This window comes from Paenibacillus sp. FSL H8-0280 (genome assembly GCF_045040665.1).
Classification (GTDB): domain Bacteria; phylum Bacillota; class Bacilli; order Paenibacillales; family Paenibacillaceae; genus Paenibacillus; species Paenibacillus xylanexedens_A.
On the sequence record NZ_CP150296.1, the window covers coordinates 6,343,859 to 6,574,544 of the forward strand.

General features: G+C 47.9%; 188 protein-coding genes, 1 pseudogene and 1 riboswitch (2 of these 190 cut by a window edge). Of the genes and pseudogenes, 59 read left to right on the top strand and 130 right to left on the bottom strand.

All coding sequences use genetic code 11. The features are described 5' to 3' along the window. From MHI12_RS27670 to MHI12_RS27720, 11 genes are all read right to left on the bottom strand, one after another. Positions 1 to 465, bottom strand: the 5' portion of a protein-coding gene (locus MHI12_RS27670) for a TIGR01440 family protein (protein ID WP_076254013.1). The gene continues 129 nt to the left of window position 1, outside the view; the window shows 465 of its 594 coding nt (coding positions 1–465); the start codon lies at positions 463 to 465; the stop codon falls past the left edge of the window. Positions 466 to 606: 141 nt separating this feature from the next. Continuing rightward, positions 607 to 688, bottom strand: a riboswitch (ZMP/ZTP riboswitch). 96 nt (positions 689 to 784) lie between these two features. Further along, positions 785 to 1,357, bottom strand: a complete 573-nt coding sequence (locus MHI12_RS27675; protein WP_405170853.1) for a low molecular weight protein arginine phosphatase — start codon at positions 1,355 to 1,357, stop codon at positions 785 to 787. Between the two features lie 58 nt (positions 1,358 to 1,415). After that, positions 1,416 to 1,976, bottom strand: coding sequence for a manganese efflux pump MntP family protein (locus tag MHI12_RS27680; protein ID WP_017691925.1), 561 nt, complete (start codon positions 1,974 to 1,976; stop codon positions 1,416 to 1,418). A 176-nt stretch (positions 1,977 to 2,152) separates the two neighbouring features. Then, positions 2,153 to 3,325 carry an L-threonylcarbamoyladenylate synthase gene (locus MHI12_RS27685; RefSeq protein WP_405170854.1) on the bottom strand — a complete coding sequence of 391 codons (1,173 nt, stop codon included), beginning with the start codon at positions 3,323 to 3,325 and terminating at the stop codon, positions 2,153 to 2,155. 264 nt (positions 3,326 to 3,589) lie between these two features. Then, positions 3,590 to 4,249 carry a stage II sporulation protein R gene (gene spoIIR / locus MHI12_RS27690; protein WP_405170855.1) on the bottom strand — a complete coding sequence of 220 codons (660 nt, stop codon included), beginning with the start codon at positions 4,247 to 4,249 and terminating at the stop codon, positions 3,590 to 3,592. A gap of 914 nt (positions 4,250 to 5,163) precedes the next feature. Next, positions 5,164 to 6,384 carry an FtsW/RodA/SpoVE family cell cycle protein gene (locus MHI12_RS27695; RefSeq protein ID WP_405170856.1) on the bottom strand — a complete coding sequence of 407 codons (1,221 nt, stop codon included), beginning with the start codon at positions 6,382 to 6,384 and terminating at the stop codon, positions 5,164 to 5,166. Positions 6,385 to 6,655: 271 nt separating this feature from the next. Continuing rightward, on the bottom strand, positions 6,656 to 7,876 hold the full coding sequence (locus MHI12_RS27700; RefSeq protein WP_341009215.1) for an FtsW/RodA/SpoVE family cell cycle protein: 1,221 nt from the start codon (positions 7,874 to 7,876) through the stop codon (positions 6,656 to 6,658). 85 nt (positions 7,877 to 7,961) lie between these two features. After that, positions 7,962 to 8,846: a peptide chain release factor N(5)-glutamine methyltransferase gene (prmC, locus tag MHI12_RS27705; RefSeq protein ID WP_127549115.1), complete on the bottom strand. Its 885-nt coding sequence runs from the start codon at positions 8,844 to 8,846 to the stop codon at positions 7,962 to 7,964. 24 nt (positions 8,847 to 8,870) lie between these two features. Further along, positions 8,871 to 9,938, bottom strand: coding sequence for a peptide chain release factor 1 (prfA, locus tag MHI12_RS27710; protein ID WP_091036276.1), 1,068 nt, complete (start codon positions 9,936 to 9,938; stop codon positions 8,871 to 8,873). A gap of 671 nt (positions 9,939 to 10,609) precedes the next feature. Beyond that, complete coding sequence (gene ychF, locus MHI12_RS27715) at positions 10,610 to 11,710, bottom strand: redox-regulated ATPase YchF (protein WP_017691917.1); 1,101 nt, start codon at positions 11,708 to 11,710, stop codon at positions 10,610 to 10,612. A 192-nt stretch (positions 11,711 to 11,902) separates the two neighbouring features. Next, positions 11,903 to 12,373, bottom strand: a complete 471-nt coding sequence (locus tag MHI12_RS27720; protein WP_289390517.1) for an N-acetyltransferase — start codon at positions 12,371 to 12,373, stop codon at positions 11,903 to 11,905. A 214-nt stretch (positions 12,374 to 12,587) separates the two neighbouring features. On the opposite strand from MHI12_RS27720, the gene MHI12_RS27725 reads away from it, so the two are divergent. Further along, the gene (locus MHI12_RS27725) at positions 12,588 to 13,025 is read left to right on the top strand and encodes a hypothetical protein (RefSeq protein WP_405170857.1); all 438 of its coding nucleotides are present in this window, start codon (positions 12,588 to 12,590) and stop codon (positions 13,023 to 13,025) included. A gap of 82 nt (positions 13,026 to 13,107) precedes the next feature. On the opposite strand, the gene MHI12_RS27730 is transcribed toward MHI12_RS27725, so the two are convergent. From MHI12_RS27730 to MHI12_RS27785, 12 genes are all read right to left on the bottom strand, one after another. After that, on the bottom strand, positions 13,108 to 13,278 hold the full coding sequence (locus MHI12_RS27730; protein WP_405170858.1) for an aspartyl-phosphate phosphatase Spo0E family protein: 171 nt from the start codon (positions 13,276 to 13,278) through the stop codon (positions 13,108 to 13,110). A 291-nt stretch (positions 13,279 to 13,569) separates the two neighbouring features. Further along, positions 13,570 to 14,913: a transcriptional regulator gene (locus MHI12_RS27735; protein WP_405170859.1), complete on the bottom strand. Its 1,344-nt coding sequence runs from the start codon at positions 14,911 to 14,913 to the stop codon at positions 13,570 to 13,572. A gap of 176 nt (positions 14,914 to 15,089) precedes the next feature. Then, positions 15,090 to 15,887 (bottom strand): hypothetical protein, encoded by a 798-nt coding sequence (locus tag MHI12_RS27740; RefSeq protein WP_405170860.1) that lies wholly within the window; start codon positions 15,885 to 15,887, stop codon positions 15,090 to 15,092. 324 nt (positions 15,888 to 16,211) lie between these two features. Further along, positions 16,212 to 17,279, bottom strand: coding sequence for a type 2 isopentenyl-diphosphate Delta-isomerase (gene fni / locus MHI12_RS27745; protein WP_124116548.1), 1,068 nt, complete (start codon positions 17,277 to 17,279; stop codon positions 16,212 to 16,214). Positions 17,280 to 17,612: 333 nt separating this feature from the next. After that, a complete protein-coding gene (locus MHI12_RS27750) occupies positions 17,613 to 19,094 on the bottom strand; it encodes a phytoene desaturase family protein (protein WP_405170861.1) in 1,482 nt (493 codons plus the stop codon). Then, positions 19,091 to 20,239, bottom strand: coding sequence for a glycosyltransferase (locus tag MHI12_RS27755; RefSeq protein WP_405170862.1), 1,149 nt, complete (start codon positions 20,237 to 20,239; stop codon positions 19,091 to 19,093). Before MHI12_RS27755 ends, MHI12_RS27750 begins: the two co-directional genes overlap by 4 nt. A 1-nt stretch (position 20,240) precedes the next feature. Then, the gene (locus tag MHI12_RS27760) at positions 20,241 to 21,002 is read right to left on the bottom strand and encodes a lysophospholipid acyltransferase family protein (RefSeq protein ID WP_405170863.1); all 762 of its coding nucleotides are present in this window, start codon (positions 21,000 to 21,002) and stop codon (positions 20,241 to 20,243) included. Continuing rightward, positions 20,971 to 21,738: a carotenoid biosynthesis protein gene (locus tag MHI12_RS27765; RefSeq protein WP_405170864.1), complete on the bottom strand. Its 768-nt coding sequence runs from the start codon at positions 21,736 to 21,738 to the stop codon at positions 20,971 to 20,973. The genes MHI12_RS27760 and MHI12_RS27765 overlap by 32 nt, the downstream gene beginning before the upstream one ends. Next, entirely contained in the window at positions 21,738 to 22,610 is an 873-nt protein-coding gene (locus MHI12_RS27770) for a phytoene/squalene synthase family protein (RefSeq protein WP_405170865.1), read from the bottom strand. The genes MHI12_RS27765 and MHI12_RS27770 overlap by 1 nt, the downstream gene beginning before the upstream one ends. After that, a complete protein-coding gene (locus tag MHI12_RS27775) occupies positions 22,607 to 24,070 on the bottom strand; it encodes a phytoene desaturase family protein (protein WP_405170866.1) in 1,464 nt (487 codons plus the stop codon). Before MHI12_RS27775 ends, MHI12_RS27770 begins: the two co-directional genes overlap by 4 nt. Continuing rightward, complete coding sequence (locus MHI12_RS27780) at positions 24,067 to 25,617, bottom strand: phytoene desaturase family protein (protein ID WP_405170867.1); 1,551 nt, start codon at positions 25,615 to 25,617, stop codon at positions 24,067 to 24,069. The genes MHI12_RS27775 and MHI12_RS27780 overlap by 4 nt, the downstream gene beginning before the upstream one ends. Positions 25,618 to 25,881: 264 nt before the next feature. Beyond that, on the bottom strand, positions 25,882 to 26,826 hold the full coding sequence (locus MHI12_RS27785) for a MerR family transcriptional regulator (RefSeq protein ID WP_405170868.1): 945 nt from the start codon (positions 26,824 to 26,826) through the stop codon (positions 25,882 to 25,884). Between the two features lie 267 nt (positions 26,827 to 27,093). Here MHI12_RS27785 and MHI12_RS27790 point away from each other — a divergent pair, with 267 nt between their 5' ends. The 8 genes from MHI12_RS27790 (at position 27,094) to MHI12_RS27825 (ending at position 36,975) form a co-directional block, all read left to right on the top strand. Further along, positions 27,094 to 28,569: a phospholipase D family protein gene (locus tag MHI12_RS27790; protein ID WP_405170869.1), complete on the top strand. Its 1,476-nt coding sequence runs from the start codon at positions 27,094 to 27,096 to the stop codon at positions 28,567 to 28,569. A gap of 126 nt (positions 28,570 to 28,695) precedes the next feature. Next, positions 28,696 to 29,319 carry a TetR/AcrR family transcriptional regulator gene (locus MHI12_RS27795; RefSeq protein ID WP_405170870.1) on the top strand — a complete coding sequence of 208 codons (624 nt, stop codon included), beginning with the start codon at positions 28,696 to 28,698 and terminating at the stop codon, positions 29,317 to 29,319. After that, positions 29,316 to 29,657: a multidrug efflux SMR transporter gene (locus MHI12_RS27800; RefSeq protein WP_017691902.1), complete on the top strand. Its 342-nt coding sequence runs from the start codon at positions 29,316 to 29,318 to the stop codon at positions 29,655 to 29,657. The genes MHI12_RS27795 and MHI12_RS27800 overlap by 4 nt, the downstream gene beginning before the upstream one ends. Next, entirely contained in the window at positions 29,657 to 29,971 is a 315-nt protein-coding gene (locus tag MHI12_RS27805) for a multidrug efflux SMR transporter (RefSeq protein ID WP_017691901.1), read from the top strand. The genes MHI12_RS27800 and MHI12_RS27805 overlap by 1 nt, the downstream gene beginning before the upstream one ends. Positions 29,972 to 30,273: 302 nt before the next feature. Further along, the gene (locus tag MHI12_RS27810; protein ID WP_256721316.1) at positions 30,274 to 30,405 is read left to right on the top strand and encodes a hypothetical protein; all 132 of its coding nucleotides are present in this window, start codon (positions 30,274 to 30,276) and stop codon (positions 30,403 to 30,405) included. Positions 30,406 to 30,618: 213 nt separating this feature from the next. Next, a complete protein-coding gene (locus tag MHI12_RS27815) occupies positions 30,619 to 31,566 on the top strand; it encodes a TetR/AcrR family transcriptional regulator (RefSeq protein WP_249912686.1) in 948 nt (315 codons plus the stop codon). Between the two features lie 33 nt (positions 31,567 to 31,599). Further along, complete coding sequence (locus tag MHI12_RS27820; RefSeq protein ID WP_405170871.1) at positions 31,600 to 34,836, top strand: efflux RND transporter permease subunit; 3,237 nt, start codon at positions 31,600 to 31,602, stop codon at positions 34,834 to 34,836. A 462-nt stretch (positions 34,837 to 35,298) separates the two neighbouring features. Further along, complete coding sequence (locus MHI12_RS27825) at positions 35,299 to 36,975, top strand: PucR family transcriptional regulator (RefSeq protein ID WP_405170872.1); 1,677 nt, start codon at positions 35,299 to 35,301, stop codon at positions 36,973 to 36,975. Between the two features lie 15 nt (positions 36,976 to 36,990). On the opposite strand, the gene MHI12_RS27830 is transcribed toward MHI12_RS27825, so the two are convergent. From MHI12_RS27830 to MHI12_RS27880, 11 genes are all read right to left on the bottom strand, one after another. After that, complete coding sequence (locus MHI12_RS27830) at positions 36,991 to 37,218, bottom strand: hypothetical protein (RefSeq protein ID WP_062836929.1); 228 nt, start codon at positions 37,216 to 37,218, stop codon at positions 36,991 to 36,993. Further along, positions 37,218 to 38,663, bottom strand: coding sequence for a dihydropyrimidinase (gene hydA, locus MHI12_RS27835; protein ID WP_405170873.1), 1,446 nt, complete (start codon positions 38,661 to 38,663; stop codon positions 37,218 to 37,220). Before hydA ends, MHI12_RS27830 begins: the two co-directional genes overlap by 1 nt. Further along, positions 38,660 to 39,955, bottom strand: coding sequence for an NAD-dependent dihydropyrimidine dehydrogenase subunit PreA (gene preA / locus MHI12_RS27840; protein WP_405170874.1), 1,296 nt, complete (start codon positions 39,953 to 39,955; stop codon positions 38,660 to 38,662). The genes hydA and preA overlap by 4 nt, the downstream gene beginning before the upstream one ends. 714 nt (positions 39,956 to 40,669) lie before the next feature. Beyond that, positions 40,670 to 42,037 carry an NAD(P)-dependent oxidoreductase gene (locus MHI12_RS27845; protein WP_405173062.1) on the bottom strand — a complete coding sequence of 456 codons (1,368 nt, stop codon included), beginning with the start codon at positions 42,035 to 42,037 and terminating at the stop codon, positions 40,670 to 40,672. Positions 42,038 to 42,087: 50 nt separating this feature from the next. Then, entirely contained in the window at positions 42,088 to 42,969 is an 882-nt protein-coding gene (locus MHI12_RS27850; protein WP_405170875.1) for a nitrilase-related carbon-nitrogen hydrolase, read from the bottom strand. A gap of 4 nt (positions 42,970 to 42,973) precedes the next feature. After that, positions 42,974 to 44,263, bottom strand: coding sequence for a M20 family metallo-hydrolase (locus tag MHI12_RS27855; RefSeq protein ID WP_405170876.1), 1,290 nt, complete (start codon positions 44,261 to 44,263; stop codon positions 42,974 to 42,976). A 97-nt stretch (positions 44,264 to 44,360) separates the two neighbouring features. Beyond that, the gene (locus tag MHI12_RS27860) at positions 44,361 to 45,734 is read right to left on the bottom strand and encodes an aspartate aminotransferase family protein (RefSeq protein WP_405170877.1); all 1,374 of its coding nucleotides are present in this window, start codon (positions 45,732 to 45,734) and stop codon (positions 44,361 to 44,363) included. A 21-nt stretch (positions 45,735 to 45,755) separates the two neighbouring features. Continuing rightward, positions 45,756 to 46,820 carry an ABC transporter substrate-binding protein gene (locus tag MHI12_RS27865; RefSeq protein WP_338707188.1) on the bottom strand — a complete coding sequence of 355 codons (1,065 nt, stop codon included), beginning with the start codon at positions 46,818 to 46,820 and terminating at the stop codon, positions 45,756 to 45,758. 136 nt (positions 46,821 to 46,956) lie between these two features. Further along, complete coding sequence (locus MHI12_RS27870; protein WP_405170878.1) at positions 46,957 to 47,895, bottom strand: ABC transporter permease; 939 nt, start codon at positions 47,893 to 47,895, stop codon at positions 46,957 to 46,959. Next, a complete protein-coding gene (locus MHI12_RS27875) occupies positions 47,892 to 48,704 on the bottom strand; it encodes an ABC transporter permease (protein WP_405170879.1) in 813 nt (270 codons plus the stop codon). The genes MHI12_RS27870 and MHI12_RS27875 overlap by 4 nt, the downstream gene beginning before the upstream one ends. Then, a complete protein-coding gene (locus MHI12_RS27880) occupies positions 48,685 to 49,509 on the bottom strand; it encodes an ABC transporter ATP-binding protein (RefSeq protein WP_405170880.1) in 825 nt (274 codons plus the stop codon). The genes MHI12_RS27875 and MHI12_RS27880 overlap by 20 nt, the downstream gene beginning before the upstream one ends. 522 nt (positions 49,510 to 50,031) lie before the next feature. On the opposite strand from MHI12_RS27880, the gene MHI12_RS27885 reads away from it, so the two are divergent. The 3 genes from MHI12_RS27885 (at position 50,032) to MHI12_RS27895 (ending at position 54,589) form a co-directional block, all read left to right on the top strand. Next, complete coding sequence (locus MHI12_RS27885; protein ID WP_405170881.1) at positions 50,032 to 52,257, top strand: methyl-accepting chemotaxis protein; 2,226 nt, start codon at positions 50,032 to 50,034, stop codon at positions 52,255 to 52,257. 119 nt (positions 52,258 to 52,376) lie between these two features. After that, positions 52,377 to 53,378, top strand: a complete 1,002-nt coding sequence (gene moaA, locus MHI12_RS27890) for a GTP 3',8-cyclase MoaA (protein WP_100528370.1) — start codon at positions 52,377 to 52,379, stop codon at positions 53,376 to 53,378. Between the two features lie 374 nt (positions 53,379 to 53,752). Then, a complete protein-coding gene (locus MHI12_RS27895) occupies positions 53,753 to 54,589 on the top strand; it encodes a methyl-accepting chemotaxis protein (RefSeq protein WP_124116569.1) in 837 nt (278 codons plus the stop codon). 211 nt (positions 54,590 to 54,800) lie between these two features. On the opposite strand, the gene MHI12_RS27900 is transcribed toward MHI12_RS27895, so the two are convergent. Continuing rightward, a complete protein-coding gene (locus MHI12_RS27900; RefSeq protein ID WP_405170882.1) occupies positions 54,801 to 55,409 on the bottom strand; it encodes a LysE/ArgO family amino acid transporter in 609 nt (202 codons plus the stop codon). 135 nt (positions 55,410 to 55,544) lie between these two features. Here MHI12_RS27900 and MHI12_RS27905 point away from each other — a divergent pair, with 135 nt between their 5' ends. After that, entirely contained in the window at positions 55,545 to 57,038 is a 1,494-nt protein-coding gene (locus MHI12_RS27905) for a PLP-dependent aminotransferase family protein (protein ID WP_405170883.1), read from the top strand. Positions 57,039 to 57,197: 159 nt separating this feature from the next. Here MHI12_RS27905 and MHI12_RS27910 read toward each other — a convergent pair whose 3' ends face one another. From MHI12_RS27910 to MHI12_RS27935, 6 genes are all read right to left on the bottom strand, one after another. Then, positions 57,198 to 58,025, bottom strand: a complete 828-nt coding sequence (locus MHI12_RS27910) for a carbohydrate ABC transporter permease (protein WP_047840740.1) — start codon at positions 58,023 to 58,025, stop codon at positions 57,198 to 57,200. Continuing rightward, positions 58,022 to 58,906 (bottom strand): carbohydrate ABC transporter permease, encoded by an 885-nt coding sequence (locus tag MHI12_RS27915; protein WP_047840741.1) that lies wholly within the window; start codon positions 58,904 to 58,906, stop codon positions 58,022 to 58,024. Before MHI12_RS27915 ends, MHI12_RS27910 begins: the two co-directional genes overlap by 4 nt. A gap of 179 nt (positions 58,907 to 59,085) precedes the next feature. Beyond that, the gene (locus MHI12_RS27920) at positions 59,086 to 60,366 is read right to left on the bottom strand and encodes an ABC transporter substrate-binding protein (RefSeq protein WP_405170884.1); all 1,281 of its coding nucleotides are present in this window, start codon (positions 60,364 to 60,366) and stop codon (positions 59,086 to 59,088) included. Between the two features lie 147 nt (positions 60,367 to 60,513). Further along, positions 60,514 to 61,623, bottom strand: a complete 1,110-nt coding sequence (locus tag MHI12_RS27925) for a response regulator (RefSeq protein WP_405170885.1) — start codon at positions 61,621 to 61,623, stop codon at positions 60,514 to 60,516. Further along, the gene (locus MHI12_RS27930; protein ID WP_405170886.1) at positions 61,620 to 63,410 is read right to left on the bottom strand and encodes a sensor histidine kinase; all 1,791 of its coding nucleotides are present in this window, start codon (positions 63,408 to 63,410) and stop codon (positions 61,620 to 61,622) included. The genes MHI12_RS27925 and MHI12_RS27930 overlap by 4 nt, the downstream gene beginning before the upstream one ends. Positions 63,411 to 63,758: 348 nt before the next feature. Next, on the bottom strand, positions 63,759 to 65,762 hold the full coding sequence (locus tag MHI12_RS27935; protein WP_405170887.1) for a beta-galactosidase: 2,004 nt from the start codon (positions 65,760 to 65,762) through the stop codon (positions 63,759 to 63,761). Positions 65,763 to 66,010: 248 nt separating this feature from the next. Between MHI12_RS27935 and MHI12_RS27940 the strand changes: the two genes are divergently transcribed. Next, positions 66,011 to 66,982 (top strand): helix-turn-helix domain-containing protein, encoded by a 972-nt coding sequence (locus tag MHI12_RS27940; protein WP_405170888.1) that lies wholly within the window; start codon positions 66,011 to 66,013, stop codon positions 66,980 to 66,982. On the opposite strand, the gene MHI12_RS27945 is transcribed toward MHI12_RS27940, so the two are convergent. Next, entirely contained in the window at positions 66,952 to 67,581 is a 630-nt protein-coding gene (locus tag MHI12_RS27945; protein WP_405170889.1) for a molybdenum cofactor guanylyltransferase, read from the bottom strand. The genes MHI12_RS27940 and MHI12_RS27945 overlap by 31 nt on opposite strands. 162 nt (positions 67,582 to 67,743) lie before the next feature. On the opposite strand from MHI12_RS27945, the gene MHI12_RS27950 reads away from it, so the two are divergent. Further along, positions 67,744 to 68,937: an MFS transporter gene (locus MHI12_RS27950; protein ID WP_405170890.1), complete on the top strand. Its 1,194-nt coding sequence runs from the start codon at positions 67,744 to 67,746 to the stop codon at positions 68,935 to 68,937. Positions 68,938 to 69,610: 673 nt separating this feature from the next. On the opposite strand, the gene MHI12_RS27955 is transcribed toward MHI12_RS27950, so the two are convergent. Then, a complete protein-coding gene (locus MHI12_RS27955; RefSeq protein ID WP_405170891.1) occupies positions 69,611 to 71,344 on the bottom strand; it encodes a glutamine--tRNA ligase/YqeY domain fusion protein in 1,734 nt (577 codons plus the stop codon). A gap of 208 nt (positions 71,345 to 71,552) precedes the next feature. Between MHI12_RS27955 and MHI12_RS27960 the strand changes: the two genes are divergently transcribed. Together MHI12_RS27960 and MHI12_RS27965 are read left to right on the top strand one after the other, a co-directional pair. Further along, positions 71,553 to 71,795, top strand: a complete 243-nt coding sequence (locus MHI12_RS27960) for a DUF2164 domain-containing protein (protein ID WP_244988428.1) — start codon at positions 71,553 to 71,555, stop codon at positions 71,793 to 71,795. Between the two features lie 32 nt (positions 71,796 to 71,827). Beyond that, the gene (locus MHI12_RS27965) at positions 71,828 to 72,376 is read left to right on the top strand and encodes a GNAT family N-acetyltransferase (RefSeq protein WP_036612698.1); all 549 of its coding nucleotides are present in this window, start codon (positions 71,828 to 71,830) and stop codon (positions 72,374 to 72,376) included. A gap of 113 nt (positions 72,377 to 72,489) precedes the next feature. Here the strand turns inward: MHI12_RS27965 and MHI12_RS27970 are convergent, their stop codons facing one another. Both MHI12_RS27970 and MHI12_RS27975 read right to left on the bottom strand, forming a co-directional pair. Continuing rightward, entirely contained in the window at positions 72,490 to 73,278 is a 789-nt protein-coding gene (locus MHI12_RS27970; RefSeq protein ID WP_405170892.1) for an SDR family oxidoreductase, read from the bottom strand. A gap of 26 nt (positions 73,279 to 73,304) precedes the next feature. Continuing rightward, positions 73,305 to 73,805 (bottom strand): GNAT family N-acetyltransferase, encoded by a 501-nt coding sequence (locus tag MHI12_RS27975; protein ID WP_405170893.1) that lies wholly within the window; start codon positions 73,803 to 73,805, stop codon positions 73,305 to 73,307. A 270-nt stretch (positions 73,806 to 74,075) separates the two neighbouring features. Between MHI12_RS27975 and MHI12_RS27980 the strand changes: the two genes are divergently transcribed. Then, on the top strand, positions 74,076 to 75,272 hold the full coding sequence (locus MHI12_RS27980; RefSeq protein WP_405170894.1) for a methyltransferase domain-containing protein: 1,197 nt from the start codon (positions 74,076 to 74,078) through the stop codon (positions 75,270 to 75,272). A 79-nt stretch (positions 75,273 to 75,351) separates the two neighbouring features. Here MHI12_RS27980 and MHI12_RS27985 read toward each other — a convergent pair whose 3' ends face one another. Both MHI12_RS27985 and MHI12_RS27990 read right to left on the bottom strand, forming a co-directional pair. Further along, positions 75,352 to 78,744 (bottom strand): GH36-type glycosyl hydrolase domain-containing protein, encoded by a 3,393-nt coding sequence (locus MHI12_RS27985; RefSeq protein ID WP_405170895.1) that lies wholly within the window; start codon positions 78,742 to 78,744, stop codon positions 75,352 to 75,354. A gap of 161 nt (positions 78,745 to 78,905) precedes the next feature. Then, the gene (locus tag MHI12_RS27990) at positions 78,906 to 79,895 is read right to left on the bottom strand and encodes a LacI family DNA-binding transcriptional regulator (RefSeq protein ID WP_091012843.1); all 990 of its coding nucleotides are present in this window, start codon (positions 79,893 to 79,895) and stop codon (positions 78,906 to 78,908) included. 720 nt (positions 79,896 to 80,615) lie between these two features. On the opposite strand from MHI12_RS27990, the gene MHI12_RS27995 reads away from it, so the two are divergent. From MHI12_RS27995 to MHI12_RS28005, 3 genes are all read left to right on the top strand, one after another. Further along, entirely contained in the window at positions 80,616 to 82,262 is a 1,647-nt protein-coding gene (locus MHI12_RS27995) for an ABC transporter substrate-binding protein (RefSeq protein WP_405170896.1), read from the top strand. Positions 82,263 to 82,372: 110 nt separating this feature from the next. Then, the gene (locus MHI12_RS28000) at positions 82,373 to 83,401 is read left to right on the top strand and encodes an iron-hydroxamate ABC transporter substrate-binding protein (RefSeq protein ID WP_405170897.1); all 1,029 of its coding nucleotides are present in this window, start codon (positions 82,373 to 82,375) and stop codon (positions 83,399 to 83,401) included. A gap of 78 nt (positions 83,402 to 83,479) precedes the next feature. Continuing rightward, positions 83,480 to 85,192, top strand: a complete 1,713-nt coding sequence (locus tag MHI12_RS28005) for an ABC transporter ATP-binding protein (RefSeq protein ID WP_340964844.1) — start codon at positions 83,480 to 83,482, stop codon at positions 85,190 to 85,192. A 52-nt stretch (positions 85,193 to 85,244) separates the two neighbouring features. Here the strand turns inward: MHI12_RS28005 and MHI12_RS28010 are convergent, their stop codons facing one another. The 21 genes from MHI12_RS28010 to MHI12_RS28110 all read right to left on the bottom strand — a co-directional run bounded on the left by MHI12_RS28010 (position 85,245) and on the right by MHI12_RS28110 (position 120,400). Further along, positions 85,245 to 86,825 carry a hypothetical protein gene (locus MHI12_RS28010; protein WP_405170898.1) on the bottom strand — a complete coding sequence of 527 codons (1,581 nt, stop codon included), beginning with the start codon at positions 86,823 to 86,825 and terminating at the stop codon, positions 85,245 to 85,247. 202 nt (positions 86,826 to 87,027) lie between these two features. Next, the gene (locus MHI12_RS28015) at positions 87,028 to 88,314 is read right to left on the bottom strand and encodes an ABC transporter substrate-binding protein (RefSeq protein ID WP_405170899.1); all 1,287 of its coding nucleotides are present in this window, start codon (positions 88,312 to 88,314) and stop codon (positions 87,028 to 87,030) included. Then, entirely contained in the window at positions 88,293 to 90,068 is a 1,776-nt protein-coding gene (locus MHI12_RS28020) for a sensor histidine kinase (RefSeq protein WP_405170900.1), read from the bottom strand. Before MHI12_RS28020 ends, MHI12_RS28015 begins: the two co-directional genes overlap by 22 nt. 92 nt (positions 90,069 to 90,160) lie before the next feature. Further along, complete coding sequence (locus MHI12_RS28025; protein WP_405170901.1) at positions 90,161 to 91,810, bottom strand: ABC transporter substrate-binding protein; 1,650 nt, start codon at positions 91,808 to 91,810, stop codon at positions 90,161 to 90,163. 27 nt (positions 91,811 to 91,837) lie between these two features. Next, complete coding sequence (locus MHI12_RS28030) at positions 91,838 to 92,707, bottom strand: carbohydrate ABC transporter permease (RefSeq protein ID WP_047840758.1); 870 nt, start codon at positions 92,705 to 92,707, stop codon at positions 91,838 to 91,840. A 15-nt stretch (positions 92,708 to 92,722) separates the two neighbouring features. After that, positions 92,723 to 93,583 (bottom strand): ABC transporter permease subunit, encoded by an 861-nt coding sequence (locus tag MHI12_RS28035; RefSeq protein WP_235193717.1) that lies wholly within the window; start codon positions 93,581 to 93,583, stop codon positions 92,723 to 92,725. 333 nt (positions 93,584 to 93,916) lie between these two features. Continuing rightward, entirely contained in the window at positions 93,917 to 95,464 is a 1,548-nt protein-coding gene (locus MHI12_RS28040) for a response regulator (RefSeq protein ID WP_405170902.1), read from the bottom strand. 270 nt (positions 95,465 to 95,734) lie between these two features. Continuing rightward, positions 95,735 to 96,649: a class I SAM-dependent methyltransferase gene (locus MHI12_RS28045; RefSeq protein ID WP_405170903.1), complete on the bottom strand. Its 915-nt coding sequence runs from the start codon at positions 96,647 to 96,649 to the stop codon at positions 95,735 to 95,737. 206 nt (positions 96,650 to 96,855) lie between these two features. Then, on the bottom strand, positions 96,856 to 98,079 hold the full coding sequence (locus MHI12_RS28050; RefSeq protein ID WP_026081431.1) for an MFS transporter: 1,224 nt from the start codon (positions 98,077 to 98,079) through the stop codon (positions 96,856 to 96,858). A gap of 192 nt (positions 98,080 to 98,271) precedes the next feature. Then, the gene (locus MHI12_RS28055; RefSeq protein WP_405170904.1) at positions 98,272 to 100,335 is read right to left on the bottom strand and encodes a molybdopterin-dependent oxidoreductase; all 2,064 of its coding nucleotides are present in this window, start codon (positions 100,333 to 100,335) and stop codon (positions 98,272 to 98,274) included. A gap of 427 nt (positions 100,336 to 100,762) precedes the next feature. Then, positions 100,763 to 101,614, bottom strand: a complete 852-nt coding sequence (locus MHI12_RS28060; RefSeq protein ID WP_405170905.1) for a formate/nitrite transporter family protein — start codon at positions 101,612 to 101,614, stop codon at positions 100,763 to 100,765. Positions 101,615 to 101,999: 385 nt separating this feature from the next. After that, positions 102,000 to 103,361: an FAD-dependent oxidoreductase gene (locus MHI12_RS28065; RefSeq protein ID WP_405170906.1), complete on the bottom strand. Its 1,362-nt coding sequence runs from the start codon at positions 103,359 to 103,361 to the stop codon at positions 102,000 to 102,002. Between the two features lie 480 nt (positions 103,362 to 103,841). Continuing rightward, positions 103,842 to 104,321, bottom strand: coding sequence for a glutathione peroxidase (locus MHI12_RS28070; protein ID WP_405170907.1), 480 nt, complete (start codon positions 104,319 to 104,321; stop codon positions 103,842 to 103,844). Between the two features lie 239 nt (positions 104,322 to 104,560). Then, the gene (locus tag MHI12_RS28075) at positions 104,561 to 105,445 is read right to left on the bottom strand and encodes an ABC transporter ATP-binding protein (RefSeq protein ID WP_036667819.1); all 885 of its coding nucleotides are present in this window, start codon (positions 105,443 to 105,445) and stop codon (positions 104,561 to 104,563) included. Positions 105,446 to 105,931: 486 nt separating this feature from the next. After that, a complete protein-coding gene (locus MHI12_RS28080; protein ID WP_405170908.1) occupies positions 105,932 to 109,126 on the bottom strand; it encodes a hypothetical protein in 3,195 nt (1,064 codons plus the stop codon). Further along, positions 109,123 to 110,382 carry a TRAFAC clade GTPase domain-containing protein gene (locus tag MHI12_RS28085; protein ID WP_024632789.1) on the bottom strand — a complete coding sequence of 420 codons (1,260 nt, stop codon included), beginning with the start codon at positions 110,380 to 110,382 and terminating at the stop codon, positions 109,123 to 109,125. The genes MHI12_RS28080 and MHI12_RS28085 overlap by 4 nt, the downstream gene beginning before the upstream one ends. 90 nt (positions 110,383 to 110,472) lie before the next feature. Next, on the bottom strand, positions 110,473 to 111,120 hold the full coding sequence (locus tag MHI12_RS28090) for a beta-mannanase (protein WP_405170909.1): 648 nt from the start codon (positions 111,118 to 111,120) through the stop codon (positions 110,473 to 110,475). Between the two features lie 19 nt (positions 111,121 to 111,139). Continuing rightward, positions 111,140 to 112,423, bottom strand: coding sequence for a vWA domain-containing protein (locus MHI12_RS28095; RefSeq protein WP_341009300.1), 1,284 nt, complete (start codon positions 112,421 to 112,423; stop codon positions 111,140 to 111,142). Between the two features lie 85 nt (positions 112,424 to 112,508). Beyond that, on the bottom strand, positions 112,509 to 114,956 hold the full coding sequence (locus tag MHI12_RS28100) for a transcription initiation factor TFIID (protein ID WP_405170910.1): 2,448 nt from the start codon (positions 114,954 to 114,956) through the stop codon (positions 112,509 to 112,511). A 1-nt stretch (position 114,957) separates the two neighbouring features. Beyond that, the gene (locus MHI12_RS28105; RefSeq protein ID WP_340387885.1) at positions 114,958 to 118,347 is read right to left on the bottom strand and encodes a tubulin-like doman-containing protein; all 3,390 of its coding nucleotides are present in this window, start codon (positions 118,345 to 118,347) and stop codon (positions 114,958 to 114,960) included. Between the two features lie 259 nt (positions 118,348 to 118,606). After that, positions 118,607 to 120,400 carry a vWA domain-containing protein gene (locus tag MHI12_RS28110; protein ID WP_405170911.1) on the bottom strand — a complete coding sequence of 598 codons (1,794 nt, stop codon included), beginning with the start codon at positions 120,398 to 120,400 and terminating at the stop codon, positions 118,607 to 118,609. A gap of 262 nt (positions 120,401 to 120,662) precedes the next feature. On the opposite strand from MHI12_RS28110, the gene MHI12_RS28115 reads away from it, so the two are divergent. Together MHI12_RS28115 and MHI12_RS28120 are read left to right on the top strand one after the other, a co-directional pair. Then, positions 120,663 to 120,806 (top strand): hypothetical protein, encoded by a 144-nt coding sequence (locus tag MHI12_RS28115; RefSeq protein WP_167483717.1) that lies wholly within the window; start codon positions 120,663 to 120,665, stop codon positions 120,804 to 120,806. A gap of 2 nt (positions 120,807 to 120,808) precedes the next feature. Further along, on the top strand, positions 120,809 to 121,741 hold the full coding sequence (locus tag MHI12_RS28120) for a hypothetical protein (protein WP_340907305.1): 933 nt from the start codon (positions 120,809 to 120,811) through the stop codon (positions 121,739 to 121,741). Positions 121,742 to 122,234: 493 nt separating this feature from the next. On the opposite strand, the gene MHI12_RS28125 is transcribed toward MHI12_RS28120, so the two are convergent. The 20 genes from MHI12_RS28125 to MHI12_RS28220 all read right to left on the bottom strand — a co-directional run bounded on the left by MHI12_RS28125 (position 122,235) and on the right by MHI12_RS28220 (position 143,937). Next, entirely contained in the window at positions 122,235 to 123,842 is a 1,608-nt protein-coding gene (locus MHI12_RS28125) for a DEAD/DEAH box helicase (RefSeq protein WP_074092592.1), read from the bottom strand. Positions 123,843 to 124,988: 1,146 nt separating this feature from the next. Continuing rightward, positions 124,989 to 126,440, bottom strand: coding sequence for a SulP family inorganic anion transporter (locus tag MHI12_RS28130; RefSeq protein ID WP_405170912.1), 1,452 nt, complete (start codon positions 126,438 to 126,440; stop codon positions 124,989 to 124,991). A gap of 512 nt (positions 126,441 to 126,952) precedes the next feature. Beyond that, complete coding sequence (locus MHI12_RS28135; RefSeq protein WP_036667829.1) at positions 126,953 to 128,623, bottom strand: AarF/ABC1/UbiB kinase family protein; 1,671 nt, start codon at positions 128,621 to 128,623, stop codon at positions 126,953 to 126,955. Next, a complete protein-coding gene (locus MHI12_RS28140; protein ID WP_091012767.1) occupies positions 128,624 to 129,004 on the bottom strand; it encodes a phasin family protein in 381 nt (126 codons plus the stop codon). Positions 129,005 to 129,076: 72 nt separating this feature from the next. Further along, on the bottom strand, positions 129,077 to 129,715 hold the full coding sequence (locus MHI12_RS28145) for a ThuA domain-containing protein (protein WP_036667831.1): 639 nt from the start codon (positions 129,713 to 129,715) through the stop codon (positions 129,077 to 129,079). 43 nt (positions 129,716 to 129,758) lie between these two features. Next, positions 129,759 to 130,481 carry an SDR family oxidoreductase gene (locus MHI12_RS28150; protein WP_235193706.1) on the bottom strand — a complete coding sequence of 241 codons (723 nt, stop codon included), beginning with the start codon at positions 130,479 to 130,481 and terminating at the stop codon, positions 129,759 to 129,761. A 178-nt stretch (positions 130,482 to 130,659) separates the two neighbouring features. Continuing rightward, positions 130,660 to 132,159, bottom strand: a complete 1,500-nt coding sequence (locus tag MHI12_RS28155) for a cobyrinate a,c-diamide synthase (protein ID WP_353882416.1) — start codon at positions 132,157 to 132,159, stop codon at positions 130,660 to 130,662. Between the two features lie 206 nt (positions 132,160 to 132,365). Next, the gene (locus MHI12_RS28160; protein WP_353882417.1) at positions 132,366 to 133,196 is read right to left on the bottom strand and encodes a uroporphyrinogen-III synthase; all 831 of its coding nucleotides are present in this window, start codon (positions 133,194 to 133,196) and stop codon (positions 132,366 to 132,368) included. 131 nt (positions 133,197 to 133,327) lie between these two features. Beyond that, a complete protein-coding gene (locus MHI12_RS28165) occupies positions 133,328 to 134,530 on the bottom strand; it encodes an endospore germination permease (RefSeq protein WP_353882418.1) in 1,203 nt (400 codons plus the stop codon). Between the two features lie 57 nt (positions 134,531 to 134,587). Beyond that, complete coding sequence (locus tag MHI12_RS28170) at positions 134,588 to 134,809, bottom strand: hypothetical protein (RefSeq protein ID WP_100528318.1); 222 nt, start codon at positions 134,807 to 134,809, stop codon at positions 134,588 to 134,590. Beyond that, positions 134,802 to 136,001: a Ger(x)C family spore germination protein gene (locus MHI12_RS28175; RefSeq protein ID WP_100528317.1), complete on the bottom strand. Its 1,200-nt coding sequence runs from the start codon at positions 135,999 to 136,001 to the stop codon at positions 134,802 to 134,804. The genes MHI12_RS28170 and MHI12_RS28175 overlap by 8 nt, the downstream gene beginning before the upstream one ends. A gap of 4 nt (positions 136,002 to 136,005) precedes the next feature. Then, on the bottom strand, positions 136,006 to 137,601 hold the full coding sequence (locus MHI12_RS28180; RefSeq protein ID WP_100528316.1) for a spore germination protein: 1,596 nt from the start codon (positions 137,599 to 137,601) through the stop codon (positions 136,006 to 136,008). Positions 137,602 to 137,775: 174 nt separating this feature from the next. Next, entirely contained in the window at positions 137,776 to 138,111 is a 336-nt protein-coding gene (locus MHI12_RS28185; RefSeq protein ID WP_036667838.1) for a hypothetical protein, read from the bottom strand. 44 nt (positions 138,112 to 138,155) lie between these two features. Next, positions 138,156 to 138,857 (bottom strand): pirin family protein, encoded by a 702-nt coding sequence (locus MHI12_RS28190; RefSeq protein WP_076328703.1) that lies wholly within the window; start codon positions 138,855 to 138,857, stop codon positions 138,156 to 138,158. A 199-nt stretch (positions 138,858 to 139,056) separates the two neighbouring features. Further along, complete coding sequence (locus MHI12_RS28195) at positions 139,057 to 139,470, bottom strand: DoxX family protein (RefSeq protein ID WP_100528505.1); 414 nt, start codon at positions 139,468 to 139,470, stop codon at positions 139,057 to 139,059. 50 nt (positions 139,471 to 139,520) lie between these two features. Further along, complete coding sequence (locus MHI12_RS28200; protein ID WP_047840779.1) at positions 139,521 to 140,381, bottom strand: M56 family metallopeptidase; 861 nt, start codon at positions 140,379 to 140,381, stop codon at positions 139,521 to 139,523. A gap of 1 nt (position 140,382) precedes the next feature. Further along, positions 140,383 to 140,799, bottom strand: coding sequence for a BlaI/MecI/CopY family transcriptional regulator (locus MHI12_RS28205; RefSeq protein WP_405170913.1), 417 nt, complete (start codon positions 140,797 to 140,799; stop codon positions 140,383 to 140,385). 208 nt (positions 140,800 to 141,007) lie between these two features. Continuing rightward, the gene (locus tag MHI12_RS28210; protein WP_405173063.1) at positions 141,008 to 142,471 is read right to left on the bottom strand and encodes a catalase; all 1,464 of its coding nucleotides are present in this window, start codon (positions 142,469 to 142,471) and stop codon (positions 141,008 to 141,010) included. Positions 142,472 to 142,759: 288 nt separating this feature from the next. Further along, positions 142,760 to 143,566, bottom strand: coding sequence for a winged-helix domain-containing protein (locus tag MHI12_RS28215; RefSeq protein ID WP_036612804.1), 807 nt, complete (start codon positions 143,564 to 143,566; stop codon positions 142,760 to 142,762). Beyond that, positions 143,542 to 143,937, bottom strand: a complete 396-nt coding sequence (locus MHI12_RS28220) for a transcriptional repressor (RefSeq protein ID WP_340014799.1) — start codon at positions 143,935 to 143,937, stop codon at positions 143,542 to 143,544. Before MHI12_RS28220 ends, MHI12_RS28215 begins: the two co-directional genes overlap by 25 nt. Before the next feature lie 272 nt (positions 143,938 to 144,209). Here MHI12_RS28220 and MHI12_RS28225 point away from each other — a divergent pair, with 272 nt between their 5' ends. Beyond that, positions 144,210 to 145,322 carry a GGDEF domain-containing protein gene (locus tag MHI12_RS28225; protein ID WP_405170914.1) on the top strand — a complete coding sequence of 371 codons (1,113 nt, stop codon included), beginning with the start codon at positions 144,210 to 144,212 and terminating at the stop codon, positions 145,320 to 145,322. A gap of 124 nt (positions 145,323 to 145,446) precedes the next feature. Here MHI12_RS28225 and MHI12_RS28230 read toward each other — a convergent pair whose 3' ends face one another. After that, positions 145,447 to 146,385, bottom strand: a complete 939-nt coding sequence (locus MHI12_RS28230) for an aldo/keto reductase family protein (protein WP_047840782.1) — start codon at positions 146,383 to 146,385, stop codon at positions 145,447 to 145,449. A gap of 153 nt (positions 146,386 to 146,538) precedes the next feature. Next, positions 146,539 to 148,176, bottom strand: a complete 1,638-nt coding sequence (locus MHI12_RS28235) for a histidine kinase dimerization/phospho-acceptor domain-containing protein (protein ID WP_405170915.1) — start codon at positions 148,174 to 148,176, stop codon at positions 146,539 to 146,541. A gap of 481 nt (positions 148,177 to 148,657) precedes the next feature. On the opposite strand from MHI12_RS28235, the gene MHI12_RS28240 reads away from it, so the two are divergent. Further along, the gene (locus MHI12_RS28240) at positions 148,658 to 150,619 is read left to right on the top strand and encodes an anaerobic ribonucleoside triphosphate reductase (protein WP_405170916.1); all 1,962 of its coding nucleotides are present in this window, start codon (positions 148,658 to 148,660) and stop codon (positions 150,617 to 150,619) included. After that, complete coding sequence (gene nrdG / locus MHI12_RS28245) at positions 150,616 to 151,119, top strand: anaerobic ribonucleoside-triphosphate reductase activating protein (protein ID WP_405170917.1); 504 nt, start codon at positions 150,616 to 150,618, stop codon at positions 151,117 to 151,119. The genes MHI12_RS28240 and nrdG overlap by 4 nt, the downstream gene beginning before the upstream one ends. Positions 151,120 to 151,139: 20 nt before the next feature. Here nrdG and MHI12_RS28250 read toward each other — a convergent pair whose 3' ends face one another. Next, entirely contained in the window at positions 151,140 to 151,586 is a 447-nt protein-coding gene (locus tag MHI12_RS28250; RefSeq protein WP_341009337.1) for a DoxX family protein, read from the bottom strand. Between the two features lie 42 nt (positions 151,587 to 151,628). Continuing rightward, entirely contained in the window at positions 151,629 to 152,231 is a 603-nt protein-coding gene (locus MHI12_RS28255) for a TetR/AcrR family transcriptional regulator (protein WP_405170918.1), read from the bottom strand. A gap of 281 nt (positions 152,232 to 152,512) precedes the next feature. Here MHI12_RS28255 and MHI12_RS28260 point away from each other — a divergent pair, with 281 nt between their 5' ends. Continuing rightward, positions 152,513 to 153,352 carry a methyl-accepting chemotaxis protein gene (locus tag MHI12_RS28260; RefSeq protein WP_405170919.1) on the top strand — a complete coding sequence of 280 codons (840 nt, stop codon included), beginning with the start codon at positions 152,513 to 152,515 and terminating at the stop codon, positions 153,350 to 153,352. Positions 153,353 to 153,507: 155 nt separating this feature from the next. Here MHI12_RS28260 and MHI12_RS28265 read toward each other — a convergent pair whose 3' ends face one another. Further along, positions 153,508 to 156,330, bottom strand: a complete 2,823-nt coding sequence (locus MHI12_RS28265) for a glycoside hydrolase family 3 C-terminal domain-containing protein (protein ID WP_405170920.1) — start codon at positions 156,328 to 156,330, stop codon at positions 153,508 to 153,510. Positions 156,331 to 156,699: 369 nt separating this feature from the next. On the opposite strand from MHI12_RS28265, the gene MHI12_RS28270 reads away from it, so the two are divergent. From MHI12_RS28270 to MHI12_RS28290, 5 genes are all read left to right on the top strand, one after another. Further along, the gene (locus MHI12_RS28270; protein ID WP_405170921.1) at positions 156,700 to 158,244 is read left to right on the top strand and encodes an FAD-dependent oxidoreductase; all 1,545 of its coding nucleotides are present in this window, start codon (positions 156,700 to 156,702) and stop codon (positions 158,242 to 158,244) included. Between the two features lie 296 nt (positions 158,245 to 158,540). Beyond that, positions 158,541 to 158,870, top strand: coding sequence for a PadR family transcriptional regulator (locus MHI12_RS28275; RefSeq protein ID WP_036667851.1), 330 nt, complete (start codon positions 158,541 to 158,543; stop codon positions 158,868 to 158,870). Beyond that, complete coding sequence (locus tag MHI12_RS28280) at positions 158,863 to 159,456, top strand: HAAS signaling domain-containing protein (protein ID WP_405170922.1); 594 nt, start codon at positions 158,863 to 158,865, stop codon at positions 159,454 to 159,456. The genes MHI12_RS28275 and MHI12_RS28280 overlap by 8 nt, the downstream gene beginning before the upstream one ends. Further along, entirely contained in the window at positions 159,453 to 160,352 is a 900-nt protein-coding gene (locus MHI12_RS28285; RefSeq protein WP_405170923.1) for a DUF4097 family beta strand repeat-containing protein, read from the top strand. The genes MHI12_RS28280 and MHI12_RS28285 overlap by 4 nt, the downstream gene beginning before the upstream one ends. A gap of 78 nt (positions 160,353 to 160,430) precedes the next feature. After that, entirely contained in the window at positions 160,431 to 161,150 is a 720-nt protein-coding gene (locus MHI12_RS28290) for a 3-ketoacyl-ACP reductase (RefSeq protein WP_062836838.1), read from the top strand. A 245-nt stretch (positions 161,151 to 161,395) separates the two neighbouring features. On the opposite strand, the gene MHI12_RS28295 is transcribed toward MHI12_RS28290, so the two are convergent. Continuing rightward, positions 161,396 to 161,935, bottom strand: a complete 540-nt coding sequence (locus MHI12_RS28295) for a helix-turn-helix domain-containing protein (RefSeq protein WP_405170924.1) — start codon at positions 161,933 to 161,935, stop codon at positions 161,396 to 161,398. Between the two features lie 63 nt (positions 161,936 to 161,998). Further along, positions 161,999 to 162,364, bottom strand: a complete 366-nt coding sequence (locus MHI12_RS28300) for a glyoxalase superfamily protein (protein WP_076209698.1) — start codon at positions 162,362 to 162,364, stop codon at positions 161,999 to 162,001. Positions 162,365 to 162,592: 228 nt separating this feature from the next. Between MHI12_RS28300 and MHI12_RS28305 the strand changes: the two genes are divergently transcribed. The 5 genes and pseudogenes from MHI12_RS28305 to MHI12_RS28325 all read left to right on the top strand — a co-directional run bounded on the left by MHI12_RS28305 (position 162,593) and on the right by MHI12_RS28325 (position 167,044). Continuing rightward, complete coding sequence (locus MHI12_RS28305; protein ID WP_405170925.1) at positions 162,593 to 163,267, top strand: alpha/beta hydrolase; 675 nt, start codon at positions 162,593 to 162,595, stop codon at positions 163,265 to 163,267. After that, complete coding sequence (locus tag MHI12_RS28310) at positions 163,267 to 164,037, top strand: class III extradiol ring-cleavage dioxygenase (protein ID WP_341009352.1); 771 nt, start codon at positions 163,267 to 163,269, stop codon at positions 164,035 to 164,037. The genes MHI12_RS28305 and MHI12_RS28310 overlap by 1 nt, the downstream gene beginning before the upstream one ends. 460 nt (positions 164,038 to 164,497) lie before the next feature. Next, on the top strand, positions 164,498 to 165,094 hold the full coding sequence (locus MHI12_RS28315; protein WP_405170926.1) for an SMI1/KNR4 family protein: 597 nt from the start codon (positions 164,498 to 164,500) through the stop codon (positions 165,092 to 165,094). A gap of 224 nt (positions 165,095 to 165,318) precedes the next feature. Continuing rightward, a pseudogene (locus tag MHI12_RS28320) lies at positions 165,319 to 166,289 on the top strand (cation diffusion facilitator family transporter). A gap of 254 nt (positions 166,290 to 166,543) precedes the next feature. Further along, positions 166,544 to 167,044, top strand: coding sequence for a hypothetical protein (locus MHI12_RS28325; RefSeq protein WP_017691802.1), 501 nt, complete (start codon positions 166,544 to 166,546; stop codon positions 167,042 to 167,044). A gap of 303 nt (positions 167,045 to 167,347) precedes the next feature. Here MHI12_RS28325 and MHI12_RS28330 read toward each other — a convergent pair whose 3' ends face one another. Genes MHI12_RS28330 through MHI12_RS28345 form a run of 4 tightly spaced genes read right to left on the bottom strand, consistent with a single transcriptional unit; the run spans position 167,348 to position 171,134 of the window. Then, entirely contained in the window at positions 167,348 to 168,421 is a 1,074-nt protein-coding gene (locus MHI12_RS28330) for a PotD/PotF family extracellular solute-binding protein (RefSeq protein ID WP_405170927.1), read from the bottom strand. After that, positions 168,418 to 169,227 (bottom strand): ABC transporter permease, encoded by an 810-nt coding sequence (locus tag MHI12_RS28335; RefSeq protein WP_062836831.1) that lies wholly within the window; start codon positions 169,225 to 169,227, stop codon positions 168,418 to 168,420. Before MHI12_RS28335 ends, MHI12_RS28330 begins: the two co-directional genes overlap by 4 nt. Next, positions 169,202 to 170,035, bottom strand: a complete 834-nt coding sequence (locus tag MHI12_RS28340) for an ABC transporter permease (RefSeq protein ID WP_017691799.1) — start codon at positions 170,033 to 170,035, stop codon at positions 169,202 to 169,204. Before MHI12_RS28340 ends, MHI12_RS28335 begins: the two co-directional genes overlap by 26 nt. Continuing rightward, positions 170,025 to 171,134, bottom strand: a complete 1,110-nt coding sequence (locus MHI12_RS28345) for an ABC transporter ATP-binding protein (RefSeq protein WP_062836830.1) — start codon at positions 171,132 to 171,134, stop codon at positions 170,025 to 170,027. Before MHI12_RS28345 ends, MHI12_RS28340 begins: the two co-directional genes overlap by 11 nt. Before the next feature lie 256 nt (positions 171,135 to 171,390). On the opposite strand from MHI12_RS28345, the gene MHI12_RS28350 reads away from it, so the two are divergent. Beyond that, entirely contained in the window at positions 171,391 to 172,794 is a 1,404-nt protein-coding gene (locus MHI12_RS28350) for an MFS transporter (RefSeq protein WP_405170928.1), read from the top strand. Positions 172,795 to 172,843: 49 nt separating this feature from the next. On the opposite strand, the gene MHI12_RS28355 is transcribed toward MHI12_RS28350, so the two are convergent. Then, the gene (locus MHI12_RS28355) at positions 172,844 to 174,055 is read right to left on the bottom strand and encodes a nitric oxide synthase oxygenase (protein ID WP_405170929.1); all 1,212 of its coding nucleotides are present in this window, start codon (positions 174,053 to 174,055) and stop codon (positions 172,844 to 172,846) included. Positions 174,056 to 174,182: 127 nt separating this feature from the next. Beyond that, positions 174,183 to 174,662 (bottom strand): DNA starvation/stationary phase protection protein, encoded by a 480-nt coding sequence (locus tag MHI12_RS28360; protein ID WP_366347726.1) that lies wholly within the window; start codon positions 174,660 to 174,662, stop codon positions 174,183 to 174,185. Between the two features lie 359 nt (positions 174,663 to 175,021). Here MHI12_RS28360 and MHI12_RS28365 point away from each other — a divergent pair, with 359 nt between their 5' ends. After that, positions 175,022 to 175,372, top strand: a complete 351-nt coding sequence (locus tag MHI12_RS28365) for a cupin (RefSeq protein WP_405170930.1) — start codon at positions 175,022 to 175,024, stop codon at positions 175,370 to 175,372. 73 nt (positions 175,373 to 175,445) lie between these two features. Here the strand turns inward: MHI12_RS28365 and MHI12_RS28370 are convergent, their stop codons facing one another. Next, entirely contained in the window at positions 175,446 to 176,186 is a 741-nt protein-coding gene (locus tag MHI12_RS28370) for an HAD family hydrolase (protein WP_405170931.1), read from the bottom strand. A 140-nt stretch (positions 176,187 to 176,326) separates the two neighbouring features. On the opposite strand from MHI12_RS28370, the gene MHI12_RS28375 reads away from it, so the two are divergent. Then, the gene (locus MHI12_RS28375) at positions 176,327 to 177,163 is read left to right on the top strand and encodes an Rpn family recombination-promoting nuclease/putative transposase (protein WP_405170932.1); all 837 of its coding nucleotides are present in this window, start codon (positions 176,327 to 176,329) and stop codon (positions 177,161 to 177,163) included. A gap of 171 nt (positions 177,164 to 177,334) precedes the next feature. Here the strand turns inward: MHI12_RS28375 and MHI12_RS28380 are convergent, their stop codons facing one another. The 7 genes from MHI12_RS28380 to MHI12_RS28410 form a co-directional block, all read right to left on the bottom strand. Continuing rightward, positions 177,335 to 179,074 carry an adenine deaminase C-terminal domain-containing protein gene (locus MHI12_RS28380; protein WP_405170933.1) on the bottom strand — a complete coding sequence of 580 codons (1,740 nt, stop codon included), beginning with the start codon at positions 179,072 to 179,074 and terminating at the stop codon, positions 177,335 to 177,337. 174 nt (positions 179,075 to 179,248) lie between these two features. After that, on the bottom strand, positions 179,249 to 180,307 hold the full coding sequence (locus tag MHI12_RS28385; RefSeq protein ID WP_405170934.1) for an ABC transporter ATP-binding protein: 1,059 nt from the start codon (positions 180,305 to 180,307) through the stop codon (positions 179,249 to 179,251). Positions 180,308 to 180,325: 18 nt separating this feature from the next. Further along, entirely contained in the window at positions 180,326 to 181,117 is a 792-nt protein-coding gene (locus tag MHI12_RS28390) for an ABC transporter permease (RefSeq protein ID WP_062836822.1), read from the bottom strand. Between the two features lie 4 nt (positions 181,118 to 181,121). Beyond that, positions 181,122 to 181,943 (bottom strand): ABC transporter permease, encoded by an 822-nt coding sequence (locus MHI12_RS28395; protein ID WP_036612869.1) that lies wholly within the window; start codon positions 181,941 to 181,943, stop codon positions 181,122 to 181,124. 204 nt (positions 181,944 to 182,147) lie between these two features. Further along, complete coding sequence (locus MHI12_RS28400) at positions 182,148 to 183,086, bottom strand: nucleoside hydrolase (protein ID WP_339180219.1); 939 nt, start codon at positions 183,084 to 183,086, stop codon at positions 182,148 to 182,150. Between the two features lie 94 nt (positions 183,087 to 183,180). After that, positions 183,181 to 184,251: a PotD/PotF family extracellular solute-binding protein gene (locus MHI12_RS28405; RefSeq protein ID WP_105600657.1), complete on the bottom strand. Its 1,071-nt coding sequence runs from the start codon at positions 184,249 to 184,251 to the stop codon at positions 183,181 to 183,183. A 250-nt stretch (positions 184,252 to 184,501) separates the two neighbouring features. Next, positions 184,502 to 184,846 carry a Na-translocating system protein MpsC family protein gene (locus MHI12_RS28410; protein WP_017691786.1) on the bottom strand — a complete coding sequence of 115 codons (345 nt, stop codon included), beginning with the start codon at positions 184,844 to 184,846 and terminating at the stop codon, positions 184,502 to 184,504. Between the two features lie 374 nt (positions 184,847 to 185,220). Between MHI12_RS28410 and MHI12_RS28415 the strand changes: the two genes are divergently transcribed. From MHI12_RS28415 to MHI12_RS28425, 3 genes are all read left to right on the top strand, one after another. After that, the gene (locus MHI12_RS28415; protein WP_405170935.1) at positions 185,221 to 186,135 is read left to right on the top strand and encodes a hypothetical protein; all 915 of its coding nucleotides are present in this window, start codon (positions 185,221 to 185,223) and stop codon (positions 186,133 to 186,135) included. 494 nt (positions 186,136 to 186,629) lie between these two features. Further along, complete coding sequence (locus MHI12_RS28420; protein WP_405170936.1) at positions 186,630 to 187,376, top strand: DUF3105 domain-containing protein; 747 nt, start codon at positions 186,630 to 186,632, stop codon at positions 187,374 to 187,376. Positions 187,377 to 187,649: 273 nt separating this feature from the next. Further along, on the top strand, positions 187,650 to 189,368 hold the full coding sequence (locus MHI12_RS28425; protein ID WP_405170937.1) for a methyl-accepting chemotaxis protein: 1,719 nt from the start codon (positions 187,650 to 187,652) through the stop codon (positions 189,366 to 189,368). Positions 189,369 to 189,589: 221 nt separating this feature from the next. Here the strand turns inward: MHI12_RS28425 and MHI12_RS28430 are convergent, their stop codons facing one another. Further along, positions 189,590 to 190,543 (bottom strand): nucleoside hydrolase, encoded by a 954-nt coding sequence (locus MHI12_RS28430; RefSeq protein ID WP_017691781.1) that lies wholly within the window; start codon positions 190,541 to 190,543, stop codon positions 189,590 to 189,592. A gap of 270 nt (positions 190,544 to 190,813) precedes the next feature. Beyond that, positions 190,814 to 193,045, bottom strand: coding sequence for an MMPL family transporter (locus MHI12_RS28435; protein WP_405170938.1), 2,232 nt, complete (start codon positions 193,043 to 193,045; stop codon positions 190,814 to 190,816). Positions 193,046 to 193,223: 178 nt separating this feature from the next. On the opposite strand from MHI12_RS28435, the gene MHI12_RS28440 reads away from it, so the two are divergent. Further along, a complete protein-coding gene (locus MHI12_RS28440) occupies positions 193,224 to 193,850 on the top strand; it encodes a TetR/AcrR family transcriptional regulator (RefSeq protein WP_405170939.1) in 627 nt (208 codons plus the stop codon). Here the strand turns inward: MHI12_RS28440 and MHI12_RS28445 are convergent. Beyond that, positions 193,847 to 195,319 (bottom strand): PLP-dependent aminotransferase family protein, encoded by a 1,473-nt coding sequence (locus MHI12_RS28445; protein ID WP_405170940.1) that lies wholly within the window; start codon positions 195,317 to 195,319, stop codon positions 193,847 to 193,849. The two genes, MHI12_RS28440 and MHI12_RS28445, sit on opposite strands and share 4 nt — an antisense overlap. A 157-nt stretch (positions 195,320 to 195,476) precedes the next feature. Here MHI12_RS28445 and MHI12_RS28450 point away from each other — a divergent pair, with 157 nt between their 5' ends. Further along, positions 195,477 to 196,067, top strand: coding sequence for a GNAT family N-acetyltransferase (locus tag MHI12_RS28450; RefSeq protein ID WP_405170941.1), 591 nt, complete (start codon positions 195,477 to 195,479; stop codon positions 196,065 to 196,067). Between the two features lie 39 nt (positions 196,068 to 196,106). Here the strand turns inward: MHI12_RS28450 and MHI12_RS28455 are convergent, their stop codons facing one another. Then, on the bottom strand, positions 196,107 to 197,003 hold the full coding sequence (locus MHI12_RS28455) for a diacylglycerol/lipid kinase family protein (protein ID WP_405170942.1): 897 nt from the start codon (positions 197,001 to 197,003) through the stop codon (positions 196,107 to 196,109). A gap of 549 nt (positions 197,004 to 197,552) precedes the next feature. Here MHI12_RS28455 and MHI12_RS28460 point away from each other — a divergent pair. After that, positions 197,553 to 198,146, top strand: coding sequence for a hypothetical protein (locus tag MHI12_RS28460; RefSeq protein ID WP_405170943.1), 594 nt, complete (start codon positions 197,553 to 197,555; stop codon positions 198,144 to 198,146). Positions 198,147 to 198,806: 660 nt separating this feature from the next. On the opposite strand, the gene MHI12_RS28465 is transcribed toward MHI12_RS28460, so the two are convergent. The 4 genes from MHI12_RS28465 to uxaC form a co-directional block, all read right to left on the bottom strand. Further along, a complete protein-coding gene (locus tag MHI12_RS28465) occupies positions 198,807 to 200,684 on the bottom strand; it encodes an ABC transporter ATP-binding protein (RefSeq protein WP_405170944.1) in 1,878 nt (625 codons plus the stop codon). Continuing rightward, complete coding sequence (locus MHI12_RS28470) at positions 200,681 to 202,408, bottom strand: ABC transporter ATP-binding protein (protein WP_211085268.1); 1,728 nt, start codon at positions 202,406 to 202,408, stop codon at positions 200,681 to 200,683. Before MHI12_RS28470 ends, MHI12_RS28465 begins: the two co-directional genes overlap by 4 nt. After that, complete coding sequence (locus tag MHI12_RS28475) at positions 202,405 to 202,947, bottom strand: MarR family winged helix-turn-helix transcriptional regulator (RefSeq protein ID WP_036612904.1); 543 nt, start codon at positions 202,945 to 202,947, stop codon at positions 202,405 to 202,407. The genes MHI12_RS28470 and MHI12_RS28475 overlap by 4 nt, the downstream gene beginning before the upstream one ends. Positions 202,948 to 203,346: 399 nt before the next feature. Beyond that, positions 203,347 to 204,789: a glucuronate isomerase gene (uxaC, locus tag MHI12_RS28480; RefSeq protein ID WP_405170945.1), complete on the bottom strand. Its 1,443-nt coding sequence runs from the start codon at positions 204,787 to 204,789 to the stop codon at positions 203,347 to 203,349. 203 nt (positions 204,790 to 204,992) lie between these two features. On the opposite strand from uxaC, the gene MHI12_RS28485 reads away from it, so the two are divergent. Further along, positions 204,993 to 205,736 (top strand): MBL fold metallo-hydrolase, encoded by a 744-nt coding sequence (locus tag MHI12_RS28485; RefSeq protein ID WP_405170946.1) that lies wholly within the window; start codon positions 204,993 to 204,995, stop codon positions 205,734 to 205,736. A gap of 64 nt (positions 205,737 to 205,800) precedes the next feature. Beyond that, positions 205,801 to 206,079 (top strand): hypothetical protein, encoded by a 279-nt coding sequence (locus tag MHI12_RS28490; protein ID WP_339298434.1) that lies wholly within the window; start codon positions 205,801 to 205,803, stop codon positions 206,077 to 206,079. Positions 206,080 to 206,157: 78 nt separating this feature from the next. Here MHI12_RS28490 and MHI12_RS28495 read toward each other — a convergent pair whose 3' ends face one another. The 3 genes from MHI12_RS28495 to MHI12_RS28505 form a co-directional block, all read right to left on the bottom strand. Next, complete coding sequence (locus MHI12_RS28495) at positions 206,158 to 206,790, bottom strand: hypothetical protein (RefSeq protein ID WP_405170947.1); 633 nt, start codon at positions 206,788 to 206,790, stop codon at positions 206,158 to 206,160. A gap of 536 nt (positions 206,791 to 207,326) precedes the next feature. Further along, entirely contained in the window at positions 207,327 to 208,808 is a 1,482-nt protein-coding gene (locus MHI12_RS28500) for an alpha-amylase (RefSeq protein ID WP_076328674.1), read from the bottom strand. A 203-nt stretch (positions 208,809 to 209,011) separates the two neighbouring features. Next, positions 209,012 to 211,324 carry an ATP-dependent DNA helicase gene (locus tag MHI12_RS28505; RefSeq protein ID WP_100528276.1) on the bottom strand — a complete coding sequence of 771 codons (2,313 nt, stop codon included), beginning with the start codon at positions 211,322 to 211,324 and terminating at the stop codon, positions 209,012 to 209,014. Between the two features lie 169 nt (positions 211,325 to 211,493). Here MHI12_RS28505 and MHI12_RS28510 point away from each other — a divergent pair, with 169 nt between their 5' ends. The 4 genes from MHI12_RS28510 to MHI12_RS28525 all read left to right on the top strand — a co-directional run bounded on the left by MHI12_RS28510 (position 211,494) and on the right by MHI12_RS28525 (position 214,753). Further along, complete coding sequence (locus MHI12_RS28510; protein ID WP_036612923.1) at positions 211,494 to 211,706, top strand: helix-turn-helix transcriptional regulator; 213 nt, start codon at positions 211,494 to 211,496, stop codon at positions 211,704 to 211,706. Continuing rightward, positions 211,696 to 212,010 carry a hypothetical protein gene (locus MHI12_RS28515; RefSeq protein ID WP_405170948.1) on the top strand — a complete coding sequence of 105 codons (315 nt, stop codon included), beginning with the start codon at positions 211,696 to 211,698 and terminating at the stop codon, positions 212,008 to 212,010. Before MHI12_RS28510 ends, MHI12_RS28515 begins: the two co-directional genes overlap by 11 nt. Before the next feature lie 91 nt (positions 212,011 to 212,101). Then, on the top strand, positions 212,102 to 212,599 hold the full coding sequence (locus MHI12_RS28520; RefSeq protein WP_036612926.1) for an antibiotic biosynthesis monooxygenase: 498 nt from the start codon (positions 212,102 to 212,104) through the stop codon (positions 212,597 to 212,599). A gap of 231 nt (positions 212,600 to 212,830) precedes the next feature. Then, complete coding sequence (locus tag MHI12_RS28525) at positions 212,831 to 214,753, top strand: LTA synthase family protein (protein WP_405173064.1); 1,923 nt, start codon at positions 212,831 to 212,833, stop codon at positions 214,751 to 214,753. A gap of 568 nt (positions 214,754 to 215,321) precedes the next feature. Here the strand turns inward: MHI12_RS28525 and MHI12_RS28530 are convergent. The 4 genes from MHI12_RS28530 to cidR form a co-directional block, all read right to left on the bottom strand. Beyond that, a complete protein-coding gene (locus MHI12_RS28530; protein WP_047840815.1) occupies positions 215,322 to 215,993 on the bottom strand; it encodes a hypothetical protein in 672 nt (223 codons plus the stop codon). A 46-nt stretch (positions 215,994 to 216,039) separates the two neighbouring features. Continuing rightward, entirely contained in the window at positions 216,040 to 216,714 is a 675-nt protein-coding gene (locus tag MHI12_RS28535) for a GNAT family N-acetyltransferase (RefSeq protein WP_405170949.1), read from the bottom strand. Positions 216,715 to 216,786: 72 nt separating this feature from the next. After that, positions 216,787 to 217,644 carry a carbon-nitrogen hydrolase family protein gene (locus tag MHI12_RS28540; protein ID WP_221819709.1) on the bottom strand — a complete coding sequence of 286 codons (858 nt, stop codon included), beginning with the start codon at positions 217,642 to 217,644 and terminating at the stop codon, positions 216,787 to 216,789. 112 nt (positions 217,645 to 217,756) lie between these two features. Continuing rightward, the gene (gene cidR / locus MHI12_RS28545) at positions 217,757 to 218,641 is read right to left on the bottom strand and encodes a cidABC operon transcriptional activator CidR (RefSeq protein WP_341009397.1); all 885 of its coding nucleotides are present in this window, start codon (positions 218,639 to 218,641) and stop codon (positions 217,757 to 217,759) included. A gap of 163 nt (positions 218,642 to 218,804) precedes the next feature. On the opposite strand from cidR, the gene MHI12_RS28550 reads away from it, so the two are divergent. The 3 genes from MHI12_RS28550 to MHI12_RS28560 all read left to right on the top strand — a co-directional run bounded on the left by MHI12_RS28550 (position 218,805) and on the right by MHI12_RS28560 (position 220,478). Beyond that, a complete protein-coding gene (locus MHI12_RS28550) occupies positions 218,805 to 219,176 on the top strand; it encodes a CidA/LrgA family protein (protein ID WP_017691758.1) in 372 nt (123 codons plus the stop codon). Next, entirely contained in the window at positions 219,173 to 219,853 is a 681-nt protein-coding gene (locus tag MHI12_RS28555) for an LrgB family protein (RefSeq protein ID WP_047840819.1), read from the top strand. Before MHI12_RS28550 ends, MHI12_RS28555 begins: the two co-directional genes overlap by 4 nt. A gap of 106 nt (positions 219,854 to 219,959) precedes the next feature. Beyond that, complete coding sequence (locus MHI12_RS28560) at positions 219,960 to 220,478, top strand: AbrB/MazE/SpoVT family DNA-binding domain-containing protein (RefSeq protein ID WP_047840820.1); 519 nt, start codon at positions 219,960 to 219,962, stop codon at positions 220,476 to 220,478. A 197-nt stretch (positions 220,479 to 220,675) separates the two neighbouring features. Here MHI12_RS28560 and MHI12_RS28565 read toward each other — a convergent pair whose 3' ends face one another. Next, positions 220,676 to 221,056, bottom strand: coding sequence for a DoxX family protein (locus MHI12_RS28565; protein WP_076333762.1), 381 nt, complete (start codon positions 221,054 to 221,056; stop codon positions 220,676 to 220,678). Positions 221,057 to 221,479: 423 nt separating this feature from the next. Here MHI12_RS28565 and MHI12_RS28570 point away from each other — a divergent pair, with 423 nt between their 5' ends. Beyond that, the gene (locus MHI12_RS28570; RefSeq protein ID WP_026081419.1) at positions 221,480 to 221,779 is read left to right on the top strand and encodes a helix-turn-helix domain-containing protein; all 300 of its coding nucleotides are present in this window, start codon (positions 221,480 to 221,482) and stop codon (positions 221,777 to 221,779) included. Positions 221,780 to 221,883: 104 nt separating this feature from the next. On the opposite strand, the gene MHI12_RS28575 is transcribed toward MHI12_RS28570, so the two are convergent. The 5 genes from MHI12_RS28575 to MHI12_RS28595 form a co-directional block, all read right to left on the bottom strand. Then, positions 221,884 to 222,888 (bottom strand): Gfo/Idh/MocA family protein, encoded by a 1,005-nt coding sequence (locus MHI12_RS28575; protein ID WP_047840822.1) that lies wholly within the window; start codon positions 222,886 to 222,888, stop codon positions 221,884 to 221,886. A 68-nt stretch (positions 222,889 to 222,956) separates the two neighbouring features. Then, positions 222,957 to 224,615: a glycerol-3-phosphate dehydrogenase/oxidase gene (locus MHI12_RS28580; protein WP_405170950.1), complete on the bottom strand. Its 1,659-nt coding sequence runs from the start codon at positions 224,613 to 224,615 to the stop codon at positions 222,957 to 222,959. Between the two features lie 402 nt (positions 224,616 to 225,017). Then, a complete protein-coding gene (gene glpK, locus MHI12_RS28585) occupies positions 225,018 to 226,505 on the bottom strand; it encodes a glycerol kinase GlpK (RefSeq protein WP_405170951.1) in 1,488 nt (495 codons plus the stop codon). Positions 226,506 to 226,533: 28 nt separating this feature from the next. After that, on the bottom strand, positions 226,534 to 227,103 hold the full coding sequence (locus tag MHI12_RS28590; RefSeq protein ID WP_405170952.1) for a glycerol-3-phosphate responsive antiterminator: 570 nt from the start codon (positions 227,101 to 227,103) through the stop codon (positions 226,534 to 226,536). Positions 227,104 to 227,295: 192 nt separating this feature from the next. Beyond that, positions 227,296 to 228,063 (bottom strand): GTP cyclohydrolase II, encoded by a 768-nt coding sequence (locus MHI12_RS28595; protein WP_047840826.1) that lies wholly within the window; start codon positions 228,061 to 228,063, stop codon positions 227,296 to 227,298. Between the two features lie 323 nt (positions 228,064 to 228,386). On the opposite strand from MHI12_RS28595, the gene MHI12_RS28600 reads away from it, so the two are divergent. The 3 genes from MHI12_RS28600 to MHI12_RS28610 all read left to right on the top strand — a co-directional run. Beyond that, positions 228,387 to 229,661, top strand: coding sequence for an ABC transporter substrate-binding protein (locus tag MHI12_RS28600; protein ID WP_405170953.1), 1,275 nt, complete (start codon positions 228,387 to 228,389; stop codon positions 229,659 to 229,661). Between the two features lie 128 nt (positions 229,662 to 229,789). Next, positions 229,790 to 230,656 carry a carbohydrate ABC transporter permease gene (locus MHI12_RS28605; RefSeq protein ID WP_036613110.1) on the top strand — a complete coding sequence of 289 codons (867 nt, stop codon included), beginning with the start codon at positions 229,790 to 229,792 and terminating at the stop codon, positions 230,654 to 230,656. Positions 230,657 to 230,676: 20 nt separating this feature from the next. Continuing rightward, a protein-coding gene (locus tag MHI12_RS28610; RefSeq protein WP_036612996.1) for a carbohydrate ABC transporter permease crosses the window boundary here: on the top strand, positions 230,677 to 230,686 show its start. The gene runs 818 nt beyond the window's last position; 10 of the gene's 828 nt are visible here — the first part of the coding sequence; the start codon lies at positions 230,677 to 230,679; the stop codon falls past the right edge of the window.

The window sequence follows — 230,686 nt, forward strand, 5'->3', positions numbered from 1 at the left end:
GGGTACGGCTACATGCCGGAGATGCATCCCAATCATCGTCTCCCCAATGTCCAGTCCCGCATGGGCCTGCACATGTTCAGCCAGGCATGGATCGGTCAGCGAACGATATGCTGCGGATGCCATTGAACCTCCGGCCTTGGGCACGGGTACTGCACCAACCTCGGTCAATCCAAGACGAGTAAGCACAGAACGCTCCATTACCAGCGCACGGTTCAGATGCTCACAACATTGGAATACCGTGTCAAAACCGAATTCCTCCTGCACCTCGCGTATACCCGCAAGAAGCTGCTGTGCCACTTCAATGGCACCACTCGTACCAATCCGAGCGCCTGCGACTTCACTTGTGCTTGTACCGATCACAACGATCTGTCCAGGCCCAAGCTGTCCAGCAAGCGCCAGTTCATGCAGAATAGACGCGGTCTGTTCCTGCAATCCGGGTTGTTCCGAATCTAACTCTATAGTCATCCTATCATCGCCTCCCGATAAAATCATGCCCGCTGTCTCTTGGCTGTCCTTCGTATTCTTGCACGGCATCTCAGGTACTATTATAGCGAATAATCAGATGAAAGACGAAAAAAAGAGCAGTCTGCGGGTAACGCAGAATTGCTCTTTTGCCCAGGCGACCGGCCGTTTGTTCCGGTGCTCCATCGTGGTTATGCCCACTTCGTCGCCAGTTACACCGGATCCCTGTTTTCCCCTTCATCATAAAACAACCCGCGGCTAAAATCAACGGTTAATTTACATCAAGCGCCCTATTTCTATAACCTGCCCCGTAGGATCAGAATTATGCCAGCTTATCCAAAAGCCGGTCCAATGCCGTCCGAATCTCAGCTGCAGCTATATTGTAATCATCACGACTTCCCCCAAACGGATCGGAGATGTCGAAACTTGGAATTCGTTGTCTAATCTCAATGGCTCGCTCACGCTCCGATGCTAGGATCTCTTGCCCAAGGGCACGTTTCATCTCAAGCGTTGCAAACAGGCTGTCCAACTCCTGAACATCACTTAATACCTGTTCATCATCCTCCACATATTCTTTCAATGTGTAGGTTTTGTGGACTGAATCGGGAAAAACCTGCATGACATGCTGCTTATGACTCCGTGTTAATGTAAGAACCAGATCGGCCCAACCTACCAAGTTAGAGCTAAGCTGTGTGGAATGAGGTGGACCTTCAACGTTATGATCTCTCAAAACCGCTTCAGCATGTCGGGAGATCGGCATACCCGACGTTGCTGCCACACCTGCGGAGCGAACCTCTACCTGAATGCCGCGCTCCGATGCCAGTTTTCGCAAAAGCCCCTCTGCCATGGGGCTGCGGCACGTATTTCCTGTACATACGAATAAAATATGTTTCATTGTGTTAGCCTCCCCATTTTACATATGATGCGAATGATATGATATCTCAAGTTTTATTTTAAAATATAAACAAAAGTCCAAACGCAAGCAAGATTGCGCCACCAATAGCTTCGCCGTAATCCCCGAGATTCTGACTCACCCGACGGCCTAATAGCAGACCCATAACCGACATCACCCCGCCACACACACCGAAAGCAAGTACGGTTAAGATCAGATCACTGCTAAACATCCCTAAGGAAACGCCAACGGAGAATGAATCCACACTTACGCTGAGGGAGAACAAAACAACGCCGAGCAGGGAACGGTGGTCCACCAGCTTTGTATCGCCTTCACGGAATGCATTCAGAATCATATGAGCACCCAGCAAAACAAGCAATCCACCTGCCGCATACGTCGTAATGTCACCGAGCAACGAGCTGACGTATTTGCCCATATACATGCCAATGAGCGGCATGATGATATGAAATAGCGCCGTTACAATACTGATTCGCAATACATCCCGCAGCCGAATGCCCTTCATGCCAATTCCGATCCCGAGTGAGAACGCATCGAGGCCAAGCGCAACAGCCATGATCAAAATGGTTACCAACTGCCCTACATGGGCAGACACATCCCACATCCCCATACCCCCAAGTCACGTAAAGGTTCTTGTACACGATATGCGGACAAGGACCTAAACATGACCGATGAAAGGCAAACGGCGACGGATCTCTGGTCAGATGCTGGCTTTATAGAATCTTGATTTTGTTTTGGAAAAAGAGTGAGCAGCTCTCCTGACTGTATGATCAGGGGAGGTTAAGAGGGTTGCTGGTTGCCAACTTGTATGAGTTGGTTCCCCGCAGCCTTGAGCAGCCGATTCATGACGGCTGCTCCCAGCCCTTCGCGTGAGCAGGCTTCAGCCACAATATATGTGGCGCCTTGCTCATCGCAGCTGCGCAGCGCGGCGTATAGCCGGCGGGCTGCTTCTTCCAGCTCGCTGGCATCGCCCAGCGAGAACACGGCATCGGCGCGGTACTGCTCCGCGTGCTCGGCGAACGCCAGCACAGCGGTGCGCTCTCCGCGCTGCGCCGCCTCTGCGAGGGCGGCGCTGATCCAGGCCGCCACCGCTGCGGGCGGCCCCTCCACCACGCACAGCGCCCCTGCGGGTGCGTAGTGCGTGTACTTCATGCCCGGCGAGCGCGGCGCCGGGCTACCCACGCCAGCGGCCCCCTCCGCGAGTAGCGCGGGGTCCGTGGCGACACGGGCGGCAACGGCGGACAGTTGTTCCGCCGTAATGCCGCCAGGGCGCAGGATGGTGACGGTACCGTCGTCACCGACCTGCACAACCGTGGACTCGACGCCCACCCCAGTGGGGCCGCCGTCCACGATGCCGCCGATGCGGCCATCCAGATCCTCGCGTACATGAGACGCGAGTGTTGGGCTTGGCCGCCCGGAGCGGTTGGCGCTTGGCGCAGCCACTGGGCATGCCGCCGCCGCGATCAACTGCAAGGCCACCGGGTGGTCCGGCATGCGCACGGCCACCGTGTCCAGACCGGCGGTGACACGCGGGGACACCGCCCCCGGCCTAACCGGCAGCACCAGCGTCAGTGGTCCCGGCCAGAAGGCCGCCATCAGCGCTTCCGCCGTATCGTTCACTTCCGTGACCAGAGTATCCAACTGGTCACGGTGCGCGATATGCACAATCAGTGGATTGTCAGAAGGTCGGCCTTTGGCGACAAATACAGCCTCTACGGCTGCCGTGCTACGCGCATCAGCACCCAAGCCGTAGACCGTCTCGGTCGGAAAGGCCACCGTCTCACCTTGACGAATGCAGGCTGCGGCAGCCTGCAAGTCGGCGAGCGCCTGTTGATCGGCGCTCCCCTTTTTCACATCCAACATTTCAATATTACCCATTCCGTGATCATTTTCAGCGCTCACCAAGACGCGTACATCCCACATCTCGGTGACCAGCTCTCCCGGAGCTTTCATATCACGTTCTTCTCTACCATCCCTCATCTCAGAGGTGTGTTGCAATGGTTCATTTTCTCTGCTCATATATCATCATTCCTAAACTTCAAGTAGGTTAGTTCATATCCATATTCAATATAAGTAATTATAACATACCTGTCCCGCCTCGGATGCCCTTCACACTTCGCTCCACGCATAAGTCTCACTGTAACTTCGCCACCGATTCATATCAAAAGGGCAGCTCCCTGAATCAAGATCGCCCTTTTATATAGTATAAATACGTTGTTATGCGAACAATCCAGTTATCCAACTCCACAGTTTCACAGCCATATCCCACAGAAAGAATCTCGCCTCCGGTGTGTCTCCGTGCACAGATGCCTCGGCATCTCCTGGTTCAGCCGCTGCGGCTGATACCGTTGAAGGTTTCGCCAGTGCATCCCCGGTTCCTGCATCAATGAAGCACAATGGCGGGAACAACACACACCACCAGTTCTGACCTTTGCCTTCCCCCAGCGTGATCCGAACCGCTTCATAATCTCCGGCAGGATAGACGGTGCCCCCATACAGCTTGGTCGGAAACGGAACGGAACCCAGCTCCACCTGATACTCATAATTTAAACCGCGACTGCCCAACTCTTCTCCTACTCTATTCTCAATCTCGGACAAATGCTCACGAATAACCTTGCGCGCTTCATCCAGACTTTGCGGATTCTCCAGTTCGGCTACCCACTCACCCATCTGAGCAACGACAGCATCCCGAATCTCGCGTTTCACCAATTGATCTCCCGGTGCATCCGAGTTTGCTAGAATACGCAAGCGAATCGATTGTTCAGGAATCGCTGTGGCCGCCACAGCTGCATCCGTTTTCTGACCTTCCCACATCATGATAATCATCATAAGACATACAATAATAAGTCCAATTTGCTTTACGATTCGTCTATTCATTCCGTTCTCCCCCTCGGCTCTCTGATCACGTTGCCTGCAACTCTCTCATGTCTATCAGTATGCCCGGTAGAGACGGAAGTAAACCTAGCATTTGCAATAAATCTACTAGAGGTTGTTCAAAAAGTCCGCTATTGATTACGAAGGATACCTAGCTGCATCATCAACGTCGAATATGAAATTCAGCCGAATTAAGCGGGAGGCTTACGGAGTATGTTTACCAAAGAACCATTTTGATTGCTCACGTAGTTTATCCTACGCTCCACTACTCCATTTCTAGCTTCATCCCATCTTCTCGGTCCTGAAAACCCACCTTTTTGATCACGTACTACTAGAATGTGTGTGTTTAAACCCAGGCAAGTTATACGATGACAATTGTCAGCGTATAACTTGCCTTGAAGACTGTACTGGCTGACCCTAGACGAATCACTCTCGCGAATGACCAGTCGATGTTCTAAGGAACCGAGGACGTCTTATTTGCCCTTTAGGTCTTCTTTTGAAATTGTAAGGAACATGAGGCACGTTATTTCCCAAAATCATCTAATCAACACGTTACAAAAGGCTGTATCTGCTGATATAACGCGTCTCAGATTCCTTAGCTTTCTCCAGTCACTTCAAATCCCCGAATAAGACGCGCGAGGTTCGTTAGCTCCTAACTCCTAGCCCCCTAACAGCTGGCACCTGAAGCTCCAAACCATGCCCAATACGCTGCTCCAGAACCTTTCAGATGCTCCTCTGCATACAGGCTCGAAGAGACCTCTGCAATGCTTCAATCATCTCTCATTCTATCGTTCTCACCAGTCATATTAAAAAGGCTGATCCGCACCTGGTTACAGGGCAAACCAACCTCTTTATTCCTATGAACGATCACCTTATACGTCCCACCGCTTTACTTTTCACCTACATCGACTAAACAGTTACACAGCACTTTTCTCTTTCTTGAGCATATTCCATAAACGTTCCGACAATCGAGGTTGCTGCTCCCCTATGAGAAGTTCATCCTCCTCTTCTTGTCCGTACAACTTAATGCTCATGACTACACCGATACAAGCCATATTAATGAGCAGAGAGGTGCCACCGTAACTGATAAAAGGTAACGTAATACCTGTGAGTGGCATCAGTCCAAGGAACGCCCCCACGTTCTCAAACACCTGATACAATAACATTCCGATAATACCTACAATGATGACGGGTCCCGCGCGATCTCTGCATGCCAGAGCAATCAGCACCATACGTTGAATCAGGATAAAATACAACAGAATCAGTACGGATGCACCGACAAAGCCAAACTCCTCTGCGATCACAACAAAAATGGAATCAGAATACGTATAGGGGACTCGTCCACTCTGAACGGATGTTCCTTGCAAGTAACCTTTGCCGATGATACCACCTGAACCAATGGCCAAACCTGCATTTTTCGTATGCCAGGAAGCTTTGGAGGTAGCCTTTTCCGGTACAAGCCAGGGATCAATCCGCTCTGCCCAATGCTCACGTTTTATCTTCTCAAGAAAAGTGAATACTTCATCATGGTAGAAGGTATAAGCTTTGACAAAACCAAAGAATGCCACTCCCACAATCGCCAGTGCAATCAAAGCGTGCTTCAACCTCATATTTCCGATCCAGAATACCGCAGCCAGAATCACCACATACCCCAGCGCATTCCCCAAATCATTCTGAGCCATAACAAGGGCAAACGGAATAAATGCCCAGCAGCCAATTGGCACAATATCTCTCCAAAATTTCAGCGTGCCTCGTTGTCTCTTCACAATTAAATGGGCAAGGAACAGAATAAGAATCATCTTGAACAGCTCTGCCGGTTGAAAAGAAAAGTGTTCGCCCAGCTTTAGCCAACCGTTGGCGTTATTGATCGAACTTCCCAGGACATTGGCCAGGATCAGCAGTATGATCCCCAAGCCATACAAATAAAACGCATATTTCACGTATAACTTGTAATTCACAAGCCCGATTATAAGCACCGCAATAAACCCGGCTACATAGAAATAAATCGTTTTGACATGATGATTCGCCAGTTTGGCATCTGTCTGCGTTCCGCTATAAATCGCAAATATACTTATAATCATGAGCAACAGCATTACAAAAAGAATCACACCATCCATCTTCTTCAGCATTCTCAACATGACTCCGTCCAGCCCCCTGAAATCTATCATTCTATCATTTCCAATTGAACTCAATATTACCATTGTATATAATTGGATAATAAAATGGAAATCTAGATGGCTTCAGGTTAAAAAGTGAACTATTCAATTGCCTGAATTACACCGTAAAAACAATAAAAACCCCAAAACATCCATCCCAATGTGATTTGGGTTGGTCTGTTCCAGGGCTCTATAATTATCTAGCTTATATACATAAATCTAACGTGTTATTTCACGGTTTGATTCGAGAGAATTATTGCTCCTGCTGCGACGGCTTGCGTCTTAGCAATTTCCTCACCAGATCTGTAATACTTGGTTGTTCCGCAGAGCCAAGAATATCCTCGTTCTCTTCCGTGTGGACCTTAATGCTCATCACAAGACCCATGCTGATCATGTTGATCATAATGGAGGTACCACCCGAACTGATAAACGGCAGCGTAATTCCTGTCAAAGGCATCAGACCAATGAATGGACCAATATTGACAAAGATCTGGTAGAGCAGCATCGCTATGATCCCAACAATGAGATAAGGCCCCGCGCGATCCTTACACTCCAGTGCAATCAGCACCAGCCTGTGAATAAGGATAAAGTACAGGAGTAGCAGTACCGAGGCACCGATGAAACCAAATTCTTCCCCAATCTGCACAAAGATGGAGTCAGCATAGGCCAGCGGCACCCGATTTGACTGAATCGTCGTGCCTTCCATATAGCCTTTGCCTGTAATCCCACCAGAACCAATCGCAAGCTTTGCATTATACGTCTGCCAGAGTACATCTCTTGAGGTCAGCTCTGGTACAAGCCAAGGGTCAAAACGATCCGCCCAGTGCGAACGTCCAATCTCATTCAGGAATTTAACAATCTCATCATGATAATGAATATACGCCTGTGTACCACCGATAAAAGCAGCCACTGCGATCATAAAGCCAATGAGGGCATGCGTAAATTTAATGTTACCAATCCATAGTAGGCCTACAAGAATGACTACATAACTTAACGCATTTCCCAAGTCATTTTGAAGTAATACGAGTAGTAAAGGCGGCAGAACACAGAGTGAGATTGGAATAACGTCACGTCCAAAATAGAGCGGACGGTTCTTCTTTCGGGCCAAAAAGGCCGATAAAAACACAATCAGGCATAGCTTGAACAATTCAGCAGGCTGCAAACTGACCCCGAAGATGGACAGCCAACCTTTTGCACCATAATACTCCTTACCAAAGAACATAACGAATATGAGCAGGAGCATCCCCACGCCATAGATATATAAATAATTTTTGATTATGAATTTATAGTTGATCATCGACATCCCAAAAAAGACTACGAAGCCCAAAATATAAAAGATCACTGCGCTTTTCGGGAGTCCCTCCAGCTTTGGACGACCAAACGTTGTACTGTAAATCGACAAAATACTGATAACCATCAGAATAACGAGTATAAAGACAATAGAATAGTCTATCTTTTTAAATTTGTGCAGCATGTAATTATGTTCCCCCAAGCATTCAGAAATCTTCGGTATATCTCATTGTAGAGGATTTCACGGTAAAAAGAAAACCCGCGGAACCTTACATTTTCGTCACCTGTTCCGAAGTACGAACACCCAGGACATGCCGCTCGATTCCGGCAAGGTCCGGTACAATGATAATTTCCGGCCAATGTCCCGCCGTTTCAAGCAGAGCTGCGATGTCGCGAGCCTGCCCCTGGCCCAGCTCAAAACCAATGATCTGTGGCGGTGCAGGCAGCAGCGCCAGTTGCTCCAACATGATACGGTACGGTGCAAGCCCGTCCGGACCGCCGTCCAGTGCCATGCGCGGCTCATGATCGCGCACCTCTTGCTGTAACCCGGCGATATCTGCCGCCGGGATGTAAGGCGGGTTGGACACCAGAATGTCCACCCGTGCCCCGGCGAACGGGGCCAGCAGATCGCCTTCACGGAAGTCGATCTGTACGCCGTTCGCGGCCGCGTTCCGCGCGGCCACTTGCAGGGCAGCCGCCGAGAGATCCCCGGCGCCGACCTGCCAGCGCGGGCGCAGTGAAGCCATCGTCACCGCGATGGCACCACTGCCCGTGCCGATATCGACGGCGAGCGGAGCGCCGTCAGGAAACACGCGGTCGGCTTCGCGTAGCACAGCCTCGACCAACAGCTCGGTCTCCGGCCGCGGAATCAGCACGGCCGGCGTGACCTCGAACGGCAGCCCATAGAATTCCTGGCTGCCGATAATGTATTGCGCCGGCTCACCCGCAGCCTTGCGCGTGACGGCGTCCTCCCAGCGGCTGCGATGCTCGCTGGGAAAAGGCTCTGGCTGCATCATGTAATATGCGGCGCCATAAACGCCGAGTACATGTTCCAGCAGCAGCCGGGCATTGTTTTGCGGCTCGTACACGCCGCACTTCTCCAAAAAAGAGGAAGCCTCCACGAAGGCTTCCCGACAGCTCTGTTCCGGCGTCATCACAAACTGCGCGCGGGTCACAGATTATTCTCCTCTATCCATCATCTCAGTCTGCTGAGCAATGGTCAGTGCAGACAAAATATCTTCAATCTCTCCGTTCATCACCTGATCCAGCTTGTGCATTGTCAGGCCGATGCGGTGATCGGTCACACGGCTTTGCGGGAAGTTGTACGTACGAATACGCTCACTGCGGTCGCCCGTTCCCACTTTGCTCTTCCGCTCAACAGAGATCTTTGCTTCCTCTTCCATACGTTTCATATCGAAGATACGTGTACGCAGAACCTGCAAGGCTTTTTCCTTGTTGGAGTTCTGTGATTTTCCATCCTGACACGTCGCCACGATTCCCGTTGGAACGTGCGTTACCCGTACTGCGGATTTCGTCGTATTAACCGATTGTCCACCGGCACCACTGGAACAGAACGTATCCACACGGATGTCTTTGTCATGAATTTCGATATCAAAATCTTCGGCTTCAGGCATAACCGCAACCGTTGATGTTGACGTATGAATACGTCCGCCAGACTCGGTTGTTGGAATACGCTGCACACGGTGTGCGCCGCTTTCGTATTTCATTTTGCTGTATGCGCCGCGTCCGTTAATCAGGAAAACAACCTCTTTGAATCCACCGAGATCATTTGTGTTAACGTCCATCAGCTCTACACGCCAGCCTTGTGCATCTGCATAACGTGTGTACATCCGATACAGATCTGCTGCAAACAACGCCGCTTCATCTCCACCAGCTGCTCCGCGAATCTCAACAATAACGTTTTTGTCGTCATTCGGATCTTTTGGCAACATGAGTACACGAATCAATTCGTCCAGTTCCTTTTGGCGAGTGCTCAGTTCGTCAATTTCCATTTTGACCATTTCACGCATCTCATCATCCAGTTTCTCACCCTGCATTTCCTTCGCAGCTTCGAGATCCTGACTTACCTGTTTGTATTCATTGTACGCTTCATAAGTCGGTTGCAGATCGGATTGTTCTTTGGAGTATTCCCGCAACTTTTTGTTGTCACTTGCCACATCCGGGTCACACAAAAGCTCGCTCAACTTGTCATAACGGTCGGCTAACGCCTGTAATTTATCCAACATGTATAGTCACCTCACGCATTATTTTGTCCAAGCACATCACATTTTCAATAATTATTTCAATTCAAAATTAATTACATCTATAATCTATATTCCACAACGCACAGGATTCTCACGAATCCCCTGACCGCAGCATGTATTCACATTCATGTATGATCGACGTATAACATCGCTACAACGTCATCAAATCCTTTACTTTTAAAGTGATATCAAGAAATTGTGTACCCTGTATGAAACCCGCTTCAGTTCATCTGTTCAAGCGCGAATTTTAACGTGGTATACGACTCTTAATTATAGCATATTCTTATGGTTCTGAATAGTAACTGTTCCGCAGGCGGATGAACTAATTTTTGGTGCTGCAAAATACAAAATAAAATTGTTGTTCGATGTTGTTCCGAAATGTAAAATAAACAAAAGCCACGATGCGCTAACATCGTGACTTCTCTAACAAAGGCCGGTGGGCGACCACGGCGAATTTCAATCAAATGAATGAAGAACCACCGGATTGCAAGGCGACCAACCTAATCCCGGTGGTTTTTCTTGTTCCGTGCTACTTTCCACGCACTGCATAAGGCTATTAACCCCACTGCAAAACTCTAAGTCAAAGACCCCACGAACTTCACGAGAAGGTCGCAGGGTCATGTTATTGAATCTACATATAAAGGTGTAACAACCTATACGTTGAAACGGAAGTGCATAACGTCGCCGTCATTTACAACGTACTCTTTACCTTCAAGACGAAGTTGTCCACGCTCTTTGGCACCGTTCATGGAACCCGCTGCAACCAGATCGTCGTAGGAAACCACTTCTGCACGGATGAATCCACGTTCGAAGTCGGTGTGAATGACACCCGCTGCGCCAGGCGCTTTGGTACCTTTACGGATTGTCCACGCACGAACTTCCTGTACACCTGCTGTGAAGTATGTGTACAGACCGAGCAATTTGTAAGCCGCTTTGATCAACAGGTTCAGACCGGAATCCTCGATACCGAGTTCTTCCAGGAACATTTGTTTATCTTCGCCTTCCAGCTCAGAAATCTCTTCTTCAACCTTTGCACTGATTGGCACCACTTCTGCGTTCTCAGCAGCTGCGAATTCTCTTACTTTTTGCACGTAAGCATTGTTCGCCACGTCGCCGATTTCGTCCTCAGCTACATTGGCTGCGTACAGAACAGGCTTCAGGGTAAGCAAGTGCAGATCGCGCACGATCAGAAGCTCATCATCCGTAAGTTCCATGCTGCGTGCCGGCTTGTCATCGTACAGAACAGCCTTCACTCTCTCCAATACTTCTACTTCTTGAGAGGCAGTCTTGTTGCCGCCCTTCATGTTTTTCTTGGAGCGATCGATTTTCTTCTCAACACTCTCGATATCGGCCAGGATCAGCTCCAGATTGATCGTCTGGATGTCGCTTACCGGGTCAATTTTACCATCGACGTGTGTAATGTTCTCATCTACAAAGCAACGTACCACGTGTACAATTGCGTCTACTTCACGGATGTGGGCAAGAAACTTGTTACCAAGACCTTCGCCTTTGCTCGCACCACGAACAAGACCAGCGATATCTACAAACTCAAACGCCGTTGGTACTGTTTTCTTAGGTACAACGAGTTCTGTCAGTTTGTCCAAACGCTCATCTGGTACTTCAACGATTCCCACGTTAGGGTCAATTGTACAGAACGGATAGTTTGCCGATTCGGCACCTGCTTGTGTAATTGCGTTAAACAACGTAGATTTTCCGACGTTCGGAAGCCCTACAATTCCTGCTTTCAAAGCCATGTATATGACAACTCCTCATTGATTACTTGTTCGGTATGGATAATCCTATACATTATATATGACAAACCTCAAGGCATCAAGGAACTTCGCCAATTCGACCAGAGTCCCATACGCTTCCCGAAATCCCCGGTTAATGCAGATAATTCGTTTTGCGCAGATCTTAAGTTTTGCCTAGAATATCCGCTATTAGGTTTACCCTTTGATTTCCTTGTACATGGTTAGATCCGTTACCTCATATCCCATCTTGCGATATAGGCTGCTCGCCCGCACATTATGTCCAAAGACATGCAAACCAATGCGATCCACGCCAAGACTCAATGCCGTCTGTTCAAGCGCCTGCATCGTCTCTGTTCCGTATCCCTTACCACGGTGTGCTTCTTCAACCACAATATCCAGCAAAAAAGCATCTTTTCCACGACGATTATCCGTGATATTAAACCAGATATACCCCACATTGCCGTCCACAGGATGCACCAGATTGTAGAGATACGCTCCGGGTGTGTTCAAGCCTTCTGGCAGATAACGTTCATAAGATTCCTCCGCCAGTTGCTGCGCCTCTTCCTCAGCCCAGGTGCCCGCTTCTACTTTTTCCTGTGCAAAATCCTTAATCGATCGAATGCGAAAACTCGCATAATCTTCCTGATTCATTGGAGAAAGTTTCAACTTTTTCCCCTCCTTATTTCGAGTAATCTTCATTATGTATGATCTCTGTGCAATCCTTTTTGCACTACTAGTATCTTATTGTATCCTGTTCTCCCGCTTAGCGCATGAAGTTATTCTGACGATTCGAGCTTCAATTTCATATTTATCCATTTTATTTATAACTTTTGATCTCTTCCCATCGTTTATACCTCATGAAGGAAGGGAGTGGATCATATTGAACACACGTCGCCGATTCTCCAAAAAGAAAATAATTATCTTGTCTGTTATCGTACTCGTGATCGGCATCGTCGCTTTTAGAAGCTTTCTGAATGCAATCGATCCCTTTCGCCACTTAAGGATCACGATCCATAATCAGTCCGACTATGACCTCACCAATATTCAGGCTAGCCTAGTCCAAGGCGACAACTCGTTTAACAACAACAATGAGAATGGCTCCACCTACGTATTCAAAAAAGATATTCCCAGCCGAGCAAACGTGAAATTCGCCCCGCAGCTGAAACGTTCCGGGGAGGGGGTCGTCTCCTTGGTGTTTACGGACAGTCGCGGAAAAACCTATAACAAAACAGTTTGCGGTTATACCGAATACTTGTCCGGCAATTCCTACGTCACTGTAACCAATGAGAATATCACCGTGAAAGATGAATGTATGTAATAACGATACTTCGCTCTGTGGACTTATGTTAAAATATAGGGGCGAGCGACCCGCCAAAGTTTCTCGCCCAAAGTCGATTGAATTATTCAATCGGCTTTTTTATTTTAACCTGATTGTATTGATTAATTAGATCATCCAGGACCATAGATTGCTGTATAACATGAGGATGAAGCAGATCTCCATAGTCCACCTTGAGTTGATAGAGCTTTTGTCTCGCTGCTTCGATCTGCAACTTGAGCTCACCACAATCCATATTCACCCCTCCCTGTTGTAACATTCTAGTCTATTCTGCTAATTAGTAGGAAATCAGGCGAACTCCAACACGAAAAAGCTCCCTTCAAAGTAGACAATTCACCATTCTACTTGAGGGAGCAGCTCATATTAATTTCAGAAACGCTGGTTAACTTCCCATGCCATGGCCATTAGTCGTCATGATTACTGGACGGTCTTTTTCAACGGGGATGGGTTGAGTTATAGGTACAACTACGCCTACTGCGATACTGCATGTAACTATCAATACTGCCAATTTCATCTTCATTCGTCATCAAACCTCCCGAATCATTCTTTTATATCGTAGTTTAGCTTCTTCAACTGCAAAACACCGAAATTCTTCAAATATTTTTATACACTCTAGAATACTATCTTTATTCTTAATTTTAATTACAAAATCCAAACCGTTAAGAATCAACTCAAATCCTCTGTTATAATCTTGATGTTTTAAATAGTATGTACCTAGGCCCACAAGCAAAGTACCATATTGATCATTCGTAAATTGCTCGCTGATTTTTCCAATACGACTGCTCTGTTCTTGGTAGATAAAATAAGAGTCATACGCTTCAAGAACTGAGTCAATGTTGATATCAAACCGATTTGCCGCATTCACAATTGCACATAAAGCAGGGAAGATTTCGTTCTCTCTCTCCGAGATGTAGTTCATATAACTTGGAATAACCTCTGTTTTACCTGACATTAATTCATATAGATAACAGTTGCCTTCTGCCCATTCCTCGAACTGACGAATAACAACGGTTTCCTCGTCACTCGGATTATTTACCCAGCTATAATCGGTGTACATAGATACATATTGAAGTGCCTTTTCATATTCTTCATAGTAGAAACAAGCTTCTCCAAGCGCTAAATATGCGTACAAAACGTAAAAAACAATCTGCTTTTTGGGTTTAGCCTCGGGCTCTTCAGATGTTACCCCTAATTCATAATGGATCATTGCTTTTAGTTTTAACTTGTCAGCAAGATTCTTCACCTTATCCCATCGGCGTAACGAAGCATACACATTAATCAAATCGTTCAATCCATCCAGCTGGTAGTGTTCATCAAGCCGATCTACAAAAAACTCAAACTGCGTTGCAAGTGTAAGATTGCTCAACTGATCCTTGGAAAGCCCGATTGTGAACAAACGATACTGACTTAGAGCCAACCGTTCAGAATGTTGCATTTTCTCACCCTCGGCTACACAAAGGTACAAGGGCTTGGCCGCTTCCAACTTCCCTTCACGATATAACTGTTCAGCCAACTCGAACAAAAGCGGCGCATAGGAAAGATTATCCATAATTAGATTAACGGCTTCTTCCATATAATCGACCTTACCGAGTTCGGCACAACGGTATAAAAAAGGCCCAAGTCTTCGCCAATCCGGGCTTGTATGTACAAAACACTCATGTATGTATAATTCATAGAAGTAACCCTCTGTTAAACCCATCCCGGCAGTAAGTCGATCCAACTGCTGCATGCCAATGGTACGCAGCCCGTTCAGCGTACCACTCAACGTCCCTGAGTTGATTCCCGATATCTCAGAGAATTGATTGAGTGTCATATGGTTCGTTTTTAAGTAGTCTGCTAAATGATCACGTATTGTGGCTACTGAGTTCAAAGGTACACCACCTTTCCAAGCAAAATTAAGCAATGGTCAATTAAATAATACTATATTTTTGAATTTAATATCAATATTTTACTTGTAAATAATTTACTTTCATTTAAATTCAACATATCTATTATCACATTAAAAAAGCCGAACGATATTACGCTCGGCTAGTTAGCATTCTATTATTATTTGCTGATTAGAAGCATCTGAGACAGAAAGACATCTGTTGTTGAAAGAAAAAAGACATTTGGAAAATACTTAGCCAGCTTCTTCATCTCTATACTATCCATAACCTCTTCTTCCCTCCAACCCACACAATAACATATAAAATAAGGAGCTAAGGCTAGTTGTAGCTGAACAAATTCAATAAATTTCATTTCTTGTTGAGTAACTTCTAAATCACAGATTTCTGATGTATTCGGCCTATACTGGTAAGTGACATAAGGAGTGTGAATCAATGCTTGCCCTCTTACCCTACTTAAAAAGAACAAAATAAATGGATTTAAGCGCCCCTCTGTATACAACGTATGATAGCCATCGTATACCTTCTTCATCGAATCTGGATTTGATAAAGTAATCTGAATATGAACCTTCCCGTTTTTGTATGCAACTCGTAGAGAGTCGAAAAGCGTAAGTAGCTTCATGACCAGTTTTTCATTTAATTGACCTTCTAACTCTGGATAGTGTAGTTCTCCTACATACTTGGGTTGGTTGGTCCCCGCTTGAAGTTCACCCTGATAGATCATATAGAATTGGAACAAGGCAAACTGTATATCCACATTAGACAAAATAACTTCTTTTAAATCCTGCTTTTCGAATACAATTTCGTTAAATGCCACTCCACTATCTAAAATTTTTCTAACTACTATCATGTTTTCTTGAATAGAATAAACCTCTTGCTTCAATACTTCTTCATGCTCTGGATCACTATACAAGGTATTGAGACCACCACTATCTATTTTAAAAAGAGTTTTTTCAATCATATCAATTGACTCCTTACAAACAATATAGTTTTTAAGCAAAAGGCGTGTAGCTGTCGCCACACGCCGAATATATAATACTTGTACTAGAATTAGAAATAATGTTCCCAATCAAAGAATACATCAGCATTCGACCAACCGCCAGTTAATTTCACAGTCGCGTATCCCTCAACCATAATCATGCTAGTGTCAAAATTAATTTTGCACTTTCCTCGGTAATATTCACAGGGAGTGTGTAAGGATCCGCAACCTGCATAAAGTAATAACCATTGATTGAATCATTCAAGCACGTGCACAAACGGGGGAGCAAGTGTTTCTTACATAAAGTTAACGCCGTTCCACCAGACGTGTTGTCTGCTTCAAATCCTCAATCTGACCTGCACCAATGCCAAACATGACAGTACGAAGTTCAAACTCAACCTGTTCCAGCCGCTCATTCAGCGCATCATCGGAAGCTACTGCGGATTCGAGAAGAGATCGACCAAAACCAGCGAGATCCGCACCGAGCGCGAGGGCTTTGGCCGCATCCACGCCAGTGTGTAGTCCACCGCTGCCGATCAGGGCACCAGTAGGATTCAGCGCTCGTACTTCCTGAATACACTCTGCTGTGGGAATGCCCCAGTCGGCAAAAGCTTCCGCTGCCGCCCGGCGTACCGGGTTATTGTTGCGGTACTTCTCTACCTGCACCCAGCTTGTACCTCCAGCCCCGGCTACATCGATAAACGCGACACCCGCTTCATATAAGCGTTGAGCCGTCACACCATCGATGCCAAAACCTACTTCTTTTACGCCAACAGGTACGTCTAGCTCACGACACAAGTTCTCAATCCGTTGAAATAACCCGCTGAAGTTAGTATTACCTTCCGGCTGGAAGACTTCCTGCAACGTATTCAGATGAAGCACGAGCATGTCCGCACCCGCAATATCTACAGCACGCTGGAAATCAGCTGTTGTGAAACCATAGTTCAACTGCACCGCACCCAGGTTGGCAATGACCGGGATGTCCGGTGCCCAGCGCCGCACATCGAAGGTACTTGCGAGTTCCGGCTGTTCCACGGCAGCCCGGATCGAACCTACGCCGAGCGCCCAACCTCTGGCGTTCGCTACTCGGGCGAGGCGCTCATTGATCGCGCCCGTTGTTTTGCTTCCACCCGTCATCGAACTGATGAGCAAGGGTGTGCGTACTTTTTTGCCAATAAACGAAGTCTCCAGATGCACCTCTTCAAAATCCAGTTCCGGCAGTGGATGATGACGAAAAGCATACCGCTCCATGCCGCTGGTTACCCCTTCTCCTGCCACATTCTCCTCAAGACAGAGGCGCACGTGTTCCAGCTTCCGTTCTCCCGTAGCCACTTCGGGAAGCAGCCGTTCGCCGGCTCGCTCTTGTTCATTCATGATGAGACCTCCTATGTGAGAATCGTGCGGATCGACAGGATAACCTGCCCGTTCCTTGCTTCTATGTATATACGTCTTTTGCAAAAGACAAAAACATCAATCCTATAAGCATTGCAGCTCAGCAGTTTAACTCTATCCAGTATAACGTTCCAAACCATCTATTGAAAGGATGCCCCGACACCAAATGTCTCACTTAAATCTCGGAGCACCACTATCTTATGTCTACTCAAAAACACGGATCATCTGTCGCACCTTAAAAGCTGGTTAGCACGGACGATGCACACGTAAATGGATCAACAGAACACATTTCACTCCATCATCCGCACAACGAACTTATCTCAAAATTTCAGATGCTAACTGCTCACCAACAAGCTGCCCGGACAACGTCACAATCGGGGTCCCACCGCCTGGATGCGTGGTTCCGCCCACGTACCAGAGTCCTTGTACATCTTTGCTTCGGTTGCCCGGTCGCATGAAGGTCTGCTTCACGGAGTTGGACGAGATGCCGTAGATTGAACCTTGATGCGCCAAGGTATCCCGTTCGATATCTCGCGGCGTGTATCGGATCAGCACATCGGATTGGTTCAACCCGGTAATTCCCCGTCCCGCCAACTGTTCCAGCACAAATGCTCCATAACGTTCCGTCTGCTGCTCCCAATTCCACGAATCTGACAAGTAGGGAGCATTGACCAGAATGAATAGGTTACTGGCTCCCGCCGGGGCCATGCCTGCTTCCGAATAACCGGAATAACAGATGTAAATTGTGGGATCAGCAGGCATTTTACGTTCACGGAAAATATGGTCGAACTCCGGTTCATAACGTTCCGGGAAAAACACCGTATGGTGCAGCAGTGCATCATATTGTCTTCGCACACCTGCCAGCGTCACAAATCCCGAAATGGATGGCTCATACTTCCGTATGCGAGCATCGCTCATCTCTTTCCGATGTTCCGGTGCGAGCAGCAGTCGATTCACGCTAAGTACATCGCCATTGGCAACCACCTGATCGGCTTCGCGGAAACCTTGATCTGTATCCACGCCAGCCACTTTGCCATTACGAACAACAATCTGCCGGACCTCTGTGCCGGTAATGATCTGTACACCTTTTTCCCGAGCCAGACGAGTCATTCCTTCGATCAGTTGATAGGTTCCGCCTTTGACCCCGTAGATGCCCACATCTGCTTCCACATGACCCATCATGGCAAAGATAGAAGGCGATTGATACGGCGATGATCCCACATAGGTTGCGTACCGCCCGAACATAGCCAGCGTATGCGGATGCTGGAAATACGACCGCAGCAGCTTATCCAGCTTCACCGTTGGCCGCACGCGGAGCAGACTGCGCAGCATCTGAAGATTGTATTTGTCAGAAGGAGACAGTAACAACTTACCCAGAAAATGACGATTGGCTTCCGCATACAGTGCAGCAGACTCATCCATAAACGCATCATAACGAGCCGCATCCTCCGGACTGTACGCCGCGATCTGCTCCTTCATCCACCCACGATTACCTGACAAATCTACCACTGTGCCATCTGCGAATATATTACGCGTGCGCGGTTCTAACTCATATAACTGTACGTAGTCTTCCATCGCTACACCCGCGTGATCAAACACTGAGCGAAAGGTGGATGGCATTGTAATCGTGCTCGGTCCCCGGTCAAAATGATACCCGTCCCGCTCAATCTGTTGCAGCTTGCCACCTACGTGTTGTTGCCGTTCCAGAATGGTCACCTGCACACCTTGTGAAGCCAGTCGTATCGCACATGACAGACCTCCGAATCCTGCACCGATAATAATGACGTTACCTCTCAACTGTACCGCCTACCTTTCCATACATACCCCTTGCCGGAGCGACCTGCCTGCCAGGAAGCGAGTCCGATGGCAATGACACAGGCCATGCTGACCGGTTGCAGAAGGGCCAGCCACCACGGTTGTCCACCAGCATGATCCGCTACTCTTTTCACAGCCATACCTAATAAAGTTCCTATCAATCCATACAGAATGAACATCGAACTGCCCATCAGGAGTCCAATAATCAAGCCCAGCGGAGGCACAATATACATCAGTGTATATATCAACATCGTGCCCAGCAGCAGTACGTCTTTGCGTCCCATACCTTCGTACATGTTTTTCTTGTATCCATTCCATACTTCAGCACCGTTCTGATACATGCGGGTATTCGTTACGTCATGCACGTCTGTCAGCATCACCGGATGACCTGCACGCTTGACCGCTTTGGCAAGACTCATGTCATCCACCAGATGCGCCTGAATGGCAGCATGACCGCCGGATGCTTCGTAACTGGAGCGATGAATCAGCAAAAAAGCCCCCGTAGCGGCCACAAACATCGGACTGGATGATCTGCGTATCATGAAAATGGGCAGATGACTGATGATGGTGAAGACCATCATCGGTACAACAAGCTTTTCCATCCACGTCTTCGTTACCTGATAAGGAAAACCGGTTATAAGCCCCCCGCTCTGCTCACACCCTGCCGCAAGCGTCTGCCGAATGGCACTTGGCTCCAGACGCACATCCGCATCCACGAACATATACCATTCTCCCTTGGCCTCCTGAACCAGCCTGTGACACGCATGGGATTTCCCCATCCATCCTTCGGGAAGATCAACGCCATGCAGCAGACGAACACGTGCATCGCGATCCGCAATCGCTTGTACCATGGCCGCTGTCTCATCTTCAGAGCGATCATCCAGCACCAATAATTCCATCCGGAATCCCGACGTATCGCTCGCGAGCACACTTTCCAGACATCCTTCGATATGTAGTCTTTCATTTCTGGCTGGAATCAGCACCGAGACCAGCAGGTCTGGTGGCTGTATTCGGTCTACTCGGAATGAACGTACTTTTGGCAGACAGGAGACATTCCATAGAGCAAACAGCAACTGTATGCCCAATATGCATGTAAGCACAATCCAGAAGATTTCAGATGCATTCATGCTAACGGTTCACCCGCTTTCGTGCCGCATCGTATTTTTCACTTGTCGAACGTACATGACGAATCATCGGAAGCGCATCTGGCAAACTTCCCTGCCCCATCCGTACAAGTGCTGATCTATGATCGTCTAACTGCTGTTCCAACACATGGCCGAGTCTGGCGGCAATCTCTTCACTCTTCAACGCCTTCCAGTCTTCTAGCACAGGCGGGCCTGCCTGCATCGATATTTCCGGTAGATCATGCTGGACCATCCCATGGCACAAGGTTACCGGTACGGCGATGGCATTCGGGGAGCGACGAAGTAGCAATCCGATGCCTGGACGGAACCGAATCGGTCTGGCCTCCTGATGCAAAATTTCTCCTTGTGGAAAAATCCAGACCCTTTTGCCCGAATCCAATAGTTCACTGGTGTACTGTAGAGAGGTCCGAATACCAGACGCACTCTCCTTATTGATCGAATACGCACCCAATTTACGAAAAAAAGCATATTGCTGAAGCTGTTGCTCCTCCATCATCACATAATGATCTCCCCGCGATGTCTGCCTGGCCGCATGATAGAGCAGCAGACCATCCCACCAGGAGCTGTGGTTCATGAAATAGATCACCGGACGAGTCGGTTCAATCGGGGAGTTGTCCCTGATGTCCACCTGCGGGTCCAGTGACCCTGTGAGCGTGAAGGAGCGGAAGCGCCGACGTAGCAGATAATAGTGATTGTATAAGGCAAAAATATAATTAAACGGTTTTGATTTTACGGCGCGAATCATAGAGCCAGCTCCCTTCGGCAAGAAGCACACCAGCAATGGCGATGATAAAGCTGCCTGTAATCCCTTCCTTTAGAGCAAGCAGGCCGAACAGAAGAATAAACAGCTGATACAGCCATTTTGCACGCAGCAAGGTGCTACGGTCATTAGGCATGGCCGGAAGGAAGAGGGACAGGAATGCACCCATGATAAACCAGCTTATGTAATTGGTCCACGGAACACCGTAGAAACCACCTGGAGCTTGCCATTCCCAGAATCCTCTCGCATGTGCAACAGGGTCGAGTACCAGATCAAGAACAATCGCCCAGAACCCGGTCTTCACTGCTCGAAGCAATTTGCCAGTCCAGGTTGAACCACCGCCACTTAACAGCGCCGAGTTACCCACCACTGCGATCCAGGCGAAACCCAGCGTAACTGGCACACTGAACAGATGAATCCCGAAGAAGTCTGAGTAAGCATACTCACCAAAAGGCCAGTGCGTATGCACTCCTACCCACTCTACGCCCATACCTCCAAGCCAGATGATCACAGAGGATATCCAGAGTCCGGGTTTCAGCCAGATGACTGACTGGTCGGACAGGCCTGTCCGATTACGCCCTTGATAGATCAGATCCAGCACATACAATGCATAGAAGATTAGAAATAAACCATTTGAAAAAGATAATACGTCAGGCACACCGATCGTTAGCATCAAGGTTGCTCCAATGACATACCACGCCCAGTAAAGCCACTGGATCATCAGGATACCGCCGTTCGGGAGGCTTGATAGGCCAGCATCGGGTAACGTTTCACAATCGCACCCAGCATCTCCAGTTTCAATTCATCGCTAACATATGCCCGTTTGGTATATACGTCATAGTCGTTGCGTTCAACCGCGTGTAGAATGGTGGAGTAAAAGGCTGCTGCCAGCTCGATGGAAAACGCACTTTCTGTTGGGTACGTATCCAGACGATCCATGCCAATACGGAACCAGTTCAATGCTGCAGCTTTTAATTCATGAACAATGGCAATAAAACGTTCGTCCACGATTCCGTCTTCAAAGTCCTGCTCGGTGTAACCATGCTTCTCCATGATCTCCAGCGGAACATACCGACGCACTCTGGCCCGATCTTCACCAACATCCCGAATAATATTAACGATCTGCATTCCTTTACCCAAAGCAATCCCGTTCATGGCTACTTCTGCGCCATTATCATCCCGCAATACAGGCAACAACATCTCGCCTACGGTTCCGGCCACCAGATAACAGTAATGTTCCAGTTCCTGCATCGTTGTATAATGTGTCACTTTAAGATCCGTGAGCTGCCCTTCCATCTGGCGGAAAAATGGCCCCTTATCCAGATGAGAAAAACTGCTGAACAACCATCTCAGTGCGGGCCAGATAAAGTGTCCTTCCGCATCGTCCAACTGATCAAACAAGTCATGGATTTCGTGAATTGTATAGGGCGAATGCTCCGGCTCGTCTACACTGTCATCAATCATGCGGCAGAAGGCATAAATGACATATACCGCTTCCCGACGTGGACTAGGCAGCCCTCTAAAGGCCTGATAAAAAGAGGAAGAACCCTTTTGCATCAACTCTTCACACCTGCTCAAAATCGCTTCATTCATGTTCCCATCTCCTTCATGAGTTGATTGACGGCCATACGTGCACTCTGCATAACAATCGGCACTCCGCCACCTGGATGTACAGATGCTCCTGCGGCATATAATCCCTTTATATTAGGGAATGGTTTGGGTTGTGGTCGGTATACACCGGACTGGAACAACACTGGCGCAATGCCAAAGCTTCCGCCCCCATAGAGCCCGTCTCGCTCTGCGTCAGCGGGTGTACGTACCTTTTTCCACTTGATCGCTGCACGAAGTCCCGGGAATCCCCGTTGCTCCGCTTCTTCCAGTACCCGTTCTGCCAATGCTTTACTCTCCTGATCCCAGTCGACACCTTCGGCATCTGGCACGGGAATGAGGAAATACAATACACTCTGTCCTTGAGGTGCTGCAGTTTCATCCAATACGACCGGATTAAATACGTAAAATGAGGACTTTGCCGGAATGCGTCGCTGATTGAAGACTTCCTGTAAACTACCTTCTAGACTCGGTGGCAGGAAGAACTGGTGTGTCGTAGCATCTTCCCAGGTTTTGTCCACGCCCACATAGAGCAATACACATCCGGAAGAGGGACGATACGGTTTTCTTTTCCGAGCTACCTCTGGGGATTGACCCAGCAAACCCGAAAGATGGGGGAAATCGCCATTGTAGATAACTGCATCCACATTTTCTGCGCCTGCTGCCGTTTCTATACCTTCACACACACCATTTTTTATGGTGAGCCCGGTCACTTCCGAATTTAGCACGACACGTCCACCACGTGATATCAGTTCCTGTTCCAAAATAGCCGGCAATGCTGCATATCCACCTTTGACCATCCAGATGCCATATTCATGCTCTGCGTAAGGCAAAAGAGAATAGATGCCTGGCGTCCCAAACGGTGATCCACCAATGTATAAACTTTGCAGTGAGTATGCATCGAGCAATTCCTCGTGCTCAAAATAATCGCCTACCGCTTTCCGGACACTTTTGTGTGCACGCAATCTGCCCATGAGGGACATGAGAGAAGGTGTGAAGAAATCCCTTTTGCGCGGAAAAGCCCTTTCCAGAAACGCTGCCCGTCCTGCCGGAAACAACGTGTCCATATCTTTCATGAACCGTGTGAATCCCCGGCTCTCTCCTGGGAACAAACGTTCAATCTCCGCCTTCTGCTCTTCACGTGACGTCATCTTGGTCATGACACGACCACTGTGGTAGTGGACTCTGTATAGCGGATCACAGCGAAGCAGCTCAATCTTCGAACGATCTACACCTGCCTCCTCCATGATGCCAAGTAACATCTCAGGCAGAAGCACAATGGTCGGCCCCTGATCGATCCGATACTCGCCTTCCTGCTCATATCCAATGCGTCCGCCAACGCGGGAACCCCGTTCATACACGGTGACATCCCACCCTTGACGGTTCAACAACAGTGCCGAAGTGAGTCCGCCAATCCCTGCGCCTACAATAGCGGCCCGCTTCATGAATGTCCTCTGGCTTCTGCCGTTTTCACATAAGAGGATGGCTTGGAACGCGTTCTAGCGTCCTCTTCCTGGATCAATCTGACACTGATCCGTGCCGATTCGAAGATCGTTGGCAACCCGCTGCCCGGATGTGTTCCACCGCCTACCAGCCATACACTTTTCAACTCTTCAAACTGGTTATGGGGACGCAGATACATCATCTGACCCAAATTATGGGCCATATTGAACGTTGCTCCGCGGTAGACATCCAGTTCATTTTCCCAATCGAGTGGAGTGAACAACATGCACTCTTCAATGCGGCTGCGAATGTCTGCCAGCTCAGGAATGCCTTCCATACGTTTCATCATGGCCTCTTGCACATTCTCCCGTTCTGCCTCCCAATCAATGTCTGCGGTAAGGTTAGGCGTAGGCATAAGAACATACAAAGCAGATTTCCCTTCCGGTGCCAGCGTCGAATCAAGTCTGGAAGGGTTATGAATATATAGAGATGGATCGGCTGATAACATTTTATGCTTTGTAATCTCATCAACGTTTAATCGGTAGTCCTCGGGAAAATAAACCGAGTGATGCGGCAGGTCCACTTCACCATCCACGCCCAGATACAGCATTGCTGTCGAGCAGGAATACTTTTTGCGTTTCATTTTCTCCGGGGTATATTTCTTAAGCACGCCTGGTTCGAACAGATGATTCACCGCATGTGCAAAGTCGGCGTTCACCACCACATGGTCCGCATCGATGCGTTCACCGTTCTCAAGCAACACACCTTCTGCACGGCCATTGCGAACGATGACCTGTTTCACCGGGGTGGAAGTATGTATGCGTCCTCCGTATTCTTCCACGACATCGGCCATGGCTTGGAAGATCCGATTCACGCCGCCAATGGGGTGGAACAATCCGTAGTGATGCTCAATAAACGATAATATGGTAAAGGTACCCGGACAATCCCAGGCAGACATGCCAAGGTATTTGGATTGGAATGTAAATGCCCAGCGTAGACGCTCATCTGTAAAATAGCGGGACAAGATTCCATAGACTGTATTGTGGACATCAAGCTTGGGTAGAGCTGTTACCGCATCCTTGCGCAGATAGTCAGTCAGCTTGCCAAAAGGACGACGGAGCAGAGGCATGACTTTGCCAAACTTCACTTCTTCTTCTTGCATGAACCGAAGGTAATTGTCCTCATTGCCCGGAAACAATTCCTTAATCTGTGCAGCTGTGTCTTCCCGATTACGAGAAGGCGTGAACACCTTATCACCAAAGTTCAGTGCGTACAGTGGGGTTAACTCTTTCATATGCACATAATCGGATAACTTACGTCCCACCACGTCGAACATCTCTTCAATCAGCTGAGGCATCATCAAAAATGTAGCACCCCGGTCGAATCGATATTCACCCAGTTCCAATCTGGCAGAACGCCCCCCGATGACTGGCTGTTTCTCATACACATCTACCTCGTACCCCTGACCGGACAATAACATCGCTGCTGCAAGTCCACCCGGACCTGCGCCAATGACAGCTGCACGTTTGCGTTGTTGATTTGGTATCATGCCACTCACCTTTCTATGTAGGGAAATCCTATAGTTCTCTAGCCCCTAACCTATTATTAAACCGCCCAAGAACACTTCAAGCGGTAACTAGCAAAAACATTATACAAATATAATACAAATATTATACGACCTTGTAAACCAAAAAATGACCCGTCGGTCAAAATGCCTGGTAATCCATTTATAAACACAAAAAACACCCTTTGATCACTTTCGTCAAAGGATGTCCTTTATACACTAACCTATTCATATCATTTGAGATTATGTTTAATTATTGGCCTGTCCGAACCGTGCACCAGGTGATCGCTCGGAGAGATATTCACGCTCCATCCACGACTGCCAGTCCGCAGAACTCTCCGGCATAATCCATTGCGGATAACGCGCATGCTCTGCACGCTCATAGCCTTTACCTCCAAGTACAAAGCGAATATGCGGGAACTCGTTCATAATACGCTCGACGAGCTGATCACATTTTTCAAGAAGCTCTGGACTTGTGATCGACAGGCAGACCAACTTGATCTTTTGCTCCCGGATAATCGGGAAGATGCCTTCTTCTGGCGTGTTCGCACCGAGATACAGTACTTCTGCTCCATTTTTACGCATAAAAAGAGAGAACAGCAGCAATCCGACCTGATGGTGCTCCCCTTCCGGACACAACGCCAGAACTTTGGGCAAATGCGGATAGATCGGGAACAGATGGAAAAACTGATAAAACCGCTGTGATATCAGCTGTGTCATGAAGTGTTCCTGAGCCACCGAAGCCCTGCCTTGCTCCCATGCATCTCCAACCCTAACCAGAATGGGTACCAGCACATGATAGAACATCGAGTCATATCCATACATGGTGAAACCAAAATCAATCAGACCATTGGCACGTTCACCCTGAAAGTTGTAGAGCGAGTCATAGATCTGATCTGCCATGCGTGCGTAGGCTTCTTCCATCGTAGGCACCGGAGCCATGATCGGCGTGGGTATAGCTTCGGGCGGATTTAATTTGTTTACTTTCAGCATCCGTACCGCTTCCGAAATATTGGTCTGATGCAGCTCAACCTGTTCTTTCAACCAGCGCAGATCCGCAACATTCTCTTCGGTATACATTCGATAACCCGATTCCGTCCGTTCAGGGGTGACCGCACTATACCGATTCTCCCAAGCCCGGAGCGTCACCGTCGGGATACCGAGCATGGCAGCGACTTGTTTGATGGAATACACCTTATTACCCACTTTCTTTCCTAAATGTCCAGATTTCACAGGTTATATCATTGGTTCCCCGTCCTTGTCAGGCATATGAAAACCCTAACATTCTACAAAAATAATACACTCATTATACACAACGCTCAGACACCTGTCGATTGCATCCTGCCAATTTTGCCATATGCATTTTAACGCTACATTCCTTATGCTGGTGGGTTCTCCTGCGTCAACGTTATCATCCGTGTGGTAATAGAAGTCAGCAAGTACAGAAGGGGGAGTCCACCGTTGGTCTCATTACGCCGCCATACATCAGACCGCAAGTCTTCACGCGGCAAATTTCCATACATACGAACAGGAATCGTCCTATTGGTCCTATGGCTCATCGCCGTCATGCTCTATCAAACCTACAAACCATTACCAGCGGGCATTTCCTACGAAAGTCCGGAGTATCGTGTGGATCAAGTCGAGTTCCTGCATGACCTCACTTATCCTTCCTCCGACGGACAGATGGAGCACGAACAGCAGATTTTCCAGCGCATGATGCAAATTGTGGAGGAAGCAGAGCAGTTTGTCCTGGTGGATATGTTCCTGTTCAATAATTATCAGCACAAGGGACAGAACTTTCCTCCCGTGAGTACTGAATTCACCGAGGCTCTGGTCGCCAAAAAAAATCAGCATCCTGATATGGATATCTGGTTCATTACAGATGAAGTAAATACCAACTATAACTCAGCACCCAATCCGTTACTGGAACAAATGAAACAAGCAGGCATTCATGTGGTCATCACGGATGTGGACCCTTTGCGTGATTCAACTCCGGTATACTCTGCGGTCTGGCGGACCTTCTTCCAATGGTTTGGCCAATCCGGAGATGGCTGGATCAAAAACCTGATGGCGACGGATGGTCCAGATGTAACTGTACGTTCCTATCTCAAGCTGCTTAATGTGAAAGCCAATCATCGCAAAGTTGTGGTTAGTGAGAAGAAGGCGATTGTCTCTTCTGGCAATATTCATGATGCGAGTGCCTACCACTCAAATATTGCATTTGAAGTAACAGGTCCAATCATTGGCGATATTCTTCAGTCAGAGCAAGCTGTTCTCGACATCTCAGGCGGAGGCCAGGTTCCTGCCTACACAGCGCCTTCCACGGATTCAAACACGGGAGATATACGAATACGTTATTTAACTGAAGGCAAAGTGAATGACGCTGTACTCCATGAGATCAATCAGGCTGGCAAAGGTGATACCTTATGGATGGGCATGTTCTATGTGGCCTCTCCGAAAGTATTGGAAGCCCTGCTGGAATCCGCAAAACGAGGAACCGAGATCCGGCTTGTACTGGATCCAAATGAAAATGCCTTTGGTCAGGAAAAGATCGGCATTCCGAACCGTCCTGTCGCTGCAGAATTGCATGATAAATCCGACGGTAAAATTCAGATCCGCTGGTATAACACCACCAAGGAGCAATACCATACCAAGATGATCTATCTTGCCAAAGCAACCGGGGATCATATTGTCCTCGGGGGTTCAACCAACTTCACACCACGAAACATGAATGACTACAATCTGGAGAATGATCTATGGGTTGCTGCTCCTCCAGACAATAAGTTCACGCTTGATATCGCGAATTATTTCGAGCGTATTTGGAATAATGATGATGCGGAGTTCACGTTAGACCTGGATGAGTTCCAGGAGAAGACTACGTTTTTGAAAGGTATCTTATACAAGCTGCAGCTGATTCTGGGTCTTACGACCTTTTGATCAGAAACCACATCCATACCTGTTATATCCGCTTGTACTCTACTGTGCAGGCGGATATTTTCATCTTGACAGGCAATGTGAAGTGTGAAAATATAATTACCTAACGACCGTTAGGAAGGTGATTGAATGACTGCACAATCCATTCGGGATGCAGCCCTGTTCCATTTTGCGAGAGATGGCTATGAGGGGGCTTCTCTGAGAGCTATTGCTGATGAAGTCGGGATTAAAAAACCGTCCATATATGCACATTTTAGCTGCAAGGATGACTTGTTTTTACACACCCTGGCCTTTGCTTTTCACGAGGTAAAACGGCACACACTGGAATATTTCCGTGATCATGCGGATCTGCCATTGGAGCAGAGGCTGAAAGGCTTGTTGATCTGGTTCGAACAAGAATACAATGCCCATGCTTCGGCTCGTTTGATGTTGCGCAATTGTTTCTACCCACCACTTTCTCTGTATAGCGAAGTGATGGATCAGGTGTATCCGTTTATCGATGGCATGGAACGTGCTCTGAATCGTCTGCTGCAACGGGCAATGCGTAATGGAGATATACCGACCATCCCCGCGGAACAGGCTGCCATTGCATTTATGACGTTCCTCGACGGCATTACCGTAGAAATAATCTATGGAAGCTCACGTCGGTACAAGAGACGGTTGGAAGCATCCTGGCCTGTCTTTTGGCATGGCATTCATCATTTGAACGAAGAGGCACAAAGCGTTGTGCCGGAAGGAGATTTAACAACATGAACCGCAACTGGTTATATGTATTTATCGGTGGAATTATTGAGATTGTCTGGGTAAGCGGGCTAAAACATGCCTCGAATGCCTGGGAGTGGACTTTGACGGGGATTGCCATCGTGATCAGCTTTGGACTGATCATTGCCGCTTCCAAAAGGTTGCCTGTAGGTACGGTGTATGCCGTCTTTACGGGAATTGGTACGGCGGGTACCGTCCTTACGGAAATGGTACTGTTTGGTGAGCCATTCCGCTTGGCCAAAGTATTGCTCATCGGGCTGCTGCTCTGCGGCGTAATTGGACTGAAGCTGGTTACGGATCAGCAAGAAGCCAAAGGAGGTGCAGTATAATGGCTTGGATGGCAATTGTAGGTGCAGGGATATGTGAAATTTTCGGCGTAATCGGTATTAATGGTGCTTCCACCAAGAAAGGATGGCCATACATCGTACTGATGCTGGTGTCGTTTGTGTTCAGCTTCTCGTTGTTGTCCTACGCCATGACGTCCATTCCCATGGGCACAGCGTATGCCGTGTGGACGGGGATCGGAACGGTCGGCAGTACGTTAACAGGCATGTTCCTGTTTGGTGAACGGAAAGAAGCGAAGCGTATTCTGTTTATTGCGATGATTTTGGTGGCAGCCGTTGGTCTGAAACTGATCACATAATGGAACAACTGAATTACACTTTATATCTCCGATTGCAGTACCACTTTCCGATCGCTGTTATCCCCAGATTTCTTTAATTCCCTTTGAAGAGGGATAAATCCGGTGATAAAGGCGAACACTTCGTTTCTTCAAGTTGGTTCTGCAATCTCCGTTATCGTGTAATTCTTAGCTTCCATTATGATATCTATTAAATTCTGTAATATAAAAAAAGACGACTTCGATCAGGAAGTCGTCTTTTTTGGGGAATGATATAAATAGGGAACCTCTTTATACTTTGCTACGTAAGAAAGGATGTTGTCGTCATGAGAAAATTATTGGCACGCATGGGTTCTTATACTGGGTATACCCTTCTGATCGGCATGGCCATCTTCTATCTTATCGCTCTAGTCGCCATTATTATACTCGCCTTGTACGCCTTCACTGGAGGAAACTAACTCAAACGTTCTTGATACCTTATCCCTATCGTACATACAAGCTGCACCTTGTTACTTGCCGTCTCTACTTCCCTTTGATCAGCCACTTTTCCCCATAAACATTTTCCAATTTACTCCCATTTGAATTCCTTCAACTAGATCGTTTATACTTATTTTGACCTTAAAGTCAATTCAAGAACTCACAAGTTCCCTGATGAGGTGAATGCATCGTTAATGAACCCTATACATGAGATGAATGAGAAGAAAAAGCTCATCATTACTACAGCACTCAAGTTATTCTCATCCAAAGGCAGTGCTGCAACATCCATGCAAGAGATTGCAGAATTATGCGGGATGTCCAAAGGCAGTCTTTACATCATGTTCAAATCCAAAGAGGAATTAGAAGCCAGTACTCTGGAGTATTGCATGTACACACTCATGGACGAGATGACACAGATTGAGCATGAAACAAGTCTTACCTCTCGAGAACGTCTGCAAAAGCAGATTGAGACACTGCTCATCCATGTTGCCGAACTTAAGGAGTTTTTGCGAGTACAGATGCGCAGCATGATGATGGATGATGAACAGCAACGCAAGGAACAATGCCATCCGCTGCAAAGAGATCTGGAGGTCCGTACCTTACATTGGTTTAAGGATAAGCTGGAGGAACAGTACGGATCGGAGATTGAACCTTATACGATTGACCTTATTTTGCTGACACAGGGGCTGTTCCTCTCCTACGTCAAGATCTGGTTTACAGAGATGCCGTCCCTTACTGTTACCAAAATGGCAACAAATTTACTGCAAATGATGGACTATGCAGCGCACGGATTCCTTAAGCAGAGACCTTTGCCTTTGATTCCTTTGGAGGACTGGCCTGCCTGGATTACCGAACCTCATCCGGATTCCACGGTGATGCGGCATCCTATTCATATTATCAAGCAAATGCAGGATATTGCTGCCTCCGAATTGCCTGCTGGGCAACCGAAGAATGATGTACTTGAGACCATTGCCATTCTCCGGCAGGAGATGATGGAATTCACGCCGCGGCGTGCCATTATTCTGGGTATGATGCACAATCTGGAGAACATAACTGCCATTCAACCTTTGCACTCCGAGCTTCAGCATATTCTGGATGCCATGTATAGCCGGTTCATCCAGGCTGACTCGTCACACACATAAACAGGAGAAACAGAGAGGAGAAGAAACCATCGTATGAAAGGTATTATTAATTTTTCACTGAACAACAAGTTTGCGATTTGGATTCTGACGATTATCATCTCTTTCGCAGGTTTGTACAGCGGATTGACGATGAAACAAGAGACAATTCCAAACATCAACGTACCGTTTCTGAATGTCACTGCCATTGATCCGGGGGCTGCACCGGAGGGAATTGTTGAAGATGTCACGAAGCCGCTGGAAGTAAAACTACGTAATGTAGATGGCGTGAAGACAGTTACCTCCACTTCCATGGAAAATGCAGCATCTATTACACTCGAATTTGATTATGGAACAGATCTGACCAACGCAACTGCAACCGTTCGTGAGGCACTGAATGAAGTTCAATTGCCTGACAGCGTGCAGAAGCCGACCATTTCCAAGTTCAGCATTAACTCTTTCCCGGTTGTATCTCTGAGCCTGTCCGACAAGGACGGCGGTGACCTGGAACAATTGACACGACTGGTTGAATCGGATATTCAGCCTGCACTCGAAGATATTGACGGTGTAGCTCAGGTCCAGGTTTCCGGTCAATATGTGAAAGAAGTTCAATTGAAGTTTGACCAAGCCAAAATGGCCGAGCTGGGCCTAACTGAAGATACGGTAAACGGAATCGTTCAAGGTTCATCCATTCGTGTGCCCCTTGGACTGTTTGAACTGGATAAATCCCAGAAAGCCGTTGTCGTAGATGGAAACATCATCGACATCGATGATCTGAAAAACCTTGCCATTCCAGTTGTACCCGGCGGTGCCGGTGCTTCCGCAGGCAATGGTTCAAACGCAGCCCCTCAAGGCTCTGGAGCACCAACTGGTGAAGCTGGTCAAGGTACCGCTCCAAGTGCTTCACAAGAAACGGACCAGACTGCAGGCCAAGCCGCTGGTGGTAATGCCAGTGTGGGTAGCCCTTCAGGTGCTGCCAACGCAGCTGGTATCCCTACAGTGAAATTAAGTGAAATTGCCAAGATCGAAGTCATCGGTCAAGCGGAATCCATTTCCCGGACAGACGGCAAGGAATCGATCGGTATTTCCATTGTAAAATCCAACGATGCCAACACGGTTGATGTTGTTAACGCAGTCAAAGATAAAGCGGAAGAGTTGCAATCGCAGTTCAAAAATGCTGATTTGACTGTCCTGCTCGACCAAGGTAAGCCGATTCAGGACTCGGTGAACACGATGCTGGGCAAAGCCGTTTTTGGCACCTTGTTTGCCATCCTGATCATCCTGCTCTTCCTGCGTAATATTCGTTCAACCATTATCTCCATTATCTCGATCCCGCTCTCCTTGCTGATGGCATTGACTGCGCTCAATATGATGGATATTACTTTGAACATGATGACGCTGGGTGCGATGACAGTTGCCATCGGACGGGTTGTCGATGACTCCATCGTTGTTATCGAGAACATCTACCGCAGGTTAACACTTAAAAGCGAGAGATTGAAAGGCCGTGAACTGGTCCGCGAAGCAACTCGCGAGATGTTCATTCCAATTCTTTCTTCCACCATCGTAACAATTGCTGTATTCCTGCCACTGGCATTGGTAAGCGGCATGGTCGGTGAGTTATTCACGCCATTTGCACTGACCATGGTATTTGCTTTGCTGGCATCCCTGATCGTTGCCATTACCATTGTGCCGATGCTTGCGCACACCCTGTTCCGTGGAGGGTTGAAGAACAAACAGAATCACGAAGAAAAACCAGGCAAGATGGCGGAAGGTTACAAACGCCTGCTGAACTGGACCCTGTCACACAAACTCATCACGGTCAGTATTGCAGTGATCCTGCTGGTCGGCAGTTTGTTCCTGTACCCGTTCATCGGTGCAAGCTTCTTGCCGGAACAACAGGATAAATATGTGACCATTACGTACAGTCCACAAACAGGAGCTTTGCGTGAAGATGTCGAAAAAGAAGCACTCGTTGCCGAGAAGTGGTTGCTGGAACAACCGGGTCTGGAGAAAATGCAATATTCCATCGGCGGAAGTAACCCATTGAGCAGCATGGGTGGCGGTGGCGGAAACTCGGCTCTCTTCTATATCGAATATAACGAAGATACGAAAGACTTTACCAAAGTGAAGGAACAGCTTGTAGAAGGTCTGAAGAAAGAAGTTACCGTAGGTACCTGGAATGAGCTCGACATGTCCGGCGGTCTGGGTGGCAGCGGCCTGAGCCTCTCCATCTATGGCGATAATGTAGAGCAACTTAAACCTGTATCGGACGAAATTCTGAAACTGGTTGAAGCGGATAAGGATAATTTTGAAAAAGCAGACACTACACTCGCTGACACATACGGGCAGTATACGCTCGTGGCAGATCAGGAGAAATTGAGTTCCCTAGGCCTGACTGCAGGTCAGCTGGCCATGGCACTGAGCCCGGCACGGGAACGTCCTGTGCTCACGGAAGTCGATATTGATAATAAAACGTATAAAGTATATGTAGAGACAGATGACAAAACATTCAACAGTATTAAAGAGATTGAGGATGAGACCGTCACTTCACCGCTTGGCATCGAAGTACCAATCAAAGATGTTGCCAAAGTAGAAGAAGGTACGTCCCCGAACTCCATCATGCAAATTGATGGTAAAGTTGTTGTACAAGTAACAGCCAACATCCTGGCTTCGGATGTAACGAAAGCTTCGAGTAACCTACAGGCTGAGATCGACAAACTGGATCTGCCTGATGGCGTTGAAGTGAAGTTCGGCGGTACAACCGAACAGATTAATGATACCTTTACTCAACTGGGTCTCGCCATGCTGGCGGCCATCGCCATTGTATACTTCGTGCTCGTTGTTACATTCGGCGGCGGATTGGCACCATTTGCAATCCTGTTCTCCCTGCCATTTACGGTCATTGGTATTATGGTAGGTCTGTTCATCGCTGGTGGTACGCTTGACGTCTCCGCCATGATGGGTGGACTGATGCTCATCGGAATCGTGGTCACCAACGCTATCGTATTGATCGACCGTGTTATTCACAAGGAAAAAGAGGGTATGCCTACCCGTGAAGCCTTGCTGGAAGCCGGTGCAACTCGTCTGCGTCCAATTCTGATGACCGCTCTCGCGACCATCGGTGCCCTGTTGCCACTGGTAACGGGTCTCGAAGAGAGTGCCGGTATCATCTCCAAAGGACTCGGAATTACCGTAATCGGCGGTCTGATCAGCTCCACGCTGCTCACGCTGGTTATCGTACCGATTGTGTATGAGTTCTTGATGAAATTTAAAAAGAAAAGAATCGAAGATTAAGAAGTCGTTGATCGTGCTCATGTAACGGTTCGAGTACAACTTAAATGTAGACTATACTATCTAACTTCTCGCCCCTTAGCGCATATTGGAATGGTTGAATTCCGATGTGATGCTAAGGGGCTTTTTTTATTTAAGCATTTTGCATAAATCCCATGAGCGTCTTCCAATCAGCAAGATATAGATCGAAATGATCCTATTCGTCTATACCTTGTACCCGTGAGCTATTGGAATCGAATTATGCAAAATGCTGATGTAAATTTACACGATACATAGACTGACATAGAAATTCTTCATTTTAATCAAAATCACAAAAAGAATAGACTTGATTGTCATTTGAAACAAATGAGCGTGAGATTTCAGCCCATCTGCTGTAAATCAACTTATAATATGGATTAATTATGTAAGTTGACGGATTCCAGACTTCAGATAGATCACATGTGATTGGGGAAGGATGGTGGTTGTGTGGGGGAGACAATGCTTCATATTCAGATCAGAGACATGCTAAAACGTCCCGTATTTCGCAAGGCGGAAGTTCTGGCCAGTGATCGTGCATTGGAGCGGTATGTTCGCTGGGTTCATATCATGGAGGTTCCTGAGGTAGGGGACTTGCTCAATGGCGGGGAATTGGTACTTACGACAGGCATTGGCTGGCAGGAAGGTGAGCAGCATGGCCTGTCTTTTTTGCGTCAGTTAATTGCACGTGGGGCTGCCGGACTCTGTATGGAACTGGGGGATCACACCAAGTCGCAGCTCAGGGCTATGAAAGAAATTGCAGTAGCAGCTGATTTTCCGTTGATCTGGTTCCACGAACAAGTCCGTTATATCGATATTACGCAAGACCTGCATTTCACCCTGATTCGTAGTCATCAGCGGATGATCGCTGAACTCGATAGTCTCACCACCTCATTTAACCAACTTCTTCTGAATGGAGATGGCGTACAACCCCTGCTTCGATTACTGTCAAGAACAACCGGATGTGCCGTGGCGTTATATCCACTTGAAGGGGAAGCAAGTGCCGTTCCCTACTGCTCTCCAGAGCAGCTGGAGACTCGTCGGCAGGATTGGTTTTTGCAGCGGGAACATTTGACGGGAGAAGATATTCCGAATATAATGCGGCTGTCAGATAACACATTACATGCACTCAGCATGCCTGTTCAGGCGTTAGACTACACCTTTGCCGACCTTGTGCTGATGCATCAAAAGCTGACGGATCAAGATTCAAGCATACCGATCAAACCTTCGGATGAATTCGTCATTCAGGCACTGGAACGTTGCGCGGCCGCAATTGCCCAGGACTGGATGCGAACCAAATACATGGAAGAGAAACGCCGCTACAAAGAAGATATGTGGGTCATTGACTGGCTTAACGGACATCACTCCACGAAGGAAATCCATGAATATGTATCCACCGTTAATCCCCTTCTCGCAACGAGCAAAGCCACCATAATCTTATTCGACAGTAACCCCGCATACACAGACAGCCTCAAACTTCAGAAATTATTGATCCAACGCAACATCGTCGCCCGTTCCGTGTTCGCTCGGGAGAACTTCACCCTCTACAGCACCGTTCTGAATCACCAGATCATTCTTATCATTCTCGACCCACTACCTGGATCTCAGCGCAAAAGCAGCCTCTGGCGCTGCATCGAACAGCTGCAGCAGCACGAGCAGGAACAGACCCACTGCCTCTTCTCAGGCTTGATCGGTATCGGTCATAACTGCACGGACCTCTCTCGTCTCAAGGATAGTCTGGAATCCGCGAAGGAGACACTGCGAATTCAGAAGGACATCGGCGAGATGCAGCAGCCCTTTTACAGCAACCTTCATTGTTATCGAATCATTGCCAGCATGAAGCAGAGCGGTAATCTGGATGATTTTATCGAAGAATATTTGGGGCCGCTCATCCGTTACGATGTAGAGAAAGGAGGTCAGCTGCTGCGCACGCTCAAGCAATATTTGGTCCTGTGCTGCTCTAAGCAAGAGACGGCCACCGCGCTATATATCGTCAGACAGACGCTGTATCACCGTTTGGACAAAATCGAAGCCCTTTTGGGAGAAGACTACATCCTCCCCGAGAAAAGGGTTGCAATCGAACTTGCCATCTACGCCTATGAGTATGTTCATGGTCCAATCGCGTGAAGAGCTGAGCATGGTCTAAGCTCCCCGCTGCTCCTGAAGCTGACGAATCAGAATATGACTGAACCACTTCCGTCCAGACGCCGTGCCCACGTATTGCTCTTGTTTCTCTTCGGGAAGATCCGGGTGCCCCCATATGACGTGAGCACCCTCCAGATGTTCCCGTACCGCATAGATCCGATAACCCTGCGCAACCATTCGCTCTATGGCGATCCTCTCGGCCTCAAACACATCATGATCCGACATCAGCTTCTCCCTCCATTCACTGCCGTCACAGGCTGTTTCATCGGTATGGGTGCGCCTGCATCATACTTGTTGCGCTTCACATACTGGCCTGACCCTGCCAATCCGGCAAATTGCCGATCTCGAATGACATACTCCCCGCGGCACAACACCGTCACCGGACAACCTTGTACCTGCATACCTTCAAATGCACTGTAATCCACATTCATGTGATGCGTATCTGCCGAGATCACCCTGTTTACAGAGGGGTCAAAAATAACGATATCCGCATCTGTCCCGACAGCCAGTGTCCCTTTCTGCGGGAATAATCCAAATAACTTGCTCGCTCTTGTCGAACACAAATCAACCCACTGATTGAGCGTAATCCTTCCTTTGACTACACCTTCCGAATACAGAATGCTGAGGCGATCTTCAATGACAGGCCCCCCGTTCGGAATTTTGCTAAAATCATCCTTACCCAGATCCTTCTGCCCTTTGAAATTAAACGAACAATGATCAGAGCCGATCGTCTGCAGTTGACCGCTTTTCAATGCATTCCACAGCACTTCCTGATGCGCTACTTCCCGCAGCGGTGGGGACCAGACATACTTTGCACCCTCAAAGTCCGGCTGATCCATGATCGACTGATCCAACGTCAAATACTGAGGACAGGTCTCCCCCCAGATTCGATAGCCCATTTCACGCATACGCGCGATCTGCTCCACAGCCTCCGCACAGGTCACATGCACTACATACAGCTGTGAATCCGCAAGTGCAGCCAGACGCGCCGCACGTCCCGTTGCTTCTCCCTCCAGCATGGATGGACGAGTCAGCGCATGGTGAATTGGCTCTGTGCGCCCTTCGGCGAGCGCCTGTCGAACCAGCAGGTCAATGACATCTCCGTTCTCGGCATGAACCATGACGAGTGCGCCGTACTCTTTTGCCTTTTGCAACGTCTGGAAGAGAATCCCGTCATCGGCCTGAAACTGGTTTTTATACGCCATGAACACCTTGAAGGATGACACACCCTCTTCTTCAATGATCTGCGGCAGCTCTTCTAGCACCTGATCATTCATCTCGCCGATCATGAGATGGAAACCGTAGTCGATGGCAGCTTTACCCTCGGCTTTAACATGCCACTCCTGGAGAGATTCGATTAATGGACGGCCTTTTTGTGTCAGACAAAAATCAATGATCGTTGTTGTACCGCCAAAAGCTGCTGCTGTCGTTCCCGTCGCAAAATCATCCGCCGTTACCGTTCCACCGAAGGGCATATCCAGATGCGTATGCGGGTCGATCCCGCCCGGAATGACATAACAGCCGGAAGCGTCCACAATCTCCGTTCGTTCATCAGGCACCAGTCCGATGCCAATCTGTGTGATTTTACTCTTTTCGATCAAAATATCTGCTTCAAAGGTATCTGACGCTGTGACCAACACACCATTACGAATCAATTTGCGGGTACTCATGATATCGCCTCCTTGGTTGATTGATCTCTAACCGATTGCAGCATGGCAATCGCAGACTGACGTTCATTCCAGGTTACAGGTTCCTGCTCAGGTACAAGTTCAACCATATCAATCGCCCCATCCACCGGGCAAACGATCGAACACAGATTGCAGCCAACACAGTCCTCTTCCACCACTTCCAGATAGGAACCGGACGGGTCGGTCAACATATCAATACACTGATGCGAGGTGTCCTCACAAGCAATATGGCATTTGTTGCAATTGATGCAGACATCGCGGTTGATGCGAGCGACCACTTTGTAGTTCAGATCGAGATTGCCCCAATCCGAATAACGCGGAACGGTCTGACCTACCAGTTCTGCTACGCTGCTTAGACCCTTTTCATCCAAATAATCGTTCAGCCCATCAATCATGTCCTCCACAATGCGGAATCCATGATGCATCGCTGCGGTACATACCTGAACCCCTGTAGCGCCCATGAGCAAGAACTCTGCTGTGTCACGCCAATCAGATATGCCGCCTATGCCCGAGATCGGCACACCCACCTCTGAATTACGTGCACACTCGGCAACCATGTTCAGTGCAATTGGCTTCACCGCTGGGCCACAGTATCCGCCGTGTGCTCCTTTGCCACCCACATGCGGCACGGTATTCCACGAATCCAGGTCCACACCTGCAAGAGAGTTAATCGTATTGATCAGGGAGATCGCATCCGCACCACCTCGTACAGCTGCCCGGGCTGTCGCCGTAATATCCGTGATATTTGGCGTGAGCTTCACAATCACCGGTGTGGTCGCTACTTCCTTCACCCACATCGTCTGTAGTTCGACCAGGTCCGGCTGCTGACCAGAGGCAGCTCCCATGCCACGCTCAGCCATGCCATGCGGGCAGCCAAAGTTCAGCTCCAAGCCATCGACGCCGACGGCCTCCACCTTTTTGACAATCTCATGCCACTTCTCTCGCGTAGGTTCCACCATCAATGAAGCGACAACCGCACGATCCGGGAAGCGCTTCTTGGTCTCGGCAATCTCCCGCAGATTCACTTCCAGCGGACGATCGGATATCAATTCAATATTGTTAAACCCCGCCACCCGCTGTCCGCCAAAATGGACCGCCGCGAAACGGGAGGATGTATTGATAATTGGCTCACCCAGCGTCTTCCACACCGCCCCACCCCAGCCCGCCTCGAATGCACGCTGAACCTGATATCCCGTATTGGTCGGTGGTGCAGAAGCCAGCCAGAATGGATTGGGTGATCGAATACCTGCCAGATTAATGGATAAGTCAGCCATAACGATCCCTCCTTGGTGTTGTTTGAACTTACTATATAAGTTGAACTAAAGATTATTTACACTGACACTACGATGACAGAATAACCTTCCAATCGCTGTTATCCCCAGATTTTTTTGATTCCTTTTATAAAGGGAAAATCCGGGGATAAAGGCCAGCCTATGCTTCCGATGCAGCTTTCTTTCAGAAAGCCTTTAGCTTCGCTTCTTCAGGTTCTTTCAGGTTTCTTCTGGTTCTTTCTGTCCTCTTCGTTTCGTGTAAATGTTAAATTCAATTTATATCTTTACACTGGATATTTGGTCGTGCTCAGGATCTCTGCGTAGTAATGGTGTTTTTCGATAGCACCTGAATTCTAACGAACCGTACAGCTCTTATTTGACTCATTTGAGGGACTTTCAAAATCTAACGAATCGTAGAAAGCTTATTTGGCTGTAATAGCTCATTTCGGCTTCATTTCAACGATTTTTATCAAAATAAGACGTGTGAGATTCGTTAGATTTTCCAATCCTCCTTAATTGCCACTATAAGGTGTGTAGGGTTCGTTAGCGTGTCAGGGACACGAGGAATTGATGTACCCCACACTTCTTGCACAGATCTAATCTACGCCTCTATCACTCTAGCAGTCCCTTGCGCCCTCCCACCCGTACTCTCTCCTTGTATGCTTCCATTCCACGCTTTCCTTGCACGCGCCTCTTTCCCTTGCCTTCCCTCACTGCTCACGCCGTCTCTTCTACCTGTCCAGGCAACGCCTTCATGACAGCGGCGGCAGCCAGCTTACCCTGCTGTGCAGCCGAGACAACCATCGCCTCACCCTGGCCCTGACCAAAAATAACATCTCCTGCCGCATAGATCTGAGGGTGTGAGGTACGGTACGTATGCGGCTCGATCTCTACGACACCCCAGTGGTGACGAAGCCCAAACGCTTCGATTAATGGTAATAAACGATGCTGCCCAATCGCCCGGATGACGGTATCACATTCAATCATGAACTCCGATCCCTCGACAGGCACAGGCAACGCTCGCCCACCACCAGGCGGAGTAATCAGCTCCATTTTCACGCATTCCACAGCCTGAACCCGACCGTTCTCGTCTCCAATAATACGCTGCGGCATCGTAAACCAGCGGAACTCCACACCTTCCTGCTTGGCAAACGTATATTCAAACGCATAAGCCGTCATCTGGCTTTCCCCGCGCCGATATAACATCTGCACCCGCTCGGCACCAAGACGTACCGAACAGGTTGCTGCATCTACCGCCGTATTACCCGCGCCAATAACGGCGACCTTCAGACCATTCAGCGCGGGTGGAACACCTTGCTTGGTAGACTCCACCAGTTCAATCGCATCATAGACACCTTCCAGTGCCTCCCCTTCAATGCCCAGCATAGGTACTGAACCCATGCCACAGGCCAGAATAACCGCTTCATGCTGCTCCAGCAACTGCGAAGCAGGGATATCCACACCGATGCGCACTCCATAACGGATCTGTACACCAAGCGCCTCCACCTGCTCCACTTCCCATAGCGCAACCGATTCGGGCAAACGGAAAGATACGATGCCATACGTATTCAGCCCACCGCCTTTGGGCTTTGCTTCATAGATCGTCACCTCATAACCTGCGCGCCCCAGTTCGCGTGCCGCCGACAATCCCGCAGGCCCTGCTCCCACAACAGCAACGGTTCTCCCATTGGCAGGCGCTGCCTGGAATAACGGCTCATTCTTCGCCCGCGCCCAGTCGGTGGCGTAACGCTGCAAGTCACCAATGCGAATCGGCTTCGACGATTCGTTCAGCACACATGCACCTTCACACAATTCCTCTGTGGGACAGACACGTGCGCAGCTGGCTCCAACCGGATTCGCATCCATAATGGTGCGGGCCGAACCTTTCAGGTGACCTGTGGATATTTTGCTAATAAAAGAAGGGATATTAATGTCGGTTGGACAGGCCTTGATACAAGGTGCATCGTAACAGTATAGACAGCGGTTTGACTCCTCCATCGCTTCCTTGCCTGTCATGGCGGGTTTCATCTCGGCAAAACGACTCTCCCACCCATAATCGGATAACGTTGTTCCTGAGCTGTTCATCAATGTCATGCACCTCCTGAAGTTTGATTCGTGCTAGCTTCCATCTACTTTTACAGACTAACCAGATGTTCGTACGTTTCTGGCCTGCGATCGCGGTAGAACTGCCACACATTCCGCACCTCACGAATCATCTCCGTATCCATCTCACCAATAACGACCTCATCCTGATCCCGGCTGCCGATCGCTACCATTCTGCCTCGCGGGTCGACCAAGTACGACTGTCCATAAAATTCACCCATATTCCACGGCGCTTCTACACCAACCCGGTTGATGGCTGCAACATAATAACCGTTAGCTACCGCGTGAGCAGGCTGCTCCAGTTTCCACAGATATTCCGATGTACCCGCAACCGTAGCGGACGGATTGAACACAATCTCTGCCCCCGCTAGCCCGAGCAATCGTGCCCCTTCCGGAAAATGACGATCATAACAGATGTACACCCCGACTCTGGCGTAGGCTGTATCAAATACCGGAAACCCGAGGTTACCTGGTTTGAAATAATACTTTTCCCAGAACCCATTTGTACCCTCACCTGCTTCCACATGCGGGATATGATGTTTGCGATATTTGCCCAAATATGAACCATCCGCATCAATAACGGCTGCCGTATTGTAATACGAAGCAATGCCCTCCACCTCGTAAACGGGTAAAATAATCACCACCGCAAGCTCCTTCGCCAGCTCCTGAAAACGTCTGGTCGTTGGCCCTTCCGGCACCGGTTCAGCGGATGCATACCATTTGGGATTCTGCTCTGTGCAAAAGTACGGTCCATAGAATACTTCCTGCAACCCGATGATCTTGGCGCCTCTTGCAGCAGCTTCACGGACCAGCGCAATGTGCTTCTGAACCGCAGCTTCTTTGTGCACTTCAACAGGAGCCGAACCTTCGATTTCATGAGAAGCCTGGATTAATCCGATGCTGATTTTTGCCATAACGTCACAACGCCTCCTCGGGTAAAATGATTGGTTGGTTCACTCCACTACACATCCTCCGAATGGTGCGATATAACACTTCCGTGCCGAGTCCAATATCCTCCGGGGAGGAATATTCGCTGGGATGATGACTGATCCCGTCTTTGCTGCGGACAAAGATCATGCCATAATCACACACAAGCGAAAGGGCCAACGCATCATGGAACGGACCACTCATCAGTTCTGGCAAAGTAACCCCGATCTCTTCCGCGGATGAACGAATCACCGACTTGATTGGCTCTGCACAATACCGCGGCTCACTATTCGTATCCTCTGTCAGCGAGTAGGTTAGGCCATATCGGAAACTCACGTCATCCAAAATGTTCATCAATCGGGCTTCAAGCCGGTTCCTGCGCTCCATCTCCATATCTCGCAAATCAACGGTGAAGCTGACTTCCTCCGGAATGATATTCCGGGAATCTGGAAACACCCTCAGACTTCCCACCGTACCTACGGTTGGAGCTTCCGGGTCTTCTCTCACCATATCGTCAAAAGCCGCAATGACTTTGGCGCTGCCTACCAAAGCATCATGCCGCATCCCCATCGGAACAGAGCCGGCATGACCTGCCATGCCTTTCATCGTCACCGTAAGCCACAGCGGGCCCGAGATGCCCGTCACCAGACCTACAGGTGCATTCAACGCTTCCAACACCGGCCCCTGTTCAATGTGCAGCTCCAGATAACTGCCTATGGAACCTGGCGGGTAGGTCGCCTCTTCAAAATCCGAAGGAGAACAGCCGAAGGCTTCCAGCGCCTCCCGGCGGGTCACTCCGTTTTTATCCTGCCGCTCCAGTTCGCCTTCTTCCAACTGACCGGTTATGCCACGCGAGCCGAACAGGCCTTTGTTAAAACGGGAACCCTCTTCATCACAAAAGGCAACTACCTCAATCGGCATAAGAGGCTGAATGCCATTTTCGATCAGGCATTGCACCGCTTCAAGTGCACCGAGCACACCAATCGCTCCATCATATCGACCGCCATACGGCTGAGAGTCGATGTGGGAACCAATCATGAGGATCGGCAGGGCCTGATCCGCCCCTTCCAGACGACCAATCAGATTGCCGAAGGGATCGAGCCGTGTCGTAAGACCGGCACTTTCCATCCAGTGACGAACCTGTATGATGCCATCCATATCTTCCGGGGTCAGGGCAAGTCGGCATACACCCGTCTCTGCGATTCGTCCAATGCGTGACAACTGCTCAATTCGCTCATTCAGCCGAAGCTGATTAATGAGTTTGCCTGTTGTGGTCTGCATCCTTCCTCGCCTCCTTGCGCTTATTTATCGCGTAATGATATGAAATCTCCATCTCGCTTGCTAAACCGTAAACGCCTGTCGTACCTGTGTATGGCAACTAACCTGCGTCCAGGCTACGTAGCGCAACGAGCAAACTTCCAGCGATCAGATCCAACTCATCCTCAGTGGTAACAAACGGCGGAGAGATCGTCAAAATGTTTGCAAACCCCGGCACGGTATCGCCGTTCTTGCCAATCAGAATGCCGTCCCTTTTACAACTGGCGAGTACCTTCATTACTTTGTCCGCCTCCGCAGGAGATCCGTCTGCTTCAATCAATTCAATGCCACAGGCGAATCCGAATGAACGGATATCCCCCACAATGGACAGCTCCAGCAAAGGTTCCAGCTTCTCACGAAGCAGGTATCCAAGTTCTTCCGCCCGGCTGACCAGATTCTCTCGTTCCAGAATTTCCAGATTCGCCAGTGCCACCCGGCAGGATACGGGATTCCCGCCAAAGGTATTCACATGGCGAAAATGGGCATCCGATCCAGGCTCCCGGAACGTCTCATACAGATCGGCACGCACAGCCGTTGCTGATAATGGTGAATACGCACTGGTCATGCCTTTTGCCATCGTCACAATATCTGGTTGTACGCCATAGTTCTGATGACCAAACTTCTGCCCAGAGCGGCCAAAACCGCAGATGACCTCATCTACAATGAGCAACACGCCATAGCGATGACAGATCTCTTGCACGGTGCGCATATAATCCGGCGGGGGCACAATCATGCCGCCTCCTGTGATCACCGGCTCCATAATTACTGCGGCAACCGTCTCAGGACCTTCCCAGCGAATCACCTCTTCATAGATGGTTGCACATTCGAGTCCGCATCCATCCTTGTTTCGTCCAAACGGACATCGGTAACAATATGGTGGTGGAACATGAGAGAAACCTACGCCGAGCGGCTCGTATTTGATCTTACGGGCGGCTTGCCCAGTGGCGCCCAGCGCGCCCATGGAGTTACCGTGATAGGCACGGTGACGGGAGATGAATTTGTGCCGAGTAGGCTCACCATTCTGATGGTGGTACTGACGGGCTATTTTGAAAGCCACTTCATTCGCATCTGAACCTGAGTTGGAGAAGAATATTCGATACTCCCCCTCAAGCCATTCATTCAGCTTCTCCGCCAGCAAAATCGCTGGTTCGTGACTCTGCGTCATCGGTACATAAGCGAGTGCTTTCATCTGTTCGTAGGCACTTCTCGCAATCTCCTCACGGCCATGCCCCACATTCACACACCACAGTCCCGACATCGCATCCAGATAACGTGTACCATCCTGATCAGTGATCCAGCTGCCCTCCCCGCTTACTGCAATCATCGGATGATCGTTATGAGGCGAGATGTGATGCCACACGTATTTGCGATCCTTCTCCAGCCACTCTTCTTTCGTACTGCCAAGCGGCTGCGGCTGCTGATCCACAGAACTCATTCGTCATCCTCCTCCACACGCTTATTTCACCGCTTCTTCATAGATGCTTTTCTCCAGCGCTTCGTCCAGATTGGCGGCTTTTTTGATCAAGCCATAGTTCAGTGCAATATCTGCAGTCCGGGTAAATGACTCATCCACAAAGCTACCGACCTGCTGCTCCGTAAATCCTTCCGGGCGAATTAGCTTCGCAATCTCTTCCAGCATCGTTACCTGATGTTCACGAGTGGTGCTGCCATCCGTCACATTACTCATCACGATATCCACCGTTTCATCCTGTTGATCAATGGCGTAGTTCCAGCCTTTTAGAATGGCACGGGTTACTTTGACCGCAAGCTCACGGTTGCTGTCTACCCAATCCTTCTTGGCAATCAGCGTATCCTCCAGCATGCCAACACCGGCATCTTCAATGTTGAACACATCCAGATCGGATTCTTTCGTTCCACTTTCCAGTACAACGTGATATTCGTTATAGATTGTTGCCGTAGCCACATCCACCTGATCATTGAAAAACTGATCCATCGTGAACCCCTGCTTCACCAGTTCAATGTCTTTCTTCGGATCCAGGCCGTTCTTCTCCATAAACGCGAGCACCTGAAATTGCTGACTGCCGAACCAGGTACTGACCTTCTTGCCTTTCATCTGAGCGGGATCGGTAATACCTAGCGACTTCTTGGCGATCAAGCGATAACTACTCTTCTGTGAGATCTGGGCAAGCGAGACGAGCGGCAGACCGTTATCCCGGCTGACCAGCAGACTGTCCACTCCGGTGATCCCTACATCGGCCGCGCCATTGACCACCTGCTGCTCAATCACGATATCCGGCCCACCCGGAATAATCTCGGCATCAATGCCTTCATCTGCAAAAAAACCTTTTTCCTTCGCTGCATAGATCCCGGCAAATTGCGCCTGCGGTACCCACTTCAATTGAATTTTCACTTTGGTTAAGGGTTGATCTGCTTCACCCGCCCCTCCTGAACTCGCAGCAACAGGCTCAGCCGCCGGCTCGGACTTCGTAGAACATGCGCTCAGCATCGTAACAACCAACAGGACCAATACCAGCAAACCCGGCTTCAACGTTTTGTACATGTACAGAACAACCCCCTGTTTATATACGATTTTTCTAGCATCAGTCCGTGTTCAAAAAGTCTGCTTTTCAGTACCGTGGACTTTTTGAACAACCTCTATCAGGTATGACGATCTATGATTGGTACCCTGATGTACGTTAGTGATCTGTGCGTGCACGATTCCAAGGAATGAGTCGCTTTTCTGCTAGGACAACCGCTTCATACAATACAATACCGAGCGCGGCTGCAATGACAATGCAGGACCAGGCCAAGGGCATGTTCGCCAGTCGAATCTGATCCGAGAGCAAGTACCCCAGCCCCTGGGAGGCGATGAAAAATTCACCCACAATGGCCCCGATAATACTGGTCGACATGTTGATCTTCAGACCGGCAAAGAGGGAAGGCAGGGCATGAGGCAGTCTCAGCTTCCAAAAAAACTGCATCCTGCTTGCAGCAAGGCCACTCAGCAGATCACTGTACTGCGGCTGAATGGAAGTCAGCCCTTTGAACAGGCTGACAGCCATCGCTGCCATTGTAATCACCGTAACGACAGCAATACGCGACCAGATCCCGTCACCGAACCAATTGTTCATAATTGGGGCAAGAGCCACGATCGGAACCGCATTAAGTGCAGACAGAACCGTAACCGCAGCCCTGCCGCTTGTTGGAAAGAACGATGCACCTGCCGCTGCCAGAGCACCCAACAATGAACCGAGCAAAAAACCTCCCAGCATTTCGGTTCCGCTGTACATCGCATATCGAAAGAGCATGTTGGCATTTTCCTGAATGGATGCCGCGATCGCGGAAGGTACAGGCAGTTGGTAGCTTTCCAGCGAGAATATCCAATGAAACAACCTGAGTTGCCAGAGGGCGAGAAACACCACACCCGCCCCCCAAGGAAGCATGCTCAGTGCAATCGAGCGCCCGCGAACGCCGGTGTCCGGTATAGCCTTTCCGGCTTGTCCCCGTTGTCCATGAATTTCCGATCCGGGAGCAGCTGCCGTCTGTGAACCATTGAGGGGCGTAGCCGCGCCAGTTACAGCAGCAATCGCCACACCTTCATCACTTTTCCGGCTCAACACACTACCTTCACTCATGTGGTCTGACCTCCTTTGGCCCTGAATTCAGGCTGCCAAGGGGTTAGCCAACGTTCAGCCAGACTGATGGCCAGATATGAGATCAGGCCAATTCCAATGCTAAGCATGATGGTTGCCCAGAACATGCCAACTTGAGCATGGCCGTAATATAACGAACTGACCATCAGGACGCCGAGTCCGTCGGGAGCCCCCATCAATTCCACAACGATGGAGGAAGTCACCGCCAGCGGAGCAGCTATTTTCATACCGGAAAATAGTCCCGGCAGTGCTGAAGGCAGTAGACATTTGATATATCGTGCAGTCAGTGAAGCCCCACAGGAACGCATAAGCTCCAGATGCTCTGGTGCTGCACTTTTCAATCCTTTTAACGTATGAATGATGATCGGGAAGAAGGTTACATACGCCGCCATAACAATTCGAGCCCACTCCGCGTTGTGGATGATGCCGTATACGATTGGTGCGAGACCAATAACCGGAACCATCTGTGAGGAGACAACATATGGCGATAACGTGCGCTCCAGCCAGACAGCCGCGCTCATGAGCAACGCCAAACCCAGACCCAGCAGCGTTCCCCCTGCAAAACCAATGGCGGCATTGCCAAAAGTGACAGCCCCCTGTTCTGCGAGCGTACCCGAGTACCGAAAAAGGGCCGCAAGGACTTCGTGCAGATAAGGAAGGCGAGACGCGGCCTGCTGAGGTGACAGGAACAATTGGAGCATCCAGGCGGCTGCTTCCCACAGTACCAATACCGCTGTAATCCAGATGACAACCCATGAACGATAACCCGGTTTAAAGAATCGCAGGGACATGAGATTCATCACGCTCCTCGTAGAAGCAATTGCGGATGGTTGTAATCATGTGGTAGAAAGCTTCCGTTTCTCTCAGTTCACTATGACGTTCGGAAGGCAGATTGACGGAATGAATGGAATGTACTTGCCCCGGATGTGCCGAGAGCACGATGATCCGGTCGGACAGAAATACGGCTTCGGGGATGCTGTGTGTGACAAAGAGGAAGGTCTTGCCTGTTGAGCGCTTGATCTCAAGCAGCTCCAATTGAAGTTTTTCTTTGGTGAATTCGTCCAAGGCGGAAAAGGGTTCATCCATGAGCAGCAATGGCGGATCAAGCGCAAGTGCACGTGCAATGGATACACGTTGCTGCATCCCTCCACTGAGCTGCCATGGATAATGGTCGGCAAAGCGGGTTAGTCCTACCATTTCAAGCAGTTCACTGCTAATGCGGCGGCACTCCTTACGGCGGGTACCCAGCAGTTCCAAGGGCAATTCCACATTGTGACGAACGGTGCGCCAATCGAACAAGGCGGGTGTCTGAAAGACAATGCCGAACTGTCGCTGTAGTCGAGCCCGCTCAGGCTCCTGACCTGCAATGCGAACAGTGCCTGAGGTGGGCTGAAGTAGATCACCCACTAACCGGAGCAAGGTCGACTTGCCACAGCCGGAAGGGCCCAGCAGAGAGACAAACTCATTGGACTGGATCTGGAATGTAACATCCGACAAAGCAGTGACTTGTTGTATACCTGTGCCAAAGACAACGGACACATGATCTACATCAATATGGCAGGCTTCGGGGACTGTAGCTGAGGGTGCGGAGGACATGGGCATTCTCCTTTGTGGAAGTTATTTTCATTGCGCACAAGGCTGAATGGGAGGTTTATATACACGAACGTAACAGGTTTGCTTGTTAGATAATACTATATCGCTTTGGGCGGGGATTACATTATACAGTGTGTTTTGAGTATGGGCCTGTTCATGTTACACAATGTAAAATGAGATGCATTCTCAGATACAACCATGTGAGTTTTCCTTGTATTTAGCTAACATACATTTCAGTTAACAACAAACGCACGATCATTTGTATTTATTGAATAAATATTCGGAAAATATGACATATGCCCTCGTATTCTTGTCCATTTTCTTGTATAAAGATTGAATAGACGTACAAGGACTTCCACCTCTACGTGAGTCAAGGCTCCTGAATGATGAAGGCGGTATCACTATTCCGGATCAATCACCACGCAGGCTGGCTTCCTTTGTCACATATCACTTTGAAAACCACATATATAGGTCTATCCAAAGATCAGTAGAACGAAGCTTTCAAATCCAGAAATCGGGGTGGTCATGATGTTTGATTGGCTGGGATGGAGAAAAGGATTGCCGCTGTGGCGATCGTATCGGTTGAACGCACATATGAAGGAAGATGTGGAACAGATTTTTGAGGGAATTGCCGAAACGAGACGGCAGCTTATGATGGACTGGGCAGATGAACAATGGAATCACCTGGATCGTTTGCTTCAACAGATACAGTCGGTCCGATTACAGGATGTATTACAAGGTTCACAGCAACGAAGTAAACTAGATACATGGTTTCAATCCAGTTATATTCGAGCCGTAGACAGTACGGAGCTATTTATGCTGAACGAACAGAATCAGGTGGTATTCTCTACATATAAGAAACATATTGGACAGATCTATGAAGATTACGAAGCTTTAATTGGACCAGGATTGAAATACTCCAGAGCAGATCGTCAGGGCAAAAAATGCTTGTATGGTCCTTATTCTGATCCACTGACGTTGGATATTGGTCCACGCTCGTCCGCTTTTCACGATGATGTCACCTTGCTGTTTATCTCCCCAATTCTGCAGGAAGGTCGATATGTCGGTTCATTATGCAGCCGTGTTCCCGGGGATGTACTCGGTGACCTGATCCAACGAGAATCAGGTCATATCTACCCCGATTCCGGTGACAATTACCTCTTTATGGCTGAGTCGATATTACGGCCCCATCTGCAACCTGGCACCGCCTTATCCCGAAGCCGCTTCGAAGACCGTACCTTTACACATGGGGAAAATCTCAAAGATGGCGTCACCACCGAATGGGGTATCGTTTCCGTCAAGGAGCATACCGAACTGGAACTCATGTTCACTGACCCATCGACCGGAGAACTACACCCCGGAGTAGCAAACACCATTCAGAATGGTTCCAATCTGTTCGTAGCCTTTCCCGGCTACTCGGATTACCGCCATATTTCTGTGATCGGCAAAGGCATCACCTTCCAGCTGCCACACTGTCCTGATCGCTGGGGCATGATGTGTGAAGGGGATCTGGAGGAAGTGTATCGGATACGAAGCATTGGCTGCCGCCAGTTCAAGCAGCACAGTCTCTTCACGCTTTTGTCAGGCGTTGCAGGAGCCGCTCTTGTCTATGCCCTCACTGGTAGTGGTTGGAGTGCGGCAGCAATGGCCGCTTTTAATGTGTTATTCGGATTCTTCACTGCATTACAGCTGCATCGTAGCCAATATCGACGGGTTCATGAAGACTTGCGCCGCATCAGCCGATTTATTCGAATTAACGCCGAAGGCAGGGGTGATCTGACCCAGCGCCTGGACACGTCTGCTTTTGCCCAAGACGAATCGGGTGAACTGGCGAAGTGGATCAACAACATGATTGACTCTCTGGAAGGCATTATGTTGAAAGTACAACTCGCGACGGTAGACGTTATGGATAACCAGTATCAGATGCGAACTTCAACAGAGACAACCCAGGGAACGACTGAACGTGTGAACCACAAGCTTGGTTCGATGATTCAGGCCATTCGCACCCAACTGGAAGATCTCGACCAGGCCAGGATTGCTGCCGATCACATGCGCATAACGCTTCAACAACTGGAGACCTCTGCAACCGAACAGATCGGCGTGGCTCAGCAGGAAGTGGAACGAATCGGCGACAAAATGACCCAAATCTCAGGAGCGGTGTCCGATACCAACCGTACCATCCTGTCCTTCATAGATACCATGAAAGAGATTTACCGTGCACTGGCTGTCATTGATGAAATTTCAGCTCAGACGAACCTGCTCGCTCTGAATGCCACCATTGAAGCTGCACGCGTGGGCGAACATGGCCAAGGCTTCTCGGTCGTGGCAGGGGAAATCCGCAAACTGGCCGAATTATCCCGCTCTTCTACGGAAAATATTCATCAGATTCTGGACCGAATCTCAACGGCAGCAGGAGCGGCATCCCAATTAATCACAGAGGGTGATCAGGTACTGGCTGAAGGAACAACACTGGTTCAGGCCGCTTCTCAACTTCTGCAAAATGCTACCGCTGAAGAACCTGAGCGTACGCAAGTCGTGGATCAAGTGGTCATGCTGATGGAGAATATTGCTGCAATCAGCCATCAAAATCGGGCGACTTCTGCTGAGGTAGAAGCAGAGATGATGGAGCTGATCCGTGATATGTTGCAGGTTCAGCATTCTTCGCATAACGTGGAAGCCATTACGGTTTTCCTGCAACAACTCGTGGGACAATTCCATCTGAATCACCCCGCCAAAAATGCTGTCATCTGACGTCATCGTTGACGCGGATTGGAGAAATAGCTAAAATTTGATGCAACTGTTCCTTTTGAAATTGTCGTATCATTTATAATAGAAGATTTCCAATCTGAACCGATGAAAGGGTGGTCTGCATGGAACTGCTTCAGGATTCATTTGGCCGGATACATGACTACATCCGTATTTCTGTTACGGACCGCTGTAATTTACGCTGTGTGTATTGCATGCCCGCAGAGGGTATGGAGTTTGCTCCACATGATGAGATTATGAGCTACGAAGAGATCGCACAGGTGCTAAAGGTGCTTGCTCCAATGGGCATGCGTAAAGTTCGGCTCACTGGGGGCGAACCTCTGGTGCGCAAGGATCTGCACAAGCTCGTCAGCATGATCTCGGCGATTGACGGGATTGACGATATTGCCCTGACTACCAACGCTCTTCTGCTGGACAAACAAGCTCAGGCGTTGAAAGATGCTGGGTTGAACCGGATTAACATCAGTCTGGATTCCCTGCGCGCTGATCGCTTCTCCATGATTACCCGCGGCGGAGATGTGAACAAGGTACTGAAAGGCATTGAAGCTGCAACTGCCGCTGGCCTTGCTCCGATCAAGCTAAATGTTGTGCTAATGAAGGGTATCAACGATGATGAGATCAAGGATTTTATTGCAATGACGATTGATCAACCTCTTCATGTGCGTTTTATTGAATATATGCCGATTGGACAGGCTTCAGATTCATGGCGCAAATCTTATTTGCCGCTGGAAGCCGTAACAGATGTATGTGCTGAAGCAGGGTGGACGGTAGAAAATACAACAGGCCCTGCGGGCAATGGCCCATCACGCAATATGAAAATTGCGGGCTCCGAAGGCACATTTGGATTGATTCATCCCGTGAGCGATCACTTCTGTGACAATTGCAACCGACTTCGGCTGACCGCTGACGGACATATCAAAGCCTGCCTCTACTGGTCAGATGAGTATAATGTCCGTCGCTTCGTGGATGATCCAAATGCCATGGCGGCACTTTTCCTCAAAGCGCTGGGTACGAAACCGAAGAATCATGAGATGGCTCTGGCTTTGGAACAAAAAATGCAATCTCATACACCGACGGTACGCCGCATGTCCCAGATTGGCGGATAGCAACAGTACGCATATAACACAACCGCGCATTCCTGCGTATGGATATATATCTCCACCGTCAGGATGACCTCTTCACACAACGGATGAGGTAACGCTGGCGCGGTGAACCCTTAGGTAAATCAGCATTCATAATGTGAAGTGGAGCGTGTCATAAGGAATAGGTGATAACTAAAGCAGACAAGAACATCATGTTCTTGTCTGCTTTTTCGTTATATTTTCATAAATTTCTGAAAAACTCCAATTCTCCTGTTTCATTTGTTAAAAATTTAATTAATATACGTTATGCCCTTATCAGGCCTTCAAGATTAACCTCATTCTGACGATGTATACAATACATCTAGATGATACACATACATTATAGGAGCTGAACCTTATTGAACATCGTTGAAGCACTCGTTGCAGCAAGTCCATATTTTAAAATTATGCTGAAAGAACACGATATCATGATTGCGGTAACCGACACGGAGAAGTTCTGGTATTATGTTCCCAGCAATGAACTCGATCTGGGTATCAAGGCAGGAGACCCCGTTTCCCTCGATGACCCTACACTCCGCCGGGCGCTTATACATGGGGAAACTTCAGCGAACCGTATTGATGCAAAATTTTATGGTACATCAATCAACTCGGCGGCCACCCCACTTCGGGATGAACAAGGAAATATCGTGGGCACACTTGCCATTGGTTTCTCTCTTCAGAACGAGGAAAAACTGGAGTACTTCACTGAATTGATCGGCGGTATCAGCGGAAAATTAACAGATATGGTGCAGACGGTAGCCGCCCAATCCGAGCAATTGACGGCATCTTCCACGCAGATTTTGGATAATACCCGCATGGCTGTGCAGAACTCAGGCGAAGTGAACAAAGTCGCCGCATTCATCCGTGAAATCTCAGAACAGACCAATCTGTTAGGCCTGAATGCAGCCATCGAAGCAGCCCGAGCAGGTGAAGCAGGCGCCGGATTTAGCGTTGTTGCATCTGAAGTGCGTAAACTTTCTACGGGTACCAAAGAAGCTACGGTGAATATCGAACGTTCCTTGAAGGATGTTCAGCATTCCATTCAGCAGATGGAGCAAGAGATCACATCCATCTCACAGTCTAGCAGCCAACAGGCTGTGATGGTAACCGAGTTCAGCGAGGTCATTGATCAGTTGAACAGTGTAAGCCGTGATCTGAAAGTGTTTATTGAATCCATGCTGCTGAAGGCAGAATAGATCCGATTACGATGACCTTAACTCAAATGACTAACCATATATAAGAGACGCTACACCAAAGCGTTATCGAGCACTACATGTTCCAACTCAACTAACTAGATCAGCAGGTTATGCTGATCACCAAATTCAGCACTCATATTGAACTCCCTGCGCGATTAACGTCACGGGGAGTTTTTTTATTTTAAACAAGACGAGCCACATCACGGTCCTTCTATGAATAGATGAGCTTCCACAGCATCATAACCGCCAGTCCAACCATGACCACAGCGGACAACCGATTAAACACCAGACTGATGCGTCCAGTTCGATCCGTTCTGCCAATCACCCTGCCTGCGCCTGCAAGTCCCAAGAACCATATCCACGATACAGCCGCGGCTGTTAGGGCAAAATAGATGCGCTCCACCCCTTCATACTGAAGTGAACTGGTGCCAATCACGGCAACCGTGTCCAGCAGAGCATGGGGATTGAGTAAAGATACTGACGCGGCGAACGCAATCTGTCGCCCTGCTGACAATACCGTCTGGGAACCTTCCACAGATTCGGACGACCTCCAAATACTCCATGCCATATATAGCAGAAACAGGCTTCCTACTGCATACAACACATTCGCCAGAACTGGCCATCGCAGCAAAATGAGCGACACCCCTCCAACGGCTGCCCCGATCAACAACGTATCACTGATCCCTGCCGTTATTACAGCAGGCAGTGCATGTATATAACGCCTCTGGCTCATGCCCTGGTTAAAAATAAATACATTCTGCACACCCAGTGGCAAGATCAGGCCAAACGCCAGAATCACTGCGTGAATAACAACCTCCATCGTTCTTCCCCCTTATCTCTGTATTCCATAGTAGGGCAGATGATGGCCGACGTAACCAACCACTTGGATGGCATCAGACCCAACCAAATGATATAGTGTTTGTTACAAAGATAAACGGAGGTGATTCTGCCAGTTATGGAACGTTCTGATTCTCGGCTAAACATGGGGTGGAAGCCGAATCCCTCTCTCGACTTGCCCTTGTATCGCCAGATTGAAGCCTATGTTCGGCAGAAAATCACAACGGGCGAATGGTCAGCAGGATACCGTCTCCCCTCACAGCGAATATGGGCTGAGTCCATGGGCGTAAACCGCAGTACATTGGTCACTGCCCTTGATAATCTGGCCGCCGCTGGTCTGATTGAAGGCAGACATGGCGGGGGAACTTATATTTCCGGCTCCGGTTGGCATGGCATAGCTCATGGAGCGATGCCCAATTGGAACGAAGCTATTGAGGAGGGCTGGTATTATCCCAACCTGCCCGAGATCCAGCAGATTAATCAGGCTGAATTCCGACCTGGCATCATACGTCTTGGTACAGGGGAGCTTGCCCCGGAGCTGATGCCTCAGGATGCTTTTAACGACATTCTGTATGCCCTGTCCCATCGTTCTCGTACGCTCAACTACCTGGAACCTCAAGGAAGCATGGAGCTTCGTGAGGCTTTATCCGTCCATTTGCAGACGACTGGCATTCAGGCCTCTCCAGATTCCATACTGATCGTATCCGGCTCTCTTCAGGCACTGCACTTGATTTCGGTCGGACTTCTCCCTCGCGGATCAGCGGTTCTGCTGGAAAAACCATCGTATCTCTATTCGATTCACGCCTTTCAGTCGGCAGGGTTGAAAATGAGTGGCATCCCGATGGATGACGAAGGATTGCATATTGCACGTCTGGAGAACGCGGCGCAGCATGTAAAAGATCAAGACCACACCTCGCTTCTCTACACGATCCCGAGCTTTCACAATCCCACCGGCTCTGTCATGAGTGATCACCGTCGGGAAGAGCTGATGACCACCGCTCGAACTTTGGGCATCTCCATACTGGAGGATTCCGCCTATAGTGATCTATGGCTGGATACTCCTCCTCCCTCATCACTGAAGGCGCGTGACCAGGAAGGACGGGTGCTGCATATGGGTACCCTGTCAAAGGCAGTCAGTCCCGGACTGCGTCTCGGATGGCTGGTTGGGCCAGAGCCGGTCATTCGCCGTCTCGCAGATATCAAGATGCAGACCGATTACGGCACCAGTTCACTCGCCCAAGAAGCTGCTGCCCTGTGGTTCGCAGAAGGACATCACGCTGGACATATGGAACGCCTTCGCCCTGAACTTCGCAAACGAAGAGACTTCATGCTGGATCTGTTACAACAGCACTTTCATGGCATAGCGGAGTGGGAAATACCGGCTGGCGGTTTTTACATCTGGCTAAAATTCACTGTATCCCCTCTTTCTATCCGCCAATTGTTCCATACCTGTCTGGAGCAAAATGTACTTATCCACCCGGGTTATCTGTATGACCGGTTAGATGCGAGTCACATTCGGCTGTCTTATGCCTATGCTTCCCCTGATGAGATGGAACATGGGTTAAAACGCCTTGCAGGAGCTGTCCACAGGCTCATGGATTCTGGCTCCTGACTTCGACGAATACTGTTTCCTGATTTCATAACAAAAAACAGCCTTGACCTGGAAGGACCATGTCCTTCAGATCAAGGCTATTTGCGTAAGTTTCGTAAGTGTGTTCGAATACCAAAAGCGCGTAGTTACCGGCGAAGCTGAGGTATTCTTTTGAATGTTTTACCCCTTTACCGCACCCTCCGCAATACCTTCCATAATGAACTTCTGGAAGAAAGCATAGATCAGAATAACCGGAATCGCAGTCAGTACCAGGGATGACAGAATCAACGGCCATTCCTTGTTGTATTCCCCAAACAGCATGTTCGTGGACAGAATCAGCGTGTACCGATTCACATCGGTCAGCATGAGCAGTGGCAACAAGAAGTCATTCCAGATCCACAGGAAGTCCAGAATCGCGATGGTGACTGTGATCGGCAGCAAGAGTGGGAAGATAATCTGGAAGAATGTCTGGAACTCATTACATCCGTCCATCTGAGCTGATTCTTCCAATTCACGCGGAATGGACTTCACAAACCCGTGATAGAGGAAGATTGCCATATTCACGCCAAGTCCGATATAGATCAGGGCCAATCCGTACGTGCTTCCTTGCACCCCCATGCCTTTGGCTACCCGTGTCAGCGGAATCATGATCGAGTGGAACGGCACCAGCATGGATGCAACAAACAGGAAGAAGATCAGGTTGCTCAAACGTCCGGAGGTACGTGACAGCTTGTATCCCGCAAGTGAGGCACAGAAGACGATTCCCCCAATCCCCAGAAAGGATACAATTGCCGAGTTCATGGAACTGCCCAACAGATTGATTTTGTTAAACGCGTCCGAATAATTCTCCCAGTGCAACGTTGTTGGCAGCGCGAGAAAAGATTGGAACATCTCACCCTGTGTTTTGAAAGAGTTCACAACCGCCATGTAGATGGGCAGCATAGCGACGAGAGAGCCCAGAATCAGCAGCAGTCGAATCAGATAACTGTTCAGTCGTTGCATCCTCATGCTTCCACCTCTTTCTTCTTCATGACGGTGATCTGGATGAGGGTAAAGATGAGTACGATGATGAACAGCACAACCGATTTGGCACTCGCATAGCCGTATCTGAAGTTGTTGGAGAACGCTTCTTCATAGATATTCATCGTGATCACCTGCGTGGCCCGACCCGGTCCGCCACCAGTCAGTCCATACACCACTTCGAACACTTTGAATGCTCCGTTCAGCGTCAGGAAGAAACAGATGGTCACGGCATGAGTTATCATCGGCAACACTACATTACGCAGTACCTGGAATGCGTTGGCCCCATCAATAACAGCCGCTTCTTTGAGACTTTTCGGCACACCCTGGAGAGCAGCCAGATAGATGATCATCATATACCCTACACCGTTCCAGAGCGATACGATCAAAATGGAGTAAAATGAAAACTTCGGATCACCCAACCATTGCTGGTCGAGGAACGAAAAAGCCAGTTTCTCTGCGAGCTGTGGCAGCACCTGAGAGAAGATGAAGGTCCACATGAAAGCACTGATGATTGTACTGATCATGTTAGGCATGAAGAACAGCGTCCGGAAAAGCCCTTTGCTGCGCGTTCGTGACTCAATCAACACAGCGAGCAGCAAGGCAATTCCATTTTGCAGAATCAGCATAAATATTACATATTTCATCGTGAACCACAGAGAGTTCAGAAAGTCAGGATCTTCTTTGAACAATTCCACAAAATTGCCCAGACCGATAAAGCTGTAATCCTGATTAAGTCCGTTCCAATCCGTCAGACTATAGAACATGCCACTAAACGTGGGATACAGCAGGAAAATCGCATAGATGACAAAGGCAGGCGCAGTGAACGCGAGCAGTGACAGATACTTCTTGAACACATTCGTAGCCATTGGTTCTCCCCCTTTTCACTCGAAGCGGATGATTGTAAACGAGGGAACGAAGAACGTTCTGCCTGCCGTATCATCTGCTTGGAGACTCTGACGAAACAAAGTACCGCTAATTTGTTGACAAAACTCTCAGACCGTTGAGATTTGCCAACAAAAGCGGATACTCCATTCCTCACAGCTCCTTACTTGTTGACTTTGTTGTAGGATTTCCACGCCTTGTCGAGCGCATCGATAACCTGCTGTTGATTTAATTGCCCAGAATAGTAGCCTTGCAACGCTTTGCCTGACTCGTCTTTCACCGCTTGAGGGAGGGATGGGTCCTCATAAGCTTTACCTTCACTCACATATTTCTGGGCATCGTCTACCCACGGAAAGCTCTTGAAGTCATGGATCTTGGCAATCGGATTGAACTTGAGTGCTTCGAAGAATGCACTTGAATCCTTGTCATCGAGAATGTAGTTCACGAAATCGAGTGCCACTTCTTTGTTTTTGCTAGATGACGATACTGCCAGTGAAGTGGAAGTGCTCAGATTGATTTTGGTATCATCCGGATTGTCATTGATCGGCATTGGTGCTACACCAAAGTTCAAGTCCGGGTTGGACTTCAGAATGGTTTCGGCAAACCAGGGTCCCTGAATCCACATCGCGGCGCTTCCTGATGCGAAGGCTGCTGAACCATCATCACCGCCCACTTCCAGCGCTTTGTCCGTTCCATTGGCATTGACGAGATCGAAGATATCAAACAATGCTTTCATATCGGAGAAGGAGCCCTGATCCTGATTCATCTTCTCCACGAAGTCTTTGTGCTCAGACTGAGTTAATGCACCCACGGTAAGTGGCAGGAATAATTGCGGAATCCAGGCTTCTTTGTAGGACAGTTCAAACGGTGTAATGTTGGCTGCTTTGAGTTTCTCCACGACCGCTTTCATTTCTATTAACGTCGTTGGCACTTCCAGCCCTTGCTCTTCAAAAATATCTTTATTGTACAGATAGCCCCATGATACTGTTTCCAATGGAATAGCTACGATTTTACCCTCCGCATCCGTTATGGAAGGTTTAACCGAATCCAGTAGCTTATCGACAAAAGGTTGGCCCGACAGGTCTTCTAGATAACCAGCTTTGCTGAATGGTGGAATCTCATTGACTGCATGCAGGGCGAACACATCCGGTGCATCATTGGAGGCGAGACGAGTCTTCAGAATCTGAGGGGCATTGTCCGCTGGCGGCATCTCCAGTTGCACGTTCACCTCATTGTTTTTCTCTGCTTTCTCCTTGGCTTTGAACTGTTCTATATATTTATCGTAATGTTCTTTCAGCCGAGGTTGTGCAACGAATACTTTGAGTGATACCGTGCTGCCTGATGCCAATTCCTCCTGCCCATTGTCCGTTCCTGCATTGGAACCGCAACCTGCGAGCAGAACACTGACTAGTACTGCACTTGCTACGCTTTTCCATACTTTCATCTCTTATGACCTCCCGGTGTGTAACTGGTTTGTCTTTCATAGGATCATTATATATCAGAAAATGAAAGCGCTTCATTGGACAAAATTAGACTTGTGTATTGGATTATTTTAAACCTTAATCCTGCCGCAAATGCTCTCTCGAACGACTCATTCCGTGCTACTGCCTGAATTGCCTGACATACGAGGCTGTCCCTTCCGCATCTCCCCTGGGGAAACTCCGAAATGCTTCTTGAAAACCCGATAGAAGTAGGACACATCTTCATAACCCGCCATCTCGGCAACATGCTTGAACGGAATCTGTTCATCCATCACCCATTCTTTCGCTCTCGTCATACGCAACTGGATAACATAGTCGGTCACATTCACCTCATATTCCTTCTTGAATACCTTGCTGAGATATTCCTTGCTGACAAAAAAGATCTGAGCGAGCTGCTCCAGGGTAATCATCTCCATACAGTGCTGCTCAATGTATTGCTTCACCTCATTCAGGTTCAGCTTGTTCTTGAATTTACGCTGCGCAATGAGCTGCTCCAAAGCCTGATAGTACGGAGTCGAAATCCATGCGATCGTGGATTCGATGGAAGCCAGTGCAGCCGCAGGAGGTAGCGCCGTTGCTTCGGGCCGCTCGTACAAGCCATTGGAGACGCACAGTTCATCTAACAAAGCCTGTAATTCATGAGCCACCCTTCCAAGCTGCCGAGGTCTGTTAATCTCGCATCGTTCCAGCTTCTGCTGCAATTGCTGGAACCACTCCCGCAGACTCTGACCGTTCAGGTCATTAAACCGCAGGCGGGCCTGCTGCTGAAACAGGGAGAACTCACCTGCGAACGAAGATGGGTACGATTCCCACGATTCAGGTGCTGATTCAACCTTTTCCAACTCCTTTGCACATTTGGCCAGTACACCATTCAGTTCATCCGGATTCACCGGTTTGAGCAGATAATCTGCAGCCCGATGGCGGATCGCATGTTTTGCATAATTGAAGTCGTCATATCCGCTCACCACGATCACCTTGATCTGTGGGTATTGTCCGCTCAGCGTCTGTAACAGTTCCACACCGTCTGTACCGGGCATGCGCATGTCCGTAATGATAATGTGAGGCTGATGCTGCTTGACCAGTTGTATGGCCTGCTCGCCATCCTCTGCCTCACCTGCAACGGTCATGCCAAGTTCATTCCAATCTCCCAGGTTGCGCAAAATATCCCGGTTCCACGGTTCATCGTCCACCAGCAGCACTCTGTACAGTTCCTTGTTCACAAGGCTTCGCCTCCTGTATTGCAGGGGATTCGTACCGTAACGCTTGTCCCCTGTCCGTATTCACTTTCTATGCCCATCCCATATTCAGGTCCAAAATGCATTACCATTCGTGAGGCCGCATTGACCAGTCCAATACTTGTACCTGAACTCCACACCCGATCTGCCTGCCGGGTAAGCCGCTCCAGTCTGGACTGCATCTCCGTTAGGCTCTCAGCATCCATACCCACGCCGTTATCACGAATTCGAATGGTTACATCTGTAGGTTCACAGACAACCTCAATGCCCAGTTTCCATTCGCCCTGTTTCTTCTCCAGACCATGCAAAAATGCATTCTCCACAATGGGTTGCAAAGACAACTTTGGAATATAACAGGCCCGAAGTTCTCCGGTAATCTCCAGTGTATATTCAAGCCTGCCGGCAAAACGTTGCTTCTGAATCAGCATATAATGCTCCAACTGATCGAGTTCAGACTGCAGGGGCACCAGTCCATCCGGTGCTCGCACAATATAACGAAACATCTCGCTTAAGGCTCGAATGACTTTGTAACTGTCTGCCGGTTTTTGCGAGTAGACCATGCCGCCAATCATTTGTAGTGTGTTTTGCAGGAAATGCGGATGGATCTGGGATTGCAGTGCTTTGAGCTCGGCCGTCTGCTTCTCCAGATTCATCAGGTAATTGTCGCGAATATGTTCCCGGATACGACTAGCCATGCCGTGCAGATTTTTCTCCAGCAGGCCAATCTCATCTACCCGGCCGCTTCGTACCACTTCCCTGTCCTTGATCAGCTGGATACCCTTCATGGAATTTGCCAGTCTGACAATGGGCTTCGATGTGCGCCAGGCCACCAGCGCAGCTAGTCCCACAGATATGACGGTGGCCAGGCCACCCACGACCAGTCCGTATTTCATCGTGTCCAAAGCACTTTCGTTAACGACATGGGCAGGTACAATCTTGATCACACGCAGTCCTGACGGCTCGATGGAGTGAAAGAATACATATTCTTTGGCTGTCCGGATGAAGCCCGAACTTTCTTTTGTACCTGCCAATTTCTCTAGTGCTTCCGCTGAAGGCTGAATCTCTTGGTTTGGCTGATAGACCGGACTGCCAGTGTTGTCCGCAATGTATACCGCATAATCCCCCCTGCTATCCAGTAGCTCCAGGGTCTGGTTGAACTCAGCCCACTTGACCTCCAGACTGATGGCGCCGATCTGTGCCTGATCCTCGAAGCGGTTCATGCTGCGGGTCATGTGAAACTTTTGCGGATCGTCCGGATCATTGATAATCATAAAATCTTTATGTTGTTCAAAAAGCTCATGATACCCTTCCGGTATTTCCGATACCGCTTTGATGCGAGAATCCATGGAGTTGAAGGTGAACAGGGTGTCCAATTCCTTCAGATAGAGTTCAACGCCAAATACATAATTGCCAGCAGAATAGTATACACTGTTCAGCATATTGAACATGGCCTTCTGTTCATCGAATCGGCTAGCCGCCGGCGCTTCCTCGTTCAACGCCAGATATTGATGCAATTCGTCACTGATCTGAATGGAATAGATAATATTATTCATGCGGGCGAACTGTTCACCCAGATAGATGGAGGCCCAATTCATATTGGCTCGGTTGGTCTCCATAATCTCCTCTTCCATGGAAGAGCGGGTATTCTCAGCAGCCATAGCGGTCATGGCAATGACGGGCAGAACAGCCAGCAGCGTCATGGTAAGAATCAATTTATTGCGGATGCTGCGTTTGAAAGGATCTGTCAGCTTCCGATAACATTCGGTAAACACAGCGCATCCACTCCTGAGCTAAAATAGACAAACGCCCCAGCATGGAAGCCGAGGGCGCATTGGTCTTTATATTCGTTTGGAAATGTTAAAATATCACGTTATACAATAGAAAGAATGGTTGCACGAGATCACTACGCGGTCAGAACAACCTTCTGATCGCTGTTATCACCGGATTTTTTTGATTACCTTTTTCTAAGGGAAAAATCCGTTGATAAAGGCGAGGTGTATGCTTCCGATGCAGCTTTCTTTCAGAAAGCTTTTAGCGTCGCTTCCTCAGGTTATTTCTGCCCTCTCCGTTAACGTGTACATATTGAATTCAATATATATACCTATATTAATTATTTCCTATTATTGTTCGATAATCCGTATGCCCCATGGCTCCAGTTCGATCTTCTCTCCCGCAGCAATCGGGGTTCCTGCCAGAAGTTCAGTCCCTTCCCCATAGGCATTTACGAAGGATGTTGCCTCATCTGCATAATTGAAATAATAGCGAATTGTGTTCCCTTGATCGTTCACACCGGTCTTCACAATGATAGGAAAAGCTAGCTCCTGATCCGCTCCCCATACGCCTGCTTCCTTCATGACACGTTCCAATACCTTACGGATCACCGCAGAACTGGTATAACAGCCGACATAGGTTGCTTTGCCTTTTCCATAGACATTCTGGGTAATTGCCGCATATTCACCCCAATGTGGATGATCATACCAAGCGAGTACCTCAGCCGTTGTTGGTGTAATTAGTTCCATCCAGGTGTGAACCTGGTTTTGCTCCTCGCCAACTCCAAATGGATCATCCCGCAATGAAACATGTTTTGGCTCTACAAAAAGGTTATAACTGATCCCGCATGCCTCACTGATCAGGCCGGGCTGGCGGGTAGAGCGTACCTTGATATGCTCATTTGCAAATCCGCTTTTGAACGAGTAGACGATATGTCCACCATCCTGTACGAATTGATTTAATTTTTCCAACAATGCATCCGAAGCAGCATACAGAGCAGGTACAACGAGCACGTCATACTCCGCATAACTCTCAACCGATGGGTCGATGAGGTCACAGCCAATATTCATTTTATACAATTCATCGTACATCCAGCGCACCACGTCATTGTAATTCTTGTCACTGGTGAAGTTAAAACCAAACCACTTGATGGATGTCAGGGCCTCATTGCTAAACAGCACGGCTACCCGATTCTTTTTCTTCAGATTCACGAGCTTAGGACTGAGTCGGGCAAAATCCCTACCAATCGTCTTTGCTTCGTTGTACACCGGATTCGGTTCAAAGTCATGACTGAGCAATCCCTTCCAATACGTCTCAAACGAATTGTGTAACGAATGCCAGTGCCAGTAAGCGACCATGTTCGCTCCTGATGCCAGATGACTGAATGCCTGCAAACGCAGCTGTCCCGGATATGGAACCCAATGCCAGAACGCCTGGGCTTCGGTCTCCAGTACCAGATAGTTCGATTGTTTGGTGGAACGCGCCACGTCCCCACCGAATGAAATTTCAATGCCGGTCAGATCATCCTGGGAAGGATGGTAGATGTCCACACTGGTGATGTCAAAAGGTTTCGATGCTGCAAAATGATCCACATCCCCTTGAATACCGTAGGAATATCCACGCCAGTCAAAGTCAAAGTTCTGGGTAACAAACTGTCCTTCCTGTTTGTATTCATTCACGATCCCCACTTGCCAAGCCAAAAAGTTGGTTACCAGCTGTCGCTGGAACTTGGCAAATTCAGCGCCCAGACTACCGTTGATCGTTCCTACAACAGACGGGAAGTCTTCCCAGCTATTGATTCGATTGCTCCAGTAGTCGAGGCCAAATTCCTTGTTGAGCTCATCCAAAGAGCTGAACTTGTTCCGCATGTATTTGACGAATTGCAGTTGTACATTATCTCCGGCCGTATTGTAATGCTTCGTCTCGTTATCTGTCTGATAACCGATTACCGCTGGATGTGTGCTTACCCGAGAGATCAGCTTGCGGATGATCCGTTCGGCATAGAATAGATAGGTTGGGTGTGTAATGTCCATGATCTGTCTTGCGCCGTATTTGCCAGGTCCCTGTGAGGTGGTGGCCAGCACGTCCGGATGTTCCTTGACCATCCATGTAGGAACAGCATACGTTGGTGTGCCAACGATAACCTGAATCCCTGCCTCATGCATGGCATCCAACACGCGGTCTACGGAAGAGAAGTCAAATACACCATTCTGCGGTTCATGGGTACTCCAGGTTGATTCAGCAATGCGGACCACGTTGATCCCTGCATCCTTCATCATCTGAATGTCTTTGTCCAATCTTTCGTAAGGCATATATTCATCATAGTAAGCTACACCATATAATAATTTGTCCATGATTTAATCTCCTTTTTAGGTGGAAAATATAATGATCTTGACGTGTGCAAGAGTTGACATATTCCAACCCATAATGGTAGCGTTTACATTAATATCGGTTGAAGAACTTGGGTTGTTCAGCAACCACTTCAAACGCTGATGCGTTCCATGGATTAACCATGCTCACGTTAAACTGATTATAATGAAGTATACTACGGGTGCCGATTGTATAAGGCAAGTTGTTTTTACCCTTTTCCGAGGTGAATGTTATGGATATCCGATCACAGTTCCGAGAAATGCCTCACCATACGCTGGCCCACTGGCTGCCTATTATCGACTGTAACATCAAATTCTATGGTGCTCACACCCAACAAGTACCCTATGGATGGGCGATGCCCGAGGAATCACATCCGGGCTTTGAGATTATGTTGATCATCGAAGGTACGCAGGAGAGTGTGATTCATGGTTATACCTATACCGTGGAGGAAGGTTCCATTCTTCTCATTCCTCCCGGGTTCAAACATACAAATCAATGTGTATCCACGGAAGGCATGACTTATTTTAGCGCTCATTTTAATGTGGATGATCCGGTCTTCACCCTGAAGCTGATGTCACAGCACAGCCGCATCTACGCAGCAGGTACGGCTGATAATAGGAAAATACGCGTTGTGCTGGAGAGTTGGATGGGGATGATTAACGTATCTGAAGCCTACACGTCCACTGATAAAATGATCATGCAGGCCCGCATGTTTGAACTGTTCGCCCTGTTGTCCCAAGCTGCTGACAATGAACCGGAGTCCACCACTTCCGTTGCTGCTTCACATGCACCAGCGCCAACAGCCATGCATTATGCGGGAGCTATAGCGGAGGCGATCAAGCAGGCATTCCATGCCCAGCTTCGAACCAAGGAAAGCAGTGTATCCACGGTCAAAGTGGAGCAGATTATATCCTCGTTTGGCATCAGCCCGGGATATGGTTTGCAGGTCTTTCGCAAGGTGTATGGGCGTTCGCCCAGGGCTTACCTGTCCAGCTTGAAGTTGCAGGAGGCCAAAGTGCTGATCGAACAGCCAGAGCTGTCGCTCGGGGAAATTGCGTGGAAGCTGGGTTACACCCATCTGTCCCATTTCAGCAGACAATTCAAACGTTGGACAGGCCAAAGCCCACTTCAATATCGCAATCATCATGCAGATGCATCAGGTGATCCTGTATCCTACAGATCGGAATCGAGTCCAGAATCTTGATTACGGATGCGTTCGTACTCTTCCGGCGTGTTCATATTACTCATTTGCATCGCTACTTGATGGACACCAGCTCTCTCAAGCTCTTCCGCTCCGACATAGCGACAACCGATCTCTTCAAGCCATCGCATGACCCGAAGATGATTCTGCATCAGGCGTTGCTCCAGATCGGGGAGCACATGCCTGTGATACGCACCTGCAAGCGGATGGACACGCCCATCCACACGTGGAACGATAGCAGAATAAGAGTCATGCGACTCGGCCAGCTTTTTTATCCCATCAAAAAAGGACGTTTGCAGGAGCGGCATATCGCAGGCGCAGACCAGATTCCATTCCGTACCGGAAGCCTCAAGGGCCGCGTGAAGACCCGCGAGTGGTCCCTTCCCCGGATAGTGATCCTGGACGCAGTCGTAGCCCATTTCGCCGTAGGTTGTCACGTTGGGTCCAGCAGCCACGATGATACGGGATACTGAGGGTCTCATGGCCTTTGTGACATGTTGCAGTACAACGGAACCGTTCAGTTCCAGCATGGCCTTGTTGGTCCCCATGCGACTGGATAATCCTCCTGCCAATATGATGCCTGTCCATTCACGCGTGTTCATGTTGTTATCCTCCCTCAGATCACGATATGTGTTTGACTGCATCAATTTCAAAACGTTCGCTATGCATTGAATCCCCTTTCAACAAATGATACATTGAACAATATGCATTTGAAAGGAATGGCTTAATTGGACAGACCTGCACCTTCAAGAGGCAATCCCTCATTGGTTTCTCTGAAACTATATAACTTTTTCATATATGGAGCCATCTCGATCTTTGCCGGATTCCTGCAGCTTTACCTGCAAGAGATTGGTATGACCAAACTGGAGATTGGCAGTCTCATGGCGATTGGACCCTTTGTATCCTTGTTTGCCAACCCGTTCTGGGGTTTCTGGAGCGATAAATCTCGCAACATTCGCATCATTCTGATGATTATGATGGGAGGCACATTTGTGCTCGCCCAGGGTGTGTTCTATGCGCCCACGTATACATGGATCTATGTAGCCATGATTTTCTTTTATTTTTTTCAAAGTCCATTATTTGCTCAGACGAACAGTCTGATTCTCGGATATATCGATGGTACAAGCCAGAAATTTGGGGCATTCCGGCTCTGGGGTTCACTCGGTTGGGCGCTGACTGCTGTCGCTGCCGGACCGCTCATTGACCGTTTTGGCATCGGCAGTGTATCCATTATATTTGCGTGCATGATTGCCGCAGCCTTTGTATTATCCGTATTTCTGCCCAGACAGCCCATCGCTTCGGATACACCCGTGGTTACTTTCCGCCGGTTTGGCAAAGTCATGTTCAATCCGTATTTTATGACATTTATCGGCCTGGGTGTACTCGTCTCGGTGCCTAATGCGATGAACAGTACTTTTATGTCACTATATATTGTAGAAATGGGGGGCGACAAACAGATGGTCGGCTGGGCCATCTTCACCTCATCCATTCTCGAAGTCGGCGTATTCCTGCTACTCGACCGCTTGCTCAAACGCAAAATGAGCATGCTCCTGGCATCTCTCATTCTGATCAGTGTGCTGTTTGCACTTCGCTGGCAGCTCATGGCACTAGCTACCAATCCGATGGAGATAGTATTCATTCAGCTGATGCACTCCATTACGTTCGGTGGGTACTTCTATGTGGGTACGCAATTGACCATGCTGTTCATTCCTAGACCTTATCGTTCCTCCGGTCAAGCGGTCTACACGATGGCCTGGGGCGGTCTCTCCGGCGTGATTGCCGGTCTGTTCGGCGGCTGGTTGTTCCAGAGCTTCGGTGCAGAAATCATGTATAGCATTGGCGTATTCTTCTCGCTCATCGGCGCTGTTGGATTTAGCATCATGTGGTTTTCGAATCGACGTAACGGCTATCAACCAGTTGTGTTGACGGAGATGGGTAATATGGATGAGGACAGATAATCTTTTGTTTGAAAAAGTTGAAAGAGATTTCCACTGGAGCACTACGAGGACAGAACAATCTTTCGATCGCTGTTATCCCCGGATTTTCATGATTCCCTTTCTAAAAGGGTAAAATCCGGAGATAAAGGCGAACGCTCCGCTTCTCCAGCTTTCTTCTGTCCTCTCCGTTATGGTGTAAATAAAACGTTCAAACATTCAGACAAAAGATTAAGAATAGGTGCAGTAAAGAGGAAGGCGTCAAAGGTCGTTGCTCCTAACGAACCTTAGACGCCTTATTTGCAGCAATTTCACGAAATTCTAAAGCTAAAGAATCTCAGCCACCTTATTTGGCATAAAAGACGCTAAAAATCCAAAAAAGACAGACCGAACGAGGAAATAAGGTGTCTACGATTCGTTACGTTGCTGGAATGCCCAAATACACTTGAATAACGTGTCTTCGGTTCGTTAGATTTTGCCTCATACGCACATCTAAGGCCTCAGCTCATGTTCATGTTCATGTTCATGTTCATGCGAAATTGTATTACTACGTCTAAAACTGGACCTGGCTAGATCATAAAAAAAACAAAAGGGCATCCTTCGCCATGATTATGACGAAGGATGCCCTTACTTTTACTTATAAATTGGCTGCTTACCAGCACTCTAATGAACAAGCCATAAATTTCATCCAGCGGCCTTATGCCTTCGGCAGTTGGAATGAGCTTTTCAGGGATACGACCCGGTTAAATACCGGACGTCCTGGCTCGGAATGTTTCGGATCTACACTGAAGTAACCATGACGGAAGAATTGGAATTTATCCTGAGCATTCGCTTCCTTCATCTCTTGTTCCACATACCCATTAACAATCTCAAGGGAGTTCGGGTTCAGTTGATCCAGGAACGTTTTCTCCGGTTGCTCTTCCACAACCTCAGTTTCAGCCCCAGCTACTGCCACTTCCACCTCTGCTTCCGGTGCTTCATCCAGGATCAACGGCTCATACAGACGGAATTCAGCAGGTACCGCTTGAGTCGCTTCTACCCAGTGGATTGTTCCTTTGACTTTACGGCCTGTGAATCCACTACCGCTCTTTGTCTCTACATCATAGGTACAATGAATCTCAGTTACATTACCTTCTGCGTCCTTAATCACATCGTTACATTTGATGAAGTATGCATGTTTCAGACGAACTTCGTTGCCAGGGAACAAACGGAAATATTTGTTCGGCGGATTCTCCATGAAATCGTCTTGTTCGATATAAATCTCACGAGAGAACGGAATTTGGCGATTACCCATCTCCGGGTTCTCCACGTTGTTCTCTGCTTCAAGCCATTCCACTTGTCCTTCAGGATAGTTGGTGATCACCACTTTGAGCGGGTGCAGGACAGCCATCGTGCGTGGAGCTTTCAGTTTCAAATCTTCACGTACAAAGTGCTCCAACGTTTGCAGGTCGATAACTCCATAGTTTTTGGAAATGCCTGTCTCATATACAAAATCACGAATAGCTTCCGGTGTATAACCCCGGCGGCGCAGACCCGAAATTGTTGGCATACGTGGATCATCCCATCCATCTACATGTCCTTCATCTACGAGCAGTTTCAGCTTCCGCTTGCTTGTTACCATCTGGGACAGATTCAGGCGACCAAATTCGTATTGACGTGGTTGGTTCTCCATCTCACACTCGGCAATAACCCAGTCATAGAACGGGCGCTGATCCTCGAACTCCAATGAGCAGAGGGAATGCGTTATACCTTCAATTGCATCTTCAAGCGGGTGAGCAAAGGCGTACATTGGATAGATACACCATTTGTCGCCCGTGTTATGATGATGTGCATGAGAAATCCGGTAAATGACCGGATCGCGCAGGTTGATATTCGGTGCAGACATATCGATCTTGGCACGCAGCACTTTCTCACCGTTCTTGAATTCGCCTGCACGCATGCGTGTGAACAAGTCGAGATTCTCTTCCACCGAACGATCACGGTACGGGCTGTTCTTACCCGGCTCCGTCAGCGTTCCGCGCATTTCACGGATTTCGTCGGCGCTTTGGTCGTCGATGTAAGCTTTACCTTTTTTAATCAACAAGACAGCACGGTTGTACATTTCGTCAAAATAATCCGAGGCAAAACGTTTCTCGTTCCACTCGTATCCGAGCCATTTCACGTCTTCCTGAATCGATTGAACGTACTCTACATCTTCCTTGACCGGGTTCGTGTCATCAAAGCGCAGATTCGTTTTGCCGCCAAATTCGCCGCCCAGCGTAAAGTTAATCCAGATCGCCTTGGCATGGCCGATATGCAGATAACCGTTCGGTTCCGGAGGAAAACGGGTAATAACTTCCTGGACTTTCCCAGACCGGAGATCTTCGGTAATAATATTTTTGATAAAGTTAGGTGGGGTTGTACGATTGTCCACAGGTATCAAACCTTTCATGAATGATTGGAACTTTCAGTAATTGCAACGCGTTTCATTTAAATATACCTTTAACGGGGGAGGAGTTCAATAAAGAACGGCACCAAAGTCAGGATTAGCCGTGCATAAATAGGCCCTAAACCATTTTGACGGGTTCGCTCGAATCATGTAGCATGATAGTAAAAACAAATTAAAGGGAGGGTTTCCCATTCCAACGAACTCGCTTAAACTGACCAAAGAACAGCAGGATGAAGCCATTCGCACCATCCAGTCGTATTTCGAAGAGGAACGTGGCGAAGAACTCGGCGATCTGGCCGCTTGGGGTGTCCTCGACCTGTTCATGACACAGCTCGCTCCCTACATATATAATCAGGCACTCCGTGACGCACGTACAACGGTTAATCAACGCATGGCCTCAATGGAAGAAGACCTGTTTGCACTGGAGCAAAAGTTACCCAAGACCTCACGTTAATCACTAATTTATAAAGAAAGAAGGTTGCATTCATGTTTACCTATTCATTGGATGAATATACCGAACTCCGGCCACTGGCTATGGAACATACCAAACCTCTGTTTGAACTGACGGATCGCTCGCGGGATCAACTGAGACATTGGTTGCCGTGGGTGGATCATGTGACAGAAGTGGAACACACCTCAAACTTCATTACCAACGCGTTAAAACAAGGTGCCGAAAATGGCGGATTCACCGCCGGAGTATGGTCAAAAGGGGATCTAGCCGGCGTCATTGGATTCCACGAGATTAACTGGACCAACCGCTCGGTAAGCATCGGATATTGGCTTGGCAAAGGTTTTGAGGGTCAGGGCTTGATGACAAGCGCTTGTCGCGTTCTGGTTGATTATGCTCTGGTGACCCTGGATCTGAATCGCGTCGAGATTCGCTCGGCAACGAATAACAAACGGAGTCGCGCCATCCCTGAAAGACTCGGATTTGTTCTCGAGGGTGTCATTCGTCAGGCAGAGAAACTGCCTAAAGGTTACGTGAACCATGCGGTGTACGGCATGCTTCAGCATGAATGGGAACTATTGCGCTAATTCGCCTACATAATGAATCGGGAGTGTTTTCTCCCAACATAATGGATCAACACGAATACCCTCTATCTCCACGGAATGTGGTGACAGAGGGTATTTTATTGTATCCATGACTTTTATAGGGCTCGGACCATGCCACCATCCACGATCAATGAGGTTCCGGTAATGTACGTATTGGCCCCGGATAACAGGAACACCACCGCTTTGGCAAACTCCTCTGGTTGACCATAACGGCCGAGTGGAATCTCCTTGCGGAACTGTTCAGAGACTTCGTCTTCACTGACTCCGTTCTGCTCTGCCCGTGCGGCATCCAGCTCACGAATGCGGTCTGTTGCAATACGTCCTGGCGCCACCGTGTTGATCAAAATTCCGTATGGAGCCAGCTCCTGGGATAACGTCTTCGCCAATCCAAACACGCCGGTACGGAACGTGTTGGAAAGGACCAGACCCGGAATCGGCTGTTTCACCGAAGTTGAAGCGATATTCACAATGTGCCCTCCGCTTTCTTTCATATAAGGAAGGGCACCGCGAATCAGCCTTACATAACTGAGTACATTTAATTCAAATGCACGTTCCCAATCCTCATCCGTCAGTGACTCAAATGAACCCGATGGCGGGCCCCCCGAATTGTTCACCAGAATATCAATCTGTCCAAACAGCTCCGCTGTCTTGTGAATAAGAACCTCAATATCTTCCTTGCGTGTCACATCGGTTGCACAATATTCCACACGTCCGCCACCACCAAGCGCCAGAAGCTCCTGCTTCACTGCTGCGAGCTTTTCTTCGCTCCGGCTGGCAAGCATGACGTCAGCACCTTCTGCTGCCAATTGAGCGGCTACCGCTTTGCCCAGTCCTCGACTGGAAGCCAGCACCAGTGCTTTTTTACCTTGAAGTCCCATGTCCATCGTTGTTCCTCCTCCTCAGCTAGTTTCTATTTGGTCTGGATAAAATAACCCATAAGAATATCGTCCACATACTTGTCTCCGATATAAAACTCGGACACCAGCCTGCCTTCCGTCACAAATCCACACTGTGTATAAAACGTGATGGCTCCCGGATTGCTGGAAAGTACGCGCAGCCTGAGCTTACGAACGCCTTGTTGGGCCGCATGCTGCTTGATGGCATCCATCAAAGCTGTAGCAATGCCACAGCGCCGATCATGAGGGTGAACTGCAATATGAATCTCATAGACATGACGGTTGACGGGCATACCTGTGGCTGGCTGAAAGCCCACATAACCACATACCCGCTCTCCCTGCACCGCAATCAATTGACTGCCTGGCGGGCAATGCTGCAGATATTGTTGCCTGGAACGCCAATGCATCGGTGCAGGAGAGGTGTATTTGTCCCATACCAGGGCATCCAACCCCATTAGCTGGGCTGCATCTTTAATCTCGGATGGACGAATCGTAAATGTATGGCTGGTAAGCATAATGATTCAACCTTTCGTGCTATAGTCGACAACGCTGTTCGTTACAACGTCGGGAAAGTTAAGAGAGTTAAGAACGTTGAGAAACTTAGGAATAGGAAGACATTGTTCTTTTACTTCACAATTTAAGTTTTTTTGTTCTATATATTGTAGCATAGCCTCAGCTTTGACTAAAATTCCACTCGGTATCGAACCTTTTCGCAAAATGAAATAAACACTTAACCTTGCCGTAACGTCATGGTTTATACTGATTCGATAAGGAGGGGATGCAAGATGAATATCAAAGAGGCAGCGAGCAGGCTTGGTATATCGGCGAGAGCCATTCGTTTTTATGAGGAAAAAGGATTAATTCTACCCGTCAAACAGTTCAGTAACGGTTATCGCACATACACTGAGAATGATATCTGGCGGCTTCAGACCATTGCTGCGCTGCGGGAGATTGGCATGTCGCTACAGGATATTACACATGCGCTCGGAGAGATTGATCAAGGGAATCAGCAGCGGCTGGAAGAATATCTGGAGCTGCAACAGGCCGTCATGTATGCCCAGTGGATTGAGCTCAAACGTATGATGGATACAACCCAGCGCATGATTGATCTGAATCGTCAGGACGGACCGCTGGATGTCAGCCATCTACACGATCTCGCGGACAGTGCGCGTCGCCTGCGCGAAGCACGGCAGAACTGGCATGATCGGTGGAATTATGACACGCAGGCAGCCATCCACGATCAGCGAGTGCAGGCAGAAGGCAGAGTCACTACAGAACATCCTAATTCAGAGAGCAGGCATCATTCGGCCAACGCCTCGCCAATAAGCGATGAGCATTTAGTTTCACATCCAAACCATAATGCAGGTCACTCCACGCCGGGCGATTCCAATGATACGGTACAGTCTTCCTTTTATCTGTATCACAACTATGACGAAGCGCTCGAACAGACAGCTCATTGGATCTCTCCCGCCCTTGGTGAGAAAGGACTTGATATTGGTACAGGCACAGGTAATCTGGCTGGGAAACTGCTACAACACGGCGCAGACATGACTGCAATCGACCAATCCCGGGAGATGCTGCGCAGATGTCGTACCAAATATCCCGAGATGCATGTGAAACTTGGTAATTTTCTGGCGCTGCCTTTTGCCGATCATTCCTTCGATTTTGTTGTGTCCAGTTTTGCTTTCCATCACCTGAGTCCAGATCAACAACTATTGGCATTACAGGAGATGCAGCGGGTATTAACCTCGCGCGGACGTATCGGCCTAACCGATCTGATGTTTGTTGATGCGACTCACCGTGATTCCTATATTCGGCAGGCAGAAACCACAGGACACGAGGAACAGCTGCGCGCCTTGCGCGAGCGTCACTTCCCTCTGCTGAGTGAGCTATGCAGCTGGCTGGAGCAACAGGGCTACGTAACCAAGCATGTGCGGCATAATGAGCTGTTGCATACGTTGCTGGCAGTTCCGCTGCGGTGAGCCATCATGAGCATATGCCAAAAAGGCCATCCCGCCTTGAAGAAAGGAGGATGACCTTGGTGTACATCATGCTATGAAATTACATATAAATATCAACAACCGTACGCTCAGTTGCACTACGTGCCTGTCTGAACTCATCAAGCGAGATGCTTACACCGCCCTGACGGTAACGGTTCGCTGTACGCTCGGTGCGAATGTCTTTGCCGTTCACCGCTACACGGCTCACAGCACCTTCGTTCAAGTGATAAATGAACGTTACCGGCTCACCTGCATACTCGAATTCGAATTGCATGCCGTTCAGCTCAGCTGGCAATACCGGGTCAATGACCAGATCGCCGCCCTCTTGACGAATGCCAAGTGCGTTGGAGATCAGCTGGTTCATGTAGATTCCAGGGCCGCTGGAGTAGATTCTCCATCCGCCTTTCACCTGTACAGTACCTTTACGAAGCTGGTCAAAATGCTCCTGTGCCTCGTAACGCGTATTAAACTTGCCGTCCGAACTACTAAAGTACGAGTTCGCTTGGCGAATCTCCGCGTTAGGTACAACCTCGCCGATACCAACCGGGTTGATCATCGCGAGACCATTCCACACCTGATCTGTCTTACCGAGCTTCGCCATCGCTTCCACATAACGGATATGAGCATGAACATATTGCAAACCAATCTCACGTCCGAAGTTGGATGCTTGCTCTGCACGTTTGAAGTGTGTGCTTACACCACCAGCATATTGAGCTGGACGATTCATCAGACGCACCCCATCCGGGCATAGGAACTGTTCACGGATCAAGGCATAATGTGATTCTGCTTGCTCCGCGTTCAGCAATTCACCGATCATGCTGCGCGTCATTGGCAACAGACGATATTGAATGCCTGTCTCTGTGTCCGTTGGATGAAGCATAAGCTTCGCTTGGTCCGCTTCTTCCATGTATACAAAGCCTGGAATCACATCTGTGCCCAGCATGTAACGGTTAAAGTCCTCACGGATGCCTTGAGCCAGCACGTCAAGCTCCTGTGCAAAGTCCGCATCTTTGAATTTCAGCGCTTGCGAGAGCACGTTCACGGACTGATACGTCAATGCCACAGTCCAACTGCTCACCATGTATTGCTTCAACTGTGCATTGGCTGGTTGGAGCGTATCATCCCAGTCACCATCGCCGTAGGAAGACAGGAACGTATCGTGCAGGAAGTGCGAACGGATATATTCAATCTCTTTTTTCGCGTGATCCAGTACAGTTGCCGTCTCTTCCGTGAACCCGAAGCTATGCTTGACGGTATAAGGTACTTTCTCATCCAGGATTGCATAGTCGCGAGTCGCTGTCAGGTAGTCCGCCAATACTTTCAACGGCCATACGATGATGTCGCCATGACTCTCTTCCTGTTGAATCGCAAAGTATTTATCAAACATGAACCATTGCGGCCAGTTACCATCATCTTCATATTGGTGGGTATAAACCATTTTGATGATATCGCGAACTTGCTCATATTTTTGCGTAGCCATAAAGTACTCTACCGGACCTTGGCACACATCCCGTGTACCCCAAGCCGCGCCGCCATACTGCTCCAAACCGTGAGGCACGGAGTAGTGAACCAGCATATTGTGGGTGTACCACCAAGCCAGCGCATTTACTTTGAACAGATCCTCAGCACTCTGACCTTCGCCACGGGACAAACGGAACCCGTTCATCACACCTGCGAAGAACTCGCGGTATGCCTGCACTTCCTCTTCAAACGTCAGGCTTGAACCTACTACCACTCCGCTGTCCGCTTGGCCTTCCAATACCCCTTGTACCTTCAGCGTCCATTCAGCACTTGCTTCCAGACTAAGCGTAACCAGTGATGCGGAACCACTGCGGATACCACTTGCCAGCAACGTTTCGTCTCCTACATTCACAGCTGCGCCGTCCACCGACATGCGGTATTGCAGATCTGGATACGTTCCTGCACTAATCGCTTGTGGATCAGCCTTGAAGATCAATGTATCGCCATCCTGCGTCATATGCAGCGGATACTCGTATTCATTCACATTCATCGTAATCTGGTTTGTTACCAGGTAACGGTATGCTGTGCCACTTGTGGAGCGTACGTTCATGCTCACTTCGGTGGTGTGTGCCCCTGTATAGTTCGTTACGATGATCGTATCGGATGCCGTTTTGTAGATCCAACGTACATAGTTGAAACCAATTTCGAACAGGGAAGGCATCGTCAGCAGACGATATTGTCCGTCCATTTCCACATAGATGCGTTGTCCCGCCGTTTTCGGCACGTTTAATGCATTGCGAGCATTACTGATCATTTTATTAAAATTGGTGTTACCAATAACGAGTTGTGAGTTGAAAATACCGTACATATACGACGTTGTCGTAATAACCTGTGCTCCAAGTTGCACGTTGCCACCACTCATCAGAATGTGACCGTGCGGACGCTCTACGAGCAATTCTTTTGCTTTCAGAACGATATGTTCATAGCTGCCTGTGAAGAAGGATAACAGTTCCTCACCGCTGTGCTCTTCCTGATGACGATCAGGGAACAGATCCTGAATCTCATCTTGTGTCAGATCAAGTGTAACCAGTGGTTCACCCAGGAAGGAGGACAGTTTCACCTGTTCCAACGTATCACCATTTTCCACAGTCAGAGCCTGTACTTCATTCCATGCTGCTGTAACTTCATCTTCGAATTCCAGTGCAGAGATTCCTTCGGCATGATTAGGCTTCGCCAGTCCATAGAAGACCACCTGAGCTTCTCCGTTCAGATTCAGCAGTTCAGATTGCAATGCCGTATAGGCAAATTCATACTGATAAGTCTCATTCGCCAGCGTTGGGCGATTCAAACTCTCTGGTTGATTCGTTTCCTTGTACGACAGACCGAAGAATTGGAATCCATCTGTGGAGTAACCGATTGCTTTCGTCAGGGAACCTTGTTGCATATATGGAAATGCGCCGCCCTGAGGCTGGTTTTGACGGGAACAAACGACATAACCTTTCGCTTCATCTTCAAACACCGTATGGTCAATGTATTGTGACAGATAAGCCTCATTGCTGCGTACCGCACCTGGATCAGCAAGCCCTACATCCTGTCCGTAAACCACGTCTACGTTATGTTGTTGTCCTGTGAGCTTCACATCCCAGAACCATACACCTTGTGGTGTAGCCGTAAATACGACCTGATAGCCAATGCCTTTTTCGCTACCTTCCAGCTGGACTGTACCCTCCCAGATCAACTGGTTGCTTGATTGTGCTTTGCTTGTAATTACCTTGCTATTCGAACGTACACCGAGCAACGGGAACGAGCTGATATTCTCTCCCTCATGTACACGCAGGTACAGGTTGTTCAATGATCCATCAATCTGGTTGCTGAGCAACTGGTTCAACATCGTTGTACCGGATGTAGCCTGGTATAGGTCGCCACTGTTCAAAAAGGTAAAGGATAACTCTCCGGCACTTAACCGGATCGGTTCATTAATCATCGTTGTCATAAGGTTCACTCCTTGAATTAGTTAAAATCGAAACGTTTCGATAAATCTGAAAAAGAATAGGGGCCTCTTCAAACCGGCTTTTTACAGCCCGTCCGGACGATAACCCCATCATTAAACTTTTACTTCAGCATGCAGGCAGTTCTTTGTTGTTCAGACTCGGTCTAAACCGAACGTACAGAGCTGCGCTCGATCATATTAATCGTTAACGTATATGAAGGGTCAACCGCTTCGCCATTGAGCATCTGGAATAACAGATGTCCGGCGAGCGACCCGGCTTCATGCTTTGGCTGGCGTATCGTTGTCAGCGGTGGATGCACATATTCGGACAACTGAATATCGTCAAAACCGATCACGGAAATGTCATTCGGCACCGATATACCACGCTCTTCCAATGCTTTCAGGCCGCCAATCGCCATCTCATCGTTACCGTAAAATACCGCTGAGGGAAGCTCGCCCTGCATGATCATCATTTTGGTTGCACTGTATCCGCCCTCACGCACAAAGTTACCGTTCAGACGCCATTTGGACTTTTCTTCAAGTCCCGCTTCCCGCATTGCTCGCAGATACCCTTGGTAACGGAGCGCGTTGTCATACGAGTTGGATGGGCCACTGATATAAGCAATCTTCTGATGTCCTGCCTGGATCAGGTGGCGGGTTGCAAGGTAACCGCCCTGCTCTCCATCCACCAGAACGTTGACCAAATGGTCACTCGACAGCTGACGATCCATCACAATAATCGGAAAACGATGACCGGCAGATTCTACCAGAATATCATCATGGATGTTATGCGCCAAGATGATGGCTCCATCTACTCTTTTTTCACGCAAAAATCGCACTGCCGTTGAATCCCGTCCACCCATGGAACTGCAAGCAATCAGATCATACCCGTTCGCAAGTGCTACATCCTGTACACTACGGATCAGCTCCGAGTAATACGGGCCCGACAGATCGGTCAGGATCAAAGCGATGGTGTTCGTCCGGCTCCGTTTCAGGTCCATGGCAAAGCCGTTCTTGCGGTAATTCAGTTCTCGTGCTGCCTCAAGCACTTTAGCCTTGGTCTTGGCACTAACCTTGCTATCCCCGCTCAGCGCATAGGAAGCAGTCGAGAGTGCTACACCTGCCAGCTTTGCCACATCCTTAATCGTTGCCATTCCACGTTCGCTCCTTCTAAACTATATATAAGTTCAACTAAAGAATATTTACACTGACCACTCCGATGACAGAACAACCTTCCGATCGCTGTTATCCCCAGATTTTTTGTTTCCCTTTTATAAGGGTGAAAATCCGGGGATAAAGGCGAACGCCTTGCTTCTTCAGGTTCTTTCTGCCCTCTCCGTTTTGTGTAAATGTTAGTTCAATTTATATAAAACAAATTCAAGGTTACCCACATTTTATACGGTACATGGTTAGAACAACCACTAAATCCTTCATTAACGTTTATTAATCTTTATACATATCATAGCGATGGATGTCAATCGAAACGTTTCGAGGTGTTCTCAAAAAAAATCCTCGTTCCTATCCTTATGGGGCCACGGTTGAATGCGTCCCGTTCCAATCCATACCATTAGTGATGGTCATGACACGTCTTTCAATCTGGCGCTCTATAAACAGTTCGTGCCTAATACAATGAAACTGGCAGTAAACGCCAGATTGAAACGTTTCGACATTTTCATTATAGTCGGTGTTGATAGCGATTTCAACCACTTTATCTATTTTTCATATAAAAAGTTGATTTGTTCAATCTGTCCATCCACGTCACTCCGTTTATAGTATATACTGCATAATAGTCGAGATTCGAGAATTACGCCAGTACACCAGGGGCATGAGACGAATAATGCCCCTGCTGACTTATGTAAGGAGACAGTTATCTAATGAATATTTCCAAGCCTATTTACCATAAAAAATCGCTGTCCCGTCCCATTTCCTTGCAGAAGATTCAGTCCGTACCTGTTGCCCTCTTCAAGCTGTGCCATCTTGTGCAGCTTCACGACCGCGAGGCATTCTCCCGCATAGATGAGATGTGGAGCACTCTTCATGTGTTATACGTCATTACTGCTGGCCAAGCCAGGCTGATCAGTGCAGAGGGTAAACTGACATTAAGTGCAGGCTCTGCAGTCGTTCGGCAAGCTGGAAGCCTGCTTCAGCACGAGAACAAGCGCGGCTCCCTGTCGCCAGTACAGGGCATTGCTATTGCTTTTGATTCCACTGAAAATGAACAACTGTTCTGGCCGTTCGGGATACCAGCTCCCATTGCGAGTCGTACTCTCACCGATAGGGCAGTAGAGCTGGTTCAAGCAAGTTCAAAGGGTCATGGTTCCAGTCCATTCAGGCCTCATATGCTTTTCTATGAGTTACTGGATATTTTACGGGATCATGCGGCTCATTCTGCTCATGAAGATCACTCCTGGCTCGATGCCGTGCTCAGAAATATCCATCAGATGTATACCCATCCGTTAACCCGCGAACAATTGGCACGGGATGCAAATGTGAGTCCTGAGCATTTTTCACGGGAGTTCAAGAAACATACAGGTCTTACGTTTGTTGAATATGTAACTCGTCTCAGAATCAGGATGGCTCAAGAACATCTGTTGTTCGCGAACCCTACGCTACAGGAGATTGCACAACTGACAGGCTACAGGGACACCTTTTATCTAAGCCGAAAATTCAAACAGATGGTTGGATCAGCACCAACACACTACCAGAAAATGCCCAAAAAGATTGTATCCCTGACTTACAATTATACGGCTTCACTTCTGGCATTGGGCCACACTCCCCACATGGGCGCCGTCGCCAGCTGGATGGAAGAAAAACTAGGGGAACATGGTCATGATGGTCATGAACAATTTGAGCAACATTCCGAATATGAGCTGGTTAAACATACGGATCTGATTGCACACGCTCAGCCCGATGTCATTATCGGGTATGCACCGCATCCCGCTTCCGATGAACTACGTCTGATCGCACCTACCATTCTGATGCCCTTTGAGGAAATCGATTGGCAGGAGCAGCTTCTTCTTTTGGGCAGAATTACCGGGCTTGAGTCCAATGCACAAGCATTGTTAGATCAATATCATCAACTTGAGCAAGAAGCCAATCATACGTTGGACCAACAGATGGAAGGAACACGAGGGTCCGCCGTTTGCATGTTTATGATTGGAGAAGACGGGGCTTATATCTATGGTCATGGCTGGGGCAGAGCTTCTCATGTGCTGTATCAATCGCTGGGCTTCACTCCGCCGTCACGTATGGAGCAGGATGGGCAGTTACTTACGGGATACGTTCATGTTCCGTTGTCCGATATTCACTTGTATGCCGCAGATCACATGTTTGTCGCCTTCCCTGAGGAACCTGCCGAACGAGAAATGCTGACTAACCTGCTAAATCAGGAATCCTGGGGCACCCTATCCGCCGTTCGTGAAGGACATGTATACGAGATTGATGCCGACATGTTTTATGGATTTGATCCCTTGTCCGTTAGGGAGCAGTTGCAGCATATCATGCGTCACCTCACATCATAATTGTCCATGCAGTAGTGATCATAGTTGTCCATGTACAAATATCACATCTTCCTCTATGTTATTAATGAGAATAATAATCATTATTGATTATACACAGGGGGAACAAAAATATGTTTGCTGCAAAAAAACGCTTTTCCGGCTTGCTGCTTATGCTCGCCATCATTATGATTCTGGCTGCATGTAGCAGCGGAACAGGCTCGACTGCCAAGGAACAGACATCGGCAGCGGGAACCGAAACGACAACAGCCTCTTCCGAGACGAGCACAGACACGGCGTCCGGTTCGGACAATTCGAATGTTACACGAATCTACAAGTCATTAAGCGGGGATGTTGAGATTCCGGCTGAACCGAAACGGATCGTTACCGATATGTACGTAAGTGATCTGCTTGCACTGGGTGTGAAACCCGTTGGGGCTGTTCAATATTATTTGGAAAACCCGTTCTATGCCGATCAGGTGGCGGGCATAGAGAGTATTGGTGATCGGGCGGCGGTATCCATGGAGAAGGTTATTGCCTTGAACCCGGATCTGATCATTACCTACTCCGATCAGGCCAGCGAAATTGAGAGTTATCAAAAAATCGCACCTACCGTAGTGATTCCTTATGGTACATTCACCAATGTGCATGACGAAATCCGGGGATTCGGAGAGCTGATGAACAAATCCGAAGAAGCCGAAGCTTGGCTGAAAACGTACGATGAACGGATTGAAGCCGCTCGTGCCAAGGTGAAAACAGTCATCAAACCGGAGGAAACCTTCTCCATCCTTGAAGTATCCGACAAGAGTTATTATGGATATGGAGACAATTTTGGTCGAGGAGGACAAGCGGTATACAGTGCTTTGCAACTTGCCCCACTCGAAATCACCAAAAAAGAACTGATGGGTGATACCCAATGGAAAGAGATTTCGCGTGAAGTCGTTGGTGATTATGCAGGAGATCATATCTTCTTAACCGTTGGAGAGAACACTAAAAATTACCAAGGTGACTCCATCTGGCAATCTCTGCCGGCTGTAAAAAACAATCAGGTGTATGAATTGTTGGAAGACCGTTACTGGTACTTCGACCCGATTGCGATTCAAGGTCAGGCTGAAGAATTCGCGGATATGATCGTAGAACGTGCCGAGCAAAACCGTAAATAACATAAGCATGAAAACAGGTGTCCGGACAGGCTAATAAACCTGCTCGGGCATTTATGTCATATTGAGGAGGACTTACATATGCTTCGCCGTTTTATGTCTTATTATCGTCCTTACAAAAGGCTCTTTATCTTGGACTTTTCCTGTGCGATCGCGGCCGCTCTGCTGGAGCTGGCCTTTCCACTCGCCGTTAACCGGGTGGTCGATCAACTGCTTCCGGCTGGCAATTGGTCCATGATCTTAGCGGCGTGTGTTGGGTTGCTCGGCATCTACCTGCTCAGTTCCTTTTTCCATTATGCAGTGACCTATTGGGGCCACAAGCTTGGTATTAACATCGAATCCGATATGCGGCGTGAACTGTTCCAGCGAGTACAGAAGCAGTCCTTCCGCTTCTTCGATAACAATAAGACCGGACATCTGGTCTCCCGCATGACCAACGACCTGATGGATATCGGTGAGATTGCGCATCACGGACCCGAGGACTTATTTATCGCCTTCATGACACTGGCCGGAGCTTTTGGTATTATGCTGGGGATCAACTGGCAACTCGCTGTGATGACGTTCATCATTGTGCCGCTGATGATTTACCTGTCACTGTATTTCAGTCGCAAAATGTCCAAGGCGTTTAAGCGCATGTTTGCAGATATTGCCGATTATAATGCACGGGTTGAGAACAATGTGAGCGGCATCCGTGTGGTACAAGCTTTTGCCAATGAAAAACATGAAGTAGGACGTTTCGTTGAGAATAACGAACGTTTCCGGCTTACGAAACTAATCACCTACCGCATCATGGCCTGGAACTCTTCACTCAGTTTTATCCTAATGAAATTTGTATCGCTGTTTGTACTGGTGTGCGGAACCTGGTTTGTTATTCAAGGAAGTATGACCTACGGGGAATTCATCGCTTTTGTGATGTTATCCAATGTATTCCTCGGGCCGATTGAGAAGATTAACTCCGTCATCGAGACGTATCCCAAAGGCATCGCCGGATTCAGACGTTACCTGGAGCTTCTTGAAGCTGTACCGGATGTAGAAGATACACCTCAGGCGAAACCGATTACGAATGTCAAAGGCGATATTACCTTCCATAACGTTACCTTTTCTTATGGAGAACACAAACCTACGCTGTCTCAGGTCAATCTGGATATTCAGGCAGGCCAGACGGTTGCTCTGGTTGGACCTTCGGGCGGAGGTAAAACGACGTTATGCAGTCTGATCCCACGTTTCTACGATGTGGATGCGGGACATATCTCCATTGATGGCATTCCGGTGAAGGACATGACGCTGGAATCACTGCGCTCCCATATCGGGATTGTGCAGCAGGATATTTTCCTGTTTGACGGAACGATTCGTGAAAATATTGCATACGGCAAACTGAATGCTTCCGATGAAGAAATCTGGCAAGCCATTCGCCGGGCCCAACTGGAAGAGCTGGTACAATCCCAGCCGGATGGACTTGATACCATGATTGGTGAACGTGGCGTGAAATTGTCTGGCGGACAGAAGCAACGTCTATCCATCGCAAGAATGATCCTGAAAAACCCGCCAATCCTTATTCTGGATGAAGCCACCTCCGCACTCGATACCGAAACGGAAGCTGCCATTCAACTGGCCTTGTCCGAGCTGGCTCAGGGCCGTACAACATTAGTAATTGCCCATCGACTGGCGACCATTAGACACGCCGATCGTATCGTGGTGGTGGAGAACGGCAGTGTCGCTGAACAAGGAAGCCATGAAGAACTGCTCGCACGTAAAGGCTCGTACAGCCGACTACATCAAGCCCAGTTTGGGTAAATACAACGACAAAACAACCTTCCCTCAAAACTAGAGGTGAAGGTTGTTTTATTCATTTCAGGTATCCTTTTGATTTCCAGAATCGCTTCGCAAATGATTCAGCGGCGTAAGGCAGCTCCCCATTCAGTAAATCCTCATTTGCTTGAATGAGTACTTGGCGTCCACGTTCGAGCAATTGAACGGCATGTAGTAATTGAGAGCCGCCTATATAATGAAGTTCAAGCAACACCGGTTCTTCTTCCTCATCCTCGTTCTTCTGAGCCGAGTATTCGATCAACACACTTTCCGAGCCGTCCGCATGTTGGTGCAGGGTATAATAGTATTTCTCCACCTGCGTCTCCCCTTGAGCATCTACATACTCTCTTCCAATACGTAGCATAGCTGGCTGGGGAACACCATCACTCAGCTGACCTGCTTGTCGAAATGCATAATACAAGTCTCCAATCCACAGTCCGTGCCGATCATCATCATAATAATCGTCATATGGCTCCACGATCGGCAAAGCTAATAAATCACGGATCAGTTGATGTGAAATTAAGGAACGGGCATACTGATAATTCGATACAGACTGCAACAATGTGCTCCATCCTTGCTCGCTTAACTGCTGAATATCAGCAGGTGAGTTCTCCGAAAATACGTTCCATTCCGAATTCTCATTGTGCAGATAACGATATGCACCTGAGATCATCCAGACAGGTTTACCCGGTTGTAGGATATGTTTATCAGGAGAGTTGGAACCTTGATTTGATGGCTCCATCTTAAGCAACAATGCACAGTTATGGTCATCCTGAAAATAAAGACTGCGGAAATACCCCTCCGTGTGCTCATCTCCATAGACCGATACTCGGCAAAATTGCTCGTTCAACCAAAATTCATAGCTGTTGAGTAACTCATCCTCCTCTCTTACAGGCAACAAAGATGGATGAGTAAGACGCTCTATGTTCTCAGCGGTAATACGATGATCTTCGAACCAATCCGGCACATCTGGCTCCGATTCATCAGCGTGAATGTACTTTCGGTTGATTACAGGTCGTCCTTGCTGCAGCCTCTTTAACATTTCTTCTCGCCAAGGAAACGGCTCTGTATCTTCATCAATCACACATTCAGGAACCAATAACGCCAACATATCAAAGCCCCGCCATGGTCCGAGATCCTCCCATTCCTCAATCTGACGCTTCACATTACGCTGTCCTTGAACCTGAATCATATATTGCTCGGTACTTACCAGCAATCCACCTTCTACATTCCCTCTCACTGTCAATTCTCCATGGTTATAATCCCCCCAGAACATATCCTCCACATAGAGATTACCTGTAATATATATTTCCTGCCCACCCACGATCATATAGGGCGTTATGAGATTCCCAAGTACAACCAGATTTGAACTGGCCGCGTCGGAACTTGTATTTCCAATATAACGATCCACTGTCAGATTTCCTTCAACCAAGATCAAAAAAGGTCCTTCATCCAACAACAGTTCACTGATATGAAGGTCACCAGAATGTAACCATACTTCCTCGGCTTCAAATTCACCGTTGTGCGCTTCATTCTGAGTGTAAATCCAACTTTCCTGAGGCAACTTCGTTTTGATATCAGCCAAAGACACCTTGTGACCTATCTGATGTATGGACATGTCCTGACACTCCTCATCCAATAATATATGGATAGAATCTATCTGATCTACAGATAGACAACTGCCCATTTTTATTATACTAGAGGAAATATACACCATTCCATAACAAAAACCCTCACCCAAGTAGAATGAAGGTTGAGCTTGTGAACGACTACAGCCCCAAGCCCATTATATACATATATGATCTAGTCCATTCTTATAACTACCCACCCAGAATGGCATTTGCCCGTTCACGAAATTCCACCGCCGCCTGCTCAGGCGTAATTTTGCCAAACAACAGCAGATCATACAACTCTCGCAATACCGCAGTGACCTCAGGTGCACCTACGGGATCAGGCGGGTCCATCTGAGTGCTATTATCCGCAACCCAATCAATATAATCAAACACCTGCGCCAGCTCCGGTTCAACCACCAGCTTCATCCGCTCTTTGACACTGGATGAGACAGGCACACCCCGCTCCCCTTTGAGCAGCAGATTGGCATCCAAATCGTTCACAAAAAAGCTGATGAACTTGGCAGCTTCCTCCTTATGTCTGGAATTACCCGCCATGGAGAAAAACATGCCTGGCTTCAAGAACAATCCATCTTGGCTGTTTGGCCCAGGCATTGGGGAGATGGTTAAGGGTTTGCCATAACGCTGAGCGGTGCTGATAAATTGGTTAGAATACCCCCAGCTAAACAAAGCCTCTCCCAGATAAAACGGGTCGTTATCAGGCTGGCCAATATCTGATGTCCAGATATCCGGTGCAAAAATAAGTTTCTTCTCTGCGAGTTGCTGCATCCTGCCAAAGTATTCAATAAACAACGCATCATCTTCATAACCCAATCCCTTGCCATCCTCCGCGTACAGCTTGGAACCGTACTGTCTCAAGTAATACGCGAAAAACTGTTCGGGCGTGAAATAGGTTCCCAGATAGACGCCTTTTCCGAGCAATTGCTCGCCCATTCGGTCAAAATCCGCCCATGTCCACGTATCCGTTGGCAATTCAATATCATGGGCCTTTAACACTTCCGGATCATAGATGCTGAGCATGGCATTAACCCCCAAACTGAGACCATAGGTTTTTCCATTCAGGCTACCACTCTCCAGCTGTTCCTTCTCAATATCTGTCGTGTCAATCAGCCCGCTCTGCATGTACGGCGTCATGTCTTCCAACAGTTGCAGCGAACTGTACTGGGACAGATAGGAGATGTCCATCTGAATAATGTCGGGCAACGCATTGCCTGCTGCATGAGGGGCAAGTTTTCTCCAGTATTCGTTGAAACTGCTATATTCGTATTCGATGTTCACATGTGGATTCAACTTCTCATACAGGTTGATAACGGCTATCGTTGCATTGTTGCGAAACTCACCACCCCACCAAGCGATTCGCAGCGTTATCGGCTCTTCTTCCACGATCATGCCTGGCCTTTGATCCAACTGGTTCACGCAGCCAGGAAGAGTCAGCATAAGGCAGAGCATGCCTATCATTCGCATCCATCTTCCCATAACTTCTCCTCCTTACCTGGTGATGGGGGTGGCAGCAGCACCGTTACTCTCGTTCCAAGCCCCGGCTTGCTCTCCAGCAGAACATCATATTCTTCGCCAAAAGCCAGACGTACCCGCTCCCTGATATTCAGCAGACCAATACCTGTACCTCTGGTTTTCACTTCACCGCGCAGCACCTGTTCCACATATTCGGGTTCCATGCCGGGGCCGTGATCCTCCACGATAAGAGCCAGCTTGCCACCTGATATCTCGGCATACACTCGAATCAGACATGATCCAACCTGTGGTTCCAAACCGTATTGAATGGCATTCTCCAGTAGTGGCTGTAGGGTCAACTTGGGAATGGCACAACCCAGATAAGAAGCAGGCACATCCATACGGAAATCCAGCCGTTGCCGGAAACGGTAGGTCTGAATGGTGATGTAATGGTTGACGATCTCCAGTTCTTCGGCAATGGTAATGATATTTTGCTTGAAGCTGATGGAGGAACGCAGCAAATATCCGAGTGATAACACCATACTGGAGATTTGCTCCTGCCTGTTCTTTTTGGCGAGCCAATGGATCGAATCCAGCGCATTATACAGAAAGTGAGGATTGATCTGCGCCTGTAGCGCTTTGAACTCTGTTTCCTTAATGACCAGTTGGCTTGCATAATTTTCTTTGATCAATGTATTAATATGTGTAATCATCAGTCGATACGTACGCTGTAATAACCCCAGTTCATCCATGTGCTGATGTGTTGGAATGGACAGATTGGCATCCATATTCTCCAGATCCCCATACTGTACTTCCTTCATCTGACTGATGAGCTGCCTGATCGGCCTTGTCAGACTTCGTGCGAACACCATACCAAGCGCGAGAACAACCAGAATGGCGATAAGATAAACGACGACCAAACTATTTTTCAACCATATAATACGTTCAAAAATTTCATCATAAGAGGCCATATTATAATACACCCAGCCGGTGTATGCGGATTTCTTCTGGGAAAGAAATATCTCCCTCCCATCCAGATTCTTGATCTCATATCCCCCACTACCTGGAAGTGGATTCAGTCCAGCGGACACCGCTTCTGGAAGCTGACGATAAGGATAGACAACTTCACTGCCTGCTTTTAAAATAATGTCACTGTCCTGGCTGTCAATGCCCGCATACTCCTCAACGAGTCGCTCGATATTAATACGCAGAAACAGTATGCCTACAGGTTCCAGGGTCATCGGTTCGTAGGCTCGCACCTGACGCACCATAACCAGCATCGGGTCATCGTCATCCGGGTATAACCAGCGTACTGCACCATTGGCCTGCTCCGCAGCCGCAATCATCCGATCATACTTTTCCTTGGATACGGTGAGCGTCTCGCCATATTTATTCACTCTTCCCCTGGAATCAATCAGATGAACGGACTGCACATAACGTGCAGCCCCACTAATATGCTCCCATAACCGATCCGTGATCTTCTTTCGTTCAATAAAGCTTGAATATGCGCTATCGTCATCCAGCAACGACTTCAAGGCTCTTTGAATCTGCGTATCGGAGATCATGTTTAATGATAACGCTTCCAACTTCTGAAGTTCAACATCCACTGTAGACGAAGAAAGGTTCAGAAGTCGGGATGACTTATCAAACAGCTGTTTGTCATACACCGAGTACGTATAGTACAAGGACCCAAACGCCAGGATGATGATAAACGCCATCATGAACATAATCATCAGAAACATTTTCATTTTGATGCTGAGTTTACGGTAGGCTGTCATGACCAAAGCGCTCCTTTGAACCACGTGATACTACTAGGTATATCACATACAGGAAGGTTTCCCCAAAGTTTTAGCGCTCGATTTCTCACGTATTATTTGGACTGATATCGATCATACGCAGCCTGATGAACCTCAATCGCCCGGTCAATGTCCATGCTCTTGATCGTTTCAGCCATCTTGTCAAATTCGGTGATCGGCTTCTGTCCGCTAATGATGGCAGTCATCGTCTCATTTAAATACGTATTCACCTGGCTCATGATGGATGTACTTGTGGTCACCTCATCTGTTGACAAACGAATTGGAGGAAGTGTTAATGCTGAGCTTGCTTTCATCCATTCCGCATTCGCGGCACGTTGACCGTCGTCAAATAATAATGCATCCAGATAACGGCTATCCTGATTGATCGGACCGTCCATAATGGATAAGGCATAGGAAGCCAGTGCCTGATCATACGTCAGACCGTTCGGATTATTAATGATGGTATCTGTGAATTTGACACCTTCCCCGTCACGAACATAGCTGTCATTTTCGATACCAAAGTTGAACAGATCACTACCCTCTTCGCTATAGTTGTAGTCCATCCACTGTACAATGTATTTCAATTTGTCTTCGTCTGCGGAAGCCGTAATAGCCTCACCATAAGACAACACTTTAGCGTCCAGATTAAATGTCGCATACGAAGTTCCATCCGGAGATACAGGCCACGGTACACCAGTCACGTTAAAGTTCGGATCCGTATCTCTCATCAGATTAAAATATTTCCCCATGCCGCTGAACACACCGCCCTGATATGCGCCTGCCAGATTGCTGGTGACCTTGTAGTCGAAAGCTTTACCGTCATTGGTCATGATCTCGGGATCAATCAGCCCTTCTTTGTACCACTTGGCCATGGTCTCCAAGAAATCACGGTAGCCCGGCTGAATCGGTCCAAACTCCACCTTATCTCCATTCATCTGAAAGCCACCAATTACACCAAAGGCCGCAGCAAAATCATGAAGTTTGGTCAGGTTGCCCGGCCCCCAGTTTCCGGTGAAGGGCAGCTCATCTGGCTTGCCGTTGCCGTTGGGATCCTGTTCCTTAAATGCCTTAAGCACCGTATACCACTCATCGATGTTGGTAGGTACCTTAAGGTTCAATGCATCAAGCCAGTCCTGGCGCATAATTAAACCGGAAGTGGCATTCAGCTTCAATGCATCCAGCTTGAGTAGCGGGAACATATAGATCGTTCCATCGTCGAGTGCAATCTGTTTCTTCACATCCGGATCGGATTCAATAATCCGCTTTAAGTTCGGTGCATAACTGTCGATCAGTTCGTTCAATCGAATGATTCGACCATCCTTGATCATTTTTTCCGGTCCGCCAACGGCATCTGCCCAGTTATAATAAATGACATCCGGTAGCTCTTTCGTGGAGATCAACAGATTGAATTGGTCACGCTGTTGTCCAAGCGGAGGATGTGTAAACTTCACTTGGATGCCTGTCAGCTTCTCCTTTTCCTTATAAGCCGCCATATCGCCAAAATTGTTCAAGGAAGCTGTCAGTTTGGCATCATTGGCGCGCCAGTAATCAATGGTAAATGGCTCACTTGTAATCGGTAGCGGAATCTCGGTCAACGCCTGAACCGCAGGTTCCGTTCCCTCTGCTGGCTCTGCGTTACCTGGTTCATTATCACCCGTACAGCCCGCCAGTAAAGACATGGTAAGTAGCGATGACAACAGGATGGACCCCATTCTTTTTTTCACGTAATTCGCCTCCATAGGATACATTTTTTATTGTTTCACAGCACCGATTAGAGCGCCCTGAACAAAATAACGTTGGATGAACGGATATACCAGCATAATAGGCAGCGTCGAGATAATGATGGTTGCATATTTGATATTCTCCCCAATGGCAAAGCCGGTATCGGCGCCAGCGCCCATGGCCTCTGTACTGCTGCTGATCAGAATATCACGCATAATAATCTGGATCGGATATAACTCCTGACTGCGCAGGTAGAGCATCGGTCCGACATAATCATTCCAATGGTCAACCGCATAATACAGCATCATGACCGCCAGGATTGGCTTTGACAAAGGCAGTACAATTCGGAACAAAATCAGAAAGTCATTGGCACCATCAAGCTTCGCCGATTCGATCAGACTGATCGGAATGCCCTCAAAATTTGTTTTCATAATAAGGAAATAGAATGTGCTGATGGCACCAGGAATAATAAGCGCAAAACGGGTATCCACCATGCCCAGATTTTGAATCAGCAGAAACGTCGGAATCATGCCCCCGCCGAAGAACATCGTGAACGTTATTAATTTCATCAACGTTTTTCTGCCCATCAGATCACCGCGTGACAGCCCATATGCAGCCAGTGAAGTCATGAGCAGATTGATCGCGGTACCCACCACAACATAGAACAAGGTGTTCATATATCCCGTATAGATGCGAGTATCCTGAAATACTGACTTGTACGCTCCCAGCTGAAAACCTTCAGGAATGAGCATCAGTGAACGGGAACGCAGCATCTGGTCCGGGTCACTGATTGAAGAATTGAACACGTACAGCATCGGGTACAAGCATAAAACCATGATCACCAAGAGCAGCAGTGTATTAAATACATCAAAAAGTCGTTCCCCTATAGACTGTCTCATCGCTTCACCTTCCGATTACCATAGACTGGTTGAGTTAAGCTTTCTGCTGATCGCGTTTGCGATAATGAGCAGCGCGAAATTAATGACGCCGTTAAATAGTCCGATGGCGGTTGAATACGTATAGTTCCCCTCCAAAATACCGGATCGATAAACAAAGGTGGATATGACATCCGATGTCTCATAGGTCGGTGCCGTTTGCATCAGCAATATTTTCTGAAAATCTGCATTCATGACCGCCCCCATACGCAGAATTAACATGATCACAATCGTTGGCATAATGCCCGGCAGTGTAATATGTAACAGCTGTCTCCAGCGGCCTGCGCCGTCAATTTTGGAAGCCTCATACAACTGAGGATCAATACCACTTAGTGCTGCCAAAAAGATAATCGAGGCCCAGCCTGCGCCCTGCCATATGTTGGACAGAATGTACATCGGACGGAACATATCTTTTTCCGCCAAAAACATAATCGGCTGCAGATCGAAAAAGTCACGAATGACGTTAAATAACCCACCGTCCAGAGATGAGAACGTTTTCAACATTCCAACCACGACGACAACCGAAATAAAATGCGGCATATAACTGATGGTCTGTACTGCACCTCTGAACCACTTCTTCCGGACTTCATTCAGCAGCAGTGCTAGTAGAATCGGAGCCGGGAAACCAAACACAATACTGTAAAAACTCAAAATCAGTGTGTTCTTAATCAGTCGCCAGAAATAATAACTTTCAAAAAACATGGTGAAGTTGTCAAATCCAACCCATTCGCCTGCCAAGATTCCTTTGATCGGGTTGTAGGATTCCTGAAATGCCATCAGTAGCCCGTACATTGGCCCATAGCTGAAAATCAGATAGTAGGCTACCACAGGAACGAGCATCAGATAAACGTATCTGTTGCGGACAAGTTCCTTTTTCACCGAACTCCATTTGCCAGCTGGCTTCAAACGCCCAGGATCAATCCCCCGGCTTCGATTCAGCTCCATCCACTCAACCTCCACTCTCGATGTTCATTCACTAACATGACACTTCTAATGATAGAAGCGAGCGACTTTTCTTCCCATGCTCATTTCCGATAAATGGATGTTCAAAACCGAGTTCCGTCCGACAAAAAAAGACCCTGCTGCCGATGAATGGCATACAGGGCCCGATCACAGATTAGATTTAGATCGGATAATACAGGTAAGCTATGTAAAAGCCACAGCGACGCTGTCCTAGGGTACTTTTTTATACTCGGAAGGGGAGAAACCCGTGTATTTCTTGAACATTTTGCTGAAATACGGCCAGTTAGCACCAAAGCCTGTCTGTTCGGCAAGCGAGGATACAGTGCAGTTCCCGTCCAGCTCCAGAAGCTCCAACGCTTTACGGATGCGATAGCTTAACACATAGTTCGTAAATTTCTCACCAGTTTCTTTTTTGAACATTTTGCCGATGTAGTCTGGATTCATGTATATTTCCCCAGCGATGGACTGGAGTGTTAATGTCTCGTCCTTGTAGCGTTTCTCTACCAACTGTTTCACACTGCCTACCATCTGCGATTGTCTGGAGCGATGTTGATCATAGCGGCATAAGGTGATTTCTTTGGCGACAGCAAGCAGAAACTGTTGAAAAGAATGCAGGGTGCTGGATTCAATCATGCCTGGCAACTGGTCCATATACCTTTTCATCTCGGCAGAGCCACTGAGTCGAATCATCTCCATAAACATCTGAATAAGATAGGACTTCGTTTGGGATATATCGTATCGCAAGCTGGCAAGCAGCTGAAACATCCGGTTCAGCTCTGATCCCACTTCCTGCCAGTGTCCCGCCTTGATTGCAGTAACCATCCGCTCCGGATCGTATTCGAATTCAGGAAGAATGCGTTCTCCGGGAGAGTAAATATCCCGTTCCATAATGAGACTGCCCTCACCGAGGTAAAAGCGGTAATTGAGATAAACCAGCGTCTGCATGTACAAATGGCGTGCCTGCGAGAGGTCTCCTGGCTCGCTTAGCGCTATCGTGAGATCATCATGATAATATCGGGTAAATGTGGCGCGAATCTCATCGATATTATGGAACAACTGCGTTTCAGACAACTTGTCCTGCATAATTAGTAGCACATGCCTTCCAACCGTGGCACTTAATATTGGATTGTGAAAAATATCTTCGGCAATGTTCTTCACCGCGAACAAGTGCAAATACTCATGATCCCCCTCAATCTCTACCAGCAGCAACCGCACACGTTGATCCTGAAACTGTACATCGAATAATTCCTCGAAATACTTCCATTCCTTGACCCCGTATGTTCTGTTCGTGACTAGCTCTTTCAGAAAATATTCCTTGGCATGTGGCAGTACACGCTCCAGATTATATTGGATCGACTGCACAAAACGCTCCTGATCGGTTAACTCTCTCTTCTCACTGACCAATTCACTAATAGCCTCTACGAGATGTTCTTCACTGCAGGGTTTGAGCAAATAATGCTTCACCCCATACTGCATGGCAGTCTTCGCATATTCAAACTCCGTAAAACCTGTGAGCATGATAAACGAGATATGCTGATACTTCTCGGCCACTGCTTCAACCAGCTGTAACCCATCCATTCCCGGCATGCGAATGTCCGAGATGATAATATCCGGACGTTGCCGCTCAATTGAAGCGAGTGCTTCCAATCCATCTTGAGCAATGCCGATCAGTTCTGTTCCTAATCTGGACCAGTTCACCACACTGGAGATCCCGTCCGAGATCATAAATTCATCATCAACCAGCAAAACCTTGTACATCGTATGCATCCCCCTGCCTTTAACCAGATCCATTCTATTATATGAGCATTATGCACAAATAGAGGCAAGGACATTGAATGACATGGAATTGTACCCTAACAAGTCTGATTTCTGAACATTTGTATCACATGCGAAGTTATTGACAACTGAATCATGGTCTATGTTGATCCTTCGTTCAAACCAAACAACCCTCACCCTGCCACAGGGTGAAGGTTGGTCGTTGTTATGCAAATGCGGGCTATATAAGTGACCATACATGCCCGGATCGATTTATTTTTTTACCGCGTGAATAAAATGTATCGTTTCAAATGCCCTTAGATGATCGATTCGATCCTGGAAAAACTGTTCCTGAATCGCCTCGGGAGTCAGATGCTCATAAATAAGTAGCCCTGCTTCATCAAGCAAGGCCTCCATCTCCACATATGCATAGCCGGATTGCATGGGCTCACCACCCATTGCAGCCAATTTAACCATATTTTCAACCCGATTAAACATTCCTTTTTCCTCAAAAAGGTGCTCATCTGCATAATCCAGAACTATAGAGCTTCCGGTTGGCAGGTTCGCAAACACATGACGAATCACGTTAAACAGATCATTTTGGGGCAAATAATACGAAACACCCAAGAGACTAGCCAACGTCTTCCGTTTCTTCAAACCTTCAATAGTCAAGCTGTCATTCGAAAGCTCACGCGTAAAATCCATCGGTACAAAGTGAAGATTGTCCGGAATAGTCAGCTCGGCCTGATTCAGCCGCTCTTTCTTGAATTGCTGTGTAGCCGGATAATCCACTTCAATGATATCCAGCGTGTCCTCCAATTCCGGATGCCTCAAAGCAAACGTATCCATCCCGGCGCCAAGAATGACTACCTGCTTCAATCCCAACGCGACTTCATGCAAAAGTACATGCTCACAGTAAGCGGCCCGAGCCAGAGTTATTGGAGATAACTGTACCTGGGTAATCCATTTTAGAACCTTTTCCGGGTCGTCCTTGAGCTCGTGAGCCATATCCGGGTTGAAAAAATGAATGCCTCTAACCATGTTATTGCTGATATCTGAAAACTCTTGAGGAGAGATCAGCAATTTCGCCAGAAAATCATCGAAAATGAGGGGGGTATCATGTTGGCTGTGATAGGCTCGGCCAAAAGTCGAAATCAATGATGTGATACTGGATTCATTTTGCTTCATACTTATTCCTCCCGTACAAACAAAAATAAGATTCCCCTGGCCAGGAGAATCTTATTATATACGGAATGTTTTTATATGTAAATTATAGCATAAATATATTTTTTTGTCAACTATAATTTACGAATGAGCAGACAGATTACAGTGGATTTACCGTCTCACTTCAACTCGTTTTTCCTTCCGCATCCTATCCAACCCGATGAGATCTGTTAGGCGTCCATCCCATACTCCTTCACTTCACGATTACGGTTCAACACTGCGTGCAATACAAAACCAAGTACCGCAATCGCTGCTGTGCCTGTTGCCAGCCACGCTACAGGAATAAGTCCCTGTTTGTCATACATGACCCCCATCGCATATGGCCCGATAACCCGTCCAACCGCACCGATCCCACCCGATATCCCGATGTAAAAAGGTGCCGCCCTGCCCGCATGCTCCGAGATAAACGCAGGTGTTGCAGGGGAGATCAACATCTCTCCAAACGTGGCAAGTACCATTGCGAGCACCATGCCTGGATAACTGTACATGGTAATCATGACAATGTAGGCCATGCCATAGAATACCGCACTCGCCGTCATCTGGGCAGTGGAGGTACGGGCCATGGTCCGTTTCACCCAGCTGGTGAAGGGTTGGCCCACAAAGATCAGCACCCCGTTCAGGGTCCAGAGCAGACCGTACATTCTTTTTTCCATACCCTCAGAGATGATATACGGGGACACACCTGTGTTCCAGATGGAGTTGCCGAATAACAGGAAGAGCACGCCCAAGCTCATAAACAGATATAGTCGTGTATTGCCCAGCAATGCCCAGACGCCCGGCCCATCGGGGACGGTTTTGCGTTTGGTCAGATGCACTTCCCCCTGATCCGGTTCAACCCGCGACAGATAATACCAGAAGAAAATTGCAAAACCGGCTGAGGTCACCCCGTTCAGTACAAAGCTGAGATGATAGGAAAAGTCAGCCAGAAAACCACTCAGCGCCGTACCAATCGCCACCCCGATATTGTTCGCCACATAGATAATATTGAATAATTCACCGCGTCGTTCCGCAAACCGGAAGCCAATAAAGGCCTGAATCGCTGGCAGCGACAATGAACTGAACAGCCCAATCCAGCCCATCGCACATATAAATACGACCCAATACGCACTAATCCACGGCAGCGCAAACAAACCTAACGCATTAAGCGCCAGTGAACCAATGATCAGCTTCTTCACACCCACCCGATGGTACAATGAACCTCCAAGCAATTGTCCAAAGATGCCGCCCAGGGACTGAATGAGGATTACAAAACCGGCGTTAGCCATTGTCCGCCCAAGCTCATCAAACACATACATGGTGGTCAGCGGCCACATCAAGGCACTGCCTGTTGCGTTAACCAGACTTGCTAATAAAAATATTCTCACTTCTTTTGGATAGTTATCCAGCCATCTCATCATCGTTAATTCATTCTCCTTAGTACCTTTGCACAAACATATAACCATAAAAAATAGACCTTTGCCCTGACGGCATAACCCTAACCAGCCAGAGCGAAGGTTTTATGAAGTGTTACATCAATTGCTCTTTAATCCTGCTCAAATTCTAGCCTTTGTTCATCTTACCTCAAAAAAATCATGCTGCAAGCACACTCATTGACGCTTCACTTCAACAGTGGCCGAGAAGAAGGTAGCCCCGTTCCCCATGTCCGACAACCGATTGGACGTCAGTGAATTCGCCCGCTGCTTCTTGCCGTCACCATCCCACCATAAGCCTTGGCTGATGACGGTTCCCGGCAACATGGCTTCACTCACCTTGGCGGTAAGTTCAATGCGCCCACGATCATTCCATACGACCACCGCATCTCCATCCTCCACGTTTCTGCGGGCAGCGTCTTCAGGGTGCATTTGCAATAGAGGCATCTTTTCCAAACGCTGATGTTTGGCTGAATTGCCAAAGGTGGAGTTCAAGAAATTATGGTTTGGCGGCGACAGGAACATCAATGGATAGGTATCGGCAGGTCCAGCCGGATTCTCCCCATCATATCCTTCAACCAGAGCACTATAGGTAGGGAGCGGCGGAAGCCCTCGCTGTTCCATCGTCTCGGAATACAATTCGATTTTGCCTGAAGGTGTGGGCAGCTGATCCAGATATGCAGCATGTGGCGTCATATCCAGCTTCACGAATCGATGTTCCTTCAGTCCTTCCAACGTGACTCCATTCATGTAGGGGTTGCCTGTGCCCTGAAGTGCGTCCTCAATCATCTGTTCCGGTGTTTCTCCAAAGATTGCAGGATCGTACCCCATAGCCTGCCCAAGCAGTGAGAACAGTTCCACATTGCTCTTGCTCTCTCCAATCGGTGCAATTACCGGCTCTTGCAGATGAACGTACTGATGCCAATAAGAGGTGTACAGGTCCGTCGCTTCAAATGAAGATGTGGCTGGCAATACGATATCTGCATACTTCGCCGTATCCGTCATGAACAGATCATGCACAACCGTGAACAGATCCTCCCGTGCAAAACCTCGCTCCACCCGCTCGGTATCCGGTGCCACCACCAGTGGATTGCTGCAGTAAACCATCATCGCTCGGATTGGCTGCTCCGCTTCCAGCAATGCTTCACCAATCCGGTTCATGTTCACCACTCGCGGCTCCGGATTCTGCCGCAGCTCCGGACGTTCCAGCGCGTCGCTATTCGTGCTCGCGTAGCTGTTGGTGCGAACGGCACCGCCGCCTTGCTTCAGCCATTGCCCTGTAATGGCAGGCAGACATGCAACGCTACGCACGTTCATCCCCCCATTATCATGGTGCTGGAGACCATTGCCGATGTGAATATGAGCTGCTTGTGCGTTGCCGTATAGTTCGGCCAGCTCCACAATGGTTTCCTCCGGCACACCCGTAATGCGTGCAACACGTTCAGGGGTGTAACTGCGGACATGATCACGTAGTGCCTCATGACCCACTGTATATTTTTGCATAAAGGCTTCATCCGTTAGTCCCCGTTCGAACAACACATGCATCAATCCCAGCGCCAGTGCGCTGTCCGTGCCCGGATACAAAGGAATAAACCAGTCGCCCCATTGGGCGGTACGATTGCGATGAACGTCGATGACGACGATCTTGGCACCTTTCTTGCGGGCTTTCTCCGCCAAAACGACCTGGTGCATATTGGTACTGACGATATTGCCGCCCCACACCAGGATGAGATCCGCATGCTCCGTATCTTCCGGCACCGTTCCACGATTGGCACCCATCGTATATTTCCAGCCGGTATTTCCAGCAGAGTTACAGATCGTCTGCTCCAGTACACTCGCACCAAGCGCATTGAAGAAACGTCGATCCATGCCGTCTACGCCGAGAATGCCCATGTTACCGTAAAAGCTGTAGGGCAGGATGCTCTCCGGGCCGTAAGTCTCGGACAATGCAGTGAATTTGGTCGTAATCTCGTGAATCGCTTCATCCCAACTGATTCGTTCGAACTTCCCTTCCCCTTTGGCTCCTACACGTTTCATCGGATATTGTAGACGCTCGGGGTGATATACCCGCTCAGTCATATTCCTAACTTTATTACAGATGGCACCCTTGGTTATGGGATGATCCGGATTGCCTGCCACCTTCACAATTTTGCCGTTCTCTTTATGTAATAACAGACCACAAGTGTCCGGACAGTCGAGCGGGCACACCGCCGCAAATATACCATTCTCCTGATCGATCATCGTAAGGCTCCCCTCTATAAAAGCTATCCCTATATCATATCTTCTTTGATGTAATCGCGTAAAGAGAACAGTATGTTTTTGCTTCATATTCGCCGCTATAGCGGCTTCAAAATATTTTCAAAAAAATGTTTTTGAGTTTGATTCAACTTCAGAATTCAGGGGTAAATTAAAAATAAGGCATTAGGCTAGTGTTTCCCCACTTCCTCCTCATGCCATATCATGGACCACTCCCGAAATTCGCCATGAACAGGTTTCGTTCCCCCGAACCTTGTCATGGCGAATTTATTTTGCGTTAAACTCCGACAAGAACCACATACAAAAAAACGATCCCGCCCTGCTCCATCACAGCATATTCGCCATGAACCGAGCAAGATCAGAATCGTCTTCACTTCTGCTATAAGTGTATATATGCCCCGCTCTGTGCCCTCTATGCCTGCTTACTCAACATTACTCTAGCCTCCGTCTCCACAGCTTCGATCGACGTTGTTACCTCCGGTTTCACTTTCGGCTCAGCTTGGCGCAGGTACACCACCCAATAGGCTGCAGCTACAAACAGAGCACCACCAGTCAGATTCCCGAGCCATACCGGAATGAAATTCATCACATATTGGCCCCACGAATAATGTCCTTCGAAGATTGCCGCCGGGATGAGGAACATATTGGCCACAACGTGCTGGAATCCAATCGCGACAAACGCCATCGTTGGAAACCAAATGCCCAATACCTTGCCACTCATCGTATCCGATGCATAAGATAGCCACACGGCCAGCGCGACCAGCCAGTTACAGCCGATGCCAGAGATGAAAGCTTGCAAGAAGCCGTCATGCAGCTTGTGCCCAGCCATATCCACCACTTTAGCCAGATATACACCCTCTCCGGTCAGACCAAGCACATGTCCAAACGCGTACGCGACAAACAACGCTCCAACAAAGTTACCAATCGTCACTAAGGTTAGATTTTTCAACATATTACCTACGGATAACTTTCGAGCAATCGTCGCGAGTGGAACTGCCATCATGTTACCTGTCAGCAACTCGCCACCACCGATGAGCACCAAGATTAGTCCCACCGGGAACACTGCTGCACCAATCAGATTAACCAGACTTCCCCACTCTGCAGGAGCAGATGCAATCACCCGAATATCCAGTAGAAAACCCAGCGCAATAAAAGCCCCTGCCAGAAAACTAAGCACCAGTACAGAAAACACCGGATATTGAGCCTTCTTCATGCCTGTTTGCGCCGTATATTGTGCAACCTCAAGAGGTGTTTTTGCTGCCATATCATTCATCCTCTCCTTCATTGTTCATCATTGGATAAAACATCTGAGATTCATTAGTTATGCGTTGAATACCACATCCTAATTGTATCTCGGTCCTAAACATAACTTTGTGCAAATTATCACAATGTTGTTTAAAAAGATACTTTAAAAGTGTCTTGGAATAGTTATGACAGCAAGAGTATAGTAAAGCCTTTTGAAGCTGTAAAATCACAAAAAAGACTGACGATATACTCGCCAGTCTTCTTTTTCCTTTATAAACGTCTATAATCCGTCCGCCTTGTTTCGTAATCTTGGCAGTTATTGTACACCTCTTATTTACGGACAAGCATGACTTATCTTCGTATCGCGTTTATCATGCAATCTGTTCAACCATCTATTCTCTTCCTTACACCATTGCTGGTGCTTTTACTTCTATTGGAGGCAGTGCTTGCAGACCCGCCGTGTTCAGGAAGTTCCATGGTTTGTTGTAATGTGGCTGGAAGAAAAAGTCGATGAAGGCCAGCTCATCTACGGTCATGTTATTTTGGATGCAAACCGAGATCGTATTAATCGATTGAGTCAGATCAACCTGAGACATCACCTGTGCTCCAACGATCCGACGAGTAGCCTGCTCATATACTACTTTGAGCAACAGTTTCTCAGCCGTTGGCATGAACTCCGGACGGTAGCTGTCTTCCAGTACCACGGATTCAACAATCAGGCCTTCGTCAGCAGCAGACATCTCAGTCATCCCTGTACCCGCGATATTTTGCTCGTAAATTTTGATACCCGATGTTCCCTGCGTACCCATATACGGTGTCGTAGGACGAACCAGGTTACGGGCTACAAGTGTACCCATCCGCACCGCGTTGGTTGCCAGTGGAATGTAAGATGCTTTGCCTGTTGGGTTGTAATGAATCGCACAGCTGTCACCCGCAGCGAAGACGTCTTTTTGACTCGTTTGCATATATTTATCCACGATGATTGCGCCGTTTGGCAGCATATCCACTTGACCTTTGAGCAGTTCAGTATTTGGACGGAAACCAATGCACAGAATAACCAGATCGGTTTCAAACTCCCCTTTGGACGTGATCACTTTAGTCACTTTGCCATTTTCACCAGTAAACTTCTGTACCGTTTGACCAAGAGCCAGCTTGATGCCGCGTCCAGTCAACGTATCTTCAATCGCATCCGTGAACTCAGGATCCAGGTATTTGTTCAAAATTCGGTCCACACTGTCGATCAGGGTAACTTCCTTGCCGTTCATTTGGAAGGCTTCCACCAGTTCAACGCCGATATACCCTGCACCTACAACAGTAACACGTTTAGCATCTTTGGCTTTTTCAATAATCGTGTTGGAGTGATTGTAGTTTTTGCAAAGTAAAATGTTGTCCATCTCAATGCCTTCAAGCTTCGGAACGACAGGCCATGAACCCGTTGTCACGATCAGTTTGTCAAACGTATCTTCAAATTCTTCCCCGGTTTGCAGGTTTTTAGCCTGAAGGGTATGACCCTTGGCATCGACTGCTGTAACTTCATGAAGCATCTTGGTCTCAACACCAAGCTCTGCCAATTGATTAGGCGAAGAATAGAACAAACCATCAGGGTCTTTCACAACCCCACCTACGTAGAGCGCAATGCCACAAGATAGGAAGGAGATATTGTCATTGCGCTCATACACGGTGATGGTAGCATCCGGGTACAAATTGGCGGTATTTACGATGGCTGCGGTCCCTGCGTGTGTACATCCGATAACTGCGATTTTCATTAAAAGTTCCTCCTCGAAATATATAAATGAGTTTGAATATAAGGTTGTTATGGTTGTGAAACATTTCACTTTTTGTTCGAAATTGTGTATGTGATTTATTTCACTTTATACACTCATTATAATGTGATATTTTTCACATTGCAATAGGTTGAGCAAAAAAAATTGTCGAAGGAGGTCATTTCCCTGTATTTAAGCCTTTCTTCCCTTCAATGTATTGATTTCATTGTCCCCGGATTTGGGCGGGTTTATGCTATGTAATGGCTTCCGTGATCCCTGTATGAACGCAGTGTGGACGTATAAAGTTAGAGGCGTCTCTTGCATTCTTGTTTGACTTTCACAAAAAAATAAATGGCTTCAATTTTACAGGGTTGATCTCATGGAGCCAACTCCTACCTGTGAAGAGAAAAAGCAACGTATATAAAATAATCAAAGAAGCCTATCCTTGCACATGCAAGAACAGGCTTCTCAAACGTTCATGTATTAACCGAGCAATTTCTCGATATCTGCAATCATTGTCTCCGGAGATTCTTTCGGTTCAACACGACCTACCACTTCACCTTCACGGTTAACAAGGAACTTGGTGAAGTTCCATTGGATGTCGCTTGTTTCACCTACGCCAGGTTGTTGCTCCTTCAGGTATTGGAACAGGGGATGAGTGTCCTCACCATTCACATCTACCTTGGCAAACACCGGGAAATTCACACCATAGTTAATCTGGCAAAATGATTCCGCTTCCTCACTTGTACCTGGCTCCTGCCCTCCAAACTGGTTACAAGGGAAACCCAGTACAACCAAGCCTTGATCGCGATAACGATCATAGAGCTTTTGCAATTCACCGTATTGCGGGGTCAGCCCACACTTGCTGGCTGTATTAGCAATGACCAATACCTTACCTTGATACAGATCCAGTGAGACTTCTTGGTTAGCGGTGGTTACCGCCTGATATGGATATACGGACATGACTGATTCCTCCCATGACATATGTTGGTTTGGGCTGTTGCGAGCACGTTGGCATAACCAATGAACTCACAGCCTGTCCTATTATTATAGACCTGATCCGATACGATTACCAAATCCCGGGTCTACCCGTCCCCTTTGCTCCCATGCGTTGCAAATTCCCTATGAATGCAAAAGAGCCGCGTGCAATAGCGCACAGCGGCTTCATTCTATAATGTAAGGACCACATATGGCCCATTTCGTTAACTTCCTGTCGCTTGAACACGTGGTTCTGTCCGTCCTCCAGCATGAACCATCGCACTGTTCATGACCAGCTGCTCTGGCGTCTTCGATTGCTGGCGTTCGCCTGCAAGAGCGTAAGGCAAGCAGAGCGGTACACCGGAACGCGGATCAATCACGATATCTGCTTCAATGTTGAATACTTCACGAAGTACATCCGAATTCATAACTTCTACAGGTGAACCATGAGCAATGGCTTTACCTTTTTTGATACCAATCATGTGATGTGCATAACGGGAAGCATGATTCAAGTCATGCACAACCATAACAATGGTACGGTTGGCTGTGGCATTCAGTTGCTCCAGTAATTGCAATACTTCGAGCTGGTGAGCCATATCCAGAAACGTAGTCGGCTCGTCCAAGAAAAGGATATCTGTTTCTTGTGCAAGTGCCATGGCAATCCAGGCACGTTGACGCTGTCCACCGGACAGTTGATCAATCGGACGATCATGGAATTCAGTCATGGCTGTCACTTCGATAGCCCATTCAATCATACGTTTGTCTTCCGCACGCATGGAGCCAAATCCTTTTTGATAAGGAAAGCGACCATACGATACCAGTTCAGTAACGGTAAGACCTTCAGGGGCTGTTGGATTCTGTGGCAAAATCGCAAGTTGCTTGGCAACTTCACGCGTGGACTGTTTATGGATGGACTTCCCGTCGAGCAATACATTACCTGCTTTTGGAGCCATAATGCGTGCCATCGTTTTCAGGATGGTTGACTTCCCTGAACCATTGGCTCCAACAAGTGCTGTAATTTTTCCTTGGGGAATCTGAATATTCAGATCCTCTACAATTAGTCTTTCCTCATAAGCGATATCCAGCTTGGTCGTCTCCAGACGAAACATGCGATCATCCCTCTCTCATTTATCCCGGTTATGTAATCCGGCTATGACAACAAAAACGAAATTGTAATTCTGTGTATTTCCGACGCAAATATCTTCTACACTAAAGATACTGATAATCATTATCATTTGTCAACATGAAAATGAATTTTTTCTGCTTGTTCCAAGCTTTATTCAGACCTTTTTAAGCAAATTGGAGTTCTTCTTCACGAATACATATGAGAGCTTTTCTCATTCATCATGCGGATTTCATCACTTCTGACTGTTTTTCAAACTCTTGAATCGCAAATTTTGTGTCTGAATTGTGAATATATGATTTTTTTTCATGTGATTGCTGCATCCGGGATGTGAATCAAAAAAAGATGACCTTGAAATCTAAAGTTCAAGGTCATCTCACATACGCTCGTTTAATAAGGTATGAAGTCAGCATTTCATTATTGGATCAAAAGACACTTAATGAATCTATGCAACATGTTCATATAAAATAACTTACAGCTTAGGCTGCGGCATCAATTGGATCACTGTCATATTGCCCTGCGTACTCTTCACACTGACAATGCTCTCCGCATCCATATTCGCTGGAAGATCGATCTGCAATCCATACGGATAGAGACGATCTACCTCTCCTATAGACATCTGTGCAGGAGTGTTCGCATCCTCTTCATTGGATACAGATGTGTCAGGCGATGTCGAACCTGTAGCTTGATCTGCATCCGTACCTTGATCCGTGTCTCCACTCGCAGCATTAGACGATGCATTCGTCCCTGTATTCGTTGTTGTATCGGTAGCAGGATCTGAAGTGGAATCACCCGATGTTGAAGGATCTACCTGCTGATCGCCATCCTCCGTCTGCTCTGTGTTCCCCGCGTTTCCCGCTGATGAGCCATCCGTGCTCCCTTCGGAAGTACTTCCTGAACTACTATCAGAAGGAACTTGGTTATCTGGCTCCTCATTCCGATTAAAACTCTCCCACTTACCTGTAGTGTCCAACTCCTGAGTACTGCCATCCTTCAACGTCAATTGAAGTTTGCCTTGCTCAAACTCAGTGCTTCCCGTATCGTTCCTGAAACGGATCACCAGTTGAGCAGGTGACTCCGTACCCTCCTGTTCACTCGCAGGAATCATATAAGCAATCTGCTCCGCGAGCTGCACCTCCGGTTCAGCCGGTATGACAGGCTCTTGGGTAGAAGGAGGGGATGCCGCTGGCGGCTCTACAGAATCTTTCATCCATGCATATGTACCGCCAGCAATACCAAGAATCAGGATCAAGAAGATTAATCCGAACAGATTTTTCCTTTTACCCGTTAGCATCCGTACCAGTGGAGAGGACAATTCCGTCTTCGCACGGTCATAGACCGGCTTCATTGTCTTGCTGGCTCTCACGTAATACGGTTTGAAAGCTGACTTCGACTTGAATGCTTCACGGTCATGGGCTTTGAAATACGCCACGATCGCATCCGCATATCCTTTATGCGCATTGGAACCCCGGACAAACATTCGATGATCTCCTGACCATTCGAAGAATGGATACAGCCCTTCAGCACGACTTGCATTGGTGCGGATGAATTCAATCAGGCCAGGATAATCCAACCGATTGCTGCCGCTTCCTCCCCGATAAAAAGCCATCGGCAAAGCTTCATATGCCGCGATCCCCGGATGAGCCTGCAGCTCTCCGGCAAGCCAGCGACGCGTCCAGCGTTGAAGTTCATTGCGTTCTGCCAGGGAAAGTGCCTCCAATGCCTCTTCTTCATTCCCCTCGCCACTAAGCCACACTCTCGCAGCCAGCATCATGTTCGTTCGAGCAGATACATCAGAGCCCTGACGTGCCGCCCAATCCCGAACCTCATTACCATGCTGCAAAATATCAATGCTTAATAGCTGTTCACGGTTAACCCGTTCCAGATCCAGATCCTGAATCATAAACAGGTTAATGACATAAGCAAGCTTGTCTGCAAGGCGGGTTAACTCCTCCTGATATGCCGGATCTTGACTGGCAGACGGAGATCCCCCTTTGCGATTAGGGCGAGCTGTAGCTTCAGATTGACCAATTCGTGCCGTAATGCCTGTATCATAGGTGACATCAGCAGATACCCGATCCAGTATGCTAACACGCTGGAGGGCTTCATTCGCAGATTGTACCGGATTAGGCGCAGAACATAACCGTTCACGCAACTCATTGGCTGTCCGCTCCTGCAAGAAGCTGTAGTGGATCGCAGATGGATGGGACGTAACCCATCTTCGGATCACTTCAACAACGTTCGCTGCCGATTCCGTGCGTTTCAGCTGATTGTCCAGATAAGGCTCGAACAACAGCTTAGTGAGCGATTCATTGGCCAGCACTTTATCAAAGAAAGCTCGATTCAGCTGCGGATCCCGATCCAGCACAGCATACAATTCCTGTACAGCACGCATACGCTTCTGCGCGCGGGCATTATTCACACCGTAGATAAAATAGTCCACAATTCGGGATTGCACCACGGGCGCGGCAACACTGAAATATTCTCCAATGCGAGCTGCGACGTCTTCTTCCGGTACGTTCTCACGCTTCACGCTGTCCAGTTCCCTGCTGAGCAAGGTCAGGAACAGCTCGTTCAGACGGGAACGTTGCTGCGATCCACCATCCGGCTTCAAATAGGTGAGTAAGCCACTCAGGACATGACTTTTGTTATCCAAATACAGGTCTTCCATGCCCTGTTCAAGACCATAGAACACCGCAAGTTCGCCATAGGCTTCAATGGAAAGTTCCCGCCCAGGCTCCATGCCGGACAGCATCTCATCCGCAAACGTATAGAACGCATCCGCCGCCGCAGGTTCCTGCAATAAGGCCCAAGCGAATTCCGCGTAAGGTAACTTCGCCACAGATGCATCCGCATGTGTCACTCTGCCGGATACCAGATCAAAGGTGAAATCCTTCTCCGTATTCCGGTCTTTCGGACGCAACGTTCCTCGCTCTACAAACTGGACGTGAATGCCCTTCTTGGCCTGTGGCTCCTTGGCAAACGTCATGAATCCGAGCTGCCGCCGGAATGCGTAGGGTAAAGCCGTGTACAGCAAACGTAACAATCCTTTGGCCCCTGCGGTCACTTCCTCTGCGGGAAGGTCCAGCGCAATGTATACTTTTCTGCGTGTCGCTACTGACTGCATTACCGCATAGAGCAGGCGCTTGAACAGCACTTCGTTCATCTTCAAGGCACTCAGCATCTGGCTTGGTGATGAATCAGGACCACGTCCCGGTGATATAGGCAATTCACCAAGTGCTGGCAGAACTGTACCTTGTTCGATGTCATAGGACGTGGCGAACACGGCATCCAGCCAGCCGCCTTGTTTCATCTGCTCTTCCGAGCGCTCGGGAGACAAGACGTAATTATGTGCAAAAAAGGCACTGCGCAGCCCGGTGAAATCCGCAGATTGGTACACATTTTGCCCAAGGATTGTCTCCCCACTCTCCAGATGAAGCAGGTGAATGGCAGCCGGAAACTTCGTCTCGTCCTTCTCGCTACGGCCTGTCAGCTCCGCTGGAGCGTCATAGACACAGTAGGGATGAAGCACTTTTTTGATAAAAGAAGGGTCCAGTCCCGGTGATGCCGCAACCGTATCAAACCCCTCTGTTGTGCGAAACACCCCGCGCCGTTCTCGGGTATACAACTGTTGTTCAATGGGCGGGGTTACGGAAGAACGCATCATCCCACTCTCCCCTCAATGTACTTCAGCTTGTACAACAGCCACAGGAAAGGTTCATCCACGCGGATCGGGCTAACCACACCCTGCAATTTCATATCCACCGGATTGCTACCCAGCGCAGAGACTGCAAAATAGGCTGTATCCTTGAAGTACACATCCATCGTGCCCTTGAACGGACGATCCACCTTCTCGATAAAACGCCGGATCTCCCCGTCGATATTCTCGAACTCGGTTAAGTCGAACCAATCGCGGTGCACCATGTTGCGGAAGACATTACTGTTGGATTTGATATAATCGCCCTCTTCATCCTTGAGGGAATGCAGCATGTCGCTTTTCGTGAGCACAACCGCTGTTGGAATATTGGTCTTGGCTTTGTCCTGATATGCGATAAAATCTCCAAACATCGTCAGCACCACATCGCGTGGCTCATCGTATCGCGGCGTCCACTCTCCCGGCTCATTGCCGAGGTTAATGCGGATTTTGTCCCGAATCGAACGAATCTGAAGTGGGTCCACCATGAACAGGATACCTGCCGAGTTCTTGATATGCTGCCCGTGAAGTCCAAGATAATCTTGCTCCACCATACCTTCACCCGCAACGTCAAAGAAAACCAGTGTCAGCGGCGCTTTATCTTCGTCCTTGAACACAAACTGGAAGATAAACGGCTCCTGCAACTTCTCCTTCTGTGTAGAATCCAGAAGATCGCCTCGTTCGAACAACGGTTCTTCATAATCCGCACGGAATCGGCGGCTAATCTCCGCATTCAATGGCATGCAAGCCGCGTCAAAATGATCGGCCGTATAATGCTGCAATGTATGAATTAATGAAGTCATGTAGACGGATTTCCCCACCTGGGACGCACCAATAATGGAAATGATGTTGCTCGGTGCTTTACCTGCCGTAACAGGTAGCTCGTTATGACATTGCGGACACAACCGGCGGCGTGTAACGACACCGTACCGATCGTTCAGACCCATCACGATGTTATCGGAATAAATACGATGTTCCTCTGGTACATCATGCGGAGCCAATACGGCCTCCATATCAAATACCGTGTCGAGTCCGAACCTTTCACGATACCGATTCAACTTCGCATCTTCCCCGAGTGCGTAGTCCTCATCATCATCGCGGTGATGGGCGGCGCGGAACACCACCTCTTCTGGTGAAAACTTGCTGAAACAATAAGGGCATACAATATCATAAAACAGCGGACGTTCCTCCGGCTGTTGTCTCTTCAAAAACCGACTAAAAAAGCTCATAGCCACTCCCCTCCCCTGATCAGTTAGACTAAGGTGATTTACACTTGCACTACGATGACAGAGTAACCTTCCAATCGCTAGTCCAACTATCTAGTCTGATATAAGCCGATAGGCGGCTCCATATTTCGGTCCGTCCGTGAAGAATAACCGCACATAATCATCCTTGGCGACTTCAACGGGCGGCATCTCATTTCTTCCGGGAGCAAAATCACTCACAAAAGGATACACCGTACCATCTTCCTTATTCAACGGAACCCCGCCCTGTTTGCGAATATAACAGAGTGCTTCCTTTGGAACAGGTACTTCCGCTGTGACGGTGATCAATACACTTTTCCGTTTCTGAAAAAAACCGCTCTTGTAGCGAATGGAAAAGCGGATGTCCGCCTTCCCTGCGCTTGCAATCACCATGTTGTCATCGTCTCGTTGACGGATCAGCACAGGCCCATCTTCCTCCATCTGACACACATAAACCGTATACTTGATGGCACCAAAACCCGTGATCCGATCCGTGTATCCATTGCTCGCCTTATATTCCTCTCTCGTGTACAGCTTCAGCTTGCCCTGTGCAGGCTCTTCCCCGATATGATCATCGCTCATCATATCCAGCTCCAGCCGTTCCACATACACAGCTTCTACCCGTTCTGGCCAGAGCCAGCGAAGTGTACAACGTCCTTCGTCCACCGCAAGTGTCAGTTTTCGAATCAAGGGTGTCGAAGGGTCTGCATCCGTAAATCGCATTTCCATTGACCTCCCGACGTTAGAATCCTTTGCTGCGTGTATCTCTTGGTCTCTGACCGAACCCTTCAGCTGAAGAAGTTCCGCCGCCAGCTTCACGACGCCCCCTGCTCTTACGCGGCGTGTTCTCCTTAATCGGAACAATCCAGGAGAACAGGGTCAGTACGCCAGACAAAATGAGCATCGCACCAAGTCGTACGAATGTATCACCCACGTTCGAACCGTCGAGGCCCCATTCCAGCAGAAGCCCTGCCAGTAGACCCGATACCGCACCACCAATACCGAAGCTGAGCGCGAGATGACGGTTATCAAACACAAGTCCGAGTGACACACCCAATGCTACTCCAATCAGTAACACGGCTGCTACACGGAAAATCGCCAGATAAACGCTATGTTCCATCATGCCTGTACGCTCCGTTACCAGCGTCCGTTCATCAATCGTATCGTAGATCTGCTGGAATGCCAGATTCAGACCACCGGAATCCGGTACATCATAGTACATGCCACCCGTTTGCTGAGCAATATTACGCAGCAGATCCGTACCTGATGGGTCCACCAGGCTTAGGCCAACTGTATTAATAGAAATCTGTTCACTGGTATATTGGGACAAAATATCTGCCGTATCCGCTTCACTGAAGCCATCAGATAACAAGATGACAACTGTACCGCGTTTCGGGTCCTGTTTGCCCTGAATCTGTTCCATGCCTTCCCGCAAAACGGCATCAAAATTGGTGCCGCCCGAAGTTGTGACAATGCCATCGATTTTGCTATAAACCTCATTCTTGGCCGCTTCACTATCCAGCGCAATAAACGGCTGTAACAACTGCGGTTGGTCATCAAATGTAATGACAGCTACCTGTTTGTCACTCTCCATTTGGCTGATCAGTGTCTTGGCGGCTTCAAAGCGTCCGTTATCCGGATCTGTATCATTCATGCTGCCCGAGTTGTCGATCATCAGTACGATGTCCTTCACTTGCTTCGCACCGCCCGGATTGATCTGATACAACAATTGCAGGGCGAGTCCAACAACAAATAACAGAGCCAGTGTTGCCGGAACAAGCAATTTCCACGACAGTCCCAGATACCGGAGCTTCCATGAAGCACCATTCAGCTTGGGTGAGATCATCTCTGCGATCAAACAGAACAATCCAACGCTCAGCGCCAGTACGCCAAAGTATAATCCCATCAGCAACAGACGTGGCATCTCCCCAAGCCATTGACGCAACATGATTTCTCCTGCCGCAAAGCCGACTGCCCCGCCAATCAGGCTGAACAGGACCAGGAGAAGATTAATTTTTCGCTGCATGTGTGCATGCATCCTTTCCAAACCAGCCTTAAACAGGCTGAGTTAATACAAGATTGGTGCTGGGTGTCAGGACACCGCCGGCGTCTTAACGAATGGGTGACAACTTTTCCACCAGACCAGCGGGGTGAAGTTCATAGCCATTCTCCGTGTACGAGTCATAATATACCTTGCCGTTCCGATACACCATGAGATCCTCCAGATGGAAACCGCCCATCAGATTCAGCTTCTCCACGCCACTACTGCGTTCTTCGTACACCACACCCAACTTGTAGATACGTGACGTCTCTTCGGCATGTGCCGCGTAGTCCATGAAAGCACTATGATGGTCACCAAAGAAATACTTCTCTTCATATCGATGTTCCTGCGTATAATCGAATACCCGGACCCGAACAACCGCCTGATCCTCCAGCGTGTGGTACAACCTGCGGAACAGATCATCGCGGGTTAATACATCTTTATCTCCGTAGGCAATCGTAACGTTAGCACGCTGCAACAGCTCTTCTTCAAATGGCAATTGCAACGGCTCTGCCGTAAGGAGCAACGAGTGACATACCTCCATCAGCCGTTTCAGCAGACGGTCATCGCCTTCCGTGGCAAGCCGGTTCATGTCTCCCATGTAACGGTCCTCAAACCATACATCCCGTCCGCGCTTAGCTTCCAGGTCGATGATTAGCTCTTCCGTCACTTTGCCGTAATACTCCATCACGTTCTGACCGATGTATTCATCCGCAGCAGCGATACTTTGGACAGCTGTCTCTCGAAGTGTGCGTTCCATCGCTTCAAGTGCTGCTGTGACGTGGCGACTGAAACGTTGAAGCTCTTCCATCTCCGTATCGTAGATGCGCAGCAGATGTAATTCATTTTCCAGTCGCAGTAATTCTACCTTCGGTACATACACTCGCTCCAGCATACAGTCAATCAGATTGCGTACATTCTGTTTATCACGGAACAACGCTCGTTTGAACGACTGATCCTCCACTCGCTCTTGCTGACGTTGCTCCAGCAGAGCACGTGCGGATTCAAGCTGCATCGATTTATCCCGAATCAGTCCGAGCAGCGCTTCACGTACACTGCCAGGCTCACTGTCACTCCAAGCCACCCACTGGAAGTAACCAACCTCTGGATGCTCTGCGCGGGATTGTTCAGCCTGACGGCGCAGAGAGCCACCAGAGCTGCGCTCGCGCACACGCTCTTCGACAAGACGGACAACGTTATCGCGGAAGTACGCTTCGGCTCCTTGTCCGAACAACGCTCTCTCCGCTTCACGCAGCGAGAGCGGCTTGAGATCGGAGAAACCAACGTTATGCGTCATGATGCCACTCATGCCACTAACCAGATCTTCATCGGGGAGCAGACCTTCGACTTTGCGTTCCACAGAGGCCGCATCGAGTCCAAAGAAAGCGAGCTTGTCCTTGATACTCCAGTCCGGCTCCTGCCGCATGCGTGCGAGCAGATACCGATACAGGTGGTATAAAACCGCCAGTGCAATTGGCTTGTTTGGCCGCCTGATCTCGGCAAAACCCGCGCTGGCATAACCATGCTGATCAGAGGTGGTACGAATATTGTTTTTAAAGGATGTATTGTTGTACGTGTTCGCTCCCGTGCTTGAAACGCTACCCGAGTGATCCACATCCTGCTTCCTGTTCTTCAGCAGGCAGATGCGGCAGATGATCTCGGCATTTTCGATCCAGCCACCGGGAACGCCGGTTCCACGCTCATTTTTGTCGGACAACAGATATACCAGATCAAACAACGGTGACGCGGGATGTGTAACCGGAATGGAGATCCCATCCTCCGTCACCAGCAGTTTACCGCTGAACGTGTAGTCCAAGGACTGCATATAATCCAGTTCCCGCAGAAAAGCGAGTCCTGCTGCGCTGGCATACCCGAAGGAATCCACCTGTTCCATCTCGCTGACCAATACATGCAGATCCGTCTGCACCGACTTGAAGGCTTGGGACAAAATGGTCTCCGTCAGATTGGTGAGCTCCGGCAACAATACATTCAACGGATCATCCGCTCTGGTTACCACCGTAACGTAAATCCGATCAAATGACGAGTATAACCGTCCATATTCGGCAATCCGGTTACTTACCCGCCGAAGCGTACGATTCAGATCAAAGAGCGCCTGATCCGATTCGTGGAAACTGCGATGTACATCCTTGCGCCGTGTTTTGGACGGTCGCTCTGTCTGCCCAGCGGACAGAGGCAAGCGGTGAAGAGTCACCTGACCATCATCGGACGAGCCACCATTCCTCTTTTCACCCAAATGCTCTTTCTGATCTTCTGTACCAATCTGAACGTAGACCACACCGTCTCCGTTATCCCATTTCAGCCGATTGATCTCCTGTACGGCAGACACTGCAGGTGCAACCAGATCACCCACGAAAAGGAACAAAGCCGGGTAATGGATACTGCTGCGTCCATCACCCAGGCTGCCTTGACGCTCCTGCTCTATTGCATACTGTGCTGCATACTTCTCCAGATCACGCTTCAGGGTATTGTTCGAATTGAACTCCATCCCGGTCACCATCTTATTTCAGCCTTCTGCGAATGTCGTTCAGCTTGGACGACATCGTTCTGTAGAACTGATAGATGTCTTCTCCGTTAGCCAGTTCTACCCGCTCGTATTCGAGACGATCGCGCGATTCCATGAACAGCGCAGCCAGATCATCCAGCTTTGTCAGCAGTGGGGTGATATCCTCTGAAGCCGTGAGATCGTTATCGCGGCGGGAGGCTTTGCGTAGCAATGTACTGCGATCCTTCTCCGCCAGACCACGGAAGTTGCCAAACACTTCATACTCGGCAAAGTTACGGCTCTTCATCAGGTTCGCGAACGGCTCCCATGCGTCTTCTTCCGGATCACGGTCATAGACGTAAAGCGCACCTTTTTTGACGATGGTGTCGGTATATAACGCTTCGATGAAGCGGTCATACCATTGCTCCTCGTCTTGGTACTGGGCAAGAATGCCTTCGAGTTCGGCGACTTTGGCCGAGATGGCATTCATCTTCGCCAGTTCCTCACGTACGCGCGCGATCAGCTGCGGGGAGCGTACCAGGTTTTCTTTGGCCATATCTTCATTAATACTGCCGAAAATATCCTTAACGCCTACACGCGGCAACCCTTCAGATTGCAGACGTTTCAGCTCGATCACGGCCCGCTTCACTTCGCCGAGGTTCGGCGTGGTGGACGTCAGACGCATGTCGTAGGCCCCCAGTTTGGCGGACAAATCAAACGCTTCTGTTGTCACAATCGCATACCGGTTGCTTGTATTCTCATCAATCGATTTGGCTGTCACAATGTTGTATCCGAGTGCCTGTACGAATTCGTTACGCACACGGGCGTTATACTGTTTCACGCGGGCGTTCTCGTACACATCTCCCCATGATTTCTCCGGAATCGGAGATGGCAGATAGGTCCAGTTGTTTTTCTCCGTTTGCACCAAGTGACGACCAATGCCTTCTTTGTCCAAAATGGTACGTTCATAACTTTCCTCATATACTTTGAGCGGTGTATAGACAAAGAGTGGTACCCCGTTGCGGGTATTCAGCCAAAAAATCCGGTTACGCACTTCACTTTCCTTAACGGTAAAATGAGATTTGCCCACCGCATTGTTCTGATAATTGCGAATCCCTTTCAGAATGCCCGGCGCCTGTGCAGGTACCGATACAAATCCCCATGAAGGGAAATGCAGACTGCCTGTACTGTTGCTCAGATTGAACACCGGAACGGCTTCATCATCCAGCTTGCCAGCAATGAAACGTTCCACGAACTTCTCGACTGACTCATCCTGACCATATTTGATCACCAGGAAATCTTCCATGGAACGGGTAATCAGATCACCGAATTTCTCACTCAGGAAGTCGGAGATGGAGCTGACGATATCAATCTCGTTTTCTTTCACCCACTGGCTGGAGTTTTCCAGCAATTCACGGGAGAAGTCACGGATCAGATCATCTGTATCACGTTTATCCAACAGCCCGTCCACCACACTGACGATATCCGGTACACTTACGACGTTCCAGTAATATGTCTTGTTGCCTTTGTGATCGGCTTGTTCTTCGCCGCGTGTCAGCAAATCACCGTTCTTGGCGAATATTGAGCTAAGGGCATTCAGCGTTTCGGTAAATACGTTATAAATGCGGCTGTTCTCTTGGTTCAGCAACTCATACAGATCTTCATAGAACTCGATCATCTGATCGTTACGTTCCACGTCGGCGTGCAGCCAGTACTCATGAATTTTCGCTTCAATATAAGCATTCTTTTTCTTCTCTTTGGAGACAAAAGCACTCTTCGCATCGCCCAGTTTCTCTTCGGACTGCTCCTGAGCTGCTTCAATATCACGCGGAATGCGGAAGGCATTCTCACGCAACGTTTCGATGTACGACTGAATCATCTTCAGTACACAGAAACCTTTTTCCGTATAAATCAGACGAGAGACATAGAACGGACCTTGTTCGGGATGCAAAAACATACGCCGGATCTGTTCGGTGAACTGGCCGGCAATCTCGCCCGGCAGCTGTTTCTTCGCCTTGATATATTCTTCACGGGCACGGGCCAGGAAGTTCTGCTCCAGTTCGGTGTCCATATTCACAACCTGTGATTTCACCACGTTGCCATAGGATAAACGCTCGCTGTTCTGATACCCAGGCAGTGGCTCTGGCACGCGGGCTTCAAAGGACTTGACGACACTTTCGAGATCAATGCCCAGCTTGCGGGCAAACTTCTCGGTATCCTCCTGGTTTGGTGCTTTGGAGAACATGGTATTCATTTTGTCAAACATGCGATACGCCAGGTACGTGGTCATCTCTTCAATTGGCAGTACAGCCGAAGATGCACCGATGATGTTGTAATCATAGTTAGCCGGGTACACCTTGTTCATCTGTGCAATGTTGGTGCGAATGTTGCTGATATAATCATGGATCGCAAACTCCTCACCAGACTGCTTCTCCTCACTTGCCATGAAGTTGGTAATGTTCTCGGCCGTGACGTTCATGCAGTAATCGTAGGCGTTCTCCAGCAATTTGCCTTCGGTGTTCGTCGCAGAGATTAGGTGACACAGATTAAATGGTGGCAGTGGTGAGTTGACTGTTAAAATATTGCCGTACTTCTGTGTGAATCGCTCACCGCGGCTATCCACGTTCATCCAGTAATCCAGCTCTTTGAGCGCAGCATATCCGTTCTTGCGAATGTATTCGCGAGTGTGTTCGCTCAAGCTTTTGTTGGACAGGTTCACGTCTGGCGTGAACAGATATCCAAGTGTATTAACACGGTCAATCCCGGCAGAGCCATGATCACGTTCAATAATGCCACGCACGATATAGGAAATATCGAGGAAACAGCCGCTGCCTGTACCGCCGGACAGACCTGTCAGCAGGAACACCATCAGTTTTTTGTTGGTGCCTACGGATAAGGTTTTGATCTTTTTGTCGATGGCCTGCACGACCTGATTAATCTTCGTGAACAGGAGCAGACGTCCAGCCTGACGCACACCTGCGGCGCCGTTCATGCCGTCCGTGATGCTCAGTTCGGGAGACAGCCAGTCCGTAATGTAAGGCTCCAGCACGCTGCGGTTCTGTAAAAGTCCGCCAATCTCGGCATTGGACAGCAATACGAATTCATTGATCGGATCAAGTCCGATTCCTTTATACTTTTTGGCACGATCCTGTTCGTTTGTCTCAAAAGCCAGAAACTCCACATTGTCCGGCTTATCCATTTTTTTCTTGGATACCGGGTCCTGTGGCAGCTTGAAACGACGGTTGATCTGATATTTGAGACGCAGCAACGCATCAATTCCCGTTCCTCCCAGACCAATAATCAGAATGGGGTTATCAATCGTATCAACTCTGATTTTCTCACTGACAATACCTCCGCCAAGTGATACATCCAGTTGCTGAATATGTTCTCTAACAATCGGTTTCATTCCATGTCCTCCTTAGATTAACGCACGTATGCTTCAATCTATATAATTCAAACTAAAGAATGCTTACACTTGCCACTCCGATGACAGAACAACCTTCCGATCGCTGTTATCCCCAGATTTTTTGATTCTCTTTTTCAACGGTGAAAATCTGGGGATAAAGGCGAACGCTTCCGCTTCTCCAGCTTTTTTCTGTCCTCTGCGGTCTCGTGTAAATGATTAGTTCAACTTATATAGCTTACGTTCACTTAGCTATAATCCTTCACACCAAGTACTCAATCAAAATCGTTTTGTCCGCCTGTTGCAGCGGGATGCTCAGTCGGTCACCGTTCTTCAGTTCAACGCCTGAGCTTGCATCAACTGCACGACCGGATTTCTCCAGCGTACCGCCTGCGGTGTTACGAATTATAATTCGATCCCCATTGCTGGGCGTAAATACATATTTTTCGGTTTCCTTCAGCTCAGGGTCCAGTTGCAACAACTGATGCAGATGGAATCTGCCCCGGAAGGATACCAGCTTTTTATATTGTGGATATGACTTGTCTCCCGTGTTCTCATCACGAATCTCCACAACCATCTGGCCTACAAATCCCCGGTTTTTGCGTTTCAGCCACCCCATCAGGAACCAGGCACCAACACCAACCACAATCAGGGCTATAACTCCCAGGATGACAGGCAACCAAGGAAACGGCTTGTCCTGTTCACCGCCAGACGTTGTTGGTTGAGATCCACTTCCAGCTGCTCCGCTCGCGTTGATCGTGATTGGCTCACTTTCACGGTAGAAGCTGTCTTCTTCCGCACGGATGACTAATTCATAGTTATGATTGTCTGGTACTTCAAACGTTCCGGCAAAACCAGAACCTGTGTTTTCCAGCGGTTGTTCCTCGCTTTTACCTGTATCCACATCTTTCACAACCAGCGTGGCCTTCATATCTGTATACAGATCATTATCCTGAAGCGGCTGACCGCCATTCTCCAGTTTGGCTGCAAGATCAACCTTGTCTCCTTTGGTATAGGACTTGGTCTTAATTGGGTCCACAACGAGCTGAAGATCATAGTTGAACAACAGGTTGATATCGATGCTGTCTTTCGGAGCCCCTTTTACCCGAAGTTTCCAGTCTCCTTCTTGGGGTTTCAAAAGCTTCACGAGTGAATAACTCTTCGACGTTGAGAGCTTGGCTGCATCCGAATTCAGATCCACGGCTTGTCCGGAAGGATCCGTCAATTGTACTTCCACCGGCTTCGAGGACATGATCGAAATGTTTGCTTCCAATACACTGTCGTTTGGCACGTTCACGGTAACTTCCTGATAACTGCCGTTTCCCGTTACAGAGGGCAGCTTCACGACGTTCAGTTTGGCATGATCGGCGAAGATCTCACTCAGAATCTGTGGCAGATCATCCGGCGTATCGGTAATGAATGACTTGCCTCCGGTCTGCTGGGCCAGGTCTGCCAGTGCATTCTTGTTCAGCTTGCCATCCGCGTTCAGTCCAATCGTATACACCGGAATGCCCTGATCCTGTGCTTCCTTCACGGCTTTTGCCAGATCAGCGTCGGATTGTGCCTGTGTACGGCCTTTGGTTTTGTTAAAGTCATTGTTACCATCCGCCAGCAGCACAATCATCGGCGAGTGGGATGGGTCTGCACCGTGATTCAGTATGTTCACGGCTTCGGCGACACCAACAGAGACATCGGTATATGGCCCCCGGCCGAGCTGATCAATAAAATCTTTCAGGCTGCTCTTGTCCGCATCGGACTGAATCTCCAGCATAGCCTTTTCCCGCTCCACCTGATCGGTATAAGCGACAATCCCTACCTTGTCCCCCTGGACTGGCAGCATATCAATAAACATTTTCATGGCTTCATTACTGATCTTGTCACGGTCACTTGTATTCATTGAGTTACTTACATCGGCTACAAGTACCGCATCGATTCCGCTTGTCTGTGCCTGAGCCGCTGCAGCTTGTGGCAGCAACGCTTGAGGTAACAGTAGCGTTAGAATTGCCAGCAGAACCATCGTTCCGCTGAGCCAGCGTATTTTGCGTGTCCGCAGCATTGGGTGTACTCCTTCACGTTTGAGATTAAAATGGGAATAGTTTATTATAGGCGTCAAGCCTTAAGGAAATCTTAACAGTCTACTAATAAATTCTGAAAAGCACCCCTATCTTGAGTTACAGTTTTGTAATGACTGACAAAAATCGACGATTTCATGCCTTGAACTGGCACAAAAGTACCAACTATGGAAATATGATATAGTTATTGCCAGCAAACTGCAATATAACAGCGCTTGTTCACCAAGCCATAGAAGGGAACGGATTATGGTTACATACGGATGCCTCGCCATATTGTTTCTTTTTGTCATCATAAAGGTAATTGCACTCCAGCTTCATCGGCGGAAACCGATCTCCCGCGAAGATACGGATCGTACCCTCTACACTATTCTGAATGGTGAGCGTGATTAAGCATGAGTACTAAACTAGTTGTATCCATAAGACCATTTCATCGAACGACCTATGCCTATGAAAAGTTGCAAGTCTGCTCCCGTTGTGGACAGTACACCTGCCTGTGGGAAGAGGAGTGCACGGCCTGTGGCCGGGGTACCCTCAATTCCGTTCAAGCGAAGGCAACTTCCCGTGTGAAACGTCGAATTGCACGCGACCTGTTCATTACCATATTGTTCGGTGCAGCTGCCACCTATTTCGGTGAGACCATAGATCAAACCATGGCGGCGGCCAGTGTTTCCCTGCTGCTTCTGGCCTTGCTGATCTTCATGCAGAAACGTTCGTTCGAGGTAGAGCAGCAGCGCGAGTTGAAGCGCACGTTGCAACAGGATGAGGAACTCATCCGCCAGGGTATTAACCGCAACTGGGCTCTCGTCGCCGAAGCTCGAAAGCAGGATGAAGCACTTGCCTATGAGATGCTCCGCGAGATCGGCTCACTCGTCTACAATGACCGGATTCGACTGCAACAGGTTGCGCTGTTACAATCCTTTGTCCTGCGTAGTGACATGGATTTGCAACTCAAGCCCTTGCTACTACGCAGTTTCGAGCGGCTGCTCGCTGAATATATCGGTGAGATCGCACGACTTAAGCCGGATTTGATCCGTGAAGATGCGATTCGTTATATCGCAACCTATGAAGTGAACATTTTACAGCTCCACAATGGAATTCAGATACTTACAGCCGTTGCTGCTGCTGCTGTGCGCAAGAGCAAATATATTGAGTTATTCCCTAGTCTTATTACCCGCTACGCCCGCTTTATGCCCAAGGATCGATTCATGAGACTTTATCACACGATTGAACGCTATCCGAGCAAGGCACGAGGGGGATTGGCAGAGTCGGTAGGTCGGGTGTATAACGAGAAATATCGGGATCAATACGCAGATGTTCAGCTGTAGGGTTGATATATTGAGAAAGAAAAACGTAGTTTAGTGCAAACTCAATCCCTGTATATAGACGAATGCAATTTCATCCACCCCTGCATGCGCGTCAGCACCACAGATCGAAGGTTATGCTTCTAATGATATAAGAATTAATCCAAAAACACCCCATCCTTAGGTCTAGGATGAGGTGTTTTGAATTTTATGGCAGTCTGCCAAATGCCATGTGAAGTACACGAAAAGAAAAGAAAAACTAGATAGGGAATACCTAAATGGCATCTTCCATGGAACCAAGCAGGCGCGCAAACAGGCACTCGCAGATGACAAAAACAATAAGCGGAAATGAGCATCTTTCCTGTTGAAAAAGGGCCGCGACGTGGTTCCGTCGCGACCCTTGATCTGAGGGTTCGGTACATCTGTACCCGAACCCTCTCATATGTGCCATGCCAATCACTGTGGCATGGCATGGTGCCTGCGCAATTGCCGCTATATCGCCCCTTGCGCCAAGGCTTTACCGTCCGCGACGAGAATCGCGACGGTCGCCCTTCGCCGGTCCGCGTCCTGCGGATTCCGGACGGCGAGAGCCTTCGCTGCTGCGCCCGGAGGTGCGCTTGTCGGCACTACGGCCAGCCCAGCCGCTGCTAGCTGCACCGCGTCCGCCTTGGCCCGCTGCTCCGCGACTACTGTCACTGCTGCGCGCGGAACCACGACCTGCGCTGCGCTCGTCGCCACTGCGACCCGCACCACGTCCACCTTGACCTGCTGCACCGCGACTGCTGTCGCTGCTGCGGCCACCGCTACGACCACCACTGCGTCCGCCTTCACTGCGGCCACCTTCGCCACCGCGGGAACCACGCCCCCCACGCCCGCCATCTCTGCGATCGTTACGGCCTGCACCGCGACGGGCACTGCCTGTTCCGGAAGAGCGTCCGCCTGAACGTTCGTCATCCCCTTGACTGTTGATGGAACGTCTAGCTGCTCCAGTTGAAGCAATTGGACCTTCGCTTGTCCACTGGATACGGGACAGCTTCTGGTCGATCCCTTGCTCAATACGTGCAAGTTCCGGTCTGTCGTGCTCTGTTGCAAACGTTACAGCAAGACCTGTACCGCCTGCACGGCCCGTACGACCAATCCGGTGGATATAACTTTCCGCATCATGCGGCATATCGTAGTTAAATACATGCGTTACGCCTTCAACATCAAGTCCACGTGCAGCTACATCTGTAGCAACGAGCACTTGCAGTTTGGCATCGCGGAACGCTTTCATTACGTTCTCACGCTTGGATTGGGACAGATCTCCATGAAGTTCATCACTTGCATAACCTGCTTCACGCAGATCTTGGTTCAGCTTGGATGCACGACGCTTGGTCCGGCAGAAAATAATCGCCAAGTATGGGCGATACGTATCAATCATGCCGCGAAGTGCTTCGAGCTTACCGCGATCCGTACATTCCAGCACCTGCTGGCGAATCTGTTTGATCGGGATAACGGATTGGGAAGATACTTTTACATCTTCCGGATCTTTCATGTAGGTCTTCGCCAGGTTGCGAATGCCCTTAGGCATCGTTGCTGAGAACAGCATTGTCTGACGTTTATGTGGAAGCTCGCTAAGAATCGTCTCCACATCGTCCAGGAAGCCCATGTGCAACATTTGGTCGGCTTCATCCAGCACCAGTTTTTTCACATTATCAAGCTTCAACGTGCCACGGCGCAGGTGATCCAGCAGACGACCCGGTGTACCAATAACGATCTGGGTACCGTTCTGCAATTTACGCAGTTGCTTGTCCACATCCTGCCCGCCGTATACGGCAAGCACGTGCAGTTTATCGTCGTTTGCCGTGAGCTTCTTCGCTTCTTCCGTAATTTGCAGCGCAAGCTCACGCGTAGGCGCAATAATCAGCGCTTGTGGCGAACGGTCGGATACGTTAATTTTCTGAATAATCGGCAGCAAAAATGCCAGCGTTTTCCCTGTTCCTGTCTGTGCCTCGGCGATAATATCGCGTCCACCCAACAGTACCGGAATCGAACGCTCCTGTACCGGAGTCGGCACGGCGATGCCCTGATGTTTCAGGATCTCGCACCATTCCGGGCGAATGCCCAGTTGTTCAAAGTTTGCCAATCGTTACACCTCTGTATATTCATTTAGATAAGTCCATTTCATAATGACCTTAGTATCAGTATCTGCCATCAAGACTAGTTTTCCTTATATCAATCATGATTATGAAATGAATTTTTTAAAAAGCAATCCACTCGTTGCTCTTCTTCTCCATAACCTGTAGTTTACACGTTAGTCAAGCAAAACAAAAGGGGATACAGCGTTACACCCCCAACTTGTAGCACAAAATCCCAAGATCAGCGTGACTTGTATCGACCAAGTGAGTTTGAGGATGGTTTTTGAGAGTAACTATTGGAGGAGCTCCCCTGAGAATAGTGATGAGTGGAATATCCTACAATAGTTCGAAGGTTGAATCTGTGAGTGGGGTCGAGGATTGAACTGAACGCGGTGGAGCGGTGGGTAGATGGTAGATCAGGGTATACTGTGTGTAATTGGATCGAAAAATAGTTTTCACGATGAGAATTACCGCCACCACTAATTCTAACGAACCGAGGACACCTTATTCCGTCGATTAGAGCGGTTTGTAATTTCTAACGAACTCCATCCACCTTATTACTCGTAAATACACGATAAACGGCTTCTATATTGGCGATATTAGCAAAATAAGATGTCTGAGATTCGTTAGAATAACGAAAACAGCAAATAACCCCATATAAGACGTGCCAGGTTCGTTAGAATTTAAACATACTGAGGACACAAGCTCCAACACAATAACATCGACTACAGCAATAACAACATCTACTAGAACCAGAACACCAACTACAAAAACTAGAACTAGGAACAACAACAACCAAAAATAATCAACACTACCTGTACTTCTACTAGAAGTATCACTACTACCATTAGAACTGCCACTAAAACTACTTCTTCTTCGCTGTACACCACATTCTCTAATAAAAACAACGACGCCCTCTCCCCGAACTTACATTGGGAAAAAGTGCGCCGCTGATAGAAAGTATCTTTTTATGTTATCTACTACATAGGGCTGTCGCATGTCTGCTCAACACTACTTAGGGCAAGAGGCTTCCTAACTTCATTACTTGTTTAAATTCTTAATTCCAGATTTACTAAGCCGTTCATTTTTCACCTTGTCTGCGTAACTACGTTTCGACATTGCACCTTTGTACAACAACCTTCGTTGCAACCAAGTTACGAACCGTGCCCTCCAGCTGTAGCAAATCCACTCCGTTGAAGAATGCGAGTGCTCTCCTCATTCAACCCGCGCAGGTGCACGGTTTTGCCAAGCTTCGCGTATTTGAATTTCACTTTGCCAATAGCCACAACCGCGGTATTGTCCCAGATATGTGACCCTCCGAAATCAATCGTGATCTCCTTCGGATCGGCCTCTGCATCGAACTCATCCACGAATCGGGACGAAGAACCGAAAAAGAACGGTCCATGAACCTGGTATACCTTCTGCCCTTGCTCTTGGCTCGCCTGTACGCGAATCTTGGTCTGTTTCCAGCCAAAATGCAGCACACTGAGCACAACGCCGACCATGACCCCGATCGACAGATCGTGAGTATAGACCACAATTGCCACCGTCACAATCATGACAAAGGCTTCCGCCCGCGGCACGCGAGTTATATTTTTAATGGAACTCCAGTCGAATGTTCCGATACACACCATAAACATCACACCAACGAGCGCACCCATCGGTACCTGTTTCACCACACCGCTAAACAGCAACAACAGGATCGCGAGAAACGCACCCGCAGTAAACGTGGACAATCTTCCACGCCCACCAGACTTCACATTAATGACCGACTGCCCGATCATCGCACAGCCGCCCATGCCGCCAAACAAACCGTTCACAAAATTCGCGATACCCTGACCACGCACTTCACGGTTCTTGCTGCTCTTGGTCTCGGTCATCTCATCCACGATGGTTGCGGTCAACAGGGATTCCAGCAAACCAACGAGTGCCATGGTGAATGAGTATGGCAGCAGAATCATCAGCGTGTCCCAAGTCCATGCAATATTCGGCAAGTGGAACATCGGCAGAGTGCTCGTTATATTTCCCATGTCACCAACTGTTCTTACATCGAGATGGAACACCAAGGTAATAATCGTCATCACAATGATTGCAATCAGTGGAGCTGGAACGCCTTTGAAAAACCGTGGCAAAATATAAACGATCGCCAGCGTGCCCGCCACCATCGCATACATGATCCAGTTCGCTCCCGTGAAGTGAGTTAACTGCGCCATAAAGATCAGTATAGCCAGTGCATTCACGAATCCAGTCAGTACCGAATGAGGCACAAACGTAATAAATCGCCCAACCTTAAATATGCCCAGTAGAAACTGGATAATGCCCGTCAAAATCGTCGCTGCAAAGAGATATTCCACGCCATAATCCTTGACGAGTCCAACCATTAGTACCGCCATGGCACCTGTTGCCGCCGAGATCATACCTGGTCTTCCACCAGCAATCGAGATCACAATCGCAATCGTAATCGAAGCGTACAATCCGACCATTGGATCGACACCGGCAATGATGGAGAACGCAATGGCTTCCGGAATTAACGCCAGCGCTACCGTAATGCCTGCCAGCACGTCTCCGCGAATGTTGCCAAACCATTGTTGTTTTAAAGTATTCATATGTTCTTGCCGTTCCTCCTACGTGTATTCCTTATAATGGACAATCTTACTGAAGAGTAACGGAAGACGTTCACACTAACCAACTACCCAGGACAGCACAAAACAACGGATTCCTCTCCGCATCATTCATATGCTCTTGCCTGAGCTACATCATTATCCATCTGTGTAATCTTGACGGGTTAATGCACTCATGTCTTTTCCGTTCCAGTGTGTACCGCTGGTGTTACGTTACTGCCTCAGTTGTCTTACTCGTGCGACATCAGGAGCTGATCCTGACGCCCATAGGTTTTCCCCTCTCAGAAAAACCGGGTCCGTTAATGTACTGACCTATTATTATAGTCACAGGACCGGATATGTACTAATACAGTTAAGGCGAAAAAACAGAACCTTTTCTTCTATTATCTTAATCTTTCTATAATTTACTCACCAATTCTCTATTCACAAAAAAATAACCCGCAAAGATCCTTTGAAGAAAGTCTCTTTACGGGTATTCTTGTGATGTAATGCTGTTGCTAGAACCTTCCCGATTTGAATATCGAATAGAGCAGGAAAGCCACCATCAAAATCGCCACCAGGAAACCAATCTCAATGACCGGAATATCCCACAGCATCGTGGACTGATGACTGATCGACGAACCGATAATCAGGCCCACCATAATGATACAGAAGGCAAGTAACACAATACTGAAAGACAGCCGATTGCTGATCTGGTCCATTCTGCGCATGAGTGCATCCAGTTCAGGAACACTAATCTCCAGTCTCAGCTTGCCTTTGCTAATAATGGATGATAATTGCCTTAACTGCCCTGGCAGACCAATGACACTCTCGGCCATATCGGCCGCACTGCGGAACAAGCGATTCTTGATTCTTCCAGCGCTAAAACGTTCCTTGATCAGCTTCCGCCCAAAGGGCTCGGCCATATCTACAATGCTCAGGGAAGGATCGAGATGTTCGATTACACCTTCCATCGTCAGCAACGATTTACCAAGCAGTAGAATATCCGCAGGCATGACAACCCGGTGCCTCTGAGCTACGCCGAACAAATCATTCAACGCCTGACCCACACTGATCTTGGAAAAGGGAATATCGTAATATTTGGTACGTAACTTGTCCAAATCCACATGAAGCCCACGCAGGTCCATGTCATCTGGCATCATGCCCAATTTCTCAATCGCCCGAATCATACTGTCGGTATCTTTGCGCATTAACCCAATAATAAGCGAAGCAAGCTGTTGTTTCATCTCATCACTCAGACTGCCCACCATACCGAAGTCTATAAAAGCAAGACGTCCATCCTTCAATACCATTAGATTGCCCGGATGTGGGTCAGCATGAAAGAAACCCTGAATAAAGATCTGATTCAATAATGAATCCACCAGCCGCTCGGCAATGTTATTCAGATCATGACCGCGTCTGACCAGTTCTTCACGATCATTGAGCTTGATACCTTCGATATACTCCATAGTGAGCACACGGGACGAAGTCTGATCCCAGTAAATTGCCGGGATTTTGACCTTGTTGTCCTGTTGGTACTGCTGTGCAATCTTTTCCGTATTGCGGCCTTCGACTGTATAATCCAGCTCGGCCATCAACGCCTGAGCGTATTCTTCGACCATTTGCGGAATCTGATATTGCTTCACCCAGTCCCAGCGCTTCTCGGCCATGGCTGTCAGTTCACGCAAGATATCCAGGTCACGCTGCACAATACGCGATATACCGGGACGCTGAATCTTGATGGCTACCGATTCACCGCTTTGAAGTTTGCCCAGATGCACCTGTCCAATGCTGGCCGCAGCTACAGGGGTATCCTCGAACCGGGAAAAGATCTCCTCCAGCGGTGTATCCAATTCCTGTTCCAAAATACCCCGTGCCGTCTCGGAAGAGAACGGCGGGACCTGATCCTGCAACTTCACCAGCTCGCGAATGACAGACTCAGGCAACAGATCTGCCCTTGTGCTTGCGAGTTGCCCCAGCTTGACGAAAGCTGGCCCCAGCTCCTGCAGCACAAGCCTGATGCGTTCACTCAGCGTTTTGGTGGTGTGTGCTTCACGCGACATCCACCGTCTGGGCAGAGCCAGCAGCTGGAACAAACCCAGCTCCTCGACCATATAACCGAAGCCATGACGCACTAGCGCCATGGCAATTTCACGGTATCTGCCGACATGTTTGATTCGCACTGCCATCTACTCGATCTCGTTTCCTTTGAGAGGAGGAGGAACTTCAAGTGGAGCCGGGGATTCATCAGGTTGAAGCTGTGGTGAGTGGCCCAGTTCGGCAAGTTTTTTCTCCAGAACAGCAACGCGCTGTTCCAGACTGGTTACATCACTTTCGGATGCCACACCAGCTTCCTGAAGCACACGCTTGACCTGTTCCTGAATCATTCTCTTGAACTGGCCTTGCTCTTCATCGCCCCGTTCCAGCAGACGTTCAACCAAAGCTTTGGATTCACCGGGCGCAAGTTCCCCGCGCTTGACCAAATCATCCACGGTTTTCTCAATTTTTTCTTTGCTTACGACAGTAAGACCAAGCCCTAACGAGATCGCCTTTTTGAACAAATCGCTCATTTTTGTCATCCTCCTCTTCGTTGATCTCTATATTATACCCCTTATACTCTGCATGCAAAAATGTCAGTCCGATCAGACGTAACGTGCAGCCCATTTGCCTGCTTGCAGCAGTAACTTCCGGTACGTTTCGTGTGCAAAAGACGGCACATGGTGACCTGGCATCAGATAAACAATACGCCCAACACCATATCGATGAGCCCAAACCGCAGGCTTTGGTCCTTCTTCGGATTGATATTCCAGCAATATTTTCGTTTCGGCAAAAGAACCAAATTCGAACTGATACGGTTCTTCTTCCATTGTGAAATTCGAAATGCCCTCCGTCACGGGATGGCTTTCCGCCGTTACAGTGAATTCAAGCGGTGCATACGCCGGATGATGCAGGAACTTGGCACCGATCATCTGTTTGAGCTCATAACGATTTTGGAGCGAAATGCCGTTATGTATAATGACCAGTCCACCCCCATTACTTACATAGGACAACAAACCTGCAGTCTGCTGTGGAGAGACTTTACCCTTCCAATCGTCCATGTATGAGATACATACATCAAACCCGGTTATATTTTCTTGCAGCAGCATATTCCGATTCTCACTGCACTGCACAGTCATAGTATCATGGAAAATTCGGCTAATCTCCGCATCCACCCCCTGAAGCGGGTGCCAATCCGGATGTGTATAATCGCCAAGTAATAATGCTTTTTTACGATGATCCATTCAATTAATCTCCTTTCTTGTTCACCTCACTGTATAAAACCAACTACCAGGGGAGCTTCTCTCCCTTGTAGTCCACATATGCGGGCTGATCTCCTTTAAACTGTTCATGGCGGTCGATAAGTACTGCGATATGCTGTGCAGATTGCTCGGGCGTGAGATCCGCAGCAACATCCAATTCGCCCCTCATATAACTCTGTACCCAACCGGGATGCACAAGCATCACTTGTCCGCCTTCATCCTTCAGACCATTGTGCACAAGACGGGCCTGCATGTTCAAAGCAGCTTTGGACATACAATAGGCATACCACCCATCCCGACTGCATTGTTCTATACTTCCAGCCTCGGAAGAGATATCAACAATCAGCTTGACCTGTCCTTGAAGAAGGAGGGGTAACAGGGAATGAGTCACACGCAGTGTACCTAAGGTGTTCACATTAAATACTTCAGCCATCTCCGCCATATTCAACGGCCCGCGGATATGATCCGTAATACTTCCTAGTATAGCCGCATTATTGATCAGCATATCCAAATGATTCGTATCCAGCTTCAATGTCTCCGTGAACAGAGCTACCGACAGGTCGTCCGCGATATCCAGTTCGATGGCGCGCAGATGGTCAGGATATCCTTCTGCAAGCATACGAATTCCCTCGGAATCTTCCACGTCCAGACCGGCCGCATACACGAGATACCCTCTCTTCAGCATCTGTGCCGTCAAAGCCAATCCCAATCCACGAGCAGCTCCCGTTACACATACGGTTCTCATCATGATGTCCCTCCCTCGCATAATGATTCTGTCTTTTATTCATTCCACATTTTCATCTGAAAACCTTTAATTCAGAATAGGATCGCCAACTTCACGACCAAAGACTCAGGAGGCAAAAGCGAGATTAGAGCCATTTTGCTTATTGAATCCAGCTATCTATTTGAGCTATAAATAGCTGCTATTATCTCTGCATATATCGCTCCTGCCGATAGGCTAAACAATGTTCCACCCATCTTCGAGCAGCTGCCGGGTAAGAGCCCAGATGAACGTGCGTATACCCCGCCACGATGTTGCCTGCGGCATATCCCTCTTGCTTCAAGCCACGCATCCCCTTGGTCTCATACGCATAAGGAATCGTTTCTTCATCACGATAGGTCATTGTCGAATAATGAAATTCATGACCCCGAAGTACTTCACCCTTTTTCAGCAAAAAGGAATCCCGAACGCTACTTGCTTCACGGTAGCCAAGCGCAGCGCGCTTCTTCTGCATCTGCACCTGTGCGGGGATAATGCCCGCCATGTCGAAAGTAACTCCCTCTCGGTCGGTCAACGTTTCTCCAAGCACCATGTAACCACCACACTCGGCAAATAAAGGCATGTTGGATTGTACTGCCTGTCGAAGTCCTTCCAAGAACCCTTGGTTACCGGCAATCTCTGCTGCAAATTCCTCTGGAAACCCGCCGCCCAAATAGACGCTATCCACATCCGTTGGAATACCTTCGCCAGCAAGAGGACTGAAGTATTGTAATCGGGCCCCGGCTGCTTCGAGCAATTCCAGATTATCGGGATAATAGAAATTAAATGCGGCATCGCGCGCAACGGCAATGACAGGCTGTACCGCATATGATACATGTCGATTATTAACGTGGATCACTGAATCGAATTGTGAATCGTAATTGGAGCCTGATTCAGCATTAGCCGAATCCGTGTGGGCAGTCGTGGCAGGACTCACTTCTTCTGCATTTAACGGCGGGGCGCTTGCCGCCAGTCCCAGCAGAAGATCCAGATCAGTGCCTTCCATCAGCACATCGGCAGCCCGCTGAAATAATGGCTCCAGTTCACCGCGCTCAATGGCAGGTACCAGCCCCAGATGTCTCTCCGGGATGGACATGTCTTCGTCCCGCTTCAGCCAGCCAACCACAGGAATGCCGCACATCTGCTCAATGGCTTTTTGCACAATGGTATAATGACCCGCACTTCCACACCGGTTGACGATCACTCCGGCAATATTTAATTCAGGCTCCAGCTGTTGAAAACCCAAGACAATCGCGGCCGCACTGCGAGCCATGCTGCGTACGTCCACAACCAGAATCACAGGGGTCTGCGTGACCAGAGCAATCTCTGCAGTTGAGCCTGTATTGTTAAGCGGATCTTTGCCATCATAGAGGCCCATAACGCCCTCGATAATGGAAATATCATGTCCCGCCGATGCCTTCTCGAACGTATCTCTCACATACTCAGGCGATGTCATCCATGCATCCAGATTACGTGACGGTCTGCCCGTGACGGCGGTATGGTATGTCGGATCAATATAGTCCGGGCCGCATTTGAACCCTTGTACACTCAAGCCACGCTGAGCGAGTGCTCTCATTAGCCCCAAAGTTACTGTCGTTTTCCCTGCACCACTTCCGGTCCCTGCAATGATAAGTCGGGGTCTGGCGTTAGGATCTGCAATGGTCATCGTCATTTCCACCTTTTCTTCGAGATAAGAAAAGCTTCTGATCGAAGCACTATCAAGGATGTACATTCGTATTTTAGTTGTAACGTATAAATTCTATAATCTAAACAAAACCGCATCATATAGCGATGCGGTTAAGATTAATGCACACTTTTTATTCATGAAGCGACGCCAAAAGCTTTTTGTCGAACTGATCTAAAAGCAGGCCACTAATCTCTAATCTTGGCCGCACGCCCTGCTGCAAAGTAACGTCCAAGCTCAACGATGAGTGCTCCCATCTTCTCTTCCTCCGGAATGACCAGTGCCTCAATGCCTTCTTCACGCATGGAGTTTGCGGTAACTTTACCTACAGACGCAGGAATTACACCTTGTCTGAAGGCTGCAAGCATCGGCTCAAGCTTGTCCTGGGAGGCCGCATATTGCGTCAGAAATCTAACCTGTGGTCCACTTGTGAACGCAACAGCATCTACTTCGAAATTTAGAATCTCATTTAATAACTGTTCCAACTCTGCCTCTTCTGGCGGTACATGGCGGTAAGGAAGCACTTGTCTGACGATTGCACCTTGTTCTTCCAACCATGCAACGAGTTTGGGAGCTGTCTCCCCATGAAGCTGCAACATAACCTTTTTCCCTGCGAGATCATGTGGGGAGAATTCTCGAATGAGCCCGTCCGTGCTACCGTCATCATCTCGTACCAGCGGTGTTAACTTGCGCTTTTTGAGCGCATTCACCGTCTTGTATCCCCTTGCCGCAATTGAGGATTCCGATAATACATCCAGCAATTGGCCTGCGACTTCCATATCCTCAGCCATTTCAAACAATGCATCCAATCCCATACCCGTAGTTAACACCGCCCAGTCTGGCGGGTCTGAGATCCAGGATACCAGTCCATCCCTGATACTCCGATCATCCAGGAATACAGTCCCCTGTGCCGGTCGCACAAGCGGGATTCCACCCATTTTTTCAACCAGTATGGACATTTCTTTCGATTTTCGTGGTCCTGTCAATGCTACACGCACACCTGCCAAATGTTGAGCCATTCATGTTCCCCCCCGTTAGTTCAGCCGAATGTTCATCAGTCTGACTACAGTATACAGGGTACTTCTGTGGAGGGAAACTGTACTTTCCCTCTTTTTGCCCGTTCATCTATAAGGATTTTTGATGGAATGCATCAGGAAGGCTGGAGTTCTCCGCCATGAGAATCTTTCCGTCTTTTCTCTCCGTCCTTCTCCGAATCAGCCGATTTTTGTTCCGGCTCATGTTTCTCTTTCTTTGACTGTTCTCCCGATCTCTGTTGGGTAGATTCTTTTTTATCCTTTTTGCGAGGACGAAGGAAAAGAAACAGCACAATAGGGAACAGCACTTCAAATACAATGGCAACCCATGTCCATTCCCGAGTAAAACGATTGAGCTGAATGGCATTTCGGAAGAACCAGAATGCACAGACAAATCCGACGAGGGCAATCGGGCCTGTCAATACCTTTCCCGATACGTTCGGAATCATTCGCTTCAATCCCCAGCAGACAAAGTACAGGTCAAAAGCAATCTTCGTGATCATCGTAGGCAAAGTCGCTGCTGCCAGTGCCAAGTCAAACCGGTCCAGAAAGTCACTAATTTGCAGCTGTCTTGCAAGCTCGTAGGAAGGGTATACCAGTCTTGAAGCAATCGGAACGCCAATAGAAGTGATGGTTTCCACAACAATCAGCATCATGAGCAGTGCCGAGAGGATAATTCCCCCCAGGGCAGACTTAAAACGAAAATCACTACCCTTGATTACAAAGGGCAATGCAATCATCTCGCCATAAAATGAAAATATGTACCAACTCCCTTTACCTACGCCTGCAACATCGACATGAAAATACGGCATCAGGTTGTCCATGTCGACTTGTTGAATGAGCATGAAAGGTACAATTACCGAGTTCAACAGGAACAAAGTGACGTACAATTCCGTCATTCCAATCAAGGAGCCCAGTCCGCCCCGAACGATAAAAACGCCCATAATCATCAGTGACATTACAATGATAGAGATCGGTGTTGTCTCCAGCAATGTGATACTGATATAGTCACCTGTTAACCGAATATCTCTTGCAAACACAAAGAAAAAAAACATAATGTACAGAAACGCCATTAATCTTCCCAGTAAGGGGAATCTTCCGATGAGCGACTCGAACAGATCCTTCTCAGGAAATCGCCGCTGAACCCGGCTCAACATCCACATGGATGCAAGCATCACTACGACTACAGGTATATACGAGAGATAAGCATGTTGTTCCGCATAGTAGATAGCTTGCGCGTGTGGCTGAATTAACGTACCTGAAACACTGAGCAGCAGCACGAGCAGGATCATCTGACGGTGTGTCACTCTCTGATTCATGAAAAACCTCCTCTCCCTCTCGTGATCCCGCAAACTTAATGCGTCCTGTCCATAAACCTAGGGCAGTGGCAGTAAACGCTGGATAACGTGGCTTATCCATACCGACACAAATAAGGTTTTGCTTAGATTAGTGACATAGAACCAAATGCCTGTACCTACTGCTATCAAACTATAGGATAGCCAGCGATTAATGGCAGCTGCCTGTTTCAAATGTCTGAAATCCATCAAGATGACCACGATTGCCATGGCCAGGTAGGTAAATAAGAGTGGTTTAATCATGTACAACTTCCTCCTCTACAACGCCGATTGGTTTATTACTCACCCCAACGTTTTCAATAAGGACATGGGGGGTAACCGTCACCTCAACTTCAGGGTATATGTCATCCCAACGATCCTTCATCGTGTCCCACTTGGCCGGCAGATGTTGATGAATGGATCGACCAATTCCAAGGATGTCCGCATGGTATTTTCCCTGAACCAATCGGACACCTTCCTCGATATCCAATTTTATTTTCTCGTGAATGGCTTCATGTAACTTCAGAATCTCATTCTCACGCCGGTCACCATAATTGGATTCGTTATCTACGAGAACTCCCTTGGCATATAATTCAATATTCACGGTGACCTTGTCAGCCTTGATACTGGGATGTAGTGAAGCGTTGTTCTCGTTCAACTTGATGAACATATTTCCATCTCCGCCAGGAGCTTTAACCATAATCTCCGGCGCATTGGCCTCGCCCATAGCAAGAATGAGCGCATCGGCTGGAGCTTTGTCGATCATGCCAACCAGCTTATCTTTCTTGAAAATGGCCAACCCATCCAGCTTGATGTTTGTTTTGGCGTCCTTCCACCCTTTTGGAACATTGCTCACTTTCGAAGCGACCGGCAGGAATGGATCGACACCTTCACTCAGAATGGCATCTATAAACGTTTTAAGTGAACGTGGATTACGCATATTGAGGAAGCACAGTTCCCGCACCATCTCGGATGGAAACTTCTCTATAGGTGCATCCGTATCCATGACCTCATATGCTGCACCTTTTGTGACCACTGGCAATGCAGAGAATCGGTTCAGCGGATACCGCGTAAACAGATCAAGCATGGAGGCCACGCCATCCCGGGCAAGCTCCTCACCAATAAGCATCGTACGGCGATGCGCATAATAGATTGTTCGTGAGAGTTCCTTTTGACCTTCAATAGACGTACCATGCAATGATTTGGCTGTATTGGATAACATGAACCAGGATTTATCCCCACTCGTGCCGCCTCCGCCTCCCTCACTACCGGAAGAACCGGATTGTCCCGGCAGAGCAATCTGAAGACTGGATCTGTAATTGTCCCCCTCCTTATCAACAGCAATACCAATCACAAAGGCAACATCGTTAATCTCCTTACGATCCCAGCAACCTGAAATAAAAGTGGTACATAACAACAGTGCTATCACTGCCCGGTACTTATATATGAACTGCATGGGTTCACCACCCTTCCTCAGCTTCAGGGGAACCGTTGATCTTTTCGGTCATCCGTTTCTGATCCCGATGTACCGTAGAAGGACGATTAATCATTTTCCACCATGGCACACGAATGAGAATGTCTTTGGTATCTGTTTTACTGTACGGGCTAAGACCAGAGAGATATGGGACACCGAACGAAGTCATCTGTGTCAGATGCACCGAGATCAGGACCAAGCCGATGACGATGCCGTATAATCCAAGCATACCTGCCAGTAACATGATCGGAAATCGGAGCAGACGCACCGTAATCGCGAAGTTAAATCGCGGGATCGTGAAGGAAGCTATTCCTGTCATGGATACGATAATAACCATCGGTGCGGATACAATCCCCGCTTGAACTGCGGCCTGTCCGATCACGAGTGCACCGAGGATACTGACAGCCTGACCCACTGTCTTGGGTAACCTGACCCCCGCTTCCCGGAGAGCTTCGAACGATAGCTCCATGATGAGAGCTTCGACCAGTGCCGGAAAAGGAATAGCTTCCCGTGCCCCCGCGATACTCAGTATCAATGTGGTTGGCAGCATGTCCTGATGAAATGTCGTAATAGCGATGTATAGGGCTGGCAGAAATAACGCAATGGCTACGAACAAAAAGCGAATCCAGCGCAACAGATTACTGATAAAGAATCGCTCGTAATAATCCTCGCTGGCTTGCAGCATCTGCCACATCGTGACTGGAGCAATCAGCGCAAAGGGGGTTCCATCTACCATAATGGAAAAGCGTCCCTCCAACAGATTGCCTGCAACGGTATCCGGCCGCTCCGAGTAGTGCATCTGAGGAAAAGGGGAATACGGATGATCTTCAATCAATTCCTCGATATAACCCGTCTCCAGGATGCCATCAATATTGATTTTTTCCAGACGTTTCTTAACATCTTGAATCGTTTTTGGATCGGCAATACCTTCCAGGTAGGTCAGCACAATATCTGTCTTGGTGTCTGTTCCAAGGGTCATACTCACCATCTTGAGCGCAGGTGTTTTCAGCTTGAACCGCAATAAGGCCGTATTCACACGGAGCGTTTCGGTAAATCCCTCCCGCGGTCCCCGAATCACGGATTCTGTCTGCGGTTCCTCCACACCACGTCTGACGCCACCTTTGACATTGAACATCCAGGCTTTGTTACTTCCATCGACCACCAGAAGGGCAGAGGATGCCAGCACCCCTTCTGTCGCAGCAGCCCAGGTATCCACTCGCTTCACCTGTGTTAGCTCAACGGTTGTATCATCCAGTGGGACATCAGGTTCATCTGTTCGCTGCTGCACCAGCCCTCGAATAATCGGACGCAGCATGTGTTCCTGGATATCAGCCGAATTAACAATGCCTTCAATATAGACCAGAAGTCCTTTCACTTCAGGCGTAATCATGACGTTGCGAAAAACCACATCCGAGCATTCGGAGAATATCTCCTTTACCGCCTTAATCTGAGTTTCATGTACTGCACTAATCGGCTGCCGAAGAAAAGGCGGGGACGGCAGTCCCAAAGGAATATGTTTTTTTTCTTCTGAAGCTCGTCCCGGTTGTCGGGACTTGTCTTTTCCAGATGTTTTGTCTGCCATATGCCGCCCCTCCGTTCTTGTTTTTATACAAGGTAGCTTGTGCCAGACAGCAGGGAATTATGTGGTCTTTTTTGCAAAATTACGATTAAATTCTCTGCGTTTTCAGACAGCAAAAAGGCCTCTGTATTTAACAGAGACCTCTGGGATGTTCCAAGTTCTATAGGTACTTATAAGTTAATCCGCAAAATAATCTTCAGGCACATAACGAATCTCCGACTTCGCATAGATGCTTAGCGTGTGACTCTCCCTGTCGTATACTACCCGTTCACCATCTACGTAATACCAGTGTTTCAAAAGGGGCTGATCCTTGCGTTGGACGAATCGAAATACGTTCAGTTCCTGTCTAAGCTCCATAATCTGTTCCACAATCTGCTCGTCCAGACCCGTAACGGTAAATATGAAACCTGTACCCTCCTGTTGGAACCGATAGGACAGCGAATCTGTTTTGCTATTAGCTAATCCTCGCCCGGTCACCGCATGTTTTACCATAAACCATTCCTGTTGCGCCATACGTGTATATCCTCCTTCATCTTGGAGTTCATTTCATCAGCCATCTACGGCAAATCAATAATCATATAGAACGTATCTTCGTTTCCTTGCAGTTCGATTGAATCCTGCTGTTCCACACGAGCCGTGTCGCCTTCGTTCAACAGGTACTCTGCGTCCAATCCCAGCTTGCCTTCGATGGAGAAAATGTACATTCGGCGGCCTGCATCCTGATTAAAGGTTAACGTTTCGTCTTTGGCTAATCGGCCAAGGTAGATCGTCATATCCTGATGAATGGTCGCAACTCTTGGTCCCCCATCTGGGGATACAATCGGCACGAGTGCTCCTGCCAATGCCGCTGGATCAAATGATGTCGTCTCATAGGAGGGCTCCAACCCTTTTGTCTGTGGCATGAACCAGAGCTGAAGCAAACGTACTTCTTCGGTATCGGATGCATTATGTTCGGTATGAATCATGCCACTGCCTGCTGACATCCGCTGGATACCGCCAAAGCCTGTAACGGCTACATTGCCCAGATTATCTTCATGTCGCAACTTGCCGTTCAGTACGATCGATACAATCTCCATATCACTATGTGGGTGAGCTCCAAAACCGCGACCAGGCGCGATCACATCGTCGTTCGCTACCCGCATCGGTCCAAACGCCGTATTCTCCGGGTCTTGGTATTCTCCGAAAGAAAAGCTGTGACTGCCACGGAGCCAGCCTCGATCGAAGCTGGAGCGGGCATCGGATGGAATGACGTTAATCATAAAATGCATCCTCCTTATTTTTTCTTAGTAGCATACTTATTCTCATTGTAACAAACCATAGGCATGTCGTCCAAACGAAAAAAGTTCTCTACTGATCAGCCCGGTTCGCAAAGCAATTCCCGAACCGGCCTGGCCAATAAAGAACCTCGTTACAGGACTCATCCTGCACTTCATTATTTTTTAGCAATCGTTAGTCAATTCAAGCACTCACATTCTGACGAGCGTTCCCCTGTCTGGAGAACAGATAATCCACGGCCAGGAGGCGGCTTCCTGTGAAGAGCAGTGTCAGGGAACCCGCCAGCAGCAGGTAATCTAACTCGGTACCACTCAGGAACGGCTCACCCACTTTGGCTGTAAACAGAACGCCAACCATCACGATGGCAAACAGGGCAGCAAACACACGTGTTCCCAGACCCAGAATCATCGCTGCACCACCTACCAACTCAATGATGGCTACAACGGATGCAAGAAATCCGGGAATACCAATGCTTTCGAAAAAACCTACCGTACCGCTGATTCCACCTTCGAATTTACTCCAGCCGTGCAATACAAAGATCAAACCGATCATAATCCTTGAGAAAAGCAATCCAATCTCTACACTTTTATTATTCATGTTCATCTTCCTTCCTCATTATATTCGACTTCACATGTAGCCCAATTAATCTATCCGATGGACCAAACAAACAAGATAGACAGCAATAGAAAAACAGTAGCCGACATCAGAACAGCATAACGTGGCAACCTCAGCGTCACGTCCTGTTCCGGGTCCAGCAGACGTGAAATGCGGACATTCACCGACGTATCCGCAAATGAGGATTGAACGGTCAGTTCTTTGGCCCCCCAAGGTTCAGGACAAGCACGGAGCAACTTGAGCAAAGCACTGCCAATGCCTGCCACATTGCCTGTACGCTCAATGGCCTCATTGTCTGCCAGAATTTCTCTAACGATATTGTAATGTTTCGAAGTATGCTTCAATACGGGAATGTACGGCATCATGATTGCAAATACCGATAACAGTGTTGTCTTCAGTGGGTCACGGTGCCACAGATGATGGACTTCGTGGTACACAACTGCAGTCTCCTCTTCTGCATCCAGCATCGTCAGAAGCCCCGTGGAAAGTACGATGCAAGGTCTCCATAGACCAATTGTAAATGCAACCGGAGAATGCTTGTCCACTACAATGAATCCTGGCTGTCCGAGATGGTGATACTTGGACTCCAGTTCACGAGACAATGCATGCACTTCCATGGAGCGAAGTTTACGTACGGCTGCTCTGGTTTTCATCATACGCACCATTAACAACCAACCTGTTCCCGCAAATGTCAGCAATACCAGTGCCAGCAGGAAATGTCCCACGGATAACCATCCCAGTCGACTCATCCAATGATTGCAGAGCCAGAGCAGGTTAAACGGGATATCCCAGCCAAAAATTTTGTACATCGCGTACATGAACATCTGCATGAACACGAGTAGCGGAATGCCAAACCCGACGGTAAACAAAAGTTTCGAGCGGGTCTTCCACATCTTAATCGCTATCCTTTTTCCATTGTTTGATCTTCTGTTCCAAGCGTTCAATCAGACCCGCATCTGCTTCGTCCAGCGCATCCAGCATATGATTCAATGCCAAAGCTCCGAATTCATCCACCAACTCATGTGACAGTTCCTTGGATTGGTCGTTCATAAACTCCTCCTTGCTCTGTACCGGTTGGTACAAAGATGTTCTGCCCTTTTGTGACTTTCCGAGAAGTCCCTTGTCTACGAGCCGATTCATCACGGTCATGACTGTATTAAAATTGACGTCTTTGTCTTGTTCAAGTGCGGTCTGCACTTCACGGATGCTACTGCCAGGATGAGCCCATAAAATGTCCATAATCCTGGCTTCCAGCGGACCGAAAAATCGGTTGAGCCCACGCTCACCCACTTTGAAATTGTGTATTCTCATTTTCTGACACCCCTCACACTACCCATTGTAGTGCCATCAAATGAGAAGTCAACCTCTATGTCAGCTATTTTATGTAAATGATTTGTAAATTTGTTTTCCATTTCAGTAAAAAAGGCCAAAGACCGGGAGTTCCGCACGTTCGCGGTTCTGCCCGGTCTTCAACGAATATTAGTCCGTATGATGTTGTAGAACATGGTCAAACTGTACTTTATTTTCCATCCTGTGACGGCATATGTGCAGAAATATCCACGCCGAGTCCATGAGCTAAACGTCCGCCAAGCTGTCCATCCGCTCGGAAGAAGTGACACAGGGCACGCATTTGAATATCAACAGATACGCCCTTAAGGTCATTGACCAGATTATCAAGCAAATGCTGCTGCTCTACAGGAGTAAATGAACGGAAAAGCTCACCTGACTGCGTATAATCATCCGTCTTCTCGATTTTCTCTCTTGTAACATGCCCTTGCAACGGAACCTGACTGTCCCGGTATGCCGGATCTTCTTGCGGGCTGTTTCCTGAACTGTTGGGTTCATAGTTCACCGGAGATGGGTCCTGATTCACATTCATGAGTCCATCACGCTGATGATTACGAACGGGTGCGTACGGGCAATTCACCGGAATTTGCAAATAGTTCGGTCCAAGCCGGTGACGCTGTGTATCTGGATAGGAGAATAGGCGTCCTTGCAACAATTTGTCTTCGGAAGGCTCAATTCCGGGTACAAGCGCACTAGGAGAAAAGGCCGCCTGCTCCACTTCAGCAAAGAAGTTTTGCGGATTCCGATTCAGGGTCATGGTCCCTACCGTATGGAACGGCAATACATCTTCAGGCCATGTTTTGGTTGGATCGAGCGGATCAAAAGCAAAATCATCCATTTGCTCAGGCTTCAAGAGCTGTACCTGAAGCTTCCACTGTGGGTACTGCCCGTTCTTGATATGTTCATGCAGGTCCCGGGTAGCATGATTAAAGTCTTGCCCCTGTACCTCGGCAGCTTCCTGACGAGAGAAGCCTCGCACGCCTTGTGCAGACTCCCATTTGTATTTCACATAGTGGACCTGTCCCTGTGCATTAATCCATTTGAAAGCATGTACGCTGAAACCATCCATCTCTCGATAACTTGCTGGTGTGCCTAGATCAGAGAACAACCAGGTCATCATATGTGTTGATTCCGGTGAGAGGGTCATAAAGTCCCAATATCGGGCAGGTTCCTGAATATTTGTATCCGGAGCCGGCTTCAAGGAATGCACCATATCAGGGAACTTCATCGCATCACGAATGAAGAAAACGGGCAGATGATTACCGACAATATCATAGTTGCCTTCCCGTGTGTAAAATTTGACGGAAAATCCGCGTGGATCTCGTGCAGTCTCTGGTGATCCCGTACCATGAATAACGGTTGAAAAACGAACCAGCACATCCGTCTCCGTACCTGGATCTTGTAGGAAGTCAGCTGTTGTATACTCCTTCATACTTTGCTCTAGCGTGAATACGCCATGAGCACCTGCTCCTCTTGCATGAACCACCCGTTCTGGAATACGTTCACGGTCAAAGTGGGCTATTTTCTCAATGAGATGGTAGTCTTCAAGCAGTGTCGGCCCTCTTCTGCCTGCTGTGCGGGAATTCTGGTTGTCACCTACAGGTGCTCCCTGATTTGTTGTCATACGTTCTGTCATCATGTCGTCCTCCTCTAATGGGTCTCACGGCTGTTATATATCTACTATTAAAATCATATTCGGCTTCGGTTTAAATATACATTTAGACTTGATCTAACTGTTAAATTGATTCTAACATGTCCCACTCTACTCTTGCATGAGGTTCACATGAGATTAAGATGAGGTTCTTCAACATTCATGAATGAACTATGAACATGTTTTAAGGGAATGATTCTGATCTGCCTCTCTATTAGGTAGTACCCGAAAAAGCATGAAGTGAAAGATAAAATTTGAGCAAAAAAAAGCGGACTAATCCGCCAGGCGGTAGCCCACTCCTCTTACTGTTACAATATATTGCGGCGAAGAAGCATTATCGCCCAATTTTTTGCGCAAGCTTTTGATATGAACATCGACCACATTACTTCCACCCGTAAAGTCCGTCTCCCAGATATCGCTGAGCATTTCCTCACGGGAAATGACTGCACCTTTGGCATCAATCAGCTTGAGTAACAGATCATATTCGGTCTTGGTTAGATGAATCCGGTTATTATCGCGCTGTACACTCATCCGTTCACGATCGAGCCACAGATCTTTAAATCCGATACGGTGCCCTTCCTCAGGCAAAAAACCACGGTTGGGCAGAGCAGGGCTGTTGCCAATCATGCGCTGCACTCGGTAAAGTGCTTCCTGCGGGCGTGCAGGCCACACCAGCAATTCCTCCTGAAGCATCGGTCCACTTGCACTGCCAATCATCTTCTCACCAACCAGATACAAACAAGGGGTTGTATGCTCAGCCTCACGATTCAATCGGCTGCTAATGCCGGCAAATGCATCGATCGTTCCAGCAACAGACAGATCATAGATCAACAGATCAAAGACAAGACGCTCATGCAGATCCGGTTCCCAGCGATGGAAGACCAGTACATCAAAGCAACTATCCGTTAAGGCCTTTACCAGTTCATGAACCTGCCCCGGCATCGGGCTGATCAGAATAACACGCCTTGTAACCGGACAATTGTCCACAAGGGGTGTTGAGTCAGACAAGGCTGGTTTAACCCTTAGGGGTAAACGGCGGCCAGGCAGTTTTATTTTTACTTGATCCGTTTGTTTCTGCATTCCCCGCAGACACCTCCAAAGACCACATGAGCATGATCGATTGCATATCCGGTTTCTTCAGCTACCTGTTTCATCCATTGTGGAGGAACCTCTGTCATCACCTCGTCCACTCTGCCGCACACTTCACACATAATATGCTGATGATCATCCATACGGGCATCGTACCGGCTTGCTGTCTCTCCGAGTTTAAGTTCCCGTATCAATTCTTTGTCCGTCAGATAACGAAGAGAATTATACACCGTACCATAGGCCAGATTATATCCTTGTTCCACGAGTCGATTCATGACATCAGCAGCTGTCGGATGATCCTCTGAATGGCGCACCACATCATATACCGCTTGTCGTTGTATCGTCAGATTTAAAGTTCTCACAACCATTTCTCCTTTATTATTGATCCATTTTATATGAAATCAGACACTGATCTTCTACTTATGATGGTCTTCCCAAAAAGAAGGAATACATTTTGATTTAGATTAAGTATAAATCTCATTGCATATTGAAGTCAATATCACTCTAACATCCTGTATATGCAAATAAAACATCTTTCCCAGCAATCCCCTCATAAATTTGGGATAATATGGTTCGCTACAGCACCACTTTTCAGATAAAATATAGGGATGTGCGTAAAAAGGGGGAATGTCGGTTGTTTAGCACTTTTTTCATTAATATCTGTGTCATGATTACGTTTATGTATGTGTCCGGGATCATCGCAAAGTTCTATAGTATCCGATTGCCTTTTCCCTCGTTACGTGTTCAGTTGATCGGCGGCTTATTATTCGGTATATATGGCACAGTACTCATGAACTATTCTTTCCCTCTGAACGAAACTACGATTGTAGATCTACGGCATCTGGCCATCGTTACCGCAGCGGTATATATGGGAGGATTGGCTTCGGTCGTTACGGGACTCATGATCTCGATCATTCGTATTCTGATGTTCGGCTTATCATCCTCTGCCATAGATGCAGGTTTTGTCATGACTCTGATCGGACTGTCCGGTGTATACTTCGCCTATGCTCCTTGGTCCAGACTGACCAAAATAATTACAATGAATCTGCTTGGCATGACATTAATCTTTATCATTCTTATGTTGAATACAGACAGCATGAATTCATTAATGAAGATATATCCGTTACAAATGACCATTTCCTTTGCCGGTGGATTATTTATCTATTTCATTGCAGAATTCATTAATAAATCTAATGAAATGTTATTTCTATTGGAAAAAAGAGCTTCTACCGATCATCTTACCAACCTGAGCAATCGACGACAGTTCGAAAAATCACTTCAACTGGAACTCCAGCGTGCGCGGGATTACCAACAGAAGCTTTCCTTGCTTGCCATTGATATTGACCGATTCAAAAAGGTAAACGACACCTATGGTCATTCCGCTGGCGATGCGGTCCTGAAGCAACTTGGACAACTGCTTGTTGAGCATGCACGTTCTGCTGATATCGTATCACGAAACGGTGGGGAAGAATTCGCCATTCTCTTGCTCGACTGTGGACACCGTCAGGCCGTGGCTACCGCCGAATCTATACGACAGGCTGTAGAGAAATACCATTTTGCTCTGCCCGACGGGCACACGACACGTCTAACCATCTCCATTGGTGTAGCCGTATATCCCGATCATTGTGATGATCATGACGATGATGATTTCTTCGAACAGGCCGATCGTGCTTTATATGAAGCCAAGAATACAGGGCGTAACCGTGTGTGTGCCTTAACTTTTCGTTCCTTGCCTCTTACACTTTAAATTCCGATCTAACCTTTCAATGTTCTCCAAAAAAGGGATGTCTCGTTCGCCTATTCAGGCGCACAGGACATCCCTTGCTTTATGGATCATTGCATATCATCTCAGCTTGTGTGCTGACAGGAGATCAAGCAAGGATGCTCTCAATCTCCTCCACAATGGCAGCATCCAGCTTCACGCCAGATGCAGCCGCGTTCTCTTTTACCTGCTCGGGACGACTCGCCCCTACAAGGGCACTGGATACATTGTTCTGGCGCAGAATCCAGGCAAGGGCCAGTTGCCCAACCTTCAGATCCAGCTTGTCCGCCACTTCAATCAGTTGACGAACTTTCCCGATACGATCCGCATTGATCTTTCCTTCGTCCCATCCTAGCTTGGCAGCACGGCTATTCTCTGGGATATCGGAAACGGACGTATATTTCCCGGTCAATAGACCTTGAGCAAGCGGGGAGTATACAACTTGTCCGATGCCTTTACGCTCACCGAGCGGGATAATTTCATTTTCGATATAACGGTCAAACATGTTGTACACCGGCTGATTGACCACGATACGATCCAGAAGCAGACGATCTGCTGTACCCAACGCAGCTTCCATCTGAGCCGCTGTCCACTGGCTGACACCTACATATAACACCTTGCCTTGGCGTACCAGATCATCGAGCGCGCGGAGTGTTTCTTCAATTGGTGTTTCGGTATGATAACGATGGCAGTAATAGATATCCACATATTCAACGCCCAGGCGCTTCAAGCTGGCTTCACATTGCTCCTTGATATGTTTGCGAGACAACCCCTGATCATTCGGACCATCACCCATTTTGCCAAATACTTTGGTTGCAAGTACATAAGAGTCACGGGAATATGCTTTGAGCGTCTGCCCCAGCAATTCTTCTGCTGCACCCCGTTCGTATACATTGGCAGTATCAAAAAAGTTGATGCCTTCATCAAATGCAGTTTCAATTGATTTCACCGCATTCTCACGTTCCACATACCCTCCGTACGTCAGCCAGCTTCCCAGGCTGATCTCGCTCACTTTCAGTCCGCTTCCACCTAATCTGCGATAATCCATTGATTGCATATCCTCCTCTGTTGGTTATAAAGATGAAGTTCACTTACTATTGTAACGTAACCAGCTCGGAATAAAAGGGCTTTGGCTCAGAAAATGGAAAATGAAAAAAAGCGCACCTATAAGGTGCGCCGAATAAAGATCTATGATCATGATCTAAGGCAAAGTAATGCTCAATGCATTCAACAGATCAGCCTGTCTGACCGGCTTGGTCAGAACAGCATCAAAGGCTTCTGCTTCATGCAATTCAATGTGCATACCATAAGGAACAAGAACAATGACGGGCAGATTCTCCAGTCGCTGTTTCAGTTCATGTACAAAATCAACCGCGCCGCCTTCCATTAATCCCATATCCACAACGGCTACATCCGGCATGAATCCTTCCTTGATCCAATCATGCGCTAATGTCACACCCGAGGTCATGTGTACATCCATCTCCCACCTACGCATCAGGGAAGAGACACCTTGCAAAATGTCAGGGTCCTTGGCAAGTAACACCTTTTTCCCTTTTAACCGCTGCTGAACACTTGCGAGTTGAGGTAACTCCCAGTATCTGCGCAACGGAAGGGAGATGTTGAATTCCGTCTCATTTTCCTTCACACTGCTCACCTGAATACGGCCATGCATGAGAATGGCAAGATTCTGGCTTACAGCTAAACCCAGATTGCTTCCAATCAGTTTTTGGATATTCAAATTTTCATCTTGGCTGTTAAAGGTTGGTGTCTTCTTGTCCGATAACATCTGACCCGTGTACTTCACCTTGAGCTGAAGTGTACCGGTCTCCTCCAATTCTTCTCCGTTCACCACTGCTGTGATCAGAACGGAACCTTCACGCGTTGAATCGAGAGCATACTGAATGACGTGTGCAAGCAACTGTCCAATCTTGACTTCATCACCAACGAACACTTGAGATACATTCAGTTCAAGATTTAATCCCAGCTCAATGTTCTTGCCCGTCGCAATCCCGGCATAGAGATACACGGTATTCTCAATGGTGCCTACCAGATCAAACGGATCATCATGTATAACCGTTTTACCTGCTTCATTAATGTTGAAATTCATCATATTATTCAGCAAGGAAAGCAGAATATTACCGCTTGTCTCAATCATGTTCACATATTCGGACTGCTCCTCAGGCATATCCGGTGTGCGCATCAGATCTGTCAGTCCCAAAATACCGTTCAAAGGATTGCGAATCTCGTGACTCATTAGCTTCAACATCTGTGTTTTGGTCATGGCCTCAGATTCGGCACGTTCTTTCTCTGCCTGGAGCTGTTCTTGCATTTGTTCCGAATCACTCAATTTCCGCTCCTGAACATGCAACGTGCTTTCCAGATCAACAACATAACCCAGGAATACAGCCATTGCCTTCAGTGTCTTCATATCGGTTTCGCTGATCACATAACCAGGATCATCCATCAGACAGATGGTACCAAATGTTTCGCCCGATCTTCTCATAATAGGCACGCCCACGAAGAAGCGATTGCCAAGTCCGCTCGTAACGCCCATGGATCGTGTCATCGGATGTTCACATGTATCCGGGATCGTAAGCACGTTACCGTTGTCTCTTAATACCAGGCTGCAATATGAATCCGTAAATGGAAGTGCACTGCCTTTAACAACTAACTCTTCCGTACGATTAAAGGCTTCCAAAATGACATTGGTCACCCCGTCATTCGTGGCAACAAAGATGGTATTTACCTTCAATATACCGCTTAATACGTCTACGATATGGGCCGCAGCTTCCTTTATATCTTCATAGAAGCCTCTTGTAATGCCTTCTGCCGTCCCCATGATTCACCCCTCTTATCTTAGCTGCACTTTCAAATCTGTATTTCAGAATGTTTAATCACGTACAGGGGTCATCAAAAATCCGAATAGCTGTCACAATCTATACTTATATGATTAACACCGTAGAAGTATAAGAGAATCATACTCCCTGCCTATTGCCCATTTGCGGACAAAAGCAGGTCTTAAACGGATGGTTTAACGACCGCGAATTCATTTCAACTCGCCTTTTCAGCTTGATTAAAGTCCGTCTTGTCCGACTTCGGATATTATACTTGCAGAATAACTAGAAATTATACGCTTCCGCTCAGACTTTGGGAACCTTTATCCGCAGCAATTAAAGGAAAGTCCATTTTGTTCAGTAAGCTGTGTGATCATTATCACACCCAAAAAACCACATATAGTTTATAAATGGATAATACGAATCTACATATAGTATTTAACGTGAATTAAATGATAACCAAAATCATTTTAGGAGGAACCTTACATGAACATGCTTGAGTATGCCACCCCACCGGCATCCGATCTATTATCCGACCTGGGAAGACGAATTATTGGCGCAGAAGACGCCGATACGCTGAGGGAAAATGCGAATCTGAACGGGGATTCCTTCAGTGGTAAGATGAGCAGGCTCGGTTCGGAGACCGCCAAGTGGCATGCTCTGCGTCATGTGTTGCCGGAAGAGCTTGCCCAAGCTGTGGAGAATGGGGATCTGTATGTACACGATCTGGATCAGTATGCACTTGGAACGACCAACTGTATCTTTATCCCGTTTGACCGTCTCCTTGCTGCGGGTTTCAACACAGGTAACGGATCGGTTCGCACACCTCAGACGATCATGTCTGCCATGGCTCTGGTTGCGATCATCTTCCAATCCCAGCAGAACAGTCAATATGGCGGTGTATCGGCCAATAAAATTGACTGGGATCTGGCCCCTTATGTACAGCGATCGTTCCGCAAACACTACCGCAAAGGGCAACGGCTCTTTGGTGAAAATGTTCTGATCGGGGATGAACAGCTTCATCTGGATAGCATCGAAGCGAAGAATCAATGCCCGCGCGCATATGCTTTCGCCTATGAAGAGACTGAATTGGAGACAGGACAAGCTGCTGAATCACTGATTCATAACCTGAATACAATGAGCAGCCGGGCAGGTGGTCAGATTCCATTTACTTCACTGAACTATGGATTATGTACTTCTGCGGAAGGACAGTTGGTATCACGCTCGTTGCTGGAAGCAACCATTCGTGGTCTGGGCAACGGGGAGACTCCCGTGTTCCCTCAACATATTTTCCAATGTAAACAGGGGATCAATCAGGCTCAAGGAGAGCCGAACTATGATCTGTTCCGGCTCGCAGTCACCTGTTCATCCCGGCGGATGTATCCTAACTTTGTCAATGTGGATGCCTCTTTCAATCTGCCTTTTTATCATCCGGAAGATCCGGATACGATCATCGCAACCATGGGATGCCGCACACGTACACTGGCTGACCGGTTTGGTCGCAATCGTCAAAGTGGTAAAGGTAATCTGTCCTTCAACACCATTAACCTCGTCAAGCTCGGCATCCGGTTTGGCATCTGCCAAGGTGCAAGAGCTGTCGCTGACCGAGCCGGATTCTATACTGCTTTGGAGTCAGTTATGCATAATGCCGCTTCCGGCCTGCTGCACCGCTACCGAATTCAGACAGCACAGCCTGCCAAGGCATCGGATTTCATGATGCGAGAGGGTGTATGGGAAGGTGGAGAACAACTTGGCCCGAACGAGCCCGTTGCCGATCTATTAAAGCATGGAACGTTATCTCTTGGTTTTATCGGTCTCGCTGAATGTATGACAGCTCTGTATGGGCGCCATCATGGGCAAGACCCTCATGTACATCGTGAAGCGCTCAACATTATTCGGACCATGAGAGAGTTCTGTGATCGGATGAGCGAGCAGCATAACTTAAATATCACACTGTTTGCCACACCTGCTGAAGGATTGTCCGGCAAATTCACGAAGATTGACAGAGAGCGATACGGTCATATTGCTGGTGTTAATGATCGTGAGTATTATACGAACTCATTCCACATCCCGGTATACCACACTCTTCCAGCTTATCGGAAGATTGAACTGGAGGCCCCGTTCCATACGTTATGTAATGCAGGTGCAATCTCCTATGTGGAGCTTGACGGGAACGTTCGAGCCAACACCACAGCTTTCCTGCGAATCGTGCAATATGCACTAGCACAGGATATCGGTTATTTCTCCATTAATCATCCGATTGATCGCTGCCCTGCATGTGGTTATGAGGGGGTCATTGGGGATGTATGTCCAGGCTGTGAAGCCCACGAGAACCATGTACACTTCCAGCGGTTACGCCGCGTAACCGGTTATCTTACTGGAGATTACAAAGTACGCTTCAATGCTGCGAAGCAGGCCGAAGTACGGGATCGGGTGAAACACCGGTGAATCTATATGGTTACATCCCGGAATCGGTGAATGAAGGGACAGGCCTGCGTGCCGTATTGTTTATCAGCGGATGTCGTCACGCCTGTCCGGGCTGCTTCAGTCCGGATTCGTGGAGCTTTCGAGCGGGTGAACCCTTTACAGAGGAGCGGCAGCAGCAGATTCTGTATGAAGTGACGAACCATCCGTTGCTGGATGGCGTTACGTTGTGTGGTGGTGATCCCTTTTTCTCGGCAGCAGAATGTACGTCTTGGGTCCAGCAGCTCCGCGCTGCACGTCCTGATATGACAGTATGGGCCTATACAGGATTCGAATATGAAGAACTGGTCACCGACCCTGTGAGAGCAGAGCTTGCCCGATTGTGTGATGTGATTATTGACGGTCGATACGTTGAAGCGGAGCGTGATGTTTCCCTTCCCTTCCGCGGCAGCCGGAATCAGCGTTTGATTGATGTGCCTGTCACGATGGCAAGTCACACCATTGTGACGCACAAACTCATATGAGACAGTATATTACCCAAACATTATCCAAACCATGGCGAAGCGAGTACAATCGCTGTAATGAACAACAATTGAAGCACCAGACGTGGGAAAACAGGCCACACAGCTTTGCCGCCTATTGTTAACTTCTCACGGGCCGCATGGACATTAGCCGGGAACATGACAATCAGCATGAGCAGCAACCCTGCTGCGGCAATCCATGCAACACCAGGAATAAGCAAACCAACTGCGCCTGCGATCTCCAAGATTCCAGTCCACGTGACGATTTTCTCCTTGTGAACTAATCCACGAGGAACCATCTGAACCAAATCAGCTCTGCGTTTGCCCCAGTGTGCGGATGCGGTCAACAAAAACATGACAACAACCGCACCTTGCAAAGCAGGATGCCAATGATTAAACATTGGAACCCCAAGCCAGCCAATCCCCCGAAGTATCATAAAAGTTGTGCATAATGCAATAAGTGGTGCCATTTCTTATCCTCCTTCATCATCTTTACTATAAAAAGATTCATATCAGTCTTGTTGCTTAAGCATGGTAGACATGAGATTAGCTATATCTGTAGAGTTCAAGTGTGACCGTCCGCTTGTATGCATTGAGGTGCGTACCCGCAGTCCCATGGAGAGCAGTACAAAAAGTTCTCCCATCTGCTCTGCATTAATCGAGCTATCTATTACACCATGTTTGATTCCCAACTCAATCCACTGCATCGAATAGTTGACCGACCTATCGTGAAATTGCTGTAGTGCTTCGGACACCTGAGGTTCGTCCTCTTTGCCCAGCAAATAAAGCAAGACCTTATTGGTCATTGACCCCTGCTCCTCCAGACCGACTAAATTCGCAGCGATAATCTGCATCGGACCTTCAAACGTCTTGATATCTGCTTCCGCAATGGTAGACAGAACGGCAGAGTGCACCGTCTCTAGATGCTCCATCAGAACCCAGATAAATATTTCGTCCTTGCTTCTTACGTAATGAAAAATCGCCCCTTTGGACAAGCCCGAGCGTTCCATAATCTCTTTTAAGGTAATCGCATGGCAAGCTTTCTCCTGTAACAGTTCCTTGGTAGCTCCCAATAACTGAGCTGTTGTATGTTTCCGTCTGTCTTCATTCTTCAAGTACGTTTCCTCCCTTGTTTACTCCTCTACTCTTTATAAAATTATACAAACCGACTATCGGTTTGTAAATAAGAAAGGTAATAACCGATCTTTAATTGGTTCCCGGACGTTTTCCCGCATAATCGTAGCATTCGTAAAGACCTTCTTTAAAGAAATAGGTTTTATCCATTCTCTCTATTTTCTTCTCTATTGCATGACGATATATAATATAGGTAGTTATTAAGTTAGCATTTAAAATTTAACCGTTTACATAAGGTAACCAGGGAGGAATCATCTTTTATATGGATATTGTTCAAGCATTAATTACATGTATGCCTTTCTTTCGAGATACGATTCGTCAGGATGTAACCCTCTCCGTTATTGATCATGAAAAATTCTTATATTTCTCAGCAGGGGAGTCGTTAAAACAACTGAATTATCAACCCGGCGACCCTCTATTGGATGGAAATCGGAATTTTGCTGATCTCAACGGTGGTACAGTCAAACGATTCGATCACTATCCTAAAGATTTATTCGGTGTTCCATTTGACGTGGCTTTTATTCCCATTAAAAATGAACAAGGTGATGTCATCGCCCTGTTTAACCTGCTCTACAGTATGGATGACCAGGATCAGCTGCAACAGCTCATGGATGCTACCGAAAATCTGACCAACCAGTTAATTGACAGTGTACAGCATGTAGCTGCACATTCCGAGGAACTCAGTGCCACAACCGAAGAGATCAGGAACAACTCCAAACAAGCCGTACAGAAATCAGGCAATGTAACTCAAGTCGCCAGCTTCATTCGCGAAATCTCCGAACAAACCAATCTGCTCGGCTTGAATGCAGCCATTGAAGCTGCTCGTGTAGGTGAAGCAGGTGCAGGTTTTGGCGTTGTTGCCAAAGAAATTCGCAAACTGTCTGTGGATACCAAAGAAGCAACGGCCCGTATTGAAGATTCTCTTCTCTCGGTTCGGCAATCCATTCAAGGCATGGAGAATGAACTTGGTGAGATCACTGCAAGCTCCCAAGAGCAGGCTGAACTCGTAAACAATTTCATGAGCACAATTGAGCAACTGAATGAAACCAACAAACAATTGAAGCAATTTGTGCAAAAAATGATTACGTTTGACGGTAAATAAAAATACGTTTAATGGACAATAAAGAAATCCGTTTCATATCAAAGCAATTTGCATAATTCGAATCCTACCGCTCAGGGGATTTATGCATAATGCTCATCAAACAACAAACAAAAGCCTCCGAATACATTCGGAGGCTTTTTCATGAGCTATTTGACTTAACGAATCTCGAAGTGGCTGATACGTACACCTGCAGACAACACAATATATACATCCTGCGCGCCTGATGCACCTGTGAGTTCCGCCTTCACGGTAGACCACTGCTGGGCTTCACCTTGCGCCAGCTCCACACGTCCTGCGAGCGTACCGTCTGGTGAGCCAAGTCGCACTTCTAACACAGCGCCTGCTTGTTCTGCGGATACACGAGCTTCAATTGCTGCTGCTCCACTGCCCAGATCGGCATCTTTGAAGACAATCCATCCTTGCTCTCCAATTACGCGGACAGCACTTCCGCCCTCTTTGCTCTCATCCAGGTCAACACCCAGATAAGCATCATAATTCTCTGCACGGGTAAACACGCCCAGATTACGAGCAGGGATCGTTTCTCCCTCTACCGTCAGATCTGCAACCAGTTGAACATCGGAGGATGACTTGGCAACCATGATGGAGTAAGTTCCGCTTTCCACGACATACCGATCACGAGTTACATCCCAGATTGCCAGTTCCTGTACAGGCAAGGTGAAGCTGACTTTCGCTGTAGCTCCCGCTTCGATATGAAGACGACGGAATCCTTTTAACGTTTTGAGTGGACGTTTTACCCGCGATTTGCCTGCACGAACGTACAACTGTACAACCTCGTCGCTGGGAATTGAACCCGTATTGGTTACATCTACAGTTACCGTAACGCTGCCCTCTGTACCCACTTGAGCTGGGCTAAGTTGCAAATTGCTGTATTTAAATGTTGCATACGTCAGACCATGTCCAAACGGATACAATACATTCCCTTCAAAATATTGATATGTGCGACCGGATTGAATGATATCATAATCCTTGATGTCGGTCAGTTGATCTGCTGATTGTACCCATGTCATGTTCAAACGGCCTGCTGGCGCATAGTCGCCATACAATACGTCAGCTACTGCGTTACCCAGTTCCTGTCCTGCGTGTGAAGTGTACAATACCGCCGGGATGTTCTCCTGAATCCAGTTGGATGTGAACGGATAACTACCCACGATAACGACTACCGTGTTCGGGTTCGCGGCATAGACTGCTTCAATCAGACGTTGCTGGGATTCGGCGAGATCCAGACTTGGACGATCAATCTCTTCTTTCCCGTTTACAAGCGGATTATTACCGACAAAGACAATCGCCGTTTCCGCAGCCTTGGCAGCTGCTACCGCTTCATCCAGTCCATTCACAACCACATCCTGCTTGAACGTCTCCGTGGCACCAAATGTTTTCAGTTCTTCGGATACCGCAAATGCATCGTTTCCACCATTAGGTGCAGTCACCGTTTTGCCATTCCAAGTCGTCAGACCTACACTTCCATCCTGTTGTGGCAACAGGTGGAATACTTCCTTCACAAACCAGCCGTACACTTCATCTGCGGAAGCCGTTACGGTCTCTTCATCTGTGGTCAGATATTTGCCGTTGCTTTCCGCCTGCAAGGTATAACTTCCGAAGCCCCAGTCGGACACCATGAACGTCTCCGCTTCTCCGGAAGCAATAACAGCTGATTTCTCACCATCTGCCAGTCCAATCTTCTTCCCATTGGCTACGGAAGTTAACGTAATCCGGTCATTACCATCCTTGAACGCCACTTGGTCGCTGCCTACTTTGCCACGGATCGCCTCAAGTGGGGATACGTTATACGGCATGGTGCCTGCATACCAGTCACGATAGACCGTTCCGCCCAATTGACCAATCACAGCCACTTTACCTGCTTTTGTTTTGTCCAGCGGGAGCGTGCCTTTGTCGTTTTTGAGCAACACTACTTGTTCTCTCGCGGCTCTGAGGGACAATTCTTTTGCTTTCTCCGTCATCATGGACTCTTCACCGATCGCAGCGTACGGGTTGCCTTCTTCCGGATCGAACTCACCCAGACGGAAACGCACACGGAATGTATTAAACAACGCTTTGTCGATGTCATCCATCGTGAGTGTACCTTGTTCCAATCCTTCACGCAGTGCCTGTTTGGACAGATCAGCATCATCGGTAATGCTGTCAATTCCGGCTTTAACAGACTCTACCGTACCTGGTGTATGGGAATCATAGTATTTATGATCGTTCTTGATGCCCATTACGTCGCCTGCGTCGCTGACAATGAAACCATCCATGCCCCATTCGCCTTTGACAATCTCGTTCACAAATGGATGCAACAACGCTGGTGTACCATTAATGGAGTTGTACGCCGTCATCATGGACTGTGCGCCGCCTTCCTTAAATGGCTTCTCAAACGCCTTCAGATAATATTCACGCATGTTACGTGGATCAATGCTGGACGAACCACTTCCGCGATCCACTTCGTTATTATTGGCGAGGAAATGCTTCAAGGTAGCGACCGCTTTGTAATACTTTGGATGGTCGCCCTGAATTCCTTTGACCAATGCTGTTGTCAGCTCGGCTGTCAGTTCCGGATCTTCACCATATGCCTCTTCATTCCGTCCCCAGCGCGGGTCACGTTCCATATCCACTGTAGGTGCCCACAGCGTAAGACCGTTCACTGCCGGATTTCGTTTATAAAATACACGCGCCTCGTCTCCGAGCACGGAGCCAATCTCTTTCATCAAATCCGCATCCCACGTGCATGCCAGCCCCACCGGTTGTGGGAAGGATGTTGCTTCTCCAAGCCAGGCCAGACCGTGTGCCGCTTCTGTTCCATGTTTGTATGCAGGCACACCCAAGCGGTCTACTGCTGGCTGATATTGCAGCATGGATTCAATTTTTTCATCTTCCGTTAAGCGGGATACAAGGTCCTTCACACGAGTGTCTAACTCTAGTGCTGTATCTTGAAACGGATATTTCGTTTGGTTGGTCGTCATATAGAATCTCCTTTGGTTATCGGTAGTTAATTAAAATGATAGCGAATACATATATCAAGAAAAAACGGGGGTTAATTCGGATAAAATCTTTCTTCCGGTGGATCAATTAACCCTTTTATAATCAACGTTTAAAGGTGTGAAGTTTTATCTCCTTTTCAAAACCTAAAACGATTTCGGTAATCTTATCATAAAGCATGTTTAACAAAAAAAACAGAGGTTCTGCGCAGGAAATTGTGAACATCCCTTCTGCAAAATCTGAACAACACCGTTTTTTCCTGGCATAGTCTGGCAATCATGAATAAGAGTACAACGATGTGCGCTGAACGACAATCGCATCAACCGAATGAAGATGATTAAGGAGGAAAACAAATGAGCGACAATCAGCAGCCCAAGACGGGTCTGCCCCCGGTCCCCGAATCGCTGTGGCGTGCTACGCATCAATTCGATGCCTATCCTAAACTGACTGAAGATATCACCGCGGATGTAGCAATTATTGGTGCCGGTATTGCAGGCATTACTACCGCTTATCTGCTGGCACAGACGGGTATGCGTGTGGTCGTGTTGGAGGCTGGAAAAGTATTGGATGGCACGACCGGTCATACCACCGCCAAGGTATCTGCACAACACGGCGTCATATTTGATGAAATTATGCATCACTTCGGACAAGAGCAGGCTCGGATGTACTATGAAGGTAATGCCGATGCCGCCAAGTGGATGCGCAATCTGGTGAAGGAAAAACAGATTGATTGCCAGTGGGCAGAGGAAGATGCCTACGTCTACATTCAATCCGAGGAAAACATCAAAAAACTGGAGATCGAGCTGACCGCTTATGGGAAACTCAATATTCCTGGTGAGTGGGTTGATCCCCTCCCTATTCCCGTTCCCGCCAGAGCAGGCATTCGCATGCCGGGTCAGGCACGCTTTGATCCACTGGCCTACCTGCACTACTTGCTCGATTCCGCTGTGAAACAAGGGGTACGTATCTATGAGCACACCACCGTAACCGATGTAGAGGAAGATGCTTCACTACATGTCAGAACTTATGGAGATGGTCCATCCGTAACAGCGGAACATATTGTCGTGGCTTCTCATTTTCCCGTCTATGATCCCGGATTTTATTTCACACGATTACACGCCGAGCGATCGTACGCCGTATTAGTCGAACCGGAAAAACCGTATGCTGGTGGCATGTATATCTCGGACGATACACCGTACCGTTCCTTGCGTACCGTCTTGCATGACGGTAAGGAACTTATCCTCTTCGGCGGCGAAAATCACAAAACCGGACAAGGCATCTGCACCTTCGGTCATTATGAACGCCTGGAGCAATTCGCAGCGGAGACATTTGGTATCCGCAACATTCCTTTTCGTTGGTCAGCCCAGGATCTGATCTCCATTGACAAGGTGCCTTACATTGGACCGATTACCGGAAGACATGAACGTGTATATGTGGCGACCGGATTTGCCAAATGGGGAATGACAACGGGTACCATGGCCGGTCATATTCTCGCAGATCGCATCACCGGACGTGACAACCCTCATGCTGCCATATTCGATCCGGCAAGATTCAAGGCCGATCCTGGTATGAAACACTTTATTGTGGAAAATGTGAATGTAGCCAAAGAATTAATCTCCGGTAAAGTAGGCATTGTGCACAAAAAGGTTAGCGATATTGGTGAAGACGAAGGAGCCGTCGTTCGTCATAATGGCAAACGTGCTGGCGCCTACAAGGATACCAGTGGCAAGCTGTTTCTGGTGGATACCACCTGCACCCATCTGGGTTGCGAAGTCGAATGGAACGAGGGGGAACGTTCGTGGGATTGCCCATGCCATGGTTCCCGCTTCGATTATGCAGGCCATGTCATTGAGGGCCCTGCTGTGGAAGACCTTAAAGTTCTGGATGCACAAGAATAACCGACATTTAGCGATTAACCTGTAAACCAAAGAAACAAAAGTTCATCTCACAGACCGGATCGGAATCCGCCTCCAGACGGAAGTAACCGATCCGGTTTTTGCGTATGCTGAATTATAGCTAAACAGACAGCTTCAGCTAAGCATCAGTATTAAACGAACTTATTATCGATCAATCGTGATACGGAACTATTTTAAAGTCACTACCTTGCATTAAACAGTACTGGATGCTATGATAAATTCACCACTACTGAACAATATACACTAGCGATAAATGAAGCTACTAAGGAGGAACCTGTGTGAATGTGAACATCCAGTTCAAAAAAGGAGTATTGGAGCTGTGCGTCCTGGTATTAATTAACCGCCAGGATCGGTATGGCTACGAACTGGCTCAGGCGGTCTCCAAACATATCGAAGTTGCTGAAGGTGCACTGTATCCCTTGCTTCGCCGGCTTGTGAATGACGGTTACTGCACCACCTATCTGCAAGAATCAAGCGAAGGACCGCCGCGCAAGTATTACCGACTATCCGATACAGGTCGCGACTACATGACGGCACTGACGACAGAATGGAATGAATTTGTGCGCAATGTCGCAAATCTGATTGAGGAAGGAATCCCCAATGAATAGACAACAATTTATGAAAGCCATGGAAATTCATCTACGGCCGATGGACCCATTCGAGCGGGCTGAGTTGCTCGCCGACTATGATCAACACTTCGAGCTTGGACTACGAGAAGGCAGGCTGGAAGAAGAGATCGCTCGGGAACTCGGACAACCGGAAGAAATCGCCAAGGAAGCGCTCGGTGATCGTTATGACATTCATACGCCGGGTTCAGATGCGTTCTATGCACCAACGTATCGCGAAATGCGGTCACCTAGAAACAGCACCAGCGCCACTCGCAAATTTTTCACAGCCATCGGCCTGTTATTCCTGAATCTGATTCTTGGTATTCCTCTTGGTCTCATGATGTGGTCGGTATGGCTTGTTATTGCTAGCCTATCCTTGCTGGTATTGGCTCCTGTGGCAGCGGTTGTGGATTTCGTATTCCTAAGCCAACTCGATAAAGCAGAGATCTTCGTTGCGATTGGCGCTTTCGGTGTCGGCATTTTGTTTGCCATCGCATCGAAGTATGTCTTTAGAGCCTTCAAAATCGTCACTCTTCAATATATTAGATGGAATAAAAACACGATGAAAGGAGATGTTTCCGCATGAGCACCAAAAAATGGCTTGCGCTTGCCGTGATATGTATCGGAATAGGTTTACTTGGGACATCCATCTATGGCGTTCAGTTCGGGGATGAACGGGAGCATTATTCTAAACGATGGGATTTCAAAGAAGATGAATTACAGAACATTATCATGAATGCTAATTTCAGTGCAGATATTGAATTTGTTGTAAGCCCGGATTCGAATGGTTATATCGAAGTGGATGGAAAATGGGACCCTGCCGTAGTCAAAAGCTTCGAACAAGCCACTTTATCTAACGGCACATTCCAACTGGCGCAGACAGAACGTGAACGATTGCAATTTTTCACCTTGTACTGGAATGATCAAGACTCCACAATAACAGTTGCCCTGCCTGAAGGACACAAGTTAAATGAGGTTAAGCTGGACTCCTCTTCAAGTGAATGGGATCTAACGGATCTGAGTGCCAATCAGCTTGAGCTGAATAACACCTCAGGTTCCATACGTCTGGCAAACATCAAGGTACCCAATATTGAGTTGGCTCTGACTTCGGGGGACATTACCGCTTCCATGATTAATGGAGACATGACCGTGAAACAGACATCCGGAAGCTTCACTGCTGATCAGGTAGTTGGTCAAGTAAACAGTAAGATTAAATCAGGAGATATTGAGATCACTGAATTAAACGGCGCAGCCGATGTTCAATTCACTTCGGGTAGCATTCATATTGAACAGTCCCATTCCGCCCCGATTAATGCGTCTGGAACATCAGGAGATATTTTCATTCAAGCTGCACCTGATTTTGACGGAATCTACGACGCTAAGGCTACTTCCGGAAGTGTAGATGTACCTGAATCGCCAATGGTGAGCCGGGAAGTGATCAAGGCCCGTACTTCTTCTGGCAGCATCGAGATTACCAAATAGTGATGAAGCCAATTTCCGAACTGTGGGTAATAATAGTATAATTGAATGCTAGTCCATTTCTAAGGAGGAATTACCCACATGGAACTTAAAAATAAAACAGCTATCATCACAGGTGCCGGTAAAGGTATCGGCCGTGCGATCGCTGAAGCACTTGCCAAAGAAGGTGTACACCTCGGGCTTATCGCACGTACCGCTTCCGATCTTCAGGCTCTGCAACAGTCTCTGAGTCAAGAATACGGTGTGAAAGTAACCAGTGCTGTAGCAGACATCTCGGATCGCACACAGGCGGAAGCCGCTGTAGCCGCCATTGAGATGGAACTCGGCGCAGTGGATATCCTGATCAACAATGCAGGTATCGCAAGCTTCGGAACATTGCTGGATATGGACCCAGAAGAGTGGGAACGCATCCTGCATGTCAACGTTATGGGTACATATTACGTGACACGTGCTGTCCTTCCAAGCATGATCAAGGAAAGTAGCGGCAGCATTATCAATATTGCTTCCACTGCAGGTGAGCGCGGATTTGCTACAGGTTCGGCATACTGTGCATCCAAGTTTGCGCTACTCGGTATGACCGAATCTCTAATGCAGGAAGTGCGCAAATCCAACATTCGTGTGACCGCACTGACACCAAGCACCGTTAATACGGAGCTTGCGACTAATGCCGGACTGAAAATTGGCGACGAAGATCGCATGATGCAAGCGGAAGATGTAGCAGAACTTGCACTCGCAACGCTCAAGCTGTCCGACCGTGTCTTTGTCAAAGCAGCAGGCATCTGGACGACTAATCCGCAATAGGCAGATTCTCCCTCTGTCTTTTCTAACGAATCTCTGCGACGTTATTTCGCTAAAAGTCTGTGAACTGTAGCCAAAATACACACACAGCAGTGAAATAAAGCGTATGAGGTTCGTTACATCTCTGCACCTGCTTAAAATCACCTAATAGAGCTCGCTCAGTTCGTTAGAAATATAAAAGGACGTTTCCCATTGTACATGTATGCAGGTTCGCATGTTCATGACTTGGGAGCCGTCCTTTTTTTATTCTACAAATGATCCAGACCCAATTCTTTGGACACCGCAATGAGCACCACCGCAGGCTCCTCACCGATATTGGTCACTTCATGGGGCACGATCGCATTCCAGGTAAACGAATCACCCACTTCCAGAATTTCCACATCTTCACCTTGTTGCGCACGAATCATGCCCTGCAATAAAAGATGACTCTCTTCTCCCGCATGTTTGCTTACCCCGGTCGATGCACCTGGCGGCAACTCCACAATGGACATACGCATCGCACCTTTGGCTGTAAGATGCTGCACTTTGATCTGTCCGCTTCCGGCCGTTGTTTCCTTGCGCTCGTTCTTACGTACCACATTCATCCGTTGCTCCGGTGTCAGCAGCAAATAGGGAAGTGGCACTTCCAGATAATCCGCAATACTTTCCAGCGTAGCAATGGAAGGTGACGTTTTGTTATTTTCCACGTTGCTGATAAAACCTTTGGACAACCCCGTTCCCTCGCACATCTGCATGATCGTAATCTGTTTCTGTTTGCGGATCGTACGAATAGCCAAGCCAATATCCATATCGCGTCCCTCCCTTCTATTGATTTTCAAACACTAGACGTCCGCTTCGCTTCTTCAGGTTATCTATTCGGCGCTTGTCTCAACAAATATAATTCGATTACCAAACGGATCTGTCACGGTCATTTCTCTTGATTGCCAAGGGGTCTCCTCTATACCGGGTCTCGCATTTTTGTACTCTTTCTGACGAAGTGCACCATGGAATGTATCCAAGTTATCTGTTTCCACGCGCAAGGCAGCTCCAGGTGTACAATCTCCATGATGTTCGGACAGATGAATCACGATGGAATCGAGTGAAATCTGCATATATAAGGGCATATCTTGCTCAAATCGATGTTCCCAATCCAATTGGAAACCGAGGTATTCAAGGTAGAACTCTCTAGCTTTATTTTCATCAAATATTCTCAAAATAGGCACGATACTCTTTAACATCCTGATCACGTCCTCGGGAATAAGATATGAACCCTGCGCAGCGGCATTTATTGTAGATACATTCAAGATTTTTTATAAACAACATATATTCATCATACAAAAAAAGTATTGACCCTACAATCAAACCATGATAAATTTTGTTCATAAATAAGAATATTTATTTCATATTGGTGAACTTTATTGTCAGAACGATATATTTAATTCATTCCTCTTCAGGTGGTGTTTTCAATGAATTCTCCTTATATACATGAAGTCCGATTACCGTCTCATTACAATCCAGATCAACGTTATCCTGTCATTTTCGCCTTACATGGCATGGGATCAGATGAGCAAGATATGCTTCGTTTAATGGAGCCTATGCAGTCTGATTTTATTATTGTTGCCATCCGTGGGCCTATCGTTCAGGGTAGTGGTTATGCTTATTTTCAGATCAAAAGCATTGGCAACCCCATCCGTGAATTGTATGATGCCTCCGTTCAGGGGCTGCAACAGTTGATTGTTGATCTGTCCGCCAAATATGCTATTGATCCCAAGCGGCGTTATATCGCCGGATTCAGCCAGGGCGCCATTATGGCCATGACCCTATCGCTGATTATGGGAGATGCAATTAAAGGCATTGTAGCGATGAGTGGGTACATCCCGCAATTTGTGAAAGACGAGTACAAGCTGCAACCCGATTCGGAGCTGTCTGTGTTCATCTCGCATGGGGATCAGGATCATCTATTCCCGCTGCAACTGGGCGAAGATAACGCCAATTTCTTCCGTCAACATACCGATCACGTCACATATTTACCTTACAACGGTGGGCATCAGGTGACCCCCGATCTATACCAACAATTCCAACACTGGCTTCGGACGGATGCAAATCTGACTACCGATGAATCGAAAGGACTGAATTCATAATGATGCCATCTCTGTTTATTGCTCACGGTGCCCCATCACTGGCACTGGAGGAGAATGTGTACACTGAATTTTTGCAGAAACTTGGACAGGAACTGCCGAAACCCAAAGCAATCGTATTGTTCTCTGCTCACTGGGAATCCACAACTCAGCTTGTATCCTCGGTAGCCAACTATGAGACCATTTATGATTTCGGAGGTTTCCAGCCCGAGCTGTATCAGATCAAGTACCCGGCTCAAGGACAGGCAGAAACCACTGCGGAAGTGGAGCGCCTATTCGCAGAAGCAGGGATTCCAGTACAGACCGATGACGTCCGTGGCCTGGATCACGGCGCTTGGGTTGTTCTGCGCCTGCTCTACCCGGATGCGGATATTCCCGTAGTTGCCTTGTCCGTGAATCGATATCTGACAGGTGAGCAGCAATATCAGGTCGGACAGGCGCTCGCTTCCTTGCGTGAGCAAGACATACTCGTCATTGGCAGCGGCGGGACCGTTCACAATCTGCGTCGATTGAACTGGGAAAGTAACGGCGTTGACCCGTGGGCATCAGAGTTCGACAACTGGCTGCATGACAAGCTGGTGAGTTGGGATACGGAGTCTCTCTTCTCCTATGATAAACTGGCACCTTCAGCTCAAGCCGCCGTGCCTACACCGGAGCATTTTGTACCGCTGTTGCTCGCCATGGGTGCGGGAGATCAGAACAAACAGGCATCGCTCCTGTTCAAAGCCTATCAGTATGGTAACCTGAGCTTGTCCTGCTGGAAGTTTGAATAAAGAGGATTATGTAAAACGAACTAAAGTATTTACACTCGTTACTCCGATGACAGAACAACCTTCCGATCGCTGTTATCCCCAGATTTTTTTATTTACTTTATATAAAGGTGAAAATCTGGGGATAAGCGTATGCTTCCGATGTAGCTTTCTTGCAGAAAGCTTTTAGGCGAACACTTCGCTTCTTCAGGTTATTTCTGCCCTCTACGTTTTCGTGTAAAAGATTAGTTTCTTTTATAAAGTAGATAAATAACTAGCGTGAGTTACAGGGAATGCCCCTGTTACTCACGCTTTATTTGTTGTTACCGCCCTTGAATAATGAGACCATTGTAGTATGTAAAGCAAGGACTCCGGTTTCTTGTGTGCTTTTCCGGATTATAACTATAATATGAGGTGAAATCAGGCACAGTTTGCTCACATACAATCACCATATTATCTGAATAGCTCATACGGAGGGAATTGGATGCCAGAACAGCGTATATATGAATTGATGGATGAACTGGATATGTTGCTGGAGGAGAAGGTACAGGATGAGGAAAACCGGGAACTCTTGGAGGCTTATCGCGAGTTTGAAGGCGTGACGGATGAGCAGCTTGACGCATTCGAGCAGGAATACGGTATTCGATTACCTGCTGATTTTCGTGCGTTTTATAAACGTAAAAATGGGAGCGGTTATGCCTTTCACGTCTTGTATCCAAGCCTCGAGGAAGGACGAGAGTCTGAGCCATTTTACCTGTTATCCCTGGAAAAGATTCAAAAGGAGCAGTCCACGCTGGTGGAGAACCGCATGGATGATTATTTTACCGAAGAAGAGATCCGTGAGCTTGATCCCCGAATCAAACCCTACCTTTTTCAAAAGAAATGGATCACGTTTGGCATGCTTGGAGGTGGCTCACTGTATCTGATGTTCGATTTTGATCCGACAGAGCAAGGAACGGTTGGGCAAATTATTATGTATGTACATGATCCGGATTTTGTATATTATGTCGCTGGGACGTTTACGGAACTGTTGGAACAGTCCAACCGGAATTTACGTGCTATTGAGGCCATCGAGTACTGAGATAGTATAACGTATCCAAACTGGCATCAGCCTACTCCCTATGGATCACATGATCAGCATGATGATATGACCTTTTTTGCATAATGCTGGGATATGTCAAAGCGGTTATAATAACATTTAGTGGAAATGCACATGCTGTATAGATAAACTGCCTTTTCTACACCTAATACATTGATCTGGGAGGAACATACGAAGTGGCTGAACAACCGAAGTCTGAGAGCTTTATGTCTCTCGTCAAAAAAGGAAACACATCCTCCGCCGTAGCGATGGCAGGTAATGCTGTTCTTGCTGTGTGCAAAGGGGGAGCCTTCCTATTCAGTGGCAGTGGCGCCATGTTCGCTTCGGCGATGCATTCACTCGCTGATGCCATTAACCAAGGGTTTGTCTTTGTCGGAAGTGTGTTGTCCGAGAAAAACCTACACGCCGCTTCCCGACCGGATTCGGACGGGTCATTAACATTTTCTGCATGATCGCCGTTATTGTGGTGACAATTATGGCCTATGAGACGATCCATGAAGGCATCCATCTGTTGCAGCATCCTGTTGGTCATACAGGCGGTCTCTGGATTAACATCGGAGTGCTTGTTCTAAACATTGTCATTGACGGGGCCATTCTGATCAAAGCCATGAAGGAAATTCTCAAAGAAGCACGCGCACCCAAAGCCGCCGGATTTGCCTTGGTCCCTGCTGCCATCAAAAATGTAGGCCGTGCTGCGCCACCAACCCGTCTCGTATTCTACGAAGATGTTGTAGCAGTACTCGGTGCGACACTCGCCTTGATCTCCGTTGTAGTCATTGCATTGACCAATTTTGCATTGCTTGATGGCATTGTGACAACAATTATTGGATGTCTGATGATCGCTGTAGCCTTCCGGGTTGGTTACGATAATATGATCGGATTGATCGGTGTTGCGGCTCCGCAGGATATTGAGGACAAAGTGTCCCAGACCATTCTCGCAGACACACACGTTGCCGATATTCAGATGATGCGTATCATTCAGGAAGGCCGTTATTATCATGTCGAAGGTCTGATTGAACTGACCAAAGGACTCAGCCTGGCTGATGCGGATGACATCAAGTTCCGTATTCAGGAGAAACTGATGACAAACCCCGACATCGCCGACGCTGCCATCTCCATTATTGAGGATGACGGTGTGAACAGCTGGGGCAAGAAACATTCGGATGTGGTGAAATAACAAGCTTCGCTTTTGATAAAAAAAATAACAGAACCCACTCTTCAACAGAGTGGGTTTTTAGAATGTTCAACTACACCCTCATCTAGGGAGTATAGTTTCTCAAATTTACGTACCTAGACTTTGGTCTAGGTTCATTTTAACTCCAAAGACGGAGGATAGACTTTTCCAGTTCATGGTATGCTGTGAATAACAAAGTAATTGCTCTACATACAACCGTTCGGAAAATTGATCTTGTATTAAGAAGGAGAGATATTATGGCTAAACGTACGATCCTTGCGCCTGTTCTCATTTTGCTGGGCGTGTACCTGATTCTGAACCAGGGAGGTTCACTTGGTCCGGGTACGATCTTTGCGACTTTCTGGCCCACGTTATTCGTGATTCCACTGGGACTGTTCTTCCACTGGCTGTACTTCTCCATGATTGGCAGAGGGGTTGGACTGCTGGTTCCCGGTGGATTGTTGCTCACTGTGGGTATTGTCTGCCAGATCGCTATGTTGTTTAACAACTGGGGTACGATGTGGCCGGGCTTCATTCTGGCTGTTGCTGTGGGTTTGTTCGAATTGTATTGGTTCGGTGGTCGGAACAAATGGTTGCTGATCCCCATTAACATTCTGACGGTGATATCGTTGCTATTCTTCGCTGTGATGTCAATTGGTACGATGCTGAGCAGCTTGAGCTTTATCCAACCGTTCGTGGCGATTGTGTTGATTATGGGTGGGGCATGGATCATGGTAGGTCGCAAAAAGCGCATGTAACCCTTTATTCGTTTCCACTTGATCACTGCGGTGACAGAACAACTTCGGATCGCTGTTATCCCCGGATTTTTTTGAATCCCATCTAGAATGGGAAAATCCGTTGATAAAGGCGACCGCTACGCTTCCTTCGTTTTTTCTGTCCCCTCCGTTAACGTGTGTACGAAAATAATATGACCTGAGCTTTTGCTCTGATGTAGGTAATAGAAAAGGGGTGCTGCTCGTCATTCAAATGAAATGACGAGCAGCACCCCTTTTTGTTTTGTTTTTTCATAATCTAACGAACTGTGCACACGTTATTGGCGGTTATTTACTGTGCATTTTAAACTCCAGGAACAGGTCGTTATAATGCGAGAGCATTTTTTTACCCAGATTATCGTAGACCTCCAGCTTGCCTGTCAGTGTCTCGTCTGGATAGAAGCGTTCATCCTCCGAGATGTCCTCTGGCAGCAGCTTAAGGGCCTCAGCGTTTGGTGTGGAATATCCCACATACTCGGCATTGCGAGCCGCATGGTCTGGGTCCAGCATGAAGTTGATAAACTGGTGTGCCCCTTCAATATTACTCGCCGTCTTTGGAATAACCATGTTATCGAACCAAAGGTTCGAGCCTTCTTCCGGCACCATGTAATCCAGTTTGTCATTCTCATCCATAATCTCGGACGCATCCCCGGACCATACAAGTCCAACCGCCGCTTCCTCGTTCGCAAGCAACATCTTGATCTCGTCTCCGACAATTGCTCTGACGTTTGGTGTCAATGTAGACAGCTTCTTCAGCGCTTCTTGCAAATGGTCTTCGTTGGTATCGTTCAGGGAATATCCGAGACTGTTGAGACCCATACCAATGACTTCACGTGCTCCGTCGAGGAGAAGGATCTGGTTTTTTAGACGTGGGTCCCACAGGTCATTCCAGCTATCAAACGTCAATCCATCCACCAGCTCAGGATTGTACACAACCCCTACCGTTCCCCAGAAATAAGGGATGGAGTAATTGTTGCCTTCATCAAAGGACAAGTCCATAAACCGTGGATCAATGTTGTCCAGATGGGTCAATTTGCTATGATCGAGTGGAACGAGCAGGTCTTCTTCTTTCATTTTGCTAATTGCATATTCGGAAGGAATCGCCACATCAAATGTGGTTCCCCCCTGCTCAATCTTGGTCAACATCGCTTCATTGGAGTCAAACGTCTGATAGATAACCTTAATGCCGGTCTCGTCCTCAAACTCCTTGAGCAGATCGGGGTCGATATAATCGCCCCAGTTATAGATGGTCAGCGTGTTACCGCCAGAATACCCCTGACTCTTATTCAGATACGAAGCCAGGATCATCAGGGCAAACGCGGCCACAAAAACAAGCGCAAATGTCCGTACCAGTTGCTTCATGGACGCAGCCCCTTTCCTCCGGGTGGTATCCGTGTTGCACGGCGGTTAATGAAGTAATATCCCACAACCAGCAACACCGTCAGCAGGAACAATAAGGTGGACAGCGCATTGATGGACAAGGATACGCCCTGCCTTGCTCTCGAGTATATCTCTACAGAGAGTGTAGAATAACCATTACCCGTGACAAAGAATGTTACTGCAAAATCATCGAGCGAGTACGTCAATGCCATGAAGAATCCGGCAAAAATACCCGGTTTCACGTATGGCAACACCACACGCGTCAGAATCTGCCATGAACCAGCGCCCAGATCACGTGCCGCATCCATCAGTGTTGGACTCATCTCCTGCAACTTCGGCAGTACCATGATTACAACGATCGGTACACTGAATGCGATATGAGACAGCAGGACCGAAGTGAAGCCCAGTTTGATGCCAATCATGGTGAACAGAATCAGGAATGACGCACCAATGATGACATCCGGACTAACGATCAGCACGTTATTGAGTGACAGCAACGTATTTTTGGTCCGTTTGCGACGCACATGGTAGATCGCCAGTGCACCTGCTACACCAAGGATCGTCGAGATCGCCGATGACAGGAGCGCAATGATAAATGTATTCAGTACAATGATGAGCAGCCGTGTATCGGCGAACACCTCTCTGTACCATTCGAGCGTGAATCCTTCGAAGCTGCGCATATGGCCGCCACTATTGAAGGAATAGAAGATCAGATACGCAATCGGTGCGTACAATATGGCGAATACAACGGCCAGATAGACGTTAGACAGCTTTCCGTTTCTTCCCATTACGCACCTCCTTCTTGCCTGATCCGGTCAGGAACATAATAATCGCCATCGCAATAATCAAAAAGACGGCAATCGTTGAACCCATTCCCCAGTCCTGGGTGACGAGAAAATGCTGTTCAATCGCTGTTCCCAGCGTAATTACACGGTTCCCCGCAATGAGGCGGGTAATCATGAACAGGGACAGCGCAGGAATAAATACAGCCTGACAGCCTGATTTCACTCCACTAATCGTCAGCGGAAAGATAACCCGGCGGAATGTCAGCCACGATGAGGCTCCCAGATCCCGGGCCGCGTAGATCAACGATGGATTCATCTCTTCCAACGCATTGAAGATCGGCAGGATCATGAATGGAATGAAGATGTACACCGAGACAAAGATAAAGCTGAAATCGGTGAACAAAATCTGCTGTGTACCAATACCCACGACTTCAAGCAGGGAGTTGGTCAGGCCGTACGTTCCAAACAGGCCGATGAAGGCGTACGCTTTTAACAAGAGATTGATCCAGCTTGGAAGAATGATCAGCAGCAACCACAGCTGCTTGTGCTTCGTCCGGGTCAGCATATACGCCGTTGGGTAGGAGATCAGCAATGAGAACGCCGTAATCAGAAATGCATACCAGAACGAACTTAGAGTCATCTGCAAGTACACCGGTGTGAAGAACCGGGCGTAGTTGCCAAACGTGAAGTTACCCTCCACATCAAAGAATGAATAATAGATGACCAGCAGAACCGGCGCCACAACAAACAACACCATCCATAATACATATGGAATCAGATACGCATTGCGTGTGCTGGCCTTAGTCTGCATGAGCGGCCTCTTGGTAGGCTTCGAGTCGTTTGTCGAACTCTTCTTCGGTCTCGTTAAAGCGCATGACGTGTACAGCTTCCGGGTCAAAATACAGTCCAATCCGTGCGCCTACAACGGCTTTCTTCGTTGAATGAACAAGCCACTCATTGCCCGCATCGTCGTAGGTGGATATCTCGTAATGCACCCCGCGGAATAACTGGGAGTCCACATTGACCTTCAGCTTACCCTGTTCTTCGGTTGTAATCTCCAGATCCTCTGGACGAATAACAATCTCTACCGGCTCGTCCGGCTGGAGACCCTGATCGACACACTCGTGCTGTGCGCCAGCGAATTCCACCACAAAGTCCTGCTTCATTTTGCCCGATACAATGTTCGATTCCCCGATAAAGTCTGCTACAAAACGGTTAATCGGCTCATCATAGATATCATTCGGTGTACCGCTTTGTTGGATCACGCCGCCATTCAGGACAAAGATCTCGTCGGACATCGCCAAGGCTTCTTCCTGATCATGTGTAACAAAGATAAACGTAATACCCAGTCGCTGTTGCAACTCACGCAGCTCATACTGCATTTCGGTCCGCAACTTCAAATCGAGTGCCGAGAGCGGCTCGTCCAGCAGCAGAATTTCGGGTTCGTTCACAATCGCGCGTGCAATCGCAACACGTTGTCGTTGTCCGCCGGACATTTCGCCAATTTCACGGTTTTCATAACCGGACAGATTGACGAATTTGAGGGCTTCCAACACTTTGCTGCGAATTTCAGCCGTTTTCATCTTTTTGATCCGCAAACCAAAGGCTACGTTCTCAAATACATTCAAATGTGGAAATAACGCGTAATCCTGAAATACGGTATTCACCTGCCGCTGGTGGGCAGGCACCCGGTTGATGAGCGCACCGTTAAAATAAATACTGCCCTGTGTCGGTTCCGCAAAACCGGCAATCAGCCGCAATATCGTTGTTTTCCCGCAGCCCGATGGGCCAAGAAGCGTATAAAATTTACCCCGCTCAATCTCAAAGCTGACTGCCTTCAATACGGCTTCATCCTGATCGTATTGCTGAGTCACCGCTTCGAAGCGGATAATCGGTTGTTGTTCTGACATGCTTCACATCGCCCCCTTATACTTGAGGTACCTCTTAAGTCTGTACACTTTTCGTTCATGCATCCTTATAGATAACCCATCTATTATATATGATTCAGGTATATCCGCAATGGTTTTGATGTAAACGCCGCATGTCATTTCTTCTTATTTTCAAAAATCCTGCATACATTACGGGTAATGTCGATAATACGTACCCATATGGAGTAAATGAAGAATTTTTAGGATTCCATTTTATGTGTGAGAGGAGTCTTGGCTCTTGGATATTCGTTGTAACCTGCCTTTGCTGATGACCATTTGTTTCTTAAGTCAGATGGGCGGATTCATGATCCTGCCCCTGTTTCCTTTGTTTATTGAGGAATTCGGCCTGTCCGGCTGGATGATGGGGGTTATTTTTGCGCTTTTTTATGTGGGGAAAGTTCTTGGGGGCATTCCTGCAGCGGCAATCTATAGAAAGCTCGGAGGGAAAAAGGCGCTTATCCTGATGCTGTTACTACTCGCGGTCTGTATGGGTGGCTTCGCGCTGTCTTCTGCTGCCGTTTTATTCGGTTTGCTCCGGTTGCTGCAAGGGCTCGCTTCCACTGGCCTTACCGTGGTCGTACGTTCCATCATCGGGGATGGGGGCAGTGTAGACAACCGCGGCCTGTACAATGGATATATCAGCAGTAGTGAGGGAGGCGGTATGGTACTCGGTCCGGTCATAAGTGGCTGGCTCGCATTGCATTGGCCCTTGTCGGTGCCTTTTCTGCTCGTTACCGTCTGTTGTCTGATGGCCGTGGTTGCTGCGATGGGGATGAAGACAACGGCACAAGCTAGAGCTACACATGAATCTGGGGGGACGTTAAGTGATTATCAACTAGAAGAACCTTCGGCTACTGTGAACCAAGAACCTCTGGACAACTTAACACATTCACTACTCCACACGAATGATGTTTCAGATGATGACACTATTATTGACTCCCCTCCTCATACTACTATAACTGCTGCTCCTTTATCTTCATCACCGTCTGATGCAAAGTATACTCAAGTTGAGTATACCTCCCTATCCAATCAAGCTCCCGGATCAACAACGATTGGCCCAACTACAGAGCTTACCCAGCGTCAACAGCTTCTCGGCTACGGCACAGTACATTTTCTGGAGATGAGCGCGTATGCGGTATTCCTCACCTATTTTGCACTGTATGCAGCTCACATCATGCATTGGGACCCGTTTGCAACCAGTCTCGCCTTCACCGTCTCCGGGATTTCTACGCTCGCCGCTGCTCCCTTTGTTGGTTATCTCTCTGACCGGATGGGCGATCGTCTGTTGCTTTGCATGCTCGGCATGTTCCTCATTGGAATCGAAGTTGCTGTATTTCTAAGCACGTCCTCCCATCTATGGGTCTACGTCGGCATGTTGATTGGCGGGGTGGGTGGTGCATGTTACATGGATTCGTTCTTTGCCCATATTGGTGATCATATCCCGGACGAGAGTCGAAGCTCTGTCATAGGCAAAATTGTCTCAGCTGCCGAGATCGGCTCCATCGTGTCTCCACTGGTTGCAGCACTACTTATGGAGGTTGGCTCGCTGTACTCCGTGTTTATATTCAATCTGGTGCTGATTGCTGCTGCCATTGTAGTTCAGGCTGCGATGCGTAGTCGATATCGATTGAAAGAGGGTTAACTCATCATTTGATAAAAAAGGATCACAAAAAATAACCCGTCTGCACAATTTAATGTGCAAACGGGCATTTCATTGGTGCCTCACCAGCCTGTGGCTGGTCATTCTCTACCTGTGCATTCTGCTGCTCGCTGCTTCGCAACTCTGCGGCAGATGCCACGCCATCTTTCAGCGTATACGCCTGATCCTGATGGAAAAAGTTAGGCTTCACGATCTCATTACGATAAGAGCTGTGGAAAATATGCGTTGTCGCTGGAGACACTGGCGGAATCAGCCACACCCAATCCCCGGTCAGCTCACGCCCAGCCTTCTCTTCCCGCTGTTCAAACATAGCAAATTGCGCTGCCGCCGTGTGGTGATCCACAATGCTCACGCCTGCTTTTTTGAAAGAATGCAGCACAGCTACATTCAGCTCCACCAACGCACGGTCCTTCCACAATGTCGTTTCACTTGACGTATTCAATCCAAACGCTGCCGCCACCGCAGGCAGCTTGTTATATCGAAACGTGTCCGCCAGATTACGGGCGCCGATCTCGGTACCCATATACCAACCATTGAACGGTGCTGCTGGATAAGATATGCCACCAATCTCCAGTCGCATATCAGCAATCATCGGAACGCCGTACCAACGCATGCCCAGATCGGCAATCCCATCCCGCTCCGGGTGTTCGATCATCACTTCCACAATCTCTTCTTCTGGCACAACATACCACTCTGGGGCTTGTCCTTGTGCCTGAATAATGAGCGGTAACACATCATAGGAGCTACCTGCCCCTTGCCAGCCAAGTGACATCGCCGCCTTGGTCAGTTCCACCGAAGCAGGATCTCCAATAATACCTTGCTCTGTCTCATATCCCGCATAACGAATGAGCTGATGATTCCAGAGTCGTACCGGAGCTCCATTCGGCCCATCCGGTGGAAGAATGGTAATCATCGGGATTACTTTGCCTCCGTTGGATGCCACATGAATATGATTCAACACAGCTTCTGCTGCCGTCCCTGCCGTATCGGCATGACGGGCATCCACGATCCGAAGTTTATCCCAGAACAGCCGCCCGATACAGCGGTTGCTGTTCCGCCATGCCATTTTACAACCCTGCTCCAATTCCTCTTTGGTATGCACATAAGTACCGGTTACTTCGATCTCTCCAATAACAGCAACAAGCCGGGCCTGTGCGTCTTCACGCGAATGGCCCAGCTCTTCATAACATGTATATATAAACCGTTCAGCTTCTTCCTGCAATTGTTCCAGGTCTGACCGCATCGTTCATTCCACCATTCTGTACATCTTGAATGCCATCATTATACGGCAAGCGCACCGGATTTGTAAGCGAACGGACACTTTGTTCACGGACTCTACATATCGTTGTCAGGATGTAGGGTGACTTTGCTTATTTGCCCAGAAATGCGTTTAACATCCAGACCTCTTTATCCAGGGCAGCGGTGAAACCAATCAGCATATCTTCCGTTGCGTTATCCTCTGCTTCTCCCGCTTCGTGAATGCCTTGATGAATCACTTCCACCATCGTACGCAGATCAGCAACCACCGACTCTACCATACGTTCAGCAGACAACTGTCCTTGTGCCTCTTCAATCGGAGACAGACGTAACTGTTCACCCATCGTAGCCACCGGACGTCCACCAATAGCCAGCAAACGTTCTGCAACTTCGTCCATATTTGCCGTAGCCAAATTGTACAGCTCTTCGAATTTGGCATGCAGTGTGAAGAAGTGAGGTCCTTGGACATACCAGTGGAAGTTATGCAGTTTCGTGTACAGTACAGACCAGCCTGCGATCTGACGGTTCAGAACCTCTTGAAGTGCTGTAGCGTTGTTGGCAAAAGTGTTGTTTCTAGTTTGGATTGTGCTCATGGAATTTATCCCCTCTCGAATATAAAAATAGAATTTGAATTTTATGATGGATTACTTTGGTTCGCTTCTTTTAATTTAGACTTAATCTAAATCTTGTTTTAATTATAACACCGCATATACTGTTTGGGAAGGCTCCGAACTACTCTTTCAAATGAAGATTTCATGAAGCACTGCTTCATAGAAACATTGGCATAGGCTAAGTAAAAAAGATGATTTTAAGCAAACTCTCCCCAACCTATTGGAGTTATGATAGACTCATCTGATCGGATTATCCATAAATTAGTGGAATAGTATGATACCCATCATAAAGATAGTTACCATTATAGGAAGTTAACTTAGTCACTATTGCGGAGGTAAACATGAGGATATTTCAATTTAAACAAGAGTCAGGGAAAAAGATTACCAAATTCGATTCTAATTTTGTAATGTCACGTATTACGCAGACTAACAAAGCAGCTCATATCGGATGTATGCACTTGGCTGAAGGTGGAGTAGTAGGTTATCACCAAGCTGTGGTTCCTCAACTACTTTTGATCGTAAGTGGAGAGGGCTGGGTAAGAGGTGAAGCAAATGAATACATCAAAGTGCATTGTGGCGAAGCCGTACTCTGGGATAAACATGAATGGCACGAAACCAAAACAGAAGCTGGACTCATGGCAATTGTAATTGAAAGCGAGGAGTTAGACGCCTCATTATTGGTGCCTTTATAGAAAGTACAATTAAAAAAAAGCAGACCTGCACCTAAAAACGGTAACAGGACTGCTCCTTTAAACATAAATCTCCTTAAACTCGAACATATTCAAAAGTCAGAATACGACTGATTTCTTCATAACTCCGTGCTACAAAATGGGGCTGATGATCGGACTCCGGCAATGCCTCCCGATGATTGAACCAGATAATTTTCCACCCCGCATCGACTGCACCTACCACATCATTACGCCACGAGTCGCCAATGTAATAGCTGGAACGAGCATCTGTCCCGGTCTGCTTATTCACATATTCGAACAACCTGCGATCCGGCTTCGCATAACCAGTCGTACCGGAGATGAAGATCAGATGCTCGTCTACGAGACTGATCACATCCAGTGCTTCAAGCTTGCGGCGCTGATGCTCTCCTTCTCCATTGGTGATTAGACCAACAGTATGGCCTTCTGCCTGAAGTCTTCTTATCAGCTCATATGCTCCTTCAAAAGGCATAATCTCAAATTGTCTGCTCAGATACTGTGCTTGCAGTTCTTCAGCCTGTCCCGATTGTAGGGGAAGTCCAAACTCCTCCATCGTCAACTCAAATCTTTGACGGCGCATTCTCTCCACCGCATCCGGCTCCGGAACAGCTGACAGATCTTCTTGTGCAGACAACCAGTCACTGTAATAACGAAAACGGTGATAGGCCTCAGCAAAAGGGAAATCATCCGGCAGGCCGAGAACGTCCTGCAACGCGCCACGAAGCGGCTGCAAGTGATCATATAACGTATCATCCACGTCGAAAAATATCGTTTTAGCATTATGATTATTGGATAACATGAACTACTGTCCCCCTCACTTCCATCAAATAATACGAGTATATTTTAGTCAGAAAAATACGTTCCATATGATTACAGATATTACAATCCCATAAATCTTCGTGATATAATTAAACAACAACTATTGGAGCTGATTTCACTATGAGAGATTTGCTTGATCCTAAAAACGACTTCGTGTTCAAACGCATCTTTGGTAGCGAAGAAAATAAGGATGTTCTGCTTGCTTTCTTGAATAGAACATTTCAAGAAGCTGGAGAGCCACGACTTACTGAAATTGTACTTATGAATCCGTACACAGACAAAGATTCTCCTCAGGACAAACAATCCATATTTGATATCCAGGCTAAGACAGCCGAAGGCAATCTGATCAATATTGAAATGCAGTTATTCAACCGATATGATAATGAAAAACGTACCCTGTATTATTGGAGTAAACAATACTCAAGTCAGCTTACTGAAGGTAATGCATATAAAAAATTAAAGAAATGTGTCACAATTAATATTTTGAATTTTTCTGTTCTTTCAACCGAACGTTATCATAACATATTTCATTTACGGGAAGATAACACGGGAATTCCTCTGACGGATGATCTCGAAATACACTTTCTGGAATTATCTAAACTTGATCAAGAATATACGATCAACTCTGGTGGCTTGTTAAACTGGTTACTTTTCCTCAAAAGTGACAATACCGAGAATTGGGAGGTGCTAAAAATGCAGGAACCTGAACTGGGCAAAGCAATGACTGTTCTCGAATTTCTTAGTCAGGACAAGGAAGCGCGACGACGCTACGAAATGAGGCAAAAAGCTTTACATGACGAGGCATCCCTACGTGAGGGTGCCAGAGAAGAAGGCGAACGCCAAGGAAAACTTGAAATAGCTTCTAAAATGATTGCCAAAGGTATGGATTTGGAGTCAATTTCCGAATTGACGGGATTTTCAATGGAAGAATTGAAAGCAATGAATCCAACTCATTAAATCTTTCTTTGACTTCAAAAAGGCATACGTCCTGTACCCTGCAAGGGGTACTGTACGCATGCCTTTTTATTTTTGATTGAATCCTTAAAGTTTTATCCGCCAAAAGCTTAAATTCTACTCCACTATCAAACAATCTAATTGAAGGTACATCACAGAATGTGTGTATTCTAATTAGATTACTAACGATACAACCTTACCTGCATTCACATCAATCAGGCCATGGTCCGTGATCTTCAGCGCCGGACTTACCGCAAGAGAGTGAGTACTGATCGACATGATCGGGTTGTAATGTACATATCCAAGAGACAACATCGCTGCTCTCAATTCCTTCACTTGATGGGACACTACTGCCAGTGGTTCCTCCGTCAAAATGCCACCTACGGGAAGTTCCAGATGGGACAGCACCTTGCCGTCTTCCACCACACAGAAGCCACCCTGGCTCGAAATTACTGTGTTAGCTGCCAATATCATATCTTCACGATTACGTCCTACAATCAGCAGGTTGTGATTGTCATGTGAATATGTCGTTGCAATAGCACCGCGTTTGATGGTGTCTCCACCGATCAGACCATGTGCACGATTGCCGTTTACACCATAACGTTCAAAGGTAGCAATTTGTGCATATCCGCTTTCTTCCCATAACAATTCGCCATCCGCAGACTGAATCGGTGCAATATGTTCTTCCACAAAAGTAGAACCATCCTTCACCATCATGACACGGCATTGGTATTCACCTTCACCAGCGAGTTCAACACCTGATCCACTGACTTTTGGGTCTGACAACTGAATTGCAAAATCTGTTACGCCCAACTTCTCCAACTGTACACTCTTATAGAAGTGAGGTGGGAACTGCCCGGTTATGCGTTCCTGCTTATACGGTTCGTAATCGTCATAAGCTTTGCGGCCGTTTTTGTACACCTGATCAATAGAGAGCTCCTCCAGGTTGGATAACAAAACATAATCGGCCACTTTTCCTGGGGCCACGCTGCCACGATCGGTCATTTTCATCCGGGAAGCAGGGGTAGATGTTGCGGCGTAGATCGCATCTTCCGGACGCATCCCCATCTGAATCGCTTTACGTACGATATGATTCAGATGACCATGCTCCACCAGTGAATCCGGCATCACATCATCCGTTACGAAGCAGAAATGCTGCGCCACATCATGTTGAATCAGATACTCCATGACTTCCGGGGTCATTGATTTCTCCTGAATTTCAATAAACATACCTGCCGCAATTCGCGCCTGTAATCCCTCAATGCTCTGATGGGTATGATCGGAATCAATACCTGCGTAGATCAGTCGATGCAGATCGAGTCCAAGCAGTTTCGGTGTATGACCTTCGATCACCAGATCCGGATAGTTTTTGCGAATATGCTGTAAAATCTGGTTGGTCTTGCACTCCGGATCACGAATGACATCGACATAGTTCATGATCTCGCCCAGACAGATGATCTCGCCAGTGGCGAGCAACACGTCCATATCTTCGATTTCAATCGAACCGCCTGTTGTCTCCATCGGGGTTGCCGGAACGGAACTCGGGATCGCATAGAACATGTCGACCGTCGTCTCCCGACTCACAGCCATCATCTCCTGCACACCCTCCAGCCCGAATACATTCGCCATCTCATGCGGTTCTGCTACAATGGACGTTACCCCGCAGCCAATCAGACCATGAGAAAAGGTTTCCGGTGTCACCATCGTGCTTTCGATATGCAGATGGATATCGATCAAGCCAGGAATCATGTATCTTCCTCGCGCATCGATGACTTCGTCTGCCTGAATCATCTCAGGCCCACCGGGTCCAACATACAGGAATCTGCCGTCCAACACAGCGACGTTGTTCATTTCAAACCGTTTATAATAACTGTTATACACATGTACATTCATAATTAGTTGATCTGCACGCATGGGGCATAATCTCCTTCTTCACAAACATTTCACCGCGATCCGGACTAGACAATGAACCTGTACTTTAATCTGATGCAATGCACTTGATTGCGTACCACTGCCTCGTCCGGAATCATCGTATGAATTGTCTTCTTTACTGCTCTTATCTACTCAAGCTACTCCCTACATTCACGACTACTCTACCAATACAAGCTTGTCCTGTGGGAAAATCAAGCTAACACGCTGCCCACTAAGGTACGGTGTTTCCATCTCCTGATTGGCTGTAAAGTCACCCAGCTCCGTCTCAATTACATACTGATAACTGCGTCCCAGATACGTGCTGACTTTGATAATCCCCGGCAAAGCATTCACCACATCCGCAGAGGTATCTCCACTAACGATCAGATCATCCGGGCGAATCGCGCCTTTACGTGCACCAGGACGTGCTGTTCCGGGATGCGCGGTTGCTGTAAACGTGCGTCCACCTGCGGTCAGGGTAATCACTTCACCTGCATCCGTGCGCTCCGCGAATTCAATGAAATTATGGAACCCGATGAATCGTGCTACAAACTCCGTTGCCGGATATTTGAAAATGGTTTCCGGGCGGTCAAGCTGCTCGACCACGCCTTTGTTCATAATCGCTACCTGATCCGAGATCGAGAAGCACTCTTCCTGGTCATGAGAGACATACAGCGTTGTAATGCCCAGCTCTTGCTGAATGCGGCGAATCTCCACCCGCATGTTGAGGCGCAGGTTAGCATCCAGGTTACTGAGCGGTTCGTCGAACAAGAGCAGGTCAGGTTCAATGACCAATGCGCGGGCAATCGCCACACGTTGACGCTGTCCACCGGACAGTTCTTGCGGAAAACGTCTCTCAAATCCATTCAGGTTAACGACTTCAAGGATTCGCATCACACGGGAAGAGATATCCTTGTCTTTTACCTTACGCATCCGCAGGCCAAAAGCCACGTTGTCATAGACAGACAGATGCGGGAATAACGCATAACTCTGAAATACAAATCCGAAGTTCCGCTTGTTCGCCGGAACCTTCGTATAATCCTTGCCGCCGAACATAAACTTGCCCTGTGATGCTTCCAGAAATCCGGCGATGAGGCGCAGCGTAGTTGTTTTGCCGCAACCGCTCGGTCCGAGCAGGGAGAGCAGTTTACCTTTTTCCAGCTCCAACTGAAAATCCTTCAGGATTGTCTGCTTATCGTATGCCACGGATACGTGGTCTAATGTCAGCAATGCCATAGCGTTCTGCGCCTCCAATTAACGTTTAGTAAAGTATGAAAACCCGCCCATGATCCGTTCGATCACGAACATTAAGAGTCCAGTCAGTACCATCAATAGCACGGAAATCGCTGCAATTGTTGGGTCAAAATAATTCTCCACATACGTCAGCATCTGGATCGGTAATGTGCTTACCCCTGGTCCGGTCATGAATACCGAGATGTCCACGTTGTTGAAGGACTCCAAGAAGGCAATCAACACCGCCGCGATAATTCCTGAGCGGATGTTAGGAAGCACGATCGTGAAGAACGTTCTTACCCGTCCCGCACCAAGACTCAGCGCAGCTTCTTCCACTGCAAAGTCAAAGCTCGACAGACTCGATGCGATAACCCGAATGATAAATGGAAGCATGATAATCGTATGACCAATCAACAATCCGAGGTACATCGGCAGATGGTAGATTACGATCAGGTATTTCATCAATGTAAAACCAAGCACGATTCCCGGGATCAGTACCGGGGACAGGAACAGTGCGTTCAGCACGGACTTGCCTTTGAAATCGTAACGACTGAGTGCATACGCAGCCGGAACTCCGAGCACCAGCGCCAATAGGTTCCCCAGCAGGGAAATGATAATGGACGTCTGGAATGTGCGGAGGAAACCGCCTGTGTTGAAAATATTCTCATACCAGCGGAGGGAGAACCCTTCCGGCGGAAATTTGAGTACCGTTCCCGGTTCAAACGAAGTGACCGATATGATCAGAAGCGGGCCCAGCAGAAAGATAAAGACCAGCAGACTGAACAGGCCCAGCCCGATATGTTTCTCCCGCATATGTCTACCCCTTCGGATTTAAAGTTTTGGCCATTTTGTTCATGACACCGACGACGACAAATGTAATCACAATCATAATCGCGGCAACAACCGAGGCCAGATACCAGTCGTTGAGGGTCATGGCGTTCTGATAAAGGAACGTAGCAATTACACGCTGCTTGCCTCCAAGGAGAGCAGGTGTGGTATACGCCGTCAGGCTTCCGACAAAGACAAGCACGGCTCCGATCACAAGTCCTGGCACAGCCAGTGGGAACACGACCCGGCGGAATGCCGTAATGCGCGATGCCCCCAGACTTTGTGCTGCTTTGAGCAGGTCACCGTCTATGTTCTCCAGCACGCCCACCAAAGAGATAATCATCAGTGGCAGGAACAGGTGCGTCAGACCGATCATCATGGCTGCCGGCGTGTACAGAATGTCCAGCGGCTTGTCCACGATACCCAGACCAACAAGGGTGTTATTGATCAGCCCTTTGCGTCCAAGAATGATCATCCAGCTAAACGAGCGCACGACCGGGCTCGTCAGCAGTGGGAAGATCGCCAGTGCCAGCAAAATGCCTTTGCGGCGCGGCGCTTTCTGCGAAATATAATAAGCTGTCGGGAATCCGAGCACCACACAGACGATGGTGGTGACCACGCTGACTTGCAGCGTCGTAAGCAATATTTTCAAAAAGTATGGGTCTCTGAAAAAATGCATGTACCCTTCAAACGTGAAGGAGTTTTCTTGGAAAAACGTCGACCCGATCGTCAGGACAATCGGAATGATCATAAATGCCGCCAAAAACACGAATCCCGGCAGCAATAGCCAGTAGATTACTGATTTCTTCATCGCGATACTCCTGACTTGTAAATTTAATTCGAGATTGATACTTGAATACTCCGATTGCAGTACCGTCCTTCGATCCCTGTTATCCCCCGATTTATTGATTCACTTTCATAGGTAAAAATCGGGGGATAAAGGGGAACGCTTCGCTTCTCCAGATCGGTTCTGCACTCTCCGCAATCGTATAAATATCTAATTGGGGCAGAGCAACTACGCGTTTAACGCGTTGATAAACAGTTCAAGGAAGCTTTCTGCGTCTACAGTTTCGCAGACGAGGGTGTTGGGCTGCTCGCCCAAACGGTTTTGGAAGTCACATACCATCTGACCATCGCACAGGCGGCTGGCGGTTTCGACATCGACATAATACGATTTACGTCCAACCAGTTCTGGGGCAAGGGCTACGCCTACGGCCAGTGGATCATGCAACGCGCAAGCGCGAACACCGTTCATTTGTTCGTAACGGTTGATGTAAATCTCCGTGCTTTGAGCGACGTATGCGCGCAGTGCAGGATCAGTGAGACGCTCAATTGTTGCTTCATTTAGCAGCGTTTGACGCGTTACATCCAATCCGACTTGGGTAAGCTTCTCGATGCCTGCGTGCAATACGATGCGTGCGGCCTCTGGATCAGCGTATGTGTTGTACTCGGCTGTCGGTGTAATATTGCCATGTCCACGAACTACGCCACCCATGAAGATGACTTCCTTCAATAAAGAAGGTAATTCAGGACACTTCATCAGCGCGAGTGCCAAGTTCGTTAAGGGTGCGGTCATGATTAATGTCAGTTCGCCCGGATATTGCTTGGCTTGTTCCACGATAAAGTCTGGCGCAAAACCTTCCTCGGCTTTCTTAGACACGGCCGGATCAGGCAGCGCACCGCCCAATCCGTCCTGTCCATGTACCCGGTGTTCATAATGCGACTTGCGAGTGAGCGGTCCAGCTGCTCCGGCAATGACCGGAATTTCAGGTGCACCCGCGAGTTCAAGAATTTTGCATGTATTCTCTGTTGCCTGCTGGAGTGATACGTTCCCACAGACTGTGGTGATACCGAGAATGTCCAGCTTTCGGCTTTTGACGGCCAGCAAAATCGCCAGTGCATCGTCAATCCCCGTGTCCACGTCCAGAATGATGCGATTTTGCGCTTCACTCATCCGTTCTCAACTCCTATACGGTAATTGGTTGCTTGCTGCAAATGATAAGTTAAACATGTTGATCAAAGATAACTATTTAGTCGGTTACTTGTTTTTATTGTGCAATCTCGCGGTTCCAGCGATCTGTCCAGCCTTTAACCTGTTGATTCACGAATTCCATATCCAGCTTGTTCAGCTTCTCAACAACGTCAGCGCCGTATGTTACGCCTTCTGCTTCTTCAGCAGTCAGTTCAACCTTTGTGTTAACCGGGGAATCGACTTTCGCTTTAGCAGATTTCGCTTGTACATCCTGGCTCAGCTGCCAGTTGATGAACTCTTCAGCGAGCTCTTTGTTTTTGCTGCCCTTCACGACATTGATTGTGTTCATCACGGCATATGCACCTTCGCTAGGTGTAACAAACTTTGCATTAGGCACGGCTGCTTTCAGATCTTTGAAATACATTTCCATGATCGGTCCGCCAGCAATCTCTTCTTGGGAGAACATGTTCACGAATTCGGATGTTTGGCTGTAGAATTTCACTACATTGCCGCTCAGTTTTTTCAGTTCAGCAAATGCCGCATCTTCATTAAATGTATCGTTTCCGGCTACACGGGAAGCTGCATCCACAACCATTGGGCCTGCTGTTGCCGTAATATTCGGGATGGTCAGGTTACCTTCGAACGCCGGGTCCCACAGGTCACTCCATGAAGTCACTTCTTTGGATACGAGATCCGGGTTATAAGCAATACCTAGCTGTCCAACCGTGTAGGCTGGGCCATAATCTTCACCAAGTGGTGCTTTGGCAATATCATAAATGTCATTTACATTTGGAATTTTGGAGCGGTCGATTTTCTCAAACAGACCTTCATCGATACCTTGTTGTGCATAATAATCAGACAGGTAGATGACATCGACATTTGATGTACCTTGACGGATTTTGTTCAGACGTTCAGCGTTATTGCCGACTTCGAGCACGATGTCTACATTATGTTCTTTTTCAAAGGGACCAAATACTTCTTCATTGAAGAAATCTTCCGAGAAGCCCCAAGTGGAGATAACCAATTTGTTCGCTGCGGTTCCCCCACTGCCTGATCCGCCTGTCGCATCATCCGTGCTGCTGCCACAACCTGCAAGTAATACTGATGTCATTGCCACTGCTGCCAAACCGCTAATCCACTTTTTCATCATGATCCTGATTCCCCCTGATATATGTGATGTGTATGAAAAAACAAAAAGAAAAGTGCTCTTGTATAAACAAGAACACTTTTCTTCGTAAACAAAGGAAAGCGACACCCGCTGCCGGTACATCATCGGTTTCTGCTTCAGAATCAATCCGAAGACAGACGCCATCATATGAAATTGTACGGAACCTGATCATGAATCCGGGCTATAACCTCCGTATGGTTCAACAAGAATTAATCCTGCCGCTCCATCCTTAGGCCTGTTCCAGAATCACATTTGTGATTGCCCACTGAGTGGACGCATCATAATCCCGCAATATAGCTTCAATTGGCAAACCCATGTGTTGCTCGAGCTTCTCCCGGAATTTCTTCTTATATAAGACAGACATGCGGAAGTCCACTTCCAGCTTTAAGCCGGGGGCCTCCCCTTCCAGGGCGTCAGAGCGCGGTGAACGTCGGTGCTTCGCGTAGAAGGTCACAATATTCTGGTCAATGGTCACTCTCAGGAGAGTGGTGCCAAATCCGAACAGTTCCTTCGAAATTTCGTTATAATACTGGCACATCTTCTTCTTGCTCTCATTGCTGTCCAGTAGTTCCATGAACTCACCCACATCTCTTACTACCGTACATTCGACGTGTTAACACGATTGATTATACATAAATATACGATCATAGGCAACCCAAAAGATATAGTTAACATGAGAATAACACATAAAAGCGAACGATGAGACATTAACAGCTAAAAACAATTCGTATTAAACCACAGTGAATTTACATTAATATGCCTGCATGTCATTCCTATACTATTGTTGCTTCTACACTCCGTTTTCATACACAGGATTCGAGGCTTTGTTTCAACTTTCCCCAAATGGGTACTAATTCCTGCGAAACATAGACAAACTTCGTCACTAACCGTTAAAATGAGACACAATGTTGACATGTTTTTATTTTCTAGAAATTGGAGGCTTATACCATGAAATGTCCAGTATGTAATCACGAAAATGGAGATGCCCATTTTTGCGAGAGGTGCGGCTCTAATCTAACGCAAACAACCTCATCACCAACTCCTGTACCGAACTCGGAATCTTCTGTTTCCGAACCCGAATATACCCGTTGGTCCAGCACGCAGGCTACCTCTTCCCAGGCATCCGTTCCACCCAACACACCATCTATCTCCATTCACAAGGAACAGGCAAGAGAATCAACAGGTACCAATGACCATGCTTCTGCAGGAGACAATAGCTCCAATCAGTGGAATAATATTGTGCAGAATGAGAAAGTTCAGCAAGCCAAAGAAGTAAGCAAACAGTATCTATCCTATTTCCTCAGTGTATTGGCCCGTCCTTATCAGACGATGAAAACCGTTGGCGACCAGCATTCCCTAAACGGATGGCTAACGATGGCGCTGATTGCAGTTCTATCTTCTACATACTTCTTAATTACCTTTAGTCGCATAGGCATGGACGGCTTGTTCATTGGTGGATTTTTAAGACCGCTATTGTTCACCATCATTATTCTGATTGCCTCTATTGCACTGATGTACGCTATTCTGAAGATTGAAAAAATAACCTTCCGTCCCAAAACACTGGTTGCCCAGTTCGGTACATTGCTTGTTCCTGCTGTAGTATCCCTTGTTCTGGCGAATCTGTTTATTATCATCTCGTATTCCATCGCGATCTCCTTGCTTGCTGTCTCATATACCATTGTCTTTGTCGCTCTAAATTCGGTACTGTTCCAGTATCCACTGAATCGCACCAAAGCAGCTATCGACAGCATGTACAGCGTGCTGATCGCCAATGTGGTCGTGTTCTTTATCGTGTATCGATTGTTGGGTGAGATTGTTATTAGACTAATCGGCCTGATGCTTTCACCTTTTGGACGTCTGTAAAATAGTTCAGTTGGAATAAAACTGTTTACACTCGTTACTTCGATGACAGAACAACCTTCCGATCGCTGTTATCTCCAGATTTTTTTATTCACTTTTACAAAGGTGAAAATCTGGAGATAAAGGCGAAGCATATGCTTCCGAAGCAGCTTTCTTGCAGAAAGCTTTTAGCTTCCGCTTCTTCAGGTTCTTTCTGTCCTCTACGTTTCGTGTAAATGGTTATTTCAATAAATATAAATCTTACTGACTCTTTGGATTTATATTAAGGCCTTCCTTGCTCATGCCGGGAAGGCCTTTTTTAGGTTTTCTATAGCAGCGTTGCGCCGAGCATGTATCATACACTATAATGTGTAGTGCAATAGGTATGTTCTTATTTACGTAACAAACACGGAACTAGCAACTCCCGTTACGTAATGAGTGGATTCACCATTGCCATTAACACTACATTACGTAGTGTATTGATCACTCATTTTACAAAGAAAGCAGAGGAACTCTCTATGGACATGACTCATATGGATCATATGCAAATGGAGCACGATGCAGGTACATCCTACCTGTGGCTCATCGTAGGTGTAATCGTGTTACTGTTCTCCATCGCCGCCTATATCTGGGCATCACGCACACAGGGCAAAATCCTGGGCCACATGAAAAAGAAAGAACTCGCGGACATCCAGAAAAAAAGTCGTTCCCTTCGGCTGGCTGCACACGTAATGATGGCTGTGTCGATTATTACGTTTGGCCTGTTTTTCATGCAAGGTGCAGGTAAAACATATAATGTAGCTGATCTGGAATCCAACGCAACAATCAACGTGACGGACGATAAATATTATGGTGCTGACCATACGGAGGACCCTATCCAATATGAGATGACAATTCCAACATCGGGGCCGCATAATCCGCATGATATCAAGTTTGGATTTTACACCGACTTCCCGGGATATAATTACCTGGTACACAATCTGGAGCACGGGGATATTATCATCTATTATCGTGAGAACGCAAGCGAGGATTTGAAGGAACATCTGAAATACCTAGCCAAATTTCGCGAAGCCGGAGCAGGTATTCTGGCTGTACCCAACAAGGATATTCCTGAAGGCAGTGAAGTCGTGGTGACCGCATGGACCAAAACGATGAAGCTCGACCAATTCGACGATGCCAAGGTGGGTACTTTTATCAATAAATATATTAATCAGGGACCTGAAAAGATTCCTGCCTCTGTTCGCCAGGGCGGCGGAACGATGTAATGACGTAATCCCTCAGTCATGTTAAGCCCCTCTACGGAGTAACAATGAGGTTTCTTTCAATGATGGGCATGGTCAATATAGGATGGAAACGAAACTAGCTCCCGGATCAAATTGACTCGGGGGCTAATTCTTTATCGACCAGATGCCGATATTTCAAGTAGAAAACGGTATATTTGATATACAATACATACGAACCATAGAAGAACGACAATCACCAAGTAAAGAGACACAGAGACGATTGATTCAACAAATCAAGGGGGAACACTTTTACCAATGAACAGTTTGTTTATGAGGATCTTTTTATTTTTTTCCTGTCTGATGCTGGCTGCGGGCGCGGTTCTTGGCATTACCATGTACCGTTCATCGGCTCAACTGGTCGAACAATCCATGGGGATGCAGGCACAGGCTGTGGCTGAACGGGCAGTAGCATTAATTGACACCTCTCTGTATGCACCACTCAGTACCGGACAGGACGAGACAGCGTATTACGGCACATTGCGTGAGCAGCTTAGTCAACTACGCGAGGCCAATGGACTCAAGTATCTGTACACCCTTGGTACACGCGAAGAAAATGGAACAAATACATATTTCTACGTTGTGGATGGGGCTGCTGCCGATGTGGCAGAGGATGACTTCTCCCCTTACGGTTCCGCAGAAGAGACCCATTATGAAGGAATGCTGCAAGCTTTTGAACAGAATGAGCCTATTCGGGGCGAACTCACACAGGATGAATATGGCGCCACCATTACTGCGTATGTGCCGATCCATGGGGCTGACGGTAAAGTACTAGGATTGGTCGGTGCGGATCTGGACTCTACTGCAGTCTATGAACTGATGTCCCGCAACCGTATGACCATGATCTGGACAGCCTTGGCTATTGTTCTGCTGAGTGTCTTGTTGGTTTATGGATTCGCCCACTACTTGACCCGTCCATTGGTAAAGTTGAAGAAGTTAATCACCCAGGTTGGAAAAGGCGACCTGACCGTCAACGTTGAACTTAGTCGCAAGGACGAGGTAGGACAACTCGCTTCGGAGTTCAAACATCTGGTTACAGGTACTCGTGATGTCATGACGGGCATCCGTCAAAGCTCCGATTCTCTGCTACAGGCTGCAGAAGGTGTATCCAGACATTCGCAGGCAACTGCCGAAGCTAGCCAGCGTATTGCCGAACATACGAATCATACGGCCAGTGGAGCTGCCGAACAGGTGGCTCGTGCTGGCGAAGTTACAGTAGCCATGGAAGAGATTACGCATAGCATGCAGCACATTGCGAATTCTTCTTCTATGGTCGCGGATGTCTCGCAGGAAACGACCAATAATGCGGTGCAAGGTCAAGCCAACATCAACACCGCGATGGACAGCATGGACAAAATTCATCAAGCAAATGTGCAGATGGTGGCCTCCACCTCTCAGCTGGAGCAGTACTCAGGTAAAATTGAGTCGGTAGCACATCTGATGAAAGGCATCGCTTCACAGACCAATCTGCTCGCACTGAATGCAAGTATTGAAGCGGCTCGTGCAGGAGAGTATGGCAGCGGGTTTGCGGTAGTTGCCTCCGAGGTTCGCAAGCTTGCGGGGGAATCAGAGCAATCGTCCCAGCATGTAACCGAACTGATCGCCGAGATGACACGCCAGACTGCCCTGTTGTCAGAACATATGTCAGCCAGCACATCTGCAGTCCAGTCCGGTCTCGCTGTTGTTCAGGAGGCAGGCCGTTCGTTCACATCCATTCATACCGGGATTGAGACAATCAACGAACGTCTGCATGAAGTATCCGCAGCATCCGAGCAGCTGTCTGCCAGTGCAGAAGAAGTGTCCGCTTCTGTGGAGGATATGGAACATATCTCACGCGAATCCTCTTCAAGTATCCAGAAGGTGTCGCACGCTACCGGTAGCCAGCTGCAATCCATGGATGAGATGAGTGCATCCGCCGAATCTCTGCGGGTATTGTCCAGTGAGCTGAACGGATTGATTAGTCGATTTAAAATATAGCGGGCAGCTAGATTACTATATAGTTGGACTAAAGAATATTCACACTTGCCACTTCGATGACAGAACAACCTTCCGATCACTGTTATCAATCTATATAGATCAGCCTAAAACAAAAAGCCGCACGGCAGGGACGGGAACATGGGGGTCAATCCCATTTCCGGACACTGCCTGCGGCTTTATTTTTGTACCTTTAATGTTGGCAAGCCCTGAGGCTGCCTGAATTAGTAGCGCTGCGGAGCAGCTTTTTTACCCAAATCCGTCATATACGTAAAGAATGCTTCCGGATCGGTATCATACACCAGTTGTACTGGACGTCCGTCTGCTTGCTCCACTGTGCGACCCTGGCTAGGACCATCCGGGATGACAATACAGTTCACGGTTTTCTTCTTCACGATGTCCTCGCGTCCAACGGAAGCCGTTGTCAGCACATCCCACAGATAGTATGTGGAATTTGTCTCACTGTACACCAGTGGCGGACAACCTGCGTAACAGTTACCCAGGAAATCAACGCCTTCGAAGCGACGCTCTGCTGCCCAGCGGTTACGAACGGCTGGAGTCAGAGGTACTTTATTCGTGCTTTCCAGTGCAACCAGATCGATCTGGATACCACTCTGCCATACACGGTAAGCCGCTTCCGGGTCCCAGAATACGTTCCACTCTGCTGTGCCATCATGCTCAGGCTCTTCTACGTTACCACGCTCGAATGTACCACCCATCCATACCAGCTTGTCGATTTTCTCTTCAATGTCTGGTGCTTCGTCCAGTGCACGCGCAAGGTCCGTCAGTGGGCCTGTGAACAGAAGCAACGTTTTGCCTTCGGTATTGCGCACTTTCTCAATCAGATGCTGGTGTGCCGGAACAGCAGAAAGTGGCGCTTCCATTTTGCCGGATTCGTTCAGTACAGGAAGTGCATCTACATAGAAGGAGTGCAGTCTCCACGCCGCAGGAAATGGATTTTTCCCTCTGGAGTTGGATTTGGATACCTCTACGGAATATGTACCGAAACGATCGATGATTTTACGGCTGGCATCTGTTGCTGGCTCCAGATATCCGTCTGCCGGAATAACCGATACCCCGGTTACATGTACATTGTCCATTTGCAGAAGCATGAACAGCGATACGAGGTCATCCACGCCGCCGTCATGGTTGAAATACACATTAAGTTGGTTCGTCATGCTTGCTTTCATCCTTCCCCTGGTTGTCCCATTGTTGTTAATTCTTCCGTCTGCCCTAAGCCGACGCTTCCTCTATTATGTCCCAAAACACTTGGCTACGTAAACCTTCCCCATACAAAGAAAACAAGGATCATGCCTCATCCTGCGGATATTTTACAGTTCCACCATTCCATCTCAGGAGGACAACTGGTAGAGGTCAACATCGTTCGGAAAATAAAGAAATGGACAGCAGGATTGAAGCCCAGCCGTCCATTCCCCCCAATCCATGCATTACATAGACTGGTTTTGTTTCTCCTCATTCTTCTCTGCAATTGGGACATACTTGCCTGGCCAGAAGGCCCATTTGCCCAGCAATGCGGTGATCGCCGGCACCATGAACGGACGAACCAGGAAGGTATCCAACATCACACCAACGGCTGTGATAATACCAAACTGCACCAACACCTGAATTGGCAATGTAGCAAGTACCGCAAACGTTCCTGCCAAGATCAGACCTGCAGATGTAATAACAGAGCTTGTCTCGCCAACACCTTCTCTAATCGCTTGACGAAGCGGCATCGTTTTACGTTTCTGCCAGATGCTAGAGATCATGAAGATGTTGTAGTCTTCACCCAGTGCCACGAGGAATACGAAGGAATACAATGGAATCGCTCCCTGGATGGCATCTGCGCCAAGGCCATAGTGAATGATGATCCAACCCAGACCCAGTGCAGAGAAATACGACAGAACGACCGTTGCAATCAGATACGCCGTGGCCACAACGGAACGCAAGTATAATAGTAACAACAAAGTAATCATGCCGATGACTACCGGAATAATGATCTTGGCATCCCGTTCTCCAGCCACTTCAATGTCATACTGTTCAGCCGTCTGACCATCGAGCCAGACATTACTGTCCGCATTGGTTACTCCGGCATCTTGAAGCGCCTGTTCCGCAGTAGCTCGCAGATCCGGGATATGCTGCATTGCCTCCATGGAATATGGATTCAGATTGAACTCCACATCAAAGGAGGTAATGTTGGCATTCTCGGCACCCTGTTGAGCATCGCCTACTTTGCTAATGTAATCCAGTGATTCGAGACGTTGCTTCAGATCAGTTTCTTTGCCTTCGGCGTCAACGATCACTTTGACTGGAGCCAGCTCACCTTGGGAGAATTGTTCGCCGATGACGGTGAAACCTTCGCGGGAAGGCACATCCTCTGGGAATGAAGACAACAGATCATACGTGAATTTAACCTGAGTAGAAAATGCCGCCAGTCCTCCCAGCAATACCAACGTAATTGCAAGAACGGTCCATGGCTTTGTTACTACAACACGGCCAATCCAGCTTTCCTTCACTTTGCGTGGAGCCGGGACCGGTTTGCCTTTTTTCTTCGCACGTTCCACTTCCATCTCATGTGTACGCGGTACGAATGGATAGAATGAACCCCGACCGAAGATCGCGAGGAGCGCCGGAACCAGTGTCAGACTTGCAATAAACATGATAAAGATGGACAGACTGAATGGTACGGCAAAGCGATGATATGCACCGTATTCAGCCAGCAACAGCACCAGTAGTGCTGCAACAACCGTGAATCCACTCATGGCAATGGCGCCAGAAGATCCGGTAATTGCCTGGAAAATGGCTTTCTTTTTGTCCGGCTCATGATAGAGAATTTGGCGGTATCTGGAGATCATGAACAGACAGTAATCCGTTCCTGCTCCAAATAACAATACAGTCATGATTGAGATCGACTGTGCGTCTACCGTAATCCAGCCCTGATCTGCCATGAATCCCAGAATGGGGCTTGTCACCATATACGCGAAACCAACGGCAATGATCGGGATAATTGCCAGTACAGGCGAGCGGTAGATCAACAGCAACAGTACTAATACCAATACAACCGTAGCAATCAGCAAGGATACATCGGCGGAGGAGAATAGTCCGCTCGCATCAATGGATATCCCTACTGGTCCTGTCACACGGGCAATCAGTGTATTTGCATCATCTATGGCTACATCAAACGGGTTTGCCCCGAAGATGTCTTGTGTTTTTTGCTCAAGTGCTTCAATAGCTTCCTTCAATTGTTCCGAATCGGCACCTTCATTGAAGAAAAGTGGCATAACCAAAGTACTTCCGTCTTCCGAAAGCTGGCCTTTCAATGCCTGTGGTGGTAATTGATAGAGTGGCACAACGGACTGTTGTTGTTCTACCGGATCTTGATCCAGTCGTTCCGTTAATGCCTGAATGTTCTGAATCTGCTCATCCGTCAGACCGCCGGCTTGACGCCATACGATCAGCGCGGGCAATCCTTCACCGCCAGGGAATTCCTTCTCGGCAAGTGCAGCTGCCTGAACCGATGGTTTGGACTCACTTAGATCCTGCGCGTTATTAGTTTCACGATCACCTACAGCAGGCCATACCATGCCAAGCACAACGGCGATAATGATCCATACCAACAGTGTAATCCATTTGCTTCGTTTGCCAGCAACCCAGCGGCCGTAACCCGAACCTTCCTGCATTGTCTCTTCATCTCCCTATTCTGTTTCTATGAAGCCCTAATATATATGATGGTGTAGTAATGAACCACGGGTCATAGTATAATCGAGTTAATTATATATACCGGAAGGTTAATTTTGCAATGCCTAATTTTGTGAACACTTCTAACAAGCAATTAAATACGTAAAGAGGTATGTACTTATGAGCAAAAAAACAAACATTCCCCGTTCACCGGGTAGACCCAAAACAGGTGTGGATCAAGCATCTGTGCAATCCAACATATTGATGACAGCGTCACGTCTATTTATGGAATACGGGTATGAACCCGTCTCTCTCCAGCAGATCGCTTCGTTATGTAATGTGACCAAAGCATCAATCTATTATCACTTCACCAGCAAAGCTGACCTGTTCACCATTGCCATTACCCGCATGATGGCGATGGGCATGCAGCAGACTTCGCTCCGTCTGGATGAACCTGGTACGTTGCAAGAACGACTGGTTAAGGTTGCTGAAGCGAAGATGCAGCATTCCCATATTGAAACGGAGACCATGATGCGAGAAGCCGAGAAACATCTGGACACGGAGCAACTCGCTCAGATTCGGGAAGCAGAGGTGCGCATTTTTGAAGTGCTTGCAACCCACTTCCAGCAGGAGATGGACAATGGTTATTTGCGGGTTGGGAACCCCATGCTGCTTGCCCATGCTTTTACGTCACTGCTCATGCTCGCGAACCGCGAAGATGTGCGTAACATGAATGGCGGCAGCATTGAGGAACTTGCACGGGAACTGGTGGGGCTATTTCTGGATGGAGCGGTTAAGCGGAACTAATAATCGCCCCAGACTCTAGCCAATGCGGCAATACCCGGGTCAATGCGTTCCGGCTCTATTCCGGCAAAACCGATAATGAACTCTCTTTTGCCATCTACTGGTTCGCTCCCGTTTGCCCACAAATATTCCGTTGAACTGATCTGTATCCCTGCCTCTATCGCTGTGGTTACCAATTCTGTGGCTGACTGTTTGGTCGCCATTCGCAATACCAGATGGAATCCAGAATGTTGACCCCTTATTTCAACCCGATCTCCAAAATGCAGCTGAATGGCCTGAACGATCAGGTCGTGCTTTCGTTTGTAGACATTACGCATTTTACGGATATGCTTGCCTAGTTCTCCTTCACGCATGAACATCTCCAATGTCCGTTGATGGAGCCGGGAAGCTGATTGTTCGAATAGAATAGTCTTATACATTTCGCGAAAATCATCCATTAATTCTCTGGGAAGCACCATGTAATGGATACAAAGAGCAGGTGCGAGTACTTGTGAGAACCCACCCATATAGATCACGCGACTTCCCTCACGTAGACCTTGCATGGAAGGGATTGGCCGTCCATAATACCGGAACTCCCCATCGTAATCATCCTCGATAATGTATGCCTCTGTTCGTTCCGCCCAATCCAGCAATGCCAATCTGCGGGTAATCGGCATGGTCATGCCTAAAGGAAATTGGTGAGAGGGTGACACACCTGCCAATTTCACTCCGGCCTGTTCCAGCTCAGTCAAGTTTATGCCATCAGGGTCCAGAGAGATCGGAACAACCTGATAACCATAATTTCGGAATGTGCCGGGTAGTAGTCGGTATCCAGGATTCTCTATACCAATGGATTGCTGCGATCCTCCCTTGTGAAGCAAGGTCTGTGCTAATAGGGACATTAGCAGATGCTGTTCAGCACCCACAACAATCTGCTCGGGAGAACAGCTGACTCCCCTGAACTGCGCAAGATAGACAGCAATCTCACATCGTAGTCCCCATTCTCCCTGAGGGTCTCCATAGAACAACAACTCCTTCGCTTCTTCCCGCCAGATTCGATTAACATATTGGTGCCACTTGGCAATTGGAAACAGGCTGAAATCATTGCGTGACATATGAAAATCATATTGAACTGCTCGGGCAGGACGTATGGCCTGATGGTCTGACCACGTCGTTTGGGCCACGGGAGCTTGTCCGGCTGTCTGTTTATCTGTTTCCCCAGTCTGCATGGCATGATCGCTGTCCACCATGGCACGAACATGATAGCCACGACGTGGCTGACTGTATATATATCCTTCGGCGATCAATTGCTGATAGGCCCATTCCACCGGAGTAGTGCTTATTCCAAGCATCTCGGCAAGTTTTCGCACCGAAGGCAATCGGCTATGTTCAGCCCAATCCCCGTGAATGATTTCCCTTTTGATATGATCCGAGAGCTGTACATAGATTGGCACACTATCGTTCTCGTCTAGCTTCGGTAATGTAAGCATCATGATGCACCTCATCTGTCCTGCAAAATTAATTAAAACTGTATATTTGGAAGTATACAGTATTGGGATATACTCATGTCATCATCAATGTGTAACGCCAACTTTAAGAGGCAGGGCCATCTCGATCAGTCCCGCCTTGAACCTATAGGAGGAAACAACCATGTCACCACCAAAACCTTCCCCACGTATCCCCCGTCTGCTAGAAACGTCGCGCATATACCTGCGCCCTTTCGAGATTACAGATGTGGATGTTTATTTCCCCGGTCTGTTTGACGCCGAGATGCGTAGGCTGACAGGAACACAGAACAGTTTTACACGCGCTCAGGTTGAACGTTATGTTGAGAATGCAGCACAGGATGACTCCAGATTGATGCTACTGATTGCTTTACAGGAAAATGAACAGATCATCGGAGATGTCGTCCTGATGGACATACATGCCAAGAATCGCAGTGCACATATTCGGGTTGCCATCGATCATGCCGAGTATCAAGGAAAAGGCTACGGTAGCGAGGCTTTGCTGCTTATGCTGGACTACGGCTTCGGCATCTGTAACTTGCATCGAATCGAGCTTGAGGTGTACGCCTTTAACGAGCGAGCCATTCGCACGTATGAAAAACTCGGATTCCAGCGCGAGGGTGTGAAGCGGGATGTCTTGTTCTACAATCATCAATACCATGATGCCATTCAGATGAGCATGCTGGAGGATGAGTTCAGGCAACGTCATATGAGAGATCAGCCAGAGAATGTTTAAGTTTTCGATCAGCTAAAATCAAACTAAAAACCGGGGGATTTAATAACCCTCCCCGGTTAGAAACTTCAGATGACCCGTCAGCACCGATAGCTCGGCGGGGGTCTTCATATACAATTCGCCGTCCGTGTCAGCTGACATCGGGACATCCGTCTTCACTTTTAGCGTAGATGCCTTGAAGTATGAAATGCTCTCACTCTGAGGTTGCCAATCTCCCTCCGGCTTGTGCGACAGAATCTCTCGCAGCAGCGGAATACCTGTCTCATGAATAATGAGCACGTCCAGTTCGCCATCCTGCAACGCATCCGTTGCAAAGGGCAGGGCATTCGTTCCCAGAAAACGGCCATTAGCTGCATAGATCATCACCGCTTCGCCTTCCATCTCTTCCCCATTTACTTCCAGTTGGTAACGAAACGGCTCTGTATGACTAATTGTCTGCAACGTGCTGATAAAATAACTGAGCTTACCCAGCGCGCCTTTCAGATTCTCGTTAATATTCTGCGATGCATCACTGATTAAGCCAATACCGAAAAAGTTCGTGAACACCCGATCATTAGCTCGTCCAACATCAATGGATACCACCCGACCTGCCAGCATTTCTTGTGCGGCAGTCTCTGCATCCGGTGAAATGCCGATCGAACGCGCAAAGTCATTACACGTGCCTCCAGGCAATATACCAATCAACGGAGGATGTTGCAGATCGGCCAGTCCATTCACGCATTCATGTACCGTGCCATCCCCACCCAGGATGAAGACCACATCGAATTGTTCCCCGCGTTCACGACACAGCTTCTCTCCTTCACCCGGTTCATCCGTACGCACAATGACGAGTTCATGGACAGCGGGAGCCAGCACACCAGCCACAAGTCCCACTGTATTCTCACGATTGGCCTTGCCTGAATGATGATGATGAATTAACAACGCTTTGTTAAACTCCATCCTTCTCTTCCTCCATTCCAATGCTTGTTAACCTTTACCCACAAAGGTTGAAGCCGTAAACAAGCCTACAATAAGCACTCATCATGATTTCAAATAGGTTCCCCAACCGGATATGCATCCTAATCGTCATTCATTTCGTAATAGCTATATAAGTTCAACATAAGAATATTCACACTTGCCACTCCAATGCCAGAATAACCTTCCGATCGCTGTTATCCCCAGATTTTTCTGATTTACTATTACAAAGGTGAAAATCTGGTGATAAGCGTATGCTTCCGATGTAGCTTTCTTGCAGAAAGCTTTTAGGCGAACACTTCGCTTCTTCAGGTTATTTCTGTCCTCTACGTTCTCGTGTAAATGTATAGTTAAACTTAAATAGATAACCCTTTTATCTAACTAGCCAATTCCTTGTTTAACCAGATGTATGCATGGAAAAAAGGGTTTCTCCGCACCTTAATGTCATAAGGCTGCAAATTTTGCTGGTGAGAACCCATTCAAATTGAGTCAAAACGGTTATATCTATACCATATACGAATGGAGGGATTCCCTATGATTCCAGCAACGTGGGAACAATTGGAGCAAGTTCGCAAGGAATGCCGTACCATGGTTCGCAAAAGAGCTACCGCATCTGCCGGTACAACACTCGTTCCGCTACCCGGTACAGACGTACTGGCTGATGTGGGGATGCTGATGCAGCTGTTGCCTGCCATTAACAATAAATTCGGATTATCACAAAAACAGCTGGACGGCATGGACCCCGAGACCAAATCCATGATCTATGGATTCGTGATGTCCATCGGAAGCAAAGTCATCGGTCGTATGATCCACAAGGAATTGGTGGTACAGGTTCTGAAAAGAGTCGGCGTACGCGTGGCTACCAAATCCGTCGCCAAATTTGTCCCATTTGCAGGACAGGGATTGGCTGCCGCACTCAGCTTCACAGCCATGCGCTATGTGGGTAACAAACATGTAGATGACTGTTATGAGGTTGTGAAACGCATGATTGAGCAGCGCAAATTGATTCCGGGAGAACCCGCTCCGTCTGCACTGGAGGAAGCTAACAGCGACGACGTGAAGGTAGAAGTAAAGTCGGTCTCTAGCAATGACACTGATGAACCTGCTAAGGAGTCTAAGGATCAGTAAAATGCGGGTCATGCCATGCCCAAACAGAGGCTTACAAAGTATCTCATGACCAATCTGGATGTCCCCCAATCGGTGAGCTTATACTCGGGTGCTTGTATCTAGATCGGTGTACGATGAATTCAAAATATAAACAAACGGGACAAAGCAGTGTAGTTACACCGCTTCGTCCCGTTTTTATTTTTGCAGCATGGCATATGTAAGACAATTATGACTAAGGTTTACTAGAATGTTTTAACGAACTCAGCACACTCTAATAGGCCCAATTCCACAATTCCGGCGTTCTAACGAATCATAGACACTTTATTTCCGCATTCTGCAGTTTATTTTACCGCTTTGTGCTGCTTATCCGAGAAATAACATGTCTCAAGTTCTTTAGAATTGGGAGTGCTTGATAATCCTCCTTATAAGGTGTCTACGATTCGTTAACATGGACGAAGGATGAAGACTACCCTGGTCGTCTGCACTTCACGCAAACAACTGAAAGGCTGACGGGCACCTCAACCCAGTTACCATGCAACGTTCCTTCACATCTTATAGATCCATCGTATCCAAACGAATCCAATCAGCTCCACATTAGAATCCACTCTTCTGGATACACAACAAATAGCCGGGAGCACCCCTAAGGGTACTCCCGGCTATTCTTGTTAGTTACATCTGTAATCAGATCGCCTGCGGTTGTTGCTCCGCAAACTGACTATTGTACAGATCCGCGTAGAAGCCCTGACTTGCCATCAATTCATCATGATTGCCCTGTTCAATCACATTACCATGATCCATAACCAGGATCAGATCGGCGCCGCGAATGGTAGACAAACGGTGTGCAATGACAAAGCTCGTGCGATCCTTCATCAGATCATTCATTGCTTTCTGGATAAATACTTCGGTCCGTGTATCCACGCTACTCGTCGCTTCATCCAGAATGAGGATGGCGGGGTTCGCCAGAATCGCTCTTGCAATCGTCAGCAACTGTTTCTGCCCTTGAGAGATGTTCGACGCCTCTTCATTCAGTACCGTATCATAACCATCAGGCAGTGTACGGATAAAGTGATCCGCATGTGCCGCAACGGCTGCCTTGATTACATCCTCTTCCGTAGAACCTTCTCGACCATAAGCGATGTTGTCCCGAATCGTTCCGTTGAACAACCAGGTATCCTGAAGCACCATGCCGAACAGACTGCGCAGCTTGCCACGCTCCATGTCCTTAATGTCGACACCGTCAATCGTAATCCGACCATCCTGAATTTCGTAGAAACGCATTAACAGGTTGATCAGAGTTGTTTTACCGGCTCCCGTTGGTCCAACAATGGCTACCGTCTGTCCCGGTTTTACATCAATATTCATGTTATGAATGAGCAGTTCATTTTCTTTATATCCAAAATTAACACCTTGGAATGCAACCGCACCTTTAGGCTGCTGTAGTTGCACGGGTTGTTTGGACTCCGGAACTTCTTCCTCTTCATCCAGCAACTCGAATACTCGTTCTGCCGAAGCAATCGTTGATTGAATGATATTGGAGATATTTGCAATCTGGTTAATCGGTTGTGTGAATTGACGGGAGTACTGTGTGAAGGCCAGAATATCCCCGATAGAGATAGAACCACGTGTAACGAAGATCCCACCGACCACACAGATCAGTACATAACCCAAGTTACCCACAAAACTCATGAGCGGCATAATAATACCGGAGATAAACTGGGCTTTCCAGCCAGATTCATACAATTCTTCATTGACCTTCTCAAATTGCTGTACGGATTGTTCTTCGCGTCCAAATGCTTTGACGACCTTGTGTCCCGTGTACATCTCTTCGACATGACCATTCAGTTCCCCAAGGGATTTCTGTTGACCCGCAAAGTGTTTTTGCGAACGAGATGCAACCAGCATGACAACAACTACACTGAGTGGCAACGTCAAAATCGTGATCAGCGTCATCCATGGACTAATCGTCAGCATCATGATAATTACGCCGACAATTGTGACGATGGACGTAATGAACTGTGCCAAACTTTGCTGAAGTGTATTACTGATATTGTCCACGTCATTCGTGGCACGGCTAAGTGTCTCCCCAGTTGTGCGGGAGTCAAAATATTTCAAAGGAAGACGTCCAACCTTCGCACTGATCTGCTCACGCATGTCATACACAACACGCTGGGCCACACCGGCCATCAGGTATTGCTGAACATACATAAATGCAGCACTGAATAGATAGAGTCCGCCAAGCAGGTATAACACTTTCATCAATGCAGGAAAATCAATCCCGGCTCCCTGTACACCCTGAAGGATGGCAATGGCGCCTTTACTGAGAATATCCGTTCCTTCGGCCATAACTTTTGGACTGATGATGCTGAATACGGTACTCAAAATGGCTGCAACCAGCACACCTAACAGACGAGAACTATGGGGCTGAAGATAACGAATCAAGCGCCGCAGTGTGCCTTTAAAATCTTTTGCTTTCTCAGCGGGAGGTCGCATGCCCATTCCGGGACCTGGACCAGGCCCACCAGGGGGACGATGCGACTTGCGTTCTGTACGTTCACTCATGCTATCTCCTCCTCTGTCAGCTGGGAGGATACAATCTCGCGATACACTTCATTGTGCTCCAGCAGCTCTTTATGTGTTCCTGAACCGACAATTCGGCCCTCATCCATAACCAGAATGCGATCGGCATCCATTACTGTACTTACGCGTTGCGCAACAATCAGCACAGCCGCTTCTGTCGTTTCCGACTTCAGTGCAGCACGAAGTTTAGCATCTGTTTTGAAATCGAGAGCAGAGAAACTGTCATCAAAGATATAAACTTCCGGACGACGAACAAGTGCGCGAGCGATGGACAGACGTTGCTTTTGTCCACCAGATACGTTGTTACCACCTTGTGCGATAAGGCTGTCATATCCCTCTTTCATCTCGGTAATGAAGTTCTCCGCCTGAGCTGTACGGGCCGCATGAACAACTTCATCCATTGTGGCATCGTCTTTCCCGTGACGGATATTCTCCGTAATCGTACCCGTAAAGAGGACTGCCTTTTGTGGTACAAAGCCAATTTTGGCACGCAGATCTTCCTGCCGAATTTCACGCACATCCGTACCATTTACCCGAACACTGCCTTCGGTCACATCATAAAATCGTGGAATAAGGCTGAGCAATGTCGATTTCCCAGAACCCGTACCACCGATAATGGCTGTTGTCTCACCTGAGCGAGCTGTGAAGGAGATATTGGACAAAGCTGGATTCTCTGCACCCGGATAACGGAAAGTTACATTGTCAAACTCAATCATACCCTGCATGGATTTCATACCACGAGGCTGCTCGGGATTGCTAAGATCCGGCTGCATATCAAGCACTTCGTTGATCCGTTCTGCCGATGCTGAAGCTCTTGGAATCATAACAAAGATCATCGAAACCATAATCAGTGAGAACATGATTTGCATTGCATACTGGATGAAGGCAATCAATGCACCGATATTCATATTGCCGCTGTCGATCCGCATTCCACCAAAATAAAGGATGGCAATCATCGAAAAGTTCATAACCAGCATCATCACAGGCATGATGGTCGCCATGAGCACATTAACTTTGATCGATGAATCTCTCAGTTCTGTATTGGCCCCGTTAAAGCGCACTTTCTCATGCTCCCCACGGTTAAAGGAACGAACAACCCGAATCCCTGTTAACTGCTCACGCAGCACCAGGTTGAGTCGGTCCAGCTTTTTCTGAATGGTTTTGAACAAAGGTAAACCCTTGGCACCAATCAGCGCAATGGCTCCGCCCAGTACCGGAAGCACGACCAGGAAAATCGTAGATAATTTAGCGTCCTGAGATACCGCCATGAAGATACCCCCGATACACATGAGCGGAGCCATAATCATCATGCGCAGCATCATCGTGAGTACATTCTGTACCTGTGTAATGTCATTCGTCGTACGCGTAATCAGTGAAGCAGTACCCATCTTATCGAACTCCTGGAGAGAGAAGTTCTCCACATGGCGGAATACTCTGCTACGCAGTTGTTTGGCAAATCCACCCGCTGTTCGAGATGAGAGATAACTGGCAATCACCGAACACGCTGTTCCGCCAATCGCGATGACCAACATCCATCCACCAATCTGCCAGATATACGGGATATCCCCTTTAATGATGCCGTCATTCACAATATCTGCCATTAACGTAGGCAGGTACAATTCAGCAAGCGACTGAAACAGTACCAAAACCAGAATAAAAATAATCGGAATTTGGTATGGCTTCAGCATGCGAAACAGTTTCATCATGGCTTATCATCTCCTCTTGTCGAATCATCCTTTTGCAAGGAAGTTAATGTATCAAAAAAGGTGTATACCTTGGTCAACAACTCAGCCAGCTGAGTACTGTCTTGCTCACCCAAATGCTCAACTAACTTATTGAATATTTCCATGCGTTCTTGGTGAGCAGCCCGAATAATTTCACGACCTGCTTCAGTAATCGTGATGCGGACAGCACGGCGATCCTCCGGGTCCATCGTCCGTTTGACCAGCCCCTCATCTTCAAGGCCACGAATAACAGGTGTAATGGTCGGTGACTTCACTCGTAGCAATGCGCTGATTTCCGAGACTTTCATCCCGGGATGATTGGATTCGATCGTGTCATTGAAATCAGGCGGATTGTCCTGCCAGTTCAATTGTTCTCCCGGATGCATCCCGTGGAGTAAACAACCCAGCACCATAATTTCGTTGTGATTGCGCCCATGAGGTTTATGTTGCCTCCATTTGCCTTTATTAAACTGCATAATGGAGTACAAAAGCTTCTGAGCGACCGGATCTATACCAGTCATAATGGGTCCCTCCTTCTTTCTTTATCATTCATAGACATCCAACATCATAGGACATCTATTAAATAGTAGTACAATTAGATAGATGCACAATTAATTAGGTGTACTAAGTATATTATCGCAAGAAGCCATTGTCAAACATCTAAAAATAACCAATATAAACCCATAACCAAGAGCCTATACGCGCTTGATTTTGGGTTTTGTCATTTTGCCGTCATTGGAGCCCGCTAAACTTATTATGTGCAATTCCATGAATTCAACTTACAAAGAAACTCCCATTCCTTACTCCGGTGGATGATGACCCGGGGGTAAGAAATGGGAGCATTTTATTACGATTGAAAAGTAGACACAAAAGAATCTTCTTACTACATAAATTGCATGATTAGGTGCGTTTGTTACTCATTAAGACTGTGAAGCAGAGACTGTTTTAGGCACTGAAGCAAACGGGAAATACTCTTTTGCATTGTTGTAGGCGATGCCCTGTACGATCTGACCAAGCAGCTCCAGATCCTGCGGTGCCTCCCCTTGTTCGGCCCATTCACCGATGAGGTTGCAGACCAGACGACGGAAATACTCATGCCGGGTGTAGGACAGGAAGCTGCGTGAATCGGTTAGCATGCCGACAAATCGGCTGAGCAGACCAACATTCGCCAGGGCCTTCATCTGAGCAAGCATGCCGTCCTTCGTATCATTGAACCACCAGGCTGCACCAAGCTGGATTTTGCCCGGAATGCCCCCGCCCTGGAAGCTGCCGATGATCGCCGCGAGCACTTCGTTGTCCCTTGGATTCAGAGAATACAGAATCGTTTTGGGCAGCGCTTGCTGCTGTTCCAACGCGTCGAGCAATCCAATCATCGCTGCGGAAAGCGGCGTATCATTCACGGCATCGTAACCGGTATCCGGCCCAAGCTTGGCAAACATCCGTGTATTGTTGTTACGGGCTGCATTAATGTGGAACTGCATCACCCAGCCCCGCTCTGCATACAGTTTGCCAAGGAACATCAGTGTCACTGTCTTGTACTTGTCCTCTTCCTCACGAGTTACCTTGTGGCCCGCGAGTGCCTTGGCAAAAATGGCACCCGCTTCTTCGCGTGTAGCCACGCCGTAAGGAACATAATCAAGTGCATGGTCAGAGACTCTGCCGCCGACAGAATGGAAGAATTCCACACGTGACTCCAGTGCAGCAAGGAAGGATTCATAATCTGAAATGGCAGTGCCAGATACCTGCGACAGCTTGCCCACCCATTCCACGAAGGTATCCCGGTTCAATTCCAAGCCTTTATCCGGGCGGAAAGAAGGTAATACCGCCGTGTCAAAGCCTTCGATTTCCTGAATTTTCAGATGATACTTCAGAGAATCCGTTGGATCATCGGTTGTGCACACAACAGTGACATTGGATTTGGTAATCAGATCGCGTGCACCGAATCCGTCACTGTTCAGTTTGGCATTTACTTTTTCCCAGATGGCCGGTGCGCTTGTCTCATTCACTACTTCGTAGACGCCGAAATATCGCTGTAATTCCAGATGAGACCAAGCGTACAGCGGATTACCAATCATCATGGGTACCGTTTTGGCGTAAGCCAGGAAACGATCGTAATCAGTCACTCCTTCGCCGCCGGTCACATATTGCTCTTCAATTCCGTTTGCGCGCATGAGCCGCCACTTATAGTGATCACCGTATAACCAAGCCTCTGTAAGATTGCCAAAGGTTTTGTTCTCGTAGATCTCCTGAGGACTGAGGTGGCAATGATAATCAATAATCGGCATGTCTTTGGCATAATCCTCATATAACTTGATCGCCGTTTCATTGTGTAGCAAAAATTGTTCATCCAGAAAAGATTTCATTCGCCTCGCACGCTCCCTTTAGGTGAGTTTACGTTCATATGGGTTCACTTCCCATCTTTACGCTACACTGTTTATCATCAAAGTTCAATATAAAATGATAGCGTTATCAAAAAAGGTTGATTTAGGCATATATTCGGGAACAAGGTATACTGGATTTAACGTATTGATGTTGATCTGAAGATCACACAAGGAGATGAAATGAATTGAAAATTACTTTTCTCGGCACAGGAGATATGTTCAGCGTGGAGCAGCACCACAATAGTATGTTGGCTGAATTCGGAGACACGCATCTGGTCATTGATTTTCCGGAATCAAATGCTAAAGCACTTAAGGAATACGGTTTTCCAATGACCGATATCCACAATGTGTTCATTACCCATTTGCATGAGGATCATATTAACGGTGTACAGATGCTCGGATACTACTCACAAATCGTAGGCGACCGCAAACCCCGTCTGTTCATCCACGAACAATTGGTAGAGCCGCTCTGGAACATTCTATCCCCCGGCATGCGCTACACAACGGATGGTGAACGTACCATGAGCGATTACTACGATGTCGTCCCCCTGCCAGATGGAGGCACATTCGAACTGGGCGGCGTGACGTTTGAGACGTTTCGGACACAGCATGTTCCCGGTATGGTCAGCAATGGGCTACTCGCCAAACCTTACTTCTATTACAGTGCTGACAGTACACTCGATCAGGAACGGGTGGAGCAAGTTGCCGCTGATGTGCAGCTGATTTTCCATGAATGTCATATGCATGATCTCGTGATCAAATCCCATACCTCATTGAAGGATCTGGAGCAGTTACCCGCGGAAGTGAGACAGAAAACCGTACTGATGCATTATCATGATGAATATGCTGATGCCGACAGACGGGAACAATTCAACCGCGCGCATGATCTGCGGATGGTTGGCACGTTAGAATCATTTGAACTGGAGTAGGTAAACGGAGAGAGGGCATCGGATATTATGGTATTCGATCTATATTCTAATGGAGGTCATTGCTATGGAATATCGAATTGAACAAGGTTACTTTCTGATATATTCTCCTGCAAGAAGCACCAGTAGTGGAGACATCATGGTGGTTAAATTACTGGAAAGACCCTTTAAGGATAGAGTTGAATTCCTCATTAACAGCAAAAACTATGAGTGTACTACACACCATGAATACTTAAACTTTGAGCCAACTTCTCATCATAAACCTGAGAAGCCTGGAGCATTTTCAATGGAACGAAGTGAGTTCAATCGAATGTGGGATACGATGAATCAGTATTTTGAAGAGTGATAACATTACAATTCAGATAGATGAACAGGCAGCGTCTACTCAGATTCCTCTGATGGAACCGGTATGCGCTGCTTTTTCCTATTTTACTATCTCCCATGACTTCATATACTCAATCGTTCTCAGAGACGGATCGGCTTGGATGTGAAAGTAATCTTCCGTTCGCTGATCATTTGGGCCATAGGAAATTTTGATATACATATCTGCATAACGCTGGAGGATATTGCTGTCGATCTCCGCCTTGGGCTTCAAGACATAACTTCTGCTCAGACTCAATCCAAGCGGTTCCTTGGCAGACTCTAAACTAATCTCGTGTGTATTGCTCACATTGGAATGAAATAACTCTCCGGCATCTATTCGATTTATCATGTTGGGATCGAGGGTGAAGGACTGAATGACATTAACCATGGGCACCCGAGCCTCATTCACCAAAATCTCATAAGTAATCCGATCAACTCCGGATTCATGACTCACATCCACCGTTGCAGTCAAAGTATAATCATCAGGCGAGTTCGTCTGAAAAGACTCAAGGTTCTTCGTAACCCGCTCTTTTAAGTCTCTTCGCTCCGAATTCAACGTATACTCATCGGTCCGCTTCGATTCACCCGCTGGCCCCTGGTTTGGTCCCAAACTGCAAGCCCCCAGACACACGGCTATTACAAATAGGTACATGACCAACGGGAAGAAACGGTTCATCTCTCTTTTGGGGCTCATGCCATCCCTCCTCTTCTCCATCTTCTGCAAAAAATATCGCTTATTACGTTCTCTCATTTTTTTCTAACACTCCATATTTGGATTATTGTACCATGTATTAAGATGTGGAGCCGAAGTGTTCCTTTCTCATTTCATGTTTTCACTTGTAGCAGTGATTCGTGTGCCTATGCGGCGAGCCTTAACCCACGTTAAGTTAACGAATCTGAGAGGCCTTATTCGGTTGAAATCCGAGTTACCAGTATTCTAACGAATCTCAAACGCGTTAATCTGGTGATGTTGCTCCTATCCGCGCTATTTCAATCGTTTTTGAGAGTAATAAGGTTACTGAGATTCGTTAGAATTTCAATAACGCTAATTCAGTGGTAATAAGGCGTGTTGAGTTCGTTAGGATGAAGTTTTAGTTGTACCTAGAAAAATGCAAAAAACCACCTGAACACAGGCATGCATGCTCTCCTGTTCAGGTGATTCAACAATCTATCTATATACTGTTTTTATGCGGTCGGTGTACCTTTTCTTATCCTGCCTGGCACATGCCGTTACTCAGCGTCAGCGCAGTCCTCATTCTGTTCAGGAAGGGCCCATACCGAGACGCCTCCACCGCACACATGGAAGGTGGCCCAGCCGTCTTCCTCAATGGTAATCTGATCATCACAGCTCTTCGTCAGATCCACCCAAACTTCACCAGCACGATGCTCTCCGATGAACATTCTCTTCTCACCGTCATCCCCGTTGGAGATGACCACTGCACAACCAGAACCTTCGATTTCCTCTACGCCACGACGTACCCAGCCAATCGTATTGGCGTGATCGAAGTAATCTTCCTGCTCTCCATACGCTTTGTTGCAACGGGCAGACAGCAGAATGTCCAGAATTTCTTTTTTGCCATCCACAGGTTCAGGACCACCAATGCCATAATAATCCCCGTAAAATACAACCGGATAACCATCGCGACGTAATAGTGTCAACGCATAAGCGCTCGGCTTAAACCAATCACCAATCCATGATTCCAACGCTTCATGAGGTTGGGAGTCATGATTATCTACAAAAGTTACCGCATGGGTAGGATGCGTCTGAACCAGGGTATCATCAAAAATTTTGGAGAGATCAAAGTCTCTACCTGCAAGCGAAGCCTCATGCAACTTGTAGTGAAGAGACACATCAAACAGGTCGATCTGATAGTCTACCGTATCGAGGAATTCACGACATGCATCCAGGTTCGAATTCCAGAACTCACCTACGATGTAGAAATCCTGACCGCGTTTGCGGATCATCTCTGCTGCGAACTCCTTGATGAATTCGTGGTTGATATGCTTGATCGCATCCAGCCGGAACCCACCACACTGGAGGGTATCGATCAGCCATTTCCCCCAATCGATCATCTCGCGCCGAACATCCGGGTGGTTATAATCTATATTGGCGAACATCAGATAGTCATAGTTGCCAAACTCATCATCAACATTCTCATTCCATTTTTTATTCTCTCCTGCGATGCGGAATACACCTGTTCGTTCTCCCTTGGCATCAAAGTCCGTGCCATTGAAGTGTTCAGAGTTCCATTTAAAAGAGGAGTATTGATCCCCGCGACCCGGGAATGTGAATTTGGTCCAGCCCTCAATTTCGAACGGCTCAGAAATTTCCTTCGTTCGATCATTGGGATCAACCTCGATCACTTTGAACACTTCCGTCTCATCTGCTCCGGCCTTGTGATTCATGACCAGATCCACATAGACGGCAATGCCGTTCTTCTGACACTCGGCAATGGCCTCCACCAGTTCCTGCTTGGTGCCATATTTGGTCCGTACGGTACCCTTTTGATCAAATTCGCCCAGATCGTACAGATCATATACACCATAACCTGTATCTTCTGCTGACACTGCCTTGGTTACGGGTGGCACCCATACCGAGTCAATGCCTTTGGCTTTCAGTTCCGGGGCCATTTCAGCCAGTCGCTTCCAATGATCTCCGTCTGCAGCCAGGTGCCATTCAAAAAACTGCATCATGGTATGATTTCTCTTCATTATAACCGACCTCCTTGATTGCTATCGAAGCGGACCGCGGAACGGATAGGGTAATCGCCGTTGTTCGTTCGTTGCTAACCAAGTTATAACCCTTTCACCCTACCCTTCAATCATATAAAGGAAAGAAATCTGAGAAAAATGTTAAACTTCTTGGTTCAGCATTTGCCTGATTCCATTGAAATTGCTGTGGAAATGCATCATATTCAAATTCGTTTATAGTCCCGCCACTCCTCGGGCAGTAGGGAACGATACGGTTCCTGGATAAAACGATCATCGACCAGCACCAGCACACCCCTGTCTTCCTCCGTCCGAATCAGCCGTCCACCCGCCTGCAGCACCTTATTCATACCGGGGAAAATATAGGCGTAATTGAATCCGTTGCGTCCTGTCCGATCATAATAATCACGTAATACGTTGTTCTCCAGACCAATCTGCGGCAGCCCCGCACCTACCACAACCACGCCATTCAAGCGGTCTCCCGGGAGATCAACCCCCTCCGAGAATACGCCACCCATGACGGCAAATACCAAGCGTGTTCGTTCAGGATTCGGCTGAAATCCATCCAAAAACTGCTCCCGTTCCAGTTCGTTCATGCCTTGCTTTTGTATGACCGTATCCGCTTCATTAGGAAGTTGTGCATAGGTTTCATATATCTCGCGCATATATGGATAGGAAGGGAAGAACACCATCAGATTGCTGCGCGGCCATTCACTTACCAGCTGTTGCAGCATCTCCGCAATGGGTCGCCGGGATTGCTCCCGGTCTTTATATCGCACAGATAAAGGCAGGAGTCTCACATCCAATTGTTCGCGCTGAAACGGCGATGGAATCTGCAATGTATAATCCTCTTCCTCTGCACCCAGCATATCCCGATAATAGCGAAGAGGTGACAATGTGGCCGAAAAATGAATGAGAGAGCGAAATCCTTTAGCCGTCTGACGAAGCAGTACGGAAGGATCAAGACAGAATAACTTCACTCTCACTTCACTTCGAACACACTCTGCATAAGTAATAAAACGTTCATCATACAGCTTGGCAATACGCAGGAAATTCTGTGCCGTGAAGTAGGCATCCAACAGCAACTGATCCGTCTCGGCATTCCCCGAACCACCTTCAACAAGACATTGCTCCGCGACCATGACAAAAGGCTCCAGCCGTTCAATCAGTTCCTCCGGTGCTTCCTGCTGGATGATCTTTCCTTCTTCTCCACCGTTCTTTCGAAGGGTAATCAGATACTTATCAATGGCCCCGGTGTAATCAACAATGGCTTTGGCAGCAGGCACACTGCTGTCCAGCGACTGGAACTCTCTTTTCACATCCAGGAACACTGCCTTCTCCAGTTCGGCGGAAAACATCATTCGGCCACGATCGACCAGATTATGAGCCTCGTCCACCAGTAACACCGTCTTGCGTTTCTGCTCCTCCAACATTCTTTTCAGAGAGATCCTCGGATCGAAAATATAGTTATAATCGCAAATGACCGCATCGGCTGCATACGCCGCATCCAGGGAAAACTCAAACGGACACACCCGATGTTTGCGCGCATACTGCTCGATGACCGGACGTGTCATCAACGTCTCATGTTCCAGCATGTCCAGCACGGCCCCGTTAATACGGTCATAATATCCTTCACACATGCCGCACTGCCCCTTATCACAAGCTTCCTCTTCCTTAAAACAAATCTTGTCCTTCGCGGTCAGACTGATCACATGCATCTTCAATCCTTCCGATTGCATCCGGGCAAAAGCTTCTTCTGCCGCCACCCGTGTCGTCGTCCTTGCGGTCAGATAGAACAATCGGCTCGCTTCGCCTTCGCCAATCGCTTTGACTGTGGGGAACAGCACGGACATCGTTTTACCAATGCCTGTTGGTGCTTTCGCCATCAACCCCTGACCTTCACGGATCGTCTTGTATACGGCTCCTGCCAGCTTCCGCTGTCCCTCCCTGTATTTGCGAAAAGGAAAAGGCAGCTCTTTCACACTGATATCACGCTTTTCTTCATATGCAGCGATCATCTCTGCATATGGCGCATAACCGGCAATCACTTCTGCCGCAAACTGCTCCAGTTCCTGCCGTTCTGCCATTCGGCGAAACCGTCTTTCTTCATGGGTTACCGAATGCACGTACGTCAACTGCACTTGCATGCGTGGTTCATCTTGCTGAACAGCGTACATGTAGGCATACATCATGGCCTGCGCCCAGTGCACGGGAAGACCTTCTCCCAGATCATCCAGATTGCCCGCAGTTGATTTGATCTCATCCACCGTCAACTGACCCTCCAACCGGATCAGGCCATCACATCGTCCCTCCACCACATAGGTCAGATCCCCATGTTGAATCTCAGCTTCGAGCACAATCTCTTTCAGATCCTCTTCCGTGTACTCCTTCTGTACCCGCTGGTGAATTCGAGTCCCCTCTTGCATCGAGGCATTGGTCCGGAACCCTGGACGTATGCTGCCACTGCGGTACACATACTCCACCAAAGGTCTAACCGATATCCGAATTGTTGTTGTCATACGATCACCCGTTCTGTTTGTAGTGATTATACTTTATCATGAAATATGCTTTTGGACACAGAACCACCTCGAAGAAGTGGAAAATATTATAAAGAGAGATTGACTTCCCATCGCCCCAAAAGTAAAGTTAACTTTACGTAAAGCAAACTTTACTTGTAGGAGGATATACTTGCAAAATCTAATTAGAGACAAACGAATACATATGCACATCACACAGGAAGAACTGTCTCAACGGCTTAAGGTCTCCAGGCAGACCATCATATCGTTGGAATCCGGAAAGTACAAACCTTCTCTTGTGCTTGCTCACAAGCTTGCCCAATTATTTGGCTGTCAGATCGAGGAATTATTTATTTTTGAAGGAGATGAGAATATTGAGTTCTGAATTACTGAATCGGATGATCGGGATCAGTGGAATTGTAGCTGGTTTGTTATTTGCAATACTCATTATTTTTTTCACAAGGTTGATTGCAAAAAAGCAAAACGGACTGGATGAGCGGTACCTCTATTGTATCACGAGAGCAAAAGCCTTCTCCTGGAATGCGACCACTATCAGTCTTGCTCTGGCTTGGATCCTCGTAGTTATACTAGACGGGATATCGCTTTCCTTTTTCATTATTACTGCAGTGTTTGTCATTCATTGTTTATCTTCTATTGCGGCAAACCTATACTACTCTGCTCGGAATTAGCCCACCTGTCCGATACATGTGAACCGATTGGACTCACTGATTTCCATATGCTATCTTGAAATAGAATGTACTTAATGAGGAGGCAGCTTCTATGTATATCTATTTGGTTCCTTCACCGATTCCAGATGCACTTGCTGCATACCCGCATCTGACTTTGCGAAGCGAAGAGCACGTGCGTCTGGCTATTGAATCCGCAGAACGCCTGATGAATATTGAGTCTGATGATAAAGTAGCCGCATATGAAGCTTTCGATGCCGCAGGCTCCTGGACTGGTGGTGGTTATGCTGTTCTCAACAATATCCCTGTCACAGAGGATGGTCGGAACGATTTTGAAGAACGGTTTAAGAACCGTGCCCGCAAGGTAGAAGACGAGCCTGGCTTTGTCGGTATTCGTGTGCTTCGTCCTCTGAAGGATGACACATATGTAGTACTTACACTCTGGCAGTCGGAAGAACACTTTAAAGGCTGGCAGGAATCCCAAGCATATAGTCACGCTCACCGTAACCGCAGTACAAGCGAAGGGCTGACTGCACAGAAGCCCACCATGTTCCCCAGACCTTCTTACGTCACAACGTACACTATAGAATAACGAAATTGGGTCACATCTGGCTTTTATCGCAGTAGCCCATGTTTTTTCAAACCTCTTCCTGCATGGAAGAGGTTTTTTGCCGTCAAATGTTGAAGGCTCTCATTTTTGACACAGCCATGCTGAGATAGGATAATACTTGTTAAATGAAACTTCGGAAGGGAAGGCGGTACCTTGTCACGCAGTTCACTCACCCGATTTCTAAGCGGACCGTTTATATTCTTTACCATTATCATGATGATCAAAAGTTCACTGGCCTGGATCGTTATCTTCGATGACATCCCTGTCTGGAAACCACTGCTGACCGAATTGCCGCTCATCTGGATCGGATTCTGTCTAATTGAGTGGTTTGCTGTCAAGCGGCGAATGTGGATATACCTTGCCATGAATTTGCTGCTCTCAGGGATTTTCTTTGCAGCCATCATGTACTACAAATATTATGGCGTAATCGTTAACTATCACGCGCTGGCACAGGTGAATCAGGTGACCTCGGTCAAGAGCAGCATGTTCTCTTTGCTTGATCCCTATTATTTGTTTATTTTTGCAGACGTTCTGATTATCGGGGGGATACTCATTCGTCGTCGAATCAAGCTCGGGAGTACAGAACGCCCGAACCGCATTCCGCTTGAACGACGTGCCAGAAGACGGGTTGCTTCGGTCATTCTGACCCTGTCCATGATCCTGTGTATGCTCAACATCTATCCCAATCGGGCTAGCATGAGTGAGCTTACACAAGCAGAACAGATGGGCATTCTCGGTTACGAGGCGTATACCATCCTGGATCGACCTGATAAACCTGTGCCCATCGCTCACATTGATCAGACTGACATCGACCAACTGAAACAAACGACCGAACTTCCTGCGATTGTGGAGAAGGGTGCCGCAAACGGACGCAACGTGATTATGCTCCAGTTGGAATCGTTTCAGAACTTTCTGATTGGATTAGAGGTAGATGGACAGGAGATTACGCCTAATCTGAATCAATTGGCTAGACAGAGCCTGTATTTTCCGAACTTTTATCAGCAAGTGGGACAGGGAAATACATCGGATGCAGAATTTGTTGTGAACACATCGTTCTACACCCCGCCGAACGGGGCAGCAACAACTGTATATGCGGATAAAGCTCTGCCGAGTCTACCCAAGTTGATGTCAGCAAACGGATATCAGACAGCCACATTCCATACAAATGATGTTCGCTTCTGGAATCGGGATCAGTTATACAAGGCACTTGGATTCGACCAGTATTATGATATTGATTATTTCGGCATGCAGGACTCTATCGCCTTTTCGGCCTCGGATGAAGTCCTATATTCCAAAACACTGGATAAGCTGGAATCCATGCAGTCTTCGGGTGATCCCTTCTATGCCCATATCATCTCCATGTCAGCCCACCACCCGTACACTTTGCCTAAAAACAAGGTGAAACTGACGCTGCCGGAGCGTTACAAGGATACGTTGCCCGGTGATTATCTGATATCACAGCATTATGCAGATCAGGCGGTTGGACAGTTGATTGCGGGATTGAAGGAACGGGGATTATGGGAAAATAGCTTGTTTGTCTTGTACGGGGATCACCTGGGGCTTCCCATCTATTCACTGGATCGGGATGACAAAGTCCTTATGAAAGAGTTGTATGGTCGTGAATACACATCAGCAGATATGATTAATATTCCACTCATTATCTCGGCCCCGGGCGTTACCCCGGGTGTACAACTGGAACAGATCGGAGGCCAGGTGGACATTCTGCCAACGATTGCGGGACTCACCGGTGTATCGCTGAAGGACCAATTACACTTCGGACAGGATTTGTTTCACGAAGGTGGAAATCTGCTACCCGAACGTTATTACCTTCCCTCCGGGTCGGTGCTAAACGATGCTTCTCTCTTCATTCCGGCGAAAGGATACGGGGACGGAACACATTATTCCCTAGCTGATGCGGGCAGACAAGATGAAGGGCAACAGCAGATGAATGTTCCTTCGGAAGAGGTACCGAAAATTTCGGCGGACAAGGTACCTCCAGCATTCACCACACCCAATAACAGTGAGGTATCTTCTTCACGGTTTATAACAAAGGAACAGTACGATCGAGCATTGGATCTTGCACACTTGTCCAACAGTTATTTGAGCCAGCTACCGGACCGAAAGGACGTTAAATAAAAACTAATCGTTACATGTACGGTTAAATAGGCTTCATTAACAATGAATAATAATCTAGGGTATGTTTTCAAAATTAGGTAAGCTATATGATGATAGATATCAGCGTACAAAAAGTAAATTTTCGAATCCCCTTCTTGAGGTCCCAGATTGCCGGCCGGGCCGGATCCTGGCGAATGGGTAGACGATTTTCTAAGGAACTCAGGACGTCTTATTTGACCTTTAGGTCCTCTTTATACATTGTAAAGAACATCAGACACGTTATTTCCCAAAATCCCCCGAAAAAACGCTGCAAACGGTTGTTTATTCGGATATAGTGTTTCTCAGGTTCCTTAGATTTCTGCGGATGCTTCAAATCCCTGATTAAGGCGCCTCAGATTCGTTAGGCCTCGCTTCGTGTCTTGCTCCAACCGCAAGTTTAGCAATCATTTTATATCTACATCCAATATCTTTAATGAAACTGAAAAGCCCATTAAACAGAACCGATAACGGTCTGATTAAAGGGCCTTTTCTGGTTTTATCGTGGCTTAGGACATTACAACGCCATTCTCTGTGACAGCCCCGCTTCCGTTTACAACGGTAGTAGCGCAACCGACTTGCGAGCAGTCAATTGCTCTACCATGGCAAGCCATTCTTGTGGTTTGTTAGGAAGCACAGCATAATATCGATTCAGGAAATCAGCCACCAGACTGGCCGGCAGTTCACCAAGCGACTCATCGCCTGGCATAAAGCACAGATCCAATCCGCCAACCGCTTCGCCGTCACCTTGCCAGGATGGATGAACATACGGGAAGTCCAGACGCTGATATCCCAGATGGGACAGCACTTCGCGACGTACATACGGGTCCATCGGCTTGATGCCGCCAAACTCGTGATCCTGACTCAGATAAGGGTTATAGATTTCGGCAAACATACCGAACAATTCTTTCCCGTTTGCTGCAGCCAGCTTTTGCAGATCACGCTTGCGGTGATTCGCCAGGAAACTGCCAATTCCCAGACCTTCGCGCCCAATAATCGTGAAGTCCGTCATGGCTACGTTCCAATCCTCGTAATAACGGTACTCCGTCGCTCCAACAACCTGTCCCTCATGCACAGCCACGAACACCCGAATACCCGGATCTTCCAACGGCTCTTCCCACAGTGGGAAGTCCAGTACTTCTTCCCGCGGGAAAATCTCCTGCATCAACTTGTGCATTTGGGCAAACAATGGATCTTTAATGGATGTAATACGCGTGAATTCCATGAATAAATACCCCCTCGATTGATGATGTATTTCGTTTAACATTTCTTTATCTGAACGGATTCCGCCACTCCATCAGGGCAGCATAGTTGCAGGATTCCTCATCGTCCAGATAGTCTGCGGTCACACCAACAGGCATGCGGCCACAGCGAAGCAGGAACGATATCACCGGGTCACACCTCTCTCCCGCTGCTACCTGATCCAGATATTCCTGCGCAGACAGTTGGTCTGCAACCAAATGATAACCGGGCATTCTACCAGCACCTAGTAACCGATCCATCCCCTGAGCGATGACAAGGTGGTACATCGCCTGCATCATAAGCTGAGCCAGTCCCCATTTGCGGTACTTTGGACGAACACAGAGATCAACAATATACAGCGTGTTGCCATCGGACTGGTGGTTACGAATATAACCGTCATCCGTTACTTCGGCCCACGTATGCCTTGCTGGATGTGCGGGATCCCACTGCATCCGCAGCGAGGTCATCGACCCAGCCAATTCTCCATCCACTTCAATGCAGATGGCACCCTCCGGGTAATGCTGCACATGACTGGTGAGCTGCTCGTGACTCCAGAGCAGCTCTTCCGGATAAGGAGGAGGGAAACTCTCCGCCTGAATACGAATGAGTTCCTCAAAGTCGGCTGTAACATAATTGCGAACGACTGCTTTTACCCTTTTGCCACTTCGCTCCGGGTCGGTGATCAGCATTTCTTTTGTATACATGTTGCCGGGTCACCCCTTTCCACTGACAAAATGAATTCCCTGCTCGTTTCGTTCGGTTTTAAGAGCAACTTGCTACTCCCAATCGGTATACAGATCAGTACGGCGGTCACGCCAGGTCGTTACCGATCCACGTTCGCGCACCTCATACAACAAGTCCAGATCCAGATCGGCGGTCACAATCATATCGTTGTTAATCTCACCCTCGGCCAGAATGCCACGTGGCGGGAACGGGATATCATTCGGCGTAATTATTGCAGCCTGTCCATAGTTGGCACGCATGAAGTCAACGGTCGGCAGGTTACCCACTGTTCCGGTTAAAACAACATACACCTGATTCTCCACCGCGCGGGCATGACTCGTATAACGCACACGGTAGAATCCATGACGATCGTCCGTGCAGGAAGGACAGAAAATTACGTCTGCTCCTTTCGCTTTGGCCATCCGCACAATTTCCGGGAATTCAATATCGTAACAGGTCAGCATGGCAATACGGCCTTTATCGGTGTCGAACACCTCAAGTCCATCTCCGGGAGCCATATTCCATTCCTGGACTTCGGTTGGTGTAATGTGAATCTTGTCCTGGCGAGCGATGCGACCATCTGGGTAGAACATGTGGGCTGTATTATACAACTTCCCTTCACGGCGAATGACGTGGGTTCCCCCGATAACGTGCATACCGTATTTGGCAGCAAGTGACGTGAACAGTTGTTCATATTGCTCCGTAAAGTTTGGCAGATCCTCAATTGTCAGTGCATTGCCTTGTTTGTCCCCAATGGACATTAATTGCGTTGTGAAAAATTCCGGGAACAGCACAAATTCGGTTCCGTATTCGCTCGCTGTCCGTATGTAATGCTCAGCCTGAGCGGCGAACTGCTCAAACGAGCTGATTGTGTGCAATTGGTATTGTACAGCGGATACCCGCAGTTTCATGTTCGTACACCTCCATCATGATTATGCTTCCATTGTAACAACGATCCGGGGTCAACAAAAGAGTATTTACACTGGGCACTACAATGACAGAACAACCTTCCGATCGCTTCCCTTACTCACCCAGCATCGACTGCGTGAATCCGATCCACTCTCTCGTGGCAAAAGACAGATAGCGGTCCTTCCGCCAGATCATGCCGAGCTGCCATGGAATCGCCGGTTCCACCACGGGTATAATGCGCACGCGCATGTGGTCTACCTCACGACAAATCGTTTCCGGTAGCAAGGCTACCCCCAGATTGGCGGCAACCATCGCGCTGAGCAGATCCCACTGGGAGCTTTCATATACTACCCGGGGCTGGAATCCCGCATGCTGACAAGCCACAATAATCCGGTCATGCAACGCAAAATCTTCCCTAAACAGCACAAAGGCGTCGTTTTCCAGTTCATGCAGCGCAACCGACTCTTTCCCTGCAAGCGGATGTGAAGGGTGTACAAGCAGGTTCAGCTTCTCTTTCACAAACACAAAATGATCCAACAACTCATCCACGGTTGGCAGTACGGCAACGCCAATATCCAGTGCACCACTGATCACATCGGCCTCCACTTTTTTGGCACCATCCTCAAACAACTGAATGGTCACCTGCGGGTAGGCTTTGTGAAATTCACCAATGATCATGGGGAAAAAGCTTGATCCTACCATTGGCGGCAAGCCAATCCGCAGGTGGCCTTTCTTCAAGTTCATCAGATCGTCCAATTCGGACGAAAGACTGCGGAACGATTTTTCAATCTCCAGTGCCTGACGAAAAAACACATGGCCTGCATCGGTTAGTTCCACTTTCTTACCATAACGGTCCAACAACGTGATACCCAACTCCTCTTCAAGACTCTTGACCGTCTTGCTGATCGTGGGCTGGGTGATATACAGAACTTCGGCGGCTTTTGTGAAGCTCTGTTGCCGGGCAACTTCCAGAAAATATTGCAAATGGCGGATATCCATCGGTTGATTCCCACCTCTCATAGATAAATGGAATAGTAAACATTCTTAATATGCATTTTACTCATGAAAGAATGCAATGTAAAATTTGTGATATCAAGTAACGTTTCCATTCATTTTCATAATAACTCAAAGGATTACGTTGATTATATAAGGAGGGATTGAAGTGAAAAAGTGGGGCCTTGGTATTGCACAGGTTGCGCTCTTAATGGTTTTTTCACTGCTCATGGACCTGTTGGCCCGTACTCTCCACCTTCCTGTACCCGGTTCAATACTCGGTATGGTCGTGTTATTCATTCTGCTTCAGACCCGTGTCGTGAAGCTGCGCTGGATTGAAGTTGGAGCTGCCTGGCTGCTCGGTGAACTATTGTTATTTTTTATCCCGTCAGCCGTTGGCATTATGAACTATATGCCCATGCTGGAGCATGACGGACTGCAGATTTTATTCATCGTACTACTTAGTACTTTCCTGGTCATGTCCTGCACAGGCCTGGTTGCTACACGAATCGCCAAACGAAAGGAGCGTCACACCGGATGATTGGATTTCTCTGCCTGCTGTTAACCGTCGGTATCTATGGGGTCGCAAAACGAATGTATCGTAATCTGCCAAAAGTATATCTGTCTCCGTTGCTCATTACACCGCTGCTTGTTGTTGGCATATTGCTTGCAACCGGAACGGATTATGCCACGTATAGCAGTGGTGGCAAATGGCTGAGTCTGCTTCTCCAACCGGCCACGGTGGCTTTTGCCGTACCGCTCTATACCTTTTTCCATGTACTCAAAAAACATATTTCCGAGATTGTCTTCAGTGTCATGACCGGCTCGGTCGTTGCCGTACTTTCTTCTGCCCTGCTCGCCAAATGGTTACGTCTGGATTCAGGTCTAATCCACAGCTTGATCCCGCGCTCCATTACAACACCCATTGCCATGAACGTATCCGCCACCATCGGTGGCATACCCGCAGTGACAGCTGTTTTTGTTATTATGACCGGTCTGCTCGGAGTAATTATGGGACCTTCGATTGTCAAAATGCTGCGCATCGATGGGGAGATTGCACGAGGCACACTGTTTGGAACCGGTGCCCATGGCACAGGGACATCCAAGGCGTTTGAACTGAGTTCCCTGACCGGTACCATCTCCAGCATCTCCATGGTGCTCGCTGCATTGTTCACTTTAGCCGTTGCACCCGTACTTTCCAAACTTATTTTTCCATAATAGATGGCATTATCCCACTTTTTTGAAATATTATTGTTGTATTAAAGCCCTTTCTTCCTTACAATAAGGACAGGTTTTTAATTGTGAATATTGCGGGGGAGATGCGATGAAAAGAACCGGAATGAAGAGATCTCTGGACCGTCTTGGACGAATTGTCCTTCCCAAAGAAATGCGGGATACGATGGAAATCCATATCGGCGATCCGCTTGAGTTTTTCATTGAAGGGAAAGAGTTGATTTTAAGAAAGTACAAATCAACATTATGTATTTTTTGCGGTGATGTAGATACGGAAATGTATTTCAAAGAACAATTCATCTGCCGGACTTGTGCAATTCAATTAAAACACCCGGATGACTCTCCCGACTGGTTCGTACCTCAGAACAAACAGGCTCCTGCACCCGTGGAGCGTCCTGCTTCCAAATCCGCCCCAGTCTCATCTCCCGCTAGGGAAGAAGGGACCACAGCTGACAACCAAGAATACCCGGACCTGCGGCCAAAGACGGCACGCATGCTGCAACAGATGAAAGAAATTGTTGAACAGAATCCCGGTTTGGCTCAACAGCAAATTGCGGAAAAGCTTGGCATTAGCCAAGGACGCGTCTCTCAATTAAAAAAGTTACTATAATAAGAATGGTATTCGATCATTTATAGTCAGAAGACCTTCCGATTCAGGAAGTCCCGCTGCAAGAGAACCCGTTATGTTTCGTGGGTTCTTCTTTTTTTTATATTCAATACATTCAAAACATAAAAAAAAGATGACCTCTGCTCATCTGCAGCGATCATCTCATAATATAAGTCCAGATCTTCTAATTAATCTTTCACTTACGCCTGAATCGCGTCCAACTGTCCTTCTTCTTCCTCTTCCAATCTGCGCATACCCACAACCAGGACAATAATGTTAGCTACCAACAACACAGCCGGGAACGGAACAGCAGCATATTGTGCATAGATCAGATGACTTCCCACGGCTCCAATCAGAATGAAGGTCAGTATGCCAGAAGCCAGGATGCGAGTACGTGGAATCAGCAATCCTACAGCACTAAGCAACTCCGCAGCGCCCAGCAGATACATGGTCCATGTCGGATAAGAGAAACTTTCGAATGTCTGAATCATCATGTCTGCTCCACTAATCTTGTTAAACCCCGTCATGACGAAAACACCTGCTAACACAACCAGAAAAACGTAACCCAAAATCTTGTTCATATGTAGATCCTCCTATAACAAATTATATGTTCCTACTATGTAATGATTATTTTTGCTGCACATTGTAAAAAAAGAATCTATGTAAAAGTTCCCAAAGGTCACTTTGTTTTCAACCGTTCAGCCCAGTTCATTTTTCAGAATAGTACGCGTTCATATTATAAGTATTATTTATCACCAACTTACTTTTGTGAAGTTAGTATATAATAATAATATAATTTCTTCAAGTAATTTTTCACTGTATGATGTATAATACATACAAAAGGTATGTTACAGTATATTTTGTAGTAACCCTCATTTACTTGGATGTCCTATATTCTTAAAGCGGCAGAAATCATGTCCTTTCATATACAACTTTGAAGAAAATAATTATGAATCGAGGTGAACACGTTGAAGCTGAAAAAAGTAAAATCACCAAGTCCCTGTATGATCACTCAAGCCATAGACATCATAGGCAAGAAGTGGGTACTGTTAATCATGTACCAACTGTTGTCCGGACCCAAGCGGTTTACGGAGCTTGAAGCAGAGATGGCGATCAGTGGACGACTTTTATCGGAGCGATTGAAGGAAATGGAGACGGAAGGTATCGTAACCCGACACATGTTTCCCGAGATACCTCCCCGTGTAGAGTATGAATTGACACCGAAAGGCAGAGCCATTGAACCTGTCATTGATCAGATCTACAGTTGGTCATCCGACTGGTTGAAACAGCAGAAATCCGAGTAGTTGAATTGCTGCTCAATAATCTCTACTCAACACAAATACGCCTGAATCAGGCTGATCTGCGGATCATTCCCTGATTCAGGCGTATTTATATTACCTTCAACCTTTTAATGAGAGAGATGTTTTGAAGGTTGAAGCTGTACAGGCAGACCGGAATCTGCCGATGCCAAGGCCGCCGTCGTAATCTCCTGTGTACGGCAGGCATCTGCATAATCGGACAGAATCCGTGAACGGTCTCCCGTACGCAGAGCGTGAATGAACGCTTCATTCTCACGCTCGTATGGATTATGTCCTGCCGGGATCTCCAGACCTGCCATCGCATGTTTTGCCGCACTTGGCAGAAGCAAACGTTCTGGCGTCCAATCCCACACGCCTGCATCCGTGTAGAACTGGAGCCCTGCGCCGCCCTCTCCATCTGGCAACAGACATGTATTGGCGATACTGGCAATCGCTCCACTTTCCAGCTTGAGCGTCACATTCGCCACATCGGCAACGGTGACATGCTCATGCTTCTCATGCATGCTTCGCTGAGCTGCTACAGCATACACCTCCGTAACTTCTCCTGCACAATACCGAAGCAAGTCTACAATATGTGTAGTCTGCTCTACGAATTGTCCTCCTGAACCGTCCTGACGCCGCCACCAGGCGACCCCTGGCATTCCGCCCATCCAGCGGCCAAGAGCCATGCCGACCGTCTGTTCTTTCATCGATTGCTGCAGGACCTGCGCGGCCTCCTGATAACGGAAATGGTATCCTACAGAGGTTAACAATCCACTCTTTTGCACCTGATCCAACACCTGACGCGGAACATCCATTCCGGTGCTCAAAGGTTTCTCCACCAGGAATGGAATACCGCGGCGGATTAATTCGGACTCAATCGATCCGTGAGACATCGGTGGCACACAGATATACACCGCATCCAGTTTCTCACCATCCAGCATATGTTCAAGTTCCCCGTAACCAACAGCATCATAAACGGAGGCCATAGCCTCTGCCTTTTCGAGCGATGTTCCACAGACACTCGCAACACGAACACCTTCCATCCGTGCGAGAATATCCGCGTGTACCTTACTGAACCAGCCTGTTCCAATGATTCCGATCTGTAATGTCATGGATGTAATCCCCTCTCTATGTTACACGCTTACATGTTCCATTCGACTCTCGATCTTGAAATCCTGCCTTAGATTTTGCCGGATGCTTCCAGCAACAGCTGATCCAGTTCCTGTGTATGTTTAAGCTCTTGCTCTTCAGACCAGTTCAAACAACCTGCCATATATGAGATAACCGCTGCTTTATAGCGACGAACTTCATCAATACGGAAGAATAAATCACCTGTTCTTCGTACCAAAAAGTCAGACGGGGTTACAGCCATCTCTTCATCAATCGCGTAACGCAGCATCAACAATAGCTCCTGTGGCATGCCATGAAGCTCGGACTTGGTGCGTGGATCGGGCATTCGCTCATACAGTGCCTCCACATTGGAACCATACGTGCGAACCATCCGCTCCGCAGCAGTTCGGGCAAGCCCGAGGGCGACACCGTCCTTGATCTTGCGCTCCGCATACGATACAAATCCAGCCGATCCCCCTACATCACCGCCGGAGATGGGCATCTTCTTCGTTACACAAGGGCCTATGGAATGCCCACTCTCCTGCTCCATCTGGCGTGCGACCAGATCAACAACCATCTCGGCCATTTTACGGTATCCGGTTAACTTGCCCCCGGCAATCGTAATCAGATTGGATTCGGATACCCAGACTTCATCTTTACGTGAAATCTCGGAAGGATTCTTGCCTTCCTCATAAATTAGTGGACGTACACCCGACCATCCGGATTCCACGTCCTCGGTACCAATGTGTACATCTGGAAACATGCCATTAACTGCATCAATCACATAATCGCGATCCGAATCGGAAATTTGCGGGTGTGCAGGATCATCCTGATATACAGTGTCGGTTGTGCCTACATAGGTTTTGCCATCACGTGGGACAGCAAATACCATTCGACCATCTGGTGTATCAAAATAGACGGCCTGTCTTAATGGGAATCGTTCACCATCAAAGACCAAATGAATACCTTTGGTCATCTGCAGCGTTTTCCCCTGGCGCGAACCGTCCAATTCCCGCAGACCGTCCACCCATGGACCGGAAGCGTTGATCACCTTGCTTGCTTTTAGCGTATATATCTGCCCATCGATCTGATCCATAGCTTCGATACCTGTAATCTTGCCATTCTCCTTCAGGAACGCTTTCGCCTTGACGTAGTTCACGGCCTGCGCCCCACGTTTGACAGCTTCTTTCATGACTTCAATGGTGAGCCTGGCATCATCAGTCCGGTACTCCACATAGAGTCCACCACCCAACAACCCCTGTTTGCGTAATAAAGGTTCACTATCTGACACCGCTCCAGCACTCAACATTTGGCGTCGTTCACTGCGCTTCACCCCGGCGAGCCGATCATACACCATCAGTCCAATGGATGTGCTGAAGCGGCCGAACGTGCCTGCCGTATAGATCGGTAACAACATCGGTTCCGGTGTTGTCACATGTGGCCCATTCTCGTAAACTACAGCCCGCTCCCGTCCTACCTCAGCAACCATCTTCACTTCATATTGCTTCAAATATCGCAATCCGCCATGGACAAGTTTGGTCGATCGACTGGATGTACCTGCTGCAAAATCTTGCATTTCGACAAGCGCTGTCTTCAATCCACGGGAAGCCGCGTCCAATGCAATCCCTGCGCCTGTAATCCCACCACCAATAATTAATACGTCAAAATGTACATTCGCCATGCTTTGCAAATATTCGGTCCGGTGTGCTGACGAGAACGTTTCTGTCATTCTTGAACCTCCTATTGATTTTCTCAATTTTTCCGTAAAAAAAACAAAAAAAGGACCACGTCATTCGCTCAGCAATTGCTGAGCGGCACGTGGTCCCTCCCGATCTCCAGACATCATTTTTTTAACTTGTGCCTTTATCCTATCACAGATTTTTGACGGCGTGAAGTCCTGAAATGACACATTATTCAAAAAAAATTCAAAAAGTTGTTCTGCCAAAGGATGGAATTTCAAATGAATCCACTAACCTTGTATTTTTCCTTATAGTGGTTATATATTTTGCCTTCTCCAGGAAGAATAACCCTGTAAATCATGCATCATTTTCCACCAGTAAATATCATTTCTAACATATGTTTAGTTAAAAAGTACAAATACCCACACCAAGAAATATTCATCTCATTTCTTTTATTTAAAAGCCATTGCTGCGTTAACTGCACGCTTCCAGCCTGCATACAGTTCTGTTCGTTGTTGCTCAGCCATAACAGGCTGGAAGACACGCTCCGTATTTTCATGATCGGTCAATTCATCCGCACTCGTCCAATATCCAACCGCCAATCCTGCCAGATAAGCCGCACCCAATGCTGTTGTTTCATTCACCGTTGGGCGTTCGACAGGAATGCCCAGAATATCACTCTGGAATTGCATGAGAAAATCATTGGCCGCCGCCCCGCCATCCACACGCAGAGCATGCACGGGAATACCCGAGTCGGATTCCATTGCCTCCAGTACATCCTTGGTCTGATACGCCAACGCCTCAAGCGTAGCACGAATAAAGTGTTCCTTTGTCGTGCCTCGGGTCAGGCCAAACACCGCACCCTTAACCTCACTATCCCAATACGGACTGCCCAGTCCCACAAATGCAGGTACCATATAAACGCCGTCTGTGGAAGGCACACGTGAGGCGTAATCCTCGCTATCTTTTGAAGAGCGAAGCATTCTTAATCCGTCACGCAGCCACTGAACCGCAGACCCTGCAACAAAAATGCTGCCTTCGAGCGCATATTCAACCTTGCCATTCATCCCCCAGGCAATCGTTGTAATCAGTCCGTGATCGGATTGTACCGGGCTCTCTCCTGTATTCATAAGCATAAAACAACCGGTCCCATATGTATTTTTCATACTGCCCTTGGTGTAACAGCCCTGACCAAACATCGCTGCCTGCTGATCTCCTGCCGCTCCCGCAATCGGAATCCGATGACCGAAGAAATGATAATCTGTCGTATGTGCATACACCTCGGATGAACCTCGCACCTCTGGCAGCATGGCCTTGGGAATGTCGAGGATAGCCAACAATTCGTCATCCCATTGCAGATCATAGATGTTATAGATTAGGGTACGTGAGGCATTGGATATATCCGTGACATGTGTACCCCCGCTCAGTTTCCAGATCAGCCAACTATCAATTGTGCCAAATAACAATTCACCCTTCTCGGCCCGCTCCCGGGCACCAGGGACATGATCCAGAATCCACTTGACCTTCGTTCCCGAGAAGTAGGGATCGATCAGTAATCCTGTTTTGCTTCGGAAAAGGTCTCCGAGTCCCTGCATCTTCAATTCTTCACAGATATCTGCGGTCTGTCTGGATTGCCATACCACTGCATTATAGATGGGTCTGCCTTTTTCTTTGTCCCATACCACAACGGTCTCCCGCTGATTTGTAATTCCAATTCCGGCAATCTGAACAGGTTTAATTCCGCTCTCTGCCAGACATGAAGCCATCACGGCAAGAATGGAACTCCAGATTTCGTTGGCATTCTGCTCTACCCAGCCCGGTTTGGGGAAATACTGAGGAAATTCCTGCTGTGCAATGTGCACAATCTCTCCGCCACGGTTAAACAGAATAGCTCGGGAGCTTGTTGTTCCCTGATCCAGAGCCAATATATATTTTTCCATACAGCCAACCTCCTGTTGTGGGTTCTTTTTAAGGTGTAAGCGATTTCTCGAAATGTCGGATCAGATCTGTGTTGGATGTGGTCACTGCCGTAGCCCCGACGCCAAGCGCAAGTTCAACCTCTTCCGGTGAACGGATCAATCCCCCTGCAATAATGGGTATCCCTGTACGCACAGATACTTCCGCAATAATATGCGGAATGACGCCAGGTAATACTTCAATATAATCAGGTTGGGTTTTGGCCAGCAGCAGATAACTTTTCTCCAGCGCATGGGTATCCAGCAGAAAAATACGTTGAATCGCTGTAATGCCTTTCTGCTTTGCCTTCTGAATGACACTCGCTCGTGTAGAGATCAGTCCTGACGGGCGAATGTGCTGACACAGATACTCTGCCGCATACTCATCGTTTTTTAAACCCTGAACCAAATCTGCATGCAAAAGTATCTTCTTGTCATACCGCCGCGCCTCGTCCATTACACTCTGAAGCTGTGCAATATGGGTTTCCAGCATCACCCCATAGCTATAAGGGCCTTCAATCATCGCTTCAAACTGCTTCATGCTCTTTGCAGCCGGCAATATACGTTGTCCCTCAAATGGCACCTTAGTTCCTCCCGCATTCATCAGATGACTATATTGTATAATCCACACTGTAGGAACGGCAAGCCATTCCATGAATCAGGAAAACCTGAGCGCTACGCTATTATCCATTCAAAAAAGCCGCTGTATACTTCTCCATAGCGGAGAGTACAACAACGGCTAATCAGCTAATCGTATATGTTCAATGAGTAAAGATTAAGCCTGCGCATGCGGAAGCAGCGTCTCTGCCCCAGCCCAACCATCACTTTCTGCCAAATGACCGGAACGGTTCACTTTCGTTTGCAGATATTTCTCGTTGAAAGCAGAGCGATCTCCCCATAGTGGCACACGTCCGCCCACATTCAATCCCGCTTCCTGCAAAGCAGCCAGCTTCCGTGGATTGTTGGTGATCAATGTAACCGGTGCGGAGCGAAGCGCACGCAATACGGCAATCGCATCGTCATAATTGCGGGCATCGTCTGTGAATCCGAGCTGCAAGTTCGCATCTACCGTATCCAGACCTTCTTCTTGCAAAATGTACGCCATGGCTTTGCTGAACAGACCAATGCCACGTCCCTCATGGTTCGCAAGATAGAACAGTGCACCCGCTCCATGAGCGGCGATCATTTTCATGGATTGCTCCAATTGGAAGCCACAATCACAGCGTTTGCTGCCAAAGATGTCGCCTGTATGACAGATGCTATGCATCCGGATCAGCGCTTCTTGTGCTTCAGCAAAGTCACCGTACACCAGAACACTGGATTGTTGACGCTCTGCCAGTTCAGCCTCAGCAAGAGATTCGATTAACTCGCCGCTCTCCATCGCTTTGTCCGATTTCATCCAGCTGTACCACTGGAATGTCTTGGTCTCCCCATCGAGGTTAACCGGAAGCTTGATTGGTCCCACCAGGTATATAAACTCTTTTCCACTCGGAAAAGTCTGAATTTTGGGGGCAAGCAGTTGAATAATATGTGAATTGATCATTGTCGTTCCTCCTGTTTAGGCCAACTTGTATGTTGATTGATTCGCATCCAGCGTGAAATTGGATCACTTGGATGTTATATAGTACGTATCTATATTATTCTCATCATCATTAGTTACTTTATGTAAGTTAGTTTAGAATAAAAATTATAATGTGTCAAGTAACTTTTATTTTTAAAGTAACTACCCAATTTATGTTACGCAATCGACACAAATATGTGTTTCATTTTAGGAATATTGGGTATGAGTTTATAAACTGCTCATACACTAATGTTGTAGTCCAAAGCACTTCATGCCTCGAACTTAACGATGAGGGGGTAATACACATGATCCGCCGGAAAAGAACATGCTGGACAGCCATACTGATGGTCTGCGTCCTGCTCATAAGCGGATGCTCCATCTGGCCCGGACAGGACGATTCAGCGAACAACAAAAAGGTAGCGCTTACATTATGGTACTGGAATCGTTCCATCGATGATAAGTTGATTGCCAGGGCTAAGGAAAAGTTCCCCAATATCGAACTGACAGCTCAGAAAATCGGCGGTGATTTCAAAGCAAAACTCAAAACAACACTCGCTGCACGCTCAGGTGAACCAGACATTGTAGCATTGAACGACTGGATCATGGAGCTATTTCCCAGTGAGGACCGTTTCTATAATCTGTACGATCTCGGTGCAGGAGATATTGAAGACCAATATCTGCCGTGGAAATGGAAGCAAGGCGTTACGCCAAGCGGACAGATGATCGGTTTCCCGATGGATACGGGACCAACTGCCCTCTTTTACCGAGAAGATCTGTTCAAGGAGGCCGGATTGCCATCTGATCCCGAAGACGTTACACGCCAGATCAACAGCTGGGATGCATATGCTGCTGCCGGAGAACAGCTCAAGGAAAAATTCGGAGGCAAGGTTTTTCTAACCGACAATATTGCAACCGTTTACAATCAAGTCATATCGCAGTCTGCGGAGCGTTATTTCCGGCCGGACGGGTCCTTTATCGGCATGGATTCCCCTATTGTGGGCAAGAGCTGGGGTACGGCCGTTGCTTTCAAAGAGAAGGGACTGCTTGCCAATGCAGACGGCTGGACTCCAGGCTGGAACGCAGCGATGAATAATGGCGAGATTGCCTCTTTCGTGGGCGCTGTTTGGATGAAGCAAGTGCTTCAGGAAGCCGCTCCGGATACATCGGGGAAATGGCGGGTCGCTCGGGCCCCGGGGGGAGATGGCAATAACGGAGGATCATTCCTGTCCATCCTGAAGTCGAGTGAACATCCTCAGGAAGCCTTTGAACTGGTTCGCTGGCTGCAAAGTCCCGAAAATCAACTGGAGCAATATCAGACATTGAATCTGTTCCCTTCTGCACCAGGTGTGTTTGATGATCCTGCCATGAAAGAAAAAGAACCTTTCTTCGGTGGACAGGCGACAGGGCCTGTATTTGCCGAATCGGCACAGGATGTGCCGGATGCTTTCTTTGGCGAAAGATATCCATCCGTACACAACATTATCACTCGACGGCTGAATGATGTCGCGAAGCAAAATGCCGATCCACAGCAGGTCTGGACGGATACGGTACACCGCGTCGAGCGAGAATTGCAGCGTTAACCTGAACAACGTGTGGTTTCGTTATCCGCAAAGGAGGAATTCATATGGCTGTAACTGAACCTCGTCTTACTCCCGATCCCGGAAATGCAAGACCTGATCTGGATCGGCAGAAGTCACTATGGGCGAGAATGTGGGAGCATCGTGCACTTTATGTTGCGATATCGCCGTTTTATATTCTGTTTGCGGTATTTGGCCTGTTCCCGATCGGGTTCTCACTCTATCTGGCTTTTCATAAATGGGATGGCATCGGTGTCATGACGTTTAACGGACTCAACAACTTCAAATACATGCTGACCGATGCCGAGTTCTGGCAAGCCGTGGGTAACACGTTCATGATCTGGATCTATTCGACGATTCCGATGCTCTTCTTCGCCCTGATTATTGCCTTTTTGCTGCATGCACCATTTGTGAAGTTCCGCACCCTGTTTCGGGTCGGTTATTTCCTGCCAAATGTCACGTCCATCGTGGCGGTAGCCATTATCTTCGGTGCCTTATTTGCCAACAATTATGGCTTTCTCAATTATCTGTTGCAGTCGGTCGGGCTACCGGTTGTGGAGTGGCTTAATGCACCATGGGGCATCAAAGTCGCAATCTCCTCCATGGTAGTCTGGCGCTGGACCGGATATAACGCCGTCATCTATCTGGCCGGACTTCAGAGTATTCCGCAGACATTATACGAAGCGGCCAAGATTGATGGCGCATCAGCGATACAGTCCTTTTTCCGAATTACAATTCCGATGCTGCGTCCTGTGATCCTGTTTACGGTCATTACATCAACGATCGGCGGTATGCAGCTGTTCACCGAGCCACAAGTATTGGTAGGCAATGACGGTGGCGCAGGTGCAGCAGGCATGACGATTGTACTGTACCTCTACCGTGAATCCTTCATTAACAATTATTTCGGATATGGCGCTGCCGTTGGTTGGGGCATGTTCCTCATTATCGCCCTGTTCTCGATTGTGAACTGGAAGCTTGTTCAAGGCAAATCATCCTGATGTGACAAGGGGGAGCGCACATGGCGACCA

Excerpts from the sequence above, each read along its gene's own strand:
- MHI12_RS27910 (WP_047840740.1), bottom strand. The coding sequence starts at position 58,025 with ATGAGGATGCAACGACTGAACAGTTATCTGATTCGACTGCTGCTGATT.
- MHI12_RS28425 (WP_405170937.1), top strand. The coding sequence starts at position 187,650 with ATGAACAGTTTGTTTATGAGGATCTTTTTATTTTTTTCCTGTCTGATG.
- MHI12_RS27880 (WP_405170880.1), bottom strand. The coding sequence starts at position 49,509 with ATGTCCTCCGCACCCTCAGCTACAGTCCCCGAAGCCTGCCATATTGAT.
- MHI12_RS28260 (WP_405170919.1), top strand. The coding sequence starts at position 152,513 with ATGGATATTGTTCAAGCATTAATTACATGTATGCCTTTCTTTCGAGAT.
- MHI12_RS28365 (WP_405170930.1), top strand. The coding sequence starts at position 175,022 with ATGAGGATATTTCAATTTAAACAAGAGTCAGGGAAAAAGATTACCAAA.
- MHI12_RS27945 (WP_405170889.1), bottom strand. The coding sequence starts at position 67,581 with ATGAACACGCGTGAATGGACAGGCATCATATTGGCAGGAGGATTATCC.
- MHI12_RS27755 (WP_405170862.1), bottom strand. The coding sequence starts at position 20,239 with ATGAATGCATCTGAAATCTTCTGGATTGTGCTTACATGCATATTGGGC.
- MHI12_RS28300 (WP_076209698.1), bottom strand. The coding sequence starts at position 162,364 with ATGTTAAAGAGTATCGTGCCTATTTTGAGAATATTTGATGAAAATAAA.
- MHI12_RS27955 (WP_405170891.1), bottom strand. The coding sequence starts at position 71,344 with ATGAAAGGTTTGATACCTGTGGACAATCGTACAACCCCACCTAACTTT.
- MHI12_RS28185 (WP_036667838.1), bottom strand. The coding sequence starts at position 138,111 with ATGGCGCAACAGGAATGGTTTATGGTAAAACATGCGGTGACCGGGCGA.
- MHI12_RS27700 (WP_341009215.1), bottom strand. The coding sequence starts at position 7,876 with ATGCTGCACAAATTTAAAAAGATAGACTATTCTATTGTCTTTATACTC.
- MHI12_RS28580 (WP_405170950.1), bottom strand. The coding sequence starts at position 224,615 with ATGACAGAAACGTTCTCGTCAGCACACCGGACCGAATATTTGCAAAGC.
- MHI12_RS27985 (WP_405170895.1), bottom strand. The coding sequence starts at position 78,744 with ATGACAACGATGATTAATGAACCGATCCGGTTAAGTGCCGGAGAGTTA.
- uxaC (WP_405170945.1), bottom strand. The coding sequence starts at position 204,789 with ATGAAATCTTTTCTGGATGAACAATTTTTGCTACACAATGAAACGGCG.
- MHI12_RS28410 (WP_017691786.1), bottom strand. The coding sequence starts at position 184,846 with ATGGAACTACTGGACAGCAATGAGAGCAAGAAGAAGATGTGCCAGTAT.
- MHI12_RS28375 (WP_405170932.1), top strand. The coding sequence starts at position 176,327 with ATGAGAGATTTGCTTGATCCTAAAAACGACTTCGTGTTCAAACGCATC.
- MHI12_RS28415 (WP_405170935.1), top strand. The coding sequence starts at position 185,221 with ATGAAATGTCCAGTATGTAATCACGAAAATGGAGATGCCCATTTTTGC.
- MHI12_RS28250 (WP_341009337.1), bottom strand. The coding sequence starts at position 151,586 with ATGGCACCACTTATTGCATTATGCACAACTTTTATGATACTTCGGGGG.
- MHI12_RS28500 (WP_076328674.1), bottom strand. The coding sequence starts at position 208,808 with ATGAAGAGAAATCATACCATGATGCAGTTTTTTGAATGGCACCTGGCT.
- MHI12_RS28000 (WP_405170897.1), top strand. The coding sequence starts at position 82,373 with ATGTTTGCTGCAAAAAAACGCTTTTCCGGCTTGCTGCTTATGCTCGCC.
- MHI12_RS27935 (WP_405170887.1), bottom strand. The coding sequence starts at position 65,762 with ATGGACAAATTATTATATGGTGTAGCTTACTATGATGAATATATGCCT.
- MHI12_RS28445 (WP_405170940.1), bottom strand. The coding sequence starts at position 195,319 with ATGATGCTTACATTACCGAAGCTAGACGAGAACGATAGTGTGCCAATC.
- MHI12_RS28090 (WP_405170909.1), bottom strand. The coding sequence starts at position 111,120 with ATGCGATTTACGGATGCAGACCCTTCGACACCCTTGATTCGAAAACTG.
- moaA (WP_100528370.1), top strand. The coding sequence starts at position 52,377 with ATGGAACTGCTTCAGGATTCATTTGGCCGGATACATGACTACATCCGT.
- glpK (WP_405170951.1), bottom strand. The coding sequence starts at position 226,505 with ATGGAAAAATATATATTGGCTCTGGATCAGGGAACAACAAGCTCCCGA.
- MHI12_RS28215 (WP_036612804.1), bottom strand. The coding sequence starts at position 143,566 with ATGCAGAAACAAACGGATCAAGTAAAAATAAAACTGCCTGGCCGCCGT.
- MHI12_RS27915 (WP_047840741.1), bottom strand. The coding sequence starts at position 58,906 with ATGGCTACGAATGTGTTCAAGAAGTATCTGTCACTGCTCGCGTTCACT.
- MHI12_RS27850 (WP_405170875.1), bottom strand. The coding sequence starts at position 42,969 with ATGGCAAAAATCAGCATCGGATTAATCCAGGCTTCTCATGAAATCGAA.
- MHI12_RS28200 (WP_047840779.1), bottom strand. The coding sequence starts at position 140,381 with ATGTGGAAGACCCGCTCGAAACTTTTGTTTACCGTCGGGTTTGGCATT.
- MHI12_RS27990 (WP_091012843.1), bottom strand. The coding sequence starts at position 79,895 with ATGGCAACGATTAAGGATGTGGCAAAGCTGGCAGGTGTAGCACTCTCG.
- MHI12_RS28180 (WP_100528316.1), bottom strand. The coding sequence starts at position 137,601 with ATGGCAGACAAAACATCTGGAAAAGACAAGTCCCGACAACCGGGACGA.
- MHI12_RS28450 (WP_405170941.1), top strand. The coding sequence starts at position 195,477 with ATGTCACCACCAAAACCTTCCCCACGTATCCCCCGTCTGCTAGAAACG.
- MHI12_RS28155 (WP_353882416.1), bottom strand. The coding sequence starts at position 132,159 with ATGACCATTGCAGATCCTAACGCCAGACCCCGACTTATCATTGCAGGG.
- MHI12_RS28085 (WP_024632789.1), bottom strand. The coding sequence starts at position 110,382 with ATGAGCTTTTTTAGTCGGTTTTTGAAGAGACAACAGCCGGAGGAACGT.
- MHI12_RS27875 (WP_405170879.1), bottom strand. The coding sequence starts at position 48,704 with ATGTCCCTGCGATTCTTTAAACCGGGTTATCGTTCATGGGTTGTCATC.
- MHI12_RS28075 (WP_036667819.1), bottom strand. The coding sequence starts at position 105,445 with ATGTTTCGTCTGGAGACGACCAAGCTGGATATCGCTTATGAGGAAAGA.
- MHI12_RS28345 (WP_062836830.1), bottom strand. The coding sequence starts at position 171,134 with ATGTCAGAACAACAACCGATTATCCGCTTCGAAGCGGTGACTCAGCAA.
- preA (WP_405170874.1), bottom strand. The coding sequence starts at position 39,955 with ATGGCTGACTTATCCATTAATCTGGCAGGTATTCGATCACCCAATCCA.
- MHI12_RS28540 (WP_221819709.1), bottom strand. The coding sequence starts at position 217,644 with ATGAAACTGCGGGTATCCGCTGTACAATACCAATTGCACACAATCAGC.
- MHI12_RS27940 (WP_405170888.1), top strand. The coding sequence starts at position 66,011 with ATGGATATCCGATCACAGTTCCGAGAAATGCCTCACCATACGCTGGCC.
- MHI12_RS27675 (WP_405170853.1), bottom strand. The coding sequence starts at position 1,357 with ATGAAACATATTTTATTCGTATGTACAGGAAATACGTGCCGCAGCCCC.
- MHI12_RS28190 (WP_076328703.1), bottom strand. The coding sequence starts at position 138,857 with ATGATTAACGTCATTCCATCCGATGCCCGCTCCAGCTTCGATCGAGGC.
- MHI12_RS28360 (WP_366347726.1), bottom strand. The coding sequence starts at position 174,662 with ATGAGCACAATCCAAACTAGAAACAACACTTTTGCCAACAACGCTACA.
- MHI12_RS27820 (WP_405170871.1), top strand. The coding sequence starts at position 31,600 with ATGAAAGGTATTATTAATTTTTCACTGAACAACAAGTTTGCGATTTGG.
- MHI12_RS28115 (WP_167483717.1), top strand. The coding sequence starts at position 120,663 with ATGGTTACATACGGATGCCTCGCCATATTGTTTCTTTTTGTCATCATA.
- MHI12_RS28170 (WP_100528318.1), bottom strand. The coding sequence starts at position 134,809 with ATGATTAAACCACTCTTATTTACCTACCTGGCCATGGCAATCGTGGTC.
- MHI12_RS27780 (WP_405170867.1), bottom strand. The coding sequence starts at position 25,617 with ATGATACCAAATCAACAACGCAAACGTGCAGCTGTCATTGGCGCAGGT.
- MHI12_RS28055 (WP_405170904.1), bottom strand. The coding sequence starts at position 100,335 with ATGATCGATCAGGAGAATGGTATATTTGCGGCGGTGTGCCCGCTCGAC.
- MHI12_RS28195 (WP_100528505.1), bottom strand. The coding sequence starts at position 139,470 with ATGAATAATAAAAGTGTAGAGATTGGATTGCTTTTCTCAAGGATTATG.
- MHI12_RS28310 (WP_341009352.1), top strand. The coding sequence starts at position 163,267 with ATGATGCCATCTCTGTTTATTGCTCACGGTGCCCCATCACTGGCACTG.
- ychF (WP_017691917.1), bottom strand. The coding sequence starts at position 11,710 with ATGGCTTTGAAAGCAGGAATTGTAGGGCTTCCGAACGTCGGAAAATCT.
- MHI12_RS28525 (WP_405173064.1), top strand. The coding sequence starts at position 212,831 with ATGATGATCAAAAGTTCACTGGCCTGGATCGTTATCTTCGATGACATC.
- MHI12_RS28205 (WP_405170913.1), bottom strand. The coding sequence starts at position 140,799 with ATGAGAATACACAATTTCAAAGTGGGTGAGCGTGGGCTCAACCGATTT.
- MHI12_RS28470 (WP_211085268.1), bottom strand. The coding sequence starts at position 202,408 with ATGATGAAACTGTTTCGCATGCTGAAGCCATACCAAATTCCGATTATT.
- MHI12_RS27980 (WP_405170894.1), top strand. The coding sequence starts at position 74,076 with ATGAATATCAAAGAGGCAGCGAGCAGGCTTGGTATATCGGCGAGAGCC.
- MHI12_RS28070 (WP_405170907.1), bottom strand. The coding sequence starts at position 104,321 with ATGTCCGTATATCCATATCAGGCGGTAACCACCGCTAACCAAGAAGTC.
- MHI12_RS28235 (WP_405170915.1), bottom strand. The coding sequence starts at position 148,176 with ATGGGGACGGCAGAAGGCATTACAAGAGGCTTCTATGAAGATATAAAG.
- MHI12_RS27805 (WP_017691901.1), top strand. The coding sequence starts at position 29,657 with ATGGCTTGGATGGCAATTGTAGGTGCAGGGATATGTGAAATTTTCGGC.
- MHI12_RS28575 (WP_047840822.1), bottom strand. The coding sequence starts at position 222,888 with ATGACATTACAGATCGGAATCATTGGAACAGGCTGGTTCAGTAAGGTA.
- MHI12_RS28390 (WP_062836822.1), bottom strand. The coding sequence starts at position 181,117 with ATGCGGGAGAAACATATCGGGCTGGGCCTGTTCAGTCTGCTGGTCTTT.
- MHI12_RS28400 (WP_339180219.1), bottom strand. The coding sequence starts at position 183,086 with ATGAGTGAAGCGCAAAATCGCATCATTCTGGACGTGGACACGGGGATT.
- MHI12_RS27900 (WP_405170882.1), bottom strand. The coding sequence starts at position 55,409 with ATGGAGGTTGTTATTCACGCAGTGATTCTGGCGTTTGGCCTGATCTTG.
- MHI12_RS28395 (WP_036612869.1), bottom strand. The coding sequence starts at position 181,943 with ATGAAGAAATCAGTAATCTACTGGCTATTGCTGCCGGGATTCGTGTTT.
- MHI12_RS28020 (WP_405170900.1), bottom strand. The coding sequence starts at position 90,068 with ATGACAGCCTACCGTAAACTCAGCATCAAAATGAAAATGTTTCTGATG.
- MHI12_RS28520 (WP_036612926.1), top strand. The coding sequence starts at position 212,102 with ATGTATATCTATTTGGTTCCTTCACCGATTCCAGATGCACTTGCTGCA.
- MHI12_RS28105 (WP_340387885.1), bottom strand. The coding sequence starts at position 118,347 with ATGAAACCGATTGTTAGAGAACATATTCAGCAACTGGATGTATCACTT.
- MHI12_RS28560 (WP_047840820.1), top strand. The coding sequence starts at position 219,960 with ATGAAAAGAACCGGAATGAAGAGATCTCTGGACCGTCTTGGACGAATT.
- MHI12_RS28280 (WP_405170922.1), top strand. The coding sequence starts at position 158,863 with ATGAATAGACAACAATTTATGAAAGCCATGGAAATTCATCTACGGCCG.
- MHI12_RS28095 (WP_341009300.1), bottom strand. The coding sequence starts at position 112,423 with ATGCAGCGAAAAATTAATCTTCTCCTGGTCCTGTTCAGCCTGATTGGC.
- MHI12_RS27995 (WP_405170896.1), top strand. The coding sequence starts at position 80,616 with ATGAATATTTCCAAGCCTATTTACCATAAAAAATCGCTGTCCCGTCCC.
- MHI12_RS28420 (WP_405170936.1), top strand. The coding sequence starts at position 186,630 with ATGGACATGACTCATATGGATCATATGCAAATGGAGCACGATGCAGGT.
- MHI12_RS28505 (WP_100528276.1), bottom strand. The coding sequence starts at position 211,324 with ATGACAACAACAATTCGGATATCGGTTAGACCTTTGGTGGAGTATGTG.
- MHI12_RS28570 (WP_026081419.1), top strand. The coding sequence starts at position 221,480 with ATGATCACTCAAGCCATAGACATCATAGGCAAGAAGTGGGTACTGTTA.
- MHI12_RS28465 (WP_405170944.1), bottom strand. The coding sequence starts at position 200,684 with ATGAGTGAACGTACAGAACGCAAGTCGCATCGTCCCCCTGGTGGGCCT.
- MHI12_RS28355 (WP_405170929.1), bottom strand. The coding sequence starts at position 174,055 with ATGCGGTCAGACCTGGAACAATTGCAGGAAGAAGCTGAACGGTTTATA.
- MHI12_RS27815 (WP_249912686.1), top strand. The coding sequence starts at position 30,619 with ATGAACCCTATACATGAGATGAATGAGAAGAAAAAGCTCATCATTACT.
- MHI12_RS28150 (WP_235193706.1), bottom strand. The coding sequence starts at position 130,481 with ATGATGAGAACCGTATGTGTAACGGGAGCTGCTCGTGGATTGGGATTG.
- MHI12_RS28295 (WP_405170924.1), bottom strand. The coding sequence starts at position 161,935 with ATGGATATTGGCTTGGCTATTCGTACGATCCGCAAACAGAAACAGATT.
- MHI12_RS27695 (WP_405170856.1), bottom strand. The coding sequence starts at position 6,384 with ATGTTGAGAATGCTGAAGAAGATGGATGGTGTGATTCTTTTTGTAATG.
- MHI12_RS28230 (WP_047840782.1), bottom strand. The coding sequence starts at position 146,385 with ATGGATTATCGCAGATTAGGTGGAAGCGGACTGAAAGTGAGCGAGATC.
- MHI12_RS27775 (WP_405170866.1), bottom strand. The coding sequence starts at position 24,070 with ATGAAGCGGGCCGCTATTGTAGGCGCAGGGATTGGCGGACTCACTTCG.
- MHI12_RS27830 (WP_062836929.1), bottom strand. The coding sequence starts at position 37,218 with ATGTCGGATCATGATGTGTTTGAGGCCGAGAGGATCGCCATAGAGCGA.
- MHI12_RS28080 (WP_405170908.1), bottom strand. The coding sequence starts at position 109,126 with ATGATGCGTTCTTCCGTAACCCCGCCCATTGAACAACAGTTGTATACC.
- MHI12_RS28490 (WP_339298434.1), top strand. The coding sequence starts at position 205,801 with ATGGAATATCGAATTGAACAAGGTTACTTTCTGATATATTCTCCTGCA.
- MHI12_RS28270 (WP_405170921.1), top strand. The coding sequence starts at position 156,700 with ATGAGCGACAATCAGCAGCCCAAGACGGGTCTGCCCCCGGTCCCCGAA.
- MHI12_RS27740 (WP_405170860.1), bottom strand. The coding sequence starts at position 15,887 with ATGATTGAAAAAACTCTTTTTAAAATAGATAGTGGTGGTCTCAATACC.
- MHI12_RS28600 (WP_405170953.1), top strand. The coding sequence starts at position 228,387 with ATGATCCGCCGGAAAAGAACATGCTGGACAGCCATACTGATGGTCTGC.
- MHI12_RS28335 (WP_062836831.1), bottom strand. The coding sequence starts at position 169,227 with ATGGGAAGAAACGGAAAGCTGTCTAACGTCTATCTGGCCGTTGTATTC.
- fni (WP_124116548.1), bottom strand. The coding sequence starts at position 17,279 with ATGAATGAACAAGAGCGAGCCGGCGAACGGCTGCTTCCCGAAGTGGCT.
- MHI12_RS28535 (WP_405170949.1), bottom strand. The coding sequence starts at position 216,714 with ATGTATACAAAAGAAATGCTGATCACCGACCCGGAGCGAAGTGGCAAA.
- MHI12_RS28460 (WP_405170943.1), top strand. The coding sequence starts at position 197,553 with ATGATTCCAGCAACGTGGGAACAATTGGAGCAAGTTCGCAAGGAATGC.
- MHI12_RS28130 (WP_405170912.1), bottom strand. The coding sequence starts at position 126,440 with ATGAATACTTTAAAACAACAATGGTTTGGCAACATTCGCGGAGACGTG.
- MHI12_RS28495 (WP_405170947.1), bottom strand. The coding sequence starts at position 206,790 with ATGAGCCCCAAAAGAGAGATGAACCGTTTCTTCCCGTTGGTCATGTAC.
- MHI12_RS28530 (WP_047840815.1), bottom strand. The coding sequence starts at position 215,993 with ATGGAATTCACGCGTATTACATCCATTAAAGATCCATTGTTTGCCCAA.
- MHI12_RS28045 (WP_405170903.1), bottom strand. The coding sequence starts at position 96,649 with ATGAAGCAAAATGAATCCAGTATCACATCATTGATTTCGACTTTTGGC.
- MHI12_RS27845 (WP_405173062.1), bottom strand. The coding sequence starts at position 42,037 with ATGAACAGCTCAGGAACAACGTTATCCGATTATGGGTGGGAGAGTCGT.
- MHI12_RS27855 (WP_405170876.1), bottom strand. The coding sequence starts at position 44,263 with ATGCAGACCACAACAGGCAAACTCATTAATCAGCTTCGGCTGAATGAG.
- MHI12_RS28035 (WP_235193717.1), bottom strand. The coding sequence starts at position 93,583 with ATGCTCGTTCCTGTGGTAGCCTACTATCTGATTTTCAGCTATGGGCCA.
- MHI12_RS27800 (WP_017691902.1), top strand. The coding sequence starts at position 29,316 with ATGAACCGCAACTGGTTATATGTATTTATCGGTGGAATTATTGAGATT.
- MHI12_RS28040 (WP_405170902.1), bottom strand. The coding sequence starts at position 95,464 with ATGTACAAGGTTTTGCTGGTTGATGATGAATTTATGATCTCGGACGGG.
- MHI12_RS28240 (WP_405170916.1), top strand. The coding sequence starts at position 148,658 with ATGAACATGCTTGAGTATGCCACCCCACCGGCATCCGATCTATTATCC.
- MHI12_RS27770 (WP_405170865.1), bottom strand. The coding sequence starts at position 22,610 with ATGAATGAAGCGATTTTGAGCAGGTGTGAAGAGTTGATGCAAAAGGGT.
- MHI12_RS28440 (WP_405170939.1), top strand. The coding sequence starts at position 193,224 with ATGAGCAAAAAAACAAACATTCCCCGTTCACCGGGTAGACCCAAAACA.
- MHI12_RS28175 (WP_100528317.1), bottom strand. The coding sequence starts at position 136,001 with ATGCAGTTCATATATAAGTACCGGGCAGTGATAGCACTGTTGTTATGT.
- prfA (WP_091036276.1), bottom strand. The coding sequence starts at position 9,938 with ATGTTGGATAAATTACAGGCGTTAGCCGACCGTTATGACAAGTTGAGC.
- MHI12_RS28305 (WP_405170925.1), top strand. The coding sequence starts at position 162,593 with ATGAATTCTCCTTATATACATGAAGTCCGATTACCGTCTCATTACAAT.
- MHI12_RS27885 (WP_405170881.1), top strand. The coding sequence starts at position 50,032 with ATGATGTTTGATTGGCTGGGATGGAGAAAAGGATTGCCGCTGTGGCGA.
- MHI12_RS28325 (WP_017691802.1), top strand. The coding sequence starts at position 166,544 with ATGGCTAAACGTACGATCCTTGCGCCTGTTCTCATTTTGCTGGGCGTG.
- MHI12_RS28565 (WP_076333762.1), bottom strand. The coding sequence starts at position 221,056 with ATGAACAAGATTTTGGGTTACGTTTTTCTGGTTGTGTTAGCAGGTGTT.
- MHI12_RS28060 (WP_405170905.1), bottom strand. The coding sequence starts at position 101,614 with ATGGCAGCAAAAACACCTCTTGAGGTTGCACAATATACGGCGCAAACA.
- MHI12_RS27730 (WP_405170858.1), bottom strand. The coding sequence starts at position 13,278 with ATGGATTGTGGTGAGCTCAAGTTGCAGATCGAAGCAGCGAGACAAAAG.
- MHI12_RS28110 (WP_405170911.1), bottom strand. The coding sequence starts at position 120,400 with ATGCTGCGGACACGCAAAATACGCTGGCTCAGCGGAACGATGGTTCTG.
- MHI12_RS28380 (WP_405170933.1), bottom strand. The coding sequence starts at position 179,074 with ATGCGTGCAGATCAACTAATTATGAATGTACATGTGTATAACAGTTAT.
- MHI12_RS27870 (WP_405170878.1), bottom strand. The coding sequence starts at position 47,895 with ATGAGTGAAGGTAGTGTGTTGAGCCGGAAAAGTGATGAAGGTGTGGCG.
- MHI12_RS28065 (WP_405170906.1), bottom strand. The coding sequence starts at position 103,361 with ATGAAAATCGCAGTTATCGGATGTACACACGCAGGGACCGCAGCCATC.
- MHI12_RS28005 (WP_340964844.1), top strand. The coding sequence starts at position 83,480 with ATGCTTCGCCGTTTTATGTCTTATTATCGTCCTTACAAAAGGCTCTTT.
- MHI12_RS28160 (WP_353882417.1), bottom strand. The coding sequence starts at position 133,196 with ATGGCTCAACATTTGGCAGGTGTGCGTGTAGCATTGACAGGACCACGA.
- hydA (WP_405170873.1), bottom strand. The coding sequence starts at position 38,663 with ATGAGTACCCGCAAATTGATTCGTAATGGTGTGTTGGTCACAGCGTCA.
- MHI12_RS27760 (WP_405170863.1), bottom strand. The coding sequence starts at position 21,002 with ATGATTCGCGCCGTAAAATCAAAACCGTTTAATTATATTTTTGCCTTA.
- MHI12_RS28330 (WP_405170927.1), bottom strand. The coding sequence starts at position 168,421 with ATGAAGCAACTGGTACGGACATTTGCGCTTGTTTTTGTGGCCGCGTTT.
- MHI12_RS28315 (WP_405170926.1), top strand. The coding sequence starts at position 164,498 with ATGCCAGAACAGCGTATATATGAATTGATGGATGAACTGGATATGTTG.
- MHI12_RS28435 (WP_405170938.1), bottom strand. The coding sequence starts at position 193,045 with ATGCAGGAAGGTTCGGGTTACGGCCGCTGGGTTGCTGGCAAACGAAGC.
- cidR (WP_341009397.1), bottom strand. The coding sequence starts at position 218,641 with ATGGATATCCGCCATTTGCAATATTTTCTGGAAGTTGCCCGGCAACAG.
- MHI12_RS28165 (WP_353882418.1), bottom strand. The coding sequence starts at position 134,530 with ATGAATCAGAGAGTGACACACCGTCAGATGATCCTGCTCGTGCTGCTG.
- MHI12_RS28030 (WP_047840758.1), bottom strand. The coding sequence starts at position 92,707 with ATGAGACAGTCTATAGGGGAACGACTTTTTGATGTATTTAATACACTG.
- MHI12_RS28340 (WP_017691799.1), bottom strand. The coding sequence starts at position 170,035 with ATGCAGACTAAGGCCAGCACACGCAATGCGTATCTGATTCCATATGTA.
- MHI12_RS28370 (WP_405170931.1), bottom strand. The coding sequence starts at position 176,186 with ATGTTATCCAATAATCATAATGCTAAAACGATATTTTTCGACGTGGAT.
- MHI12_RS28050 (WP_026081431.1), bottom strand. The coding sequence starts at position 98,079 with ATGAGATGGCTGGATAACTATCCAAAAGAAGTGAGAATATTTTTATTA.
- MHI12_RS27920 (WP_405170884.1), bottom strand. The coding sequence starts at position 60,366 with ATGAAAGTATGGAAAAGCGTAGCAAGTGCAGTACTAGTCAGTGTTCTG.
- MHI12_RS28605 (WP_036613110.1), top strand. The coding sequence starts at position 229,790 with ATGTGGGAGCATCGTGCACTTTATGTTGCGATATCGCCGTTTTATATT.
- MHI12_RS28595 (WP_047840826.1), bottom strand. The coding sequence starts at position 228,063 with ATGATCAATTCACATATTATTCAACTGCTTGCCCCCAAAATTCAGACT.
- MHI12_RS27965 (WP_036612698.1), top strand. The coding sequence starts at position 71,828 with ATGTTTACCTATTCATTGGATGAATATACCGAACTCCGGCCACTGGCT.
- MHI12_RS28265 (WP_405170920.1), bottom strand. The coding sequence starts at position 156,330 with ATGACGACCAACCAAACGAAATATCCGTTTCAAGATACAGCACTAGAG.
- MHI12_RS27810 (WP_256721316.1), top strand. The coding sequence starts at position 30,274 with ATGAGAAAATTATTGGCACGCATGGGTTCTTATACTGGGTATACCCTT.
- MHI12_RS27765 (WP_405170864.1), bottom strand. The coding sequence starts at position 21,738 with ATGATCCAGTGGCTTTACTGGGCGTGGTATGTCATTGGAGCAACCTTG.
- MHI12_RS28210 (WP_405173063.1), bottom strand. The coding sequence starts at position 142,471 with ATGACAGAACGTATGACAACAAATCAGGGAGCACCTGTAGGTGACAAC.
- MHI12_RS28145 (WP_036667831.1), bottom strand. The coding sequence starts at position 129,715 with ATGGATCATCGTAAAAAAGCATTATTACTTGGCGATTATACACATCCG.
- MHI12_RS28010 (WP_405170898.1), bottom strand. The coding sequence starts at position 86,825 with ATGTCCATACATCAGATAGGTCACAAGGTGTCTTTGGCTGATATCAAA.
- MHI12_RS27975 (WP_405170893.1), bottom strand. The coding sequence starts at position 73,805 with ATGCTTACCAGCCATACATTTACGATTCGTCCATCCGAGATTAAAGAT.
- MHI12_RS27905 (WP_405170883.1), top strand. The coding sequence starts at position 55,545 with ATGGAACGTTCTGATTCTCGGCTAAACATGGGGTGGAAGCCGAATCCC.
- MHI12_RS27795 (WP_405170870.1), top strand. The coding sequence starts at position 28,696 with ATGACTGCACAATCCATTCGGGATGCAGCCCTGTTCCATTTTGCGAGA.
- MHI12_RS28475 (WP_036612904.1), bottom strand. The coding sequence starts at position 202,947 with ATGACTGGTATAGATCCGGTCGCTCAGAAGCTTTTGTACTCCATTATG.
- MHI12_RS28100 (WP_405170910.1), bottom strand. The coding sequence starts at position 114,956 with ATGGTGACCGGGATGGAGTTCAATTCGAACAATACCCTGAAGCGTGAT.
- MHI12_RS28140 (WP_091012767.1), bottom strand. The coding sequence starts at position 129,004 with ATGAGCGATTTGTTCAAAAAGGCGATCTCGTTAGGGCTTGGTCTTACT.
- MHI12_RS27865 (WP_338707188.1), bottom strand. The coding sequence starts at position 46,820 with ATGTACAAAACGTTGAAGCCGGGTTTGCTGGTATTGGTCCTGTTGGTT.
- MHI12_RS27970 (WP_405170892.1), bottom strand. The coding sequence starts at position 73,278 with ATGGACATGGGACTTCAAGGTAAAAAAGCACTGGTGCTGGCTTCCAGT.
- MHI12_RS28385 (WP_405170934.1), bottom strand. The coding sequence starts at position 180,307 with ATGGCATTGCTGACATTAGACCACGTATCCGTGGCATACGATAAGCAG.
- MHI12_RS28135 (WP_036667829.1), bottom strand. The coding sequence starts at position 128,623 with ATGGCAGTGCGAATCAAACATGTCGGCAGATACCGTGAAATTGCCATG.
- MHI12_RS28430 (WP_017691781.1), bottom strand. The coding sequence starts at position 190,543 with ATGACGAACCAACTTAATGTGTATTTCAACCATGACGGCGGCGTGGAT.
- MHI12_RS28290 (WP_062836838.1), top strand. The coding sequence starts at position 160,431 with ATGGAACTTAAAAATAAAACAGCTATCATCACAGGTGCCGGTAAAGGT.
- MHI12_RS27685 (WP_405170854.1), bottom strand. The coding sequence starts at position 3,325 with ATGAAAGCTCCGGGAGAGCTGGTCACCGAGATGTGGGATGTACGCGTC.
- MHI12_RS28455 (WP_405170942.1), bottom strand. The coding sequence starts at position 197,003 with ATGGAGTTTAACAAAGCGTTGTTAATTCATCATCATCATTCAGGCAAG.
- MHI12_RS28405 (WP_105600657.1), bottom strand. The coding sequence starts at position 184,251 with ATGAAAAAGTGGATTAGCGGTTTGGCAGCAGTGGCAATGACATCAGTA.
- MHI12_RS28285 (WP_405170923.1), top strand. The coding sequence starts at position 159,453 with ATGAGCACCAAAAAATGGCTTGCGCTTGCCGTGATATGTATCGGAATA.
- spoIIR (WP_405170855.1), bottom strand. The coding sequence starts at position 4,249 with ATGAATAGACGAATCGTAAAGCAAATTGGACTTATTATTGTATGTCTT.
- MHI12_RS28120 (WP_340907305.1), top strand. The coding sequence starts at position 120,809 with ATGAGTACTAAACTAGTTGTATCCATAAGACCATTTCATCGAACGACC.
- MHI12_RS27860 (WP_405170877.1), bottom strand. The coding sequence starts at position 45,734 with ATGAGTTCTGTGGATCAGCAGCCGCAGCCGCTTGGCAGTACGAAAGAA.
- prmC (WP_127549115.1), bottom strand. The coding sequence starts at position 8,846 with ATGACGCCGGAACAGAGCTGTCGGGAAGCCTTCGTGGAGGCTTCCTCT.
- MHI12_RS27680 (WP_017691925.1), bottom strand. The coding sequence starts at position 1,976 with ATGTGGGATGTGTCTGCCCATGTAGGGCAGTTGGTAACCATTTTGATC.
- MHI12_RS28555 (WP_047840819.1), top strand. The coding sequence starts at position 219,173 with ATGATTGGATTTCTCTGCCTGCTGTTAACCGTCGGTATCTATGGGGTC.
- MHI12_RS28015 (WP_405170899.1), bottom strand. The coding sequence starts at position 88,314 with ATGGGAAGATGGATGCGAATGATAGGCATGCTCTGCCTTATGCTGACT.